At 49.5% G+C, this 230,686-nt stretch carries 209 protein-coding genes, 4 tRNA genes and 3 other RNA genes (2 of these 216 running past the window's edge); 123 read left to right on the top strand and 93 right to left on the bottom strand.

Annotated features, from left to right (window positions below; translation table 11 throughout):
• The 6 genes from ybiO to rhtA all read right to left on the bottom strand — a co-directional run.
• Positions 1 to 1,652, bottom strand: partial view of a mechanosensitive channel protein gene (gene ybiO, locus IX31_RS06620; protein WP_034456476.1) — the 5' portion only. 604 nt of this gene lie to the left of the window's left edge; only the first 1,652 of its 2,256 coding nucleotides appear in the window; it begins with the start codon at positions 1,650 to 1,652; its stop codon lies off the left edge, out of view.
• A 143-nt stretch (positions 1,653 to 1,795) separates the two neighbouring features.
• The gene (gene glnQ / locus IX31_RS06615; protein ID WP_034456475.1) at positions 1,796 to 2,518 is read right to left on the bottom strand and encodes a glutamine ABC transporter ATP-binding protein GlnQ; all 723 of its coding nucleotides are present in this window, start codon (positions 2,516 to 2,518) and stop codon (positions 1,796 to 1,798) included.
• Entirely contained in the window at positions 2,515 to 3,174 is a 660-nt protein-coding gene (gene glnP, locus IX31_RS06610; protein WP_034456474.1) for a glutamine ABC transporter permease GlnP, read from the bottom strand. Before glnP ends, glnQ begins: the two co-directional genes overlap by 4 nt.
• Before the next feature lie 86 nt (positions 3,175 to 3,260).
• A complete protein-coding gene (gene glnH, locus IX31_RS06605) occupies positions 3,261 to 4,007 on the bottom strand; it encodes a glutamine ABC transporter substrate-binding protein GlnH (RefSeq protein ID WP_034457213.1) in 747 nt (248 codons plus the stop codon).
• Between the two features lie 363 nt (positions 4,008 to 4,370).
• Entirely contained in the window at positions 4,371 to 4,874 is a 504-nt protein-coding gene (gene dps / locus IX31_RS06600; RefSeq protein WP_034456473.1) for a DNA starvation/stationary phase protection protein Dps, read from the bottom strand.
• A 305-nt stretch (positions 4,875 to 5,179) separates the two neighbouring features.
• Positions 5,180 to 6,067: a threonine/homoserine exporter RhtA gene (gene rhtA / locus IX31_RS06595; protein WP_034456472.1), complete on the bottom strand. Its 888-nt coding sequence runs from the start codon at positions 6,065 to 6,067 to the stop codon at positions 5,180 to 5,182.
• A gap of 369 nt (positions 6,068 to 6,436) precedes the next feature.
• Here rhtA and ompX point away from each other — a divergent pair, with 369 nt between their 5' ends.
• Positions 6,437 to 6,943: an outer membrane protein OmpX gene (gene ompX / locus IX31_RS06590; protein ID WP_034456471.1), complete on the top strand. Its 507-nt coding sequence runs from the start codon at positions 6,437 to 6,439 to the stop codon at positions 6,941 to 6,943.
• Between the two features lie 114 nt (positions 6,944 to 7,057).
• Here the strand turns inward: ompX and IX31_RS06585 are convergent, their stop codons facing one another.
• Positions 7,058 to 8,644 carry a phosphoethanolamine transferase family protein gene (locus tag IX31_RS06585; protein ID WP_034456470.1) on the bottom strand — a complete coding sequence of 529 codons (1,587 nt, stop codon included), beginning with the start codon at positions 8,642 to 8,644 and terminating at the stop codon, positions 7,058 to 7,060.
• Positions 8,645 to 8,963: 319 nt separating this feature from the next.
• The gene (gene mntS / locus IX31_RS06580; protein ID WP_034456469.1) at positions 8,964 to 9,092 is read right to left on the bottom strand and encodes a manganase accumulation protein MntS; all 129 of its coding nucleotides are present in this window, start codon (positions 9,090 to 9,092) and stop codon (positions 8,964 to 8,966) included.
• Positions 9,093 to 9,282: 190 nt separating this feature from the next.
• Here mntS and mntR point away from each other — a divergent pair, with 190 nt between their 5' ends.
• Both mntR and IX31_RS06570 read left to right on the top strand, forming a co-directional pair.
• Positions 9,283 to 9,753 (top strand): manganese-binding transcriptional regulator MntR, encoded by a 471-nt coding sequence (gene mntR, locus IX31_RS06575; RefSeq protein WP_034456468.1) that lies wholly within the window; start codon positions 9,283 to 9,285, stop codon positions 9,751 to 9,753.
• The gene (locus IX31_RS06570) at positions 9,753 to 10,871 is read left to right on the top strand and encodes an SLC13 family permease (RefSeq protein ID WP_034456467.1); all 1,119 of its coding nucleotides are present in this window, start codon (positions 9,753 to 9,755) and stop codon (positions 10,869 to 10,871) included. Before mntR ends, IX31_RS06570 begins: the two co-directional genes overlap by 1 nt.
• A gap of 40 nt (positions 10,872 to 10,911) precedes the next feature.
• Here the strand turns inward: IX31_RS06570 and IX31_RS06565 are convergent, their stop codons facing one another.
• Both IX31_RS06565 and IX31_RS06560 read right to left on the bottom strand, forming a co-directional pair.
• Positions 10,912 to 11,727, bottom strand: coding sequence for a Cof-type HAD-IIB family hydrolase (locus tag IX31_RS06565; protein WP_034456466.1), 816 nt, complete (start codon positions 11,725 to 11,727; stop codon positions 10,912 to 10,914).
• The gene (locus IX31_RS06560) at positions 11,724 to 12,947 is read right to left on the bottom strand and encodes an MFS transporter (RefSeq protein ID WP_034456465.1); all 1,224 of its coding nucleotides are present in this window, start codon (positions 12,945 to 12,947) and stop codon (positions 11,724 to 11,726) included. The genes IX31_RS06565 and IX31_RS06560 overlap by 4 nt, the downstream gene beginning before the upstream one ends.
• Positions 12,948 to 13,052: 105 nt before the next feature.
• Between IX31_RS06560 and IX31_RS06555 the strand changes: the two genes are divergently transcribed.
• Positions 13,053 to 13,598: a TetR/AcrR family transcriptional regulator gene (locus tag IX31_RS06555; protein WP_034456464.1), complete on the top strand. Its 546-nt coding sequence runs from the start codon at positions 13,053 to 13,055 to the stop codon at positions 13,596 to 13,598.
• An 18-nt stretch (positions 13,599 to 13,616) separates the two neighbouring features.
• On the opposite strand, the gene IX31_RS06550 is transcribed toward IX31_RS06555, so the two are convergent.
• Positions 13,617 to 14,414 carry an SDR family NAD(P)-dependent oxidoreductase gene (locus IX31_RS06550; protein WP_034456463.1) on the bottom strand — a complete coding sequence of 266 codons (798 nt, stop codon included), beginning with the start codon at positions 14,412 to 14,414 and terminating at the stop codon, positions 13,617 to 13,619.
• Positions 14,415 to 14,704: 290 nt separating this feature from the next.
• A complete protein-coding gene (locus IX31_RS06545; protein ID WP_034456462.1) occupies positions 14,705 to 16,387 on the bottom strand; it encodes an aspartate:alanine antiporter in 1,683 nt (560 codons plus the stop codon).
• 303 nt (positions 16,388 to 16,690) lie between these two features.
• On the opposite strand from IX31_RS06545, the gene IX31_RS06540 reads away from it, so the two are divergent.
• Positions 16,691 to 17,056, top strand: a complete 366-nt coding sequence (locus IX31_RS06540; RefSeq protein ID WP_034456461.1) for an inner membrane protein YbjM — start codon at positions 16,691 to 16,693, stop codon at positions 17,054 to 17,056.
• A gap of 49 nt (positions 17,057 to 17,105) precedes the next feature.
• Here IX31_RS06540 and IX31_RS06535 read toward each other — a convergent pair whose 3' ends face one another.
• On the bottom strand, positions 17,106 to 17,378 hold the full coding sequence (locus IX31_RS06535) for a GrxA family glutaredoxin (protein ID WP_034456459.1): 273 nt from the start codon (positions 17,376 to 17,378) through the stop codon (positions 17,106 to 17,108).
• Positions 17,379 to 17,559: 181 nt separating this feature from the next.
• On the opposite strand from IX31_RS06535, the gene IX31_RS06530 reads away from it, so the two are divergent.
• The 14 genes from IX31_RS06530 to IX31_RS23400 all read left to right on the top strand — a co-directional run bounded on the left by IX31_RS06530 (position 17,560) and on the right by IX31_RS23400 (position 30,471).
• Positions 17,560 to 17,859 carry a YbjC family protein gene (locus tag IX31_RS06530; protein WP_034456457.1) on the top strand — a complete coding sequence of 100 codons (300 nt, stop codon included), beginning with the start codon at positions 17,560 to 17,562 and terminating at the stop codon, positions 17,857 to 17,859.
• Positions 17,843 to 18,565 carry an oxygen-insensitive NADPH nitroreductase gene (nfsA, locus tag IX31_RS06525; protein ID WP_034456455.1) on the top strand — a complete coding sequence of 241 codons (723 nt, stop codon included), beginning with the start codon at positions 17,843 to 17,845 and terminating at the stop codon, positions 18,563 to 18,565. The genes IX31_RS06530 and nfsA overlap by 17 nt, the downstream gene beginning before the upstream one ends.
• A 152-nt stretch (positions 18,566 to 18,717) precedes the next feature.
• A complete protein-coding gene (gene xapA, locus IX31_RS06520; protein WP_034456453.1) occupies positions 18,718 to 19,551 on the top strand; it encodes a xanthosine phosphorylase in 834 nt (277 codons plus the stop codon).
• Between the two features lie 43 nt (positions 19,552 to 19,594).
• Complete coding sequence (locus tag IX31_RS06515) at positions 19,595 to 20,851, top strand: nucleoside permease (RefSeq protein WP_034457211.1); 1,257 nt, start codon at positions 19,595 to 19,597, stop codon at positions 20,849 to 20,851.
• Positions 20,852 to 20,917: 66 nt separating this feature from the next.
• Positions 20,918 to 21,835, top strand: coding sequence for a LysR family transcriptional regulator (locus IX31_RS06510; RefSeq protein ID WP_034456451.1), 918 nt, complete (start codon positions 20,918 to 20,920; stop codon positions 21,833 to 21,835).
• Between the two features lie 64 nt (positions 21,836 to 21,899).
• Positions 21,900 to 22,802, top strand: a complete 903-nt coding sequence (rimK, locus tag IX31_RS06505) for a 30S ribosomal protein S6--L-glutamate ligase (RefSeq protein ID WP_034456449.1) — start codon at positions 21,900 to 21,902, stop codon at positions 22,800 to 22,802.
• Between the two features lie 104 nt (positions 22,803 to 22,906).
• A complete protein-coding gene (locus IX31_RS06500; RefSeq protein WP_034456447.1) occupies positions 22,907 to 23,389 on the top strand; it encodes a YbjN domain-containing protein in 483 nt (160 codons plus the stop codon).
• Positions 23,390 to 23,894: 505 nt separating this feature from the next.
• A complete protein-coding gene (potF, locus tag IX31_RS06495) occupies positions 23,895 to 25,007 on the top strand; it encodes a spermidine/putrescine ABC transporter substrate-binding protein PotF (protein ID WP_034456445.1) in 1,113 nt (370 codons plus the stop codon).
• Positions 25,008 to 25,279: 272 nt separating this feature from the next.
• Positions 25,280 to 26,413, top strand: coding sequence for a putrescine ABC transporter ATP-binding subunit PotG (gene potG / locus IX31_RS06490; protein ID WP_034456443.1), 1,134 nt, complete (start codon positions 25,280 to 25,282; stop codon positions 26,411 to 26,413).
• A 9-nt stretch (positions 26,414 to 26,422) separates the two neighbouring features.
• Complete coding sequence (gene potH, locus IX31_RS06485; protein ID WP_034456441.1) at positions 26,423 to 27,376, top strand: putrescine ABC transporter permease PotH; 954 nt, start codon at positions 26,423 to 26,425, stop codon at positions 27,374 to 27,376.
• The gene (gene potI, locus IX31_RS06480; protein ID WP_034456439.1) at positions 27,373 to 28,221 is read left to right on the top strand and encodes a putrescine ABC transporter permease PotI; all 849 of its coding nucleotides are present in this window, start codon (positions 27,373 to 27,375) and stop codon (positions 28,219 to 28,221) included. Before potH ends, potI begins: the two co-directional genes overlap by 4 nt.
• Positions 28,222 to 28,280: 59 nt before the next feature.
• Complete coding sequence (locus tag IX31_RS06475) at positions 28,281 to 28,799, top strand: YbjO family protein (protein WP_051880566.1); 519 nt, start codon at positions 28,281 to 28,283, stop codon at positions 28,797 to 28,799.
• Between the two features lie 45 nt (positions 28,800 to 28,844).
• Positions 28,845 to 29,978 (top strand): 23S rRNA (uracil(747)-C(5))-methyltransferase RlmC, encoded by a 1,134-nt coding sequence (rlmC, locus tag IX31_RS06470; protein ID WP_034456437.1) that lies wholly within the window; start codon positions 28,845 to 28,847, stop codon positions 29,976 to 29,978.
• Between the two features lie 67 nt (positions 29,979 to 30,045).
• Positions 30,046 to 30,471, top strand: coding sequence for an Sbal_3080 family lipoprotein (locus IX31_RS23400; RefSeq protein ID WP_157093199.1), 426 nt, complete (start codon positions 30,046 to 30,048; stop codon positions 30,469 to 30,471).
• Between the two features lie 66 nt (positions 30,472 to 30,537).
• Here IX31_RS23400 and artJ (IX31_RS06465) read toward each other — a convergent pair whose 3' ends face one another.
• From artJ (IX31_RS06465) to IX31_RS06440, 6 genes are all read right to left on the bottom strand, one after another.
• Positions 30,538 to 31,269: an arginine ABC transporter substrate-binding protein ArtJ gene (gene artJ / locus IX31_RS06465; protein ID WP_034456435.1), complete on the bottom strand. Its 732-nt coding sequence runs from the start codon at positions 31,267 to 31,269 to the stop codon at positions 30,538 to 30,540.
• A gap of 165 nt (positions 31,270 to 31,434) precedes the next feature.
• Positions 31,435 to 32,103 carry an arginine ABC transporter permease ArtM gene (gene artM / locus IX31_RS06460; protein WP_034456433.1) on the bottom strand — a complete coding sequence of 223 codons (669 nt, stop codon included), beginning with the start codon at positions 32,101 to 32,103 and terminating at the stop codon, positions 31,435 to 31,437.
• Complete coding sequence (gene artQ, locus IX31_RS06455) at positions 32,103 to 32,819, bottom strand: arginine ABC transporter permease ArtQ (RefSeq protein WP_034456431.1); 717 nt, start codon at positions 32,817 to 32,819, stop codon at positions 32,103 to 32,105. Before artQ ends, artM begins: the two co-directional genes overlap by 1 nt.
• 5 nt (positions 32,820 to 32,824) lie before the next feature.
• Entirely contained in the window at positions 32,825 to 33,556 is a 732-nt protein-coding gene (gene artJ / locus IX31_RS06450; protein ID WP_034456429.1) for an arginine ABC transporter substrate-binding protein, read from the bottom strand.
• A gap of 19 nt (positions 33,557 to 33,575) precedes the next feature.
• A complete protein-coding gene (gene artP, locus IX31_RS06445; RefSeq protein ID WP_034457207.1) occupies positions 33,576 to 34,304 on the bottom strand; it encodes an arginine ABC transporter ATP-binding protein ArtP in 729 nt (242 codons plus the stop codon).
• 218 nt (positions 34,305 to 34,522) lie between these two features.
• Positions 34,523 to 35,050: a lipoprotein gene (locus IX31_RS06440; RefSeq protein WP_034456427.1), complete on the bottom strand. Its 528-nt coding sequence runs from the start codon at positions 35,048 to 35,050 to the stop codon at positions 34,523 to 34,525.
• Between the two features lie 108 nt (positions 35,051 to 35,158).
• Here IX31_RS06440 and IX31_RS06435 point away from each other — a divergent pair, with 108 nt between their 5' ends.
• Both IX31_RS06435 and IX31_RS06430 read left to right on the top strand, forming a co-directional pair.
• Positions 35,159 to 35,482, top strand: a complete 324-nt coding sequence (locus tag IX31_RS06435; protein WP_034456425.1) for a heavy metal-binding domain-containing protein — start codon at positions 35,159 to 35,161, stop codon at positions 35,480 to 35,482.
• Entirely contained in the window at positions 35,479 to 36,324 is an 846-nt protein-coding gene (locus IX31_RS06430; protein ID WP_034456424.1) for an N-acetylmuramoyl-L-alanine amidase, read from the top strand. Before IX31_RS06435 ends, IX31_RS06430 begins: the two co-directional genes overlap by 4 nt.
• Before the next feature lie 58 nt (positions 36,325 to 36,382).
• On the opposite strand, the gene IX31_RS06425 is transcribed toward IX31_RS06430, so the two are convergent.
• The 8 genes from IX31_RS06425 to aqpZ form a co-directional block, all read right to left on the bottom strand.
• Positions 36,383 to 37,390, bottom strand: coding sequence for an NAD-dependent epimerase/dehydratase family protein (locus IX31_RS06425; RefSeq protein ID WP_034457205.1), 1,008 nt, complete (start codon positions 37,388 to 37,390; stop codon positions 36,383 to 36,385).
• A gap of 92 nt (positions 37,391 to 37,482) precedes the next feature.
• Positions 37,483 to 38,931 (bottom strand): SDR family oxidoreductase, encoded by a 1,449-nt coding sequence (locus IX31_RS06420; protein ID WP_034456422.1) that lies wholly within the window; start codon positions 38,929 to 38,931, stop codon positions 37,483 to 37,485.
• A gap of 16 nt (positions 38,932 to 38,947) precedes the next feature.
• Complete coding sequence (gene ltaE / locus IX31_RS06415; RefSeq protein WP_034456420.1) at positions 38,948 to 39,949, bottom strand: low-specificity L-threonine aldolase; 1,002 nt, start codon at positions 39,947 to 39,949, stop codon at positions 38,948 to 38,950.
• A gap of 37 nt (positions 39,950 to 39,986) precedes the next feature.
• Positions 39,987 to 41,708 carry a ubiquinone-dependent pyruvate dehydrogenase gene (poxB, locus tag IX31_RS06410; RefSeq protein ID WP_034456419.1) on the bottom strand — a complete coding sequence of 574 codons (1,722 nt, stop codon included), beginning with the start codon at positions 41,706 to 41,708 and terminating at the stop codon, positions 39,987 to 39,989.
• A 104-nt stretch (positions 41,709 to 41,812) separates the two neighbouring features.
• Positions 41,813 to 42,781, bottom strand: coding sequence for an NADH oxidoreductase (hcr, locus tag IX31_RS06405; protein WP_034456418.1), 969 nt, complete (start codon positions 42,779 to 42,781; stop codon positions 41,813 to 41,815).
• Positions 42,782 to 42,790: 9 nt separating this feature from the next.
• Positions 42,791 to 44,443 (bottom strand): hydroxylamine reductase, encoded by a 1,653-nt coding sequence (hcp, locus tag IX31_RS06400; protein ID WP_034456416.1) that lies wholly within the window; start codon positions 44,441 to 44,443, stop codon positions 42,791 to 42,793.
• A 143-nt stretch (positions 44,444 to 44,586) separates the two neighbouring features.
• Positions 44,587 to 45,486, bottom strand: a complete 900-nt coding sequence (locus IX31_RS06395) for a LysO family transporter (RefSeq protein WP_034456415.1) — start codon at positions 45,484 to 45,486, stop codon at positions 44,587 to 44,589.
• Between the two features lie 170 nt (positions 45,487 to 45,656).
• Complete coding sequence (gene aqpZ, locus IX31_RS06390; protein WP_034456414.1) at positions 45,657 to 46,352, bottom strand: aquaporin Z; 696 nt, start codon at positions 46,350 to 46,352, stop codon at positions 45,657 to 45,659.
• Between the two features lie 475 nt (positions 46,353 to 46,827).
• Here aqpZ and IX31_RS06385 point away from each other — a divergent pair, with 475 nt between their 5' ends.
• Complete coding sequence (locus IX31_RS06385; RefSeq protein ID WP_034456412.1) at positions 46,828 to 48,483, top strand: ATP-dependent endonuclease; 1,656 nt, start codon at positions 46,828 to 46,830, stop codon at positions 48,481 to 48,483.
• 12 nt (positions 48,484 to 48,495) lie between these two features.
• On the opposite strand, the gene IX31_RS06380 is transcribed toward IX31_RS06385, so the two are convergent.
• On the bottom strand, positions 48,496 to 49,443 hold the full coding sequence (locus IX31_RS06380) for a VirK/YbjX family protein (RefSeq protein ID WP_034457203.1): 948 nt from the start codon (positions 49,441 to 49,443) through the stop codon (positions 48,496 to 48,498).
• A gap of 141 nt (positions 49,444 to 49,584) precedes the next feature.
• Between IX31_RS06380 and macA the strand changes: the two genes are divergently transcribed.
• Positions 49,585 to 50,700 carry a macrolide transporter subunit MacA gene (gene macA / locus IX31_RS06375; protein WP_034456410.1) on the top strand — a complete coding sequence of 372 codons (1,116 nt, stop codon included), beginning with the start codon at positions 49,585 to 49,587 and terminating at the stop codon, positions 50,698 to 50,700.
• On the top strand, positions 50,697 to 52,643 hold the full coding sequence (macB, locus tag IX31_RS06370; protein WP_034456408.1) for a macrolide ABC transporter ATP-binding protein/permease MacB: 1,947 nt from the start codon (positions 50,697 to 50,699) through the stop codon (positions 52,641 to 52,643). Before macA ends, macB begins: the two co-directional genes overlap by 4 nt.
• Positions 52,644 to 52,732: 89 nt before the next feature.
• On the opposite strand, the gene cspD is transcribed toward macB, so the two are convergent.
• The gene (cspD, locus tag IX31_RS06365) at positions 52,733 to 52,957 is read right to left on the bottom strand and encodes a cold shock-like protein CspD (RefSeq protein WP_034456407.1); all 225 of its coding nucleotides are present in this window, start codon (positions 52,955 to 52,957) and stop codon (positions 52,733 to 52,735) included.
• A 323-nt stretch (positions 52,958 to 53,280) separates the two neighbouring features.
• On the opposite strand from cspD, the gene clpS reads away from it, so the two are divergent.
• Complete coding sequence (gene clpS, locus IX31_RS06360; RefSeq protein ID WP_034456405.1) at positions 53,281 to 53,601, top strand: ATP-dependent Clp protease adapter ClpS; 321 nt, start codon at positions 53,281 to 53,283, stop codon at positions 53,599 to 53,601.
• A 27-nt stretch (positions 53,602 to 53,628) separates the two neighbouring features.
• Positions 53,629 to 55,902, top strand: a complete 2,274-nt coding sequence (gene clpA, locus IX31_RS06355; RefSeq protein WP_034456403.1) for an ATP-dependent Clp protease ATP-binding subunit ClpA — start codon at positions 53,629 to 53,631, stop codon at positions 55,900 to 55,902.
• A gap of 117 nt (positions 55,903 to 56,019) precedes the next feature.
• Here the strand turns inward: clpA and infA are convergent, their stop codons facing one another.
• From infA to trxB, 5 genes are all read right to left on the bottom strand, one after another.
• Positions 56,020 to 56,238, bottom strand: coding sequence for a translation initiation factor IF-1 (infA, locus tag IX31_RS06350; protein WP_002211347.1), 219 nt, complete (start codon positions 56,236 to 56,238; stop codon positions 56,020 to 56,022).
• Positions 56,239 to 56,529: 291 nt separating this feature from the next.
• Positions 56,530 to 57,222 (bottom strand): leucyl/phenylalanyl-tRNA--protein transferase, encoded by a 693-nt coding sequence (gene aat / locus IX31_RS06345; RefSeq protein WP_034456400.1) that lies wholly within the window; start codon positions 57,220 to 57,222, stop codon positions 56,530 to 56,532.
• 53 nt (positions 57,223 to 57,275) lie between these two features.
• Positions 57,276 to 58,997, bottom strand: a complete 1,722-nt coding sequence (cydC, locus tag IX31_RS06340) for a heme ABC transporter ATP-binding protein/permease CydC (protein WP_034456398.1) — start codon at positions 58,995 to 58,997, stop codon at positions 57,276 to 57,278.
• The gene (gene cydD / locus IX31_RS06335) at positions 58,997 to 60,763 is read right to left on the bottom strand and encodes a heme ABC transporter permease/ATP-binding protein CydD (protein WP_034456396.1); all 1,767 of its coding nucleotides are present in this window, start codon (positions 60,761 to 60,763) and stop codon (positions 58,997 to 58,999) included. Before cydD ends, cydC begins: the two co-directional genes overlap by 1 nt.
• 130 nt (positions 60,764 to 60,893) lie before the next feature.
• Positions 60,894 to 61,862 (bottom strand): thioredoxin-disulfide reductase, encoded by a 969-nt coding sequence (gene trxB / locus IX31_RS06330; protein ID WP_034456394.1) that lies wholly within the window; start codon positions 61,860 to 61,862, stop codon positions 60,894 to 60,896.
• A gap of 490 nt (positions 61,863 to 62,352) precedes the next feature.
• Here trxB and lrp point away from each other — a divergent pair, with 490 nt between their 5' ends.
• The 9 genes from lrp to IX31_RS06285 all read left to right on the top strand — a co-directional run bounded on the left by lrp (position 62,353) and on the right by IX31_RS06285 (position 75,967).
• Positions 62,353 to 62,847: a leucine-responsive transcriptional regulator Lrp gene (gene lrp / locus IX31_RS06325; protein ID WP_000228469.1), complete on the top strand. Its 495-nt coding sequence runs from the start codon at positions 62,353 to 62,355 to the stop codon at positions 62,845 to 62,847.
• Between the two features lie 121 nt (positions 62,848 to 62,968).
• Positions 62,969 to 66,730 (top strand): DNA translocase FtsK 4TM domain-containing protein, encoded by a 3,762-nt coding sequence (locus IX31_RS06320; protein ID WP_034456388.1) that lies wholly within the window; start codon positions 62,969 to 62,971, stop codon positions 66,728 to 66,730.
• Positions 66,731 to 66,893: 163 nt separating this feature from the next.
• A complete protein-coding gene (lolA, locus tag IX31_RS06315) occupies positions 66,894 to 67,505 on the top strand; it encodes an outer membrane lipoprotein periplasmic chaperone LolA (RefSeq protein ID WP_034456386.1) in 612 nt (203 codons plus the stop codon).
• 8 nt (positions 67,506 to 67,513) lie between these two features.
• Positions 67,514 to 68,857: a replication-associated recombination protein A gene (locus IX31_RS06310; protein WP_034456385.1), complete on the top strand. Its 1,344-nt coding sequence runs from the start codon at positions 67,514 to 67,516 to the stop codon at positions 68,855 to 68,857.
• A 94-nt stretch (positions 68,858 to 68,951) separates the two neighbouring features.
• Positions 68,952 to 70,244 (top strand): serine--tRNA ligase, encoded by a 1,293-nt coding sequence (serS, locus tag IX31_RS06305; RefSeq protein ID WP_034456384.1) that lies wholly within the window; start codon positions 68,952 to 68,954, stop codon positions 70,242 to 70,244.
• Positions 70,245 to 70,597: 353 nt separating this feature from the next.
• Positions 70,598 to 73,042 (top strand): dimethylsulfoxide reductase subunit A, encoded by a 2,445-nt coding sequence (gene dmsA / locus IX31_RS06300; RefSeq protein WP_034456383.1) that lies wholly within the window; start codon positions 70,598 to 70,600, stop codon positions 73,040 to 73,042.
• A 10-nt stretch (positions 73,043 to 73,052) separates the two neighbouring features.
• Positions 73,053 to 73,670, top strand: a complete 618-nt coding sequence (locus tag IX31_RS06295) for a DMSO/selenate family reductase complex B subunit (protein WP_034456382.1) — start codon at positions 73,053 to 73,055, stop codon at positions 73,668 to 73,670.
• A gap of 1 nt (position 73,671) precedes the next feature.
• Positions 73,672 to 74,532 carry a dimethyl sulfoxide reductase anchor subunit family protein gene (locus IX31_RS06290; protein ID WP_034456381.1) on the top strand — a complete coding sequence of 287 codons (861 nt, stop codon included), beginning with the start codon at positions 73,672 to 73,674 and terminating at the stop codon, positions 74,530 to 74,532.
• A 286-nt stretch (positions 74,533 to 74,818) separates the two neighbouring features.
• On the top strand, positions 74,819 to 75,967 hold the full coding sequence (locus IX31_RS06285; RefSeq protein WP_034457201.1) for an MFS transporter: 1,149 nt from the start codon (positions 74,819 to 74,821) through the stop codon (positions 75,965 to 75,967).
• Between the two features lie 72 nt (positions 75,968 to 76,039).
• Here IX31_RS06285 and pflA read toward each other — a convergent pair whose 3' ends face one another.
• From pflA to ycaO, 4 genes are all read right to left on the bottom strand, one after another.
• On the bottom strand, positions 76,040 to 76,780 hold the full coding sequence (pflA, locus tag IX31_RS06280) for a pyruvate formate lyase 1-activating protein (protein ID WP_034456380.1): 741 nt from the start codon (positions 76,778 to 76,780) through the stop codon (positions 76,040 to 76,042).
• Positions 76,781 to 77,055: 275 nt separating this feature from the next.
• A complete protein-coding gene (gene pflB, locus IX31_RS06275; RefSeq protein ID WP_034456379.1) occupies positions 77,056 to 79,338 on the bottom strand; it encodes a formate C-acetyltransferase in 2,283 nt (760 codons plus the stop codon).
• A 53-nt stretch (positions 79,339 to 79,391) separates the two neighbouring features.
• Positions 79,392 to 80,249, bottom strand: coding sequence for a formate transporter FocA (gene focA / locus IX31_RS06270; protein WP_034456378.1), 858 nt, complete (start codon positions 80,247 to 80,249; stop codon positions 79,392 to 79,394).
• A 406-nt stretch (positions 80,250 to 80,655) separates the two neighbouring features.
• Positions 80,656 to 82,413, bottom strand: a complete 1,758-nt coding sequence (gene ycaO, locus IX31_RS06265; RefSeq protein WP_034456376.1) for a 30S ribosomal protein S12 methylthiotransferase accessory factor YcaO — start codon at positions 82,411 to 82,413, stop codon at positions 80,656 to 80,658.
• A gap of 138 nt (positions 82,414 to 82,551) precedes the next feature.
• Here ycaO and IX31_RS06260 point away from each other — a divergent pair, with 138 nt between their 5' ends.
• The 13 genes from IX31_RS06260 (at position 82,552) to IX31_RS06200 (ending at position 97,574) form a co-directional block, all read left to right on the top strand.
• Positions 82,552 to 83,244, top strand: coding sequence for a DUF421 domain-containing protein (locus IX31_RS06260; RefSeq protein WP_034456374.1), 693 nt, complete (start codon positions 82,552 to 82,554; stop codon positions 83,242 to 83,244).
• A gap of 160 nt (positions 83,245 to 83,404) precedes the next feature.
• A complete protein-coding gene (gene serC, locus IX31_RS06255; RefSeq protein WP_034456372.1) occupies positions 83,405 to 84,490 on the top strand; it encodes a 3-phosphoserine/phosphohydroxythreonine transaminase in 1,086 nt (361 codons plus the stop codon).
• Positions 84,491 to 84,569: 79 nt separating this feature from the next.
• A complete protein-coding gene (gene aroA / locus IX31_RS06250; protein ID WP_034457199.1) occupies positions 84,570 to 85,853 on the top strand; it encodes a 3-phosphoshikimate 1-carboxyvinyltransferase in 1,284 nt (427 codons plus the stop codon).
• 250 nt (positions 85,854 to 86,103) lie between these two features.
• On the top strand, positions 86,104 to 86,790 hold the full coding sequence (gene cmk, locus IX31_RS06245) for a (d)CMP kinase (protein ID WP_034456370.1): 687 nt from the start codon (positions 86,104 to 86,106) through the stop codon (positions 86,788 to 86,790).
• Between the two features lie 181 nt (positions 86,791 to 86,971).
• Positions 86,972 to 88,663 carry a 30S ribosomal protein S1 gene (gene rpsA, locus IX31_RS06240; RefSeq protein ID WP_277813396.1) on the top strand — a complete coding sequence of 564 codons (1,692 nt, stop codon included), beginning with the start codon at positions 86,972 to 86,974 and terminating at the stop codon, positions 88,661 to 88,663.
• A 90-nt stretch (positions 88,664 to 88,753) separates the two neighbouring features.
• Positions 88,754 to 89,041 carry an integration host factor subunit beta gene (gene ihfB, locus IX31_RS06235; protein ID WP_034456367.1) on the top strand — a complete coding sequence of 96 codons (288 nt, stop codon included), beginning with the start codon at positions 88,754 to 88,756 and terminating at the stop codon, positions 89,039 to 89,041.
• A 202-nt stretch (positions 89,042 to 89,243) separates the two neighbouring features.
• A complete protein-coding gene (locus IX31_RS06230) occupies positions 89,244 to 91,514 on the top strand; it encodes a ComEC family protein (RefSeq protein WP_034456365.1) in 2,271 nt (756 codons plus the stop codon).
• A gap of 37 nt (positions 91,515 to 91,551) precedes the next feature.
• Entirely contained in the window at positions 91,552 to 93,300 is a 1,749-nt protein-coding gene (gene msbA / locus IX31_RS06225) for a lipid A ABC transporter ATP-binding protein/permease MsbA (protein ID WP_034456363.1), read from the top strand.
• Positions 93,297 to 94,280 (top strand): tetraacyldisaccharide 4'-kinase, encoded by a 984-nt coding sequence (gene lpxK, locus IX31_RS06220; RefSeq protein ID WP_034456361.1) that lies wholly within the window; start codon positions 93,297 to 93,299, stop codon positions 94,278 to 94,280. Before msbA ends, lpxK begins: the two co-directional genes overlap by 4 nt.
• Before the next feature lie 50 nt (positions 94,281 to 94,330).
• Complete coding sequence (locus IX31_RS06215) at positions 94,331 to 95,566, top strand: winged helix-turn-helix domain-containing protein (protein WP_034456359.1); 1,236 nt, start codon at positions 94,331 to 94,333, stop codon at positions 95,564 to 95,566.
• A gap of 46 nt (positions 95,567 to 95,612) precedes the next feature.
• Positions 95,613 to 95,795: a protein YcaR gene (gene ycaR, locus IX31_RS06210; RefSeq protein ID WP_034456356.1), complete on the top strand. Its 183-nt coding sequence runs from the start codon at positions 95,613 to 95,615 to the stop codon at positions 95,793 to 95,795.
• On the top strand, positions 95,792 to 96,538 hold the full coding sequence (kdsB, locus tag IX31_RS06205; protein ID WP_034456354.1) for a 3-deoxy-manno-octulosonate cytidylyltransferase: 747 nt from the start codon (positions 95,792 to 95,794) through the stop codon (positions 96,536 to 96,538). Before ycaR ends, kdsB begins: the two co-directional genes overlap by 4 nt.
• Positions 96,539 to 96,680: 142 nt before the next feature.
• The gene (locus tag IX31_RS06200) at positions 96,681 to 97,574 is read left to right on the top strand and encodes a YcbJ family phosphotransferase (protein WP_034456353.1); all 894 of its coding nucleotides are present in this window, start codon (positions 96,681 to 96,683) and stop codon (positions 97,572 to 97,574) included.
• On the opposite strand, the gene elyC is transcribed toward IX31_RS06200, so the two are convergent.
• On the bottom strand, positions 97,554 to 98,330 hold the full coding sequence (gene elyC / locus IX31_RS06195; protein WP_034456351.1) for an envelope biogenesis factor ElyC: 777 nt from the start codon (positions 98,328 to 98,330) through the stop codon (positions 97,554 to 97,556). The two genes, IX31_RS06200 and elyC, sit on opposite strands and share 21 nt — an antisense overlap.
• Before the next feature lie 134 nt (positions 98,331 to 98,464).
• On the opposite strand from elyC, the gene cmoM reads away from it, so the two are divergent.
• From cmoM to IX31_RS06160, 7 genes are all read left to right on the top strand, one after another.
• On the top strand, positions 98,465 to 99,253 hold the full coding sequence (gene cmoM / locus IX31_RS06190) for a tRNA uridine 5-oxyacetic acid(34) methyltransferase CmoM (protein ID WP_034456349.1): 789 nt from the start codon (positions 98,465 to 98,467) through the stop codon (positions 99,251 to 99,253).
• Positions 99,246 to 100,568 carry a chromosome partition protein MukF gene (gene mukF / locus IX31_RS06185; protein ID WP_034456348.1) on the top strand — a complete coding sequence of 441 codons (1,323 nt, stop codon included), beginning with the start codon at positions 99,246 to 99,248 and terminating at the stop codon, positions 100,566 to 100,568. Before cmoM ends, mukF begins: the two co-directional genes overlap by 8 nt.
• On the top strand, positions 100,549 to 101,265 hold the full coding sequence (mukE, locus tag IX31_RS06180) for a chromosome partition protein MukE (protein WP_034456346.1): 717 nt from the start codon (positions 100,549 to 100,551) through the stop codon (positions 101,263 to 101,265). The genes mukF and mukE overlap by 20 nt, the downstream gene beginning before the upstream one ends.
• On the top strand, positions 101,262 to 105,710 hold the full coding sequence (gene mukB / locus IX31_RS06175; protein ID WP_034456344.1) for a chromosome partition protein MukB: 4,449 nt from the start codon (positions 101,262 to 101,264) through the stop codon (positions 105,708 to 105,710). Before mukE ends, mukB begins: the two co-directional genes overlap by 4 nt.
• 162 nt (positions 105,711 to 105,872) lie before the next feature.
• Entirely contained in the window at positions 105,873 to 107,753 is a 1,881-nt protein-coding gene (gene ldtD, locus IX31_RS06170) for a L,D-transpeptidase (protein ID WP_034456342.1), read from the top strand.
• A gap of 182 nt (positions 107,754 to 107,935) precedes the next feature.
• A complete protein-coding gene (gene mepK / locus IX31_RS06165) occupies positions 107,936 to 108,484 on the top strand; it encodes a peptidoglycan L,D-endopeptidase MepK (RefSeq protein ID WP_034457197.1) in 549 nt (182 codons plus the stop codon).
• A gap of 40 nt (positions 108,485 to 108,524) precedes the next feature.
• On the top strand, positions 108,525 to 109,172 hold the full coding sequence (locus IX31_RS06160; protein ID WP_034456340.1) for an MBL fold metallo-hydrolase: 648 nt from the start codon (positions 108,525 to 108,527) through the stop codon (positions 109,170 to 109,172).
• Positions 109,173 to 109,242: 70 nt separating this feature from the next.
• Here IX31_RS06160 and IX31_RS06155 read toward each other — a convergent pair whose 3' ends face one another.
• The 4 genes from IX31_RS06155 to pncB all read right to left on the bottom strand — a co-directional run bounded on the left by IX31_RS06155 (position 109,243) and on the right by pncB (position 115,220).
• Positions 109,243 to 110,433: an amino acid aminotransferase gene (locus tag IX31_RS06155; RefSeq protein WP_034456339.1), complete on the bottom strand. Its 1,191-nt coding sequence runs from the start codon at positions 110,431 to 110,433 to the stop codon at positions 109,243 to 109,245.
• A gap of 188 nt (positions 110,434 to 110,621) precedes the next feature.
• Positions 110,622 to 111,722 (bottom strand): porin, encoded by a 1,101-nt coding sequence (locus IX31_RS06150; RefSeq protein WP_034456337.1) that lies wholly within the window; start codon positions 111,720 to 111,722, stop codon positions 110,622 to 110,624.
• Positions 111,723 to 112,316: 594 nt separating this feature from the next.
• The gene (asnS, locus tag IX31_RS06145) at positions 112,317 to 113,717 is read right to left on the bottom strand and encodes an asparagine--tRNA ligase (protein ID WP_034456336.1); all 1,401 of its coding nucleotides are present in this window, start codon (positions 113,715 to 113,717) and stop codon (positions 112,317 to 112,319) included.
• Positions 113,718 to 114,017: 300 nt separating this feature from the next.
• A complete protein-coding gene (gene pncB, locus IX31_RS06140; protein WP_034457195.1) occupies positions 114,018 to 115,220 on the bottom strand; it encodes a nicotinate phosphoribosyltransferase in 1,203 nt (400 codons plus the stop codon).
• A gap of 337 nt (positions 115,221 to 115,557) precedes the next feature.
• Here pncB and pepN point away from each other — a divergent pair, with 337 nt between their 5' ends.
• Positions 115,558 to 118,170: an aminopeptidase N gene (pepN, locus tag IX31_RS06135; RefSeq protein WP_034456335.1), complete on the top strand. Its 2,613-nt coding sequence runs from the start codon at positions 115,558 to 115,560 to the stop codon at positions 118,168 to 118,170.
• 61 nt (positions 118,171 to 118,231) lie between these two features.
• Here pepN and ssuB read toward each other — a convergent pair whose 3' ends face one another.
• From ssuB to ssuE, 5 genes are read right to left on the bottom strand one after another with little or no spacing between them, the layout of a single operon-like run.
• The gene (ssuB, locus tag IX31_RS06130) at positions 118,232 to 119,005 is read right to left on the bottom strand and encodes an aliphatic sulfonates ABC transporter ATP-binding protein (protein WP_034456333.1); all 774 of its coding nucleotides are present in this window, start codon (positions 119,003 to 119,005) and stop codon (positions 118,232 to 118,234) included.
• Positions 119,002 to 119,793 carry an aliphatic sulfonate ABC transporter permease SsuC gene (ssuC, locus tag IX31_RS06125; protein ID WP_034456332.1) on the bottom strand — a complete coding sequence of 264 codons (792 nt, stop codon included), beginning with the start codon at positions 119,791 to 119,793 and terminating at the stop codon, positions 119,002 to 119,004. The genes ssuB and ssuC overlap by 4 nt, the downstream gene beginning before the upstream one ends.
• Before the next feature lie 10 nt (positions 119,794 to 119,803).
• On the bottom strand, positions 119,804 to 120,949 hold the full coding sequence (gene ssuD / locus IX31_RS06120) for an FMNH2-dependent alkanesulfonate monooxygenase (RefSeq protein ID WP_034456331.1): 1,146 nt from the start codon (positions 120,947 to 120,949) through the stop codon (positions 119,804 to 119,806).
• Positions 120,946 to 121,914: a sulfonate ABC transporter substrate-binding protein gene (locus IX31_RS06115; RefSeq protein ID WP_034456330.1), complete on the bottom strand. Its 969-nt coding sequence runs from the start codon at positions 121,912 to 121,914 to the stop codon at positions 120,946 to 120,948. Before IX31_RS06115 ends, ssuD begins: the two co-directional genes overlap by 4 nt.
• Positions 121,907 to 122,482: an NADPH-dependent FMN reductase gene (gene ssuE, locus IX31_RS06110; protein ID WP_034456329.1), complete on the bottom strand. Its 576-nt coding sequence runs from the start codon at positions 122,480 to 122,482 to the stop codon at positions 121,907 to 121,909. The genes IX31_RS06115 and ssuE overlap by 8 nt, the downstream gene beginning before the upstream one ends.
• Before the next feature lie 248 nt (positions 122,483 to 122,730).
• Here ssuE and pyrD point away from each other — a divergent pair, with 248 nt between their 5' ends.
• Entirely contained in the window at positions 122,731 to 123,741 is a 1,011-nt protein-coding gene (gene pyrD, locus IX31_RS06105; RefSeq protein WP_034456328.1) for a quinone-dependent dihydroorotate dehydrogenase, read from the top strand.
• Positions 123,742 to 123,906: 165 nt separating this feature from the next.
• On the top strand, positions 123,907 to 124,449 hold the full coding sequence (zapC, locus tag IX31_RS06100) for a cell division protein ZapC (RefSeq protein WP_034456327.1): 543 nt from the start codon (positions 123,907 to 123,909) through the stop codon (positions 124,447 to 124,449).
• Here zapC and IX31_RS06095 read toward each other — a convergent pair.
• Entirely contained in the window at positions 124,446 to 125,558 is a 1,113-nt protein-coding gene (locus IX31_RS06095) for a YcbX family protein (protein WP_034456325.1), read from the bottom strand. The two genes, zapC and IX31_RS06095, sit on opposite strands and share 4 nt — an antisense overlap.
• Before the next feature lie 124 nt (positions 125,559 to 125,682).
• Between IX31_RS06095 and rlmKL the strand changes: the two genes are divergently transcribed.
• From rlmKL to rmf, 6 genes are all read left to right on the top strand, one after another.
• On the top strand, positions 125,683 to 127,800 hold the full coding sequence (rlmKL, locus tag IX31_RS06090; protein ID WP_034456324.1) for a bifunctional 23S rRNA (guanine(2069)-N(7))-methyltransferase RlmK/23S rRNA (guanine(2445)-N(2))-methyltransferase RlmL: 2,118 nt from the start codon (positions 125,683 to 125,685) through the stop codon (positions 127,798 to 127,800).
• Positions 127,801 to 127,805: 5 nt separating this feature from the next.
• On the top strand, positions 127,806 to 129,713 hold the full coding sequence (locus tag IX31_RS06085; protein WP_034456323.1) for an ABC transporter ATP-binding protein: 1,908 nt from the start codon (positions 127,806 to 127,808) through the stop codon (positions 129,711 to 129,713).
• Positions 129,714 to 129,729: 16 nt separating this feature from the next.
• Positions 129,730 to 130,998, top strand: coding sequence for a membrane integrity-associated transporter subunit PqiA (gene pqiA, locus IX31_RS06080; protein WP_034456322.1), 1,269 nt, complete (start codon positions 129,730 to 129,732; stop codon positions 130,996 to 130,998).
• Entirely contained in the window at positions 130,988 to 132,628 is a 1,641-nt protein-coding gene (pqiB, locus tag IX31_RS06075; RefSeq protein WP_034456321.1) for an intermembrane transport protein PqiB, read from the top strand. The genes pqiA and pqiB overlap by 11 nt, the downstream gene beginning before the upstream one ends.
• On the top strand, positions 132,625 to 133,191 hold the full coding sequence (pqiC, locus tag IX31_RS06070; RefSeq protein ID WP_034456320.1) for a membrane integrity-associated transporter subunit PqiC: 567 nt from the start codon (positions 132,625 to 132,627) through the stop codon (positions 133,189 to 133,191). Before pqiB ends, pqiC begins: the two co-directional genes overlap by 4 nt.
• 258 nt (positions 133,192 to 133,449) lie before the next feature.
• Entirely contained in the window at positions 133,450 to 133,617 is a 168-nt protein-coding gene (rmf, locus tag IX31_RS06065) for a ribosome modulation factor (protein WP_034456319.1), read from the top strand.
• A 194-nt stretch (positions 133,618 to 133,811) separates the two neighbouring features.
• On the opposite strand, the gene fabA is transcribed toward rmf, so the two are convergent.
• Together fabA and IX31_RS06055 are read right to left on the bottom strand one after the other, a co-directional pair.
• A complete protein-coding gene (gene fabA, locus IX31_RS06060; protein WP_034456318.1) occupies positions 133,812 to 134,330 on the bottom strand; it encodes a bifunctional 3-hydroxydecanoyl-ACP dehydratase/trans-2-decenoyl-ACP isomerase in 519 nt (172 codons plus the stop codon).
• Positions 134,331 to 134,398: 68 nt separating this feature from the next.
• The gene (locus IX31_RS06055) at positions 134,399 to 136,153 is read right to left on the bottom strand and encodes an AAA family ATPase (RefSeq protein ID WP_034456317.1); all 1,755 of its coding nucleotides are present in this window, start codon (positions 136,151 to 136,153) and stop codon (positions 134,399 to 134,401) included.
• 175 nt (positions 136,154 to 136,328) lie between these two features.
• On the opposite strand from IX31_RS06055, the gene matP reads away from it, so the two are divergent.
• Positions 136,329 to 136,781: a macrodomain Ter protein MatP gene (gene matP, locus IX31_RS06050; RefSeq protein ID WP_034456316.1), complete on the top strand. Its 453-nt coding sequence runs from the start codon at positions 136,329 to 136,331 to the stop codon at positions 136,779 to 136,781.
• Positions 136,782 to 136,886: 105 nt separating this feature from the next.
• Here the strand turns inward: matP and ompA are convergent, their stop codons facing one another.
• The gene (ompA, locus tag IX31_RS06045; RefSeq protein WP_034457194.1) at positions 136,887 to 137,966 is read right to left on the bottom strand and encodes a porin OmpA; all 1,080 of its coding nucleotides are present in this window, start codon (positions 137,964 to 137,966) and stop codon (positions 136,887 to 136,889) included.
• Between the two features lie 359 nt (positions 137,967 to 138,325).
• Positions 138,326 to 138,835, bottom strand: coding sequence for an SOS-induced cell division inhibitor SulA (gene sulA, locus IX31_RS06040; RefSeq protein WP_034456315.1), 510 nt, complete (start codon positions 138,833 to 138,835; stop codon positions 138,326 to 138,328).
• Between the two features lie 220 nt (positions 138,836 to 139,055).
• On the opposite strand from sulA, the gene IX31_RS06035 reads away from it, so the two are divergent.
• Positions 139,056 to 139,670, top strand: coding sequence for a TfoX/Sxy family DNA transformation protein (locus IX31_RS06035; RefSeq protein WP_034457193.1), 615 nt, complete (start codon positions 139,056 to 139,058; stop codon positions 139,668 to 139,670).
• On the opposite strand, the gene yccS is transcribed toward IX31_RS06035, so the two are convergent.
• Together yccS and IX31_RS06025 are read right to left on the bottom strand one after the other, a co-directional pair.
• Entirely contained in the window at positions 139,667 to 141,802 is a 2,136-nt protein-coding gene (gene yccS, locus IX31_RS06030) for a YccS family putative transporter (protein WP_034456314.1), read from the bottom strand. The two genes, IX31_RS06035 and yccS, sit on opposite strands and share 4 nt — an antisense overlap.
• Positions 141,803 to 141,827: 25 nt before the next feature.
• Positions 141,828 to 142,274 carry a YccF domain-containing protein gene (locus tag IX31_RS06025; RefSeq protein ID WP_034456313.1) on the bottom strand — a complete coding sequence of 149 codons (447 nt, stop codon included), beginning with the start codon at positions 142,272 to 142,274 and terminating at the stop codon, positions 141,828 to 141,830.
• Between the two features lie 131 nt (positions 142,275 to 142,405).
• Between IX31_RS06025 and helD the strand changes: the two genes are divergently transcribed.
• The gene (helD, locus tag IX31_RS06020; RefSeq protein WP_034456312.1) at positions 142,406 to 144,460 is read left to right on the top strand and encodes a DNA helicase IV; all 2,055 of its coding nucleotides are present in this window, start codon (positions 142,406 to 142,408) and stop codon (positions 144,458 to 144,460) included.
• On the opposite strand, the gene mgsA is transcribed toward helD, so the two are convergent.
• Together mgsA and csgI are read right to left on the bottom strand one after the other, a co-directional pair.
• Positions 144,461 to 144,919, bottom strand: a complete 459-nt coding sequence (gene mgsA, locus IX31_RS06015; protein WP_034456311.1) for a methylglyoxal synthase — start codon at positions 144,917 to 144,919, stop codon at positions 144,461 to 144,463.
• Positions 144,920 to 145,014: 95 nt separating this feature from the next.
• A complete protein-coding gene (csgI, locus tag IX31_RS06010; protein ID WP_034456309.1) occupies positions 145,015 to 145,680 on the bottom strand; it encodes a curli synthesis inhibitor in 666 nt (221 codons plus the stop codon).
• 187 nt (positions 145,681 to 145,867) lie between these two features.
• On the opposite strand from csgI, the gene IX31_RS06005 reads away from it, so the two are divergent.
• The gene (locus IX31_RS06005) at positions 145,868 to 146,281 is read left to right on the top strand and encodes a CoA-binding protein (protein ID WP_034456307.1); all 414 of its coding nucleotides are present in this window, start codon (positions 145,868 to 145,870) and stop codon (positions 146,279 to 146,281) included.
• A 29-nt stretch (positions 146,282 to 146,310) separates the two neighbouring features.
• On the opposite strand, the gene hspQ is transcribed toward IX31_RS06005, so the two are convergent.
• Both hspQ and rlmI read right to left on the bottom strand, forming a co-directional pair.
• Complete coding sequence (gene hspQ / locus IX31_RS06000; RefSeq protein ID WP_034456306.1) at positions 146,311 to 146,628, bottom strand: heat shock protein HspQ; 318 nt, start codon at positions 146,626 to 146,628, stop codon at positions 146,311 to 146,313.
• A gap of 60 nt (positions 146,629 to 146,688) precedes the next feature.
• The gene (gene rlmI / locus IX31_RS05995; protein ID WP_034456305.1) at positions 146,689 to 147,879 is read right to left on the bottom strand and encodes a 23S rRNA (cytosine(1962)-C(5))-methyltransferase RlmI; all 1,191 of its coding nucleotides are present in this window, start codon (positions 147,877 to 147,879) and stop codon (positions 146,689 to 146,691) included.
• Positions 147,880 to 147,969: 90 nt separating this feature from the next.
• On the opposite strand from rlmI, the gene yccX reads away from it, so the two are divergent.
• Positions 147,970 to 148,251, top strand: coding sequence for an acylphosphatase (gene yccX / locus IX31_RS05990; RefSeq protein ID WP_034456303.1), 282 nt, complete (start codon positions 147,970 to 147,972; stop codon positions 148,249 to 148,251).
• Here yccX and tusE read toward each other — a convergent pair.
• Entirely contained in the window at positions 148,248 to 148,577 is a 330-nt protein-coding gene (gene tusE / locus IX31_RS05985; RefSeq protein ID WP_034456302.1) for a sulfurtransferase TusE, read from the bottom strand. The genes yccX and tusE overlap by 4 nt on opposite strands.
• Before the next feature lie 107 nt (positions 148,578 to 148,684).
• Positions 148,685 to 149,344, bottom strand: a complete 660-nt coding sequence (yccA, locus tag IX31_RS05980) for an FtsH protease modulator YccA (RefSeq protein WP_034456301.1) — start codon at positions 149,342 to 149,344, stop codon at positions 148,685 to 148,687.
• Between the two features lie 226 nt (positions 149,345 to 149,570).
• Here yccA and IX31_RS05975 point away from each other — a divergent pair, with 226 nt between their 5' ends.
• The 10 genes from IX31_RS05975 (at position 149,571) to IX31_RS05930 (ending at position 157,032) form a co-directional block, all read left to right on the top strand.
• On the top strand, positions 149,571 to 151,199 hold the full coding sequence (locus IX31_RS05975) for an ABC transporter substrate-binding protein (RefSeq protein WP_034456300.1): 1,629 nt from the start codon (positions 149,571 to 149,573) through the stop codon (positions 151,197 to 151,199).
• Between the two features lie 151 nt (positions 151,200 to 151,350).
• Positions 151,351 to 151,438 (top strand) — tRNA-Ser (locus IX31_RS05970).
• Positions 151,439 to 151,590: 152 nt separating this feature from the next.
• Positions 151,591 to 151,678, top strand: a tRNA-Ser gene (locus tag IX31_RS05965).
• Between the two features lie 235 nt (positions 151,679 to 151,913).
• On the top strand, positions 151,914 to 152,657 hold the full coding sequence (locus IX31_RS05960) for a FadR/GntR family transcriptional regulator (protein ID WP_034456299.1): 744 nt from the start codon (positions 151,914 to 151,916) through the stop codon (positions 152,655 to 152,657).
• A 23-nt stretch (positions 152,658 to 152,680) separates the two neighbouring features.
• The gene (gene rpiB / locus IX31_RS05955) at positions 152,681 to 153,127 is read left to right on the top strand and encodes a ribose 5-phosphate isomerase B (RefSeq protein WP_034456298.1); all 447 of its coding nucleotides are present in this window, start codon (positions 152,681 to 152,683) and stop codon (positions 153,125 to 153,127) included.
• Between the two features lie 21 nt (positions 153,128 to 153,148).
• Positions 153,149 to 154,048, top strand: a complete 900-nt coding sequence (locus tag IX31_RS05950; RefSeq protein ID WP_034456297.1) for an NAD(P)-dependent oxidoreductase — start codon at positions 153,149 to 153,151, stop codon at positions 154,046 to 154,048.
• A gap of 23 nt (positions 154,049 to 154,071) precedes the next feature.
• Positions 154,072 to 154,749: an amino acid ABC transporter permease gene (locus IX31_RS05945; RefSeq protein ID WP_034456296.1), complete on the top strand. Its 678-nt coding sequence runs from the start codon at positions 154,072 to 154,074 to the stop codon at positions 154,747 to 154,749.
• Positions 154,750 to 154,762: 13 nt separating this feature from the next.
• The gene (locus IX31_RS05940; protein WP_034456295.1) at positions 154,763 to 155,449 is read left to right on the top strand and encodes an amino acid ABC transporter permease; all 687 of its coding nucleotides are present in this window, start codon (positions 154,763 to 154,765) and stop codon (positions 155,447 to 155,449) included.
• An 18-nt stretch (positions 155,450 to 155,467) separates the two neighbouring features.
• A complete protein-coding gene (locus IX31_RS05935; RefSeq protein WP_051880565.1) occupies positions 155,468 to 156,193 on the top strand; it encodes an amino acid ABC transporter ATP-binding protein in 726 nt (241 codons plus the stop codon).
• Entirely contained in the window at positions 156,190 to 157,032 is an 843-nt protein-coding gene (locus IX31_RS05930; protein WP_241767167.1) for a transporter substrate-binding domain-containing protein, read from the top strand. The genes IX31_RS05935 and IX31_RS05930 overlap by 4 nt, the downstream gene beginning before the upstream one ends.
• A 114-nt stretch (positions 157,033 to 157,146) precedes the next feature.
• Here IX31_RS05930 and IX31_RS05925 read toward each other — a convergent pair whose 3' ends face one another.
• The 9 genes from IX31_RS05925 to IX31_RS05890 form a co-directional block, all read right to left on the bottom strand.
• Positions 157,147 to 158,376 (bottom strand): HD-GYP domain-containing protein, encoded by a 1,230-nt coding sequence (locus IX31_RS05925; RefSeq protein WP_034456291.1) that lies wholly within the window; start codon positions 158,374 to 158,376, stop codon positions 157,147 to 157,149.
• A gap of 334 nt (positions 158,377 to 158,710) precedes the next feature.
• Positions 158,711 to 159,781 (bottom strand): ABC transporter ATP-binding protein, encoded by a 1,071-nt coding sequence (locus IX31_RS05920; RefSeq protein WP_034456290.1) that lies wholly within the window; start codon positions 159,779 to 159,781, stop codon positions 158,711 to 158,713.
• Positions 159,774 to 161,543, bottom strand: coding sequence for an ABC transporter permease (locus tag IX31_RS05915; RefSeq protein WP_034456289.1), 1,770 nt, complete (start codon positions 161,541 to 161,543; stop codon positions 159,774 to 159,776). The genes IX31_RS05920 and IX31_RS05915 overlap by 8 nt, the downstream gene beginning before the upstream one ends.
• A gap of 142 nt (positions 161,544 to 161,685) precedes the next feature.
• Positions 161,686 to 162,774, bottom strand: coding sequence for an ABC transporter substrate-binding protein (locus IX31_RS05910; protein WP_034456288.1), 1,089 nt, complete (start codon positions 162,772 to 162,774; stop codon positions 161,686 to 161,688).
• 234 nt (positions 162,775 to 163,008) lie between these two features.
• The gene (locus IX31_RS05905) at positions 163,009 to 163,704 is read right to left on the bottom strand and encodes a response regulator (protein WP_034456287.1); all 696 of its coding nucleotides are present in this window, start codon (positions 163,702 to 163,704) and stop codon (positions 163,009 to 163,011) included.
• A 13-nt stretch (positions 163,705 to 163,717) separates the two neighbouring features.
• Positions 163,718 to 165,349, bottom strand: a complete 1,632-nt coding sequence (locus IX31_RS05900) for an ATP-binding protein (protein ID WP_034456285.1) — start codon at positions 165,347 to 165,349, stop codon at positions 163,718 to 163,720.
• Positions 165,350 to 165,779: 430 nt separating this feature from the next.
• A complete protein-coding gene (locus IX31_RS23395; protein WP_157093200.1) occupies positions 165,780 to 165,923 on the bottom strand; it encodes a hypothetical protein in 144 nt (47 codons plus the stop codon).
• Positions 165,924 to 166,049: 126 nt separating this feature from the next.
• Complete coding sequence (locus tag IX31_RS05895) at positions 166,050 to 166,844, bottom strand: SDR family NAD(P)-dependent oxidoreductase (RefSeq protein ID WP_034456284.1); 795 nt, start codon at positions 166,842 to 166,844, stop codon at positions 166,050 to 166,052.
• 227 nt (positions 166,845 to 167,071) lie between these two features.
• Positions 167,072 to 167,533, bottom strand: a complete 462-nt coding sequence (locus IX31_RS05890) for a winged helix-turn-helix transcriptional regulator (RefSeq protein WP_034456283.1) — start codon at positions 167,531 to 167,533, stop codon at positions 167,072 to 167,074.
• A gap of 171 nt (positions 167,534 to 167,704) precedes the next feature.
• Here IX31_RS05890 and agp point away from each other — a divergent pair, with 171 nt between their 5' ends.
• A complete protein-coding gene (agp, locus tag IX31_RS05885; RefSeq protein WP_034456282.1) occupies positions 167,705 to 168,943 on the top strand; it encodes a bifunctional glucose-1-phosphatase/inositol phosphatase in 1,239 nt (412 codons plus the stop codon).
• Positions 168,944 to 169,727: 784 nt separating this feature from the next.
• Here the strand turns inward: agp and IX31_RS05880 are convergent.
• Both IX31_RS05880 and wrbA read right to left on the bottom strand, forming a co-directional pair.
• A complete protein-coding gene (locus IX31_RS05880; protein WP_034456281.1) occupies positions 169,728 to 169,955 on the bottom strand; it encodes a YccJ family protein in 228 nt (75 codons plus the stop codon).
• Positions 169,956 to 169,973: 18 nt separating this feature from the next.
• Positions 169,974 to 170,570 carry an NAD(P)H:quinone oxidoreductase gene (gene wrbA, locus IX31_RS05875; RefSeq protein WP_034456280.1) on the bottom strand — a complete coding sequence of 199 codons (597 nt, stop codon included), beginning with the start codon at positions 170,568 to 170,570 and terminating at the stop codon, positions 169,974 to 169,976.
• A gap of 502 nt (positions 170,571 to 171,072) precedes the next feature.
• Here wrbA and IX31_RS05870 point away from each other — a divergent pair.
• Both IX31_RS05870 and IX31_RS05865 read left to right on the top strand, forming a co-directional pair.
• Positions 171,073 to 171,249: a con-10 family general stress protein gene (locus tag IX31_RS05870; protein WP_034456279.1), complete on the top strand. Its 177-nt coding sequence runs from the start codon at positions 171,073 to 171,075 to the stop codon at positions 171,247 to 171,249.
• A gap of 122 nt (positions 171,250 to 171,371) precedes the next feature.
• Entirely contained in the window at positions 171,372 to 172,307 is a 936-nt protein-coding gene (locus IX31_RS05865; protein WP_034456278.1) for a DMT family transporter, read from the top strand.
• On the opposite strand, the gene rutG is transcribed toward IX31_RS05865, so the two are convergent.
• Genes rutG through rutA form a run of 7 tightly spaced genes read right to left on the bottom strand, consistent with a single transcriptional unit; the run spans position 172,295 to position 177,727 of the window.
• A complete protein-coding gene (rutG, locus tag IX31_RS05860) occupies positions 172,295 to 173,620 on the bottom strand; it encodes a pyrimidine utilization transport protein G (protein ID WP_034456277.1) in 1,326 nt (441 codons plus the stop codon). The genes IX31_RS05865 and rutG overlap by 13 nt on opposite strands.
• A 27-nt stretch (positions 173,621 to 173,647) precedes the next feature.
• Complete coding sequence (gene rutF, locus IX31_RS05855) at positions 173,648 to 174,136, bottom strand: NADH-dependent FMN reductase RutF (protein WP_081908627.1); 489 nt, start codon at positions 174,134 to 174,136, stop codon at positions 173,648 to 173,650.
• Between the two features lie 10 nt (positions 174,137 to 174,146).
• Positions 174,147 to 174,737 carry a malonic semialdehyde reductase gene (locus tag IX31_RS05850; RefSeq protein WP_034456276.1) on the bottom strand — a complete coding sequence of 197 codons (591 nt, stop codon included), beginning with the start codon at positions 174,735 to 174,737 and terminating at the stop codon, positions 174,147 to 174,149.
• Complete coding sequence (rutD, locus tag IX31_RS05845; RefSeq protein ID WP_034456275.1) at positions 174,734 to 175,534, bottom strand: pyrimidine utilization protein D; 801 nt, start codon at positions 175,532 to 175,534, stop codon at positions 174,734 to 174,736. The genes IX31_RS05850 and rutD overlap by 4 nt, the downstream gene beginning before the upstream one ends.
• Positions 175,535 to 175,537: 3 nt before the next feature.
• Positions 175,538 to 175,924, bottom strand: a complete 387-nt coding sequence (gene rutC, locus IX31_RS05840; RefSeq protein WP_034456274.1) for a pyrimidine utilization protein C — start codon at positions 175,922 to 175,924, stop codon at positions 175,538 to 175,540.
• A gap of 13 nt (positions 175,925 to 175,937) precedes the next feature.
• Positions 175,938 to 176,636, bottom strand: coding sequence for a pyrimidine utilization protein B (gene rutB, locus IX31_RS05835; protein ID WP_034456273.1), 699 nt, complete (start codon positions 176,634 to 176,636; stop codon positions 175,938 to 175,940).
• A complete protein-coding gene (rutA, locus tag IX31_RS05830) occupies positions 176,636 to 177,727 on the bottom strand; it encodes a pyrimidine utilization protein A (RefSeq protein WP_034456272.1) in 1,092 nt (363 codons plus the stop codon). The genes rutB and rutA overlap by 1 nt, the downstream gene beginning before the upstream one ends.
• Positions 177,728 to 177,979: 252 nt before the next feature.
• Here rutA and rutR point away from each other — a divergent pair, with 252 nt between their 5' ends.
• Positions 177,980 to 178,624: an HTH-type transcriptional regulator RutR gene (gene rutR, locus IX31_RS05825; RefSeq protein WP_034457189.1), complete on the top strand. Its 645-nt coding sequence runs from the start codon at positions 177,980 to 177,982 to the stop codon at positions 178,622 to 178,624.
• Here the strand turns inward: rutR and IX31_RS05820 are convergent.
• Both IX31_RS05820 and putA read right to left on the bottom strand, forming a co-directional pair.
• Positions 178,621 to 179,019 carry a lysozyme inhibitor LprI family protein gene (locus IX31_RS05820; RefSeq protein ID WP_034456271.1) on the bottom strand — a complete coding sequence of 133 codons (399 nt, stop codon included), beginning with the start codon at positions 179,017 to 179,019 and terminating at the stop codon, positions 178,621 to 178,623. The two genes, rutR and IX31_RS05820, sit on opposite strands and share 4 nt — an antisense overlap.
• 58 nt (positions 179,020 to 179,077) lie before the next feature.
• The gene (gene putA / locus IX31_RS05815; protein WP_122973989.1) at positions 179,078 to 183,037 is read right to left on the bottom strand and encodes a trifunctional transcriptional regulator/proline dehydrogenase/L-glutamate gamma-semialdehyde dehydrogenase; all 3,960 of its coding nucleotides are present in this window, start codon (positions 183,035 to 183,037) and stop codon (positions 179,078 to 179,080) included.
• Positions 183,038 to 183,469: 432 nt separating this feature from the next.
• Here putA and putP point away from each other — a divergent pair, with 432 nt between their 5' ends.
• The 11 genes from putP to chbG all read left to right on the top strand — a co-directional run bounded on the left by putP (position 183,470) and on the right by chbG (position 195,402).
• Entirely contained in the window at positions 183,470 to 184,978 is a 1,509-nt protein-coding gene (putP, locus tag IX31_RS05810) for a sodium/proline symporter PutP (RefSeq protein WP_034456269.1), read from the top strand.
• 156 nt (positions 184,979 to 185,134) lie between these two features.
• A complete protein-coding gene (efeU, locus tag IX31_RS05805) occupies positions 185,135 to 185,968 on the top strand; it encodes an iron uptake transporter permease EfeU (protein WP_034456268.1) in 834 nt (277 codons plus the stop codon).
• A 61-nt stretch (positions 185,969 to 186,029) separates the two neighbouring features.
• A complete protein-coding gene (gene efeO, locus IX31_RS05800; protein WP_034456267.1) occupies positions 186,030 to 187,154 on the top strand; it encodes an iron uptake system protein EfeO in 1,125 nt (374 codons plus the stop codon).
• A gap of 5 nt (positions 187,155 to 187,159) precedes the next feature.
• The gene (efeB, locus tag IX31_RS05795) at positions 187,160 to 188,443 is read left to right on the top strand and encodes an iron uptake transporter deferrochelatase/peroxidase subunit (protein ID WP_034456266.1); all 1,284 of its coding nucleotides are present in this window, start codon (positions 187,160 to 187,162) and stop codon (positions 188,441 to 188,443) included.
• Positions 188,444 to 189,066: 623 nt separating this feature from the next.
• On the top strand, positions 189,067 to 189,855 hold the full coding sequence (gene phoH / locus IX31_RS05790) for a phosphate starvation-inducible protein PhoH (protein WP_034457187.1): 789 nt from the start codon (positions 189,067 to 189,069) through the stop codon (positions 189,853 to 189,855).
• Positions 189,856 to 190,117: 262 nt separating this feature from the next.
• Positions 190,118 to 190,438 (top strand): PTS sugar transporter subunit IIB, encoded by a 321-nt coding sequence (locus IX31_RS05785; protein ID WP_034456265.1) that lies wholly within the window; start codon positions 190,118 to 190,120, stop codon positions 190,436 to 190,438.
• Between the two features lie 86 nt (positions 190,439 to 190,524).
• Positions 190,525 to 191,883, top strand: a complete 1,359-nt coding sequence (chbC, locus tag IX31_RS05780) for a PTS N,N'-diacetylchitobiose transporter subunit IIC (RefSeq protein WP_034456264.1) — start codon at positions 190,525 to 190,527, stop codon at positions 191,881 to 191,883.
• 64 nt (positions 191,884 to 191,947) lie between these two features.
• Positions 191,948 to 192,295, top strand: coding sequence for a PTS N,N'-diacetylchitobiose transporter subunit IIA (chbA, locus tag IX31_RS05775; protein WP_034456263.1), 348 nt, complete (start codon positions 191,948 to 191,950; stop codon positions 192,293 to 192,295).
• A 12-nt stretch (positions 192,296 to 192,307) separates the two neighbouring features.
• A complete protein-coding gene (gene chbR / locus IX31_RS05770; RefSeq protein ID WP_051880561.1) occupies positions 192,308 to 193,144 on the top strand; it encodes a transcriptional regulator ChbR in 837 nt (278 codons plus the stop codon).
• Between the two features lie 107 nt (positions 193,145 to 193,251).
• Entirely contained in the window at positions 193,252 to 194,595 is a 1,344-nt protein-coding gene (locus tag IX31_RS05765) for a 6-phospho-beta-glucosidase (protein WP_034456262.1), read from the top strand.
• A gap of 45 nt (positions 194,596 to 194,640) precedes the next feature.
• Positions 194,641 to 195,402, top strand: coding sequence for a chitin disaccharide deacetylase (gene chbG / locus IX31_RS05760; protein WP_034456261.1), 762 nt, complete (start codon positions 194,641 to 194,643; stop codon positions 195,400 to 195,402).
• A gap of 118 nt (positions 195,403 to 195,520) precedes the next feature.
• Here the strand turns inward: chbG and IX31_RS23770 are convergent.
• From IX31_RS23770 to IX31_RS05750, 5 genes are all read right to left on the bottom strand, one after another.
• Positions 195,521 to 195,655, bottom strand: a non-coding RNA gene (locus IX31_RS23770) — RtT sRNA.
• A gap of 45 nt (positions 195,656 to 195,700) precedes the next feature.
• Positions 195,701 to 195,835, bottom strand: a non-coding RNA gene (locus IX31_RS22240) — RtT sRNA.
• Between the two features lie 45 nt (positions 195,836 to 195,880).
• A tRNA-Ser gene (locus tag IX31_RS05755) sits at positions 195,881 to 195,968 on the bottom strand.
• A gap of 396 nt (positions 195,969 to 196,364) precedes the next feature.
• Positions 196,365 to 196,499, bottom strand: a non-coding RNA gene (locus tag IX31_RS22235) — RtT sRNA.
• A 45-nt stretch (positions 196,500 to 196,544) separates the two neighbouring features.
• Positions 196,545 to 196,632, bottom strand: a tRNA-Ser gene (locus tag IX31_RS05750).
• A gap of 206 nt (positions 196,633 to 196,838) precedes the next feature.
• Between IX31_RS05750 and ghrA the strand changes: the two genes are divergently transcribed.
• The 4 genes from ghrA to IX31_RS05730 all read left to right on the top strand — a co-directional run bounded on the left by ghrA (position 196,839) and on the right by IX31_RS05730 (position 199,774).
• Positions 196,839 to 197,780, top strand: a complete 942-nt coding sequence (ghrA, locus tag IX31_RS05745; protein ID WP_034456260.1) for a glyoxylate/hydroxypyruvate reductase GhrA — start codon at positions 196,839 to 196,841, stop codon at positions 197,778 to 197,780.
• 81 nt (positions 197,781 to 197,861) lie between these two features.
• The gene (locus IX31_RS05740) at positions 197,862 to 198,599 is read left to right on the top strand and encodes a phosphatase (protein WP_034456259.1); all 738 of its coding nucleotides are present in this window, start codon (positions 197,862 to 197,864) and stop codon (positions 198,597 to 198,599) included.
• A 38-nt stretch (positions 198,600 to 198,637) separates the two neighbouring features.
• Positions 198,638 to 199,192 (top strand): TorD/DmsD family molecular chaperone, encoded by a 555-nt coding sequence (locus IX31_RS05735; RefSeq protein ID WP_034456258.1) that lies wholly within the window; start codon positions 198,638 to 198,640, stop codon positions 199,190 to 199,192.
• Positions 199,193 to 199,294: 102 nt separating this feature from the next.
• The gene (locus IX31_RS05730) at positions 199,295 to 199,774 is read left to right on the top strand and encodes a DUF1097 domain-containing protein (RefSeq protein ID WP_034456256.1); all 480 of its coding nucleotides are present in this window, start codon (positions 199,295 to 199,297) and stop codon (positions 199,772 to 199,774) included.
• A gap of 44 nt (positions 199,775 to 199,818) precedes the next feature.
• On the opposite strand, the gene csgG is transcribed toward IX31_RS05730, so the two are convergent.
• Genes csgG through csgD form a run of 4 tightly spaced genes read right to left on the bottom strand, consistent with a single transcriptional unit; the run spans position 199,819 to position 202,178 of the window.
• A complete protein-coding gene (gene csgG / locus IX31_RS05725) occupies positions 199,819 to 200,652 on the bottom strand; it encodes a curli production assembly/transport protein CsgG (protein WP_034456255.1) in 834 nt (277 codons plus the stop codon).
• 40 nt (positions 200,653 to 200,692) lie between these two features.
• Positions 200,693 to 201,109 carry a curli production assembly/transport protein CsgF gene (csgF, locus tag IX31_RS05720; RefSeq protein ID WP_034456254.1) on the bottom strand — a complete coding sequence of 139 codons (417 nt, stop codon included), beginning with the start codon at positions 201,107 to 201,109 and terminating at the stop codon, positions 200,693 to 200,695.
• Between the two features lie 9 nt (positions 201,110 to 201,118).
• On the bottom strand, positions 201,119 to 201,508 hold the full coding sequence (csgE, locus tag IX31_RS05715; protein WP_034457184.1) for a curli production assembly/transport protein CsgE: 390 nt from the start codon (positions 201,506 to 201,508) through the stop codon (positions 201,119 to 201,121).
• A gap of 4 nt (positions 201,509 to 201,512) precedes the next feature.
• Positions 201,513 to 202,178, bottom strand: coding sequence for a biofilm master transcriptional regulator CsgD (gene csgD / locus IX31_RS05710; protein WP_034456253.1), 666 nt, complete (start codon positions 202,176 to 202,178; stop codon positions 201,513 to 201,515).
• Positions 202,179 to 202,970: 792 nt separating this feature from the next.
• On the opposite strand from csgD, the gene csgB reads away from it, so the two are divergent.
• The 21 genes from csgB to IX31_RS22045 all read left to right on the top strand — a co-directional run bounded on the left by csgB (position 202,971) and on the right by IX31_RS22045 (position 219,037).
• Positions 202,971 to 203,426: a curli minor subunit CsgB gene (gene csgB / locus IX31_RS05705; RefSeq protein WP_034456252.1), complete on the top strand. Its 456-nt coding sequence runs from the start codon at positions 202,971 to 202,973 to the stop codon at positions 203,424 to 203,426.
• Between the two features lie 47 nt (positions 203,427 to 203,473).
• On the top strand, positions 203,474 to 203,920 hold the full coding sequence (csgA, locus tag IX31_RS05700) for a curli major subunit CsgA (protein WP_034456251.1): 447 nt from the start codon (positions 203,474 to 203,476) through the stop codon (positions 203,918 to 203,920).
• 72 nt (positions 203,921 to 203,992) lie between these two features.
• Positions 203,993 to 204,322 (top strand): curli assembly chaperone CsgC, encoded by a 330-nt coding sequence (gene csgC, locus IX31_RS05695; RefSeq protein WP_034456250.1) that lies wholly within the window; start codon positions 203,993 to 203,995, stop codon positions 204,320 to 204,322.
• 126 nt (positions 204,323 to 204,448) lie between these two features.
• Positions 204,449 to 204,760 (top strand): hypothetical protein, encoded by a 312-nt coding sequence (locus tag IX31_RS05690; RefSeq protein WP_241767166.1) that lies wholly within the window; start codon positions 204,449 to 204,451, stop codon positions 204,758 to 204,760.
• A 216-nt stretch (positions 204,761 to 204,976) separates the two neighbouring features.
• On the top strand, positions 204,977 to 205,699 hold the full coding sequence (locus IX31_RS05685) for a beta-ketoacyl synthase chain length factor (RefSeq protein WP_034456248.1): 723 nt from the start codon (positions 204,977 to 204,979) through the stop codon (positions 205,697 to 205,699).
• On the top strand, positions 205,699 to 206,469 hold the full coding sequence (locus IX31_RS05680) for a lysophospholipid acyltransferase family protein (protein ID WP_034456247.1): 771 nt from the start codon (positions 205,699 to 205,701) through the stop codon (positions 206,467 to 206,469). Before IX31_RS05685 ends, IX31_RS05680 begins: the two co-directional genes overlap by 1 nt.
• A gap of 39 nt (positions 206,470 to 206,508) precedes the next feature.
• Complete coding sequence (locus tag IX31_RS05675; RefSeq protein WP_034456246.1) at positions 206,509 to 206,781, top strand: phosphopantetheine-binding protein; 273 nt, start codon at positions 206,509 to 206,511, stop codon at positions 206,779 to 206,781.
• 19 nt (positions 206,782 to 206,800) lie between these two features.
• On the top strand, positions 206,801 to 207,049 hold the full coding sequence (locus tag IX31_RS05670; protein ID WP_034456245.1) for an acyl carrier protein: 249 nt from the start codon (positions 206,801 to 206,803) through the stop codon (positions 207,047 to 207,049).
• Positions 207,024 to 207,623 carry a COG4648 family protein gene (locus IX31_RS05665; protein WP_241767165.1) on the top strand — a complete coding sequence of 200 codons (600 nt, stop codon included), beginning with the start codon at positions 207,024 to 207,026 and terminating at the stop codon, positions 207,621 to 207,623. The genes IX31_RS05670 and IX31_RS05665 overlap by 26 nt, the downstream gene beginning before the upstream one ends.
• Positions 207,616 to 208,932 (top strand): AMP-binding protein, encoded by a 1,317-nt coding sequence (locus tag IX31_RS05660; protein WP_034456244.1) that lies wholly within the window; start codon positions 207,616 to 207,618, stop codon positions 208,930 to 208,932. The genes IX31_RS05665 and IX31_RS05660 overlap by 8 nt, the downstream gene beginning before the upstream one ends.
• Positions 208,919 to 209,269 carry a 3-hydroxyacyl-ACP dehydratase FabZ family protein gene (locus IX31_RS05655; protein ID WP_034456243.1) on the top strand — a complete coding sequence of 117 codons (351 nt, stop codon included), beginning with the start codon at positions 208,919 to 208,921 and terminating at the stop codon, positions 209,267 to 209,269. Before IX31_RS05660 ends, IX31_RS05655 begins: the two co-directional genes overlap by 14 nt.
• The gene (locus tag IX31_RS05650; protein WP_034456240.1) at positions 209,260 to 210,954 is read left to right on the top strand and encodes a glycosyltransferase family 2 protein; all 1,695 of its coding nucleotides are present in this window, start codon (positions 209,260 to 209,262) and stop codon (positions 210,952 to 210,954) included. The genes IX31_RS05655 and IX31_RS05650 overlap by 10 nt, the downstream gene beginning before the upstream one ends.
• A complete protein-coding gene (locus IX31_RS05645) occupies positions 210,948 to 211,373 on the top strand; it encodes an acyl-CoA thioesterase (RefSeq protein WP_034456239.1) in 426 nt (141 codons plus the stop codon). Before IX31_RS05650 ends, IX31_RS05645 begins: the two co-directional genes overlap by 7 nt.
• The gene (locus IX31_RS05640) at positions 211,366 to 211,971 is read left to right on the top strand and encodes an outer membrane lipoprotein carrier protein LolA (RefSeq protein WP_034456238.1); all 606 of its coding nucleotides are present in this window, start codon (positions 211,366 to 211,368) and stop codon (positions 211,969 to 211,971) included. The genes IX31_RS05645 and IX31_RS05640 overlap by 8 nt, the downstream gene beginning before the upstream one ends.
• Entirely contained in the window at positions 211,943 to 214,261 is a 2,319-nt protein-coding gene (locus IX31_RS05635) for an MMPL family transporter (RefSeq protein WP_034456236.1), read from the top strand. Before IX31_RS05640 ends, IX31_RS05635 begins: the two co-directional genes overlap by 29 nt.
• Positions 214,261 to 214,836 carry a DUF3261 domain-containing protein gene (locus tag IX31_RS05630; protein ID WP_034456234.1) on the top strand — a complete coding sequence of 192 codons (576 nt, stop codon included), beginning with the start codon at positions 214,261 to 214,263 and terminating at the stop codon, positions 214,834 to 214,836. Before IX31_RS05635 ends, IX31_RS05630 begins: the two co-directional genes overlap by 1 nt.
• A gap of 2 nt (positions 214,837 to 214,838) precedes the next feature.
• Positions 214,839 to 216,011 carry a beta-ketoacyl-[acyl-carrier-protein] synthase family protein gene (locus IX31_RS05625; RefSeq protein WP_034456233.1) on the top strand — a complete coding sequence of 391 codons (1,173 nt, stop codon included), beginning with the start codon at positions 214,839 to 214,841 and terminating at the stop codon, positions 216,009 to 216,011.
• Positions 216,004 to 216,462: a hotdog family protein gene (locus IX31_RS05620; RefSeq protein ID WP_034456232.1), complete on the top strand. Its 459-nt coding sequence runs from the start codon at positions 216,004 to 216,006 to the stop codon at positions 216,460 to 216,462. The genes IX31_RS05625 and IX31_RS05620 overlap by 8 nt, the downstream gene beginning before the upstream one ends.
• A gap of 12 nt (positions 216,463 to 216,474) precedes the next feature.
• Complete coding sequence (locus IX31_RS05615) at positions 216,475 to 217,206, top strand: 3-ketoacyl-ACP reductase FabG2 (RefSeq protein WP_034456231.1); 732 nt, start codon at positions 216,475 to 216,477, stop codon at positions 217,204 to 217,206.
• Positions 217,203 to 218,432 (top strand): beta-ketoacyl-ACP synthase, encoded by a 1,230-nt coding sequence (locus tag IX31_RS05610; protein WP_034456230.1) that lies wholly within the window; start codon positions 217,203 to 217,205, stop codon positions 218,430 to 218,432. Before IX31_RS05615 ends, IX31_RS05610 begins: the two co-directional genes overlap by 4 nt.
• Positions 218,432 to 219,037 (top strand): 4'-phosphopantetheinyl transferase superfamily protein, encoded by a 606-nt coding sequence (locus IX31_RS22045; RefSeq protein WP_051880558.1) that lies wholly within the window; start codon positions 218,432 to 218,434, stop codon positions 219,035 to 219,037. Before IX31_RS05610 ends, IX31_RS22045 begins: the two co-directional genes overlap by 1 nt.
• A 96-nt stretch (positions 219,038 to 219,133) precedes the next feature.
• Here the strand turns inward: IX31_RS22045 and IX31_RS05600 are convergent, their stop codons facing one another.
• Together IX31_RS05600 and adiC are read right to left on the bottom strand one after the other, a co-directional pair.
• Positions 219,134 to 221,437, bottom strand: a complete 2,304-nt coding sequence (locus tag IX31_RS05600; RefSeq protein ID WP_034456228.1) for an Orn/Lys/Arg family decarboxylase — start codon at positions 221,435 to 221,437, stop codon at positions 219,134 to 219,136.
• A gap of 12 nt (positions 221,438 to 221,449) precedes the next feature.
• A complete protein-coding gene (adiC, locus tag IX31_RS05595; RefSeq protein WP_034456226.1) occupies positions 221,450 to 222,781 on the bottom strand; it encodes an arginine/agmatine antiporter in 1,332 nt (443 codons plus the stop codon).
• Positions 222,782 to 223,030: 249 nt separating this feature from the next.
• Between adiC and ymdB the strand changes: the two genes are divergently transcribed.
• Positions 223,031 to 223,555, top strand: coding sequence for an O-acetyl-ADP-ribose deacetylase (ymdB, locus tag IX31_RS05590; protein WP_034456224.1), 525 nt, complete (start codon positions 223,031 to 223,033; stop codon positions 223,553 to 223,555).
• Positions 223,506 to 224,993 carry a phospholipase D family protein gene (locus IX31_RS05585; protein WP_081908626.1) on the top strand — a complete coding sequence of 496 codons (1,488 nt, stop codon included), beginning with the start codon at positions 223,506 to 223,508 and terminating at the stop codon, positions 224,991 to 224,993. Before ymdB ends, IX31_RS05585 begins: the two co-directional genes overlap by 50 nt.
• A gap of 206 nt (positions 224,994 to 225,199) precedes the next feature.
• On the opposite strand, the gene mdoC is transcribed toward IX31_RS05585, so the two are convergent.
• Positions 225,200 to 226,351: a glucans biosynthesis protein MdoC gene (mdoC, locus tag IX31_RS05580; protein ID WP_034456223.1), complete on the bottom strand. Its 1,152-nt coding sequence runs from the start codon at positions 226,349 to 226,351 to the stop codon at positions 225,200 to 225,202.
• A gap of 294 nt (positions 226,352 to 226,645) precedes the next feature.
• Here mdoC and mdoG point away from each other — a divergent pair, with 294 nt between their 5' ends.
• Both mdoG and mdoH read left to right on the top strand, forming a co-directional pair.
• On the top strand, positions 226,646 to 228,181 hold the full coding sequence (gene mdoG, locus IX31_RS05575; protein ID WP_122974003.1) for a glucans biosynthesis protein MdoG: 1,536 nt from the start codon (positions 226,646 to 226,648) through the stop codon (positions 228,179 to 228,181).
• A protein-coding gene (mdoH, locus tag IX31_RS05570; protein ID WP_034456220.1) for a glucans biosynthesis glucosyltransferase MdoH crosses the window boundary here: on the top strand, positions 228,174 to 230,686 show its 5' portion. Its footprint extends 25 nt past the window's final position; only the first 2,513 of its 2,538 coding nucleotides appear in the window; it begins with the start codon at positions 228,174 to 228,176; its stop codon lies beyond the right edge, outside the window. Before mdoG ends, mdoH begins: the two co-directional genes overlap by 8 nt.

Here is a 230,686-nt window from a genome sequence, read left to right as displayed (position 1 = left end):
GCTAAACCCAGTGCGCCAGCCCCAGCCAGTAATGGGGCGATATTCACTCCAATCTCTGAAAGCAAAATCATGATAGTGATGGTGCTGATAACCACCGCCAGAGCGTTGCGGAACAGTGTCAGCAGAGTGCGGGTACGGGCACTGGGCAGCGGGCGACCGTGAATATCTGATGCCAGGCGGTTTTCAATCAGGCTTGCCAGCAAAGTCCAGCCTACGGCTGAGAACAGCAGAATTAACACGATGCGGATAATAATATCGATAGTTTTCTCACCGGCATCGTTGGAAATCCACGCCCACATATCAAACAGCCCCCAGGCGTTTAATAGCAGCATTACCGCCACGCATACTGTCATAATTCGCGCCAGTTTCAGAGCGGCGGAGATCCACCCATTAAGGCGTTTTTGCAGTTCAGGATAGTTGCGCTGCACCTGCGGTGAAAGGGTGATGGTTTTCGCAAGCCAGCGCGACAACATGCCCGAGATAAACGCCGCGATGCCAATAATCGCCAGGCTATGCACAGACGCCGCCATCATCCATTTAAGACTGTTTCCCGGATCGAAGAGCGAAAAGAAAAACAACACTACGAAATAGACGCTCGCCAGCCAATGCCAGACCAGTGCAAAAGCACGAATAAATAGGCTGAAAAACGCCATTGAGCGATCGGCTAATTGAATCAGACTTTGTTGAATCTGGCGTTTGTTATGGAAAATCAGATACAGAGCCCAAAGGGTGATGCAGAGCATAATCACCACATTGGCAATCGCGCCCACCTGCACGTTTACCTGATTAGAAATAATCGGTACTGCAACCAAAATACCGTAACCAATCAAGCTACTTAGCCCCGCAAGGCGGAGGTTCCAGTAGTGCGCACTTTGATCGGGCACCGGAAATGGGCGTAGGTCAGGAAATCGAGGGCAGAAAATTAAACGCAGGATGGCTTTGAAGAATTCAATCAGCGCGAAGGCATTCAGAAATAGCCCTTGCTGGCGAGCGATAGTGCGGTTGCCTGCGTTCATTATGTCGCTAAAGATCTGCCCGACGAAAATGGTTAATGCCAGCAATAACAAATCAATGATAAACGCACCGATAATCATCATCGGCAGATGAAACCAACTCGATCGGTCGCGATTCTTTTTACGCCCCCACTTGCCCATGCGCGCCCAGATGGGCGTCATGCAGGCGCGTATCACCAGGTAAAAGGCAAAAACACTTACGACGAGCATCGTAAAATGCGTCAGTGCATTATAAAAAGTTTGTTGGTTGAAGGCCTTGTGTGGAGCACCGGTAATATTGCGGTGCAGTTGGGCAAAACGCTGGGCCAGCTCACCGCCGTAGTGGCGGCTTACATCGGTCACATTTTCGAGAACCGTTTTGTCTTCACTTAATTGTTCTGGTGGAACGATAGCAGGCACCGGTTCAGGCGGCGGTGTGGCGGCCACTTTGCGCAATTGCCCAATCAGTTCATCACGCGACTGCGAGTTATCAAGCACATCTGCCAGGGCACTATAGGCCTTCTTTTTTTCTTCGAGATTGGGTTCAGCGGGCGGAGTGGTCGTACTCTGTTGGGCAGATGCGGCAACTGCCGCAGCCGGTAGAGTGACGGCCTGCGTTTGAAAGCTAAACATGCACAGCAGTAGCAAGAGTAGCGGCACGGCGTTCCTCCGAACTGAAAAGTCAGACAAAGGAATAAGTATAGAGCGCGGGTGTTTGTGGTTGGGAAAACAGGAATTATCTGGAGAAGTTGCCTCTCAGCCCGGCCCTCTCCTGAGGGAGAGGGGTAGGGTGAGAGTAATACTCAGGAAACGTGCTGCAAAAACTCCTGCAAGCGCTGGCTTGGTGGGTTATCAATCAGCTCTTGCGGATTGCCATCCTCAGCGATGCGGCCTTTATCAATGAAGATCAGGCGCGAGGCAACTTTGGCGGCAAATCCCACTTCGTGAGTCACAATAACCATCGTCATACCTTCTTCAGCTAGATCCTGCATAACCTTCAGTACTTCGTGGCGAAGTTCAGGGTCAAGGGCTGAGGTTGGCTCATCGAACAGCATCATTTTTGGCTTAACCGCCAGCGCGCGAGCAATCGCTACACGTTGCTGCTGGCCACCGGAAAGCTCTGATGGGTAGTGATGCGCACGCTCAGCAAGGCCCACTTTTGCCAGCAACTCTTTCGCCAGTTTATCGGCGGCATCTTTGCTTAAGCCACGTACCCGAATCGGGCCAAAGGCGACGTTTTCAAGCGCAGTCAGGTGTGGGAACAGGTAGAACTGTTGAAACACCATTCCCGCTTCCTGACGAATCAGCCGCTCATCAACTTTCGGATCGTTGACCTTCAGCCCATCAACAAACAGGTCACCGCTGGTAATGTCTTCAAGTTTGTTGATGCAACGCAGCAGTGTAGATTTACCGGAGCCAGACGGCCCGATAATGACGACTACTTCACCTTGTTTGATGTTGAGATCGATATTGTGCAGCACCTGGGTTTTACCAAAGTGCTTAGAGACATTTTTAAATTCAATCATAGGATTTTCATCCTTCTTTCAAGGCGACGAAGCACGAAGCTCAGCACCAAAGTAATAATCAGATAGAAGACCGCAACGGCGCTCCAGATCTCCAGCGCACGGAAGTTCCCTGCAATGATTTCTTGCCCTTGACGGGTCAGCTCAGCCACACCAATAACGATGAACAGCGAGGTGTCTTTAATGCTGATAATCCACTGGTTACCCAATGGCGGCAGCATACGGCGCAGCGCCAGCGGCATAATCACATGGCGAATGGTTTCGCGTTTAGACAGGCCGAGGGCCAAACCCGCTTCCTGAAAACCTTTATGAATCGACAGCACCGCACCCCGGGTAATTTCCGCAATATAAGCACCGGAGTTGATCATAATGGTGACGACGGCGGCGCTGAACGGATCAATGCGCAGGTCAGGGATCGCCATTGGCAAAGCGAAGTAAATAAACATCACCTGTACGACAATCGGCGTACCGCGAATCACTTCAATAAATACTAATGCGATGTGGTTGGCAATCCAGCCGCCGTAAGTACGGGCGAAACCGGCGACCAGACCAATTATCAGACCGCCAAACAACCCGATGACCGAAATCAGCAAAGTCATTTTGGCGCCTTCAATCAAAAGCGGGATTGCAGGCCAAATGGCACTCCAGTCGAACTCCATGATTTTATTCCTATTAAGTACCGTGGTTCAAAAATAGCAGGGGCGAAAATGGTCGCCCCTGAGTCACTCATAAAACTTTAGAATTATTATTTTGGCTCAGTGCCGAACCATTTTTTGTAGATTTCGTTGTACTTGCCGTTCTCTTTCAATGTTTTCAGTGCGCCGTTCACTTTCACGCGCAGATCATCGCTACCTTTAGGGAAGGCGATACCGTATTGCTGTGCTTCCAGAGAGTCACCAACAGCTTTGAACTTGCCCTGGCCTGCAGTTTTGATGAAGTACAGGATGTTTGGAGTGTCGTGCAGAACTGCATCAGCACGGTTGGTGCCCAGTTCCATGTATGCGTTGTCGATGTTCGGGAACTGACGCAGGTCTTTAGTTTTGATGTTGGCTTTCGCGTAATCAACAGAACCGGTGCCGCTCTTAACCGCAACCACTTTACCGTCGAGATCTTTCACGCTTTTTACTGAGTCGTTGTCAGCTTTAACCATCACTAACAGACCACTTTTGTAATAGCCGTCAGAGAATTCGATCGCTTTTTTACGTTCTTCGGTGATGGTGATACCCGCCAGTGCCAGGTCAATGTTTTTAGTTTGCAGCGCAGGAATGATGCCGCTGAAATCCATTGGCTTGAGGGTGTAATCCAGTTTTAATTCTTTTGCTACGGCATCCCATAAATCGATATCAAAACCGACGTATTTGTCGCCTTGTTTAAATTCGAAAGGAACGAATGCGGTGTCGGTCGCAACGACCAGTTTCTTATCAGCGGCGTGGGAAGAAACCGCAAAAGCCAGGGTCAGTGCAGCCAGTGAAACTTTCAAAATCGACTTCATAGCATTTCCTTGTTTATCCATGGGGCAGTCCCCTGCATCAGTAAGCCGCAACATGGAAAAATCATGCCAGGTTTTCAACCTACTGTTTTGCAAGGATGTGAATATGTAACATTGCACAATATTGGTTGCAAGCGGGTTGCTATGCACTGTTATGGTGCCCAGTTATGGTGCGTGGTGTGTTGCGAGAGGGCGAAGTGTAGTTTTACCGCATATTAAGGCGGCAAAACAATCGTCTGTTAACGATTGTGTGAAGTGATTATTACAAACGAGTAACTTATGCAGCAGGGATAAACAATTTCATGCGCTAAAATAGTGCAACTATCCTCCCTAAAAAGGGAGGATGAAGTAACAAATTGCTAGCAATTATTCGATATTTGACTCGATAAACCACAGGAACTTATCAAGGTCTCGAGAAGCGGCAGTCAGGATATCGGCGGTATCTTCGTCCTTCGCTTCGCTGATTGCCTTACGCACATCGTTTGCCACAATTGCGTAACGGTCCGCCAACTCTTTCAGGTGATCTTGCACGTTGTGAATATCCAACGGATAGCTTTTCAGCGGAGTTTTGCTGTTAATGACCTGTGTGGTACCCAGTGCAACGCCACCGAGCTGAACAGCGCGTTCTGCCATGGTATCAAGGTGGTCTGTCAGTGCTGTACGGAAGCCGTCGAGCATTTCATGAACGGCAATAAAGTTTGCGCCACGCATGTTCCAGTGCGCTTGCTTGGTAATTAACGACAAATCAATGAACTGAATGACCTGGCGATTAAGCAGCTCAACGGTAGCTTTCTTTTCGCTGTCTGCAACATCATTACGGGTATGCAGTAGGTTGGTAGATTTGGTTTTTACCAGTTTAGCGGTAGTCATAATCTTTCGTCCTCTTGATGTTATGTCCAATGAATTACCGGAAATAAGTATAGCACCGGATTTAGCATGTGACGGAGTAGATAAAACCTATCAGATAAATAGCAGGTTCAAGATGGATTTTAGTAACTAATTGTTAGTAATGGATTTTAAATTTATTATTGTGAGGCATGACGGAAATAAACAAAGCGTGGTTATTGAATGGGAATAATTTCTGTTTGTATCTAAGAATAAGTCTAAATATAAATACTTGATCGTGGGAGAATATTTACCGTGGTCACAATAACCACGGTAAATAATATGGGGAATTAATTTACGTCAACGCTGGTAATCTGAGCTTCGCGTTTGATTGTGAGAGTTGAACCGATGGAAGCTGCAATAATTGACAGTAATGCCAGCCATTGCACAAGTGTCAGATGCTCACCGAGGAACAGCATACCCGACAAAGCTGCAAGCCCTGGTTCCATGCTCATTAACGTACCAAAGGTGCGTGTAGGTAAACGAGTCAGGGCGATCATTTCCAGCGAGTAGGGCAACGCTGTTGATAAAATTGCCACACCCAAGCCCAGTGGTATCAATGACCAATGCCAGAGCGCTTCACCTGCCTGCCATGCCCCAATAGGGACAAAAATCACTGCGGCAATTAGCGAGCCGAAAGCTACTGTTGCCGGGCCATGGTCGGCTCCCGCTTTTTGGCCAAATAGAATGTAAATTGCCCAACAGCCACCCGCACCCAATGCGAAGGCGGCACCGGCTAAATCGACACTCGAAATCGACTGACCCAGCGGCAACAGGAACCACAAACCGAGTACCGCCAGAATGACCCAGACAAAATCAACGGCACGGCGCGATGCAAACAACGCTACGGCAAGCGGGCCGGTGAACTCCAGGGCGACGGCGATACCCAAGGGAACAGTCTGAATCGACAAATAGAACAGGTAGTTCATTCCACCTAAAGCCAGACCGTACATCAGCAAGGGGAAACGTTGCTCTGCTTTAAATCGCAAACGCCATGGTTTGAAAATCACGACCAAAATTAGTGTACCCAACGCCAAACGCAGTGCTGTCACCCCTGGAGCACCCACTAATGGGAACAACGATTTCGCAAGTGAAGCGCCACTTTGAATTGAGGTCATAGCAATTAAAAGAACGACAATGGGTAACCAAACTGGGGTTTTACGTGGCGATAGCGGCATCCTGCTTCCTGTCAGTCAGTGTCTAATTCGGTCAAGAAAATAAAAGTAACCCCAGTGTAAATGAATAAGTTATGGCTGGTTGAGAATTCATTGAAAAAAATAATTTGCTGATGCAGTACCATAACGGCCTGAATGCATAAGTTTTGTTCAGATAAGTTTAAGAATTATCTGGATGACGATGTTGTGATTCATGCCAATAATTAGCGCGCTTTTGGTTAAAAGCGCTGCAAATTGAAGGGACTACGATGTAATGGAAATGTTCTGTTACAGGAAAGGAATCGTTAGACAACGTAAATGTCGCAGAGTTTCTTACACAATTTTGATATATTAAAAACTTAGAAGTTACTTGAAGCACATTTGAGGTGGATTATGAAAAAAATTGCATGTCTTTCAGCACTGGCTTGTGTTCTGGCTGTTTCCGTTGGTACCGCATCTGCAGCAACTAGCACCGTAACTGGTGGCTACGCACAGAGCGATATGCAGGGCGTTGCTAACAAAGCTGGCGGTTTTAACCTGAAATACCGTTATGAAAACGACACCCCACTGGGTTACATCGGTTCTTTCACTTACACCGAGAAAAACCGCAGTGAAGATGGCGTTTATGACAAAGCACAATACTACGGCATCACTGCTGGTCCTGCTTTCCGCATCAACGACTGGGCAAGCATTTACGGTGTAGTCGGTGTTGGTTACGGTAAAAACCAGGCAACTGATGTTTCAGATAAAGCATCTTCTAGCGACTACGGTTTCTCCTACGGCGCAGGTATGCAGTTTAACCCAATGGAAAACGTTGCTCTGGACGTTTCCTACGAGCAGAGCCGCATCCGTAACGTTGATGTTGGCACCTGGATCGCAGGCGTGGGTTACCGCTTCTAATTTCACTTTAACTAGTGAAAATAAAAATCCGCCCATAGTGGCGGATTTTTTTGCTTCAATAATGTGGAATGTCGCTAACGCTAATCCCAATTTTGAAGGCTGAACATTGGGTCATCAGCGAGTCTTAGTTTCAAACACATCCGTCTGCAAATGAGTATAGTCCACCTTCTTAAGCTTAAAGTTGGTGATGTAGACAGGCCCCGCATTCTGCTCAGAAATGAATTTGTACTTTGGCGTTAACTCTTTGGTTTTTATCCCAGTCCATGCCGAGAAGAAATTCAGGAAATCGTTCGCTGAACGCCGCGCCTTTATCTGGCGATGTTCTTTATCATCACTTGATAGCACCATAAATGGTACCTGGAAGTTTTGCTGGAACTCATCATCATGCGCCAGATATTGCACCTTGGTGCCGCGTTCTTTGATGGCAAGACCGTGATCGGAGAAGTAAACCATCGAGAAACTGTCACCACTATTTTGCAGCTGTTGATAGAGCTGTTTTAGCAAGTCATCGGTTTGCGTCATGCTGTAGATATAACAAGAGGTTTCTTTCGACTGAATGAAATCTTTATATTTACCCTGAGTACGGTCGCAAGCCTGGGGATGAGAACCCATCAAATGCAACACAATCAATTGCGGAGTAGTGCGTGGGGTAGCAAATACTTGTGCCGTCATTTTAAGTAGTGCTTCGTCACGGGTATTTTTATCTGCTTCAAAATCCCCACTTTTCAGGAACTGTACTTCATCAGCGCGCTTGGCGATGCTGGCAATGGCTGTATCGTATTCACCAATTTGCCCCTGGTTTGAGAACCACCAGGTCTGGAAACCAGCGCGGTTTGCCAGCGTAATAATGTTGTCCTGATATTGCGGTTTGCCATGAATGACACGGTTAAGCGTCATGCCCAGCGATTTCTGTGTTGAACCACTGGCCGACACATAATCCATGAAGATATTCCCCTTCACCTGGCTTGCAAAAGGCGTGTTATCCCAATGGCCACCAAATGCACCTAATGCATCACGGCGCGCGCTTTCACCAATGACCACAACATAAGTGTGATACTTCGGTTTTACCGCCAGCACATTCCAGGTGTCCTTCATTTGTGAGAAGGCCTGCATGCGGGTTTGTTCGTCAATGACTTCCTGGTTGTTAACCACCACATCTTTAACAAAGCGGAACACTGGATAACCAGAGTCTTTGATTTTAAATACACCACCGTAAGCCAGGTTCTGTACTGGTGCGACAAAGAAGCAGACCACGCTTATCACCAGACATAAACTGTCGAAATGGCACCATGCTCTTTTTTTCGGCGTAACTTTGCGACGCACGGCGATAACGCCGAGCACCAGAATAAATAACGACACCAAATAGCTATACCACGGGAAGATAGTCATCAATTCCGTGGATTCTTCAAAGTTGGTCGAATGCAGGGCAAGCAGAGTATTAAAGTTCGGCGAGCCGTAGGCCTGGCCAAAAGGGAAATACATTGCAGCAATCAGGCTGCAAATCGCCAGCAAACCTTTTTGTAATTTGGGTGCGCTGCGCCACAGCAGCATTAATACGCAACTAAATGCCACGGCATAGAGAATGCTAAATTCATAACCGAGTGCGAAGTTAATCAGTAATGACTGCAGGAAATAAAAGCCAGTCCACGGATTGAGCGCAATTGCGCGGGTCGTCAGGGTATCTTTAACCGTTAAATTCATGTTTATCGAGATCTACTAAACGCCATGCGAAAACCCTGGCGACGAGGGTAAGAACCTGCCTGACAGACGGAAAAGAAAGGAAACTGGACCGCATCTGCGGGCCGCTTCATGTTCAGGGCTGCAAGAAGATAGAGCGGTACGATAAGAAGATCAACTGATAAGCGAAATGTGTTTTGCGAAGCAGGTAACAAATCCGACAAATGCCAGGGTTAATGCTCGAAAACGCGAGATATTCACTGAGTCTATTTAAATGAAAAATTATAAACAGGCGGAAGAAATCATTCAGAGAGACTGAAGGAGAAGAAGGCAGGGCGACTGCCTATGACTTCGGTTTTTCGCCCTGCTGTGGTTTCCCGGAAACCCAATCACACAACATATTGAGCAGCATCAGCCGCACTTGAAACGGGGAATGTGTAAACACGCTCATACACCTCTTAAATTCGTTCATTTTTTCCTCCTCTTAACATCTGCTGCCCTTAGATCCTTTAAAGGCTGACTGCATTACATACAGATATAGCACAGGCTATATTGTATAGCTATTGCTAATTCGTTAAATTTTTGTGCTTACGTGATGCTGGTTTACAATGGGGCCAAATGTCGTCATTGGACGATGCCGTGCCACTGTTAGAGGAAGCATCATGAGCCGTACTGCGGGCCAAAAAAACAAACAGAAAGTGATGCCGTTGGTAAATGTTGAAGAGCATGTAGAAGGCTTCAGGCAGGTGCGGGAAGCGCATCGCCGTGAGTTAATTGATGATTATGTTGAGCTGATTTCTGATTTGATTCGCGAGGTCGGCGAAGTCCGCCAGGTTGATATGGCCGCGCGTCTTGGTGTCTCCCAACCAACAGTTGCAAAGATGTTAAAAAGGCTCGCCTCGGTTGGGCTTATTGAACAAATTCCATGGCGCGGTGTGTTTCTGACTCCGGAAGGGGAGAAACTGGCGCAAATGAGTCGTGAACGTCATCAGATCGTCGAAAACTTTTTCCTCGCACTGGGTATTAGTGCAGAAACTGCAAGGATTGACGCCGAAGGTGTTGAGCACCACGTTAGTGAAGAGACGCTGGAAGCATTTCGCCTGTTTAGTGAGAAGCGAGGATTCACGCAGTAATGTTGCTCAATCTGGTTCGCCCGTTTGCTCGCGATCGTTTTCTTCATCTATTGCTGCTTGTCGGTCTGGCGTTGAGTTTTGTTGCGCCATTTCAGCCGAAGCGTTGGGTCCATGCTATCGATTGGCACACCATCATTACGCTCGCAGGTTTAATGATGTTAACCAAAGGTGTGGAACTGAGCGGTTATTTCGATGTGCTGGGCCGTCGCATGGTGAAGCGTTTTGATAACGAACGAACCCTGGCGATGTTTTTGGTCAGCGCAGCGGCTCTGCTTTCTACGTTTCTGACCAACGATGTCGCGCTGTTTATTATTGTTCCGTTGACCATTACGCTGAAGAAACTATGTGCGATACCGATTAGTCGGCTCATCATATTTGAAGCCCTGGCGGTGAATGCCGGGTCGCTGCTCACACCAATTGGAAACCCGCAGAATATTTTGCTGTGGGGGCGGTCGGGTTTATCGTTTGGCGAATTCACCTGGCAAATGGCTCCGCTGGCGCTGGCGCTAACGGCCAGTTTGCTTGTGTTGTGCTGGTTCTGCTTCCCCAATAAAAAGCTTATCTATCAGACTCACGATAAACGCCATGAGTGGCAGCCGCGATTAGTGCTGAGCTGCGTGGCACTTTACATTGTATTTATTGTTTCACTGGAGCTAAAGCAGGAGGTCTGGGGGCTGGCCTTGGTGGCGGTGGGTTTTTTGTTATTGGCACGTCGGGTGCTGCTGAGTATCGACTGGAGTTTGCTGCTGGTGTTTATGGTGATGTTTATCGACGTTTACCTGATAACGCAGCTACCGGTGTTACAGCATGCACTGGCGGGGATCAATCAGCTTTCAAACGGCGGGTTGTTTGCACTGGGCATTGGTTTATCGCAATTCATTAGCAATGTTCCATCGACTATTTTACTGCTCAATTATATTCCAGCCTCGGCGTTGCTCGCTTTTGCGGTAAACATTGGCGGTTTTGGCCTGCTGCCAGGGTCGCTGGCAAATCTGATAGCTCTGCGCATGGCTAACGATCGACGTATCTGGATACGCTTTCACTACTATTCATTGCCGATGCTGTTGTGGGCGGCTGTGGTAGGTTACGGTCTGCTGGTGCTGCTAAAACAACTGTAGAATGAAAAAGGAGAGGGGCTTTACCGCCCCTCGCTTTGTATCACGCGTTAAACGGTGCTTCTTTCTTCAATACTTTTTCAATTACATCCAGCACACCTTGCTGGTTGCAATGCCCGGCCTGATAAGACGCGATTTGTTTGATTTTTTCAGGGGCATTTGCCATCGCAAAACCATATTTGGCCTGGCGCAGCATTTCTATATCGTTACCACCATCACCAAAGGTCACGACTTCACTGTCATCAATACCCCATTTTTCCTGCAATATCCGTAAACCGTTGGCTTTATGAATTCCAGGAAGAATCAGGTCAATTGAGCCGTGACCGCTGGTGACCGGGACCATAACACCGTCGAGAATTTCTGACAGGGAAGTCATAGTGTCATCTAACAGGCTGTCTGGCAGATTCAACGCGAACTTGAAGAAAACATCGTCCAGATTCGAGAAATTTTCTACCAGCTCCAGGCGGTGATAGTAGCTACGCGCCATGGTGATAAAGGCGTCGTCATAGCTTTTCAGGGTATAGCCGTTACGTTTGCCACAGGCGATGATATCCACATGTGGCAGTGTCAGCAGGTGATCAATAACCGTGTTGAATTGTTGTTTTGTTAGCTCGCCATTGAAGGTGTCTTTTTCTTCACTCACTACCCAACCGCCATTATCTGCAACGAACGAGATCTCGTGGGCAATCTCCGGGAAAAATGAAATGAGTTGGAAATATTGGTTACCGCTGGCGACCACAAAACGAATCCCTTGCTCTTTCATCTGTGCATAAAGTTCTGCAAAGCGTGCGCGGTTGTACTCTTTGTTATCGTTAAGGAACGTACCATCCATGTCGACGGCAATTAATTTCACACTCATCGAACTCTCCCTTCAAGCGAGTCAGTAACAAGGTCTGTAGGTTTTGCGACGGCTTTCGCGATTAGCGCTGCGACAACCATCAAACTTAATACCACTAACATGGCAAGGCGCAGGCCGTAATGTTCACCGAGGAAGCCAAGCAGGGGTGGCCCTACCAGGAATGCAATATAACCTGATGCAGCAACCACACTTACGCGAGTCGCCGGATCTGGGCCAGTATCACCTGCGGCCGAAATGGTTAATGGGAAACCGAGCGAGGTGCCCAATCCCCACAAAATGACAGAAATTCCCGCCACAAAGGCGTTATCAACAAAGATGATTAGACCAATACCCAAAATGCCCATCAATGCGCAGGCACGCACTACCGTGACGCGACTATAACGGTCAATAAACCAGCCGCCTGTAAAGCGCCCAACTGTCATGCCCAGAGTAAAGCCGACATATATCATCGAGCCAGATGTAGGGTTAAAACCATGGCCATCAACCATCAAAAGCGGCAGCCAGTCATTCGCGGAGCCTTCGGCAAACGCCATTGCCAGTACAATAGTGCCAATTAATATCAACTGGAGATCTTTATAAAAGGGCGGGTGGGGCTCGTGTGGGTTTTCTGCATCTGCCCCTTTGTCGCTCTTACCTATCCCATGCGGAATGGCAGTAATGGCAATAACAATTGGTGTAATGACGAGGAGGCCAATTACTAATAAGTGCCCATAAGCGCTGAAATTGAAGGCGGTTAAACTCATACCGATACCCGCACCTACAAGGGTGCCGAGACTATAGAAACCATGCATCATCGGTAGCACGGTCTTTTTCAGCAACCCTTCAACAATGGCACCTTCGACGTTCATCGCCACTTCCGAAGACCCAAGCCCGGCACCCAAAATGGCCAGGCCAAGCGCGAATAACACGGGTGAAGAAAGGAATAGTGCAACGCCCATTACCAACATGCCGGTTACCATTAATGTCATCCCACTGCGGATGATATTGCGCGTACCAAAACGCTTAACCAGCCAGCCGGAGCATAAAATTCCGCTCATCGAGCCCACCGACAGCCCAAACAGCACAATCCCCATACCCGCTGTCGAAACACTTAACGTGTCACGAATGGCTGGAGTACGAGTAGCCCAGGAGGCCATAACCAGGCCCGGCAGAAAGAAGAAGGCGAACAGCGCCCAGGTGCGAAGTTGAGTGGCTTTGCGGTTAGGAATGACGGCTGACATGGATATACCGGTTGGCGGTGAATACAAATTACACTAGCAAGTTTGTGTACATTTGTACATATTGCCTGGTAAACTCTTTTAGTCAGTCATAAGCGAGCGAAACAGATGAGCAAAGCCCCAAGGCGCAACGATCCAGACCGGCGAGAGCGTATTTTGCAAGCCACGCTGGATATGCTGGTAGAACACGGTATTAGCCATATTACCCACCGTAAAATTGCCGATGCGGCGGACGTTTCGTTAGGGTCAATGACCTATTATTTCGATGGTATAGAATCGCTACTGAGCGAAGCGTTCACGCAGTTTGCATATCAGATGTCAGACGATTACCGCGCCCGTATGGAAAAAGCGCGTGATAGTGACGAAGCCTGTGAGGCGATAGTCGAGATGATTTGCGGGGAGAAAATCGCCACATCGTACAATATGCAAGTGATGTATCAGCTTTACGCTTACGCCAACCGCAACCCAGCGCTAAAAATCATCATGCAGGACTGGATGTGCCGTAGCCAACAGGTGTTGGAAGCCTTCTTTGACCCGATTACCGCGCGCGCGTTGGATGCTTTTATCGAAGGTATGACGCTACATTATGTGACCGACAGGAATCCGTTAAGTCGTGAAGACCTCAGAAGAATGCTGGCGAAAATTGTAGGCTAAGGTTTGAATTTAAACCCGTTATATCGTTGTTGTACCCGCAGTCATGTTGACCACCGTTGCCGTCATTGCACCTGCATGATCTGACGCCAGAAATGCCATAAGTCCGGCTACTTGTGAAAGCGTTGGCAGGCGTTTCAACATGGTGCTTTGCGCCGCACCCCCCACCCACTGCTCCACGGTTAACCCCATTGCTTGCGCCTTAGAAGCGAACACTTCATTAGTGTAGGAACCGGCCTGAACAGCGCCGACAAGCGCATGCGAACGCACGCAGATAACGCGAATATTTTTGGGAGCAAGTTCGCAGGCGAGAGCTTTGACAAATGCTTCAATACCCGCGCAGCCGACAATATGGCCGGAGTGACCCGGAATCGCCATTACGCCTGCAGGAGCGACAACCGTCAGGATGGTTCCCGCGCGCTCACCGCCCATATATGGAGCGACAGATTTTGAAATATTGAATTGCGCAGTGAGGAACGGGTCAAATCCCTGCCTGAACTCTGCCAGGGATAATTCAATAACACTCTTTCCCTGGTCATGCACAAAACCGGTAGTGTTTATCACCACATCAAAGCCACCGGTCTGCTGGGCCAACTGCGCAGTTCGCTCAATTGTGGACTGTTCATCGAGTACGTTGATATTGAATGTTTCGACGCTTCCTCCCGCTACGCGGATATCATCAGCAACCCGGTCCAGTTTTTCCTGGTTACGCGCACCAAGAAATATATGCGCACCTTCGCGCGCCATCACATGCGCCACAGCGCCGCCGATGGCACCGCTACCACCGAAGATTACAGCTACTTTGTCTTTAAGTAACATTGGGTATTCCTCTTCACCAAACCGCACTACTCAAAATTATGGACGATGTACAGATATTGGTTCAGGTGATGGCGTTTTGGTTTTAGGAGGGTATTTAACTTTTTGATTTAACAGAGAACTCAAATTTCAGGCAATAAAAAACCCATCAACCTTGAACCAAAGAGGCGGGGTTGATGGGCTCCACAAATTGGGGACATCAAAGAAAAGCAGTGGCACTAATTAAGACTTTGCCCCGGGCAAAAAGTTCGCACTGTCATAAAAAAATCTTTTTTCTTTGTCTGCGGCACCGATCACAAACCGGGCCATATTATTACGATAAGCGTCCCCGCCAGTGTTAACAACACGTTAGCGATAGCGTAAGTCCCGGCGTATCCAAGGGCTGGAATGTTGCTTCGTGCAGTATCGCTGATGATTTCCATCGCAGGTGCGCAGGTACGTGCACCCATCATTGCCCCAAATAGCAATGCGCGGTTCATACGTAAAACATATGCACCAAACAGGAAGCAGATAACGACGGGCACCAGGCTTACGATAAGTCCAGCAATCAACATTTGCCCGCCAACGGCACCTAAGCCGTTGCCAATGCCGCTACCGGCACTTAGGCCGACGCCTGCCATAAATACCATCAGGCCGAATTCTTTCACCATATTCAGCGCCCCTTGCGGGATATAGCCAAAAGTAGGGTGGTTGGCTCGCAGGAAGCCCAACATAATACCTGCAAACAGCAAGCCTGCGGCGTTGCCAACGCCAAAACTGAACGAGCTGAACTGGAAGGTGATCATGCCGATCATAAGGCCAATAATGAAGAAGGCGCAGAAGGCGAGCAGGTCAGTTATCTGGCTGTGAATCGAGATAAAGCCAATACGCTCGGCAACGGTTTTCACGCGGCGGGCATCACCGCTGACCTGTAAAACGTCACCTTTGTTGAGCACGATATTGTCATCGATTGGCATTTCAATCTGGCTGCGGATAACGCGGTTCAGGAAGCAACCGTGATCGGTCAGCTTCAATTGCCCAAGACGGCGGCCGACAGCATTGTGGTTCTTTACCACGATCTCTTCGGTAACGATGCGCATATCCAACAAGTCGCGGTCGAAAACCTCTTTACCGTTTCGGAAACTTGGGTCAAGACGGGAATGCGCATCCGGGTAACCTACCAGTGCGATTTCATCACCCTTTTGCAGCACAGCATCACCATCCGGGTTTGCCAGAATGCCGTTGCGGCGGATACGTTCGATGTAGCAACCGGTCTGGCGATAAATGCCCAACTCACGCAGGTTTTTACCATCAGCCCAGGCGACTAACTCAGAACCTACGCGATAGGCGCGAATGACAGGAAGGTAGACTTTACGTGCGGCATCGGTGTCCAGGCCACGTTCGCGGGCGATTTGTTGCGCGCTGGTTTGCAAATCCTGGTGCTGAAGTTTTGGCAAATAACGTGCGCCAACAATCAGACTGACCAGACCAATAAGATAGGTTAATGCGTAGCCAAGGCTCAGGTTATCGAGCGAGGTGGCTAATTGGGCGCCGGCGGCTCCCGAATGTCGCAAGGTATCACCTGCACCGACCAACACTGGTGTTGAGGTCATTGAGCCTGCGAGCATCCCCGCCGTGAGGCCAATATCCCAGCCAAAGAGTTTCCCCAATCCTAAGGCAAGCAACATAGCGCTTCCCACCATCACCAGCGCCAGCATCAAATAATTCTTGCCATCGCGGAAGAAAATTGAAAAAAAGTTTGGCCCAGCTTCCACGCCGACACAAAAAATGAACAACATAAAACCCAGATTTAGGGCATCTGTGTTAATGGAAAAATGTTGTTGGCCGAGCAATAAAGAGACTACTAAAACACCAATGGAATTACCCAGTTGGACTGGTCCGAGGCGTAATTTACCCAGGCATAAACCTAAGGTCAGAACAACAAATAATAACAGGATGTAATTCCCGCTTAACAAATCTGCGACGTTTATATTCACGAAGGATAACTTCTTGTTTACTAGTAACTTGTTGAAAGAAATGGTTTTTTGCGTTAGGGTTTCTACTAATTACGACGCAATTTAATGTATTTCTATTGCATTAAAATATCCAGTGCGCAGACCTGATAATAGCCGTTAGTTTAATCTTTATGAAGTTTTACGGCTAGTAAGAATATTGTGCTAATTACACTATCTATTTTTTTAGCAGGGATTGCTGAGACTCTATCTGACTGGGGCAAGGTTCTGCGTGCGGAACTGAAAATTTAAGTTTGATACAAGCGATCGTCAGGAGGATGTGTGTTCATGCGTGGACAACGTTGGTTTGGAGTCATTTGCTGCTTCGTGTTGTTTGTTGGCGTATTTCTCTCGCAGAAACTAAGTGCTGCCAGCAGCTACCCGGGTGACAGGCATTCGGAGTGGGGGTTGTTATTTTTTATCCTGCCGGGTGTCATCGCTAGCGTGTTTTCACGCCATGGCCGAGTGATCAAACCGCTGATGGGCGCCGTGCTGGCTTCACCATTTTGTCTGTTAATCATTCATTTTTGGTTGTCGCCAACGCGAACGTTCTGGCAAGAAATGGCGTGGATGTTTAGTGCTGTGTTTTGGTGTGCTCTTGGAGCATTGTGCTACTTATTTGTACGTAGTGTGCTCCGCCGTCAGCGGCGATAAAAAAACCGGCTCGGTTTGAATAACGGAGCCGGTTTTTTTAGTTTGAGGTTTATTCCGCGTTCTGGAATAAGCTCAGATGTTCTTTAGCGTACGCTTCAAAATCAGTGCAACCGCCAATGTGTTTCTGGTCGAGGAAAATCTGCGGTACGGTTTCTACTGGTTTACCAACAGTTTTTTCCAGATCGGCTTTGCTGATACCTTCAGCATGAATATCAACATAACGGAAGTTGAAGTCATCACGCTCAGCGGTCAATTTCTCAGCCAACTCTTTAGCACGAACACAATATGGGCAGCCTGGGCGACCAAAGATTACTGCAAACATGGAATCTCCTTTATTTTTTGTGGCCGAACGAGCCGGCGAATGGCAACTATAATGCCGCTAACTGTTGAGAATGGAAAGAAGGTCTTGCCTGTTAGTCTGATATTCCTGGCCTATATTACGCGGACAGAACCGCCGATAACCAGGATATACTAAGCCGATAATTACTTCTGGAGACAAGTGGATGCGTTCACTCGGTGCGTTACCGAAACCTGTGTTAATCCTCGAAGTTATCGGTATCGCTTTTTTACTGCTCTCATATCTTTCCCTGAACGGCTACGTGACTTTACCCGCACCCTTTGGGAATGCCACTGCAGCTATCATCATGGTATTTTTAGGCATTGCGCTGATGCTCCCGGCGGCTGCATTTATGGTTTGGGCGATGGCTCAAAACGTTGCGCCGCTGCTGACCAAAGGCCAGGCCCCACTCGATAAATCTCATTCAGACAAGCCAAAGGATAAACGCGATGACGCCGACCATTGATCTGCTGCGTTCACACCGTTCCATTCGTCGTTTCACCGACGAGCCGATTACAGACGAGCAGCGTGCAGCAATTGTTGCCAGCGCCCAGGCGGCCTCGAGTTCTAGCTTTTTACAATGCACGTCGATTATTCGTATTACCGATAAGGCTTTGCGTGAGCAGCTGGTTCCGTTGACGGGTGGTCAGCAACATGTGGCGCAAGCGGCCGAGTTTTGGGTATTTTGCGCTGATTTTAACCGCCATTTGCAGATTTGCCCTGAAGCACAACTCGGCCTGGCAGAGCAGTTGTTGCTTGGCGTTGTGGATACGGCAATGCTTGCGCAAAATGCGTTTACCGCGGCCGAATCATTGGGGTTAGGCGGTGTTTACATTGGTGGTATTCGTAACGGTATTGAAGCGGTAACAGAATTACTGGCTTTGCCAAAACACGTTCTGCCGTTGTTTGGTTTGTGTCTGGGCTGGCCTGATGAAGATCACGGTATCAAACCGCGTATGCCCGCCGCGATGCTGATGCATGAGAACAGCTATCAACCAGTGGATGAAAACGTTCTGGCTCAGTACGACGAGGAGATGGCGCAGTATTATCTCTCGCGTGGCAGCAACACGCGCCGCGACACATGGAGCGACCATATTCGTCGCACCATCATTAAAGAAAACCGTCCTTTCATTCTCGATTATTTGCATAAGCAAGGTTGGGCAGTGAGATAGAACCGCTTGCGGTGATGCTCGTCACCGCCAATCAATACATTTTCACTATCAATCACCCGCCTAAACGGTATTGGTTGAAGGTACTTATCAGTCGGTATAACAGTTCCAGGATTTTAACTCTGTTATTTCGACCTTCTGATAAGGAACTCCCGATGCCGATGACAACACTTGATAATTCCCCGTTTTACGCCGCAGACATTATTCGTTCACGTATTAACGGGCTTGTGCCACGCGTGGCTTTTATTCTGGGGTCCGGGCTCGGTGAGCTGGCTGAGAAAATCGAACAACCGGTTGTGTTTCCCTATGACGAACTGCCAGGTTTCCCGGTAAGCACGGTACACGGCCATGCGGGTGAGCTGGTGGTTGGAACGCTTGCGGGCGTCCCCGTTGCTTGCATGAAGGGTCGCGGTCACTTCTACGAAGGGCGCGGTATGTCAGTGATGACTAACGCGATTCGTACATTCAAACTACTTGGTTGCGAAATTCTTTTCTCAACTAATGCTGCTGGTTCATTACGCCCTGAAGTCGGCCCTGGTCAACTGGTGGCGCTGAACGACCATATCAACACCATGCCTGGTACGCCGATGGTTGGCCCGAACGATGACCGTTTTGGTGAGCGCTTTTTCTCGCTGGCGAATGCTTATGACGCGGATTACCGTGGTGTTTTGCAAAACGTGGCAAAAGAGCAGGGCTTCCCGCTGACTGAGGGCGTATTTGTTTCTTACCCTGGTCCAAACTTTGAAACAGCAGCAGAAATTCGCATGATGCAAATTATCGGTGGTGATGTGGTGGGTATGTCAGTGGTGCCTGAGGTGATCAGTGCGCGCCATTGCGGCCTGAAAGTTGTCGCGGTTTCGGCAATTACTAACCTTGCTGAAGGCCTTGGAAGTGTGCAGCTCTCCCACGCGCAAACACTGGCTGCAGCGGCACTATCGCGCCAGAACTTTATCAATCTGATTTGCGGTTTCCTGGGCAAGCTTGCCTAAGGCACTTCCAACACACCGGGTAAAACACATGGCTATTAATACTATGGCGATTAAACCTCGCTTGAAAATCATGTTGTTTTTGCAGTACTTCATTTGGGGAGCCTGGCTGGTCACGCTGGGTTCATACATGATTAATACCCTCGGATTCCGAGGGGCTGATGTTGGTATGGTGTATAGCACCAAGGGTATTGCTGCGCTATTAATGCCGGGGATTGTCGGCATTATTGCCGATAAATGGCTGCCTGCGAATCGTGTCTATGCTCTGTGCCACCTGGTGTGTGCGCTAATGCTGGCCTGGGCGGCCAGCATTAATCAGCCAGGATTGATGTTCTGGGTTATGTTGGGCAACGCGATGGCGTTTATGCCAACAATCGCACTGTCGAATACTATTTCTTATGCCAGCCTCGAAAAAGCAGGGCTGGATACTGTCAGCCATTTCCCACCGATCCGCGTCTTCGGCACTATTGGTTTTATTGCGGCAATGTGGACAGTGAGCCTGATGCGATTTGAACTTAGCAATATTCAGCTTTATATCGCAGCTGGAGCGTCATTAGCGCTGGCCATCTACTCACTAACTTTGCCAACCATTCCCGTGGTGAAAGGTGGTATCTCTCGTACTTGGGTAAGCCGCCTGGGGCTTGATGCTTTTGTGTTGTTCAAGAATCCGCGCATGGCTGTTTTCTTCTTATTCGCCATGTTGTTAGGTGCGGTATTACAGATAACCAATACCTTTGGTAACCCATTTTTGCATGATTTTGCCCGCCAACCTGAGTTTGCAAATAGCTTTGTCGTGCAGTATCCATCGATTTTGTTATCTGTTTCTCAGATGTCTGAAGTGGCATTTATCCTCACCATTCCGTTCTTCCTGCGCCGCTTTGGTATTAAGCAGGTGATGTTGATGAGTATGGTGGCCTGGGTGCTGCGTTTTGCACTGTTTGCCTGGGGTGACCCGTCAGCGTTTGGTTTTGTATTACTGCTGCTTTCCATGGTGGTGTACGGCTGTGCATTCGATTTCTTCAATATCTCTGGTTCTGTGTTTGTAGAACAAGAAGTGGATTCGCGTATTCGTGCCAGCGCTCAGGGGTTGTTTATGACGATGGTCAACGGAATTGGTGCCTACCTCGGCGCAATTCTCAGCGGATATGTCGTGGACTACTTCAGCGTTGATGGCGTTAAAGACTGGACCACAATTTGGTTGGTGTTTGCCGGATATGCGTTAGTGCTGGCGGTTATCTTTCACTTTAGTTTCCAGTATCGCCACAACCCAACACTCAAGGCTTCGGCACCGGTCGCACATTAACAGTCGGCTGGATTACAGCGAGCAGCAGGAGTGATAACGTATGGGGCTGCCAGCAAAGGGAGCCCCATGACTATTTCACAGCGAACTTACCGCACCGATTTAAAACTTCTGCGTTATTTCCAGGCCGTGGCGGAAGAGCTGCATTTTGGCAAAGCTGCTGCACGGCTCAATATGTCTCAGCCACCGCTGAGTTTTCATATCAAAGAGCTGGAATCACAGCTCGGCACCGTTTTGTTTATACGCCATTCTCGCAGCGTGGCCCTGACTCACGCAGGGGAAATCTTGCTTGAAGAGACCCGTCGATTGCTCGACAGCGCAAACCTTGCATTGGCCCGGGTAGAACAAATTGGCCGTGGTGAAGGTGGGCGCATTCATCTGGGCATTGTTGGTACAGCGATTTGGGGTGGATTACGTCTTGGATTACAACAGTTTATCGCTGATTTTCCTGCCATTGATATCCTGTTTCGCGAGAAGTCGCCGGGCGATCAGATCTCCTTAATTGAGCGTCACGAAATTGACGCAGGTATCTGGCGCATGGAAACCAATCCTCCCCCGGGTCTACGAAGTGAAAAGCTGCATGAGGCTACGTTCCTTGTTGCTTTACCAGAAAAACATCCGCTGACGAAACAATCTGCTATTGATATTGAGCAGTTGCGCCACGAAGCCTTTGTCACCATGACAGCCGTGCATTCCGACTGGACCTTTTTGCAAGGCGTTTGCCGTGAAGCGGGATTTTCGCCGCGAATAGTCAGAGAAGCGGTTGAGCCGCAAACCGTACTGGCGCTGGTGAGTATCGGTATGGGGCTGACTATCATGGCCGATAGTTATGCGCAGATGAGTTGGCCGGGTGTCACCTTCCGTCCGCTGACAAAAGCGATCCCGGCAGATCTTTATGTGGTGTACGATCCGCATCATCTGGCATCTACGACGCGTCACTTAATCGACGTGTTAAAGCAGTCGCCAGACACATTGCCCGTTCGTTGAAACCAGATGGCAGTGATATGATAGTTGCGCTGTCATTATTGGACTGGAAACGCTGAGGTGCAGGGTGAAAATCGCCATTTTATCCCGGGATGGAACGCTTTATTCTTGTAAACGCCTACGTGAAGCGGCGTCTCGCCGTGGTCATGCAGTCGAAATTATTGATCCCCTTTCTTGTTACATGAACATCAATCCTTCTGCACCATCAGTGCACTATAAAGGCCGTCAGCTTCCTCATTACGATGCGGTTATTCCACGTATCGGCTCTGCGATAACGTTCTACGGCACGGCGGTATTGCGCCAGTTTGAGATGCTGGGTAGTTACCCGCTCAACGAATCTGTTGCCATTACACGCGCGCGGGACAAGTTGCGATCGTTGCAATTAATGGCGCGTCAGGGCATTGACCTGCCAGTTACAGGCTTTGCTCACTCTCCAGATGACACCAGCGATTTAATTGACATGGTTGGAGGGGCACCACTAGTGGTGAAACTGGTGGAAGGCACTCAGGGAATTGGCGTGGTGTTAGCCGAAACGCGCCAGGCGGCGGAAAGTGTAATAGATGCATTTCGTGGCCTGAATGCTCATATTCTGGTGCAAGAATATATAAAAGAGGCGCAGGGCAGGGACATACGTTGCCTGGTGGTGGGGAATAAAGTCGTTGCCGCAATTGAACGCCAGGCGAAACCGGGAGATTTCCGCTCCAACTTGCACCGTGGTGGCGTGGCGAATCAGGTCTCAATTACGGAACGTGAGCGGGAAATTGCCTTACATGCAGCGGCGACGCTGGGTCTGGACGTGGCTGGAGTGGATATTTTACGTGCTGAACGTGGGCCATTGGTGATGGAAGTTAATGCGTCACCCGGTCTTGAAGGCATTGAAAAGACAAGTGGAGTCGATATCGCGACATTAATGATCCAATGGATTGAGCAGCAAGCGCAGCCGGGCTATTGCCTGAAAACGGGTGGCTAACCGCTAGCATCATTGCTTATGGGCGCATAATAATAGTATGAAGCGTCATTTTTGCGTAAGCTATGGCGCGACTCATTTACCCCCTTAAAGAGGCTACGGCATTTATGGATTCACTCGTTGTCCCTACTCTGGACATCTTACGCCGCTGGCTGGACGAAATCGGTGTGACCATCTTCGAGTGCGATACTTGCCAGGCGCTCCATCTGCCGCATATGCAGAATTTTGATGGTGTCTATGATGCGAAAATCGATCTGGTCGACGATATCGTCTTGTTTTCAGCGTTGGCCGAAGTAAAGCCATCTGCTTTACTGCCATTGGCATCCGATCTTTCGTCGATTAACGCCAGTTCACTGACGGTGAAAGCGTTTTTGGATATTCAGGATGATAATTTACCTAAGCTTGTGGTTTGCCAGTCACTCCAGGCATCGGTAGGCATTACCCGCGAACAGTTCGCCGCCTTTGTTAAACAAAGCGAAGAACAGATCTCCATGGTTATTCTGGAAGCCTGCGCAAACCAGTTGCTCTACATCTCTGAAGGAGAAGAAGAGCAAGAAGGCACCATTATTCAAACCCACTTTCTGCATTAATCGTTTCATTCTTAACCGCAGCGGCGACCAAAACCGCTGCGCTTCGCAATTTTTTATTCTGCCTCAATCCTCCCCATCCAGCATGATTCACGCCAATATTGCCCGTTCCGGGACACAGCATAGCTATTTAATTGTTAAAAAATTGATAAAGCCCACTTTTTTGCCTGGGCTATAGTGGCTAAGTCTGGCTACAGTTATTCTTGCAAGACGCTTAATTCTTCATACTTCGAGCCGCAAGGGTGTTGACTGCACTCACAAACCCCAGTCACTTACTCAAGTAAGCTCCTGGGGATTTGCTCCCTTGTCGCCTGGCCGCAACTCGAATTATTTTGGATATAAAAGCGTGCAACGCCTGCAGGGGAAATTCCTTCCTTTTTACTGCAGTTTGAATAGAGATGCATGATTCTTGCATGCAACAAATGCGGGAATGAAATGCGTAAAAGTTTGATTGAGTAAATTATGCTCGCGAAAGCGAGATTTACCCTTTATTCAGAAGGAATGAAATATGTTCGCCCAACGTAAAAAACTGTTGTCGGGTATGGTGGCGGGTTTGTTGATGGCGGTTTCTGCCACGACGTTTGCCGCCGAACAAAAGACGCTGCACGTTTATAACTGGTCAGATTATATCGCGCCAGACACGCTGGAAAACTTCACTAAAGAAACCGGCATTAAAGTGGTTTATGACGTTTTTGACTCCAACGAAGTGTTGGAAGGAAAATTGATGGCGGGTAGCACGGGCTATGATCTTGTCGTCCCATCTTCCCAATTCCTTGAGCGCCAGGCTCAGGCCGGTATTTTCCAGCCTCTTGATAAGAGCAAACTGCCGAATTATAAAAACCTCGATCCGGAAATGCTCAAGTTGGTGGCGCATAACGACCACGACAATAAATACGGCATTCCCTACATGATGGTGACGACGGGGATTGGCTACAACGTCGATAAAGTCAAAGCGGCACTGGGCAAAGATGCGCCGGTAAATAGCTGGGATCTGATTCTTAAACCAGAAAACCTTGAGAAGCTGAAAAGCTGCGGTGTGTCCTTCCTTGATGCGCCAAGCGAGGTTTATGCCAGCGTGCTGCATTATCTGGGCAAAGATCCTAACAGCACGGATCCGAAAGATTACACCGAGACGGCCAACGATCTGCTGCTAAAACTGCGCCCGTCGATCCGATATTTTCACTCATCCCAATATATCAACGATCTGGCTAACGGCGACATCTGCGTAGCGATTGGCTGGTCAGGCGATATTCTCCAGGCGGCTAACCGTGCCAAAGAAGCAAAAAATGGCGTGAATATTGCTTATACCATTCCTAAAGAAGGCGCGATGGTTTACTTCGATATGTTCGCGATGACGGCTGATGCGAAAAATAAAGACGAAGCGTATCAGTTCCTGAACTATCTGATGCGACCAGACGTGGTGGCGAATATCAGTAATCACGTTTATTACGCAAATGCGAATAAAGAGTCGCTTCCGCTGTTGAATGCTGAAATTCGTGATAACCCGGGAATTTATCCGCCAGCGGATGTGCGTGCCAAATTGTTCACCCAGGGTGTGCAATCGCCAAAAGTTGATCGTGTGATTACCCGCGCCTGGACTAAAGTTAAAACTGGGAAATAATACCCGTCATACTTCAAGCTACAGATGCGTTGACTGCACCCGTGCGCCCCAGTCACATAGTTATCTATGTTCCTGGGGACTTACGGCCTGGTCGCCTTCCTGCAACTCGAATTATTTTGGGTATAAGTGTTATCTAATTAGATTTGCAACACAGTGGCGCACCGAAATAGTGCATGCGCTCCAACACGGACAGAAACCTTAAATCTTCTGTCCGTCATTAGTACGGCAACCGGGCCGTACCTCTATTTTGTTTTTGCCGGAGAGCAACATAATTGAACGACGCAACCCCTCGTCCGCAAGCGAAAACTCGCAAAGCGCTCACGCCGCTGCTTGAAGTTCGCAACCTCACCAAGTCCTTTGACGGCCAGCACGCCGTTGATGATGTTAATCTGACGATTTATAAAGGCGAAATTTTTGCGCTGCTCGGGCCATCCGGCTGTGGTAAATCCACTTTGCTGCGCATGCTGGCGGGTTTTGAACAGCCGAGCGCAGGCCAAATCGTGCTCGATGGCGTGGATTTGTCGCATGTACCGCCATATCAGCGCCCAATCAACATGATGTTCCAGTCCTATGCTCTTTTCCCGCATATGACGGTGGAACAGAACATCGCGTTTGGACTCAAGCAAGATAAATTGCCAAAAAATGAAATAGTTCAGCGTGTGCAGGAAATGCTAACGCTTGTGCATATGCAGGAGTACGCGAAACGTAAACCGCACCAGCTTTCTGGTGGGCAGCGCCAGCGTGTTGCTTTGGCGCGTAGTCTGGCGAAACGGCCAAAATTATTGCTGCTTGATGAACCGATGGGCGCGCTGGATAAAAAACTGCGCGACCGTATGCAACTCGAAGTGGTGGACATCCTGGAGCGAGTGGGTGCGACCTGCGTCATGGTAACGCACGACCAGGAAGAGGCGATGACCATGGCGGGGCGCATCGCGATTATGAATCGCGGCAAGTTTGAACAAATCGGCGAACCAGAAGAAGTTTATGAATACCCGGCGACGCGCTACAGCGCTGAATTCATCGGCTCGGTAAACGTCTTTGAAGGTTTGCTAAAAGATCGTCAGGACGATGGTCTGGTGATTGATAGCCCAGGTCTTGTGCACCCCCTAAAAGTTGATCCTGATATTTCCGTTGTCGACGGTGTTCCGGTGTATGTGGCTTTGCGTCCGGAAAAAGTGATGCTTTGCGACGAGCCGCCGGCCGATGGTTATAACTTCGCGGTCGGAGAAGTGGTGCACATTGCTTATCTTGGCGATCTGTCGATTTATCATGTGCGCCTGAAAAGCGGCCAGATGATCAGCGCGCAATTACAAAACGAGCACCGTAATCGGAAAGGGATGCCGACATGGGGCGATGAAATTCGTCTGTGTTGGGATGCCGAAAGTTGTGTGGTTCTCACGGTTTAAGGGGGCGAAATGAGCACGATAACTGAACGCCCGGCCGAGCCACCGGCAAGCGGTTTTAAATTGTGGCTGGCAAAAATGCAAATGCGCCATGGCCGCAAGCTAGTGATCGCTTTGCCCTATGTGTGGCTTATATTGCTGTTTATGCTGCCGTTCTTGATTATTTTCAAGATAAGTTTTGCAGAAATGGCACGATCCATTCCGCCTTATACTGACCTGATAACCTGGGCTGATGATCAGATAACGTTTGTGCTTAACCTGGCAAACTATCTCCAGTTAACCGACGATCCGCTTTATGCCGAAGCCTATTTGCAATCGCTGCAAGTGGCGGGTATTTCCACTATTTGCTGTTTGTTAATGGGGTATCCATTAGCATGGGCGGTGGCCCACAGTAATCCATCAACCCGTAATATTCTGTTGTTACTGGTTATTTTACCTTCATGGACGTCGTTCTTGATCCGCGTCTACGCGTGGATGGGGATCCTGAAAAATAACGGAGTCCTGAACAATGTACTGATGTGGTTAGGCGTTATCGATCAACCGCTGGTGATTCTGCATACCAATCTGGCAGTTTATATCGGTATCGTTTATGCCTATCTGCCATTTATGGTGTTGCCGATTTATACCGCGTTGACACGACTCGATTATTCTTTGGTGGAAGCCTCATTGGATTTAGGTGCGCGCCCGCTGAAAACGTTCTTCAGCGTCATCGTGCCACTGACTAAAGGCGGCATTATTGCGGGTTCGATGCTGGTCTTTATCCCGGCGGTAGGTGAGTTTGTTATCCCTGAACTGCTTGGAGGGCCAGATAGCATCATGATTGGTCGCGTATTGTGGCAGGAATTCTTCAATAACCGCGATTGGCCGGTTGCGTCCGCAGTAGCGATAACCATGCTGATTCTGCTGATTGTGCCGATTATGTGGTTCCACAAATACCAGAATAGAACGGCGGGGGACCATGCATGAATAATTTACCGGTAGTGCGTTCACCGTGGCGCATTTTGATTTTGGTGATTGGTTTCACTTTCCTCTATGCACCTATGTTAATGCTGGTGATCTACTCGTTTAACAGCTCAAAACTGGTGACGGTATGGGCAGGATGGTCAACGCGTTGGTATGTTGAGTTGTTCCAGGACTCAGCAATGATGAGCGCCGTCGGGCTGAGCTTGACCATAGCGGCGGCAGCGGCCACGGCGGCAGTGATTCTCGGAACAATTGCGGCAGTGGTGATGGTGCGTTTTGGTAAATTCCGTGGTTCGACGGGGTTCGCCTTTATGCTCACCGCGCCGCTAGTTATGCCGGATGTGATCACCGGGCTTTCGCTGCTATTGCTGTTTGTGGCGCTAGGGCACGCCATTGGCTGGCCAAGCGATCGCGGCATGTTGACTATCTGGCTTGCGCACGTCACGTTTTGTACCGCGTATGTTTCGGTGGTGATCAGCTCGCGTTTAAGAGAACTGGATCACTCCATTGAAGAAGCCGCGATGGATTTAGGGGCAACGCCGCTGAAGGTTTTCTTTGTCATAACCGTACCAATGATTGCTCCGGCGATTATCTCCGGCTGGCTGTTAGCCTTTACGTTATCGCTCGACGATTTGGTGATTGCCAGTTTTGTCTCAGGGCCTGGTGCGACAACATTGCCGATGCTGGTCTTCTCAAGCGTAAGAATGGGGGTGAATCCTGAAATTAACGCGTTGGCGTCTATAATTTTGGGCGTTGTCGGGGTTATCGGTTTAATCGCCTGGTGGTTTATGGCCAGGGCAGAAAAGCAGCGTCTGCGCGATATCCAACGGGCAAGGCACACCGCTTAGATAATACGGGTTGCAGCCAGCACCCTTGCAACTTAAAATCTGCAGCGATAATTCCCACAGTGCCGCGTCAGACGCGGCACTGTGTCGTATGGAACACGAGGTTTGCGGAAATTTTCAGTAAACGAAGTCAAACACAAGCCAAATTGAACGCTCCCACTTTAGTGCTGGTGGCGGCAATTGCTATTCTTTCAACCCGGATGCTCGATCTTATGTTGCTTTTCAACATGCTCGGGGTTCGGGGCGTTATTGATTTTGTTCATCGTAGTGTGCAAACGTGGAACCTGACGCTAATTTTTCTCGGCAGTCTGGTGATGCTGTGTATTGAGTTACGTTGTGCGTTTGTCATTATGAAAGGGCGCAATTGGGGACGCTGGGTATTTCTTGCCACGCAGGTCATTGCAGTTGCCTATCTGTGGGCGGCGTCGCTTGGTTGGGGTTACCCTGAGCTATTCAGTATCCCTGGTGAATCAAAACGTGAAATTTTCCGTTCGTTGATGACGCAAAAACTTCCCGATTTGTTAGTGCTATTTCTGCTGTTTATCCCCTCGCGGAGCCGGCTTTTTTTTAAACTTCAATAACCGCGTAGTGCTACAATCTGTGCCCCCGGTTTTCAGGACTTAATTATGCATTGCGCGCTCTATCAGGCTAATCGCTGCCGCTCTTGTCAGTGGATTGAACAGTCGATTTCCGAACAGCTCACCGCCAAAATGAACGAACTTCAGCACCTGCTGGAGGGCATTGCGGTGCATGACTGGCGTGAGCCGATGAGTGGTCCTGAACAGGCATTCCGCAATAAAGCCAAAATGGTGGTCAGCGGCAGCGTAGAAAAACCGTTATTGGGAATGTTGCATCGTGACGGTACTCCTGAGGATTTAACGGAGTGCCCGCTTTATCCTGCCTCATTCCAGAAGGTTTTTGCCGTACTGAAGCCTTTTATCGCTCGTGCGGGTTTGACGCCTTATAGCGTCTCCCGTAAGCGTGGTGAGTTGAAATACCTGTTGCTGACTGAAAGCCAGAAAGATGGTGGCATGATGCTGCGCTTTGTTCTGCGTTCTGAAGTCAAACTGGAACAACTTCGTGCGGCATTGCCGTGGTTAGTGCAACAATTGCCACAGTTAAAGGTGATTTCTGCCAATATTCAGCCAGTGCATATGGCGATTATGGAAGGAGAGCAAGAAATCCCGCTGACCGAACAACAGGCACTGGAAGAACAGTTTAACGGCGTGCCGTTGTATATCCGCCCGCAAAGTTTCTTCCAAACAAACCCAACGGTTGCCGCCTCGCTGTATGCGACTGCGCGTGAGTGGGTCCATGAATTGCCCGTCAAACATATGTGGGATTTGTTCTGTGGAGTAGGCGGGTTTGGCCTGCATTGTGCGACACCCGATATGAAATTGACCGGGATTGAGATTGCCCCTGAAGCCATTGCCTGCGCACGTCAGTCCGCAGAAAAAATAGGGTTAACGGATATTCACTTCCAGGCGCTTGATTCCACAAAATTTGCGACTGAGCAACAGGATGTCCCTGACCTGGTATTAGTGAACCCGCCAAGACGCGGTATTGGCCAGGCGCTCTGTTATTTCCTTAATAACATGGCCCCTAAATACATTATCTATTCAAGTTGTAATGCGCAGACCATGGCGCGGGATATTTCTTCATTGGCGGAATATCGGGTCGAACGCGTGCAGTTATTCGATATGTTCCCGCATACGGCACATTACGAAGTTTTGGCATTGCTAATCCGTAATAAGGCGTAGTTTTGTCAATTTTTATTAAAAGGTACTGTGAGATAATTTTTTCTCGAATTACCTATAGATAAAAACCGTGAAAAAAATAATAGTTTTGCCGTTGGTAGCACTCGGCCTGGTCGGCTGTACGTCAGTAAAAGTAAGCCCGTTACCTAAAACAGAATTGATTGATCGTATATGTATTCAAAAAAATGATGCTGTAAAAGTAACCGACTTGTTGGCAGTCGTGCAACAAAGGTTACAATATCATCATATAAATTCTGAAGTATTCTCTACAACTCGCCCTGATAATTGCCGCTACATCATGAATTATGTGGCGTATCGAACCTGGGATATTGTGCCTTATTTATCTTCGGCTGATTTTACTATTAATCGTGAAGGCGTGATGATTGCATCCGCAAATTTCCATTTAAGGGCTGGTGGGGGATTATCTCTTATGAAGTGGAGAGGGACAGAGTATAAGATCAATCCTGTGATTGATCGTTTGGTGGGTGAGCAGTAATGCTAGTTTGTTAGTAGTTACTTAGTACATCAGAAGGCCCGCAAATAAATTGCGGGCTTAAAATTATTACTGCGGGAACCACTGATCGCTAATCTTTTTATAAGTCCCGTCAGCTTTAATCGCCGCCAGTGCGGTATTGAGTTTGGTCAACAGAGCCTGGTTGTCAGGACGAACTGCAATACCCAAACCTGTGCCAAAATATTCTGCATCAGTAACATGCTCGCCAACTGTGCCTAATTGCGGGTTTGTTTTTAGCCACTCGTTCACTACTGCTGTATCACCAAATACCCCATCAATACGGCCATTTTTCAGATCGATAATCGCATTCTGGTAGCTATCGTAAGAGACGGTTTTAATTTCCGGATGTTTGTCCTGGAGATATTTTTGATGAGTGGTCCCATTTTCCATACCAATACGTTTGCCTTTCAGCTCTTCAAAGGATTTGAATGCACCTTTTTTGGTAATAACGACGGCTGAGTTAGCGTAATACGGTGTGGTGAAAGAAACTTGTTTACTACGCTCAGGCGTGATGTCCATACCAGAAATGACTGCGTCGTATTTACGGAATTTCAGCGACGGAATAAGGCTGTCAAATGCATGGTTAGTGAATGTGCACTCTGCCTGCATTTGTTTGCATAAAGCTTTAGCCAAATCGATATCGAAACCTACAATCTGATTGTTGGCATCAAGTGATTCAAATGGCGGATAAGTGGCCGAAGAACCAAAGTTGATTTTGTCGGCAGCAACCACGTTAAATGCGGCTGTAGCGAACATGGCGGCCAAAATAAACTTCTTCATGTGTGTTGCTCCCGTCTGTCATGTTTTATTGTATTCACCGTTTCCCGGCGTCAAAAAAATCATGCCATTAAGTGAATTTATATGCAATAAAAATGTATAATTATATTTTTCTGGACATAAAAAAGGCGGGGAGATCCCCGCCTGATTTGACTGACTTATTACAGCTTAATTACGGCGTTCAAATGCCAGCGCACGGCGTTCTATCACACGCATCAACAACGTTAAGAGCCCGTTCACCACCAGATAAACCAGGCCTGCAGCACCGAACACCATCACATCGTATGTGCGACCGTACAGAAGCTGCCCGTGGCCCATCACTTCCATCAGCGTAATGGTGTACGCAAGAGAAGTACTTTTAAACACCAAAACCACTTCATTCGAATAAGAAGAAAGTGCGCGTTTAAATGCATAAGGAAGCAAAATGGCTAGTGTATCTTTCTTGCTCATCCCTAATGCATCACATGACTGCCACTGGCCTTCAGGAATGGCGCGGATTGCTCCGTAAAATAGCTGCGTAGTGTATGCCGCACTGTTCAACGACAGCGCAATCAATGCACATAGCCATGGCTCAGAAAGTAGATGCCACAGAACGGGGTAGTTCTGAATGGACGGGAACTGACCTGGGCCATAATAAATCAGGAAGATTTGCACCAGCAAAGGCGTGCCGGTAAACAGAGTGATATAGGCGCGCACCACGTAAACCAGTACCGGTGTTTTCAGCGTCAGAACGATGGTGAAAAGCAGCGATAAAATCAACGCGACCACAATAGATGCCGCGGTGAGTGTCAGGCTGGTATGCAGGCCTTTAAAAAGCTCTGGTAAATACTCAAGCATCAGCCGGGTCTCCGTTCAAAACGAGTCGCTCTCTGGTCAATACGTTTGAGAACATACTGGCTTATGAGGGTGATCACGAGGTAGATCGCGGCAGCAACCACATACCAGGTAAACGGCTCCTGAGTACGAGTGGCGATACTCTTAGTCTGTAGCATCAAATCGTTAACGCTAATCAGTGACACCAATGCGGTATCTTTGAGCAATACCAGCCACTGATTACCTAAACCCGGCAGCGCATGGCGCCACATTTGCGGCATCACCAGGCGGAAGAAAATGGCTGCTTTCGACATGCCTAATGCCTGGCCAGATTCCCATTGCCCAACTGGCACGGCTTTAAGTGCGCCACGCAAAGTTTGTGATGCATAAGCCGAGTAGAGCAGGGAAAGGGCAATCACACCGCACAGGAACGGGCTGACATCGAAATTCTCAATTTGTAATTGAATGGGGATTTGTACAAAACCGAGGTTGAGTGCAAAACCATCTGAGAGAATCAGCAGTAATTGCGAGGCGCCGAAGTAAATAAACAGCACCACCAGAATTTCAGGCAGACCGCGTAACACCGTAACCAACGCTGAACCCAGCCAGGCTATTGGACGCCATTTCGCAGACTCCCATACGGCAAAAATCATCGCCAGAGCCAGGCCGATGATTAGCGCACAAACGGCAAGGCCGACGGTCATCCCGGCGGCGCTCGCTAAAGTAAACAATTCGTTCATTCAGATTACTTCTGGAACCATTTTTCGTAGATGGTTTTGTAGGTACCATCTTGCTTCACTTTTTCCAGCGCAGTGTTGAACTTCGCTTGCAGGTCAGTGTTGCCCTGACGAACAGCGATGCCCAGACCAGTACCGAAGTAGTCTTTATCCGTCACTTTATCGCCAATTGCGACCAGTTTCGGATCGGCTTTCAGCCATTCGGTTACCACTGCAGTGTCACCAAATACCGCGTCAATACGACCGTTTTCCATATCCAGCTTGGCATTCATGTAGCTGTCGTAGGGAACGGTGGTGATTTCCGGATGTTTATCCATGATGAATTTCTGATGCGTGGAGCCATTCTGCATCCCCACTTTCTTACCTTTCAACGCAGCAATATCAGCAACTTTGCCTTTCTGGCCGACAAACAGCGCAGAGTTTTCATAATACGGGCTGCTGAACAGGACCTGTTTTTCACGCTCTGGGGTGATATCCATGCCAGAGATCACCGCGTCGATACGACGGAACTTCAGGCTTGGGATCAGGCTATCAAATGCCTGGTTGCTGAAAGTACAGGTCGCGTCGATCTCTTTACACAGGGCGTTGGCCAAATCGACATCAAAACCAACGATTTTGTTGCTGGCATCCATTGATTCAAACGGAGGATAAGACGCCTCCATAGCAAAACGAATAGTTTGTGCAGCCGTCGCGGAAAGGCTCAGGCTGGCTAATAATGTGGCAAGCAGAACTTTTTTCATGGTTATTTTCCCGGATACATCAGTGTGACAGATAGAATTTAAACGCTTCGGTCTGTGGTTTTGCGAAGCAACTCGCATCACCTTGTTCAACGATGTGGCCATTTTCCATATACACCACACGGCTTGCGGTTTTACGCGCAACTTCCACTTCGTGGGTAACAATGACCTGAGTGATGTTGGTTTCAGCCAACTCACGAATAATGCTGACGATTTGCGCGGTGATTTCCGGGTCCAGTGCTGCAGTGGGTTCATCAAACAGCAGAATCTGTGGTTCCATCATCAATGCTCGAGCAATAGCGACACGCTGCTGCTGACCGCCAGAAAGGTGGAGCGGGAAACGGTCCTGATAAGGTTTCAGGCGTAAACGCTCAAGCAGTTTGTCGGCACGAATACGTGCTTCATCTTTGCTGATACCCAGGACACGACACGGCGCTTCCATCAGGTTTTGCAGCACGGTGAGATGAGGCCAGAGGTTGTATTGCTGGAACACCATGCCAACGTTGCGACGTAATTCACGAATGGCTTTATCGCCAGGCGCTTTTGCAAAGTCAAAATGGTTGTCTGCAATGGTGAGTTGCCCGGAGCGCGGCATCTCAAGCAGATTGAGTACGCGCAGAAGCGAACTTTTACCTGCGCCACTTGGACCAAGCAGCACCAGCGTTTCGCCCTGTGGGCAACTAAGGGTGATATCGAACAGCGCCTGATGAGCGCCATAAAAACAATTAATGCCGTTTAGTTGAATACTCATGCGCATAAGTTGAATAGCAATTGAAGCCGCAAAGGGTACCTTTAACAGAATAGTTATGCAATCTTTGTGCGTTAAAACCTAAAAATAACTACTCCCATGCATTAAAGGTAGCACAGTATAGCGGGGCGGGAGGGAGGTAAGAATAAATGTCGGAGTTATTCAAAAATTCCAGACTATTTACAAGGGTTACCTTTCCCGCCTGATGGATAATGTAAATATTAGTTTGTTTCTATCGCCTGACGCAGGCTTCCTGAAGGCGCATGGCTGTTCTCGCCTAAGTAACGCACGTCATCGACAGCCCAACATTGGCCTTCACGAATCATCAGCACTTCGTCCTGCCAGCTCTGACTACCTTTCGTGAGTTTTACACGCAGCGGAATATTGCGCGCATCATTATTAAGAATGGTTGATGCGGAGGCTACTTCTGCACTGTCGGCGCCATCGGCATTGCTGGTAAACATATTGCTTCGCATAAACGCATTCTGCGCGTTCGGTGACGTGCTGGCTTTTTGCATTTGCTGTGCCAACGCGTCACTCATATAAGGACGTAAGCCGGTAATCGCACTGCTGCCCTGCGTTTTATGGTTTATTTGGTAATCGTAAAACTGTTGCGCCACGCTATCCGGGCCACCATCAATGCAAGGGCCGCTGCGAGTGCCAATATCTTTAAAAGCGGGAGGGACACTGGTGGTACAAGCCGTGAGTAACATCGCGCACGGAAGAAGAACCAAAACTGAGCTGCGCATTTTTATTTCCTTATCTTCTCAGGAGGACTAACTTAGCATAGCGTATCGCTGTCAAAATGCGTGGCGGGTTTGTGCGCTAAGATGTTGATACAAAGAGAGGAGAAGCTTATGCAATTTACAACAACCCCTACCCTTGAAGGGCAGAGCATCACGGAATATTGTGGCGTGGTGACTGGGGAGGCGATTCTGGGTGCCAATATTTTCCGTGATTTTTTTGCTGGCGTTCGCGATATCGTTGGTGGCCGTTCTGGTGCCTATGAAAAAGAGCTGCGCAAAGCGCGTGAGATAGCGTTTAGAGAATTGCAGGAGCAGGCGGAAAGCCTGGGTGCTAACGCTGTGGTGGGTATTGATATCGACTACGAAACGGTGGGCAAAGATGGCAGCATGTTGATGGTGAGCGTCACCGGCACCGCGGTGAAAACGCGTCGATGAAGGGGCGTCTGGCTGCATTTTTAATCACGCTTTTGCTTGCGGGGTGTGCCAGCAAGCCTGAAGTTGCTGAAAAAACCGTTGTGGACAAAGGCGATTTTAAAGTCGACACCAGCCACACTGCGCGTGCTGCCTGGCCACGTGTGAAAGTGTTGGTTATTCACTACACGGCAGATGACTTTGCCGGTTCGTTATCCACGTTGACTGAACAAAATGTCAGTTCCCACTACTTGATCCCCGATACACCACCGACTTCCAGCGGTAAACCGGTTATCTGGCAACTGGTGCCTGAGAGTGAGTTAGCCTGGCATGCCGGGGTGAGCTTCTGGCGTGGCGCGACGCGAATTAACGATACGTCGATTGGTATTGAGCTTGAGAATAAAGGTTTTACGCGGCAGGGCCGCGTAAAGCAGTTTTATCCGTTCAACCCGGCGCAGATCTCGGTGCTGGAGAAATTGGCGAAAGTGATCATCGCGCGTTATCAAATCCAGCCGCAAAATGTGGTAGCGCATGCGGATATTGCCCCGCAGCGTAAAGTTGATCCTGGCCCACTATTCCCGTGGCAGCAACTGGCGCAACAGGGCGTGGGTGCCTGGCCGGACGCCAACAGAGTGGCCTTTTATCTGAATGGTCGAGGCCCATACCAGCCTGTAGATAAGCGAGGTCTGCTCGAGTTACTCTCTCGTTATGGTTATCAGGTAACACCTGAAATGTCGTCGGAGCAGCAAAAAAGAGTGATTCAGGCTTTCCAGATGCACTTCCGGCCAAAAGAGTATTCGGGTCTGCCGGATGCGCAAACTGAAGCCATCGCAGAAGCATTGCTGGAGAAATACGGGCAGGGGTAAACGTGCCATCCTTCAAACTGCAGTTAACACCCCTGCGGTTTGAAGGATGCGGGTCTGGTTAGCGGTGCAGTGTTCCGTGGTCGCGCAACCAAAGGGCTGTGCGTCGAATGCCTTCATCAAGCGTGACAATCGGCTGGTAACCTAACTCTGTTTCCGCACGAGTTGTATCCAGCGTTAAATCAAAATTCAGCTTCGACACACCATAGTGAGTCAGCACCGGTTCTTTTGCTGATTTGCTACCCAGGCGTTCCATGCTGCGGGCAATCACATCCAGCATAGGGTAGGGCACAGAACGAATCCGGCATTTGATCTCTAACTCATCAATCAATTTCTGCACGATAACGCGTAGCGGGCGAGCTTCCATATTAGTGATGTTGTATGCCCGGCCTGATGGCTGCGTTTCGCACTGTGTGGCAAGCCACATCGCATGCACCGCATTTTCGATATAAGTCATATCCACCATCGCCTCGCCACCGCGTGGCAACAACACGCTGCCATAGTGGCGCATCATCTGCACCAGGCGTGGGAAAAAGACTTTATCATGTGGGCCAAATAAGCTTTGCGGGCGCAGAATCGTGAAACGCGTATGCGGGTTTGACTGCGCTAACAGTTGAATCACTTCTTCGCTGGCGGCTTTGCTGCGCGCAAATTCGTTAGCAAAACGCACCGGACGAAACTCTTCACTTATATTGCGATGGTGATGGTAATCAAAATAGAGCGACGGCGAGGAGATATGCACGAAGTTGCGCACGCCCCAGGCAACGGCCCATTCACCTAAACGGCGAGTGGCGCGGACGTTAGCGAGATCAAAGGCTTCCTGAGTTCCCCACGGAGAGGTGAAGCTTGAACAGTGCCAGAGCGTATCTACATCGGCCAGCATCAATTTGGCTTGTGAAGAAACCAGATCTGTCAGGTCTGCATGAACAAACTCTGCACCCATTTTTTCCAGCAGTTTACCCATGGCCTCATTACGACCAGTTGCCCGAACGCTGATGCCCTTTGCGCGAAGAAATTCGACCGCGTTTCGGCCTAAACCGCTGGTGGCGCCCGTTACCAGTACCTTCATGTCGACCAACTCATGATAATTGAGATTTACGCTGCGCATTTTTCCGTGAAATGGCAGCGCTTGCAATGGGGAAAGCCAAAGATTAGGAGGAGTTAACAGACTTTATGTGACAATTGTTCGGAAAGTTGGCAAATCCGGCGGGCCATACCCCGAAAAATGAACAGATGCGCGGGGATCATCACCAACCAGTAGAATAAACCTGCGGTTCCATGGGGGTGCCACCAGGCGCGAACATCCAGGGTTCGATACTTACCGTGGTCACGTAGCGTGAAAGAAAGTCGCCCCAGCCCTGGTGCTTTCATACCAAATAACAGCGTCAGCTCTTTTTGCGGCTCAACAATAATCACTTTCCAACTATCGACGAGATCGCCGACTTCGAGCATCTCCCGCTCCGGACGTCCTTTTGCCAGCCTGTGACCGACCAACAGATCCATATAGCCACGGGTTTTCCACAAAATATTGCCGAAGAAATACCCCTCTTTCCCACCTATCTGATTAACGACCTGCCACAAATCTGCCAGCTCAGCGCTCGTTTTTAGCGTGCAACCTGCCTGTTTTGGGAAGTAGCCATACTCTGGTCTCCAACGGGCAAATGCCTGGGCGTCATAACCCCAGTCCTGTGAATTCGCGAGTTTGTGTTCATCTTCAAGCGTTGCGTGCACAGCATCGTCAAAAGTGAGAAGTTTTTGCGGGATCAGCCTGCGAAGGTCACGATCGTCGGCAAGCAGATCGTGCTTCAACCCCTGGATCAGTGCTTTGGCAATCGTTGGTGGCACCGAAGTGATCATGTTCAGGAACCATACTGAGATCCAACTGGTCGGCAACGGAATAGGGATAAGAGGGCGACGTTTACCGCTAATTGCCATAAAGCGCTCGAACTGCTGCTGATAGCTCAGTACTTCCGGGCCCGCGGCTTCGAAAACACGATTTTCCTGTGATGGATGATTGAGCAATTCAGTTAAATAATGCAGCAAATTTTCGAGGGCGATTGGTGTGGTGCGTGAGCGTACCCAGCGTGGAGGGGTGAGTACTGGTAGGTTATAAACCATATCGCGCATGACTTCGAAAGCGGCAGAACCTGCGCCGACAATAATACCAGCCCGAACCTCAGTGACCGGAACCCCGGCATCACGCAGAATATCGGCGGTGAGTTGGCGAGCACGAAGGTGTGCGGAATCACCGTCACCTTCAGCGGCTTGCAGTGAACTCAGAAAGATTAGCTGTTTTACAGGATGTTCTCGTAGCGCATCACGTAAATTGAGTGCGGCCTGGCGTTCATGGGCAACGAAATCAGCACCGTCACCCATGCTATGTACCAGGTAGTAAAGTGTATCGATGTTTTCCAGCAATGCGGGAAGCGTTCCCGGCCACTGTAAATCAACATGTCGGCAAATGACACCAGGCCAGGGTTGCTTTTCCAGCCACTCTACACGCCTTGCGGCAGCAGTAACATGATGCCCGGCAGCGGCAAGCTTTGGCACCAGATGTTGGCCTATATAGCCGCTGGCACCGAGCACCAGAATGTTTTGTGGCTGTGTCATCGTCCGTGACCTCTGTTTAGCGCTGTAAAAAAGTCTGCCAGTGAGAAACCACCTCGGCCAACTGTTCACGGTTCACATCAAGGTGAATCACCAGGCGAGTTACCGGGCCTGCACTCATCAAAACACCACGTTCTTTCATGAATTTACCGAGGCTTTCCGCTTGTTCAACCGGCACGCGTACAAACACCATATTGGTGTCCTGACGAGAGACATCAACACCGATTTCACGCAACTCGCCAGCCAGCCAATGGGCGTTGTCGTGGTCTTCTTTGAGACGCTGGACGTTATTCTGAAGTGCGTATAAACCTGCTGCTGCCAGAATACCGGCCTGGCGCATACCGCCGCCGACCATTTTACGCCAGCGTGTCGCACGTTTGATGTACTCGTGGCTGCCGACTAACAGTGAACCGACAGGCGTCCCCAGTCCTTTAGAGAGGCAAATCGTGAAGGTATCGCAGTAACGCACGACTTCTTCAAGTGTGCAGCCATACTCCACGACGGCGTTAAAAATACGCGCGCCGTCAACATGCAAAGCCAGGTTGTGATTGCGGCTAAATTCCCAGGCCTGCTTCAAATACTCACGCGGTAAAACTTTGCCGTTATGAGTGTTTTCAAGGCTCAGCAATTTGGTGCGCGCAAAGTGGATATCGTCAGGTTTGATTTTCGCGGCCACTTTATCGAGCGGGAGCGAACCGTCTTGGTTTGCATCAATTGGCTGCGGCTGAATACTGCCTAAAACCGCAGCACCGCCTGCTTCGTAGAGATAGTTGTGGGCAAGTTGCCCGACAATATACTCTTCGCCGCGTTCGCAATGACTCAGCAGCGCCACCAGGTTTGCCTGGGTGCCGGTTGGCAGAAACAGCGCTGCTTCTTTGCCGCTGAGTTTAGCGGCGTAATCCTGGAGTTCGTTGACCGTTGGGTCATCACCGTAAACGTCGTCGCCGGTTGGTGCGGCCATCATACGTTTGAGCATTTCATCGCTCGGGCGGGTTACGGTGTCGCTGCGTAAATCAATCACGGTGGGTCCTTGTTTTTATCCATAATAAACCTCTGTTTTACCGGAACCAGTTGGTTTTCGCCAGTTCGATAACCTCATCGCCACGTCCGCTGATGATGGCGCGCAGCATATACAGGCTGAACCCTTTGGCCTGTTCCAGCTTGATTTGCGGCGGAATGGCTAACTCATCTTTAGCGACCACAACGTCAACTAACACCGGGCCGTTGATACTCATCGCGCGTTGCAGAGCGCTATCAAGGTCGGCAGCTTTTTCCACTCGAATACCCGTGATGCCGCATGCGGTGGCGATATTGGCAAAGTTGGTATCGTGTAATTCTGTGCCGTCTGTCAGGTAGCCACCGGCTTTCATTTCCATTGCCACAAAGCCCAGCACGCTGTTGTTAAACACCACAATTTTGATCGGCAACTTCATTTGCACCACGGAGAGGAAATCCCCCATCAGCATACTGAAGCCACCGTCGCCGCACATGGCAATAACCTGCCGCTCTGGTGCGGTCGCTTTTGCGCCCAGTGCTTGTGGCATGGCGTTGGCCATAGAACCATGGGTAAACGAACCAATCAGTCTGCGTTTGCCGTTCATTTTCAGATATCGAGCAGCCCAAACGGTAGGTGTACCGACGTCACAGGTGAAAATGGCATCTTCATCAGCGTACTGGCTAATTTGCTGCGCGACATATTGCGGATGAATAACGTCGCTATCGCCGGGCTTAGCCAGTTCGTCCAGGCTTTCTCGGGCTTCACGGTAATTATCCAGCGCTTTATCGAGGAAACTGCGGTCGGTTTTTTCTTCAAGAAGTGGAATGAGCGCCGCAAGTGTCGCTTTGATATCGCCGACCAGTGCCATATCCACTTTACTGTGCGCGCCGATGCTGCCGGGGTTGATATCAATCTGAATGATCTTCGCATCGGTCGGGTAGAAGGCGCGATAGGGGAATTGGGTGCCGAGCAGGATCAGCGTGTCGGCGTTCATCATGGTATGGAAGCCCGACGAAAAACCAATTAGTCCGGTCATGCCAACATCATAAGGATTATCGTATTCAATGTGTTCTTTACCACGTAACGCGTGAACAATCGGCGCTTTAAGCGTGGCGGCAAACTGCACCAGTTCTTCATGCGCGCCAGCACAACCGCTGCCGCACATGAGCGCGATGTTGTCATTGTAACGTAATAGCTGTGCCAGTTTTTTCAGCTCGTCGTGCGGTGGAATAATCACTGGCTGTGGTGCGGGATACCAGTGCGTGCTGGCGGTTTCCGGAGCGGGTTTAAGCGCCACGTCACCGGGTAAAACGACGACCGAAACGCCTCGGTTTAATACCGCTTTACGCATTGCAATCGCAAGAACCTGGGGAATTTGTTCCGGGGATGACACCAGCTCACAATAATGGCTGCATTCGCGGAACAACTCTTCGGGGTGCGTCTCCTGAAAATAACCGCTACCGATTTCGCTGGAGGGAATATGTGCAGCAATCGCCAGCACCGGCACGCGGTTACGGTGGCAGTCGAATAAACCGTTAATTAAATGGAGATTTCCCGGTCCACATGAACCTGCGCACACCGCCAGTTCACCAGAAAGATGGGCTTCAGCACCCGCGGCAAAAGCGGCTACTTCTTCATGACGTGTCGGCATCCATTGAATGGTGCCCATCCGGTTGAGGCTGTCACTTAGCCCATTCAGGGAATCGCCAGTGACACCCCAAATTCGTTTTACTCCAGCACTTTCGAGGGTTTTTGCCAGATAAGCGGCTACTGTCTGTTTCATCGATTTTCCTTGTCACGATTCAGTTATCGTAAACAAGCTTAGTCAATGAAATGAGAGGGGGAGGGCAGAAAGTGCCACCCAGGAACTGGGCGGCATGTTTTACATCAAGCGAGAACCAAATCCCCTTGCGGGTGGCACGAACAAGCCAGCACATAGCCGTTCGCGATCTCTGCTTCGGTCAGTGTCATCGTGCTGCTTACGGTGTAATCCCCGGATTCAATTTGGGTTTTGCAACTACCACATACACCTGCACGGCACGCAGCATTGACCGGAACGCTATTGCTTTCCATCGCTGCCAGCAGAGTGCTACCTACCGGGGCATAGAACTCACGCATGGGTTTCAGTGTGGTAAATTTCAAACCGCTATTTACCGGTGCTGCGACAGGAGTGAAGAATTTTTCGTGATAGAAATCGGTAACACCGAGCGCTTTCACTTCTTTTTCCACCATCTCCATGTATGGAGCCGGGCCGCAAGTCATCACGGTGCGAGAAGCAATATCCGGAACGGCTTCAAGGATCTGGCGAGTCAGGCGGCCAGCAATGAAACCGTGCGTTGCATTGTTTTCAGCAACCAGCGTGACCGGGTAGTCGCGCCACTCTTCGGCAAAGATGACATCTTCCGGTGAGCGCACGTTGAAAATCACCTGAACATCAGCCTGTGGGCGGTGTTTTGCCAGCCAGCGGCGCATCGACATAATCGGTGTTACGCCACAACCTGCCGCCATCAACAAATAGCGGTCCGTTGTCAGATTTTCGCAAGTGAATTCCCCCTGGCCTTCAGACAGCCACAGGTAATCGCCGACTTTTACTTCATTGGTCAACCAACCAGAACCAACGCCATTCTCGATACGACGGATAGTCAGCGTAACGAACGGGCTGATTCCCGGGGTGGAAGAAATTGTGTACGCGCGCAGCGTTTCATCACTGTTACGAATACTCACCAGTGCATACTGCCCAGCTTTGTATGGATAGAAGTCGTGATTGATTAACGACAGCGTCCAGACATCCGGCGTTTCCTGATGAATATGATGTACCTGCATACGATACGGGCACATTGGCGTTGGCATAGTCATGGTTTCTCCTTATGCACCCATCAGCTGTTTGATGTCTTCTTCAACGGTGGTGATGGCGCGCAGGCCAAATTTCTCGTTGAGGATAGCCAGCAGATTTGGTGTCAGGAAGCCTGGTGCAGTTGGGCCTGTCACGATATTGGTCACGCCCAGAGACAGCAGGGTCAGTAGAACAACAATCGCTTTCTGCTCAAACCAGGACAGAACCAGGCTCAGTGGCAGGTCGTTTACGCCACAACCGAGTTTCTCGGCAAGGGTCACGGCCAAAATGATTGCAGAGTAAGAGTCGTTACATTGACCTGCATCGACCAAACGTGGCAGACCTTCGATGTTGCCGAAGTCCAGTTTGTTGAAGCGGTATTTACCACAAGCCAGAGTCAGGATCAGGCAGTCTTCTGGAACGCTGGTCGCGAAATCAGTGAAGTAGCTACGCTCACCGCGTTCGCCATCACAGCCGCCAACCAGGAAGATGTGACGCAGTTTTTCACGGCTTACCAGGTCAATCAGGGTGTCAGCTGCGCCCAGCAGAGTCTGACGACCGAAACCAACGGTGATCAGGTGTTCGATTTCGCTGTACGGGAAGCCTGCCATTTGCTGCGCCTGGGTGATGACTGATGTGAAATCATCGCCTTCGAGGTGGCTAACGCCCGGCCAGCCAACAATGCTGCGGGTCCAGATACGGTCTGCATAAGAACCCACTTCTGGGTTGATGATGCAGTTTGAAGTCATCACGATTGGACCAGGGAAACGTGCGAACTCGGTCTGCTGGTTCTGCCAGCCGCTGCCGTAGTTACCGACCAGGTGTTTGAATTTACGCAGTTCTGGGTAACCGTGTGCTGGCAGCATTTCACCGTGGGTGTAGACATTTACGCCTGTCCCTTCGGTTTGTTCCAGCAGGTGGAACAGATCTTTAAGGTCGTGACCGGAAATCAATACACATTTGCCCGCAACTGGACGAACGTTAACCTGGGTCGGAGTTGGGTGACCGTATTTCTCGGTTTCGCCGTGATCCAGAATGCTCATCACTTTGAAGTTCATCTGGCCGATTTCCATGGAGCACTCAAGCAGTGCGCCCATGTCTGCAGGCCAGGTACCCAGCCATGCCATAATTTTGTGGTATTGAGCGTAGACGTCGTTGTCGTACTGACCCAGAACGTGTGCGTGTTCCATGTATGCCGCAGCGCCTTTCAGACCGTACAGGCACAGCAGACGCAGGCCAAGAATATCTTCACCAATTTCTGCTTTGTCGCGGTTTGGCGCGAATTCGCCAGCCTGACGTTGCAGGTCACCCAAATCATTACTGACCAGTTGCAGATCGGCCATTGGGTTAGCCACAGTAATGTTAGCGTTAACTGCCAGGGCGCGAGCTTTCAAGCTTTCACGCAGGGCGATCGCTTCCTGCGCATAACCGACGATGCGCGGGGAGTCGAAGTTAACGTTGGTCAAAGTAGAGAAGAAAGCGCGTGGTGCAAAGCTATCAACTTCATGATCGATAATGCCAACTTCACGTGCGGCAATGGCCCATGCAGACAGCCCTTGCAGCGAAGCAATTAGCAGATCCTGGAGATCTGAAGTTTCAGCAGTTTTGCCACACATACCCTGCGCGTAAGAGCAGCCGTTGCCCGCTGGGGTGCGGATTGTTTGTTCACATTGCACACAAAACATGATCGTACCTTTTAAAGTTATATTTAATATACATGTTTAAGGTTATGCTCAGTGTCGCGCGGGGAAAAGAGATTTTTTATGCAACTTAAATGGATATTGATATAGCGCAATTTTGGCGGCAGGAGCCTACCGCCAACGAGGTATCAGGAAGCGAAAAATGCCATTAGCAGAGGTGTCAGCAAGCTGAGAATGAACCCGTGAACAATCGCCGCCGGAACAATTTCCAGCCCACCGCTGCGTTGCAGCACAGGAAGGGTAAAGTCCATTGACGTTGCGCCAGACAAGCCGAGGGCGGTTGAGCGGCTACGGCGTACCAGTCCGGGAATCAACATGATGGCAATGAGCTCGCGCGCCAGATCGTTAAAGAATGCCGCACTGCCAATGACTGGCCCGTAGGATTCCGTCATCAAAATACCCGACAGTGAATACCAGCCGAATCCTGATGCCATCGCTAAACCTGTCTTAATCGGTAGATCAAGAATAAAAGCGTTGATAACACCACCGGCAAGTGAGCTGAGTGCCACGACAACTGCCACGATCATCCCGCGCCGATTAAGTACAATCTGCTTTAACGTCATACCGCTATTACGCAGTTGGATACCTACCAGCAACAACAGGAATATCAGTGTGTATTCGCTGGCGTCGGTCGCGTGATGGAGAATGGTCCAGCCAGTCAGGCCAAGCAGAAAACCCGCTACCACCACGAAACATAGTTTTAGTGATTCCAGCGCCATCGCAATTCGTGAAGGGAGTTTTTCTTGTTCATGATTGTGTCGCCATGGCATGGAACGCTCAAGCCAAAGCAGTGCAGCAGCATTGCAGAGCAATAACACCACAACGGTGACCGCGGCGTAATGAAGGATTGCTAGCAGGTTACTTGCCAGGTTATCGAGAAATGCGAGGCTGATGCCCATGAAAAATAAAATGACATACACAATCCAGCTCAATAGGCGATTAATGAGCTTTAACAGACTGGTTTGTTTCAGAGGAATCAGATAACCGATAATCAGCGGCACTAAGATAATTAACAATCCCGAAAACATGGTGCGGAAAATCCTTGCGATAGAAGTAACGACGTATGTCACACTACCCAAAGAAAGAGAATGAGTAAAGCTACGAAAAAAAAGGATTTTTATGCAGGTTTAGGATTTGGGGCAGGGCAGGTAAATACAGCGCCACCAGCCAAATTGCAGCCGGTGACGCTGGAATCAAATCAGTTACGTTTTTCCAGCAATGTCCGGTAGATAACGCCACCCAGGATACCGCCAATGATTGGCATCACCCAGAACAGCCACAATTGTTGTAATGCCCAACCGCCCTGGAAGATAGCAACGGCAGTACTACGTGCCGGGTTCACAGAGGTATTGGTGACGGGAATACTAATCAGGTGAATCAAAGTTAACGCAAGGCCAATAGCGATAGGTGCAAAGCCCGCTGGTGCAAACTTATCAGTTGCGCCATGAATCACAATCAAGAAGCCACAAGTCAAAACAATTTCAATAATGATTGCTGACAACATGGAATAATGGTCTGGTGAATGTTCGCCATAGCCATTGGAGGCAAAACCGCTTGCCGCTGCATCAAAGCCACTTTTACCGCTGGCGACCAAATAAAGAATACCGGCTGCAACAATACCGCCAATGACTTGCGCCACAATATAGCCAATTACATCTTTAGCCGGGAAACGACCGCCAGCCCACAAGCCCAAAGTGACTGCTGGGTTAAAGTGGCCGCCAGAAATATGACCTACTGCATAAGCCATAGTTAATACGGTTAAACCAAATGCTAATGCCACACCGACAAAACCAATCCCCAATTCAGGATATGCCGCAGCCAGTACCGCACTCCCACAACCACCGAATACCAACCAGAATGTGCCAAAGAATTCTGCCGCTAATTTCCTGAACATAACCACCTCTGCAATTTCATAAAGATGAATCACGGGCGAGGCAAATAACCGCACCTACCCGATTATTGTTTGTTACAACTAGTAGTGATGTAACGTTAATAATAAAAGAGCAGTGATATTAATGAGTTCTGTAATTCAGAACTACCCTATTAAATCCTAAAAATTTGATGTAGGGCAATGAGATGGCATTCCTTTCAAAGGTAACACGGTGGAAGTATAGAAGAGTTTTTCAAGAAATAAGAGTTGTCTTAGATTAAAAGCACTTTATGACATTGCTGTGAAACAACAGAGAATTAAGCGAAGAATTAATCCTTTTAGTATTAAATAAAAGAAATATGGAAAAGGTCATCGCCGCCTGCTACACGATAAATAACGCGCGCAGCTAACCTGCCGCCTCGAGTATGAAGAGTATATACTCGAGCTATACAGTCAGATGCGGAAGCTAAAGGAAAGCATTAACCAATCTGGAGGGATTATGTTTCTCGAGCGTGTAGAGATTGTCGGATTCAGGGGTATTAACCGTCTATCGTTAATGCTTGAGCAAAATAACGTGTTGATTGGCGAAAACGCATGGGGTAAATCCAGCCTGCTGGATGCGCTCACTTTGTTGTTGTCACCACATGAAACTCTCTATCACTTCAGTCGTGATGATTTCTATTTCCCTCCGGGAGACCTTCAAGGCCGGGAACACCATTTACACATTGTGCTGACCTTTCGGGAAACAGCACCTGGCCACCATCTCGGGCGGCGTTACCGCTCACTGGAGCCTGTTTGGGCCGAAGGGAATGATGGTTTCCATCGCATCATGTATCGTCTGGTCGGTGAGCTTGCAGCAGATGGTTCGATTCTGACGCTACGCAGCTTCCTTGATAACAACGGCCACTCCGTTGAGCTTGATGATATTGATACGCTTGCCAGGCAAATTATCCGTCTCAACCCCGTGTTACGCTTGCGTGACGCGCGATTTATGCGCCGCCTACGCAACGACAGCATCCCGGTAATGCCAGAAACTGAAATGACGGCCCGTCAGCTTGATTTCCTTGCTCGCGAATTAGTTTCCCGACCACAAAATCTCACCGATGCACAGTTGCGCCAGGGGCTTTCGGCTATGGTGCAATTGCTTGAACACTATTTTTCAGAGCAAGGTGCTACGGCCCATCAGCGTTTGTTACGACGTCGTTCGCATGATGAGCAACGTAGTTGGCGTTATCTGGATGTCATCAACCGTATGATAGACAAACCCAATAGTCGTGCTCATCGCATGATCTTATTGGGAATGTTTTCAACACTTCTGCAAGCAAAAGGAAGCGTGGCGCTTGATAAAGACGCCCGCCCGCTGTTGCTGGTGGAAGATCCTGAAACACGTCTGCATCCCATTATGCTGTCAGTGGCCTGGCATTTATTAAATCTGCTGCCGCTACAAAAAATCACCACCACCAATTCTGGTGAACTGTTATCACTCACGCCCGTTGAGAATGTCTGTCGTCTGGTGCGTGAATCCTCAAAAGTTGCCGCCTGGCGGCTCGGCCCCGGCGGGATGAATGCCGAAGACAGTCGTCGTATCGCATTTCATATCCGTTTCAATCGGGCCTCATCACTGTTTGCTCGCTGCTGGTTGTTAGTCGAGGGGGAAACAGAGGTGTGGGTGATGAACGAACTGGCGCGCCAGTGCGGGCACCATTTCGATGCCGAAGGTGTGAAAGTCATCGAGTTTGCGCAGTCCGGCCTCCGGCCACTAATTAAGTTTGCGCGGCGTATGGGCATTGAATGGCATGTATTGGTTGATGGTGATGAAGCCGGTAAAAAATACGCCTCCGTGGTGCGCGGCATTCTGGAAAATGATCGTGACCAGGAGCGCGATCATCTGACGACGCTGCCTGCGATGGACATGGAGCATTTCATGTATCGCCAGGGATTTGCTGATGTTTTCCATCGCGTGGCGCAACTTCCCGAAAATGTGCCGATGAATATGCGGCGCGTGATTGTAAAAGCTATTCATCGTTCTTCTAAACCCGACCTGGCAATTGAAGTCGCGATGGAGGCGGGTAGGCGTGGTGTTGAGTCAGTGCCGTCGTTGCTACGTAAAATGTTCTCGCGGGTGCTTTGGCTTGCGCGTGGCCGGGCTGATTAGCCCGGCAGTTGCTTAAAACTGCTGCTCAATTTGCGCCATCATCTCGTCGAGTAAACTGTAGCGGCGGCGATACTCAGCGCGTTTTTTGCTGGCGATATCCTCAAGGGGTTTACGAGCCACGCTCAAAGGCATGCTAAAGAAACCTTCTGGTAATAACTCACCACTCATCGATTGCCAGAAACTATCGTAATCGGCATGGATTTTATCTTTCTTCTTTTTCGCATAACGCCATGAGCGATAGATATGCGAGCTATTGCTGACCGCAAGGATTCTTTTCGCTTCCAAATGGCGTGCCAGTAGGCAGGCAGCTTCAAGAACCAGGCGTTTTGGGAACAATCCGTGACAGGCTTTCGTGGCGACCTGGATATATTCATGGGGCACGTCGCTGTGGGCTCCCTGCAATCCGCCGATAAAAAGTGTCTTTTGGCCCTGATACTGGCACAAAGTGAAGGTTAATCCAGCAAGCGCAATCCCGTCCTGACGGGTGAACGCCAATGTCGCTTCACCTTCTTTGTCGAGATTGGCGATGGCGCAAAAATTCAGGTAGTAGAAGCATTCATCTTTACCCGTTATGGTTGCCAGGTGCGCCCCTTTTTCTGAAAAGTGCTGCTGTAGTAGGGTTACAGGCAGAGCATGGGTCAGCTCGTTGTAGTGGAAAGACAATGCATTCACTACCGCCTTGCGGTTAAAATTCGTTGTTAAATAAGGGCGATGGGTGCGACAGGGTAAACCAGGCTGCACGCTAAGTAACTTTTCAAGCCAGGGCTGATGGGATAAATCGCTTAGTAAGTGCGCCGTAGCCAACGGATTAACGAGTGATCGCAGGACAAACTTGCGCCGGTAAGACGGGTTTTTCCACGCGCTGCCAGGCGTCCATTGTCCCTTTGCCAGACAAAGAAACAGCTGCCAGCCACTGAGTTGTGGTGCTGAAATAAGTTCGTCTACGGTAATTGGCGACATGATTGAAACCTGATTGATAAAGAATGGTGTAATTTCACCACCCATAAGTTCAATGAATGTTCAATCAGCAGCCAGAGAACCGAAGGCTCGCTATTTTTGTTGAGACTTTATTTAATTAGCCAGTTTGTTTGCAGGATACCTATGAGATTCAAGGGAAAAATAAAAAAACGTTATTGGCTTCTGGGCCTGTTGATTCTGCTGTTGGGCGTCTGGGTTTGGCAATTTCTCAACGCGCCAGCGCCGGTTTATCAGACCATGATTGTGCGCAAAGGTGAGCTGCAACAAAGCGTGCTGGCGACGGGCAAGCTGGATGCGTTGCGTAAAGTTGACGTGGGTGCGCAGGTCAGCGGGCAGTTAAAAACGCTGTCGGTGAACATTGGCGATAAAGTGAAAAAAGATCAGCTGTTGGGGGTTATCGATCCCGAACAGGCGCAAAACCAGATCAAAGAAGTTGAGGCTACGCTGATGGAGTTGCGAGCGCAGCGACGCCAGGCCGTAGCGCAGGCTAAACTTGCGCAGGTGACGTTAAATCGCCAACGGGCGCTGGCAAAAACGCAGGCTGTTTCGCAACAGGATCTGGATACTGCCGTGACCGATCTGGAAGTCAGGCAGGCACAAATCGGCACCATTGATGCGCAAATCAAACGCAATCAGGCCTCATTAGACACCGCAAAAACTAACCTCGATTACACGCAGATTGTGGCACCGATGGCAGGCGAAGTCACTGAAATCACGACTAAACAAGGCCAGACGGTGATTGCGGCTCAGCAAGCGCCGAACATTCTGACGCTTGCCGATCTCAGCACGATGCTGGTGAAAGCCCAGGTTTCTGAAGCGGATGTGATTCACCTGAAGCCCGGCCAAAAAGCTTGGTTTACGGTGCTTGGCGATCCGTTGACACGCTATGAAGGTGTGTTAATCGATATTTTACCAACGCCAGTTAAAGTTAACGACGCGATATTTTATAACGCACGTTTTGAAGTCCCGAATCCGAAAGGTGTGCTGCGTCTGGAAATGACCGCACAGGTGCATATTCAACTCGGTGGTGTGAAAGATGTGTTAACCATACCGCTTGCAGCTCTGGGTGAGCCGGTTGGTGATAACCGTTATAAAGTTTCGGTTTTACGCAACGGTGAGACCCGCGACCGTGAAATTACCATCGGTATGCGTAATGACACTCAGGCGCAAGTTGCTACAGGCCTCACCGAGGGCGAAGAAGTAGTGATTGGGAAAAGCACTGCCGGGAGTGCACCATGACAGCACTGCTTGAGCTACGGGATATTCGCCGTAGCTATCCGTCGGGAGACGAACAAGTTGAAGTGCTTAAAGGCATCAATATCGCTATTGAAGCGGGTGAGATGGTGGCGATTGTCGGGGCGTCGGGCTCTGGCAAATCCACGCTGATGAATATTCTTGGCTGCCTCGATAAACCCAGCAGTGGCAGTTACAAAGTTGCCGGGCAGGATATTGCGCTGCTCGATAGTGACGCACTCGCCACGTTGCGGCGTGAGCACTTTGGTTTTATCTTCCAGCGCTACCATTTGCTATCACACCTGAATGCGACGCAAAACGTCGAAGTACCGGCGGTGTATGCGGGTACGGCACGGGTTTATCGCCAGCAACGTGCGCGTGCGTTGCTGATGCGCCTCGGGCTGACAGACCGTGTTGATTATCTCCCTTCGCAGCTTTCAGGTGGCCAGCAGCAGCGCGTCAGTATCGCCCGAGCGTTGATGAATGGCGGCCAGGTTATTCTTGCTGATGAACCAACCGGCGCGCTGGATAGTCACTCTGGTGAAGAGGTAATGGCGACGCTCAAGCAACTGTGTGAGCAGGGGCATACGGTCATCATCGTGACCCACGACCCGAGTATTGCGGCTCAGGCGCAGCGTGTTATTGAAATTCGTGACGGCGAAATTATCAGTAACCCGCCGTCACTGGCGCAGCAACCCGGTGTGCCGAAAGAAGTGAAAATTCAGCCGACTTACTCGGCATTTCAGCAAACACTCAGTAGTTTCCGCGAAGCATTTACCATGGCCTGGCTTGCGTTGGCGGCGAATAAAATGCGCACGCTGTTGACCATGCTTGGAATTATTATCGGTATAGCTTCTGTGGTATCGATTGTCATCGTCGGTGATGCGGCAAAACAGATGGTGTTGCAGGATATTCGCTCGATAGGTACCAATACGATTGATATCTATCCCGGTAAAGATTTTGGTGATGATGATCCACAGTATCAGCAAGCGCTGAAATACGACGACCTGGCAGCCATCAGCCAACAGCCATGGGTCAGCTCAGCCACACCTGCTCTTTCGAGCAACTTACGCTTACGCTATGGCAACGTTGATGCTGCCGCCAGCGTGAACGGTGTCAGTAGCCAATATTTTAACGTCTATGGCATGACTTTTAGCGAAGGTAATACCTTTAATGAAGAACAGTTGGCAGGGCGTGCGCAGGTTGTCGTGCTTGATAGCAACACCAAACGCCAGCTATTTCCTGATAAAGCCAAAGTTGTTGGCGAAATTATATTATTGGGGAATATGCCCGCAACAGTGATTGGTGTGGCGCAGGAGAAGCAGTCGATGTTTGGCAGCAGTAAAATTCTGCGTGTCTGGCTGCCGTATAACACTATGGCTGGGCGCGTGATGGGGCAAAGCTGGCTGAACTCCATCACGGTGCGTGTCAAAGAAGGCTACAATAGCCACGAGGCCGAACAACAGCTCAATCGCTTGTTGCAGTTACGCCATGGTAAGAAAGATTTCTTCACCTACAACATGGATGGCCTGTTGAAAACGGCGGAAAAGACCACACGTACTCTTCAGATGTTCCTGACTTTGGTGGCGGTAATTTCGTTGTTGGTTGGTGGGATTGGCGTGATGAACATCATGCTGGTGTCAGTAACGGAGCGTACTAAAGAGATCGGTATTCGTATGGCCGTTGGCGCCAGGGCAAGCGATGTATTGCAGCAGTTTCTGATTGAGGCGGTGCTGGTGTGTCTGGTTGGCGGTGCGTTGGGGATCTCGTTATCACTGCTTATTGCCTTCACATTGCAACTGGTTTTGCCGGGCTGGGAAATCGGTTTTTCACCCATGGCGTTGTTAACTGCATTTGCTTGTTCGACTGCGACGGGAGTTATTTTTGGCTGGTTGCCGGCGAGAAATGCCGCAAGATTGAACCCGATTGATGCGCTGGCGCGTGAATAATTTTCATCTTTGGTATTACGTTTGGTTATAAAAATGCCAGCGTACAAGCTGGCATTTTGATTTAGGGATGTACACAATGAAACAAAGGGTCAGGCGACCGCTGCTTCGAGCTCCAGAGGTACAATCAAGCTAGCGTGATTGCCTTTTGGCCCCTGATGTACATCAAACCTGACTGTTTGCCCGGCTTTAAGCGTTCTGTAACCATCCATCTGAATGGTGGAGTAATGAGCGAAGATATCTTCGCCGCCGCCTTCAGGGCAGATAAAACCGAACCCTTTGGCGTTATTGAACCATTTAACTGTACCCGTCTCCATGCTTCTACATCCTTCGAAAATCTTATAAGTGAGATGGAATGAACCGGTGGGTGAGGGCGGGCTGTTCAAAACCTCGCCAACTCACGCTTGTACAATGTAGATAATTTAACCATGTCGTCAAGCGTTGCACGGGGGTGATCGATTGAAAATGAATCAAAAATTTGAAGCAGTTAACGCTATTGTGATTAATGTGACAGAGCTCTCTATTGTGAATTGCTGTCCCTTTTAAACACGATGAGTCACGTTAACTAAAAGCGTATTACACTCAACCTATGGGCTTCGCCTTAATGACAATGGGCGATTAAACATGATGACAATTTGCAATGGGTAAGACGAACGATTGGTTGGATTTCGACCAGCTGGTGGGTGACAAACTGCGCGAAGCGCTGAAACCACCATCGATGTATAAAGTTATGTTAATGAACGATGACTACACGCCGATGGAATTTGTTATTGACGTGCTGCAAAAGTTCTTTTCTTATGATGTAGAACGTGCAACGCAATTGATGCTCACTGTGCACTATCAGGGTAAAGCTATCTGTGGCATTTTTACTGCAGAAGTAGCAGAAACCAAAGTCGCGTTAGTGAACCAGTATGCAAGGGAGCATGAGCATCCGCTGCTGTGTACGCTAGAAAAAGCCTGAAGAAGGCAAAATTTGGGGGAGGTGCCTATGCTCAATCAAGAACTGGAACTCAGTTTAAATATGGCTTTCGCCAGAGCGCGCGAGCACCGACATGAGTTTATGACTGTCGAGCATCTGTTACTGGCTTTGCTCAGTAACCCATCGGCTCGCGAAGCGCTGGAAGCGTGTAGCGTAGATCTGGTGGCGCTGCGACAGGAACTCGAGGCCTTCATCGAACAAACCACACCGGTTCTGCCTGCCAGTGAAGAAGAGCGTGATACCCAACCTACGCTTAGCTTCCAGCGCGTGCTGCAACGTGCGGTGTTCCACGTCCAGTCTTCTGGTCGCAGTGAAGTCACAGGCGCAAACGTGCTGGTGGCTATCTTTAGCGAGCAGGAATCCCAGGCAGCGTACCTGCTGCGTAAACATGAAGTCAGCCGACTTGATGTGGTGAACTTCATCTCTCACGGTACACGTAAAGACGAACCTAATCAGGCACCGGGTGCAGAAAATCCGGTCAATGAAGAGCAAGCAGGCGGGGAGGAACGTATGGAAAACTTCACCACCAATCTCAACCAGCTTGCACGTGTGGGAGGGATCGATCCGCTGATTGGCCGCGAGAAAGAGCTTGAGCGCGCCATTCAGGTTCTGTGCCGTCGCCGTAAGAACAACCCGCTGTTAGTGGGTGAATCAGGCGTAGGTAAAACGGCGATTGCTGAAGGTCTTGCCTGGCGTATCGTGCAGGGTGACGTTCCGGAAGTGATTGCTGATTGCACTATTTACGCGCTGGATATTGGTTCGCTGCTGGCGGGCACTAAATATCGCGGTGACTTTGAGAAACGTTTCAAAGCGCTGCTTAAACAGCTTGAGCAGGATCAGAACAGCATCCTGTTTATTGATGAAATTCATACCATTATCGGTGCAGGTGCCGCGTCGGGTGGGCAAGTTGATGCCGCAAACTTGATCAAGCCGCTGCTGTCGAGTGGTAAGATTCGTGTTATCGGTTCAACCACTTACCAGGAATTCAGCAATATCTTTGAGAAAGACCGTGCTCTGGCGCGTCGCTTCCAGAAAATTGATATTACTGAGCCAAGCGTTGAAGAAACCGTTCAGATTATTAACGGCCTGAAACCGAAATACGAAGCGCACCATGACGTACGTTATACCGCCAAAGCGATTCGTGCGGCGGTGGAGCTGGCGGTGAAATACATCAACGATCGCCACCTGCCCGATAAAGCTATTGACGTTATCGACGAAGCGGGTGCCCGCAGCCGTCTGATGCCGGTGAGCAAGCGTAAAAAAACCGTGAATGTTGCTGACATCGAAACCGTGGTTGCACGTATTGCACGTATCCCGGAGAAGAGTGTTTCAGCAAGCGATCGCGATACGCTCAGAAGCCTTGACGATCGTCTGAAAATGCTGGTGTTTGGCCAGGATAAAGCCATTGAGGCATTAACCGAAGCCATCAAAATGAGCCGTGCTGGATTGGGCCATGATCACAAGCCTGTGGGTTCATTCCTGTTTGCCGGGCCAACGGGCGTGGGTAAAACGGAAGTGACCGTTCAGTTGGCGAAATCGCTGGGCATTGAGCTGTTGCGTTTTGATATGTCGGAATACATGGAACGCCACACCGTGAGCCGTTTGATTGGCGCACCTCCGGGTTATGTTGGTTTCGACCAGGGCGGCCTGCTGACGGATGCGGTAATTAAACACCCCCACTCTGTGTTGTTGCTCGATGAAATCGAAAAAGCGCACCCGGATGTCTTTAACTTGTTATTACAAGTAATGGATAACGGCACGCTGACCGATAACAACGGGCGCAAAGCCGATTTCCGTAACGTGATTCTGGTCATGACCACCAACGCTGGTGTGCGTGAAACCGAGCGTAAGTCTATTGGCCTGATTCGTCAGGACAACAGCACCGACGCGATGGAAGAGATCAAGAAGATCTTTACCCCGGAATTCCGTAACCGTCTGGATAACATTATTTGGTTCAACCATCTGTCTACAGATGTGATCCACCAGGTGGTCGACAAATTTATCGTCGAACTTCAGGTGCAGCTGGATCAGAAAGGGGTGTCTCTGGAAGTGAGCCAGGAAGCACGCGATTGGCTGGCAGAAAAAGGCTATGACCGTGCGATGGGCGCACGTCCAATGACACGTGTTATTCAGGACAACCTGAAAAAACCACTCGCTAACGAGCTGTTATTTGGTTCACTGGTGGATGGCGGACAGGTAACGGTGGCACTGGATAAAGAGAATCAGAAACTGATTTATAATTTCCATAGTGCGCAGAAACATAAACCGGAAGCTGCTCATTAATTTTAAATATATACCCAAAGTATTACGGGTATAAAAAAAGGCCAGGTCATTGACCTGGCCTTTCTATTATTAAATTGTTTACGCCGCCTGTTTATCACGCAGCGTTAAATAAAACTATCAGCGACTACGGAAGACAATGCGGCCTTTGCTCAGGTCGTACGGGGTCAGCTCTACAGTGACTTTGTCACCCGTCAGGATGCGGATATAGTTTTTACGCATTTTACCGGAGATATGAGCGGTTACCACGTGCCCGTTTTCCAGCTCAACGCGGAACATGGTGTTAGGTAACGTATCAAGAACGGTACCCTGCATTTCAATATTGTCTTCTTTGGCCATCTAATCCTCGAGGGTATCACTACCATAGTTTTGAACCGGCAAGATAATGCCCAAGTTCACGTATCATGTAAAGAATTGTTGGTGAAATCACCAGCGAAAGTGCAATTTGCGCATTACCCAAAACCCACTCAAAAGCTGCACTGTTGGCGCTTACGATGAGGGCTGCGAAGAGATAAACGATGGGCGATCCCTGTTAAAGCTAATCCCAAACGGCGGCGGGGTAATGAGCAGAGCTCACTCTGCGGGGCTAATTATAACACTCTTAACAGTAATGTGCCGTAAACATTATCGTTACGACAGTATTTGTGGCACCCAGCAATAAGATGCAAGATGCTGCGGACGAAAAGTAGACAAATGCTCCAGATATTCACGACGAGGAATTTCAATCGCTCCCAATGATGCGGTATGGGCATTTAGCACCTGGCAATCAATCAGCTTGCCACCATAACTGAGAAAGTGTTGGCAGAAGACCAGCAGCGCCGTTTTTGAAGCATTTTCCCTGCGGCTGAACATGGATTCACCACAAAACAGAGAGCCTTGTGCAACACCATATACTCCGCCAACCAATTCTTTATCTTCCCAGACTTCAATCGAATGGGCGTGGCCTAATTCATGAAGCCGTTTATAGGCGTCGATGATTTCAGGGGTTATCCATGTTCCTTCGTCGCGATCGTCAGCGCACTCGCTGATAACACGCTCGAAAGCGTGATTCAGGGTCACCCGATATGGGGAGTTGCGGTGGAAACGCTTCATGCTGCGACTAAGGTGAAACTGATCCGGAAAAAGCACCGCGCGCGGGTCTGGCGACCACCATAAAATGGGGTCACCAGGGGAGAACCATGGAAAGATACCGCGCTGATAAGCCATCAGCAAACGAGCCGGGCTTAAGTCACCCCCGAGCGCCAGTAACCCATTAGGTTCACGCAACGCGCCTTCCGGTGAGGGGAAGGCGATTGAGTCACGGGAAAGCTGAATAAGGCGCATGACATCCAAACTCCAGGGGGCAGTAAATATTGATAATAGACCAATTACACAGCCTACAAACGCTGGTGGAAATGATAATAACGCCCACCGCTGGCCATTAAATCTGGGTGATTACCTTGCTCAATAATTTGCCCGTTGTCCATCACAATTATGCTGTCGAAATTAGCAAGTCCACGCAGGCGATGGGTAACCATCAGCACGGTCTTTTCTTTGGTCACTTCGGCCAGCAAATCAAGTATCTGGCGCTCTGTTTCAGCATCCAGACCCTCAGTTGGTTCATCCAATAAGAACAGAGGGGCATCGTGTAATAACGCACGTGCAATCGCCAGCCGACGTAACTCGCCGCCAGACAGTTGTCGGCCACCTTCACCAAGCCAGCTATTGAGACCAGCATCTTCTAATAACTTCTCAAGACCAACGCGGGTCAGGATGCTGCTGAGTTGTTCATCGCTGGCCTGTGGAGCTGCAAGCAGTAAGTTATCGCGCAATGTGGCGCTAAACAGATGTACACGTTGTGATACGACGCTCGTGGCAGCACGCAAAGCCGTTTCATCAAATTGACTTAAAGCTTCGCCATTAATACGAATTTCGCCGTGGTGTGGTTCCCAGGCGCGAGTAAGTAACTGGAGTAGAGTGGATTTCCCACAGCCAGTGCGCCCCAGAATCGCGACATGTTGTCCTGCATCGACTTTAAGCGAGATACCGCGTAACGCCATCTGCGACTGGTCAGGATAAGCAAAGCTCAGATTGTTGATATCCAGCGCTACGCGTTCAGGAACGGCATGAGGTTGCTCAGTGAACACCACTTCTGGTTTTTGGCTAGTGATTTCCGTAACGCGCAGTGCCGAGGTAATCACCTGGCCCAGATGTTGAAACGCACCGGTGACCGGAGCCAGGGCTTCGAAAGAGGCAAGGGCACAGAACACAAACAACGCGATAAGCGCGCCAGGTGTGGTATTCCCGCCAACACCCGCCGCAGCCATCCACAGCATCAATATTACTGCCGCGCCGCTAATAAGCAGCATCACGGCTTGCGAGAGAGCCGTAAGCTCAGCCTGGCGGCGCTGTGCTTCTTGCCAGCGATCTTCAGTCGCTTCGAGTTGCTGGCGATAACGCTGGGTAGCGCCAAAAATGGTTAACTCTGCGTGGCCCTGTAGCCATGCTGTGAGTTGCTGACGGTATTGTCCACGTTGGACAGTGATTGCCTCACCGGTTGATTTTCCTGCGAAATAAAACACCGGCGGTAACAACACTAACGTCGCCAGTAAGATAGCGCCGAGCGTAAGCGCCAACTCTACATCGAGCCAGCTTAAACCGAAGGTCACCACGACGATCACGACAAACGCGCCAACCATCGGAGAAATCACGCGCAGGTAAAGATGGTCAAGGGTGTCGACATCAGCAACCAGGCGATTAAGTAATTCGCCCTGACGAAAGCGTGCCAGTCCGGCAGGGGAGAGCGGAAGCAGTTTGCTAAAAGTGGAGACGCGCAAATGTTGAAGCACGCGGAACGTCGCATCATGGCTGACCAGACGTTCAAAGTAACGCCCTGCGGTACGCGTAATTGCACCACCACGCACACCAGCGGCAGGCAACATATAGTTAAAACTATAAATGCCCGCTACGCCGACTACGGCCGAGGCTGACAGGAACCAGCCCGAAAGCGTCAGAAGCCCAATACTTGCCAGTAGCGTGATAATTGCCAGCACCACGCCAAGCGTCAGCAGCCATTTATGGCGACAATAAAGCGCCAGGTAGGGTAGTAAAGCGCGCATTAAATCTCCTCCTGGCGATGAGCCAGTAACGTGGCAAACGGGCCTTCCTGAGAGGCAAGCGTTGCGTAATCTCCTTGCTGCACGATACGACCATCACGCATCACCCACACCTCGTCCCAGCCGCTGATGTAGTCCAACTGGTGCGTTACCATTAACGTCGTTTGTTGACGGGAAGCGTCACTCAAAGCATCCATTACTCGCTGCTCGCTGTGAGCGTCCAGGCTTGCGGCTGGTTCATCCAGCAGTAACAATCCGCATGGCATCAATAAGGCGCGAGCTACGGCGACACGTTGTGCCTGGCCGACCGATAAGCGTGCAGCAGCTTCGCCAAGAGGTGTATCAATACCTTGCGGTAACAACGGCAGGAATTCGCTGACAGAGGCTTTTTCCAGTGCGGTAGCTAATTGTTCAGAGCTCGCATCTGGGGCACTCAACAGCACGTTTTCGCGGATGGTTGGAGCCGGAAGTTGTGGGTTTTGCCCAACCCAACTGAGTTGTTCGCGCCACCATTTAGGGTCAAGCTCTGAAAGCTCAATACCGTTGACCAGCAACTGCCCTTGATAAGGTAAAAAGCCAGATAACACATTGAGCAGTGAGCTTTTACCCGCACCACTTTGCCCAACCAAAACGACGCGTTGGTTACCTGAAAGAGTGAAGTTCAGAGGCCCTGCGAGAACTTTTTCTTCGGTCGACAGGATAACTAAATCACGCGCTTCAATGCAGATAGGCTCGTTGCAATTAAATTGTGCACTGCCTTTTTTACGTTCCTGCAATGGTGCATCGAGGAATGTCATCAGGCTATCAGCTGCACCTACGGCTTGTGCTTTAGCGTGATAGAAAGTGCCTAAATCGCGTAGCGGTTGGAAAAACTCAGGAGCGAGAATCAGGGCCAGAAAACCAGCAAACAGAGTCACGCCGGTGCTGTAGTGGCCGAAGTTAAGTTCGCCCAGATAGGAGAAGCCGAAGTAAACCGCAACCACCGCGATTGAAAGTGAGGCGAAGAACTCCAGTACGCCGGATGAGAGGAACGCAAGGCGTAAAACTTCCATAGTACGCTGGCGGAAATCCTGCGAAGCAACACGGATATTTTCTGTTTCCGCGCTACCACGGTTAAACAAGCGAAGTGTTTCCATACCACGTAGGCGGTCAAGGAAATGCCCGCTCAGTCGTGCAAGCGCCTGGAAGTTACGGCGGTTCGCATCTGCAGCCCCCATACCTACCATCGCCATAAACAGCGGGATAAGCGGTGCGGTGCAAAGCAAAATCAACGCAGCGACCCAGTTGGATGGGAAAATTACGATTAAAATCAGTACCGGAACCATCACCGCAAGCGACATCTGTGGCAGGTAACGGGCGTAATAATCGTGCATATCTTCAATCTGTTCGAGAACCAGCGTTGCCCAACTGCCGACAGGTTTACCCTGAATTGAGGCAGGACCGGCTTCATGCACGCGGTCGAGCACTTTACGGCGTATTTCCTGCCGAATATGAAGCCCGGCGTAGAAACCGACTTTTTCTCGCAGCCATACGACCCAGGCTCGTAATACAAAAATAAGAATCAGGATAACGAACAGCAGAAGCAAAGCTTCACGCGGTATGTTTTCCATAATCATATGCTGCAACATCCTGGCTAAAATCCAGGCCTGAGCAACGATTAACAGCCCACTGACCAAACCCAAAAAACGGGAAAGCCCCAGCCAGCGGCGCGAGATAATACTTTGTGTTTTTAGCCAGCGGCTAAGTTCTTTTTGACGGGTTTTATTCATGGTTGCCAGTGCAGGTAAATGATGAATTATCAGGCAAAATTTGCGGGCAATGTTACAACGCAGGCAAAAGAAAGGCGACTTATTCAGTCGCCTTTACGTATCTTCAAATTGTCGCTATGGATTACGAGAGTTATTTATTCTGTTCGGCGAGTCCGTCCAGGTAACGCTCAGCATCTAATGCAGCCATACATCCTGTGCCTGCAGAGGTAATTGCCTGGCGATAGATGTGGTCCATAACATCACCTGCAGCAAATACACCAGGGATGCTGGTTTGCGTGGCATTACCGTGGATACCGGACTGCACTTTGATGTAACCATTCTCCAGCTCTAGCTGACCGTCAAAAATCCCAGTGTTCGGGCTGTGGCCGATAGCAACAAACAGACCCGCAACTTCTAACTCTTCCGTCTGGTCAGTGTTATGCGCATCGCGCAGACGCAAACCACTAACACCCATTTGATCGCCAGTGACTTCATCCAGCGTGCGGTTAGTGTGAAGTACGATATTGCCGTTCTTCACCTTATCCATCAGGCGATTAATAAGGATTTTTTCCGCACGGAAGCTGTCGCGGCGGTGAATCAAATGCACTTCAGAGGCAATGTTTGCCAGATAAAGCGCTTCTTCAACTGCGGTGTTACCGCCGCCGATGACTGCAACTTTTTGATTGCGGTAGAAGAAACCATCGCAGGTAGCGCAGGCGGAAACGCCACGGCCTTTAAATGCCTCTTCTGAAGGCAGCCCCAGGTAACGTGCTGAAGCGCCGGTTGCGATGATCAACGCATCACACGTGTATTCACCGCTGTCACCCGACAGACGGAATGGACGATTCTGGAGATCAACTTTAGAAATGTGATCGAACAGAATTTCGGTTTCGAATTTAGTTGCGTGTTCGTGCATGCGCTCCATCAGAGCGGGGCCAGTCAGGTCATTTGGATCACCCGGCCAGTTCTCGACTTCGGTCGTAGTGGTCAATTGGCCACCTTTTTCCATCCCGGTAATTAAAACGGGCTTGAGGTTGGCGCGCGCCGCGTAGACTGCTGCGGTGTAGCCCGCAGGGCCGGAGCCAAGAATTAGCAATTTACTGTGTTTAGCGGTGCCCATGAGATCCTCATTGTTCGTTGGCAGACAATCGAGGGATTGTAGGGAATTTGGCGGGTTAAAAAAAGGGTGCAGCGATTTTGTTAACTATATGTGTAATAGCTCAACTCAATCAGCCATTGCTTAACGCATATAAAACGCATAAAAATCCGTCTAAATAGGGTAATTAGTCACGCAGGTAAAGTGATGAATAATCATCAAGTGCCCCGGATATATGGCACGTTCCACTAAATTTCGATGTTTTGCTTTGACAATCCGCTAAGCATTTGCGAAAACATTCGAGGAAGAAAAACATTTGGTATGAGAGCAGTAAAATAATCACGCATACCTGATGCAATTTTACCGGGTTATTGAAATCTACTCATGGCGTGGACAGACGCCATGAGTGATGTCGATGGCAGCCGTTGGGCACCGGTCTTCTCACGTACACCCGGAACAGTGACGTTGACCGGGTTATGGCAGGTGAAGGAAGGAACACAGAGAGACAATAATAATGGTAGATAGTAAGAAGCGCCCTGGCAAAGATCTCGACCGCATCGATCGTAACATTCTTAATGAGCTACAGAAGGATGGGCGTATTTCCAACGTCGAGCTTTCGAAGCGTGTTGGGCTTTCACCGACTCCGTGCCTTGAGCGCGTGCGTCGTCTGGAACGACAGGGTTTCATTCAGGGCTATACCGCTCTGTTGAACCCGCATTATCTGGATGCATCACTTCTGGTTTTTGTTGAGATTACTCTGAATCGTGGCGCGCCAGATGTGTTTGAGCAATTTAACGCCGCAGTGCAAAAACTTGAAGAAATTCAAGAGTGTCATTTGGTATCCGGTGATTTCGACTATTTGTTGAAGACTCGTGTGCCTGATATGTCTGCGTACCGCAAATTACTAGGCGAGACCTTGTTGCGACTGCCGGGTGTGAACGATACCCGTACCTATGTGGTCATGGAAGAGGTCAAACAGAGCAATCGTCTGGTTATTAAGACCCGTTAACACGGGCCAGGTGCAAAATCTGCGTATTTTGGTTACACTCCTGGTCATTCATACAGCCACAGTGCCGGGAATGCCCGGCACTGTGGCTCTCCATATTTATTAAGGACCTGGAGAGTCTTACTTGAGCCAGGAATACACCGAAGAAAAAGAAGTTACATTGAGGAAACTCAGCAGCGGGCGTCGGGCATTAGAGGCCTTACTCCTCCTTGTTGCCATTTTTGCCGTCTATTTGATGGTAGCGCTGCTTAGTTTTAATCCTTCCGATCCCAGTTGGTCACAAACCGCATGGCACGAACCTATTCATAATTTAGGTGGGATGCCGGGTGCGTGGTTGGCCGATACGCTGCTGTTTATTTTTGGCGTAATGGCCTACACCATTCCGGTTATCATTATCGGTGCGTGTTGGTTTACTTTCCGCAATCGGGATAACGAAGAATTTATTGATTATTTTGCCGTTTCCTTACGCCTTATAGGCGTATTGGCCATGGTACTTACCGCCTGCGGCCTTGCTGCGATTAACGCCGATGATATTTGGTATTTTGCCTCCGGCGGGGTGATCGGTAGTTTGCTGAGCACTGCCATGATGCCATTGCTTAACAGCAGTGGCGGTACTATTGCTCTGTTGTGCGTGTGGGCGGCAGGTCTAACGTTGTTTACTGGTTGGTCCTGGGTCGGTATTGCTGAGAAAATTGGTAGCGCAACTTTGAGCGTGCTGACGTTTGCCAGCAACCGCACCCGCCGGGATAACACCTGGCAGGACGATGATTACGACGACGAAGAAGAACATGATGAAGAACACGCACCAGCAGTAGAAAAGCGTGAGTCTCGTCGTGCGCGTATTTTACGTGGGGCATTGGCTCGCAAGCAGCGTATCTCAGAGAAATTCGCCAATCCAAATGCACGCAAAACAGACTCGGCGCTATTTTCTGGCAAAAGAATGGATGATGCCGAGGATGATGTTTTGTTCTCGCCAAATAAAGCCACATTCCCGGAAGATGACGTGCTCTTCTCTGGTAACAAAGCAACGTTGCCAGAAAGCGATGAGTACGATCCGCTATTACACGGACAGTCTATTGTCGCGCCAGTCGCTGCTGCTGCCGCAATGGCGAACCCTGCTTATGCCGCTCCAGTGATGCCAACGGGTACCGTATCTCCTGTAGCCACGCCTGCGCCGGAAGTGGCGGAGACTCCGGCAATCGCCTGGGAACCTGCACCGACCACGGTGACTCCTGAACCAGTGCTTGCGCCGACACCTGAAAGTTACCATGCGCCTCGAGCAGCGGAACAATACAACCCGCAACAGGTGACCAGCCATTGGTCTGAACCAGAAATGGTTCAGCCTGTTGTTGAACCAGCTCCAGTTCAGCCAATTTATTACGATCCAACACCCGTTCAACCAATTGCTGAGCCTGAACCTGTTGAAGAGATAAAGCCGGCCGTTCGTCCACCGATCTATCATTTTGAAGAAGTCGAAGCCAAACGTGCTCGTGAACGTGAACAACTGGCGGCCTGGTATCAGCCGGTTAATGAACCGAAACCCGATCCTTATGGGTATGACAGTTCCCCGGCATTTGCATCAACATCAGTACCGGATTCTTCACGTTCTGAAGCGCCAGCTATACCTCAGGGCTTCTCTGGCGTTGTGCCGGAGGTTCCGATCGTAGCGGCTCCATCTGTTCCGCAAGGTGTTAAAGACGCAGCGAAAGCTGCGGGTGCCGTGGCTGCGTTTAGTCCGGTATTCAGTATTGCCAGCGATGCGCCACGCCCTCAGGTTAAAGAGGGGATTGGCCCACAGCTACCACGTCCAAATCGTGTACGCGTGCCGACTCGTCGTGAACTTGCCTCTTACGGAATTAAGTTGCCGTCTCAGCGTATGGCTGAAGAGGAAGCGCGTCGCCAGAATGGCATGGATATTGAAGACGACTATGCTGACGATGCACAAGAAATGGAACAGCATGAACTTGCTCGCCAGTTTGCGGCTCAACAGCAGCAGCGTTATGGTGAAGAGTATGAAGACGACTCTTTGCAGCAAGACGAAGATGAGGCCGAGCAGGCTGAATTAGCCCGCCAGTTTGCTGCACAACAGCAACAGCGTTATTCAGAACCCCAGCAGCAGCCGAATCAGCAACAGCCAAATAATGTGCCGTTCTCATTGGATGATTTTGATTTCTCACCAATGAAAACGTTAGTTAACGATGGGCCGAGTGAGCCATTGTTTACGCCGGGTCACGTTGAAGAACCTGTTCCTGTGCAGCAATCGCAAAATTGGCAGGCAGTTCCACCGCCGCATGTGCAACAACAACCGACACCTGCACCAGTTGCCACCCCATCGATAAAAGAAAGTTTGATCCATCCTTTCCTGATGCGTAATGGTGATGACCGTCCGTTGCAGCGCCCAACCACGCCGTTGCCGTCTTTGGATTTGCTGACCTCTCCACCTGCGGAAGTTGAACCAATAGATACTTTTGCTCTTGAGCAAATGGCGCGTCTGGTTGAAGCCCGCCTTGCGGATTACCGCATTAAAGCCGATGTGGTGGATTACTCGCCGGGTCCGGTAATTACCCGATTTGAGCTTGATTTAGCGCCTGGAGTTAAAGCCGCGCGTATTTCTAACTTGTCTCGCGACCTTGCTCGTTCATTGTCGACAGTGGCCGTGCGTGTTGTGGAAGTTATCCCGGGGAAACCGTATGTGGGCCTGGAATTACCAAACAAAAAGCGCCAAACCGTCTACCTGCGCGAAGTGCTGGATTGTGCCAAATTCCGTGAAAGCACTTCGCCACTTACAGTGGTATTAGGTAAAGATATTGGTGGTGAACCGGTTATTGCTGATCTTGCAAAAATGCCGCACTTGCTGGTAGCCGGTACAACTGGTTCCGGTAAGTCTGTTGGCGTAAACGCCATGATCCTTAGCATGTTGTATAAAGCCACTCCTGAAGATGTGCGCTTTATTATGATCGACCCGAAAATGCTTGAGTTGTCAGTGTATGAAGGCATTCCACATCTGTTAACTGAAGTCGTAACAGATATGAAAGATGCTGCCAATGCATTGCGCTGGAGCGTTAACGAAATGGAACGTCGTTACAAGCTGATGTCCGCGTTAGGCGTGCGAAATCTGGCGGGTTACAACGAACGCGTGTTGGAAGCTGAACGCATGGGCCGCCCAATCCCAGATCCATTCTGGAAGCCGGGCGACAGTATGGAAGTTTCCCATCCAATGCTTGAGAAACTGCCATATATCGTCGTGCTGGTGGACGAGTTTGCCGACCTGATGATGACGGTCGGTAAGAAAGTTGAAGAGTTGATCGCTCGCCTGGCGCAGAAAGCGCGTGCTGCAGGCATTCACTTAGTTTTAGCTACTCAGCGTCCATCGGTAGATGTGATTACCGGCTTGATTAAAGCCAACATCCCAACGCGTGTGGCGTTTACGGTATCGAGCAAAATTGACTCCCGTACCATCCTCGATCAGGCTGGTGCTGAGTCCCTGCTGGGCATGGGTGACATGCTTTATTCCGGACCAAACTCTACTTTGCCGGTTCGTGTCCATGGCGCGTTTGTTCGTGACCAGGAAGTTCATGCTGTCGTTCAGGACTGGAAAGCGCGTGGCCGCCCACAATACATCACTGGCATTACTTCCGATAACGAAAGTGAAGGCGGTACAGGTGGTGGTCTTGACGGTGATGAAGAACTCGATCCGCTATTTGATCAAGCAGTCGCTTTTGTAGTCGAAAAACGTAAAGCGTCTATTTCCGGAGTTCAGCGTCAGTTCCGCATCGGCTATAACCGTGCAGCCCGAATTGTTGAACAGATGGAAGCGCAGGGTATCGTGAGTCCACAAGGGCATAATGGTAACCGCGAAGTGCTTGCGCCACCGCCATTTGAGTAATTCTAAGCAAAAGAGCCGTCGTTACGGCTCCTTTGCAAAGAAGGGTAAATTACCGGAAAATCAGCTTATTCTTCTGTTGCTACAGAAGAACTCTCGACTAGAGTGGGCAGCAGAAATACCACAGCGCAGTCGCTTTGTGGCGCATGAATTTTAAGGAATCATAATGAAAAAAATCGCTATTACTTGTGCTTTGTTGGCTGCTCTGACTGCAACCGCTGCCTGGGCAGACGCCGCAGGTGATCTGAAAGCTCGTCTGGACAAAGTCAGCAGCTTCCACGCGAGTTTTACTCAGAAAGTGACTGATGGCAGTGGTGCCGCAGTCCAGGAAGGTCAGGGTGATTTGTGGGTTAAACGTCCGAATTTGTTCAACTGGCATATGACTCAGCCAGATGAAAGCATTCTGGTTTCTGATGGCAAAACATTGTGGTTCTACAATCCGTTTGTTGAGCAAGTTAGTGCAACTTGGCTGAAAGATGCGACCGGTAATACCCCGTTTATGCTGATTGCGCGCAACCAAAGCAGTGACTGGCAGCAATACAACATCAAACAAAGCGGCGACGATTTTGTTCTGACTCCAAAAACCAGCGCTGGGAACCTTAAACAGTTCACCATAAACGTCGGGAACGACGGGACTATCCATCAGTTCAGTGCGATTGAGCAAGACGATCAACGCAGCAGCTATGCACTGAAAACGCAGCAGAATGGCGCGGTGGATATGAGTAAGTTTACGTTTACCCCGCCTAAAGGCGTGACGGTGGACGACCAACGTAAGTAGAGGTATGAGTGAGCAACTTGTCGCTCGATTTTTCTGAGAATACCTTCAAACCTCTGGCCGCGCGTATGCGGCCAGAAAATCTCGCGCAATATATCGGCCAACAACATCTACTCGCACCGGGCAAACCGCTTCCAAAAGCGATAGAAGCGGGGCATCTCCATTCAATGATTTTATGGGGGCCGCCGGGCACGGGCAAAACGACATTGGCTGAAGTAATTGCTCACTATGCTGACGCGGATGTAGAACGCATTTCGGCTGTCACTTCAGGTGTCAAAGAAATCCGCGAAGCCATAGAGCGCGCACGCCAGAATCGCAATGCCGGGCGGCGCACAATTCTGTTTGTCGACGAAGTCCATCGCTTCAACAAAAGCCAGCAAGATGCTTTTTTGCCCCACATTGAAGACGGCACGATTACGTTTATCGGCGCAACCACTGAAAATCCCTCATTCGAGCTCAATTCGGCACTGTTGTCGCGCGCTCGCGTTTACTTGCTCAAATCGCTCACCCCTGAAGATATTGAGAAAGTTCTCGACCAGGCGATGAATGATGCTGCGCGCGGCTACGGTGGGCAAAATATCGTCCTGCCTGATGACACGCGTCTTGCAATCGCAGAACTAGTCAATGGGGATGCACGCCGCGCATTAAACACGCTGGAAATGATGGCTGATATGGCCGAAATTGATAACAGCGGTCAGCGTGTTCTACAAATTGCTCTGTTAACTGAAATTGCTGGGGAACGCAGCGCTCGCTTTGATAATAAAGGCGACCGTTTTTACGATCTTATTTCTGCGTTACACAAGTCGGTGCGTGGCTCATCACCTGATGCAGCTCTGTACTGGTATGCGCGTATCATCACCGCCGGTGGCGATCCGTTATACGTTGCCAGGCGTTTGCTTGCGATCGCGTCCGAAGATGTGGGAAATGCCGATCCTCGTGGGATGCAGGTTGCTATTTCTGCGTGGGACTGCTTTACCCGTGTCGGCCCGGCAGAAGGCGAACGTGCAATTGCTCAGGCCATTGTTTACTTAGCCTGCGCGCCTAAAAGTAATGCGGTTTACACCGCATTCAAAGCCGCAATGGCGGATGCTCGTGAGCGTCCGGATTATGACGTTCCGGTTCATTTACGTAATGCCCCAACCAAACTGATGAAAGAAATGGGGTATGGTCAGGAGTATCGCTATGCTCATGATGAACCCAATGCTTATGCTTCCGGAGAAGTTTACTTCCCGCAGGAAATGGCACAAACACGCTATTATCAGCCGACAAACAGAGGTCTTGAAGGCAAGATTGGTGAAAAGCTCGCCTGGCTTGCTGAACAGGATCAAAATAGCCCGACAAAACGCTACCGATAATTCAGGTGTTGCGGTAAGGTTAGCAAGACTATCATTGCGGTTGCAGGCTGTGACCGCTATCCCCTTCATTTAATTCGATAAGCACAGGATAAGCATGCTCGATCCCAATCTACTGCGTACAGAGCCAGACGCAGTCGCTGAAAAACTGGCACGCCGAGGCTTCAAGCTGGATGTAGAAACGCTGCGCTCTTTAGAAGAGCGTCGTAAAGTATTGCAGGTTAAAACAGAAAATCTGCAGGCTGAGCGTAACTCGCGATCGAAATCCATTGGCCAGGCGAAAGCTCGTGGGGAAGACATCGAGCCGTTGCGTTTGCAAGTCAACCAGTTGGGTGAAGAGCTGGATGCAGCAAAAACTGAACTTGATGTCCTGCTTGCAGAGATCCGCGACATCGCGCTGACGTTGCCTAACATCCCGGACGATTGCGTGCCGATGGGTAAAGATGACAGTGAAAATGTTGAAATCTGCCGCTGGGGTGAGCCGCGTAAATTCGATTTTGAAGTGCGTGACCACGTGACGCTGGGCGAAATGGCTAAAGGTCTGGATTTCGCATCTGCTGTTAAACTGACCGGTGCTCGCTTTGTTGTGATGCAAGGGCAAATTGCTCGTCTGCACCGCGCCCTGAGCCAGTTTATGCTTGACCTGCATACTGAGCAGCATGGTTATATTGAGAACTATGTTCCGTACTTGGTAAACCACGACACGCTTTATGGTACAGGCCAATTGCCTAAATTTGCTGGTGACTTGTTCCATACTCGTCCGCTGGAAGAAGAAGCCGATGCCAGCAACTATGCATTGATCCCAACCGCAGAAGTGCCGTTGACCAACCTGGTGCGTGATGAAATTCTCGATGAAGATACTCTGCCGCTGAAAATGACCGCACATACCCCATGCTTCCGTTCTGAAGCGGGTACTTACGGTCGTGACACGCGTGGTCTTATCCGTCAGCACCAGTTCGATAAAGTTGAGATGGTGCAGATTGTGCGTCCGGAAGACTCTATGGAAGCACTGGAAGAGTTGACCAGCCACGCGGAGAAAGTCCTGGAGTTATTGAATCTGCCATACCGCAAAGTGTTGTTGTGTTCTGGTGATATGGGCTTTGGCGCGGTCAAAACTTACGATCTGGAAGTGTGGCTGCCTGGGCAGGATACTTACCGTGAAATCTCCTCTTGCTCCAACTGTGGAGATTTCCAGGCACGTCGTTTGCAGGCTCGCTGCCGCAGCAAATCAGACAAGAAAACCCGTTTGGTGCATACGCTGAACGGTTCTGGTCTGGCTGTAGGTCGTACACTGGTTGCGGTACTTGAAAACTACCAGCAAGCAGATGGCCGAATCGAAGTTCCTGAAGTGCTGCGTCCGTACATGAAAGGGCTCGAGTTCATCGGCTAATGTATTAGTGCTGCTTTATTCTCGAAAAGCGCCTGCGGGCGCTTTTTTTATGCCGTAAACATTCTCATTACCACAGATAATCTGCCTTTATTGACACCAGACAATAACAAATACCCCTATATGGGTATTATCCCTCCCGGAAAGAGAGTGGCGATTATTAATACAATTCGTTCAGGGTCCTTATCATTTGATGGTTTCAGGTTACATGATGTAACTGGACTAACAATTGTGGCCCTGACATAAACCAAAACACTCCTTTCTCTTTTGGGCTGAGCAATGGATACGCATACCGCAATTTAGTCAGTAACCGTTGTCAGCTTGTTTAAATGTGAGCACTAAACAAGTGGGTCATTATGAAAGAGAAAACTTCTAATGCGGTCCTTACCGCACAAGTGAGTCGCCGTAAGCTGGTGCAAACCACTGCTATCGGTGGACTTGCTGCTGCGAGTGGAGCATTAACACTTCCCTTTAGCCGCCTGGCTTTTGCACAGACCGCCTCTGATACCGAAAGCGCTGCTGAAAAAATTATCTGGAGCGCCTGTACAGTAAACTGCGGCAGCCGTTGCCCACTTCGGATGCATGTGGTGGACGGTGAAGTAAAATACGTTGAGACAGACAATACCGGTGATGACAATTATGAAGGGTTGCATCAGGTTCGTGCCTGCCTGCGTGGCCGCTCAATGCGTCGTCGTGTCTATAATGCCGATCGTCTGAAATATCCAATGAAGCGTGTTGGTGCACGTGGAGAAGGGAAATTTGAGCGCATCAGTTGGGATGAAGCCTACGACACCATCGCTAACAGCATGAAAGGCATCATCAAAGAGTACGGTAACGAAGCCATTTACCTGAACTACGGCACCGGTACGCTGGGTGGAACGATGACCCGTTCCTGGCCGCCGGGTTCAACATTAATCGCCCGCCTGATGAACTGCTGTGGTGGTTATCTGAACCATTATGGCGACTATTCAACCGCGCAAATTGCTGCTGGACTGAACTATACCTACGGTGGCTGGGCGGATGGCAATAGCCCATCTGATATTGAAAACAGCAAATTAGTCGTGCTGTTTGGCAATAACCCTGGTGAAACGCGTATGAGCGGCGGCGGGGTGACTTACTATCTTGAACAAGCGCGCGAGAAATCTAATGCTCGCATGATTATCATCGATCCGCGTTACACCGATACCGGCGCAGGCCGTGAAGATGAATGGATTCCTATTCGTCCTGGTACTGATACCGCCCTTATCTCAGCTTTAGCATGGGTAATGATCACTGAAAATCTGGTTGATCAGCCATTCCTTGATAAATATTGTGTCGGTTACGACGAAAAAACCCTTCCAAAAACGGCTCCAGCAAACGGGCATTACAAGGCTTATATTCTTGGTGAAGGGACTGATGGCAAGGCTAAAACGCCCCAATGGGCGGCCCAAATTACTGGTATTCCAGCCGATCGCATCATTAAACTTGCTCGTGAAATCGCCACGGCGAAGCCGGCATTTATTAGCCAGGGCTGGGGGCCGCAGCGCCACTCAAATGGTGAGCTGGTTTCCCGCGCCATCGCGATGTTGTCGATTCTGACCGGCAACGTTGGAGTTCACGGTGGCAATAGTGGTGCGCGGGAAGGTTCATACAGCCTGCCATTTGTTCGCATGCCGACGTTGAAAAACCCAGTGCAGGCCAGTATTTCAATGTTCCTTTGGACAGATGCCATCGAACGCGGCCCTGAAATGACCGCCACTCGAGATGGTGTGCGCGGCAAAGATAAGCTCGATGTGCCAATTAAAATGGTCTGGAACTACGCCAGTAACTGTCTGATTAACCAGCATTCAGAAATTAACCGTACCCACAATATCCTGCAAGACGACAAGAAATGCGAAATGATTGTGGTGATCGATAACCACATGACGTCATCAGCAAAATACGCTGACATTTTGCTGCCTGACTGCACCGCTTCTGAGCAGATGGATTTCTGTCTCGATGCGTCATGCGGCAACATGGCTTATGTAATTTTTGCCGATCAGGCGATCAAACCGCGTTTTGAGTGCAAAACCATTTACGAGATGACTACTGAACTGGCAAAACGCATGGGTGTTGAGCAACAGTTCACTGAAGGACGCACGCAAGAAGGCTGGATGCGTCATCTCTATCAACAGTCTCAGGAAGCGATTCCTGGCCTACCGAGCTTTGATGAATTCCGAAAGGTTGGCATCTTCAAGCAGCGTGACCCTGAAGGCCACCACGTGGCGTATAAAGCCTTCCGCGAAGATCCTGTGGCGAATCCACTGACGACACCATCAGGGAAAATTGAAATCTATTCTGAACAGTTAGCCGAAATTGCAGCCACCTGGCAACTTGATGAAGGAGATGTCATCGATCCGCTTCCAGTCTACAGCGCCGGTTTTGAAAACTTTGGTGACCCGCTTGCCGAGAAATGGCCATTGCAGATGACCGGTTTCCACTACAAAGCGCGTACTCACTCAACCTACGGCAATGTGGATGTGTTGAAAGCAGCCTGCCGCCAGGAAATGTGGATCAATCCCATTGATGCGCAGCAACGTGGAATTAAGAACGGCGATACAGTGCGCATCTTCAATGGGCGTGGGGAAGTTCAAATCAACGCAAAAGTGACTCCACGCATAATACCTGGCGTTGTCGCGATGGGGGAAGGGGCCTGGTATAGCCCGGATGCCAATAAAGTTGACCACTCGGGTAGCATTAACGTGTTAACCACGCAGCGGCCATCGCCACTTGCAAAAGGCAACCCATCCCACAGTAACCTTGTCCAGGTCGAGAAGGCGTAAGGAATAGCTGATGACAACCCAATACGGATTTTATATAGACTCCAGCCGCTGCACTGGTTGTAAGACCTGTGAGCTGGCTTGTAAAGATTACAAAAATTTAGGCCCGGACGTCAGCTTCCGTCGCATTTATGAATATGCCGGTGGTGACTGGCAGCAAGACAACGGGGTCTGGCAACAAAACGTATTTGCCTACTATCTGTCGATTGCCTGTAACCACTGTGAAGATCCAGCTTGCACGAAGGTTTGTCCAAGTGGCGCAATGCATAAGCGTGAGGACGGATTTGTCGTGGTAAACGAAGATGTTTGCATTGGCTGCCGTTATTGCCACATGGCTTGTCCGTATGGCGCACCTCAGTACAACGCAGAAAAAGGCCATATGACTAAATGCGACGGCTGTTACTCGCGTATTGCCGAAGGTAAGAAACCTATTTGTGTTGAATCTTGCCCGCTTCGTGCATTGGATATGGCTCCTATTGACGAACTGCGTAAGAAATATGGCGAACAAGCGGCTATTGCACCGCTACCATCAGCGCATTTCACGAAGCCAAATATTGTCATTAAACCTAACGCCAACAGCCGCCCTTGTGGGGATAAAACCGGCTATCTGGCAAACCCGAAGGAGGTGTGAGATGGGTAACGGATGGCATGAATGGCCGCTGATGGTCTTTACGGTTTTAGGGCAATGTGTCGCAGGTGGTTTTATCGTCATGGCGTTAGCGTTGCTGACAGGTGTTTCCGACCGTGCACAGCAAAAGCGTGTGCACTGGACGATGATCGTGCTGTGGGTGCTGATGGGAATTGGTTTTATGGCCTCAGTACTGCATCTCGGTTCACCGTTACGCGCCTTCAACTCGCTTAATCGCATTGGGGAATCAGCATTAAGTAATGAGATAGCCAGTGGCTCGGTCTTCTTTGCGGTAGGCGGTTTCTGGTGGCTGATTACCGTGCTGGGCAAAATGCCGCAGGCACTGGGTAAAATCTGGATGGTGTTGACGATGATTCTGGGCGTGTTCTTTGTCTGGATGATGTGCAAGGTTTACCTGATTGACACCGTACCAACATGGTATAGCGCTTATACACCGTTGAGTTTCTTCCTGACAATGTTTATTGGTGGCCCACTGCTCGGTTACTTATTGCTGAGCGTTGCAGGCGTAACGGGGTGGGGAATGCGCCTTCTCCCGGCAATTTCATTGCTGGCTGTTGTAATAAGTACTGTGGTTGTGATGTTGCAGGGTATGGATTTAGCAACAATCCACAGCTCAATTACTCAGGCATCAGCACTGGTTTCTCAATATGGTGCATTAATGTCATGGCGCTTGCTGGTGCTGGCACTTGCATTAGCTTGTTGGATTATCCCGCAACTAAAAGGTGGCCAGGCAAACCCTGCAGTTCTGACATTCGCTTTCGTGCTGATTATTGTTGGTGAACTGATTGGCCGTGGTGTGTTCTACGGTCTTCATATGACGGTTGGTATGGCTATCGCAAGTTAGTAGACCAAGCGACTAAATGCGCTTTAGGGCGCATTTAGTCTTTTCGGATAAAAAAATATCATCCGATTGACCATGAAATTTTTCATCCAACCCGCTTCGATTCCTAATACCTGATCCTATCAAAAACAGAGAGATAGCATTTCGTCTATATGCTTTGCTCACAAGTAAGATAAGTTTTTCAAATCGACAGTTTTCAAATCGTGCCAGGCCACGCCAGCACTGGATTGACAATCATTTTCCCAGTGGCATGATGCGCACAAATTATTCTCTTCCTCGCGGTTTCTACATGTCCACCTATACCCGGCCAGTGATGCTTTTGCTCTGTGGTCTGATGCTTTTGACCCTGGCGATAGCGGTTTTAAATACTCTGGTCCCGCTTTGGTTAGCTCACGAAAATCTTCCAACCTGGCAAGTCGGGATGGTGGGGTCGTCGTACTTTACAGGAAACCTGGCGGGTACTTTGCTGACCGGGTGGCTAATTAAGCGTCAGGGGTTTAACCGTAGCTACTATCTTGCCTCGCTGATTTTTGCAGCGGGTTGTGCAGGTTTGGGGCTGATGACCGGCTTCTGGAGCTGGATGATGTGGCGCTTTGTAGCGGGTATCGGCTGCGCGATGATTTGGGTGGTGGTTGAAAGCGCGCTGATGTGTAGCGGCACTTCCCACAACCGCGGGCGCTTGCTGGCGGCCTACATGATGGTTTATTACGTTGGCACCGTACTGGGTCAATTGATGATAAGCAAGATGCCAACGGATTTAGCCAGCGTATTACCGTGGGTGACCGCACTTATTCTGACTGCGATTCTTCCGCTGCTGTTTACCCGCATAGTGAATGATCGCAACGAAAACCAGGAAGCAACGCTTGTCTGGCCAATGTTGCGTCTGCGCTATGCGCGTCTTGGCGTGAACGGTTGTATTATTTCAGGGATTGTTCTCGGTTCGTTATACGGATTAATGCCGCTGTATTTGAACCATAAAGGTGTGAGCGATGCCGGTATTGGTTTCTGGATGGCGGTGATGGTCAGTGCCGGTATTGTCGGGCAGTGGCCGGTAGGGCGCCTGGCCGATCGCTTTGGCCGTTTACTGGTGCTACGTGTTCAGGTATTTATTGTGATACTTGGTTGCATGGCAATGCTAAGTAATGCGGCGATGGGGCCTACATTGTTTGTGCTGGGAGCGGCCGGTTTTACACTTTATCCCGTGGCGATGGCATGGGCCTGTGAGAAAGTTGAACATCATCAGCTGGTAGCAATGAACCAGGCTCTGTTACTCAGCTATACCGTAGGTAGTTTGCTTGGTCCAACGTTTACCTCAATGCTGATGCAAAGTTTCTCGGATAACTTGCTGTTCGTAATGATAGCTGGCGTCGCATTTATCTACTTACTGATGCTGCTGCGTAAAGCGGGCCCCCATTCAACACCCATTGCCCACGCCTGATATTGAAATACAAAAAAGCCCCTCGGTGTGGAGGGGCTTGTTGCACAGAGCGACGATACTGCAATCGAAAACTTAGTACATCACCTTGTGACCATACTGTTCCAGAATGCTTTTTACGCGTTCCATAGTCTCTTTCTTCGGTGGATGTACGCCATCAAGTTTGTACTCTTCGCCCATCGCTACCCATTTGTGCTTGCCCAGTTCGTGGTAAGGCAATAGCTCAATTTTCTCGACGTTGCCCATATCGCGGGTAAATTCGCCAAGGCGATGCGCGGAATCATCATCGTCAGACCAACCAGGCACGACAACATAACGAATCCAGACGTTAACGTTTTTATCTTTCAGATAGCGTGCAAATTCCAGAGTACGATGGTTAGAAACACCCACCAGGTTCTGGTGAATTTCATCGTTCATCTGTTTTAAATCCAGCATCACCAGATCGGTCACTTCCAACAATTCATCGACTACCGGATCATAACGGCGCACAAATCCATTGGTATCAAGACAGGTATGGATACCTTCTTTGCGGCAGGCGCGGAACCAGTCACGAACAAATTCCGCTTGTAGCATAGCTTCGCCGCCTGAGGCTGTTACACCACCACCAGAAGCGTTCATAAAGTGGCGATAGGTCACCACTTCTTTCATCAGTTCTTCAACGGTAATTTCTTTGCCGCCGTGTGTGTCCCATGTATCACGGTTATGGCAATACAGGCAGCGCATCAGGCAGCCCTGGAAGAAGGTGATAAAACGAATACCGGGACCATCCACGGTACCGCAGGATTCAAAGGAATGAATTCGGCCAATTACTGACATTGCGGTGTTCTCTCCAGTATTGGTTCATGCTTTTAAGCAAGAACCAGGTTGAGCGCGGTCGAATAAAATCCTTGCCGCGTCGAATCAATTTTGCGAGATAACTTAAACGTAGCAGTTATCTTGCAAAATCGGTTCATATACCCGTCATCCTTCAAGCTGCAGGGGTGAGGGAGTGCAGCCAACACCCCTGCAACTCGAATGCTAACGGATATACATAAGAAAAGGCCCCCCATAAGGAGAGCCTTTATTCTACGCCTTTTCAGACAAACCGGAAATTACATGGTTTGAGTGAAGGTACGGGTAATAACGTCCTGCTGTTGTTCTTTAGTCAGGGAGTTAAAACGTACAGCGTAACCAGATACACGGATGGTCAGCTGAGGATATTTCTCAGGGTGTTCCATCGCATCCAGCAGCATTTCACGGTTCATAACGTTCACGTTCAGGTGTTGACCACCTTCGATGGACGCTTCGTGGTGGAAGTAACCATCCATCAGACCCGCGAGGTTAGTTTTACGAACTTCGTCGTCTTTACCCAGTGCGTTAGGAACGATAGAGAAGGTGTAAGAGATACCATCTTTAGCGTAAGCAAACGGCAGTTTAGCAACGGAAGTCAGAGAGGCAACAGCACCTTTCTGGTCACGACCGTGCATTGGGTTAGCACCTGGACCGAATGGAGCGCCAGCGCGACGACCGTCTGGGGTGTTACCAGTTTTCTTACCATAAACCACGTTAGAGGTGATGGTCAGAACAGACTGAGTCGGGATAGCGTTACGGTAAGTAGTCAGTTTCTGAATTTTCTTCATGAAACGTTCTACCAGGTCAACAGCGATATCATCTACGCGAGAATCGTTGTTACCGAACATTGGGTATTCGCCTTCGATTTCGAAGTCTACAGCCAGGCCGTCTTCGTCACGAATTGGTTTAACTTTCGCGTATTTGATTGCAGACAGGGAGTCAGCTGCAACAGACAGACCCGCGATACCACAAGCCATGGTGCGAACAACGTCACGGTCATGCAGAGCCATCAGAGACGCTTCGTAGCTGTACTTATCATGCATGTAGTGAATGATGTTCAGCGCAGTGACGTACTGTTTAGCCAACCAGTCCATGAAGTGGTCAAGACGATCCAGAACGTTATCGTAGTCCAGAACATCAGCCATGATTGGTGCTTCTTTAGGACCGATCTGCAGTTTCAGTTTTTCATCAACGCCGCCGTTGATTGCATACAGCATGGTTTTCGCGAGGTTAGCACGAGCACCGAAGAATTGCATTTGCTTACCAACAACCATTGGGCTTACGCAACAAGCAATCGCGTAGTCGTCGTTGTTGAAGTCAGGGCGCATCAGATCATCGTTCTCGTATTGCAGAGAAGAGGTGTCGATGGAAACTTTAGCTGCGAACTTCTTGAAGTTCAGTGGCAGTTTTTCAGACCACAGAATAGTGATGTTCGGCTCCGGAGACGGCCCCATGGTGTACAGGGTGTTCAGGAAACGGAAGCTAGATTTAGTAACCAGAGTACGGCCATCTACACCCATACCGGCGATAGATTCGGTCGCCCAGATTGGGTCACCAGAGAACAGCTCATCATACTCAGGGGTACGCAGGAAGCGAACCATACGCAGTTTCATGACCAGGTGGTCAATCATTTCCTGTGCTTCAAGCTCAGTAATTTTGCCTGCTTTCAGATCACGTTCGATGAATGCATCCAGGAAGGTGGATACGCGACCGAAGGACATTGCAGCGCCGTTCTGAGATTTAACTGCAGCCAGGTAGCCGAAGTAAGTCCACTGAATAGCTTCTTGAGCATTTTTAGCAGGACCAGAGATATCGCAGCCATATTTAGCAGCCATTTCTTTGATCTGACCCAGAGCACGGTGTTGCTCGGAGATTTCTTCGCGCAGACGAATAGTTGCTTCCAGATCTTCGCCGTTTTCCAGTTTGGTCTGCAGAGAGTTGAACTGAGCAAATTTGTCTTTCATCAGGAAGTCGATACCGTACAGCGCAACGCGACGGTAGTCACCGATGATACGACCACGACCATAAGCATCCGGCAGACCGGTGATTACGCCTGATTTACGGCAGTTCAGGATGTCTTTGGTATAAACGTCAAACACACCCTGGTTGTGGGTTTTACGGTATTCGGTGAAGATCTTTTTAAGCATTGGGTCAAGTTCACGACCGTATACTTTGCAAGAACCTTCAACCATTTTGATGCCGCCGAACGGAATAATTGCACGTTTCAGCGGAGCATCAGTCTGCAGACCCACGATAGTTTCGAGGGACTTGTTGATGTAACCAGCATCATGAGAGGTGATGGTGGATGCGAGGTCAGTGTCGAAGTCAACAGGCGCGTGAGTGCGGTTTTCCTGTTTAACGCCTTCCATGACGCTGTCCCACAAAGTGGTAGTTGCTTCAGTAGCACCTGCCAGGAAGGACTCGTCACCCTCGTAAGGGGTGTAGTTTTTCTGAATAAAGTCACGCACGTTGACTTCATTCTGCCAGTCGCCTTTGGCAAAACCTTCCCAGGCTGTGGCTAACTTCTCATTAAGCTCGGACATTTAACACCTACCTTCTAATGTGGATTTCTTATTCCCTACACAATGGTTAGCACTTAGTGCTTATCACCACCGCGCAGATAAATTACCCAGTACGTCAACCCAACCAGTAAACCACCACCGATGATGTTCCCGATTGTCACGGGGATTAAGTTATCAGTGATGAAGTTCAACACGGTCAAGTGTGTGAAATTGTCCGGAGACGACCCAACTGCGGTCCAGAATTCCGGGCTTGCAAAGTTGCGTACTACAATACCCATAGGGATCATGAACATGTTTGCGATACTGTGCTCAAAACCACTAGCGACAAACATGGCGACCGGGAGGATCATAGCAAACATCTTGTCCATCAAACTGCGACCTGAGTAGCTCATCCAGACAGCCAGACAGACCATCAGGTTAGCCAAAATACCCAGGCACACAGCTTCAATAAAGGTGTGGTGCATTTTATGGTCTGCAGTTTGTAGCACATTCAGACCCCACGCACCGTTTGCTGTCATATACATACCTGATAGCCAAATCAGCACCACAAATAGCAGTGCCCCAACCAGGTTGCCAACGTAGACGTTGATCCAGTTTTTGGCTAGCTGACCCCAGGTGATACGTCCACTGGCTTTAGCAACAACGATTAACACTGTAGAAGTGAAAAGGTCTGCACCGCAGATGACACACAGGATAAGCCCTAAGGAGAAGCATGTACCGCCAATCAATTTTGCAATACCAAACGGAATTGTTGCGGTACCGGTGGTAGCCGTGATGTAAAAGACAAAGGCAATCGAGATGAACATACCCGCAGTTATCGCTAAATAAAACGTGGTTAGCGGGTGTTTTGTTGCTTTATAGACGCCAGCATCTTCGGCAACTTTCGCCATAGCAGCTGGGAGCAATAGATCAAAAGGGTTGTCAGCTTTCACACTAACTCTCTCTTATTTAATTCGGCGACGAGATACTAACAAAGCATTATAGAGTAAAATTTGATATGGATCATATCTCGCCAAGCTTATAGGCCTGAAAAAAGCAGGTGTTTACCTGATTTTCAGTTCAAGTTATTGATTGTAGTGATAAAAATAAAGTTTAAATTTTATAATCTAATTTGATATTTAACCTCGAAGCTCTTCTGTTTGATTAATTAGAATGGAGTATTTCAATAATTTGGCAACAGCATTTGTAATTTAATTTAATAATATTTCACCAATATTTAACCATTGAGTCACAAGTGAAATTATTACGCGGCCAATAAAAACACGGGGCAATAAAAATCGCCCCGTAATATAGCGTAAACATTATGGTTTACGCACCTTTGAGTTTCTTTTTGTTACTTTATTTCCAGAACGCAGCCTTTGCGCGTTGCAATTTTTCATATGCGTTCAATAGCGCCTGATGTGCAGGGAAGGCTTTCAAATCGCTATCTACAACTTGCAGCCCATAGAATGCAGCTTCTCCACTCAGGGCTGCACTCGCGGCTTCAACCGTTTCTGCGCCGTACATGCGTACGAAGGCATTCAGGTATTGCAATGGCTGGCGGTCTTCTTCCATTGCCAGCAGCAGTAGCGTTTGCAGGCAACGGTAATAGTTAGCACGCTCGGCGCTGAAAATAGACGCATTGAACTCCATCGTCCATTCAGTCCAGATCAGCGCCTGCTCGGTATCACCGCCAGCCAGAGCCAGCATGGCTTTCAATTCACCAATACGCAGCGTGTACCAACCGTTATCTTTACCTGTGGCCAGACCCAGCAATTCACGCACACGAGTGAAGTCATCGTGGCCTTCTTCATCTAACTGAGAAATCAGGTCCAGATAATCTTGCTTCTCCCACTCGCTACCTGGCAGAGCCAGAATTGTATCGCGCAGGTGATAGCCCATATTGTTGTTTGCGAGTAGCAGGTCTTCCGCCGGGTAAATATCGGACATGCCTGGAACGATGATGCGGCAAGCGTAAACATCCAGATGCTGGTAGTCAGCGATGTAGACTTCCTGGTCTTCTGCATCAAAGATTGCCATCAACGTGGCGAACTCTTCTTCTGTTGTGCCGGAGAAGCTCCAGTCAACAAATGGATAGTCAGCATCTTGCTTGAACATATCCCAGGAGATCAGGCCGCTGGAGTCGATAAAGTGAGTTTCGAGATTGGCATGCTCTGCCACTTCTTCGTCGTCAAACGTTGGTGGAGTGAACACATCAAGATCTTTCAGGCCACGGCCTTGCAGTAGTTCTGTCACGGTACGTTCCAGTGCTACACCGAAATCAGGGTGAGCACCGAAGGAGGCGAAGCAGGTGCCATTTGCCGGGTTGAACAACACCACGCAGATAACCGGATATTTACCACCTAATGAACCGTCGTAAGCAAAGATCGGGAAACCTTCAGCTTCAAGCGTTGCAATTGACTCAACCACGCCCGGATAACGAGCCAGCACTTCCTGTGGGATTTCTGGCAGGCTGATGCTTTCTGCGATAATGCGATTTTTAATGTGACGTTCGAAGACTTCTGAGAGCGCTTGTACGCGAGCTTCGTTCGCGGTGTTCCCTGCGGACATCCCATTTGAAACGTACAGATTGCCGATGATGTTCATCGGGATATACACGGTTTCTTGATCGGACTGGCGGGTGAATGGCAGCGCACAGATACCGCGCTCTTCATTACCTGATTGCAGGTCGATAAGCATACCTGCGGTGACTTCGTTTTCAGGGTCGTAAAACGCGCGCAGACGTGAGTCCAGAATGCCTTCCGGCAATTGCTCATCTTCTGGGATTGGGAACCATTTCTCGTTTGGATAATGCACGAACGGGCCATTAGCGATGGTTTTGCCCAACCAGAAATCAGCAAAGAAATAGTTAGTCGACAGACGTTCGAAATATTCACCCAGCGCTGAAGCTAAAGCGGCTTTTTTAGTTGCGCCTTTGCCATTGGTAAAGCACAGCGCGCTGTCTTTATCACGGATATGTACGGACCAGACGTTCGGTACAGGGTTTAACCAGGAAGCTTCTTCTATATTAAAGCCAAGATCGGCGAGTTTGGTCTGAAAGCGAGCGATGGAATCTTCCAGAGCGGCATCTTTGCCAGGAATAAAGGTTTGAGTCATGAGGTTTCACTTTTGTCGTACGCAAAGCGCGCAATGATACGGGTTTTAGCAGACTGACGCCATCGTCAGCAGCACGCAGGCGGCCTTAGCATAACAGTCTATGCTTACTGTCAGTAACCTACTGTTATGGCGGTATAAATGAAGACCTTTGATCTCCAGCGGATGGCGCTAGACAAAGTCCCTTTAGATTTTCTGTGGGAAGTGGCTTTTCGTAGCCTTTACACCTTTGTACTTGTGTTCTTGTTTTTAAAGATAACCGGGCGGCGTGGCGTAAGGCAGATGTCGTTGTTTGAAGTGTTGATAATTCTGACTCTTGGCTCAGCGGCAGGTGATGTGGCGTTTTATGACGATGTGCCGATGCTGCCTGTCTTCATCGTATTTATGACGCTCGCTTGCTTATATCGTTTGGCTATGTGGTTGATGAGCCACAGTGAAAAACTCGAAAATCTGATGGAAGGAAAACCTGCGGTAATAATAGAAGAAGGTGAGTTTGCCTGGGAAAAAATGCAGGCACAAAACATGACCGAATTTGAGTTCTTCATGGAACTACGCCTGCATGGTGTAGAGCATTTGGGGCAGGTTCGGCTGGCAATATTAGAAACCAATGGGCAGATTAGCGTCTATTACTTCCCCGATGATTTGGTCAGGCCGGGTTTATCTATATTGCCTGAGTATTGTAGCGAGCGTTTCGAGAGGGTGCCGGAGGATGGGGATTACGCCTGCATTCGATGTAGTGAAGTGCTGACGTTAAATGCGGGAACAAAAATTCTTTGTCCACGCTGTAAACATCATCAATGGGTCAAAGCCAGCACGGCAACACGAGTCACCTGACGGGTGGTTATCGGGCGTTTAATTCAGCGACTGGTTGATTATGTTGTGTGATTTTGCGCACATTACCAAGCCATGTCTGATTAACCGTTGCAGCCTCTGCATCTGAGTGATAAAACCGATAGCGTGATAAAACTTATTGCTCTAAGCGTGGTGAGGGGAAATGGCTCAGGTATACAATTTTAGTTCCGGCCCGGCAATGCTGCCGGCTGAAGTGCTTCGTCGTGCGCAACTTGAACTTTGCGACTGGCAAGGTTTAGGCACCTCCGTAATGGAGATTAGCCACCGTGGTAAAGAGTTTATTGAGGTCGCTGAAGAAGCTGAAAAAGATTTTCGTGATCTGCTGCAAATCCCCTCAAACTACAAAGTTTTGTTCTGTCACGGCGGTGGTCGCGGCCAATTTGCTGGTGTACCGTTAAACCTGCTGGGCGACAAAACTACCGCTGATTATGTTGATGGTGGTTACTGGGCGAGCAGCGCAGTAAAAGAAGCGCATAAATACTGCACTCCGAATGTTATTGATGCCAAAGTCACAATCGATGGCCTGCGTGCCATCAAACCGATGAGCGAGTGGCAGGTTTCTGAAAACAGTGCCTACTTGCACTATTGCCCGAACGAAACTATTGACGGTATCGCGACTCATGAAACGCCAGATTTCGGTGATAAAGTTGTGGTTGCTGACTACTCATCCTCTATTTTGTCGCACCCGATGGATATCAGCCGGTTTGGTGTTGTTTACGCTGGTGCGCAGAAAAACATCGGCCCTGCGGGTTTGACGTTGGTTATTGTGCGTGAAGATTTGCTCGGCAAGGCGCATAAAGCGTGCCCGTCAATTCTTGACTACACCGTGCTTAACGAAAATGACTCCATGTTTAACACCCCGCCAACGTTCGCATGGTACCTTTCCGGCCTGGTCTTCAAATGGCTGAAAGAGCAGGGCGGCGTTGAAGTAATGGACAAAATCAACAAAGCAAAAGCTGAGTTGTTATATGGTGTTATTGATAAAAGCGACTTCTACCGTAACGATGTGGCTGCGGCTAACCGTTCACGTATGAATGTGCCGTTCCAGTTAGCTGACAGTGCCCTTGATAAAGTGTTCCTGGAAGAGTCGTTTGCCGCAGGTCTGCATGCACTGAAGGGCCACCGCGTAGTGGGTGGAATGCGCGCATCCATCTACAATGCGATGCCGCTTGAAGGTGTACAAGCGTTAACCAATTTTATGGTCGACTTCGAACGTCGCCACGGTTAATCGCTGCTCGTTGTTATTCTCCCCGCGACCTGTTTAGCGGGGTTTTTATTCTGTTTGAGTTGAGAGTATTTTCCCCATGCTGGAATCCCTGACGTTACAACCCATCGCCCTTGTCGACGGCACGATTAATCTTCCTGGTTCAAAAAGTGTCTCTAACAGAGCTCTTTTGCTGGCTGCGCTGGCTAATGGCACCACCGAACTGACTAATTTGCTGGATAGCGACGATGTGCGTCATATGCTTAACGCGCTGAAAGCTCTGGGCGTGACTTATACGCTCTCTGCTGACCGCACGCGTTGCGAAGTGACTGGTATGGGTGGCCCACTTCAAGCGTCAGGCGAGCTGGACTTGTTCTTAGGGAATGCGGGTACGGCGATGCGTCCACTGGCAGCTGCACTGTGTCTGGGAGGCAACAATATCGTGTTGACGGGCGAACCGCGCATGAAAGAACGCCCAATTGGCCATCTGGTTGATGCATTACGCCAGGGTGGCGCTCAGATCGAATATCTGGAGCAGGAAAATTACCCACCGCTACGTTTGCGTGGTGGCTTTAGCGGCGGCCAGGTTTCGGTTGATGGTAGTGTTTCCAGCCAGTTTCTGACGGCGCTTTTAATGACTGCGCCACTGGCGGCAAATGACACCGAAATCACTATAAAAGGTGAGCTGGTATCAAAGCCGTATATCGATATTACCTTGCACCTGATGAAAACATTTGGCGTTGACGTCGAAAATCGTGATTACCGCAGCTTTGTTATTCGTGGCGGCCAGCAATACACCTCACCGGGTGCTTATCTGGTAGAAGGCGATGCATCTTCCGCTTCTTACTTCCTGGCAGCTGGCGCAATCAAAGGCGGCACGGTAAAAGTCACGGGTATTGGTCGCAACAGCGTACAAGGCGATATCCGCTTTGCTGATGTGCTAGAAAAAATGGGTGCAAAAATTACCTGGGGCGATGATTTCATCTCCTGCGAACGCGGGGAACTTAACGCCATTGATATGGATATGAACCATATTCCGGATGCTGCGATGACCATTGCCACAGCGGCCTTGTTCGCTAAAGGCACCACGACACTGCGCAATATCTACAACTGGCGTGTGAAAGAGACTGACCGCCTGAGCGCAATGGCAACAGAATTGCGTAAAGTTGGAGCTGTGGTGGAAGAGGGTGAAGATTACATTTCCGTTACTCCGCCAGCTCAGCTACAGGTTGCTGAAATCGGCACCTATAACGACCACCGTATGGCGATGTGTTTTTCGCTAGTGGCGTTATCCGACACACCTGTAACTATCCTTGACCCGAAATGTACCGCGAAAACTTTCCCGGACTATTTCGAGCAGTTAGCACGCATTAGCACCCCGGCTTAATAGATGAATATCAGCTCCGACCAAACAATGTGGCGGAGCTGGTTTCAACAAATTTTCCCTTCTGATATCACATCCTCTATATCTATTGCTGCTGTTTTTCCAGGCTTTTTAACGTAAGTTGCGCAATTCTTCTACACTCAGCCTCATTAACTACGATAATTGGCAGGAAAGGTAACGGTCAGTAATCTGGCGGCGTATAATATGCGGCGTTGATATTTTAGGTCCGCAATTCCAGCGAGAGGAGAGTACGATGACGGCACCCGCCCCGGTAATAACGATTGATGGCCCAAGCGGCGCAGGTAAAGGTACGCTGTGTAAGGCCATGGCGGAAGCATTGCAATGGCATCTACTTGATTCTGGTGCAATTTATCGAGTTCTTGCTTTAGCGGCCCTGCATCACCAGGTTGATGTGACTTCTGAAGATGCGCTGGTTCCACTGGCTGCACATCTGGATGTGCGCTTTGTCGCGAGTAATGGCAATCTGGAAGTTATCCTTGAAGGTGAGGATGTCAGCGCGGAGATTCGTACTCAGGACGTCGCCAATGCAGCGTCTCAAGTCGCCGCTTTTCCTCGTGTACGTGAAGCGTTATTACGCCGTCAGCGCGCGTTCAGAGAGGCCCCTGGCCTGATTGCTGATGGCCGTGATATGGGAACAGTTGTTTTCCCTGACGCACCGGTAAAAATTTTCCTTGACGCCTCATCTGAAGAGCGCGCTCACAGGCGAATGCTGCAGTTGCAGGAAAAGGGCTTTAGTGTTAACTTTGAGCGCCTTTTGGCAGAAATTAAAGAACGTGATGATCGTGACCGTAACCGTGCAGTAGCACCGTTAGTGCCAGCCGCAGATGCGTTGGTGCTGGATTCAACCAGCATGTCCATTGACGAAGTCATCAAACAAGCGCTGACCTATGCGCAGAAGATTTTAACACCAGCACAATAGTCAATATTGTGCTGGTGTCTGTTTTGTCATATTTGTCATGATATTGCCATAATGGTATCCTGACATATCGGGTAAGTTTCTTACCCCTGTAACCTAAACCCTGTCGGCATGGAGCCAATGGCGGGGTATGTGAAACAACCCCATTCGGCGGGATGCTAAATGGACGTTAAACAAAAGAACCTTGAAGATTAACAACATGACTGAATCTTTCGCTCAACTCTTTGAAGAATCCCTGAAAACAATCGAAACCCGTCCGGGTTCCATCGTTCGTGGCGTAGTAGTTGCTATCGACAAAGATATCGTACTGGTTGACGCTGGTCTGAAATCTGAGTCTGCAATTCCTGTAGAGCAGTTCAAAAATGCTGCTGGCGAACTGGAAATCCAGGTTGGTGACGAAGTTGATGTTGCTCTGGACGCTGTTGAAGATGGCTTTGGCGAAACTCTGCTGTCCCGTGAAAAAGCTAAGCGTCACGAAGCTTGGATCACGCTGGAAAAAGCTTACGAAGAAGCTGAAACTGTGGTCGGTATCATCAACGGCAAAGTTAAGGGTGGCTTCACTGTAGAGCTGAACGGTATTCGTGCGTTCCTGCCAGGTTCACTGGTAGATGTTCGTCCGGTACGTGACACTCTGCACCTGGAAGGCAAAGAGCTTGAGTTCAAAGTCATCAAGCTGGACCAGAAGCGTAACAACGTTGTTGTTTCTCGTCGTGCAGTTATCGAATCCGAAAACAGCGCAGAACGTGATCAACTGCTGGAAAACCTGCAAGAAGGCATGGAAGTTAAAGGTATCGTTAAGAACCTCACTGACTACGGTGCATTCGTTGATCTGGGCGGCGTTGACGGCCTGCTGCACATCACTGATATGGCATGGAAACGCGTTAAGCATCCAAGCGAAATCGTGAATGTTGGCGATGAAATTACCGTTAAAGTACTGAAGTTCGACCGTGAGCGTACTCGTGTGTCTCTGGGTCTGAAACAACTGGGCGAAGATCCATGGGTCGCAATCGCTAAGCGTTATCCAGAAGGTACCAAACTGACTGGTCGCGTGACTAACCTGACTGATTACGGCTGCTTCGTAGAAATCGAAGAAGGCGTTGAAGGTCTGGTTCACGTTTCCGAAATGGATTGGACCAACAAAAACATCCACCCATCCAAAGTTGTTAACGTTGGTGATGTAGTGGAAGTTATGGTTCTGGATATCGACGAAGAACGTCGTCGTATCTCCCTGGGTCTGAAGCAGTGCAAATCTAACCCATGGCAGCTGTTCGCTGAAACCCACAACAAGGGCGACCGCGTTGAAGGTAAAATCAAGTCTATCACTGACTTCGGTATCTTCATCGGCCTGGACGGAGGCATCGACGGCCTGGTTCACCTGTCTGATATCTCCTGGAACGTTGCAGGCGAAGAAGCAGTTCGTGAATATAAGAAAGGCGACGAAATCGCGGCTGTGGTTCTGCAAGTTGACGCAGAACGTGAGCGTATCTCCCTGGGTGTTAAACAACTCGCAGAAGATCCGTTCAACAACTACGTTGCACTGAACAAGAAAGGTACTATCGTTACTGGTAAAGTAACAGCAGTTGACGCGAAAGGTGCTACAGTTGAATTAGCAGATGGCGTAGAAGGCTACCTGCGTGCTTCTGAAGCTTCCCGTGACCGCGTTGAAGATGCAACTCTGGTTCTGAGCGTAGGCGACGACGTTGAAGCTAAATTCACCGGCGTTGACCGTAAAAACCGTGTTGTAAGCCTGTCTGTTCGTGCTAAGGACGAAGCTGACGAGAAAGATGCAATCGCTACTGTTAACAACAAACAGGAAGATGCACCGAACTTCTCTAACGCAATGGCTGAAGCATTCAAAGCAGCTAAAGGCGAGTAATCGCCCGAGCACTAAATCAGGGCGGCTACGGCCGCCCTTGTTCGATTGATAGCTGTAAGTTAATTTTCCTGAAAGGAAACCGGAGGAATCATGACCAAGTCAGAATTGATAGAAAGACTTGCAACTCAGCAATCTCACATCCCGGCGAAAGCTGTAGAAGATGCAGTTAAAGAGATGCTGGAGCATATGGCCTCTACTCTCGCCCAAGGTGAGCGTATAGAAATCCGGGGTTTCGGCAGTTTTTCCTTACACTATCGCGCACCTCGCACCGGACGTAACCCTAAAACTGGCGACAAAGTGGATCTGGAAGGCAAATACGTTCCACACTTTAAACCAGGTAAAGAATTACGTGACCGCGCCAACATTTACGGCAATTAAATCTTCGGATTTGATTCTTAAGAGCGGCACCTTCGGGTGCCGTTTTTTTATGTCTGAAATTTATATTTCCGAGTCTCCTCGCAAAAATATTAAGCCCATTTTCAAATCGCATAAAATCTGTGGAAACCTTCTCGTGAAATCAATAAACCCAGGCTGACGCAAATGCCAGGATACCTCAGACTGCCTGCAACAAGGAGGCGCTGTGAGGAATCTTATCGGGCTATGTTGTAGTGCAATTATTGGTACTCTACCTCTGCTGTGGTTGCCCGTTATTCCAGGGTTGCGAGCCATTGCAATATTGTTCATGGCTGCATTGGGTGTCGCACTCATTCGTCACCCATTGGCACGTTATCTCGCATTGAGCATGCTTTGTTGTAGCTGGGCATTATTTTCTGCGAGAGAAATCTTGATCCCCGTTGAGGGATGGACGGGTAAACCTGTTGTGGTCGAAGCCGTCATTAATCGTAGTGATGGCAAGCAAGATCATGAAATGCAGATAGTTTCGATGGCTGGGAGAATTGTTTTCCCAGCTTTAGGTATCAGGAGTCAGAGTAGTTATTTACCAGATAGTGTCTGTGCTGGGCAACGCTGGCGCATGAAAGTCTATCTTCGCCCTGTGCATGGGCAACTCAACGAAGGAGGCTTCGATAGTCAGCGTTATGCTCTTGCACAGCACCAACCATTAAGTGCACGTATTATTTCAGCCCAGCGCATTACGCAGCGGTGTAGCTTACGTGCCCAGTGGTTATCTGTCGTTGAAACTGCAACCCAGGCGTTACCCTATCAAGGAGTTATTCTTGCACTGGCGTTTGGTGAACGATATGGGATTAGTGACGAGCAAAAAAATATGCTGCGCCAAAGTGGAACAGCACATCTGATGGCTATTTCTGGGATGCATATTTCACTGGCAGCGATGATTGGCTGGTTAATGGGTCGTTTACTGCAATTGGCTTTTCCAGCCCACAGAATTTATTTCCGAATGCCGTTATTCGCAAGTGTACTTGCTGCTGGGATTTACACCTGGCTTGCAGGAGGAAATCCTCCGGCAGTGAGAGCATTGATTGGCGTTGTTATATGGCTATTTTTGCGATTACAGGGCCGGAATTGGTCGGGTTGGGAAGTCTGGCTTTGTTGCATTACCTGTATCCTTATTTATGATCCTTTGACCGTTTTATCTGACAGTTTCTGGTTATCGGTACTGGCTGTTGCGGCACTTATTTTCTGGTATCAGTGGATGCCGCTTCCTCGATATATTGCAACTGCGAAATGGTTTTATCGGTACCCATTAGCGCTAATACATCTGCAAATTGGCATTATGATTTTGTTGTTGCCACTACAAGTTTTAATCTTTCATGGCATCAGTGTTAGCGCCTTGCTTGCGAACTTATTGGCGGTCCCGCTCATTTCGTTTGTTGTGGTTCCTCTAATATTGGTAGCACTCGTTTTTACGTCGACTCCGTGGCTCGGAGAATATATCTGGTGGAGTGTTGACCGTTCGCTGACTCTTCTTTTTACCGCACTATCTTTATTGCCCGATGGTTGGCTAGAGGTCGATAAGCGTTTTCAGGCTCTTAGCTTGAGTGGTTGGCTCGCTGTCATTATCCATCGTTTATCCCTGTGGCGTAGTTCATGTCTATCGGTAATTGTTCTGATGTTGTCTTTGTCCACCCCAGTAATACGGGCTGAGAAGAAAGACAACTCATGGCAAGTGAATATGCTGGATATTGGGCATGGATTGGCGATTGCTATTGTCCGCCATGGGAAAGTCTTTCTGTATGATGCAGGAAATGCCTGGCCTGGCGGCGATGCTGCTCAACAAGTGATCATCCCCTGGCTGCGCTGGCACCATTTATCTCTCGAACAAGCAATTATTAGCCATGAGCATCTGGATCACCGTGGCGGTTTGCTTAGTTTGCAACGTGAATGGCCAACACTAAAAATTCGCAGCCCATTGCTATGGGAAGGGCATCATTCTTGTTTTCAAGGGGATCGTTGGCAATGGCAGGGTTTGGAATTTACCGTGAAGTGGCCCCCCGCACAGCCTCTGATGAAAGGTAATAACGGCTCATGCGTTGTGATGGTCAGTGACGGTAACGTTCGTATTTTATTAACCGGAGATGTGGAAGCTGAAGCGGAATTAGCTATGCTGAAGGGGCGATGGGGAACCTTACATGCTGATATTATTCAAGTCCCTCATCACGGCAGCCGGACATCTTCGAGTGCACCTTTGTTGCGTGCTGTCGCTGGAAGTGCTGCATTTTCTTCTTCATCGCGCTATAACGCCTGGCATTTGCCCTCCGCAAAAGTAGTTCAACGCTACCAGTTGCAGGGGTACAAATGGTATGACACAGCGCAATCGGGCCAACTCACTATCGATATAAATAGTGATAAATGGCAAATCAATAGCTTCAGAGCACAAATTTCACCCCGTTGGTATCATCAGTGGTTTGGTGTATCCCGGGATAATGGGTAGAATATGCGGCTATTTCATCAAATGCTGGTTCGACTTAATGCAGAACGATAAAGATCTCTCCACATTGCAGACCTTCCGCCGTCTATGGCCGATGATTGCGCCTTTTAAAGCTGGTCTGATCGTGGCTGGGATTGCGTTAATCCTCAACGCAGCCAGCGATACGTTTATGCTATCGCTGCTCAAACCGTTACTGGATGATGGTTTTGGTAAAACGGATAAATCTGTTTTGTTATGGATGCCACTGGTTGTCATCGGGCTTATGGTGATGCGCGGTATCACAAGCTATGTCTCAAGCTACTGCATTTCCTGGGTTTCAGGGCAGGTAGTAATGAACATGCGTCGTCGCTTGTTCAGCCATATGATGGGAATGCCGGTTTCGTTCTTTGACCAACAGTCTACGGGTACACTGCTTTCGCGCATTACCTATGACTCTGAACAAGTTGCTTCATCCTCATCTAGTGCTCTGATAACGGTAGTACGCGAAGGCGCCTCCATCATTGGCCTGTTTGTGCTGATGTTCTGGTATAGCTGGCAGCTTTCGCTGATTCTGATAGTTCTGGCACCTATCGTTTCCTTTGCGATTCGCATGGTTTCCAAGCGTTTCCGTAATATCAGCAAAAACATGCAAAACACCATGGGGCAGGTAACGACCAGTGCTGAGCAGATGCTGAAAGGTCACAAAGAGGTGTTGATCTTTGGCGGTCAGGAAGTGGAAACCGAGCGCTTCAACAAAGTCAGTAACCGTATGCGTCGCCAGGGTATGAAACTAGTATCTGCCTCGTCTATTTCTGACCCGATTATTCAGCTCATTGCCTCTCTGGCTCTGGCTTTCGTCATTTACGCGGCAAGCTTCCCGAGTGTCATGGAAACGTTAACCGCTGGTACCATCACCGTTGTGTTCTCTTCCATGATTGCACTGATGCGCCCACTGAAATCGCTGACTAACGTCAATGCTCAGTTCCAGCGCGGTATGGCGGCATGTCAGACTTTGTTCTCTATCCTCGATTCAGAGCAAGAGAAAGACGAAGGAACTCGCGTAATTGAACGTGCGAAAGGGGATGTTGAATTCCGTGACGTGACCTTTACCTATCCTGGCCGCGAAATACCAGCGCTGCGTAAAATCGACCTGACCATTCCTGCTGGCAAAACAGTGGCATTGGTAGGGCGTTCCGGCTCTGGTAAATCAACGATCGCCAGCCTGATGACGCGTTTTTACGATATTGACGAAGGTAGCATTACCATTGATGGCGTGGATATTCGTGAATACACTTTGTCTTCTTTGCGTAATCAGGTTGCTCTCGTTTCGCAAAACGTCCATTTGTTCAATGACACGATTGCCAACAACATTGCTTACGCGCGTACTGAACAGTACAGCCGTAGTGATATAGAGAATGCCGCGCGCATGGCCTACGCCATGGATTTCATCAATAAGATGGAAAACGGCCTTGATACAATCATCGGTGAAAATGGCGTGCTGCTTTCAGGTGGTCAGCGCCAGCGTATTGCCATTGCTCGTGCGTTATTGCGTGACAGCCCAATCCTGATTCTGGATGAAGCGACATCTGCGTTGGATACGGAATCTGAACGTGCCATTCAGGCGGCACTTGATGAACTACAGAAGAACCGTACCTCGCTGGTAATTGCTCACCGCTTATCAACCATTGAACAGGCGGATGAAATCGTGGTTGTTGAAGATGGCCGTATCGTGGAACGTGGTCCACATGCAGAACTGATTGAGCATCGCGGTGTTTACGCGCAACTGCACAGGATGCAATTCGGGCAATGATAGAACGCATTTGGTCGGGGAAATCTCCTCTCTACCTTTTGCTCTTACCGCTCTCCTGGCTTTATGGTCTGGTGAGTGGTGCTATTCGTCTTAGTTACCGATTAGGTATAAAAAAAACCTGGCGTGCGCCGGTACCTGTGGTGGTCGTGGGTAACCTGACTGCTGGTGGTAACGGTAAAACGCCGGTTGTTATCTGGCTTGTCGAACAGCTACAGCAGCGCGGAGTTCGCGTTGGTGTTGTTTCTCGAGGTTACGGCGGTAAATCTGAGCATTATCCGCTGTTGCTTGACCAGAACACGACGACGATGCAGGCAGGCGACGAACCCGTACTTATTTATCAACGCACTGGCGCTGCTGTGGCGGTTGCGCCTCGTCGAAGTGATGCTGTGCAAATGCTCGTTGAAAAAGTACATCCGCAGCTGATTATTACAGATGACGGTTTGCAGCATTACGCTCTCGGGCGCGATAAAGAAATTGTTGTCATTGATGGTGTCCGGCGATTTGGCAACGGCTGGTGGCTTCCAGCTGGCCCAATGCGTGAGAGAACAGGGCGACTGGCTTCTGTCGACGCAATTATCACCAATGGTGGCAATGTTCAGGCTGGTGAAATAGCCATGACGCTGCGCCCGGGCGATGCGGTTAATTTGCTTACCGGTGAACACCGGCCTGCGCGCATGTTGCAAAACGTGGTTGCTATGGCAGGAATTGGCCATCCCCCCCGTTTTTTTGCTACTTTGCAGCAATGTGGCGTAACTCCAGTTAATACGGTTAGCCTCGCAGACCATCAGGCTCTGAGTGAAAGTGATGTGGCTAAATTAGTCCAGCCGGGGCAAGCCCTGTTGATGACTGAAAAAGATGCTGTGAAGTGCCGTGTTTTCGTTACGGGCCATGAAAACTGGTGGTATTTGCCCGTCGATGCACACCTGGCGCAACCGCAGGCCAACGAGTTATTGCAATCACTATTGGCGCTGGTGCGCTAACTTTAGGTTATCGCACCAGAATTCGAGTTTGCTGACGACAGGATTTCTTCATGTCCGTACCGCAACTGACTTTACGTGCAGCCCGCAATCTTCACCTTGCGGCGCAAGGCTTATTAGTAAAGCCTCGTCGCCGTGCTAAACCTGCTGATATTGTTGCCGCCATCTCCCGTATGTCCCTTCTACAAATTGATACCATCAATATCGTTGCGCGCAGCCCTTATCTGGTGCTGTTCAGCCGATTAGGTAATTACCCGCAAACCTGGCTAGATGATGCTTTGCTCAAGGGCGATTTAATGGAGTATTGGGCACATGAAGCGTGCTTCCTACCGAGAAAAGACTTTTCGCTAATCCGCCACCGGATGCTCAACCCTGAAAAAATGGGCTGGAAATATCGTCCTGAATGGATGATTGAGCACGCCGAAGAGATCGAAAAACTCTTAACGCATATCGAGAGCAATGGTCCGGTGCGCTCCGCTGATTTTGAGCATCCACGAAAAGGTTCCAGTGGCTGGTGGGAATGGAAACCGCATAAAAAACATCTTGAAGGCTTGTTTACCGCAGGCAAGGTGATGGTGATTGAGCGTCGCAATTTTCAACGTGTTTACGATCTGACCTCACGCGTACTGCCGCACTGGGATGACAAGTTACATCTGATTCATCAGGCAGATGCCGAACAGCAAATGCTGGAGAACAGCGCTCGTAGCCTTGGCATTTTTCGCGCTGAGTGGCTGGCAGATTATTATCGTCTGAAGAATGTCTCAATTAAGCCATTGCTGGCCCAATGGCAGGAAAAAGGCATCGTTATTCCTGTTAATGTCGAGAGTATTGGCGAGATGTGGTTGCATTGCGACCAATGGCCATTGCTGGAAAAGGCTGAGAAAAACACCTTGCGAGCGACCTACAGTGCGGTGCTGTCACCGTTTGATCCGGTGGTCTGGGATCGTAAACGTGCTGAAGAACTTTTTAACTTTTCTTATCGACTGGAATGTTATACCCCTGCTCAGAAACGTAAATACGGTTATTTCGTTCTTCCGTTGCTGCATCAAGGAGTGCTGGTGGGAAGAGTTGATGCAAAAATGCATCGCAAAAGTAACTTATTAGAAATTATCAGTCTGTATCTTGAAGAAGGTATTAAGGCTGAGCCGTCATTGATTAACGGCTTGCACAAGGCACTAACCGATTTTGCCCGCTGGCAGGGTGCAACCTTGATTCGCTTCGGGAATATTCCCGCCACGTTAACGGCATCATGGGGTGAAGGCTGGGAAATTAGCCCGGAGAGCGAGTAAGTTATGTTATTCTGCTGCCTTTGATGGCAGCCATTCTGGAGTAACCATGGATCATCGATTACTTGAAATCATTGCTTGTCCGGTTTGTAACGGCAAGCTCTACTTTAATCAGGAAAAGCAGGAGCTTATCTGCAAACCTGATCATCTGGCGTTTCCTCTGCGCGATGGTATTCCGGTGCTGCTGGAGACTGAAGCTCGAGTTCTGACTTCTGACGAGAAAAATCCATGAGTTTTGTGGCAATAATCCCTGCCCGCTATGCCTCTACACGCTTACCGGGTAAACCGCTTAAAGATATCAATGGCAAACCGATGGTCGTTCACGTTATGGAACGTGCTCGCGAATCGGGTGCTGAACGTATCATTGTGGCAACCGATCATGAGGATGTGGCTCGTGCAGTGGAAGCTGCCGGCGGCGAAGTTTGTATGACTCGCGCTGATCATCAGTCTGGCACTGAGCGTCTTGCTGAAGTGATTGAAAAATGTGGTTTTAGCGATGACACCGTGATTGTGAATGTGCAAGGTGATGAGCCAATGATCCCTCCAGCGATCATCAGCCAGGTTGCCAGCAATCTTGCGAACAGCGAGGCGGGTATGGCAACGCTTGCTGTGCCAATCGATTCTGCTGAAGAAGCGTTTAACCCGAATGCAGTAAAAGTGGTGATGGACGCGCAGGGCTACGCCCTCTATTTCTCTCGTGCGACCATTCCATGGGACAGAGACCGCTTTGCACAATCGCGTGAACAGATCGGTGATTCCCTTTTACGCCACATTGGTATCTACGGCTACCGCGCAGGTTTCATCCGTCGCTACGTGACCTGGGAGCCAAGCCAGCTTGAGCAAATCGAAATGCTCGAACAGCTGCGCGTACTGTGGAATGGTGAAAAAATCCATGTTGCGGTTGCGAAAGAAGTCCCGAGTATTGGTGTTGATACACCAGAAGATTTAGAGCGTGTGCGACAAGCGATGATTTAATCCTCAGTTATCAATGCTTAGAAAAAAACCGGTGCTTAGCGCCGGTTTTTTACTATCTGAAGGCATATTGATCTGAGAGTGATGACAACCTCTGCCTTCAAGCTCATTATAAAAACACCAGTGTTGTAAGGGGTAATGAGTCATGGAGTTACTACGCAAGGAGTTGAGTCATCTGCTGGGTGAAAAACTAAGCCGGATTGAATGTATCAATGAACAGCCAAATAGCACCTTGTGGTCGCTGTATGACAGTGACGGCAATGCGATGTCATTGCTGGCTAAAAGTTTTAGTACTCCAGGTCTCGCCGCTCAGCTAGCCTGGAAAATGTCCATGCTAACGCGTTCCGGAACGATTCGCATGCCTGTGGTTTACGGCGTGGTGACACATGACGAGACGCCGGGGCCAGACGTATTATTAATGGAGCGTTTACGGGGGGTTCCCGTCGAAGCGCCAACCCGCACACCTGATCGCTGGGAGCATCTAAAAGATCAAATTGTTGAAGGGCTTCTTGCATGGCATCGTGTCGATAGCCGTGGGTGTGTCGGTAACGTCGATAGCACACAAGAAAATATCTGGCCTTCATGGTATCGGCAGCATGTAGAAACATTGTGGGCCACCATCAATCAATACCCCAATAATGGCCTGACGATGCAAGACAGGCGCATTTTGTTCCGCACCCGCGAATGTTTGCCACGTTTATTCGAAGACTTTAACGACAACTGTGTACTGGTGCATGGCAACTTTACGCTTCGCAGTATGTTAAAAGATGGGCGCAGCGATCAGCTTCTGGCAATGGTCAATCCCGGAATAACGCTTTGGGCGCCGCGTGAATATGAAATATTCCGTCTGTTTGAACCTGGTCAGTCTGAAAGCCTGATGTGGCACTACTTACAACGAGCTCCGGTTGCGGAGTCATTTCTATGGCGACGGTGGTTGTATATTCTGTGGGATGGTGTAGCGCAGTTATTACAGACGGGCCGACTTAATCGACCCGCCTTCGATGTGGCTGCAAAAAACTTACTTCCCTGGATCGCCTGACGGCCCTTTCAACCACTGCCAGATGCGGCCGAGGGTTTCGTAGCCAACCCGGTCACTATGCATTAACCAAATTGGCGATGGAATTATGCGCTCCCAAGGATTCAGCGGTGATTCGATGGCCAGTTGGTTAGCGGGGGCTGGAATAGGGTGCAAACCGGCATTGCGGAAGAAAATCATCGCCCGTGGCAGATGGGAAGCAGAAGTCACTAATAAGAATGGCTGCTGGCCAATCGTTTTTGCCACCGCAGCAGCTTCTTCTTCAGTATCTTTTGGTTCATCAAGGGTAATTATTTGCGAACGCGGGACACCTAAACTTTCAGCAACTCTCGCTCCCGCCTCAGCGGTACTCACCGGGTTGGTCATTGCTCTTGCGCCCGTGAAGATAATTTTTGCTCCAGGATTTGCCTGCCATAAGCGTACCCCTTCGGCCAGCCGAGGCAAACTATTGCTGATGAGATTGGAACTTGGTGCCCAATCAGGGTTCCATGTATAGCCGCCACCGAGTACCACAATGTAGTCCACTTTTTCGCTGCCACGCCATGTTGGGTAGGTGTCCTCGATGGGCTTGAGCATTTTATCGGCCACCGGTTGTAGGCTAATCAGCAGCAAAACTAACCAACTCACGCTTAATAGCGCTTTGGCGCTTTTTTGCCAACGAGTGAACCACAACAAGCAAAGTGCTACCCCCATCATCAATAATAAAAAAGGGAGAGGCAGCAGCAGCCCGCCGATAAATTTTTTCAGGATAAAAAGCATGAATTATGGGTCCTTTTTAGCCATATAATAGGCAAACGCTGGTGATATTACACCAGACGGGTTCATTCCTGGCGCAGCTGTGCCAAAATACCCACTTTCTCGTATGAACCCTTTTCCCTCATGGAGCCGTACCCGTGCGTGACCGCAATTTTGATGATATTGCTGAGAAGTTCTCACGCAACATTTACGGTACAACCAAAGGGCAGCTCCGCCAGGCCATCTTATGGCAAGACCTTGATGCTTTGCTGGCAACTATGCCTGAAAAAATCCGCGTTCTGGATGCGGGGGGTGGCGAAGGGCAAACTGCGTGTGGTCTTGCTGAGCGGGGCCATGAAGTTCTGCTTTGTGATGTTTCTGCACAGATGATTTCTCGTGCTAAAGCTCTGGCTGATGAGAAAGGTGTGAGCGGCAACATGCATTTCGTACATTCCTCCGCTCAGGATATTGGCCAACATTTGGAAAAACCGGTTGATCTGATATTGTTTCACGCGGTGCTGGAATGGGTCGTAGATCCGCAAGCCGTACTCAAAACACTATGGGATTGCCTGGCACCCGGCGGTGCTTTATCCCTGATGTTCTACAATGCTAACGGCTTGCTGATGCGGAACATGTTTGTCGGCAACTTTGAATATGTTCTTCAGGGTATGAAAAAGAACAAACGGAAAACGCTTTCGCCTGACAATCCGCTACAGCCAGAACAGGTCTATCACTGGCTGGAGCAAATTGGCTGGCAGATTACCGGTAAAACCGGTGTGCGAGTATTCCACGATTACTTGCGCGATAAGCATAAACAACACGATGGTTTTGAGAATTTGCTTGAACTGGAAACGCGTTATTGCCGCCAGGAACCTTTTGTTAGCCTCGGCCGCTATATCCACGTGACAGCAATCAAGCCGCTTGAGCCAAGGAAAAATTATGAGTGATGTTTCCCAGACAGTGCCGGAGCTGGTTGCCTGGGCCAGGAAAAATGACTATTCGATTTCGCTACCTACAGAACGTCTGACGTTTCTGTTGGCGATCGCGACCTTAAACGGTGAGCGGCTAGATGGCGAAATGAGTGAAGGTGAGCTGATTGACGCTTTCCGTTACGTGAGTGAAGGCTTTGATCAAACCAGCGAAACAATTAACGTTCGTGCCAATAACGCCATCAATGACATGGTGCGCCAGCGTTTGATCAACCGTTTCGTCAGTGAAATCAATGAAGGCAATGCAATTTATCGCCTGACGCCTCTCGGTATCGGCATTACCGATTACTACATTCGCCAGCGTGAGTTTTCAACGTTGCGTTTATCTATGCAGCTATCGATAGTTGCTGGTGAATTGAAACGTGCTGCCGACTCAGCAGATGAAGGTGGTGATGAATTCCACTGGCATCGCAACGTGTTCGCGCCATTAAAATATTCCGTCGCCGAGATTTTTGACAGTATCGATCTCACGCAGCGCATCATGGATGAACACCAGCAACAGGTTAAAGATGATATTGCACAGCTGCTGAACAAAGACTGGCGTGCAGCCATCTCTAGTTGCGAAATGCTGTTGTCCGAAACATCGGGTACGTTACGTGAGTTACAGGACACCCTGGAAGCTGCGGGCGATAAATTGCAGGCAAATTTATTACGTATTCAGGATTCGATTCTGGGGCGCGATGATCTGCACTTTGTTGACCGTCTGGTGTTTGATCTGCAAAGCAAACTCGACCGTATCGTCAGTTGGGGCCAGCAGGCTATCGACCTGTGGATTGGCTATGACCGCCATGTTCATAAATTCATTCGTACCGCCATCGATATGGATAAAAACCGCGTCTTTGCGCAACGTCTGCGTGTCTCGGTTCAAAACTATTTCGATGCGCCATGGGCTCTGACCTACGCTAATGCCGATCGTCTGCTGGATATGCGCGATGAAGAAATGACGTTGCGTGACGATGAGGTGATGGGCGAACTGCCAAGCGATTTGGAATTCGAAGAGTTCAATGAAATCCGCGAACAACTTGCCGCAATGATTGAAGCTGCCCTCCAGGTCTATAAAACCAGACAAGTGCCACTAGATTTGGGCATTGTCATGCGGGACTATCTGGCGCAATACCCACGCGCACGCCATTTTGATGTGGCGAGAATCGTAGTCGACCAGGCGGTACGTCTGGGTGTGGCTGAAGCAGACTTTACTGGCTTGCCGCCACAGTGGCAGGCAATTAACGATTACGGAGCCAAGGTACAGGCGCATGTCATCAACAAATATTGAAAAAGTGATGCCAGTAAAACTGGCACAGGCGTTGGCCAATCCGTTATTTCCGGCACTCGATAGCCAACTGCGCGCAGGTCGCCATGTCGGGCTCGATGAACTGGATAATCATGCTTATTTGATGGACTTCCAGGATGAACTGGAAGAGTTCTATACCCGTTATAATGTGGAGTTGATTCGAGCACCTGAAGGTTTCTTCTATTTGCGCCCACGCTCCACCACGCTGATCCCGCGCTCAGTACTGTCTGAGTTGGACATGATGGTAGGTAAGATTCTCTGTTACCTCTATCTCAGTCCAGAACGGTTGGCGAATGAAGGTATTTTCACACAGGCCGAGCTGTACGATGAGCTGTTGACGCTTGCGGATGAAAGCAAGCTACTCAAGCTGGTAAACAACCGTTCTACTGGCTCAGATCTCGACCGTCAAAAGCTGCAAGAGAAAGTCCGTGCCTCATTAACGCGTTTACGCCGTCTTGGCATGATCTGGTTTATGGGCCATGACAGCAGCAAATTCCGCATTACCGAATCAGTATTCCGCTTTGGTGCAGACGTACGTGCTGGCGACGATGCGCGTGAAGCGCAACTCCGCATGATCCGTGATGGTGAAGCGATGCCGGTAGAAACTCGTTTGCAACTCAATGATGAAACTGAAGAGTCGCAATTGGCTTCAGATAACGCGGAGGATGAACAGGAATGATTGAACGCGGTAAGTTTCGCTCACTAACGCTGATTAACTGGAACGGTTTCTTCGCGCGTACTTTTGATTTAGATGAACTGGTGACCACGCTTTCTGGCGGTAATGGTGCCGGTAAATCCACTACTATGGCAGCGTTCGTAACCGCGCTAATCCCCGACTTAACCCTGTTGCACTTCCGTAACACTACTGAAGCGGGAGCGACATCAGGTTCACGTGACAAAGGTCTGCACGGCAAATTAAAAGCGGGTGTCTGCTACTCCTTGTTGGATGTGGTCAACTCACGTAATCAGCGTGTTGTGGTCGGTGTGCGCCTGCAACAAGTGGCTGGACGTGATCGCAAAGTCGACATCAAACCGTTTGCGATTCAAGGTTTACCGTCTTCCATTCAGCCAACTCAGTTGTTAACGGAAACATTAAATGAGCGTCAGGCTCGCGTACTGAGCTTGCAAGAACTGAAAGATAAAGTGGAAGCCATCGAAGGCGTTCAATTTAAACAGTTCAACTCGATTACCGATTACCACTCGTTGATGTTCGATTTGGGCATTGTTGCACGTCGTCTGCGCAGTGCTTCCGACCGTAGTAAGTACTACCGTCTTATCGAAGCCTCGCTATACGGCGGGATTTCCAGCGCTATTACTCGTTCACTGCGCGACTATCTGTTGCCAGAAAACGGCGGTGTGCGTAAAGCCTTCCAGGATATGGAAGCGGCTTTGCGTGAAAACCGTATGACGCTTGAAGCGATTCGCGTCACCCAGTCAGACCGTGATCTGTTTAAGCATTTGATTTCTGAAGCGACTAACTATGTAGCTGCTGATTACATGCGCCACGCTAATGAACGTCGTATCCATCTGGATAAAGCGCTCGAATTCCGTCGTGAACTATTGACCAGCCGTAAACAACTGGCTGCGGAGCAATATAAACATGTCGAAATGGCGCGCGAGCTTGCAGAACATAGCGGTGCGGAAGGGGATCTGGAAACTGATTATCAGGCCGCCAGCGATCACCTGAACCTGGTGCAAACGGCGATTCGCCAGCAGGAAAAAATCGAGCGTTACGAAGCTGACCTCGACGAACTGCAAATGCGCCTCGAAGAACAAAATGAAATTGTTGCCGAAGCATCAGAGCAGCAAGAAGAGAATGAAGCTCGCGCAGAAGCCGCAGAGCTGGAAGTCGATGAGCTGAAAAGTCAGCTGGCCGACTACCAACAAGCACTCGATGTACAACAGACGCGTGCTATTCAATACCAGCAAGCATTGCAAGCACTTGAGCGCGCGCGCGCGCTTTGTCACTTGCCAGATTTGACTGCTGACAGTGCTGAAGAGTGGCTTGAAACCTTCCAGGCGAAAGAGCAGGAAACAACCGAAAAACTGCTGACACTTGAACAGAAGATGAGTGTGGCACAAACGGCGCATAGCCAGTTTGAGCATGCTTATCAGCTAGTCACCGCTATTAATGGTCCGGTGAGCCGTAGTGACGCCTGGAATGTTGCGCGTGAATTACTGCGTGACAGCAATAACCAGCGCCACCTGATGGAACAAGTTCAGCCGCTCAGAGCACGTCTTAATGAACTTGAACAACGCCTGCGTGAACAGCAAGAAGCCGAACGTATGTTTGCTGAGTTCTGCAAGCGTCAGGGCAAACACTTTGATCCTGAAGATCTGGAAGTGTTGCACGAAGAACTTTCTGAACGCATCGAGACATTGCAGCAACGTGTTTCTGATGCCAGCGATCAGCGTGCAAATTTGCGCCAGGAACAAGAGCAAATTCAAGCGCGCATCAAACGCCTCCAGCAGCGTGCGCCAATCTGGCTTTCCGCACAAACCAGCCTTACCCAGTTGTGCGAGCAGAGTCATGAGCAGTTTGAAAGTAGCCAGCAAGTTACTGAATACATGCAGCAACTGCTTGAGCGTGAGCGTGAAGTCACGGTTGAACGTGATGAAGTGGGAGCGCGTAAACGGGCCATTGACGAGGAAATCGAACGCCTTAGCCAACCAGGTGGTGCTGAAGACCCACGTTTAAATGCCCTGGCTGAACGTTTTGGCGGCGTGTTGTTGTCGGAGATTTATGACGACATTAGCATTGATGACGCACCGTACTTCTCTGCGTTGTACGGCCCATCACGTCACGCGATCGTGGTTCCAGATTTGTCACTGGTTCGCGATCAACTGGATAATCTTGAAGATTGCCCGGAAGACCTGTATCTGATTGAAGGGGACCCATCTTCCTTCGATGACAGCGTGTTTACCGTTGAAGAGCTTAATGCTGCCGTTCTGGTAAAAACGGCAGAGCGCCAGTGGCGTTATTCTCGTTTGCCGGTGTTGCCTCTGTTTGGCCGCGCAGCACGTGAGAATCGCCTTGAAAACCTCCATGCTGAGCGTGAAACTCTGGCGGAGCGTTTTGCCACGCTGTCGTTCGATGTTCAGAAATCTCAGCGTTTGCACCAGGCATTTAGCCGCTTTATTGGACAACATTTGGGTGTGGCATTTGATGATGATCCAGAAGTGGAAATTCGTCAGCTCAATACTCGTCGTGGTGAAGTTGAACGCGCTATCAGCAACCACGAAAATGACAATCAGCAACAGCGTCAGCAATTTGAACAGGCTAAAGAAGGGGTTGATCAACTTAACCGCCTGTTGCCTCGCATCAGTTTGCTCAATGACGAAACGCTGGCCGATCGTTGTGACGAAATTCGCGAACGTCTGGATGAAGCCGATGAAGCCGCGCGTTTCCTCCATCATTTCGGTAATCAACTGGCTAAACTCGAAGCTGTGGCTTCGGTGTTGCAAAGTGACCCTGAGCAGTTCGAACAGCTAAAAGAAGATTATCAGTACGCACAACAGGTTCAGCGTGATGCACGCCAGCAGGCGTTCGCGTTGACCGAAGTGGTGCAGCGTCGTGCGCACTTTGGTTACTCTGACTCAGCCGCTATGCTTGATGGCAATAGCGATTTGAATGAAAAACTGCGTAACCGCCTGGAGCATGCTGAAGCTGAGCGTACCCGTTCGCGTGAGGCACTGCGTAGCCATGCCCAGCAACTGAGTCAGTTCAGCCAGTTAATGGCGTCGTTGAAAAGCTCCTTTGATACCAAAAAAGAGCTGCTGACCGATCTACATAAAGAGCTGCAGGATATAGGCGTTCGTGCTGATATCGGCGCAGAAGAACGCGCCCGCGCCCGCCGGGACGAATTGCACACCGCTTTGAGTAACAACCGCTCACGCCGTAATCAGCTTGAAAAAGCGCTGACCATGTGTGAAGCAGAAATGAGCAACCTGACCCGCAAGCTCAAGCAACTAGAGCGCAGCTATTTCGAAATGCGTGAGCATGTTGTTACCGCGAAAGCAGGCTGGTGTGCCGTGATGCGTATGGTGAAAGAAAACGGCGTAGAGCGTCGTTTGCATCGCCGCGAGCTGGCCTATGTCACCGGCGATGAGCTGCGTTCAATCTCGGATAAAGCATTGGGTGCCTTGCGCCTTGCTGTAGCGGATAACGAACATCTGCGCGATGTGCTTCGTATGTCAGAAGATCCAAAACGACCTGAGCGCAAAATTCAGTTCTTTGTCGCGGTTTATCAGCATCTGCGCGAACGCATTCGTCAGGATATTATCCGTACCGATGACCCTGTCGAAGCCATCGAGCAGATGGAAATTGAGCTGAGCCGTCTCACGGAAGAGTTGACCTCTCGTGAGCAAAAACTGGCAATCAGTTCACGTAGTGCGGCGAACATCATTCGCAAGACGATTCAGCGCGAGCAGAACCGCATCCGCATGCTTAACCAAGGGTTGCAAAGCGTCTCCTTTGGCCAGGTAAACAGCGTGCGTTTAAATGTGAACGTTCGTGAAACGCATGCGACATTGCTGAATGTGCTGTCGGAACAACATGAACAGCATCAGGATCTGTTTAATAGTAATCGCCTGAGCTTCTCGGAAGCATTAGCGAAACTGTATCAACGCCTGAATCCGCAAATTGATATGGGGCAGCGCACACCACAAACTATTGGGGAAGAGCTGCTCGATTACCGCAACTACCTGGAAATGGAAGTTGAAGTAAACCGTGGTTCAGATGGCTGGTTGCGTGCGGAAAGTGGCGCATTGTCGACAGGTGAAGCTATCGGTACCGGTATGTCAATTCTGGTAATGGTCGTTCAAAGCTGGGAAGAAGAGTCACGCCGACTGCGTGGTAAAGATATCTCCCCATGCCGTTTACTGTTCCTCGATGAGGCGGCACGACTGGATGCGAAGTCAATTGCTACACTGTTTGAGCTGTGTGAGCGACTTGAAATGCAACTGATCATTGCTGCACCTGAGAACATTAGTCCGGAAAAAGGCACCACTTACAAGCTGGTACGTAAGGTTGTTCAGAACCATGAGCACGTCCATGTTGTAGGTCTCAGAGGCTTTGCGCCGCCCCTTCCTGAGCCGGTTCTCGGCACAATAGATGCGTCATAAAAATCGCGGGCTACGGCCCGCGTTTTCTTTTCTAAGAATTCTTAATCTTTAATTTTATTTACATTTATACGGGCAAATAATATTCGCTGTTTATATACTGATTATTAAAACCCAGCGACAAAGCTGGGTGATGTAAAAACAGGTATAAACAGGGGGCAAGGGATGTTGCTAACAAAATTGCACGGTTTTAAGCTGTCAGCGCTCGGTTACGGGCTGGCACTGAGTTTCGCTCCACTGTTTATGGCGCAGGCCGATGAGCCAGCGGTCGTTCCTTCTGACAGCTCTGCTGTGAGCATTGAACCAACCAGCACGCCAGACCAACCATTACCGCAATCTGCTGCTACCGCTACCATGGTAGGAGTGTTACCGCTAAATTCTACCGGCATGTCTGCCGCACAAAGCCGTTCTCAGCTCGTGGCGCATTTACCTGCGGGCTACACTCCGGTTTATCTGAATGCGTTGTCTGCATTTTATGCGGCCCGCGAGATGAAACCGATGTGGGAGAATCGCGATGCCGTGAAGGCCTTCCAGCAGCAACTTGCCGAAGTTGCCATTTCTGGCATCCAACCACAGTTTACTACCTGGGTCGAGTTGCTTACCGATCCGGCGGTCACGGGGCTATCGCGCGATATTGTATTGTCTGATGCGATGATGGGTTATTTGCAATTTGTCTATGGCATCCCGACGGAAGGCAATCGCTGGTTGTACAGTGCTAAGCCTTACAAGCTGCAAACTCCACCGATTTCCGTTATTAACCAATGGCAAGTGGCAGTAGATCAAGGGACGCTAGTCAGTTTTGTTGAAACGCTAGCCCCTCAGCATCCGCAATACGCTAAGTTGCACCAGTCGTTGGTACACTTACTCAGTGACTCGCGTCCATGGCCTCAATTGACCAGCGCTGAAACTCTGCGCCCCGGTCAGTGGAGCAATGATGTGCCAGCGCTACGGGAAATACTCGCACGCACCGGTATGTTGCAGGCTGAACCTTCGATTCCATTACCTGAACGCGACAATGTTTCTAAGACAGCGGTTGCTGTCAGCCCGTCAGCTATTCAGTTAGACGGCGAGCAAACCATGCAACAGATACCAGATGCAGTGGCTGGGAAGAAAAAGAAATCAACCCCAGCTGTTCGAAGTGCCTACAGCAAAGAGCTGGTTGAAGGTGTAAAACGTTTCCAGAAGTGGCAAGGTTTGGGTGTTGATGGTTCTATCGGGCAATCAACCCGCGACTGGCTGAATGTCACACCGCAACAACGAGCTTCGCTGGTAGCCCTAAACATTCAGCGTTTACGTTTACTGCCGAAGAAACTTGATACCGGCATTATGGTAAATATCCCTAATTATTCTCTGAGCTATTACCTTAACGGCAGTGAAGTATTAGCTTCGCGCGTAATCGTTGGGCGGCCAGATCGCAAAACGCCAATGATGAGCAGTGCGCTTAATAATGTGGTCGTTAACCCGCCGTGGAATGTCCCACCAACACTTGCGCGCAACGATATTTTGCCAAAAGTACGCCAGGACCCAGGCTATCTCGACAGGCATGGTTACAGCGTACTACGCGGTTGGAGTAATAATGCAGAAGCAATCGACCCATGGCATGTCGATTGGGAAACTATTACTGCCAGCAACTTGCCTTTCCGCTTCCAGCAAAAACCTGGGGTCCAGAACTCGTTAGGGCGTTACAAGTTTAATATGCCGAGTTCTGACGCTATCTATTTGCATGACACGCCAAACCACAACTTGTTCCAGAAAGATGCGCGAGCGTTGAGTTCTGGCTGTGTACGAGTCAACAAAGCCTCTGAGCTGGCAAACATGTTGCTGCAAGACGCAGGCTGGAACGATGCCCGTATTTCGAGTCAATTGAAAGATGGCAATACGAAATACGTGAACATTCGGCAGACCATCCCGGTGAGTCTCTATTACCTGACCGCATTTGTCGGTGACGATGGGCGCACGCAGTACCGTACAGATATTTACAATTATGATCTTACCGCGCGATCGGGCGCACAAATCCTTTCAAAAGCTGAACTATTAATACGCTAAATGCAGTAATTCTAATGAATTAGCGGTCGTAATAATTGCTTAATCCTTCCGGGTCCTCTGCAGGGCCCGGTTTTACTGGGTTTTGCACGCCTTGACTCGCTTTGTTTTGGCGGTTAAGGTGCGGAGCAGTGCGCCCAAAGTGCATATTATTCGATCGTTTTTTATCTGTAGACCTGGACATCATGGACAAATTTGACGCAAACCGCCGCAAGCTGCTGGCGTTGGGTGGTGTGGCTTTAGGTGCCTCGCTGTTACCAACACAAGCGTTTGCAATGCTATCAACACCGCGCCCACGCATTCTGACTCTTAATAACCTGCATACTGGGGAGTCATTGAAGGCTGAATTTTTCGATGGTAAAGGCTATATTCAGGATGAATTAGCAAGACTTAATCATTTCTTCCGTGATTATCGCGCGAATAAAATCAAATCCATCGATCCTAAATTATTCGATCAGTTGTACCGCTTGCAGGGTTTGTTAGGAACCAACAAACCGGTGCAACTGGTATCTGGTTATCGCTCCCTGGACACGAACAATGAGTTACGTGCTCACAGCCGAGGTGTAGCTAAAAAGAGCTATCACACCAAAGGCCAGGCAATGGATTTCCATATTGAAGGGATTTCGTTAAGCAATGTTCGCAAAGCAGCATTATCAATGCGCGCTGGTGGTGTAGGATACTACCCAAGCAGCAACTTTGTGCATATTGATACCGGGCCACTAAGGCACTGGTAAAACAACGGAATCCGGCGAGCGTTGCCGGTATTGGAGCATCATGAACTATCACATTATTCCGGTCACCGCATTCGGCCAAAACTGTTCTCTCATTTGGTGCGAAGAAACTCAGCAGGCAGCATTGGTTGATCCTGGCGGTGAAGCCGAAAAGATCAAACAGCAAGTGACTGCGAAAGGCGTGACAATTACGCAGATCCTGTTAACTCACGGCCATCTTGATCATGTTGGAGCGGCAGCTGAGCTGGCTGAACACTACGGTGTTCCTGTAGTTGGGCCGGAAAAAGAAGACGAATTCTGGTTGCAGGGTTTACCTGCACAAAGCCAAATGTTTGGACTCGAAGAGTGTTTGCCGCTGACGCCTGATCGCTGGCTGAACGAAGGCGACGCGGTGTCGGTAGGGAATGTCTCCTTACAGGTTCTGCATTGCCCGGGCCATACACCTGGCCACGTTGTTTTCTTTGATGCTCAGTCCCGGTTACTGATTTCCGGCGATGTGATTTTCAAAGGTGGGGTAGGGCGTAGCGATTTCCCTCAGGGTAATCATGCAGCACTCATTGACTCAATTAAACGTAAGCTATTGCCATTGGGCGATGATGTTACGTTTATTCCAGGCCATGGACCGTTGTCGACGCTCGGTTACGAACGCCTGCACAATCCCTTCTTGCAAGACGAATTACCGGTCTGGTGATTTCCTCCTGCTGAAATAAAAAGAGCCGCATTATTAATTTAATGCGGCTCTTTTTTTGTCGATAACTTAATTACAGTACAGCGACAATCGCTTCGCACAGTGGCGCCATGTTGTCTGGCGTCATACCTGCTACGTTTACACGTCCGGATGCTACTGCATAAACACCAAACTCTTCACGTAAACGCAGTACCTGCTCTTTGGTCAGGCCACTGAACGAGAACATGCCGTTCTGGTTGATAATGAAGCTGAAATCGCGGTTAGCGCCTTTCTCTTGCAGAGTATTCACAAACAGGTGGCGCATACGCTGAATACGCTGACGCATGTCAGACAGCTCTTGTTCCCAGAGAGTACGCAGGGCATCGTTGCTAAGAATTGTGGCTACAACCGACGCGCCGTGAGCTGGTGGGTTTGAGTAGTTAGCACGAATCACAGATTTCATCTGGCTGAATGCACGGTCAACGGTGTCTGCATCAGCAGCAACCAGCGTACAGGCACCTACACGCTCATTGTAGAGGCCGAAGTTCTTGGAATAGGAACTAGCCACAATCAGCTCTTGATGGCTTGCTGCGAAGATACGCAGGCCTTCTGCATCTTCTTCGAGACCACGGGCAAAGCCCTGGTATGCAAAGTCAAACAGCGGTAACCAGCCTTTAGCCAGTGACATCTCAGCCAGGACCTGCCACTGCTCAGCTGTTGGGTCGATACCGGTTGGGTTATGGCAGCAACCGTGGAACAAGACTACGTCGCCTGCTTGCGCTGCTTGCAGGCTGTTGATCAGTCCGTCGAAATTCAGAGCGTGATTCTGCGCGTCGTAGTAATCATATTCGCACACTTCCAGACCGGCGGAGTTAAATACACTTTTGTGGTTCGGCCAGCTAGGGTTGCTTACCCATACGCGTTGGGTGTTAGTGTTTTTAGCGAGGAAATCAGCAGCAACGCGCAGTGCACCAGTACCGCCAGGAGTCTGTGCTGTGCGAGCGCGCTTGTTTGCACTAAGAGCGTTATCTTTCCCGAACAGCAATTCCTGTGTGCAACGGCCAAACTCTGGAATACCGTCGATGCCGAGGTAGTTTTTGGTGTTCTCATTTTCCAGCAGATAAAGTTCCGCTTTTTTTACACAGGTCAAAACCGGAGTTTTACCCGTTTCATCCTTATAAACACCAATACCGAGGTTAATTTTAGTCGGACGGTCATCGGCGCGAAACAGATCGGCCAAACCAAGAATTGGATCAGCAGGAGCAGCGGTAATGTTCTCAAACATGACGGGTTTCCATTGTGATATCGAGGGAGTAACGCTCTCAGGTTAACTGCTGTTTTAGCAAATGCCAACCGTTTGCAACAAAAAGAAACAGCTCCCGTCACAAGTTAATTTTTTCAGCTTTTCAGGCATAAAAAAACAGGGCCGAAGCCCTGTTTTTAAACCATCCTTGCAACTAAGTTGCTGGATAATTAGAACTGGTAAACGATACCAACAGCTGCCTGGTCGTCTGTAGCCAGACCGGTCGCTTTAGCGTAATCGTTGTCATCCAGCAGGTTGAACTTATACGCTGCGTATACGTTCATGTTTTTGTTGAAGTAGTACCAAGTACCCACTTCTACGTATTTGGTCAGGTCAGCATCGCCGCCGCTGAAGCCAGCGCGTGATTCCAGATCTTTACCTTTGGACTGTACATAGCCAACAGATGGGCGCAGACCGAAGTCGAATTGGTACTGAACAACCGCTTCCAGGTTCTGAGTTTTGTTAGCGAAGAAAGCAGCATCAGTATCGTTAATACGGCTTTCTGGCGTCATATTGTACGTCTGGGAATACATAACTGCTGCGTACAGGTTGTTTGCATCATACTTAGCAGAAGTTGCCCATGCTTCAGCTTTGTCACCAGTGCCGTTAGCTTTCTGATCAACGGTACGGTTAGAGTTCGCATAACCAGCAGACAGGCCGAAACCTTCGCCCAGGTCATAAGATACAGAGGTGCTAACGCCGTCGCCGTTCTGTTTGAACACGCTACGGGTAGAGGATTCGTTTTTACCCTGGTACTGTACTGCGAATGCCAGGCCGTCAACCAGACCGAAGAAATCAGAGTTACGGTAAGTAGCAACACCGTTAGTACGACCAGTCATGAAGTTGTCGGTGTAGTTCCAGCCGTCACCACCCCACTCAACCAGCATATCTGTCGCAGATTCTACGTCGTAGATTGCGCCGTAGTTACGACCGTAGTCGAAGGAACCTGCATCACCCATTTTCAGACCAGCGAATGCCAGACGGGTTTTAGTACCCTGGGCGCCTTCCGCATTAGAGGCGTCCATGTTGTATTCCCACTGACCATAGCCGGTCAGTTGGTCATTGATCTGAGTTTCGCCCTTGAAGCCGATACGAGCATAAGTGGTGTCTTCGTTGCTGGTGTTACCGTTAGTAGTCCAGACGTGTTCACCAACAGCTTTACCGTAGAAGTCCAGTTTGTTGCCGTTTTTGTTATAGATTTCTGCAGCGTTAGCTGCACCGGCTACCAGCAGAGCAGGGATAACCACTGCCAGAATATTGCGCTTCATCATTATTTATTACCCTCATTGGTTTTTTTGTGACACCTGCCACTGCCGTCAATAATTCTGTACGGAACTATTGATGAGAGTTTGGTGTCTTTCTGTATCTGTCAGGCATCTTTCCATCCATGAAACCGTTTCGCTAGCCTGAAAGTGCTACAAACATCGAGAGTTAGTTACAAGAAGAAAGTATGTGTAACTAAATGTGTATTTTATTGAACTTTGTGAACTATCTCAAACTTCCTGACCGCTTCGTTTAAAAAACCACCTTTCTAATCCTATATATATGAATTACTTATGTTTAATTTGCATAACAGCAAATCTTCTTAATTTTTTGCTTACATTTGTACAATCTTTGAGTGATTTTTAGATGTCCAGACATCTGAGTGAAATTTATCCGAATGTGCTAAGTCAACTAACCGAAGCAGGAAGCAAGCGGAAATAGGGGGTGTTTTGTGATTGTTTATTTCGCGGACACAATTCGTAACTGGGGAGTTGCAGGATGGGGTTGAAATTGACGTTTGTTTAACTTTCGTTGAAGAAAAAAGACGTTTATACGGCAGACAGAAAAAAGGCCAGCAACGCTGGCCTTAGAAAAATGACTGCTTAGAAGTTCGCATTACGTGGTGTACGTGGGAATGGAATCACGTCACGAACGTTCTGAACACCAGTTACATAGGCAATCAGACGCTCAAAACCAAGACCGAAGCCAGAATGCGGAACGGTACCGTAACGACGCAGGTCGCGGTACCACCAGTAGTCTTCTTTATTCAGCCCCATCTCCGCCATACGCGCATCCAGCACATCCAGACGCTCTTCACGCTGAGAACCACCAATGATCTCACCGATGCCTGGAGCTAACACGTCCATCGCGGCAACGGTCTTACCGTCTTCGTTAAGGCGCATATAGAACGCTTTAATATCTTTCGGATAGTTCTTCACAACAACCGGTGCTTTGAAGTGTTGCTCAGCAAGGTAACGTTCATGTTCGGAAGAGAGGTCAACGCCCCAATAAACTGGGTTTTCGAATTTCTGGCCACAATTCTCGAGAATTGTAACAGCGTCGGTGTAATCAACCTGTGCAAAATCGGCGTTGATGAAACGCTGTAAACGTTCCACTGCATCTTTATCCACGCGCTCTGCGAAGAACTCCATGTCATCCATGCGCTCATCAAGCACCGCTTTGAAGACATATTTCAGCATGGCTTCTGCGAGACCCGCTACGTCGTCAAGATTTGCGAAAGCGACTTCAGGCTCCAGCATCCAGAACTCAGCCAGGTGACGGCTGGTGTTGGAGTTTTCAGCACGGAAGGTTGGGCCGAAGGTATAAACCTTAGAAAGAGCACACGCATAGGTTTCGCCGTTCAACTGACCAGATACGGTCAGGAATGCTTCTTTACCAAAGAAGTCTTTATCGAAATCGACTTTGCCAGCGTCGGTACGTGGTAGGTTTTCCATATCTAGCGTTGAAACGCGGAACATTTCGCCCGCACCTTCGGTGTCTGAGGCTGTAATCAATGGCGTAGAAACCCAGAAATAACCTTGCTCATGGAAGAAACGGTGTAGCGCCTGAGCCAGAGTATGACGAACGCGTGCAACAGCACCAATCATGTTGGTGCGCGGGCGCAGGTGAGCAACTTCACGCAGATACTCAATACTGTGGCGTTTAGCTGCCATCGGGTATGTATCAGGATCGTCAACCCAACCGGTCACTTCAACTTCAGTTGCCTGGATTTCAAAGCTCTGGCCCTGACCGAGAGACTCAACAACTTTACCGGTTACAACAACGGAGCAACCCGTTGTCAGGCGCAGTACGTCATCATTGTAATTAGGCAGAGAATTATTAATGACGGCCTGTACAGGAGAGAAGCAGGAACCGTCATAGACGGCGAGGAAGGAGATACCAGCTTTTGAATCTCTACGAGTACGCACCCATCCGCGCACGGTGACTTCTTGGTCAACGGCTACACGGCCCTGGAGTACGTCGGCTACAGGCACAACGCTCATATTTTTCTCTCTATTAAATGGTCAATGACAAAAATAAATTACCCACAACGGGGGGTTATCTATGTTACCTGTCGCGAGCCGACTGACAAGCAGAAAAATCAATATACCCTTAATCTTTCAAGTTGCAGGTGCGTTAGCTGCTCTCGCTCACCTCAGTCACTTACTAATGTAAGCACCCGGGGATTTGCTCGTTTGCCGCCTTCCCACAGCTCGAAATCTTTTGGGTATATCAGATGAAGAAATACAATAAAGAAGGGAACCCATAAACAAGTTGAATATCGTTTATGGGTTTTATCAGGACTAACTGGCTTTTTTAACTTGCGGTAAATCGAAGGCTTTACGCAGCGCTCGAACGAATGCTTTATCGTGGCAAATGGTTTTACCCGGGCTATCCGAAAGTTTAGCCACTGGCTTGCCATTACACTCCACCAGCTTGATAACAATATTAAGCGGCTTCACCTGTGGAATATCGCAGGTCAGGCGCGTACCGATACCAAAACTTAAATTGATGCGCGCAGCGAAGTGGCGATACAGCTCAATAGCTTTTGGTAAATCCAAATTATCAGAGAACACCAGCACTTTGGTTTTAGGATCGATACCGAGTTTCTGATAATGGGCGATAGCTTTTTCACCCCATTCGACCGGATCCCCTGAGTCGTGACGCAATCCCTGGTACAGGCTGGCAAACGAGAGGTCAAAGTCGCGTAAGAAGGCATCCATGGTGATGCAATCGGTTAATGCGATACCGAGTTTGTCAGGGTATTCGTCAAGCCATGCCTGAAGCGCTGCACGTTGGCTGTTGGCCAGTGTCGGGCTGATTTGCTGATGTGCCTGGAACCATTCATGTGCCTGAGTCCCCATTGGGGTCAAATCCAGGCGGTGAGCCAGATCGTAATTGCTGGTGCCCACAAACCACGTTTCTTGTTGCAGACGGCTGACGATAGCCTCTTGCACTTCACGCGAAAAGCGGCGGCGCGTACCAAAATCCATCAGACGGAATGCGGAAAGGTCGATATCTGCTGTCAGTTCTTTGAATTGAAGCAGTTTACTTTCCAGGCTCTCCAGCGCCATTTGCGGTGTTACGCCTGGTGAGCGGTGCTGATGCACCACTTCACTGATCACGGCCAACAAGGGGACTTCCCACATAATCACTTCCAGCCACGTGCCGGTCAGACGAATGTCTAAATGGCCGTTGTTATTGCTGATGTGCACAGTCGTGGGGTCGTAGCGGAAGGTGCGCAGCCACGAGAGATAATCTGCTTTAAAGAACGGCAGACTTTCCAGGAAGGTGAACTCCTCATCGCTAAGCGCGAGGTGCTGCATTAAATCAACCTGTTCACGGATGTCATCTGCATAAATGCCCAGCAGATCGTCACCGCGGCAACGGAACTCGGCCGCGACGCTCACATCGTGATAACGGTGGAAAACAGCCTGCTGCATATGAAGCTTATAGGCGTCAGTATCCAGAAGCGTTTGCAAAATCGGGGAAGCGTGTCGTGTCATGGCGCGTTGCAGCATCCTCTCACAGGAGCGTTTCCATCAAGGGCTAAGCAGATAAAAGACGCAGGAGTATACCCTGATTATCTGTTTATTAAACCCGGATCACAATATAACCGTCATTCTTCGAGCTGTGGGGGGTTGGCTGCACCTACCCACCACTCGAATTATTTAGGTTATAACGAACATTTCGTGATGGTCGATGGCAATTCGTGCCGCATGTTATAAAAATGTAGCAATTCATGTGAAAAGCCCAGAAAAGATGAAGATTCTGCGTGGCAACATTAGGGCAACAGGAATAGACTGAACTTCGCAAACTTACCGATGATGTATAAGGTTTTTTATGACACAACAGCCACAAGCCAAATACCGCCACGACTACCGCGCGCCGGATTACACGATTACCGATATCGATTTGACCTTTGACCTTGATGCCACAAAAACCCTGGTCACTGCTATTAGCCAGATTACCCGCCAGGGCGCCGCTGGTGCGCCGTTGCGTCTTGATGGTGAAGATCTGACGCTTGTTTCAATTGATGTGAACGGTGCCGCCTGGGAGCATTACCGTCAGGAAGAGGGCGCGTTGATCATTGAAGCGCTGCCAGAAGCCTTTACGCTGACCATCGTTAACGAAATCAGCCCGGCAACCAATACCGCGCTTGAAGGGCTTTATCTTTCAGGCGATGCGCTTTGCACTCAGTGTGAAGCCGAAGGTTTCCGCCACATTACCTGGTATCTCGACCGACCAGACGTTCTGGCGCGCTTCACCACCAAAATCATTGCTGATAAATCCAAATATCCTTTCCTTTTATCTAACGGCAACCGCATTGCCGAAGGCGAACTGGATAACGGCCGCCATTGGGTACAATGGCAGGATCCATTCCCGAAACCATGCTACCTGTTTGCTTTGGTGGCAGGTGATTTCGATGTCCTGCGTGATACCTTCAAAACGCGTTCAGGCCGTGATGTAGCACTGGAACTGTTTGTTGATCGCGGTAATCTTGACCGCGCAAGCTGGGCGATGACCTCTCTGAAAGCGTCCATGGCATGGGATGAAACTCGTTTTGGCCTTGAGTATGACCTCGACATCTACATGATTGTCGCCGTGGACTTCTTCAATATGGGCGCAATGGAGAATAAAGGCCTGAACGTCTTTAACTCCAAATATGTGCTGGCACGAGCCGAAACGGCGACGGATAAAGACTACCTCGATATCGAGCGTGTGATTGGCCACGAATATTTCCATAACTGGACCGGCAACCGCATCACTTGCCGCGACTGGTTCCAGTTAAGCCTGAAAGAAGGGTTGACTGTTTTCCGCGATCAAGAATTTAGTTCTGACCTTGGTTCACGCGCGGTAAACCGTATTCAAAACGTGCGTACCATGCGTGCCGCACAGTTTGCTGAAGACGCAAGCCCGATGGCTCACCCGATTCGCCCGGATAAAGTTATCGAAATGAACAACTTCTACACCCTGACGGTGTACGAGAAGGGTTCAGAAGTTATCCGTATGCTGCACACCTTGCTGGGTGAAGAGAATTTCCAGAAAGGGATGCAACTTTACTTTGAGCGTCATGACGGCAGCGCGGCAACCTGTGATGATTTCGTGCAGGCGATGGAAGATGCATCAAACGTTGACCTGTCTCATTTCCGCCGCTGGTACAGCCAGGCGGGTACGCCAGTGGTCACCGTGCATGATGATTATGACCCGGAAAACGAGCTGTATACACTGACCATCAGCCAAACCACGCCGCCAACTGCTGAGCAGCAGGAAAAACATCCGTTACATATACCGTTCGACATCGAACTGTATGACAACGAAGGCAAAGTGATCCCGCTGCAGAAAAATGGTCACCTGATTCACCACGTGCTGAATGTGACCCAGGCAGAGCAGACATTCGTCTTTGATAAGGTCTATTTCCAGCCGGTTCCGTCTCTGCTGCGTGAGTTCTCAGCACCAGTGAAACTGGAATACAAATGGAGCGACCAGCAACTGACGTTCCTTATGCGCCATGCGCGTAATGATTTTTCCCGCTGGGATGCTGCACAAAGCTTGCTGGCAACTTACATCAAGCTGAACGTCAACCGCAGTCAGCAGGGTCAGCCGTTGTCGCTGCCACTGCATGTTGCTGATGCGTTCCGCGCCATTTTGCTGGATGAGAAAATCGACCCGGCTCTGGCCGCAGAAATTCTGACGCTGCCTTCACAGAATGAAATTGCCGAGCTGTTCCAGAAAATCGATCCGCAGGCGATTGCCGCAGTGCATGAAGCGTTAACCCGCACGCTGGCAAAAGAACTGGCGGATGAATTCCTGGCGGTTTACAACGCCAACAAACTTGATGCTTATCGCGTTGAACATGCGGATATCGGCAAGCGTGCGCTGCGTAATACTTGCCTGCGTTATCTGGCCTTTGGCGAGCAACAGCTTGCTGAGCAACTGGTGCGTAGCCAGTTCGAAAGTGCTGATAATATGACGGATTCTATTGCCGCTTTATCTGCATCTGTTGCTGCGCAATTGCCGTGCCGTGCAGAACTGCTGGCCGCATTTGATGAGAAATGGCATCAGGACGGTCTGGTGATGGATAAATGGTTTATCTTGCAGGCCACCAGCCCGGCAGCAGATACATTAAGCAAAGTACGTGAGTTGTTGAACCATCGTTCGTTTAGCATGGGCAACCCGAACCGTGTACGTTCCCTGATTGGTGCGTTTGCTGCGGGTAACCCGGCTACGTTCCATGCACTTGATGGTAGCGGCTATCAGTTTATGGTGGAAATGCTCAGCGAATTGAACCACCGTAACCCGCAGGTTGCGTCACGCCTGATTGAGCCATTGATTCGTCTGAAACGATACGATGCAAAACGTCAGGAAATGATGCGTGCGGCGCTGGAACAGCTGAAAGGGCTGGAAAATTTGTCTGGCGATCTGTTCGAGAAGATTTCTAAAGCATTAGCGTAATGCAAATGCCCTCTATCCTGTTTTCTCTTTATCGGAGTTAACAGGAAGAGGGCACTCTTTACTAACCGGTGCGCACCACGCGTTCCGGTTCTTCTATAACCTGTCGTTTCATCACACGCTCTAATACCTGAGCTTCCAGTTCTGCCAGCCGCACAGACCCGAGCTTACGGGGACGTGGCAAATCAACCGTCAGATCCAAACCGATCTTTCCTTCTTCAATCAGTAACACTCGATCCGCCATTGCGACGGCTTCGCTGACATCGTGCGTCACCAGCAATACCGTAAAACCATGTTCCTGCCACAAAGAGACAATCAACTCCTGCATTTCGATACGCGTCAGGGCATCCAGTGCACCCAACGGTTCATCCAGCAATAGCAGGCGTGGGCGATGAATGAGCGCCCGAGCCAGCGCCACGCGTTGTTTCTGGCCGCCGGACAGGGCGGCCGGCCATTCGGTCGCGCGATTGGCAAGCCCAACAGCTTCCAGCGCTTTCATCGCCGATTCTTTCCAGTTTCCTTTCAGCCCCAGGCCAACATTGTTAATCACCGATTTCCACGGCAGCAGGCGAGCATCCTGGAACATTAACCGTGTTTCATCCTGGCTTTCACGTAGCGGGGCGTTTCCGGCAATCAGCGAGCCACCGTTGGCATTTTCCAACCCTGCCAATAAACGTAAAAGGGTACTTTTTCCTCCACCGCTGCGCCCAACTACGGCAACAAACTGCCCGGCAGGAATATGTAACTCCAGCTCATCAAGAATCGTTTTATTACCGTAGCGTTTGGTCACGCTGTTAAGGAGCAGGGGAGTCCCCTGGTTTAAGCGGGCGGTATTCATGCGTTCTCCTCCTGCAACTGATACGCCGGATGCCAGCGCAGCCAGACACGTTCGAGTAATTGCGCGCTGATGTCAGCGAGTTTGCCGAGCAGGGCGTAAAGAATGATGGCGACGACAACGACATCTGTTTGCAGAAACTCGCGCGCATTCATCGCCAGATAACCTATTCCTGAGTTAGCAGAAATGGTTTCTGCCACGATTAAGGTCAGCCACATCAGGCCGAGTGCAAAACGGATACCGACCATAATCGAAGGCAATGCACCGGGCAGAATCACCTGAGCGAACAGGCTAAAGCCCGACAACCCATAGCTACGTGCCATCTCCAGCAAACCCTGGTCGATATTACGGATGCCGTGCCAGGTATTGATGTAAATCGGGAACAGCGTGCCGAGTGCGACTAAGAAAATTTTCGCAGACTCATCAATGCCGAACCACAAAATCACTAGCGGAATCAGCGCCAGGTGCGGAACGTTGCGCAGCATCTGAATCGAGCTGTCGAGCAGACGCTCTCCCCAGCGAGACAGGCCGCTTATCAACCCGAGCACTAACCCCAGAGAACCGCCAATACTAAAACCAATCACCGCACGCCATGAGCTGATAGCCAGGTGTTGCCATAATTCACCGCTGGCAGAAAGGTTCCAGAAGGCAATCACCACCCCTTCCGGAGAAGGGAGGATGCGCGATGAGAGCCAGCCTGCGCTAGAAGAAAGTTGCCAGATTGCGATAACCGCAACCGGCAGAATCCACGGTGCCAGCCTCAGTAACAGTTTATGCGTTGAAGGGGTCATTGGCTGCTCCTTAGCTTTGCGCCACTTTGCGCGGGATAAAGTCATTGGCTACCACTTCGCCCCTTTCATGAACCAGGCGCGGCTGTGGAATTTGTGGAATCGCGACATCAAGATGCGGGAACAGTAACTCCCCAACGCGATAAGCCTCTTCCAGATGCGGATAACCCGAGAGAATAAAGCTGTCGATTCCGAGCGCTGCGTATTCGTTGATGCGCTCCGCAACGGTTGGACCATCGCCTACCAACGCAGTACCCGCACCGCCACGCACAAGGCCAACTCCTGCCCACAGATTCGGGCTAATTTCCAGGTTATCGCGTTTGCCGCCGTGCAACGCTGCCATGCGGTGCTGGCCGACGGAATCGGTGCGCGCAAATGCGGCCTGCGCTTTGGCGATGGTTTCATCATCAAGTTGAGAAATCAGGCGATTAGCGGCATCCCACGCTTCTTCGTTGGTTTCACGCACAATCACATGTAAGCGAATACCGAAGCGTACTGTGCGACCATGAGCTGCGGCTTTAGCACGGACTTGCTCAATTTTTTCTTTCACTAAATGCGGTGGTTCGCCCCAGGTGAGATAGAGATCCACTTGTTCGGCGGCCAAATCCTGCGCCACATCTGATGACCCACCAAAATAGAGCGGTGGGCGAGGCTGTTGCACCGGCGGGAACAACAGTTTTGCCCCTTTAACCTGAATGTGTTTGCCTTCGTGATCCACCGTTTCGCCTTCCAGTAAGCGACGCCAGATATGGGTAAATTCTGCGGAGGCTTCGTAACGTTCCTGATGATTGAGGAACACGCCGTCTGCGGCTAATTCTTCCGGGTCGCTACCGGTAACCAGGTTAAATAAAGCACGCCCGTTGGAAAGTCGGTCGAGCGTTGCAGCCTGGCGTGCAGCCACGGTTGGTGAGGTCACACTTGGGCGCAGTGCGACCAGGAATTTCAAACGCTGCGTCACGGGAATCATAGATGCGGCAACCAGCCATGCATCTTCACAAGAGCGGCCCGTTGGGATCAGTACACCGGTAAAGCCAAGTCTGTCCGCAGCCTGTGCAATCTGTTGCAGGTAACCTTGATCAACCGGGCGTGCTGCATCGTTGCTGCCTAAGTAGTGGCCATCGCCATGGGTAGGTAAAAACCAGAATAAATTTAAGCTCATGATTTATTTCCTTCAGTTGGTTGCCAGATGCGGGTGCGAATATCGACTTTCTTAGGCACTAAGTGGTTGTCATAAAACAGATCTGCAGTTTGCTGTTGTTTTGCCGCAGTCTCGGCGCTGACAGGGGTAATCACCGTTGGTGGACGATGATCGAAATAGGTGGCAATTACGTTTTCCGGCAAGCCCATGGTTTTTGCCAGCAGCGCAACGCTTGCATCACGCTGGCTACGGGTTAACGCATCGGCATCGCTAAAGGTTTTCAAAACGTGTTGCAGGAAAGCGCCATTTTTCTCGGCATATGGACGAGAAGCGAGATAGAAGGAACCGGTTTGATTAAGGTCGGTGCCATCGGTTAAAACGCGCACTCCACCATTGAGCAATGCTGCGGAGTAGTACGGGTCCCAAATCGCCCAGGCATCAACGTTACCCTGCTGGAACGCCGCCCGGGCATCGGCTGGCGTTAAGTATGCAGGCTCGACATCGGTAAATTTCAGGCCAGCTTTTTGTAGCGCTCTTAATACCAGATTGTGGGAACTGGAACCTTTCTGGAAAGCGATTTTATGGCCTTTGAGTTCCGCGACTGTTTTTATCGGACTGTTTTCCGGCACCAGAATCACTTCGGCTTTCGGTTTTGCCGGTTCTGAACCGACATACACCAGATCGGCACCTGCTGCCTGCGCGAAGATTGGCGGAATATCACCGGTGCTGCCCAGATCGATACTGCCGATGTTCAGCGCTTCGAGCATTTGTGGGCCAGCCGGGAACTCAATCCACTGGAATTTTGTGTTCGGATACTCTTTTTCCAGCAGCTGATGGCTTTTCGCCAGTACCATGCTGACCGAGCCTTTTTGATAACCAATGCGTAGCTGCTCAGGCCCGGTTTCAGCCGCGTGCAGTGTAGCGCTCAGGCTTAATGTTCCTGCGAGTGCAAGCCAGGGAGCGGTTCGTTTCAGAAAGTTAAACATGAGCAACTCCTTGCGTCTTAAAAGGGGAGGAGACAATGAAATCCCGGCGGTGCAGAGCCTGCCAGAAGGTTTCCAGCGAGTTATCGAGGCGTTGTTGTAAGTTATTGCTGAACACTGGTTTATGCTGGTAATCCGCAATCTGGCTGTCATCGGCAAACACACCATGCAGAATTTCCTGTGCTTTTAGCGCATTAAGGACAGGCTTGAGTGCGTAATCGACTGCCAGCATGTGCGCAACCGTACCGCCGGTGGCTAAAGGCAGAACGACTTTTTTATCCAGAGCGCGCTCAGGCAATAGGTCGAGCAGCGTTTTCAGAGCGCCAGAAAATGAAGCTTTATAAACAGGTGTTGCGATGATCACGCCATCGGCCTGTTCTAATTGTTCTATTAACGCCAGAAGAGCCGGGCTATCGAAACGGGCGTAGAGCAAATCTTCAGGCGCGAAATTCTGTAGATGCCAGTGACACACCTCGATATCCAGAGCGCTCAGTTTTTCGCGGGCATATTCCAGCAGTGCACTAGAACGGGATGGGAAGCGCGGGCTTCCAGCAAGGGTAATCACACGCATATTGTTTCCTTATAACTAATTGTTTGCTTTTAAGTGACATTGATAACAATTGAGTGTGATATTCGCGCAGAACTGTTATTCCACTAAATGATTTATATGGAAAACATTTGCTAAAAAACGCATAACAACGGAGAGAAAGGTAAACGATTGCGCTGATTCAGCCTTTTTTGTCGCAGGTCAATTCCATTCACTCACGTTATCAACGATAATACGGCCCCGGTTTGCATACCGGGAATCCAGGAGAGTTCATGTACTACCCCTTCGTTCGTAAAGCCCTATTCAAGCTCGATCCAGAGCGCGCTCATGAAGTGACATTCCAGCAATTGCGTCGTGTAACAGGTACACCTCTCGAATGGCTGGTGCGGCAAAACGTGCCGTCGAAACCTGTCACTTGTATGGGATTGACCTTTAAGAACCCATTAGGCCTGGCGGCAGGCTTGGACAAAAATGGTGAGTGCATTGATGCGTTGGGTGCAATGGGCTTTGGCTCCATTGAAATTGGCACAGTAACGCCTCGCCCACAGCCTGGAAATGACAAGCCAAGAATCTTTCGTCTGGTAGAGGCTGAAGGATTAATTAACCGTATGGGTTTCAATAACCACGGTGTTGATAACCTGGTTGAGAATGTCGAAAAATCCCATTTTGATGGGGTACTTGGTATCAATATTGGTAAGAATAAAGACACTCCAGTTGAACAAGGGAAAGATGACTATTTGATCTGCATGGATAAAATTTATCCATACGCGGGTTATATAGCGATTAATATTTCATCACCAAATACCCCTGGATTACGCACGCTGCAATACGGCGATGCGCTGGATGATCTGTTAACTGCAATCAAAAATAAGCAGCAAACGCTTCAGGAATTGCATCATAAATATGTACCTGTGGCGGTGAAAATCGCGCCGGATCTTTCTGAAGAAGAATTGATCCAGGTGGCTGATAGTTTGGTTCGCCATAATATTGATGGGGTAATTGCAACCAATACGACATTGGATCGCAGCCTGGTTCAGGGCATGAAATATTGCGATGAAATGGGTGGCTTAAGTGGCCGTCCGGTTCAACTAAAAAGCACAGAAATTATTCGCCGCTTGTCGCAAGAATTAAATGGTCGCTTGCCGATTATTGGGGTAGGTGGTATTGATTCATTGATTGCTGCTCGTGAGAAAATGGCTGCGGGTGCCTCTTTAGTACAAATATATTCCGGGTTCATATTTAAAGGCCCGCCTCTGATTAAAGAAATCGTTTCAGGTCTCTAAGTATTTACTTTCGGACAACCGGGGCTTTATTTTCAGCCCTGGTTGTTTTATATTCCATCACTGTTGCTAATTTGAACATATTAGTCTTTTATTAATGTGTTCATTTACGAAGCGGTGATAAGGATATTTCTAATCGCAGGAATATGGGGATAAGGGCAAATAATTATGCGGATTAAACCGGACGATAATTGGCGTTGGTATTATGATGAGGAGCATGATCGTATGATGCTCGATTTAGCCAATGGCATGCTTTTCCGTTCGCGTTTCCCTCGTAAAATGCTTACTCCCGATGCCTTTGAAAACACAGGATTTTGTGTCGATGATGCAGCTCTATTTTTCTCTTTTGAAGAAAAATGTCGTGACCTGGTATTAAGTAAAGAACAGCGTGCTGAACTGGTGTTAAATGCACTCGTAGCAATTCGTTATCTTAAGCCGCAAATGCCAAAAAGCTGGCACTTTCTCTCTCATGGGGAATGCTGGCAGCCAATACCGGGCGATGCTGCCTGTGTGTGGTTAAGCGACGATATGCAGCAGGTGAATCTGCTGGTGGTAGAAACGGGTGATAACGCTGCGCTCTGTTTATTAGCACAGCCAAGCTTGCAACTTGCTGGCCGTACCATGCAGCTCGGTGATGCGATTAAAGTGATGAATGACAGATTAAGGCCGCAACCAATAAGTAACGCCCTTAACCTTGATCAGGCGGTTTAATTACCCGCTAACTCTACATCTCCAGCAGGAATACAACTACAGCAAAGGATTGTGCCATCATCATTGATAGCATTTTTCTTCAACGCTTTGACTTCCCCACTGACTAACTTTATCCGGCAACTGCCACAAATTCCGGCTCGACAAGAATAGGGCACGCGAATTCCTTGTTGTTCGAGTTGCTCCAGCAAAATTTGTTGGTTGTTACCGCGAAATTGTTGTCCCTGCCAGCCGATTGCCACCATGCTTTCTTGCTGTTCAAAAGGTTCAAGAGTTTCTTCGGTCACCCCAGCGCCATAAACCTTCGCAGGTTTAGTTGCCAGTACTTCGAGCTCATCACCTACACGAATCACTCCGCTATTGCGGGCAATCAGATTTTGGCCGAAATCGACATCACCATTATCCAGTGCGGTGCGGAATTTTTGTAATGTCGCCAGCGGTTCACCACTCGGATGTTTACGGCCCCGCTCCGGGCTGACGGTGGTGAAAATGCAACGGCTGCATGGTTTTGCCACATCAAAGGTGACGCCACCAATACGCACCACTTGCCAGCTATCTTCTGCCCATGCATTTGCGCCAGTGACCACGATATTAGGGCGGAATTGCGTCATTTTGACACTTGCAGGGCAGCGGTTTTGCAAATCGCGCAGTGAGGCTTCATTAGCCAGCAAGAATGGGAAACCGTCAGCAAAAGAGAGCGGCACATCTTCATGGCGTTTAACACGGCGCGTTAAACTTTCACCTAACCAGCGCAGTTGTACCGGGCGTGAGAAGAATCCACTCAGCCATTGATTAATTTCATCTGGCGCAATTTGCGCGGTGAAATGGTTTCCCCAGACTTCTGTGGGTGCAGCCTCCGGCTGGAAATCGCTAAAGCGTATTGTGGCGGAACTGCCGTCCGGTGCGCTCAAAAATAGACCGTCGTGAATAATGGCCGGAGTAAATAGCACCATCTGCGGGAACTGACGTGCGGTAATAAAAGTGCCGTCAGGTTCTGTCACCATAAAGATGCGGTCAAAAGCTAAACCGCTGGTTGTTGCCTGTGCATGGGAGAGCGCAAGGCCACGCATCGATTTCACCGGGTGAATATAAAGCTGAGATAGGGTGATCATGATACGCACGCGCTCCTTGCATAAATGAAGAAAAAGAGAATATAAGAGGCCAACTTTATGACATGCGTGGCGGATTGGCTATAATGCGCCACAATTTTCTTTTTATACCTGATTAAGTGACGATATGAATTCTCTGTTTGCCAGTACGGCGCGTGGGCTTGAAGAGCTATTAAAAACTGAACTGGAGGGCCTTGGTGCGCAAGCATGCCAGGTGGTTCAGGGCGGCGTACATTACCAGGGGGACTCACGTCTGCTCTATCAAAGCTTGATGTGGAGCCGCCTTGCGTCCCGCATTTTGCTGCCATTGAATGAATGCAGTGTTTATAGCGACCTGGATTTGTATCTGGGCGTACAGACTATCGACTGGCCTGCGCTGTTTGGCCCGGATGCGACCTTTGCGGTGCATTTCAGTGGTCTGAATGACGTTATCCGTAATAGCCAATACGGCGCGCTAAAAGTGAAGGATGCGATTGTTGACTCCTTTACCCGTAAAAATCTACCGCGCCCTAACGTTGAACGTGAACAACCTGATTTGCGCATTAACGTTTGGCTGAATAAAGACACTGCCAGTATTGCGCTGGATTTGAGTGGCGAAGGCCTGCATCAGCGCGGCTACCGCGACAGCACCGGTGCGGCTCCTATTAAGGAAACGTTGGCATCCGCTATTGTTATGCGTTCAGGCTGGCAGCCGGGTACACCGCTGCTCGATCCAATGTGTGGTTCCGGTACGCTGCTGATTGAAGCTGCGATGATCGCCACCGATCGTGCGCCGGGTTTGCATCGTAAGCATTGGGGATTCCTCGGCTGGGCAAATCACGATGTTGATTTGTGGAAAGAGATCACCACTGAAGCACAGGTTCGCGCTCGCAAAGGTCTTGGCGAATACACTTCGCGCTTCTATGGTTCGGATAACGATTCACGCGTTATCGAACGCGCCCGTGCCAACACCCGTCGTGCGGGTCTGGGCGATATCATAAGCTATGAAGTCAAAGACGTGGCTAAATTGACCAATCCGCTGCCAGAAGGCCCGGTTGGTACAGTTGTCAGTAACCCGCCATACGGCGAGCGTCTGGACAGCGAGCCCGCGTTGATTGCGTTGCACAGTCTGCTTGGCCGCAATATGAAAAACCATTTTGGCGGCTGGAATTTATCGCTGTTTAGCGCCTCTCCGGATTTGCTAAGCTGCCTGCAACTACGTGCCGAACGTCAGTTTAAAGCGAAAAACGGCCCGCTGGATTGCGTGCAGAAAAACTATCAGTTATCTGCGACCAGCAGCGGTGTGGTATCAGGCCAGATTGCTGACGATTACGCGAACCGGCTGCGCAAAAATATCAAAAAACTCGATAAATGGGCGCGCCAGGAAGGCATCGAATGCTACCGAATTTACGATGCTGATTTGCCAGACTATAACGTAGCTGTTGACCGCTACGGCGAGTGGGTTGTGGTTCAGGAATATGCACCGCCGAAAACCGTGGATGCCAACAAAGCGCGTCAGCGTCTGTTTGATGTGATTGCTGCAACAATGTCTGTACTGGAATTACCCTCCAACCGTCTGATTCTGAAAACCCGTGAGCGTCAGAAAGGGAAAAGCCAGTATCAGAAAATGGATGAGAAGGGCGACTTTATGGAAGTGAGCGAATATAACGCTCGTCTGTGGGTTAACCTGACTGACTACCTTGATACCGGTTTGTTCCTCGACCACCGTATTGCACGCCAAATGCTGGGCAAAATGAGCAAAGGGAAAGATTTCCTTAACCTGTTTGCTTATACCGGCAGCGCGACAGTTCACGCAGGGTTAGGTGGCGCTAAAACGACGACTACCGTCGATATGTCTCGTACTTACCTGGAGTGGGCTGAGCGTAACTTGCGTCTTAACGGCTTGAGTGGCCGTGCGCACCGCCTGGTTCAGGCTGATTGTCTGGGCTGGTTGCGTGAAACTGATGAACAGTTTGATCTGATTTTTATCGATCCACCGACGTTCTCAAACTCAAAACGTATGGAAGAATCTTTTGATGTCCAGCGCGACCACATCGTGCTGATGAAAGACCTTAAGCGTCTGTTGCGCCAGGGCGGCACCATTATGTTCTCCAACAATAAACGCGGCTTCAAAATGGATTTTGACGGGCTGGCAAATCTGGGCTTGAGCGCTCAGGAAATCACGCAGAAAACGTTGTCACAAGATTTTGCCCGTAATCGCCAAATTCATAACTGCTGGCTCGTTACTCACGTAGCCAAGGATTAATTGTCATGTCATTAATTAGTATGCACGGTGCCTGGTTGTCGTTTAGCGACGCACCGTTGTTAGATAACACCGAACTCCATATCGAAGAAAACGAACGCGTCTGTCTGGTTGGCCGTAACGGTGCAGGTAAATCCACACTGATGAAAATCCTCAACCGTGAAGTGCCGCTGGATGATGGGCGCATGGTTTACGAGCAGGATTTGATTGTTGCGCGTTTGCAACAAGATCCACCGCGTAATGTTGCGGGAACAGTTTACGACTTCGTTGCTGAAGGCGTGGAAGAGCAGGCCGAGTACCTCAAGGCGTATCACGATATTTCCCATAAAGTGATGACTGACCCGAGCGATAAAAACCTGAATGAAATGGCGCGTATCCAGGAGATTTTGGATCACCAGAACCTCTGGCAACTGGATAGCCGCATTAATGAGGTGCTCGAACAATTAGGCCTTGAAGCGGATACTGAACTTTCAGCTCTTTCTGGCGGCTGGTTGCGTAAAGCGGCATTGGGCCGCGCGCTGGTGAGCTCTCCACGCGTTCTGTTGCTTGATGAACCAACCAACCACCTGGATATCGAAGCTATCGACTGGCTGGAAGGTTTCCTGAAAGAGTTCCAGGGCAGCATTATCTTCATCTCGCATGACCGTTCATTTATTCGCAATATGGCGACGCGTATCGTCGATCTTGATCGCGGCAAACTGGTCTCTTACCCTGGCGATTACGATCAGTATCTGCTGGCAAAAGAAGAAGCTCTGCGTGTTGAAGATCTGCAAAATGCTGAATTTGATCGCAAACTTGCTCAAGAAGAAGTGTGGATCCGTCAGGGTATTAAAGCACGCCGTACGCGTAACGAAGGCCGTGTGCGTGCCTTGAAAGCAATGCGTAACGAACGTAGTGCTCGTCGTGAAGTGTTGGGCAGCGCTAAAATGCAAGTTGGTGAAGCGGCACGTTCCGGCAAGATCGTCTTTGAAATGGAAAACGTGTTTTACCGAATCGCTAACAAAAACCTGGTGTCGGATTTCTCAGCGCAGGTGCAGCGTAGCGACAAAATCGCGCTGGTGGGGCCAAACGGCTGTGGTAAAACAACATTGTTGAAACTGATGTTAGATCAGTTGAAAGCAGATAGCGGGCGCGTGCATTGCGGTACCAAGCTTGAAGTGGCGTACTTTGACCAGCATCGCGCGGAGCTCGATCCTGATCGCACGGTAATGGACAACCTGGCGGAAGGTAAGCAAGAGGTGATGGTAAACGGCAAGCCGCGCCATGTGCTGGGTTACTTGCAGGACTTCTTGTTCCACCCTAAACGCGCCATGACCCCTGTTCGTGCGTTGTCTGGTGGTGAGCGTAACCGTCTTTTACTGGCGAAGTTATTCCTAAAACCAAGCAACTTGATGATTCTCGATGAACCGACGAATGACCTGGATGTCGAAACGCTCGAATTACTTGAAGAGTTGATTGATGGTTACCAGGGCACGGTTATGTTGGTGAGCCACGATCGTCAATTTGTCGACAACACTGTTACCGAATGCTGGATTTTTGAAGGTGAAGGTAAGATTGGTCGTTACGTCGGTGGTTATCATGACGCAAAAGGCCAACAGGCATCTGCGCAAACTTTGCGCCACTCTGTGGCAGATAAGGCGCAAAACAACCAGCCTGCAAAGGCTGAAGTTGTTAAACGGGCAAGTAGCAAGCTAAGCTATAACTTGCAACGTGAATTAGAGCAATTACCACAACGTCTTGAACAACTTGAGGCGGAACTGGAAGCTATCCAGGCGAAGGTGGGAGATGCTGAGTTCTTTAACCAGCCACACGACGTCACACAAAAAACATTGAGCGACCTGACCGCAGCCGAAAAAGCACTGGAAGAGGCTTTTGAACGTTGGGAATATCTTGAAGCTCTGAAAAACGGCGCGTAACACAAGGAGACACGATATGTGTGCCACGCATCACCATCGTTCACACATATTATGCTCGCAATGTGACTTACTGGTTGCGCTACCGGTATTGGAGGACGGCCATAAGGCCGTCTGTCCACGTTGCGGTACAACACTTCTCACTCAGTGGTCCTCGCCACGTCAACGTCCTACAGCTTATGCGCTGGCAGCTCTGTTTATGTTGCTGCTTGCCAATTTATTTCCCTTTATCAACATGAAAGTAGCTGGACTCAGTAGTGAAGTTTCGCTGCTTGAAATTCCAGGCGTCATGTTCAACGAAGACTACGCAAGCCTTGGCACTTTCTTTATGGTCTTTGTGCAGGCGGTACCTACGTTCTGTTTAATCACGATTTTGTTATTGGTTAACCAGGTGGCATTACCACTGACGTTTAAAAAGCGCCTGGCACGTATCCTGTTCCAGCTGAAGTCATGGGGCATGGCGGAAATTTTTCTTGCGGGCGTTTTGGTGAGTTTCGTCAAATTAATGGCTTACGGCGATATTGGCGTCGGGAGCAGTTTTATTCCGTGGTGCTTATTCTGTGTGTTGCAACTCAGGGCTTTTCAGTGTGTAGATCGCCGCTGGCTTTGGGATGATATTGCGCCTGAGCCGGAGATTTCGGTACCGCTTAAAGTCGGTGTATCGGGCCTTCGTCAGGGATTGCGTTCTTGTTCATGCTGCACAGCAATTGTGCCAGAGGATCAGGAAATTTGTCCGCGCTGTGAAACCAAAGGGTACGTTCGTCGCCGTCATAGCTTGCAATGGACACTCGCTCTGCTGCTGACTTCAATTATGCTTTACCTACCCGCAAATATATTGCCCATCATGATAACCGAAGTACTGGGCAGTAAAATCCCGTCGACGATTATTGCCGGGGTTATCTTGTTGTGGAGCGAAGGCTCTTACCCGGTTGCTGGGGTTATTTTCATCGCCAGTATTTTGGTTCCGACACTTAAAATGTTGGCGATTGCCTGGTTGTGCTGGGATGCTAAAGGCCACGGGCAACGTGACAGTGAAAGAATGCATTTGATCTATGAGGTGGTCGAATTTGTCGGACGCTGGTCAATGATCGATGTGTTCGTTATAGCGGTATTGTCGGCTCTGGTACGTATGGGAGGATTGATGAGTATCTACCCCGCGATTGGTGCCGTGATGTTTGCATTAGTAGTGATTTTGACAATGTTTGCAGCGATGACCTTTGACCCTCGCTTGTCCTGGGATCGCGCACCGGATTCAACTCATGAGGAGTCGTCTGAGCATGGAAAATAAAAGCGGGGAAGCAAAAGTAGCAAAGGTGAAAAATTGGTCCCCGGTATGGATTTTCCCTATCGTAACCGTGCTAATCGGCGCGTGGATCTTATTTTATCACTACAGCCATCAAGGGCCTGAAGTCACGCTGATTACCACTAATGCTGAAGGCATTGAAGGTGGGAAAACCATGATTAAAAGCCGTAGCGTTAATGTGGGCGTGGTGGAAAGCGCGGTGTTGTCAGACGATTTGCTACATGTCGAAATTACAGCCCGGCTGAACTCCGGGATGGAAAAACTTCTGCATAATGACACAGTCTTTTGGGTCGTTAAGCCGCAAGTCGGGCGTGAAGGTATTTCCGGGCTTGGTACTCTGCTCTCCGGTGCTTATATCGAACTGCAACCGGGCAGTAAGGGGGCTCAATCCACTAAATACGATTTGCTGGATGCTCCTCCACTGGCACCACCTGATGCTAAAGGTATTCGCATTACCCTCGACAGTAATAAAGCAGGGCAGCTCTCTCCTGGTGACCCGGTGTTGTTCCGTGGCTATAGAGTCGGTTCAGTTGAAACGAGCACCTTTGATCCGGCGAAACGTAGCATCAGTTATCAGTTATTCATCAGTGCGCCGAACGATCGCCTGGTGACCAGTAACGTACGCTTCTGGAAAGACAGTGGCATTGCCGTTGATATGTCTTCACAAGGTATGCGCGTAGAAATGGGTTCTCTTACAACGCTGTTTAGTGGCGGTGTAAGTTTTGACGTACCAGAAGGTTGGGAGCTTGGTAAACCTGCGAAACCGGGTAGCGAGTTTAATCTCTTCGATGATCAGAAAAGTATTCAGGATTCTCTGTATACCGATCACATTGATTACCTGATGTTCTTTAAAGATTCAGTGCGTGGCCTGCAACCAGGAGCACCAGTTGAGTTCCGCGGCATTCGATTGGGAACCGTAGCGAAGGTGCCATTCTTTACGCCAGGTATGCGTCAAAAAATTAATGATGATTTCCGTATTCCTGTTTTGATTCGTCTGGAGCCAGAACGTTTGCAAAATCTCATTGGAGACGATGTTCGTATTCAGGAAAATATGGCTGCGCTTATCAAGCGTGGTTTACGGGCTTCAATGAAAACGGGCAGCCTGGTGACAGGAGCGTTGTTCATCGATCTTGATTTCAATCCTAAAGCTCCACCTGTTACCGATTTACCGACTTTTGGTGGTTATCCGATTATCCCAACCATGAGCGGTGGTCTGGCACAAATCCAACAACGCTTGCTGGAGACACTGGATAAGATTAATAACTTGCCGCTCAATCCGATGATTGAACAAACCACCAATTCGCTTGCGGAAAGTCAGCGAACCATGAAACGTTTGCAGCAGACGCTCGATAATCTGAATAAGATTACCGCGAATAAGTCGATGCAATCGTTGCCTGAAGATATGCAGTCAACGCTGCGTGAACTTAATCGTAGTATGCAGGGCTTCCAGCCGGGTTCTGCGGCCTACAACAAGATGGTGGCCGATATGCAGCGTCTTGATCAGGTTCTGCGTGAATTGCAGCCTGTACTGCGCACGTTAAACGATAAGAGTAATTCGCTGGTCTTTGAAGCGAAGGATAAAAAAGATCCCCAGCCGAAGAGGGCGAAAGAATGAAAAAATGGCTCCCGCTCTTTGCTGCATTGGCTCTAACGGCCTGTAGCAGCAGCGATAATGGAAAGACCTATTACCAGCTACCTCAAAGCTCCGCACCTGCTATGCAGGCTGCGAGCCAGCCTGGAACCCATTTATTGTGGGTAGAGCAGGTTGCGGTTCCTGATTATCTCGCCGGCAATGGCGTGGTTTATCAGACCAGTGAGGTGCAGTACGTCATTGCTTCCAGCAACTTGTGGGCAAGTCCGTTGGATCAGCAATTGCGTAACACTCTTGTAAGCAATCTGAGTAGTGCGTTACCTGGTTGGGTTGTGGCATCACAACCACTAGGCAACGATCAGGATACTCTGAATGTTAACGTGACCGGTTTTCACGGACGTTATGACGGGAAAGTGATTGTAAGTGGCGAGTGGCTGCTCAAGCATCAGGGGCAATTGATTAAACGTCCGTTCCACGTTGAGCTGAAGCAGGAAGCTGATGGTTACGATGCCATGGTGAAAACCTTAGCACAGGCCTGGCAGCAAGAAGCTAAAAGTATCGCTGGTGAGCTGACACGCTTTAACTAATCACCTCAGTAGCACAAAAAAGCTGCGTCATTCGCCTGCAAAGCGGAACGCAGCTTTTCTTTTGGCATTAATTTGTTACCCACACGTTCTCACTCTTTTTGTGCAAAACAAAACTCTTGTAGCTCACATTTATGACATTGGCGTGAATTTTGCGCATTGACGATAGAGTCTTTAGGAGTTATTGCTTATATGTGGTTGCACGCTTTGTGGCCACTGTTTTCTTTCCACCAGATTATATAGAAATGAGGGAAACGAGGCATGAAGAGACAAAAACGAGATCGCCTGGAACGGGCTCATCAACGTGGTTATCAAGCAGGTATCGTCGGACGCTCCAAAGAGATGTGTCCCTATCAGACACTGAATCAAAGGTCGTACTGGATGGGAGGCTGGCGAGAAGCCATGGAAGACAGGGCGGTTACCGCGTAATCACTGTCTCTTTAAGAAAAGAAACCTCCGCATTGCGGAGGTTTCTCGTTTATACCCTTCATACTTCGCGTGGCTTCTTTGTTGGCTCGCTCACGCACCCGAATCACTTACTTGAGTAAGCTCATCGGGATAGGCTCTCTTTCCGCCCACCTGCAACTTGAAAGCTAGCGGGTATGAATGACGGTATTGAGAGCTTAGAAAGCGGTGGTGTCTTTGAATAGACCCACTTTCAGATCGGTGGCGGTGTAAATTACACGGCCGTCAACCAGCACTTCACCATCAGCCAGGCCCATAATCAGGCGGCGATTGATAACGCGTTTGAAGTGAATACGGTAGGTGACTTTCTTCGCTGTAGGCAGGATCTGGCCCGCGAGTTTAACTTCACCCACACCCAGTGCACGTCCTTTACCTTCACCGCCTAACCAGCCGAGGTAAAAACCGACCAGCTGCCACATCGCATCCAGACCCAGGCAACCAGGCATTACTGGATCGCCAATAAAGTGGCAACCGAAGAACCACAGGTCAGGATTAATATCTAATTCTGCTTCAACGTAACCTTTATCGAAGTTACCACCGTCTTCGGTCATCTTGACGACGCGGTCCATCATCAGCATGGATGGCGCAGGCAAACGTGGGCCTTCAGCACCAAACAGTTCGCCACGACCAGAGGCAAGGAGATCTTCTTTTGTATAGGATTCGCGTTTATCTACCATGTTTACAGTAAGCCTTATTGTAATGAAGCACGCATGTTAGCTAACACGTGTACGCTCAACAAGTCCGATCAGTTTTGATTGAACCAATTGAGCCAACGCAGTGGCCATGGATAGCGGTGCCGAATATCTTGCGCGGATGCCTGAGCGATTCGCTCTTGTACCGCACGCATGAGCGTATTTTGCCCTTCGCCATCCCAGGGCAGATTTGTTAATAAGGGTAGTGCATCAGTGACATCATCGATGGCCCAAATAGTGAACTGGCCCTGTTCTACGGCATCCAGAACATCCTGGTGCAGACAAAGGTGACGCACGTTGGCAACCGGGATAATCACGCCTTGTTTGCCAGTAAACTCGCGTTGTTGGCAAATTCGGAAGAAACCTTCGATCTTCTCATTCAGGCCGCCTACCGGTTGCACTCGACCAAACTGGTCTACGGAGCCTGTCACTGCTATATGCTGATAAATCGGTACATTTGCGAGTGCACTGATTAATGCGCACAGTTCAGCCATTGAGGCGCTATCACCATCTACTTCACTGTAAGACTGTTCAAAAGTCAGAGATGCAGAGAAGGGAATTTGCTGGTCAAGTTGCAATTCAGACATTAAAAATGCCTGCATGATCATCATGCCTTTTGCATGAATATTGCCGCCTAACTCCGCTTTGCGCTCAACGTCAGTAAATTCACCATCGCCGACATGAACAACACAGCTGATACGGGAAGGTTCACCGAATGCGCGAGGATGGCCTGGGAATTCAATTACCGAAAGGGCATTGATCTGCCCGACCATTTCACCTTCAGTTTCGATGAGGATCTGCTCAAGCAGAATTTCATCCTGCATACGTTCAGCAAGATAACCTTCACGCCACTCACGTTGTGCCAACATTTGCGTCAGTTCGTCAGCACCAAAGCTTTCTTCTTCAGTAAATGCGGCGACTTCGCGCAGCTGACGGCTAATCCACGATGGGCATAGCGGCAGTGTTTCCTGGTCGCCGGTATAACGCACGGCTTCACGGATTAACACAGGCCATGCATCGGTAGAAGGGGCTGGTAGTGTTTTGGATTTAGCAACCGCGTAAATCCATTGACACCACAACGCCATGTCGTCAGCAGAGGCAATCTGCAGGTTTTCTTCAAATTCGCTATAAATCGCCGAAGTCGCTAGCTCAGGTTCCATATCCTGGAAGTCTGCCAGCGATTCGCGCTCGCCAACCAGAACCAGTTTCAGGCTCAATGGTAACGAAGGAATATTAATTGGAAGAGGACGCGTTTCGTCAGGTGAAATCCAGTCGAAGCGACCCTGACTCACCATTTGCTTCAGGCGTAGCCATAATAGCGGTTGTGCTAACACGCTACGCAATGACAGCACCAGAATACCACCGTTGGCCCTATGAACCAGGCCAGGAGTCAGGGTAACTTCGCCGGCAAACTGACGCACGCAGCCAAACAGTTGCTCTGCTTCAATCCAGTCGGCAGCGACCACCTTGGATAGCCCTGCAAAATTGTCTTCTGCTGACTCGGCCGGGCGTAACGTTACGTGACTGCCTTCTACTAGATAATGGCCACCCGCCAAAGCCTTGTCTTGTGACCAGCATTCGCGAGCCGCTTCGGTAATAAGATTGAGGTATTCGGCTTCTTCAGCGGCTTTTACCAGCATCAGATCGGCCGAGGCTACCGGTTGGCTGAGCTGCACCAGTCCGTAAGACAGACGGGGTTGCACAGCGGAGAAAGGGGCAGTTTCGGAATCATAAGGCTGTGCGAAAATTTCCTGATAACTTTCGGTATCAGGTACAAGAGCACGCCATTCAAGTCGATTAGTCGTCAAAGTCGCTATTTATTAATTAGATGTCAAAGGCGCGATTATACAAGAATAGGGGAGGTAGCACACGGTTTATGCGGAGCGGCAAGTTTACTTAGCTCACAGCTTTCATTTTTCAGGTAAGCGAAAATAAAAAAAACTGTTATTCTGAAATGAGTTACACGGTCACACTGAGATCGCAATGAAATATCAACAGTTGGAAAATCTCGAGAGCGGCTGGAAGTGGAAGTATCTGGTCAAAAAACACCGCGAAGGCGAATTAATTACACGCTATATCGAAGCTAGTGTGGCGAAAGAAGCCGTTGATGAACTTTTACGCTTCGAAAATGAACCTGTGCATGTGTTGAGCTGGATAGAGAAACATATGAATCCAGATCTTCATAATCGTATGAAGCAAACTATCCGCGCGCGACGTAAACGGCACTTTAATGCTGAGCATCAACATACGCGCAAGAAGTCCATCGACCTTGAATATTTGGTTTGGCAGCGGTTAGCAGGGCTTGCTCACCGACGAGGATGCACACTTTCAGAAACTATTGTGCAGTTGATTGAAGATGCTGAGCGTAAAGAGCAATACGCCAGTCAGATGTCATCACTCAAACAGGATCTCCAGGCTTTGCTAGGCAAAGAGTAGATAGTCGATTGTATTGACGCAGAGTTCTGTTGTTCTGTTCTGTGTATTCTCCCAAGAATAAAAACAAAAAACCCCGCCTGGGCGGGGTTTTTTTATAACGGTAACTTATGCCGCAGGCTGAGTTACAACGTCTTTGATACCTTTAACTTCGATCTCTACGCGACGATCTGGAGCCAGGCAATCAATCAGTTTAGCTTTAGGAGCTACGTTATCACAGGTGTTGCCAGTAACTGGGTTAGATTCGCCCATACCGCGTGGGGAGATCTTGTTAGCTGGGATACCTTTAGAGATCAGGTAATCAACAACAGACTGCGCACGTTTGTCAGACAGTTTCTGGTTGTACTGGTCAGAACCGATACGGTCGGTGAAGCCCAGAACTACAACAGAACCATCTTTCGGGTCGAGGTTGCTCAGCTGAGTATACAGCTGATCCAGTGCCTGCTGACCTTCTGGTTTCAGAGTTGCTTTGTTGAAGTTGAACAGAACATCAGACTTCAGAGTGAAGTGCTTGGTCTGTACTTCTGGAGCTGGAGCTGGAGCTGGAGCTACAACTGGTGCTGCAACTTCGCCCTGACCGAAACGGTAAGAAACACCCAGGCTCAACATGCCGTTGTCTGGACGAGTACCAACGGTAGCAGCGTCACCGATGTTGTTAGTCCACTGATATTCCAGACGGGTAGCGATATCGCGGGTAACTGCCCACTCAACACCACCAGCAGCCAGTGGAGATACACCAGTGTCGTGATCGCTTACACGGTTACCAGCAGCATTCACAGCTGTAGAATCTGCACGCCATACCATACCACCCAGACGAGTGTAGATGTCCAGATCGTCAGTGATTGGGTAGCCCAGTTTAGCGGTCAATTGAACGCCTTGCGCTTTGAAAGCACCGTTTTCTACGCTGCCTTTATATGGCATACGACCTAACCAGTCATAACCCATTTCAAAACCAACGTACGGGTTAACCTGGTAACCACCGAACGCACCAGCACCCAGTTGGCTTTCGTGAGTTGGGCCATTACCGATGCCGCTATCATAGCCGTTCTGGTTAGAGAAACCGGTGTCGTGGAATTGGGACCAACCCAATTTACCACCTGCATACCAGGTGTTATCTTTCGGTGCGGCCTGCGCTACGGTAGCGAAGCCAGCCAGTGCCACTGCAATCGCGATAGCTGTCTTTTTCATTTTTTGCGCCTCATTATCATCCAAAAAGGCCATGAGCTTTAAAATCGCTCTAAAGCCCAGGGTTAAATCCTTCGCCCGAGTTTATGCTCACTTGTTACTCTACCGATCAATCGGTGTTATGAAGAGCAACCCTGGCGAGCTAAAGTCTACAACGTAGTTTAAAACTTACAAGTGTGAAGTCCGTCAGGCATATGAAAAAAAACGACTTGTATACACATTTTCTAACATCTTTGCGCGTAATTCACACTCTAAAGATTTGCTGGAAGGCCGCCTGGAGCGGCTTGGGACGCGGATTCTTGATAATTCACAATGAATTGTCAAGAGTTCATAAAAAGTTCCAGGAATTCTCTTAAATTTACTTAATGATACAAACTAGAATGAATTTTTAGCTCACTTCGTGGTCGACACCCTGTTTCCGAGATACGGGTTGGACGCATAATGAAGCCGATCGCATTCCCCATTTCGGCGGCAGATGACAGTTGCAAATGCTCTTCATCGGTCAATTCTTCGGGTAACCAACCGATAACAACACTGTAATTTCCTGTCTGCAACGCTTTTACCATAGCATCTACGGTGAAAAGTGGATCTAACTGGCTTACCTGCATAACTTTTGCCAGCGGCAGACCTGCTGATTGTACCCACTGACGACTTAATTTCTGCTGTGGTGTTAGCCACAGCTGCCAGCGTGACTGTTGCCCCAGTTGTTGAAGTAGCGGCAATAAAACCAGCTGTGTAACCCATGGCTGATCTTCGCTGTAGATCACTTCACTGATCAACCCTTTAATTTTGTTACCTGCTGATGACTGGGCCACAGAAGGCACAGTATTGGGAACAGTGGCAACCTGAGTTAGAACGTTATGTGAATGCATAGTTAATCCCGCCTGATGGGTTACTGTATGAATATACAGTAATGCCTGTTTGGATAAAGATCAATCTAAATTTCGGAAAGTGTCTCGCAATTTCATCATGTAATTCCACGGAAAGTGAGAATGTGATTGCCGTGAGTGATTAGGTTACTTATTTTCGTATTACGGGGAGCGGTAATAAACCGTGATGCTGCGTTACTACATGATATTTAGGGATATATTCATGAAAAATAAATCATATGCAAGGATTCATCAATCCAAAGAATACTTATCTCCACTAGGAGAGATTGGCTGCCGATCGCTATTTGGTGGATATAGCCTAACGGTAGAAAACGTTGTGTTTGCCATGGTTTCTGAAGGGGAACTCTACTTGCGAGCATGCGAACAAACGGAAGTCTATTTTGTTAAACGAGCCTCACAACCACTGCTTTACAATAAACGTGGACGTACTATCGAACTCAATTATTACCGCGTTGATGAGGGGCTGTGGAGCGATCGGGAAAAGCTAGTGCAACTGTCAATGGATGCTCTATTCAGTGCCCGGCGCGAAAAATCCCGCCAGCGTGCTCAGCAAAGACTTAAAGATTTACCTAATTTAACGCACAGTCTGGAAATGATGTTGTGGGAAGTGGGTATTGCTGATGTGCGCACCCTTCATGCCTACGGCGCAAAGCGCTCCTGGATAAAGCTCAGGGGTGTTAAGAAAGGGCTTGGCGTGCAGGTATTGCTGGCATTAGCAGGTGCTATTTGCGGAATTCACGAGGCGGCACTCCCGGCGGCAACGCGCCAGGAGTTGGTCGAGTGGGGACATCACTACGAGCAACGCCAAAGGCGTTAATCGTGTTGTTGTGACACAAGTTGTTGAAGGCGCGATATCTCAGGTAATAGCGCAACCAGCAGACCAATCTGCTGAAGCACAAGTGGCTCTTTGGAGTCTGGTTGCGGTTCAAGTGTGGTTATGCGTTCAGATAGTCCCTGAAGTGCCTTTTGAACTCTTTCTTCATCTGTTGGTAGGTGATGAAGTGCATCGTCGACGTAGCACACCGCATCATCAAGCAGTAGTAAAATATCCTCGTTGGTCAGTCTTTCACGATGTGCACCTAACGCTGAGATATAACTATTGAAGGTATGATTCAGGCACAATAAGCGAAAGGCTGTTTCCCGCATCTCCGGTGAAACACGCGGTTCAGACGACATATTAGACACAACTGAAGCCAGTTCAGCATCTTTGTTATGTGCATCCCGGCGTGCAATACGATACTCCAGCCGATTGTCACGCCCCTGGTGGTATTGCTCAAGAATTGCGTCCAGATAACGGCAGTTAGCGTTAAATGCACGCTCAACCACTAATGGTAATCTGCGAAAACGCCAATCAGGCCAGATGAAACTTACGGCGGCCCAGGCGATGGCACATCCTAATAAGGTATCAAAGATACGTGGCATTGCGACTTCAAACCCTTCGCCCAACAGGTTGAAACAGAGCAATACCAGCAAGGTGATGAACATGGTGGCGTGCGCATATTGCACGTTGCGAAAAGCAAAGAAGAGCACACCAGTAATCACAATTAAAACAAGCTGTCCTTCAATTGATGGCACAAAGAACAATACGGGAAGCCCGACGGCCACGCCCACCAACGTACCGATAATACGCAAAGCCAGACGTCGGCGAGTAGCGCTGTAGTTAGGCTGGCAAACGAAGAGGCTGGTCAATAATATCCAGTAGCCATGTTTTAACCCGGTGAATTGAATAAACATATAGCCGACGCACAACACAACAGACATGCGTACCGCATGGCGGAATAACGCAGATTCTGGTGTCAAATTGCGTCTTAATCGCTGCCACATATCACCAAATCCAGTTAAGCGATCATCTAACAGGCGGTTTTCTATATCGCTGTGCGGAGCGGCGAGCGCTTGTTCAGACTCAATTGTTGCTAACTGAGCATCGATGGCGCGCAAATTACTCACCAGAAAGCCAAGTGCTTTTAATTCACTCGCCAGATATTGATCCGTTTTTAATCTCTCAATGGCGGCATCAAGATGGGTAAACGCCCGCTCGAACCGTGGGTCATGTTGATATTTCACACGTAATAAAACGGAACGTGAAAGCTGCAAACAGGCTTGAGACTGCATGGTTAACAGGCGTTGAAAGCGAAACATGATGTCGCTGTAGCGAAACTTATCGCGCAGTGCCTGGTACTGGATGTGAGAAGAGCTGGCCCGCTCGTGAATATCCTGTGCGACAAAATAGTAGTGCAGAGTCCGCCGAGTGCCTCGCTGCCCACGATCTCCGCGTAAACGCGTCAGCAACGATCCTTTGGTTTGATTCAAAACTGTCACAAGCTGGCTATTCGCCATCGCAAGTTCAAGCATTGGTGCCTGGCTTTCCTCTTCGATATCGGGGTCGAAGAGAGTTGCTTTGACTTCGAGATAACGCGCGAGGCTTTCATAACAGCGTGCCAGGTTATCCTGAAGCGGTCGAATCGGGAATACAAGATGTCCGGCAAGTGTCAGTAAGTTGTACCAGATGGCACCTGCCAGCAGCAAAATGGGTTGCTGATACCAGTGATCGTACAAAGAAATGCCGAGCATAGTATAGATGGCGATAAGCAGCGCCCCAAAAGCGATAGTGGCGTAACGCTGACCTAACCCACCCAGAAGAATGAATCCGCTCGTGGAAACCATTAGCCCGATACCAAACAGCACGGGCCATGGATATAACAGCTCCACCGATGCGGAAGCGATGAAGAAACTAATTAGAGTAATCAGAAGATTACGTAAACGTCCGGCGAGACGGTCATCTAAATCTGCAAGAGCTGCCGCAACAACGCCGAGCGTCAACGGAATAGTGAGTTTGACCTCGCCCAACCACCATGGGAAGGCAGCGGTGCCCGTAAGCGCAATGAAAATACGTAAGTTATAGAGCCAGGTGCTGTTCCAGGTATAGCGGCGCAGAATTGGGCTAAGCATTAATACTCACTATTCTTGTCAAATTTTACTGGAAACGACGTCGTGCATTAGCTTCACGTGCAGCCTGGGCAGTTTCTACAGAAACAACACGGCGACCAACGGGCCAAAGTGCAATCGCGGCTATCTTGAAGTTAGCGATTCCTACAGGAATGCCGATAATAGTGATGCACTGCGCAATCCCGGTGCAGATATGAAGCACACAGAGCCACCAGCCGAAAAACACCAGCCAGAGAATATTTAGCAGCGTACCGCCGGTATTCAGGATGGCACTTTTACCCTGTGGATTGAGTTCATCAACATGAACAGCTTCGTTGCCGTACGGAACGAACGAAAGTTTAGTTATCTCCCAGCAGGAACGAGTCAGCGGGAGAGTGAAAATAAAAATGATACTGACGAGAGTGGCCAGCAACCAAGAGAGAGTGGTGAGAAAACCACCCAGTACAAAGTTCAATACATTAAGGACTGTACGCATAATCACTCTTTGTTGGCATGAATATAGATAAATGAATAACCACAGCAATTGTAACGCGTTTTTACTCTGGAGCGTCATTCCTTCGGCGAGTAAACTTAACCACAACCATTTTTTGGATCAGGCAAAGCGTAATGGAATTGAAAGCGACCTCCCTTGGCAAACATTTAGCACAACATCCCTACAATCGGGTGAGATTACTGACTGCGGGTGTAGAGGTAAAGGGCGATCGTCATGAATACCTTATTCCATTCAATCAGTTAATCGCAATCAATTGCAAGCGCGGGCTGGTTTGGGGCGAACTGGAATTTGTCTTACCCGATGATAAAGTCGTGCGTTTGCATGGTACGGAATGGAGTGAAACGCAGCACTTCTATCATCACCTGAACGAACGCTGGCAGAACTGGAGCACTGAAATGAGCGAAGTGGCAGCTCAGGTGCTACAACAGCAATATGCCGAAATAACGCGCAGGGTGCAGCAAGAGAAATGGTTCAAACGCAGTGATATGCAGGCGCTACAGCAAAATGTTCGCGCTGCGTTTTCAGCGCTACCGCTGCCATTAGCACGGCTTGATGAATTCGAAAATTGCCGCGAGCTTTGGTTTCATTGTAAAGCCTGGCTTGAACAAGGTGATACGCGACGCCATCAGCGCAATACCGCTTTTACCAACCACATGCTGGAAAAATATGCTGACTTTTTCCAGCGCATCGAAAGTTCTCCGCTGAATCCTTCGCAGGCTCGTGCCGTCGTCAATGGCGAAGATTCACTATTAGTGCTCGCGGGGGCGGGGAGTGGCAAAACTTCCGTTCTGGTTGCTCGTGCCGGTTGGCTATTACAACGTGGCGAAGCCAGTGAAGATCAAATCCTGTTGCTGGCATTTGGGCGCAAAGCCGCGCAGGAGATGGATCAGCGAATTGCTGAACGCCTGAATACCGATGCTATTTCCGCGCGTACGTTTCATGCTCTTGCTCTGCATATTATTCAGCAAGGAAGCAAAAAAGTGCCACGGGTTAGCGAGCTGGAATCCGACACCACGGCACGCCACCAATTGCTAATTGAAAGCTGGCAACAGCAGTGTGGTGAGAAAAAAGCACAGGCAAAAGGCTGGCGGGAATGGTTACGAGATGAGTTGCAATGGGAAGTGCCAGAAGGTGAATACTGGAAAGATGAACGATTAGCTAAACGTCTGGCAAGCCGTTTAGATCGCTGGTTGGGGTTAATGCGTATGCATGGGGGTTCGCAGGCAGAAATGATTGCCGCAGCGCCTGACGAAATCCGCGATCTCTTTGCCAAACGCGTCAAGCTGATGGCCCCTTTACTGAAAAGCTGGAAAACAGCGCTGAAAGCGGAAGACGCAGTCGATTTTTCGGGCTTGATTCATCAGGCTATTAATGTGCTGGAAAAGGGGCGATTTATTAGTCCGTGGAAGCATATTTTAGTGGATGAATTTCAGGACATCTCGCCACAGCGTGCAGCGCTTCTTGCGGCACTTAGAAAACAAAACTCGCATACTTCGTTATATGCGGTGGGTGATGACTGGCAGGCAATTTATCGATTCAGTGGTGCAGAAATGTCGCTGACAACCGCCTTTGCTCACCATTTTGGTGATGCAGACCAGTGCGCATTAGATACCACTTACCGCTTCAATGATCGCATAGGTGAAATAGCGAATCTATTTGTACAGCAAAATCCGCATCAATTAGCTAAGCCATTAAATAGTCTGTCTAAAGGCGATAAAAAATCCGTTACATTGTTGGCTGATGATCAGCTTGAAGCCCTGCTGGATAAGATGAGCGGATATGTGAAACCGGAGCAGCGTATTCTTGTTTTGTCCCGTTACCATCACTTACGCCCTGCGATTCTGGAAAAGGCCGCAACACGCTGGCCAAAGCTCGCCATTGATTTTATGACTATTCATGCCAGCAAAGGGCAGCAGGCTGACTATGTTGTAGTGCTGGGGCTGCAGCAGGGGAAAGATGGTTTCCCGGCACTGGCGCGAGAATCGGTAATGGAAGAGGCATTGTTGCCGCAGCCGGAAGATTATCCAGATGCTGAAGAAAGGCGATTATTGTATGTGGCGATGACGCGGGCACGTCATCGAGTCTGGCTTTTATTCAACAAACAGGAACCGTCCAGTTTTGTCGATATCCTGAAAAATCTTGGCGTGCCCGCAGCAAATCGACCGTAATTACTTCAGTCGTTCTGCCAGATAATGTGCGTAATCGGGGATTAAAATTTCAACTGCCTGATTAAAACCCGGCGACTGAATAATAAAATCGGCGGTTGATAAGTTAGTTGCAACAGGTATGTTCCACACAGTTGCCAGACGTAGCAATGCTTTAACGTCAGGATCGTGTGGAACTGCATTAAGCGGGTCCCAGAAGAAAATCAGCACATCAATTTTCCCTTCGGAAATCAAAGCACCGACTTGCTGATCGCCGCCCATAGGGCCGCTTAACATGGCGTTGACATCCAGGCCACTGCCGCGCTGGATGAGATTTCCAGTGGTGCCGGTTGCGTACAATACATGATGAGAAAGATTGGCTTTATGGCGCTCAACCCATTTCAATAACGCATCTTTGCAGTGATCATGCGCAACCAGCGCAATATGTTTTTTTTCCGCCAGGGTGCGGGTCGTTAATTCCATTGGTTAATCCTGATTGATTTATATTGGCTACAGCTTACTGGAAGCCACTGATGCTGCAAGAGAAGGGTGTCAAAAATGCAGGATTTGGAAGTCAATTATTGCGTTGGATTATCTTTTGCCCATTGCAAGAAACGGTCGCGGGTAGGTTTATCTGCTTGTAGAAACCAATATCTGAGGCGCTGCTCGATTAATGTATCGGATTGACGAGGGGGAGTGTCGAGTTCAGATGTTTTCGAGAGTAGTTCGCTATCGTCAGCCATCATCGTAGCGAACCCTTTTACCGCCGCAGTTTTCCCGGACTTGTTGTAAAACTGAGTATCCCGTTCGTAATCAATTCCCTGTGGTGTAATTTTTACCGGCAAAATATCCACTTTCAATGGGATTACCGCAGCATCACCATCAAGCAACTGAAGATTGGGCGCCAGGTCAAATTCATCGCTGTCTTTATCATTTTCAATACGTGGGATATTGAAATTTACCTGGCTGACTTCTTTAGTGTTAAAAGTAACCACTAAAGGAGGGGAGATATAAAGACGCTGATCTCGTGTGTTGCTCCTGATATTTTTTTCCACACGAAAGACTAACTGATGAGGACCATTGTCCAACTCAATGCTATCAGCACCTCTTAGCAAGGAACTGGAAACTTTTTTCCCATCCAGTACCAGCAAGTCGATCTCGGTGGACAGGCGCAGGGTTGTCGCCCTCGATTCACCAGGCAAAAGAAGGAGCCAACATAGTGCGATAAAGAACACGGTTCTCATCAATTTCTCCTGCCTGAGGTTAAATAGGACCATCCCTTACTGAATGTTTCAAAGTTTTTCATATGGGCGGTTCATTAACATATAGACATATTCCCGAAAATTGCTCTACTACCTGTGTATGGGAAAGATGGTGAGTCAGTAACGGATGGCATACACTTCTAGTTACTGAGTCCCTGCGGAGAGAGTGATGAAACAGGTTGATATCGAAACTATTCTAAAAAACACCCGAACAATTGCGCTGGTGGGAGCCAGTGATAAGCCAGATCGCCCAAGCTATCGGGTGATGGCGTATTTGCTCGATCAAGGATATGAAGTGATCCCGGTGTCCCCAAAAGTGGCGGGTAAAACCCTGCTAGGGCAGCAAGGTTATGGCTCACTTGCAGACATCCCTAAGAAAGTCGATATGGTTGACGTGTTCAGAAATTCGGAAGCAGCATGGGAAGTCGCGCGCGAAGCGATAGCCATCGGCGCCAAAACGTTATGGATGCAGTTGGGCGTGATTAATGAGCAGGCTGCTGTCCTCGCGCAAGATGCCGGATTAAATGTGGTGATGGATAAATGCCCGGCGATTGAAATACCAAGACTAGGCCTGGCTAAATAATAAAAAACCCCGCGATTGCGGGGTTTTTGCTAATTACGTAGGCGAGGTGCCTGAAGCTGTTGCCGTATCGAAGCCGCCAATTCATCCATCGACGGTTGTTCGGGATGCTCGTCTTGTGACTCCCCACTTAACTGGGCTTCAGCAAGATAGGTATGCACTGCCTGGCCATCATCATCTTCCATCACTACATGATACCAGGGGGCACTGCGGAGGGCATCGTTGTCGGCCAGTTCATCTTCTGCTGGTTCATCCAGAGAGTATTCCGGGTCGATATCGACCACTACCCCCAGATAACCCAACAAAGAGTGTCGTACTTGCTGGCCTATGCCGAATTTGCTGGCAATCATAGTCACCTCCTGAGAAACATTACCTGCCATTAATGTGCGGGCAACATTCCATTTTTCAAGTTACATGACGCGACAGGCAAACCCTTTCAAATACAGCCCTTCCGGGTAGGTAGCGATCACTGGGTGATCGGCCGCCTGACGGAACTGCTCTATAAATTGTACATCACGCCCGGCATCTACGGCGGCATCAGCGATGATTTTCTGGAATAAATCTGTCGTCATTAAACCAGAGCAAGAGAACGTCATCAGAATGCCACCCGGATTTAACAGCTGAATTGCCAGCATGTTGATATCTTTGTAGCCACGGCAGGCGCCCATTAGCTGGTTCTTATTTTCGACAAATTTTGGTGGGTCCATAATGATTACGTCGAACTTCTCACCCTGATCGCGGTATTTGCGCAGCAGTTTGAATACATCATCACGCACGAATTCAGCTTTGCTCAGGTCAAGTTTGTTCAGCTCAACGTTTTGCTTCGCAACATCCAGGGCATCCTGAGAGGTATCAACACTGACAACCTGGCGACATCCACCCATCAGTGCGGAAACCGCGAAACCACCGGTATATGAGAAACAGTTCAGCACACGCTTATCTTTCACATATTGGCGAGTCGCAAAGCGGCTATCGCGTTGGTCAAGGTAGTAACCAGTTTTATGGCCGCCTTTAATATCGACCAGCAACTTCATGCCGTGTTCTTCGATTGGCAACAAATCAGGTGGCAGTTCACCGCTGACCGGGCCTTGCGCCAGTTCCATTCCTTCTTTCTTACGCACCGCAACATCGGAACGGTCGTAAATAGCGCATTCCGGATAGAGCTTTTGCAAAGCAGCAACCAGCGCAGGGCGTTGATATTCAGCACCAGCGGAAAGTAATTGCAGCACAAGGAAATTGCCGAAGCGGTCAATCGTCACACCGGGCAAACCATCAGATTCACCAGCAATCAGACGATAACTATCCAGCCCGTCACGAGCGGCGAGCCATTCACGCCAGACCTGTGCCTGCTGCAAACGACGAGTGAAGAAATCGATGTCGATACTTTCATTAGCATCGAAAGTCCAGACGCGTGCACGGATTTGCGAAGATGGGGAATAAGCGGCGCGTGCCAGCCATTTGCCATTGCTGTCAACAACATCAATTGTTTCACCGAGGTTGGCTTTGCCTTCCATACGTGCAACAGCACCAGAAAACACCCACGGATGACGGCGCAATAACGATTTTTCGCGCCCTTTGGTTAACACTAAACGTACACTCATAATTTGCTATGCTTTCTTGCTAAGAATTTGGCGCCATTTTCCGGGTTAGACCGGCTAAATGCAACGCAAGAACCCGAAACGGAGGAAGTTATGGCCACAGTATGCACACTTGCCTGGGTCCACGGCCTGGTTCAGGGGGTTGGGTTTCGCTACAGCACCCAGCGTGAAGGGTTAAAACTGGGATTAACCGGTTATGCCCGTAATATGGATGATGGCAGCGTTGAGGTATTAGCCTGCGGCGAAGCGCAGCAGGTTGATAAACTTATCGCGTGGCTGAAATCAGGAGGGCCGCGCAGCGCTCGGGTTGATAAAGTACTGACGGAGCCGCATCAACCCGATCGACAGTGGACTGATTTTAGTATTCGCTACTAAATACACTTCACCGGTTTTGGCAGGCCAGCAATTTTTGTCGCCTGCTTAGCCGGTCCTTTTGGGAACAAACGGTACAGATAGCGGCTGTTACCTTTCTCTTCGCCGAATTTGTTAGCCATTGCTTTGACTAGCATTCGAATTGCCGGGGAGGTATTAAATTCGAGGTAAAACTCGCGCACGAATCTCACTACTTCCCAGTGTTCAACTGCAAGGGTAATGCCTTCATTAGCGGCGATAACTTCGGCAAGCGGCTCGCTCCATTCCTGGCTATTTTTCAGATAGCCATCGGCATCTGTTTCTATTTCTCGGCCTTCAAACATCAACATAATTATTCTTTGCTCCAGACAAACTGGCGGCAGTGTAGCAAATTTTGGCGTATCAGAAAAAACAAAGCCCCGCGATAGCGAGGCTTTGGATGGGGAACAAACAGCGATTAGTCGCGGCTTGCGAAGCCCAGGATGCTCAACAGGCTGATAAAGATGTTGTACAGAGAAACATACAAGCTTACCGTTGCGCGGATGTAGTTGGTTTCGCCACCACGGATGATGTTGCTGGTCTCAAACAAAATCGCGCCAGAAGAGATCAGAATAAATACCGCGCTGATTGCCAGATGCAGAGCAGGCAGTTGCAGGAAGATGTTCGCAACCATACCCACCAACACCACGACTACGCCTGCCATCAGCATACCGCCGAGGAAAGACATGTCTTTTTTGGTGGTCAGCACATAAGCCGAGCAGCTAAAGAACACCAGCGCTGTGCCGCCTAATGCCATACCAATCACATCGCCCATACCGGCAGAGATGTAGGAATTAAGCATTGGGCCGAGGATGTAACCCAGGAAGCCGGTGAACGCAAAGGCAGCGAGAATACCCGTCGGTTTATCAGCCAGACGGTAAGTTAAAAACATCAGACCATACATACCTACCAGCGTCAGAATCAGACCTGGAGATGGCAGCATCAACACGGTGCTTGCGGTTGCGGTAATCGCAGAGAACGCCAGCGTCAGGCTGAGCAAGAAATAGGTATTACGCAGTACCTTGTGGGTACTTAGCAGTGACGAACGGTCACGCGAGGAAGTAATTATGCGATCCATTCAGAAACTCTCTCTTATTACAGGTGTATATGGTGAGTGAGAATAATAGCCTCCTTTATTGCAAGGAAGCCCTTTTACCCATCTTTACCTTGCTCTGATTTAATTCACAGATTCGATATCTGTCATAAAACTCACTTATATGTAGCTGAAAATTATTGCTTTAATCATTTCGGATGCTAAGAGTGTTAACCGTACCGTCGTTAATAACTCAAATAAGGCGTGTTTAATGAAAGCAAATAACCACATCACAATTATCAGATCGTTTGTCGCTATTGGCGTTGCTTGTGCAATTTCTGGGGTCTGGGCTGCCAATGTGCCAGCAGGAACAGAACTGGCTACGAAACAGGAATTAGTACGTAACAACGGCAGTGAGCCAGCCTCGCTTGATCCTCATAAAGTCGAAAGCAGTGTTGAGTCGAGTATTATCAGTGACTTTTTTGAAGGTTTGGTGGAAGTACGCAACGATGGTTCGATTGAACCAAGGCTTGCTGAAAAGTGGGAACAGAAAAGCGATACGGTTTGGGTTTTCCATCTTCGCCCTGATATTAAATGGTCCAATGGTGAGCCGATCACCGCTGAAGATGTGGTGTGGAGTTGGCAGCGTCTGGTTGACCCCAAAATAGGATCACCTTATGCGAGCTATCTCGGCAATATGCATGTGGAAAACGCTGCAGATATTGCAGAAGGTAAAAAATCCCCTGATACGTTAGGTGTTAAAGCGTTAGATGATGCGACGCTACAAGTTACGCTGACTCAACCTACCGCAGCATTCCTCGCAATGCTCTCACACACCTCGCTGGTGGTTGTTAATAAAGCCGTCGTTGAGAAGTTCGGCGACAAATGGACGCAGCCTGCGAATTTTGTGAGTAGTGGGCCATACACACTTTCTGATTGGGTGGTAAACGAAAAAGTCATCGGGGTGCGTAATAAAAACTATTGGGACGATAGCCACACCGTTATTAACAAAGTGACTTACTTACCCATTGCTTCTGAAACTGCCGATATCAATCGCTATAAAGCAGGTGAAATAGATATTGTTTTAACCGTCCCACAGACGCAGTTTGCTTCATTAAAAAAATCCATTCCGGATCAGGTTCATGTGACACCGAAGCTTGCAACCTACTACTACCAGTTCAATACAACCAAAGCTCCGTTTAATGATGCGCGCGTTCGCCGGGCGCTTAATATGGCGTTGGATAAAGACATCATTGCAGAGAAAGTATTAGGACAGGGACAGATCCCTGCCTGGGTTATCAGCCAGAAAAATATCGGTGGTGTAGAACTAAAATCCCCAGACTATGCGTCCTGGAGCCATGAGAAGCGTGTAACTGAAGCCAAAAAATTACTGGAAGAGGCTGGGTTTAATGCCTCTCACCCGTTGAGTTTTAATCTGTTGTACAACACCTCTGAATCACATCAGCGCATTGCGATTGCGGCCAGTTCAATGTGGAAGAAAAATCTGGGTGTTGAAGCGAAGCTGCAAAATCAGGAATGGAAAACGATGCTCGATACCATGCACAACGGGACTTTTGACGTCGTGCGCTATGCGTGGATTGCTGATTACGACGATGCGGCGACGTTCCTGAATAACTTCCGTACAGGCGATAGTGAAAACACCTCGAAGTACAGTAATGCTGCTTTTGATGACGCACTGAAAAATGCGGCGAAAGCAGACAACGTTGCGCAGCGCGGCAAGTTCTACCAGCAAGCCGAAGACCTGCTGGCGAAAGATGTGCCAGCGATTCCCGTTTATCACTATGTTTTAGTCCAGTTAGTGAAACCTTATGTCGGTGGGTACGCGCCAAATAATCTTGGCTTCTATTACACCAAAGATATGTACATCAAAAAGCACTGATAGTGGGGCGGGAATAACGGGTAATATCTGCTGTTAAACCAATCAAATTGTTGTAGTTTTACCCAAACGATACGGGATTGGTGATTAATCAGGCGAACGAACAAAATCGTGCTTTACATGAAGTATGGGGATGTTTATAGTTTGCCTCGTTGGAAGCGTGGCCGAGTGGTTGAAGGCACCGGTCTTGAAAACCGGCGATCCGAAAGGGTTCTAGAGTTCGAATCTCTACGCTTCCACCAACATTTCAGCCCCAGCTTAGAAATAAGCTGGGGCTTTTTCGTTTCTATTTGTTGATGTTTCAAACAAATAAACCAGATTTGATGATTTTTCAGGCGAACGAACAAAATCGCTCTTTACATGCAGTTTGGGTATGTTTATAGTTCGCCTCGTTGGAAGCGTGGCCGAGTGGTTGAAGGCACCGGTCTTGAAAACCGGCGATCCGAAAGGGTTCTAGAGTTCGAATCTCTACGCTTCCACCAACATTTTAGCCCCAGCTTAGAAATAAGCTGGGGCTTTTTCGTTTCTGTCGTTTACCACTCCAGGCTTACCCCTTCATCAGCAACGCTTCACCTACCAGTTCTGATATCAGCGCTTTTTAAATCATCTGCAAAGTTGATCACATAATGATCAGTTAAAAAAAGATCAACATCACATTAATATTTTATTAACATATCTACCATTGGTATTACCACTACAGACCACTGGTAATATTGTATGCAAATCAGTCGTGAAAAAACGGAACACATCAGCGGCTACGACCGGGTTGTTAAATTTTTGCGTGAGCAATTACTTTCCGGAGAGCTCAAAGCTGGAGACAGTTTGCTGCCTGAACGCGACCTCTCTGCAAGGTTAGGGGTTAGCCGGCCAGTATTACGTGAGGCGCTAAGAGCATTAGCTATGATCGGTGCTGTAGAAATCCGGCATGGAGTGGGGACGGTTGTAACTAAACCAGATGTCTCCATCCTGGGCGAGTTTTTCACCTTTGTTCTGGCACACCAGCCAAACGTGGTTGATGACGTGATGCAGGCACGTATCGCGATTGAACGCCAGGCCACGCGCCTTGCCTGCCGCAGGGCTGTTCAGAGTGATTACGACCGCCTGGCCGCATGTCTTAGCGATATCGTCGATACCATCCATATTCCTGAATCAGGCGGTCTTGCTGATTTTCGTTTCCATGAAGCCATCGTTAATGCTTCAGGCTCCCCAACGCTTATCAATATGTATCAATCGATCAGTGTGCTGATGCATCGATCCCACCTCGACAGACGCGAACAGATTATTCAACTCGAAGGTATTGAAGAGTTTCTTATCGATCACCATCGCGCCATTTTTGCCGCCATCGTCGATCGCAACGAAGAAAAAGCCGATGAATTACTGGGCCGCCATTTTGAGATTGGGGCCGATTTTCGCCGTCGCGCCACCATTCGCATGGTAGGCGGAGCCCCATTTGCAAACTAAAACCCACTCAAAAGGAAAGACAGATGCAGATAGTAATTGGTAGCGATCACGCCGGATTTCATCTCAAACAAGAACTCTCTCAATGGCTACGCCAGTGTGGGTATGAACTCGAAGATATTGGTAGTCATGACCCGGAACCTGTGGATTTTCCTGATATTTCTTACGCCTTATGCAGCAAAGTTCGTGAGGGTAACGGTAAACGCGGAATCCTGGTGTGTGGTACCGGTGTGGGCGCGGTGATTGCGTCAAATAAGGTGAAAGGTATTCGTGCCGCTGTCTGCCATGACGTCCATTCAGCACATCAGTCTGTCGAACACGATGACGTCAACGTCATGTGCATTGGCGCGCAAATTGTTGGCCCGTGGCTGGCACGCGATCTCATTGCTGCTTTTTTAGAGGCTGAGTTTGTCCAGGATGCCGACTTCATTCGTCGCGTAGAGAAGTTATCCCAGCTTGAGCAATCCAACTAATTAGCAGCAAGGAGAATGATGATGAATAACAATACTTCCGGCATCGTTGGTTTTCTTGGTTTAGGTGTGATGGGGCGGGAAATGGCCCGTAACCTTGCTCAGGCAGGCTTTACCGTACGCGCTTTTGACATTATCCCTGGCGCCGGTGATGCATTGCGCTCGTTTGGCGTAGAAATTGTCTCCGAGATTAGCGCTGTAACCCGCGACGCCGATATTGTCATTTCCATGCTGCCGGATACACCGCAGGTTGAAGATATTGTCCATGGGCCCGGCGGGCTGTTGTCCAATCCTCCACGCGGAAAGTTGTTTGTCGATATGAGTACCATCGCTCCAGAAGCTACGCGAAAGTTAAGCCAGGAACTATTAGCCGTCGGGGTCACTATGCTTGACGCCCCCGTTTCCGGAGGCCCAATTGGTGCTAAAAACGCCACGTTGAGCATCATGGTCGGCGGTGACGCTGGTGGGTTTGAACAAGCCACTCCTTATCTCAAAGCAATGGGCACCACTTTGAACCACGTTGGGGCATCTGGTGCCGGGCAGACCGTCAAACTCTGCAATCAGCTTATCTGCGGTATCAATATTCAGGCTATTTGTGAAGCGCTGGCTCTGGCGCGAGCCTGGAATATCGATTTGCCACAAATGCGTGAAGTGTTGCTGGGTGGATCTGCAGCTTCATGGATGCTTGAAAAGCTCGGGCCGGCAATGATCGAAGGGGATGTTTCGGCTGGTTTTCGTATTGACCTGATGATGAAAGATCTTCGTCTGGTGCTGGAAGCTGCGCAAAAACATCCGGTACCACTTCCCGCCACCGCGCTGGTTGCCACTCAGTATCAAAACGCACAGGCATACGGTGAAGGGGCAAATGGTAATCAGGCGCTATTCAAGGTTTATGACCGCCTAACCGGTCAGCAGACTCTTTGACCAAATGACATAGGTGAAAAATAATGGTCCTTGATTTCACTGCAATTTTTTCGCAATGGCAGCTGCTGATCGACGGTGCATTGTTAACTGCGAAACTTGCCATGGTTACCACGGTGACCGGTTTTCTTATCGGTACGCTCTGTGCCATTGCACGGCGTTCTCAATCTGTATTTTGTGCAAGAGTCGCGGCCATCTACGTCGAGTCGATCCGCAATACGCCGTTTCTGGTGCAGATATTCCTGGTTTACTTCGGTCTGTCTAGCCTGGGGTTTTCATTTACGGCGTTCACCGTCTCCGTTATTGCCTTAACGATAAACGTCGGTGCTTATACAGCTGAAATCATGCGCGCAGGATTTGAATCCATCCATAAGGGGCAGTGGGAAGCGGCTGAGACACTTGGGTTAACTAAATGGCAGCAATATTGGCATGTTGCACTGCGCCCGGCGATTGAGCGTGTATATCCATCGTTGACCAGCCAGTTCATTCTTTTAATGCTGGCCTCTTCAGTCACATCACAAATCTCTGCTGAAGAACTGACGGCAACCGCCAACTTCATACAATCAGAGACTTATCGCCCCTTTGAAACCTTCTTCATTGTGGCAGGTATCTATATTGCACTTTCTATGCTGATGCGCCTGATCTTTTGGTTGTTTGGGCTGGCAATTTTTCCTCGCCGTCGCCGACTTGGCACCATGATTTAGGGAGGACTGATAGATGAATATTCCCCTCAACTTTGCCCATATCCAATTCTTGCTCGAAGGCACGTTATGGACGATTAATTTATCGCTGATGGCTTTTATCGGCGGTGGATTGATGGGTTTTCTTATTGCACTTGGACGTATTGCCCCCGTCAGACCGCTGCGTTTACTGGTCAGCCTGTGGGTTCAGCTGATTCAGGGTACACCGTTACTGATCATCATGTTTATGATCTATTTCGGTTTGCCGCAGCTCGGTTTTTCAATTTCACCACTGCTGGCTGCGGGCGTTTCTCTCACTATTTATGCCAGCGCTTATCTTGGTGAGATTTGGCGGGGATGCATTCAGTCTGTTCCTCGCGCGCAGTGGGAGGCCGCTGAATGTCTGGCGCTGTCACGCACACAACGCATGTTTAAAGTTATTTTGCCACAGGCCATCAAACTGGCGACGCCACCAACGGTGGGGTTCTCTGTACAAATTATCAAAAACACTTCGCTGGCATCCGTTGTCGGGTTTGTCGAATTGGCTCGCGCTGGTCAGTTAATTAACAACTCTATTTTTGAGCCTTTCATTATTTATCTCATTGTTGCAGCTGTGTATTTCTGTCTCTGCTTCCCGGTATCTGTATTAAGCCGAAGGCTGGAGCGGGGCGCTCCTGAGAAAAAAGCCAAATTATTGCAACCTGCTACTCCACGAATCACTTAAGCGCTGAAGGTAATCAATATGTCCATTATTACATTGAGCAATGTGCAAAAGAGCTTCGGCCCTAACCCGGTGCTTAAGGACGTCTCTTTTTCTGTTAATCAAGGTCAGGTCATCGCACTTATTGGTGCCAGCGGCTCAGGAAAAAGCACTGCACTTCGCTGTATTGACCGCCTGGAAACTATTGACGGCGGCAGCATCGAGGTCTGCGGGCATAAAGTCGAAGATCCGCGCCTTGATTTACGTAAGCTGCGTCAGGATGTGGGTATCGTGTTTCAGAGCTACAACCTGTTCCCCCATTTAACGATTGAGCAAAACATTACACTCGGCCCGGTGTCGGTGAAGAAAATGCCGAAAGCAGAAGCCAGAAGATTAGCGCTATCGGTACTTGAGCAGGTCGGGCTGGCTGACAAAGCCGATAGTTATCCGGAACAGCTTTCGGGTGGGCAACAGCAACGTGCTGCCATTGCCCGTTCGTTGGCGATGAAACCGAAAGTCATGCTATTCGATGAGGTGACATCTGCGTTAGATCCCAAACTCACCGGCGAAGTGTTGCGGGTTATTGAGCGGCTGGCCGGTAGCGGCATGACCATGATCATGGTGACCCATGAGATGAACTTTGCACGCCGGGTTGCCGATAAAGTGATTTTTATGCACCAGGGAACCGTGCATGAAAGCGGCACGGTAGCCATTTTGAAAACGCCGTCTACTGAGGCGCTGCAGGAGTTTGTTTCAAACGATCTTTGACAGAAAAAACTGTTTTAGCCCTATACGCAATCAGGAGAATAACAATGAACCCTACAAAAAACATCGCATTGCTCGCAACATTGCTCTGTGCCTCTTTGTCATTACCTGCCCTGGCAAACACGCTCGAGGATATTCAGAAACGCGGAGAGCTACGAGTCGCAACGGATATGGCTATTCCGCCATCGGGGATGCTGGATGCCTCAATGAAACCTGTCGGTTCTGATGTCGAGACTGCAGAGCTGTTGGCCAAGGACTGGGGTTTGAAGCTTAAGTTTATCGAAACCACAGGGCCAACCCGCATTCCAAACTTACAAACGGGTAAAGCGGATATTGTGATATCGACGCTGTCAGTGACGCCTCAGAGAGCAGAGGTTATTGATTTCACCAGAGCCTATGCAGGTTTGCGCTCAGTCATCGCGGCGCCCGCTGCCACTAAAATAAGTGACTGGAACGATCTTAAAGGGCGTGCCATCACGGTTACACGCGGCACGACACAGGACTCAATGTTAAGCAAAGATGCAATGAAGAAGGGTTATACGCTCCAGCGTTATGATGACGATGCAACGTTGGTTACCGCCGCCGTCAGCGGGCAGGCTTACGCCGTTGCAACGTCAGCGACACTCGTTAACCAGATAAAAAAACAGAATCCAAAGCTGAATTTTGAGCCAAAGATGACGCTGACTGTTTTTGATTTGGCGATTGGGCTGCAAAAAAACCAGCCTGAGTTGAAAGAAAAACTTAATGAGTGGATCGAAACTAATATTAAAAATGGAAAGTTAAATGCTATATACGAAAAGTATCATGGCGAACCCATTCCGCAGGAAATATTGAATCGCTAAGGAATGTACGTAATTTAAAATCAAACGGTAATCGCAGGGCTAATGCTCCATGCGCCCATATTTAAACTTGCTGAATATATCTGGCAATTAAGAATATGGGCGCTATTTTTACCATTAATAAGAATGCATCAAGTCCATATTATTAGTAATGTTCATCACCTCTTGCCGGTGTTCCAGCAACAGATTAACCAGTTTGCTATCAAGGGAGTTATTTTCGGCTTCCTGATGAAGGATTTCGCTCACTCTCTTCGCAGGCATTGCGGTGCGATAAGGCCGGTTTTCAGTCAGTGCGACAAACACATCAGCAATCGAAATTATCCGGCACTCTTGCCCAATTTCGTCACCAGCCAGACTAAATGGATAACCATAACCATTGGGTTTCTCATGATGCAGAGCTGCCCAGCGCGCGATATCGGTGATAGCGTCAATGGATGAAAGCAACTCAAAAGTATGATAACTGTGGCTTTTTAATATCGCGATATCTGCATCATCAAGTTTGCCTTCTTTGTGTAATAGACTCATCGGAATGGCCAGTTTCCCAATATCATGCAGATAGCCTGCCAATTCAATTTTCTTACACTCAACTTCAGAATAGTGGCATTTCTCAGCAAGAAATCTGGCAACAATTCCCACATGCAGTGAGTGACGGCAGGTGAAATTACAGTGCATATCAATAATGGTATTAAGCAATAACCCAAAATCCATTAGTTCATCGAGATTGATTGTTTTATCTGCTATAGGGGAATACATTCTCAAGAGATTTAATGGTAAGGGTCTGGATAATGCCAACCAAAAATAAGTTTTATTTGCCAGACGAAGAAATGCCTCAAGTACTAACGGGTGGAAACGTGTTTCCACTTCCTCTTTAATCAATTCAATGCAGCGTTCAGCTGGCGACTCATGCCCGCTTTTTTGTAATTTAAGGTATTGAATGTCGATGCGATCGGCCAGGTAGATGATATGGCTGGCGAAGGGAATACGCTCATCATTCTGATATTCACCCCGGCCATAACCCCATTTCCGATGATGATGGAGGATGATTGATGCTTTATCCGCCAGTAAAGGAACCATCTTAAAAATGGCAGCACCATAGGTTGCATGGGCATGGCTATAAGGTTCTTGATCGTCGATGGCGATTAAATAGTCTTTTTTTACCAGGCCACCAATATCATGAAGCAATGCAGAAATAAAAACATCTTCGCGGTATTTAGGTACTAATTTGAGCTCAGCAGCCAGCTCATTCGCGATGAACGCCGTCCTTTTATGATGACCATTCAATTCAGGTGCACTGGTTTCGATCGCTAATGCAATCGTTGATAAAACCTGAAAAAGATTTATTTCCACATTTATTCCTGTTGTACCCAAAAAGGAATACTTATTTGTATATAAATTAAATATACCTATAATTGGGGATGTTTTATTTTATATGGACAAGTTTCATTAAGTAATGATGTGTTTATCTAAAGCATTTTATTGTTAATTGCATTCACAATTTTTTGACAAAGTATTTTTTATTTATCATGAAAAATATAAATTAGTCGCGCCTTGAGATTGTTGCGCGTTGATTTAAACCAATAACGAAATGAAAAGCAATGTGTAAGTTCTGATGATAATACAGCCGTGACTGGCACAGAACGAATGAGGGCAGGGAGCTGCTAACCACGGCTCCCTGCATCCATCAGGATTTAGGGAAAATCCAGACATGTTCCTCAGGTAATGCCAGATGGCAATGCTGGGGATCGCGAACACTACTGCCATAGGCGCGAATGACAAAATCATCGCCTGAAGTACGGAACAAGTATTCCCAGCGATCGCCAAGATACATGCTGGTTAGCAACGGGAGTTCAAGTTGGTTTTCGCCAGCGCCGTCAACCAGCACTACGCGTTCCACGCGGATAACAGCCGTCCCTTCCTGACCACTTTGCACACCTTCACCCGCTTGTCCCCACAACGCCCAGTCTTTGCCTTCAATACGCGCTTTTCCGTCACGTACCTCGGTGACTTTTCCGTGCAGGCGGTTGTTACTGCCCATGAATTCTGCGGTAAAGAGAGTCTTTGGTGAGCCGTACATTTCCTGTGGCGTACCTTGCTGTTCGATTTTGCCGTTATTGAGCAACAAAATTCGGTCGGAAATTGCCATCGCCTCATTCTGATCGTGCGTGACCATCAAGGCCGACAAACCGAGTTTGATAATCAACTCGCGCAGAAATACGCGTGCTTCTTCACGCAATTTGGCATCGAGGTTTGATAACGGTTCATCAAGCAGAATCACCGGTGGGTTGTAGACCAGCGCTCGGCCAATTGCTACGCGTTGTTGCTGACCACCAGAAAGTTGGTGCGGATGGCGCTTACCCAGATGCCCTAGCCCAAGCTGGTTCAGCACATCCTGTACACGTTGAGTCATTTCAGCGGCAGCGACTTTACGCAGCTTCAGCGGATAGGCCACGTTTTCGAATACGGTTTTGTGCGGCCACAGTGCGTACGACTGGAATACCAGCCCAAGATTGCGCTCTTCGGCAGGGATCTCGCTGCGCGGCGTGCCGTCGTAAACTTTGTTTTGCCCGATGGTAATCGTGCCCTGGGTGGGTTTTTCCAGCCCGGCAACGGCGCGTAATAATGTGGTTTTACCGCTGCCTGATGGCCCGAGCAAAGAGACCACTTCGCCGCGTTTTAGATTCATGGAAACACCCTTTAATACCGGGTTGTCGCCGTAGGTTAAGTGCAGGTTCTCGACCGTTAATTCAATCATGCAATTTGACTCCAAAACGAAGGGCAATCCCCAGACCTACCACCACCAGCAGGATGTTAATAAACGAGAGTGCGGCAACAATATCAATGGCTCCGGCGGCCCATAGGGAAACCAGCATTGAGCCGATGGTTTCAGTCCCCGGTGCAAGCAGGTACACGCCGGTTGAATATTCGCGCTCAAAAATCAGGAACATCAGAAGCCATGAGCCAATCAGGCCGTAGCGTGATAACGGAATAGTGACGTGGCGAGTGATTTGCCCGCGCGTGGCACCGGTGCTGCGCGCAGCTTCTTCCAGTTCCGGCCCGACTTGCAGCAGCGTTGAGGAAATGAGTCGTAGGCCGTACGCCATCCATACAACGGTATAGGCCAGCCAGACGCTGAAAATGGTACTGCGCAGCGATCGCAGCCACACCACCAGGTTATCGCGTAACCACTGCGACCACGGCATCCCGGAAAGCCAGCCGGATTTGAGGGCGTTATCGAGCCACATCGGCAGGAACAGGAACACCCACAGGAAGGCCAGACCGGCCAGTAGCCCAGGAACCGCGCGTGGCACCAGCACGCTGTAGTCGAGGAAACGCGTAATATTGTCTGGTTTGCGGTGCATAGCGATACCGATAAACAGATAACAGGCAACAGCCAGAGCGCCACCAATAACACCAATCGCCATCGAGTTAACAATGGCGCGCAGCAGGTTCGGCTGCTCCCAGATAGTGCGGAAAGTTTGAAGCGACAGTTCATCCCAGAGGGATACACCTACGCCCCAGTTAGAAATAAACGCGCGCAACATCACGCCGATTAGCGGAACACCGATAGTCACTGTTAACCAGAATGCCACTACTGCACCGGCTACCCAGCGCCATTTCCCCAGCGGCAATGCACGTGCCTGTGATGCTTTGCCTTTAACCGTTACGAAGCGGTTGGCGGTTCGCATCAGGCGGCGCTGCAACATCACTAACGGGATAGTAATGCAAATCAGCACCACGGCAACCGCGGCCATCAGGTGATAGGAAGGCGTGCCGAGTTTATTGGTCAACTGATACAGGTAAGTGGCCAGCACCATGTTGCCTTCCGGGTCGCCAAGCACCAGCATCAGACCGAACACTTCAAGCCCAAGGAAGAACAGCAAGACGGTGGCGTACAGAATAGAAGGGCGCACCATCGGCAGGCTGACGGCGGTCATTACCTGTAACGGCGAGGCACCGGATATTCGGGCAGCCTCTTCGACATCAGACCCCACGCTGCGCAGAGCTGAGGAGATGTAGAGATAAGCGTGTGGAACATGTGTTAGCCCGGCGATGACCACGATGCTAGACATGTCGTAGATATTCCACGGCACGAAACCAAGAATGGATTGAGCCCACAGCGAGAAGAAGCCTACCGGACCGGCGGCGACAACATAGCCAAATCCCAGAACCATCGGCGAGACAAAAATAGGCACCAGGATCAGCGGTTCAATCAAACGTCTGCCTGGCAAATCGGTGCGCACCATCAGGAACGCCAGAATGCCCCCCAAAGGGATGGCTATGACCACAAGGCCGATGGCGAGAATAAATCCGCTTTTCAATGCCCTGTAGAAATCGGGATCGGTAAAGATGAAGCCAAAAGATTCAAGGCTCCACTCTTTTGACGGTGAAAAGAATGGCGCAGAGAGGAAACTTTGTATCACGATAAACGACAGCGGTATGTAGATAACCAGCGCGGTTATTAACACCACAATGCCGCGTGGCAAGCTTTGCCACTTTCTGAGTAATGCACTCATGGGCTTCCCTTAAATGTCGGATGGCACTAACACTTATCCGACCTACGAATGGTCTTGAATGTCGGCTGTCGCAAACGTAAATCTGACCTACGTTGCAGGTTTTGTAGGGTGGATAAGCGAAGCGCCATCCACCGCTTGTGTTTTATTTGGATGCGGCAGCACGCCACTCTTTGATGTAATCCAGGCGTTTTTTCTGTTGCAGATATTCCAGCAATGTTTCATCCACAGGGATTGGCTTGAGCGCATTGCCTAACATTTTCGTCATACCGTCGATATCATTTTTGCCCTCGATATCGTTACGGATGGACGGGATGTCTGCCTGATTTGCCAGGATGCTTTGCCCTTTTTCAGACAGTACGTAGTCCAGCCACAATTTCGCGGCATTGCTGTTTTGCGCTTGCTGACTGATAAACGACACGCGGGACAGCACCAGGGTGTAATCCTTCGGATAGGAAATACCCAGTGAAGGATCGGTTTTGGCGCGGGCTTCAGCGTAGGAACCCAGAATGTTAAAGCCGATCAGGTTTTCACCTGATGAGACCCTTTCCATCATGGTGCCAGTAGAGGACTGCACAGAGAGGCCGCCTTTAGCGACATCAGCCAGGGTTTTGAAATAATTCGGGTCAGCTCTGAAATCCTGTACAGAAAGCATGAAGCCCAGGCCGGATTTCTCAATGTCGTACGTGGTGACTTTTTTGCTGAATTTATCAGGCTGGCTGGCGATAAGTTTTGCCAGTGCGGTGTGGGAATCAGGCACTTCATTCGCCGGAATCAAACGTTTGTTATAGATAAACACTACCGGCTCGTAAGTTGTGCCGTAGGCTTTGTCTTTCCACACAGCCCATTTTGGCAACTGACCCTGCTCAGGGGATTTATATTCCTGTGCATAGTCGACAGCCAGTTTCAGCGCGGTGTCCATCGAGGAACTCCAGATCACATCGCCACTGGTGCCACCCGCCGCCTGTTCGCTGATATAACGGTTATACAGTTCAGTACTGTTCATATCGTTATATTCAACTTTAATGCCGGGATATGTAGCCTCAAACCCCTGAATCAACGGGCCTGCTGCTTTGGTGTCGGTGGTTGAGTAGATGACCACTTTGCCTTCTTTAGTCGCAGCATCGATGACTTTTTGGTAGTCAGCCGGATAGCCTTGGGGAAGGGCAGACATTGCGGAACAAGAGATCAGTACAGCGGTAGTAATGACAGAGAGATGTATTTTATTTAACATTATTATTAACCTTTAGCTGCATTTGAGTAACTAACGATCAACATAACGCATGAAATCTGACAGGCAATGGGGGGATATTTCCTAACTTCTCGAATTGTGATTCGGGGCTTTTTTTAGGCAATTAACACCATTAAAACCGTGAAAGCGTGCGGCAATGTCGCATGACAGAATGCTTTTCTGGACTACAAAAAATATGTATTTCCCCACCGTTGAAGGTGGGATAAACCGCAGGTCTTATCCATCTATTTTGCGGTACAGCCGTCGCGGGTGGCCGATATTTCCGTATTGCATTTCGACACCGATAATGCCCATCTCCACGCAATACTCCAGATAACGGCGCCCCGTGGTTTTACTGATTCCGACTTCTTCCACCACCTGTTCTACCGACCAACTGATATCAGGTCTGCTCGTAAAAATGCGCTGAACTTTCTCCAGCGTATTTGGCTCAATGCCTTTCGTGGATGGGGCTGAGGCCGAATTGATGGCGGGTAGGTTATACAATCGGTCTAGCGCGTTCTGATCAACCGTCTTCACATGACGCAACGTTTTGACCAGTTGCATAAAGCGCTCAAGCGAACTGCGCAGGCGGTGAAATGAGACGGGCTTAATGATGTAGTCAAACGCGCCGCTGCGCATCGCCTGGCTGCAAGTTTGCATGTCGCTGGCAGCCGTAATGAAAATCACCGAACAGTCAAAGCTCTTAAGCAACGGGCTATCGATTAAATCCACTCCCTGGCCATCTGGCAAAAAGTTATCGAGTAATATCAGCCGTGGCTGATGTAACTCCAGTAGGGTGCGGGCTTGCTCAAGTGTCGCGGCAATACCCACGACACGCAGATGAAAATTTTGCTCGATAAAATCGCGATGCAAACCGGCAAGGTGGGGTTCATCTTCCACGATGACGACATCAAATGAGTTGCTGTTATTCATGGTAATACCCTGCTCAAACACTTACCGGAAAGGGGATAAAAACAGAAAATATTGTACCTTGCGGCGTATTGTCTGTGATTTCGATACTGCCGTGAGCCTGATGGACGTAACTGGCAACCAGATATAGACCGATGCCATGCTCTGAGCCTGCCATCTCATGAATGCCTGACGGTTTCGTGGTGACGCCCTGCTCAAAAAGATGGGGTTTTAGTTCGTCATCCACACCGCAGCCCTGGTCGGCTACTTCAATCACCAGTTCCTGATTTCTGTCTGAAATATAGAGTTCCACAGGCGCTGAATGTGTCGAGGTTTTCAGCGTAGCGTCCACGGCGTTATCGAGTAAATTGCCAATCACCGACATGAGTTCGGTTTCACCAATTGTCACGGGAATTTGGCTTAGCTGGCAGGCTGGGTCAAATGTAAGCTCAACACCTTTCTCGCGGGCGCTGACGTATTTCCCCAACAACAGGCCACAAAGGGCGGGAGAGGCAAAACGTGCTGAGACAAAATCCAGTACATTTTGTGCACCTTCGGATTGTGCCTGTATATAGCGCATCGCATCGTCATAGCGCTGCATCTGCAATAAACCGGCGAGTGTTGCAGTCCAGTTCAGCTGTTCGTGGCGCATGATGCGAAGGTTGTCAGCGTAGCGCTTCACCTGACTTAATTGGCTACTGAGCGTGTTAATGTCGTTTTTGTCGCGAAAGCTAAAAACCCAACCACTTTCTGCTCCTGGTTCAAGTTCAATCGGGACACGGTTAACAATCACCTGCCGTTGATTCAGCACGGTTATTTGATCGTGATGGCTGTTATTTTCTGTCACGCCATGTTGATTAAAAAATGTGGCAGGAGTTTGTAATATTTCTACCAGTGGTTTGCCGAGTAGTTCATTTTCAGGCTGACGAATATCCAGCAATTCGCGTGCGGCACGGTTAATTAATATCAGCTGCTTCTGCGCGTTAACGGCAAATACACCTTCATACATTGCTTCGAGCAACGCTTTTTGTTGGAGGACCAGCAGAGCGATATCTTTTGGCTCCAGCCAGAACATTTGCTTTTTGACATTCCGGGTGAATATCCATGAAAAGATAAACAGCAGAATCAATAGCAGCAGGCCATATAGACCCGCTTGCCAAAGCCTGGAGGCATTAATATTGGCGATATATGAAGTGAGATAACCAACAGAGACAATACCAATCACTTGGTTTTTAGCATTAAAGATGGGGGCCTTGCTGCGCAATGAAACACCGATGCCACCCTTACGCGTAGAGATAATCGTTTTACCTTGCAAAACTTCGGCGTTGTCACCACCAATCATTGGTAGGTTAATGCGCTCTGGAGATTCAGAGTGGTAAAGATGCTGTTCCTGGGCATCGCCAATCACAATATAACTGGCGTCACTTTGCTTGCGTAACGGCTGGATTAAACGGGCAATTCCCGCCATGTCACGGGTGGCTACCATTTCTGCCAACCCCGGTATCAGAGCAATTTCACTGGCCTGGACGCGCGCACGTTGACCCAGGTCATGCTGTATTTGCCGGTCCATAAAGTGGAACAACATCACGCCCAGCAAAACCAATAGCAGGCACGAAAAGAGCACCAGAGATAAAAAGAGTTTTACCTGAAAAGGTAATCTACGCTTCATATGACCTGCCGTAGGGAAATAACAAAAGCATACCCGGGAAGCGTATCATGCAAACATCACTGGTGTACTCTGGGAAGAGGGGAGTTGTGAAGTCACAAGATAAATAATCATTAATTCGCGCATTGAAATCAGGGTTAATAGCCATATGACCTCCCGTTATTAATTTTTATTAATAAGACAGGATCAACCTTATAAAAACCTTAGTTTGTGATATTAATGCGAGTGGCTATCCGGGAGGTAAAAATTGCTGGTTGTTAGAAACTCATAGTCTGGCCGATACCATAACCTGTTCTGACACTACAGTTTGTCACTGGTGGGGTGCGCTTTCGCCATTATCTGCAGAGCTTTCAGAGATCTGCCCCAGTTGGTTTTGGGCTATTTAAAATCGGGGGAAATATGAACAGAAAATACTTCTGGAATAGTGTGAAAATTAATCAATATCCGTTTTCACCATTTTTTCAATAAAGTGCAGGCTTTCAGATATATGATGGAGAATATTGCCAACATCAAAAAGTATTGCAACCCATAACATAATAACCAGAGCGAGTGCACCCAGCGCAGAATAATTAAACATTTTCATTACATTAGTGGAAATAAGTCATTACTAATACTAAGTATAGCAATCTGACTACAACCTCAATTAAACAAGTCATCTTTTACAAAATTATGCAAAAAGCGGGACGAATCCCGCGCTTTACACTTATTGTTTCTGATATCGGGGAGCAGGAACACCAGTACGGGAAGCCGCAAAAATTGCCAGCCGTGCTGATTCGTAGGCCTCCCACAATGCCAGATCGTGCAGTGGTGGCACCGTCACCTCTTCGCCTTGATCCAATCCCGCCAGTGCGGCATCAACCATATTTTCAGCCGTCATAATGGAATCCGGGGCCAAATGGTCCATTGATACACCTGAGACTTCCCAGATTTCCGTTGCGGTGACCGCAGGTAATACCGCCTGAATACGCACTTTGCTGCCTGCAATCTCTTGCTGCAAACCGCGCGTGAAATTCAACACATAGCCTTTGGTGCCGCTATATACGGCACTACCCGCAATGGCGTGGAGTGAGACAACCGAGGCGATGTTGATAAGCGTGCCGCTATTTTGTGCCTGGAAACGACCGAGGACGGCGAGGCTTAGACGAGTTAGCGCGGTGATATTTAGCATGATGTCCGTCTGGTGTAACGCAGCGCTTCCCGCGGTGAAAGGTGCCAGGTGCGCGGTTCCGGCATTATTGACCAGCACACTGATTCGTTCATTACTGCGCAGCGCTTCTTCAACAGCCTGAATACCGCTTTCTGCCGCCAGATTGGCGGGTAAAATCTGGACGGTGATGCCATGCAGCGCTTCGAGTTTACTCGCCAGTTCACGTAAACGCTCTTCACGGCGTGCGACTAATAACAGGTCGTAACCGCGAGCGGCAAAGCGCTCTGCATATATCGCACCAATACCTGAAGATGCGCCGGTGATGACTGCAACAGAAGGGGAAGTGGTCATGGTAAAGCCTCGTCGTGAAAGTTGATTTTAGGTTTCATAATGAAACTAAATTAAAAGTAGGCTGATTGGTTTTATAATGCAACCATATTGAGGGCGTTTTTTTATTTCTGCATTGACAGGAACGCTTGCTGGCGGGTTAACGAATTAATAATGAAAGGGAAGTGGATGTCGCGACGCTACTCTACGGACAGCTTTTGTAGGTCAGATTATCGCCGCGACATGTGACATTAATTTGGCTCCATCACAACATCAGGGCGCTGTGCGATCACCTCATCAGGCGCAAGCGTGCGGCCATCCTGCGCTTGTAGCTGGAGCTTACGCAGCGGCTGATGGTGTTCATCATCAACAAGTACGCTGCATTTTTCATGGTTATCAAACAAGTAATCACCTCCCCATTGTGCAAGGGCAACCAGCACTGTTTGCAACGCTCGTCCTTTTTCGGTCAATACATATTCATTCCAGGCGCTGCCGTCAGTGGCAGGGCGCACGGTCAAAATACCTTGTTCCACCAATTGCCTGAGTCGCTGAGTCAGCATGTTTTTGGCGATACCGAGGTTTTTCTGGAACTCGCCAAATCGTTTCAGGCCGTTTAAAGCATCGCGCACGATAAGCAATGACCACCAGTCACCGATGATATCGAGTGAACGGGCAACCGGGCAGACGTTACCTTCCATACTTTTGCGTTTCATGAATCCTCCACAGGCTGAGAGCCTTTATTGGTTTTATTATAAAACCTCTCGCCGGGATTGAGTAGTTTTCATTCATCGCGCTGTTTTGCGAGCGGCCCGGAAGGCGGTGTCAGTTTTTTCTGCCAAACTGAATGCGGCACTTTTGTGCAATAACATCCTGAGGATGAAGAGATGAATAAAAAAACGATCGCGGCATTACTGGCAATGGCTTACTTCGCTCCTGCGTTGGCACAAGCCGAAACAGCGCCACAGGGTTATCAGCTTCAACAGGTTTTATTAATGAGTCGTCACAATCTGCGCGCGCCTCTTGCCAATAATGGCAGCGTACTGGAGCAGTCTACTGCGCAGTCATGGCCGGAGTGGGATGTGCCTGGCGGTCAACTCACTACCAAAGGTGGCGTGCTGGAAGTGTATATGGGCCATTATTTGCGTGAATGGTTTGCGGAGCAGGGCTTAGTGACAAGCGGTGAATGCCCAACGCCGCAAAGCATTTATGCCTACGCGAACAGTTTGCAGCGCACCGTTGCCACAGCACAGTTCTTTATCACAGGTGCATTCCCGGGTTGTGATGTACCAGTGCATCATCAGGAGAAAATGGGCACGATGGACCCAACATTTAATCCGGTGATTACTAATGATTCACCTGAGTTCCAGCAAGCAGCCGTGAAGGCGATGGAAACCCAGCGTGAGCAGTACAAACTGGGAGACAGCTATCAGCTTCTTGAGCAAATAGTTGCTTTTAAAGACTCGCCGAGCTGTAAAGAAAAGCAGCAGTGCGATCTCACGGCGGAAAAAGATAAATTCACTGCTAATGCTTCAGAGGAGCCGGGAGTGAGTGGCCCACTAAAAGTGGGGAATTCGCTGGTCGATGCATTCACATTGCAATATTACGAAGGTTTCCCACTGGATCAGGTTGCCTGGGGGCAAATCAAAACGGATCAGCAGTGGAAGGTGTTATCGCAGCTGAAAAATGGTTATCAGGACACGTTATTCACCTCGCCGCAGGTTGCTCAGAATGTGGCAGCACCGCTGATTAAATATATTCAGAAAGCGCTGGCGGGAAATAATAAAGGACCAAAAATCACCTTGCTGGTGGGGCATGACTCCAATATTGCATCGCTTTTGACGGCATTGGATTTCAAACCTTATCAATTGCCTGAACAATATGAACGCACGCCAATTGGCGGGAAAATTATGTTCCAGCGCTGGCATGATGCGAATAACAATCGTGAATTGATGAAGGTGGAATACGTTTATCAAAGTGCTGAACAACTGCGTAAAGCTGATGTACTAAGTCTGCAACAGCCACCACAACGGGTTACGCTCCAGCTTAATGGTTGTCCAACTGATGCCAATGGTTTTTGTCCGTGGGATAAATTTACCCAAGTATTGGCGCAGAGCGTGAAGTAAAGAAGTTACTGGCTCCGCCGCATGATGCGCTGTCTCTTAGTTACATCTTTGAGTTCAGTGCAGTGAGTATTCACTCTGCCAGTACCGTGAGGGTTTCGTTCACCAGGCGTTCTGTGTTTTATGCAGCTACCGAACCGGTGAACGTCTTAGGGGAGTTCACCGTCACTCCCCTAAGAACCCCGACTCCCGGCAAGCAAATCGCCGCAAGCGGTAAACCTCCATTTTCCCTCATTTTTAGGATCGGTTGCGATTCGTTCCAGACGATCACAACCTCTCGCCGTTCCCGACGGCTCGCCCCTAAAAATGAGGGAAAATGGAGGCGATTTAAGCCGGACCCAACACCCTAGCTTCCACTCAGCATTATTACTTGTGCAAGGTATCGCTTTAGATTCTTTAGCAAAACCAAAACCATTTTGTTTCCCGAAACGTGCAGCTGTGCCCTTGTTCCCGGCTTAAATCGCCCCCAGTTTTTCCCCTTCAGTCAGGGGCACGTGGTCGGGAACCACGTGAGAGAGCGATCGTCGGGAACGAATCGCGCACGACCCTGAATGTTGGGGAAAAACTGGGGTTTACCGCTTTAGCGGCGATTTATTTGCCGGGCGCCGGGATTATCAAGGGGATGGCGTAATCCCCTTGATACGTTCACCGTTAGTTGTAATCACATGGAAAAGCCGAACGCACGGGTGAACGGAAAACCTCCGCACCTTACAGTTCTCACCCTGAAAAAATGACCAGATTGAGATCTGTATAAGAGACATCGTGATGCGGGGGAGCCAGGAGCCGACTAAACGTTTCTGCGTTCTATCGTCTGTTCACCCCAAAACAGCGAATCTTTATCTGTTTTTTCAAATGCCAACGCCAGTACCTCGTCGTTGCCGTCTTCCCAAATTTTCTCCGCCATTTTCTCGTCGTATTTAGCCACTTCAAAAATAGCCTCAGCGATTTCAGGAGAGGTGTTGCGTAAACTCGCCCATTCGCCTACATGATGAGCCTTTGATTGTTGATTCTGCATGTACTCCTCCAGAATTATTTAACCATTTAGTTTAACGGCAAGGCCCGCTACGTATTCACCTTGATAGCGAGCAATGGAAAGCTCTACCTGGCTTGGCTGACGCGAACCATCAGCTCCAGCAATGGTTGTTGCACCGTACGGCGTCCCGCCACGAACCTGAGAGACATCAAACAATTCTTGCGCAGCATAGCCGATGGGAACAATCACCATCCCGTGATGAGCAAGAGTTGTCCAGGTTGATGAAATAGTGTGTTCCTGACCGCCGCCGGTGCCTGTTGAACTAAACACGCTGGCAAGCTTGCCGTATAAAGCACCCGAAGCCCATAAACCACCGGTCTGATCGAGGAATGTGCGCATCTGGCCGGACATATTGCCAAAACGAGTGGGAGTGCCAAAAATAATGGCGTCATAATCGGCAAGCTCTTGCGGTGTGGCTTGTGGGGTATTTTGCGTCTTGCCCCCGGCTTTTAAGAAAGCTTCACCTGACATGGTTTCCGGAACTCGCTTCACCGTCACTTCCACGCCATCTACTTTCTGTGCACCCTCTGCCACAGCATGTGCCATGGTTTCGATGTGTCCGTACATTGAGTAATAAAGCACCAGAACTTTAGCCATCTCGCTCACTCCTTACCAGTGTCGCAGCGTTTTGCTGCACTCATTTAAAGATATGTGCTGTGGCCCAGAGTGCAAATCCACCGTCATACTTCAAACTGCATCCTTGTTGGCTGCACTCACTCATCTCAGTGACTTACTTAAGTCAGCTCCTGGGATTATTCCCCTTACGTGGCCGCTGCTGGCAGCGTTAAAAAATTTGTCACTCCCTTGCCGCCTCGATGCAGTTCGAATTATTCAGGAGGATTTGGAAGAAATGTCGCATTAAGTCACATTTTCATTGGGTGACTATTTCATTAAAAATAAGAAAGTCTTATGGATTAAGCGGCAAAAAAATCACCCATTTTGGCGATTACATGTTGCAAGATATTACGGTTAACTGGTCAATTGCCCTGACTGCACTAAGCTTACTTCCACGTAGCGTTACTTAAGCTGCGCGGTGAAAGAATCCTCTTTGACTGAATGCAATATGATGACTTAACTATTTCCAATCCGGAGGTTAGAAATGGCAAACCATCGTGGTGGTTCAGGTAATTTCGCTGAAGACCGTGAAAGAGCATCAGAAGCAGGTCGTAAAGGTGGCCAGCATAGTGGCGGGAATTTTAAGAATGACCCGCAGCGCGCTTCAGAAGCAGGCCAAAAAGGGGGCAAAAATAGTCATGGCAAAGGTAGTAGTAAGTAGTCACTCGCCAGGCTAACCCCAGCCGCCGGTTTTTACCGGCGGTTTTATTTTATCTCTCCCATTGCAAGGCTCACTGCCGCATCGCACACTATCAGGCTTGCTTATCTCGCCCTGGTCCTGTCATGTCTGCCTTACTGCGTCGTTACCAACTCTCTGTCAAACCTCAAGAAGCGATTCTGATCCTCATCACCATGTTCTGGGGTGGGACTTTCCTTGCTGTGCAATATGCGATGACCATGAGCGGGCCATTCTTTTTTGTAGGTTTACGTTTTGCGACTGCCGCGCTTGCCGTAGGGTTGTTATCAATAAAATCGCTGCGCGGTCTGACCTGGCTTGAAGTTAAGGCGGGTGTTTTTATCGGCGTTTCAATCGCCATCGGTTACAGCATGCAGACCTGGGGTTTACAGACGATTCCCAGCAGTAAATCAGCGTTTATTACAGCGATGTATGTCCCGTTGGTGCCAGTGCTGCAATGGATTTGCCTCGGCAAAATGCCAGGGGTGATGTCCTGGGTGGGTGTGGTGCTGGCATTTATTGGCCTGGTTTTCCTCGCCGGGCCGGAAAACACTTCACTCACCCTGGGCGCAGGTGAAATTATCACGCTGATAAGTGCTCTTGCGATTGCCGCAGAAATTATTCTGATCAGCGCCTGGGCGGGCAAAGTGGATATTAAGCGTGTCACTATTGTCCAGCTTGCTACCGCCTCGGTTGTGGCGTTTGCCACCATGATCCCCGCAGGCGAAAGCGTGCCGACCTTTACTCCTGGTCTGTTAGTGATTGCGTTAGGGCTTGGGATTTTCAGTGCCATCATTCAGGTCACTATGAACTGGGCACAACGCAGCGTTTCGCCAACACGCGCTACGGTCATTTATACCGGTGAGCCGGTGTGGGCGGGGATTTTCGGGCGCATTGCCGGGGAACGATTACCGGTGTTGGCGTTGTTGGGTGGTGCGTTGATTGTGCTTGGCGTACTGGTGAGTGAATTGAAGCTTAAACGTAAGAAAAAAGAGGCACCGTTACCGGTGCCTGAGAATGAATTGCAACGTCACGAATCCTGATGAACCACTGAACTATCGCTCACAATTTGTGGGCGACGGCTCAGAATAGCGTTCAATATAATCGCGCCGAACGTTGCCGTGCCAATCCCGCCAAGCGTGAAACCACCCAGTGTTAAGGCGAAATCTCCGGCGCCCAAAACCAGTGTTACCGCCACCATAATCAGGTTACCGTTCTGGCTTAAATCAACATTATGCTGCACCCAGATACGAGCTCCTGCTACAGCAATCAAACCGAATACCACGATTGACGCCCCGCCGATAACCGGGGCAGGAATGGTGTGAATTAATGCGCCAAATTTAGGTGAAAAGCCCAATAACATCGCGATCCCAGATGCTGCCACAAATACCAGCGTTGAATAGACTTTCGTTACTGCCATCACACCGATATTCTCGGCATAGGTTGTGACACCGCTCCCGCCAACGGAACCCGAAAGCATCGTTGCAAGTCCGTCGCCAACAAAGGCTTTGCCGATGTACGGGTCCATGTTTTTTCCCGTCATTCCGGCGACGGCCTTCAGGTGCCCAAGGTTTTCAGCCACCAAAATGACGGCAACAGGGGCAATCAACATCATCGCCTGCGCGTTAAATGTCGGGGAGGTTATTTGTGGAATGCCAAACCAGGCGGCTGAGCTTAAGAGTGCGAAATCGACCGGTTTGCCAAAGCCAAATCCATTCGCCAGAACCGCATAAATGACGCAGGCGAGGATCAGGCCAATCAGAATCAGCAAACGTTGAATCATGCCGCGGGTAAACACCGCGACCAGCCCGATACACAACACCGTCATTACCGCCATCCAGCTATCAAAACTGCTGCCTGAAACGCCGCGCACCGCGATTGGAGCGAGGTTCAGGCCGATAGCCATCACCACCGCACCGGTAACAACCGGTGGCATCAAACGCTCAATCCAGCGAGTTCCGGCTTTCATCACCACAAAACCAATCAGCGTATATACCAAACCGCAGGCGATAATACCGCCGAGCGCTACGCTCAAATGTGGATTCAGCCCTTGCCCGTTAAAACCAGTAACGGCTATCACCACACCAACAAACGCGGCACTGGAGCCTAAATAACTCGGCACGCGTCCGCCAGTCACCACAAAGAACAATAACGTCCCAATACCCGACATCAATATCGACAGATTCGGGTCAAGCCCCATCAGTAGTGGCATCAGCACTGTGGCACCAAACATCGCTACCGCATGTTGTACGCCCATCACTAGCGTCTGGCCGAGGGGAAGTGTTTCGTCCGGAGCCACCACGCCACCTTCTGGCACCGTTTTTTTACGCCATTGTGGAAACCAGGTATTCGCCATATTCATCTCCAGCAGATATCGTGTCGGCTAACAGGCAGGCCGCATCAGTTGATGGTAGCCACGGTCAAACCACACCAGGCCATGGGTATCGTCGTTACGTTCAAGGGCGACTAATTCACAAAATAAGATGTCATGCGTACCAACACTGACGACCTGGCTAATCCGGCAGTCGAACGATACGAGTGCGCCTTCCAGTTGCGGGCAGCCGGTTATACCGTGCCGCCAGCGGGCAGCGGAAAAACGTTCGGTCATCGCCGTCTTTCCACCAAATAAATTCGAAAGATCTTCATGCCCGGCCGCCAGTGTGTTCACACACAGTGCCTGATTGCGGCTAAAAATCGGCCACACAGAAGCGCTACGATTCAGGCATACCAGCAATGTTGGTGGTTCGTCCGTTACGCTACATACCGCCGAGGCAGTAAACCCGGCGCGTCCGGCAGGGCCATCGGTAGTGACAATATTCACCGCTGCACCAAGGCACGACATCGCATCGCGAAAGGCTTGTTTTTCGATCATCTTCAACTCCTCAGGCGAGAACACAGGCCTCTTCAAACGCTAAACGAGGCAAGCGCGAATGGGTTTTTGCCGGGTCACCGTAGCCAATATTAACCAGCAAATTGCTTTTCCAGCCGCTTGCGCCAAAAAACTCGGCATCCACTTTTTCGCGGTCAAAACCAGACATTGGCCCGGTATCTAAACCGAGTGCGCGACAGGCAGAAATCAGATACGCCGCTTGCATCGAGCTATTGCGAAAGGCGGTCTCCTGCGCCAGTTCCGGGCTCGAGGTAAACCAGGCACGGGCATCTGCGTAAGGGAACAGTTTGGGTAGCAGCTCAAAGAACGCCGGATCCCAGGCCACAATCGCAGTGACGGGGGCGGTCATGGTTTTCTCAACGTTGCCCGCAGAAAGCATGGGTTTCAGGCGCGCTTTTGCGTCTGTACTGCGCACAAACAAAAAGCGGGCAGGCGAACAGTTGGCTGATGTCGGACTAAGGCGTAGCAGGTTATAAATCTCGGCAAGTTGTTCATCACTCACCGGTTTATCCAGCCACGCGCTATGGGTATGTGCGCCGGTAAATAAGGTTTCCAGCGCTTCGGACGTAATAGCGTGACTCATATAATTTCCTTGAGGTAAGCAGGTTCGGTCACCAGAAAACTCAGCAGTCGCTGGTTACAATCGCTGGCCGCAGTGACGTTGCAGGCGTGCCCGCCCCACGGCATGATTTCAAGCAGACTGTTCGGTAATGCGTTGTGCAGTTCTTCAGAACAGATCCATGGCACCAGCAGATCGTCTCGGGAACACATCACCAGCACCTGTTGGTGGATGCGGGCGGCGGTGGCGTGAAAGTCAGCGGCCTTTAACGCATTCAGGCGGCGTGTGAGATTTTCTAGCCCTTGAAAGTGCGCGTTATGCATCGCTTCTTCGGCTTCAAGGCGTGGCTGGTTGGCCGCCATCCAGTCTGCCGGGTAGAGAAACAGCGGCTGCGCCTGCAAATAGGCGGCGGGACCGCTGTCTTGCAGCAAGGTTTCACGAACCGCAAAGCAGCGCCGGGTATGGGCGTTGAGCTGCAACCAGCCGTTGATTATTGCCAGCTTGTCGATGGCTGCGGGGTAATCAAGCGCCAGTTGCATTGCGACCAGACCACCCAGCGCATGGCCAAGCACGCTGTAATGCGTAATGCCCTGTTGCAGCATGGCGGTGTGAATTTCCTGCGCCATATCAGGCAGGCAATAATCATTAGGCAGCGGTTGCTTATTCACTCCGGTGCCGCGCTGGTCATAAACCACCAGTTGGTAGTGTTCAGCCAGTGCCGCACGTTGTGGCAGCCAGTAACTGCCCATACCACCGAGCCCGGCAATCAGCAGCAAAGTCGGGGCGTTGGGGAAGGGCGCTTGAGTCAGCTCAATCTGCATAAACTATTTCCCGATATGCGCGACGCTTGCGATTTCTACCAACGCGTCCGGTTTCACCAGACCACATTGAATGCAAAACCGTGCAGGCTTATCACCTGGGAAAAACTCGGCATACACTTCGTTGATGGCGGCGTAGTTCGTCCAGTCGGTAATAAAAATCTGATTAAAGGTAATGTCGTCCATGGTGCCACCTGCGGTTTCAATCACCGACTTAATGGTTTCCAGCACATGGCGCGTCTGGGCTTTGGCATCACCGACGTGAACCACATTATTTTGTTTATCGAATGGTAATGTGCCGGAGACATACACCACGCCATCAGCGAGGGTGCCTGGCACAAACGGTGCGATGGGTGTCGTCGTTCCCGGCGGAATGATTACGGATTTCGGCATGGGCTATTCCTTATCAGGCAATGCGGGCGAAAGATTGTGGCTGCAACGCCTGGCAAAATGTGCCGACGTCACTCACCCAACCAAAGAAGGTTTCGATATTGAATAAGGCAGCTTGCTGCGCAAAAGCAGGCCCGGCTTGATGGGTGGCATCGGCAAGCACTACGCCAAAGTATTCAAGGAAAAAACCGTCGCGCAGTGTTGATTCCACGCAGACATTGGTGGCGATACCGGTGAATACCAGGTGGCGAATACCGCGTGAACGCAGAATGCTGTCGAGTTGAGTGTTAAAGAAACCGCTGTAACGAGGCTTTGGCAGAATGATATCGCCGCTCTGCGGTACCAGCTCATCCACGAGCTGGTAGTCCCAGCCACCCTTAGCCAATAGCGTTCCTTGTAATTCCGGCTGCTTACGCATAGTTTTCAGCGCATTAGATTTGTGGAAGTTTGGCGAGCCGGGCCCGCCAGCTTCAACGTAATCGCTATCCCACCCGTTCTGGAACCAGACAATTAGCATTCCCGCTTCGCGTGCAGCTGCAACGGCGGTTTTAATATTTTCGATAACGGGTTTAGTTGCTGAAACATCAAACCCGGCAAGATCGAGATAGCCGCCTTTACTTGCATAAGCGTTTTGCATATCCACGACAATCAGTGCCGTCTGTTCAGTTGCGAATGTAATGGCTTCCGGGCGTGCCTCCAGAGTGATGTTTTTCATTACGCCACCTCGCGGGTTGATGGGGAAAGGTACGCGCGCGATTTCATCAGCGGCTGGATTTTTTCACCAAAGGCTTCAATACCACTCAGGAAATCATCAAAGGTTAGCAGTACCCCTTCAGCCCCAGGCACGCTTGCTACTTCGTCCAGCAGGCGGGCGACCGTGGCGTAAGAGCCAACCAATGTGCCCATATTGATATTCACCGCTGAAGTGGGGTCAGCCATTTGCCGTACGTTAGTGTTGGTGCCTGAACGGGTGTCTTTCTGGCTCTGTTCGGTAAGCCATGCCAGAGCTTCTTCATCGGCTCCGTCTTTGTAGTGTTCCCATTTTTCGCGGGCGGCTTCGTCGGTTTCATCGGCGATAATCATAAACAGCACGTAGGAGCCGACATCGCGCCCGGTTTTCTCAGCCGCTTCCATCATGCGTGCGGCAGTTGGAGCAAACGCGGTTGGCGTGTTAACGCCTTTGCCAAAGCAGAAGTTGTAGTCGGCGTATTCGGCGGAGAAGGCCATGCCCGCGTCGCTTTGCCCGGCACAAATCATTTTTACCGGTTGGGCGGGGCGCGGGCTTAAACGGCAGTCGTTCATGGTGAAGAACTCGCCTTTTAAATCACTTTGCCCGGTTCCCCATAAATCGCGCAGTACGGTGGCGTATTCAGACAGGTAGTCATAACGGCGAGCGAAGTATTCATCGCCCGGCCAGATCCCCATTTGCTCGTATTCTGGTTTTTGCCAGCCGGTCACCAGATTGACGCCAAAACGCCCCGGCGCGATGGAGTCAATGGTTGATGCCATCCGCGCCACAATGGCGGGTGGCAAGGTCAGCGTGGCGGCAGTGGCGTAGATCTGAATTTTGGAGGTCACCGCTGCAAGGCCGGCCATCAAGCTGAACGATTCGAGATTGTGATCCCAGAACTCCGTTTTGCCACCAAAGCCACGCAGCTTAATCATCGAAAGGGCAAAGTCGAAATCGTAGTATTCCGCTTTTTGCACAATCGCTTTATTAAGCTCAAAAGTGGGCATGTATTGCGGCGCAGTCGTGGAGATTAACCAGCCGTTGTTACCAATAGGAATAAATACGCCAATTTTCATCACGGGCCTCTCATTCAAGTGGGTAGCCATTTTCGAAAGAGATATTGCAAACCTGATGCCAGGTTAGAAAATGCTTTTGTTATCATTATGTTGATTATTAGTTTCTATTTTGATGGTGCAAAAAACCAGACTGTTTGGTCAAAACGAGTGCACAAAAAACAGGCGTTCGTGCGCGTTCAGGGTGCATACAACGCGCACTTATTGCGAGGTCTTTGCTATGCTGTCGGGCAAAACAGAACGATGAGAGGGCGCATGGCACAAGGTGCGGCAGCAACCAAAGAAACCGGACGGCGTACAAAAGCGGTAGCGGCGAAAAAGCAGGCTATTCTGGCGGCAGGACTGGAGTTCTTCTCCCAATTTGGCATTCACGGCACCAGTATTGAACAGATAGCTGAGCGTGCGGATGTGTCAAAAACAAACCTTCTCTATTACTACCCTTCCAAAGAAGCGCTCTACATTGCGGTGCTTAAGCAGATCCTTGATATCTGGCTTGCCCCTTTGCGTGCGTTTCGCGAGGATTTACAGCCGCTGGTGGCGATAGGTGAATACATCCGGCTAAAACTGGAAGTTTCCAGAGATTACCCGCAAGCCTCGCGTCTGTTCTGCCTTGAGATGCTGCAAGGTGCGCCATTGCTGAAAGAGGAATTGAGTGGCGATTTGAAAGCGCTGGTTGATGAGAAATCGGCGATCATTGCCGGTTGGGTTGAGAGCGGAAAGCTGGCGGCGGTCGATCCGCACCATTTGATCTTTATGCTGTGGGCCACCACGCAACACTATGCTGACTTTGCAAGCCAGGTTGAAGCGGTGGCGGGTAGCAATTTAAACGATGAAGTATTTTTCCGCCGCACGGTGGAAAACGTGCAGCGAATGATTATTGAAGGAATTCGAGTGCGTTAATTCGCGTTTGAATGGAAGACACAGCTCAGATCGCCTTCTTCGCACTGGAGCGTGCTTTTCAGCAATTCAGTGCGCTCGCGAGTTTTATCCGCCATACATTGCGCATGCACCATCGGTGCGATGGATGCGCCGTCAGCGCCAGATGCTAAGAATGCACAGTCGGCATCGCGAAACGTAATCCACGCATTTTGTGCCGCTTTGAGCTGGGTTTTCTGGGTATCCGTGGCGAGTTTCATTGCTTCTTTGTAAGCTTGATTAAGTAAATCATCCTGCTTTTTATATTCGTTACTGGCGCACTCGTTAAGCCCGGCTTGTGAAGTTGCCGAGTCGCAGCTATCCGCCAGAACGTTTGCGCTTAGCAACAGACCCATCATCAGTAAACAAAGGCGTTTCATCATCACTCCTTAAATAAAAAAGGCTCCAGGTAAGGAGCCTTTTTAGCTTAATGAAACCTTAGCCGATTGTCATCAGACTGGCGTTACCGCCCGCTGCTGCGGTATTCACACTTAGCGAACGTTCAACGTATAAACGTTCCAGTAGCAGGTTGGTTTCCCCGCGTGCAAAACCTTGTACGGAAACAATAGCGCCATCGCGGGCTGCCACTTTCTCGCACAGGGCGCGTAACTGGTCGGAATCACCGTGATAAATCACCGCATCAAACGGCTGGGTCAGTAACATATCTTCTTTCGCGAAATCGATATGTTTCTGTACCTGAGCCGGTAGCGCTTTTGCCAGTTCGCGATGCAGTTTGTCATCAGCCCATAGCACACGACTGCCCACGCTTGTGACCGCTGCCAGTTGCACCAGTACGTCCTGCTCATTATCTGCGATACACAATACTTGCTCACGTGGCATAAGGGCATAGGTGTTACGTTCACCCGTTGGCCCTGGTAACTGGCGTAACGTACCGCTTTGCGCCAGTTGCGCGAAGCGTGCGCAGATAGCAGGCAATTCACCTTTTTTTACCGCCCATTGCGCTAATGCCTGATGAGTTTCCTGAAGGCTGGCTTTAAGCGTGGAGTCCACCGGTAGTTCAGTATCCTGGCGGTTAAAGGTGGTTTGCAGCGCGTTGTCCGGACGGTTTGCCAGCAGGCGATACAGATATAGTGGGCCACCAGCTTTCGGGCCGGTCCCCGATAAACCTTCTCCACCAAATGGCTGCACACCGACGACCGCACCAACCATATTGCGGTTGACGTACATATTACCAACGTGTGCAGAACCGGTGACCTGAGCAATGGTTTCGTCAATACGCGTATGTACGCCAAGCGTCAGGCCATATCCCGCCGCGTTGATTTGGTTAATCAGCGTTTCCAGGTTGTTGCGGTTATAACGCACCACATGCAGCACCGGGCCAAACACCTCTTTTTGCATCTCATCGAAGCTTTCCAGCTCAATCAATGTAGGTGCGACGAAAGTACCGCTCTGCCACTCTTTCGCATCCACGCTGTTTTCACGAGCAGCCTGGAATACTTTGCGGCCTTTACTGCGCAGCGTTTGAATATGTTTCTCTATATTCTCTTTTGCTTCGGCGTCGATAACCGGGCCGATGTCCGTGGTTAAGCGGCCAGGGTTACCCATACGACATTCCGCCATCGCACCGCGCAGCATTTGCAGCGTGTGGTCGGCGACATCTTCCTGGATACACAACACGCGCAGTGCGGAACAACGTTGGCCTGCGCTATCAAAGGCCGAGGCCAGCACATCAACAACCACCTGTTCGGTAAGCGCTGAAGAATCGACGATCATTGCATTCAGGCCGCCGGTTTCGGCAATCAGCGGCGTTGGGCGACCTTGTGGATCAAGGCGGTCAGCAATGTTGCGTTGCAGCAAGGTAGCCACTTCTGTGGAACCGGTAAACATCACGCCACGTACGCGGGCATCGCCTGTTAACTGTGCGCCAACGGTTTCACCACGGCCAGGCAGCAGTTGCAGTACGCCCGCAGGCACACCGGCTTCCAGCAGAATATTAACACCGAGGGCGGCAATCAGCGGGGTTTGCTCAGCAGGTTTTGCCAGCACACTGTTACCGGCTGCGAGGGCCGCAGCAATTTGCCCGGTAAAGATAGCCAGAGGGAAGTTCCACGGGCTGATGCAAACGACCGGGCCAAGTGGGCGGTGAGTTTCGTTATCGAAATCATCGCGTACCTGGCCCGCGTAGTAATGCAGGAAATCCACGGCTTCACGCACTTCGGCAATTGCGTTGCTAAAGGTTTTACCGGCTTCACGTACCAGAACGCCAATCAGCTTCTGCATCTGGCCTTCCATCATCACCGCCGCACGCTCAAGGATTGCAGCGCGTTCTTGCGGTGGGGTGGCGAACCAGATTGGTGCATTGTTAACGGCACTCACGAGTGCTTGTGAAACTTCTTCTTCAGTGGCTTCACGCGTATAACCCACGATATCTGTCGGTTCCGCAGGGTTTTTCACCGCTACCATATCGCCTGGAGCAACGGCATTTTCCAGAATCGGCAGCGCCTGCCATTTTTGTGCCGCACTGTTAAGTAGGGCAGAGGAGAGGGAGGCGAGGCGATGTTCGTTCGCCAGATCCAGACCGCTGGAGTTGGTACGATTCGCGCCGTAAAGCTCTTTCGGTACAGCGATTTTAGGATGTGGCAGACCGAGTTGGCCTTCTTTAACCGCGATTGCTTCAATGGCGGTTACCGGATCGGCAACCAGTTCATCAAGCGGTAGCGTGTTGTCGGCAATACGGTTAACAAACGAAGTATTCGCGCCATTTTCCAACAGGCGACGCACCAGGTATGCCAGCAGTGTTTCGTGGGTGCCGACAGGTGCATAAATACGGCAAGGGCGATTGAGTTTACCGTCGGCAATTTTACCCACCACTTGATCGTAAAGTGGTTCACCCATGCCGTGCAGGCACTGGAATTCATACTGGCCTGGATAGTAGTTTTGCCCGGCCAGGTTGTAGATTGCCGCCAGTGTATGGGCGTTGTGCGTCGCAAACTGCGGGTAAATCAGGTTTGGTACTGCCAACAGTTTTTTCGCGCAGGCCAGATAAGAGATGTCGGTGTAAACCTTGCGGGTATAAACCGGGTAGCCTTCCAGCCCGTCCATCTGGGCGCGTTTGATTTCGCTGTCCCAGTACGCGCCTTTCACCAGACGTATCATCAGGCGGCGACGGCTGCGGGTTGCGAGATCTACCAGGTAATCAATCACAAACGGGCAGCGTTTTTGGTATGCCTGAATCACGAAACCAATGCCGTTCCAGCCGGCTAATTCAGGTTCGAAGCAGAGTTTTTCCAGCAGATCGAGAGAGATCTCCAGGCGATCGGCCTCTTCGGCGTCGATATTAATGCCGATATCATACTGGCGCGCCAGCAGTGTCAGGAATTTCAAGCGTGGGTACAACTCTTCCATTACACGATCGTACTGCGCACGGCTGTAACGCGGGTGCAGTGCGGAGAGCTTGATGGAAATACCTGGGCCTTCATAAATGCCACGCCCGTTAGAGGCTTTACCAATCGCGTGAATCGCTTGCTGATAAGAAACCATGTAAGCCTGTGCATCGGCTTCAGTAAGTGCTGCTTCACCCAACATATCGTAAGAGTAGCGGAAACCTTTCTCCTCGAGTTTGCGTGCATTAGCCAACGCTTCGGAAATGGTTTCGCCGGTTACAAACTGCTCGCCCATCAGGCGCATCGCCATATCCACACCTTTGCGGATTAATGGCTCACCGCTTTTACCGATGATGCGGTTCAGGGATGTCGACAGACTCGCTTCATTGTGGGTGGACACCAGTTTGCCGGTGAACAGCAGACCCCAGGTGGCAGCGTTCACAAACAGTGATGGGCTGCGGCCAATATGCGAGTGCCAGTTGCCGTTGCTAATTTTGTCGCGGATTAACGCATCGCGCGTGGCTTTGTCCGGGATGCGCAGTAACGCTTCGGCCAGACACATCAACGCCACACCCTCTTGTGAGGAAAGTGAGAATTCTTGCAGCAAACCTTGTACCATGCCCGCCCGGCCTGATGCGCTCTTCTGATTACGAAGCTTTTCAGCGAGTTGGTAAGCCAGTTTGTGAGTTTGTTCAGCAATATTCAGTGGCAAACGCGCCTGTTCCAGAATCATTGGCACCGCATCGGTTTCCGGGCGGCGCCAGGCTGCGGTGATAGCTGCGCGAGTAACAGACTGAGGAAGAATTTGTTCTGCAAAATCAAGGAACGGCTGGTGTGTTTCTTCAACGTGCGGGGCAGCTTCTTCGCTTTCATTCGCGGCACCAGCCAGCATGGCCGGAAGTTCTGGTAATTCATCGTTATTTTCCAGGCGTTCGAGATAATTAAAAATCGCCTGTTTAATTAGCCAGTGTGGTGTGCGGTCGATACGTGAAGCGGCGTCTTTAATGCGCTCGCGGGTTGCGTCGTCCAGTTTTACGCCCATGGTGGTGGCCATGCCAGTAACTCCCATACCCGTTATCACTCGGGTAAATATTGAAGGGTTGATAAAAGTTATGCGGCAATATCTATCATGTTGCAACTTTGTGCAACCTTGTTAAATGTGAGCCAGCCAGCAAGCTGGGAAAAGAGTGAATTGTTAAATCAAAAATTAGAAAGTGAGCGGGTTAATCCTTCATGAGCAGGAAGATTTAACGGGCATAGTTAACGTTTTTTGTAGGTGCAACCGCTCAAAAGCGTGAGCGAGTGCAACCTCCCGAAAAAAGCTATTTTTTGTACGGTGAATTTATTGTGAATGTTGTGTTAAAACGTTTGTGAATAAAAAAGCTTCCAGCAGGAAACTGTCGCGAAGTGAAATGACTATAAATAAACCGAGCTACGTTCCGGCACGGTAATACCGGGTAACACCGGAATAATCTGGAGAACTTGCATGACCATGAGTACACCAATGCTGGTGACATTCTTCATCTATATCTTTGGCATGATATTGATTGGGTTTATCGCCTGGCGTTCAACCAAAAACTTTGATGACTACATTCTGGGCGGTCGCAGCCTGGGTAGTGTGGTCACCGCATTATCAGCGGGCGCTTCCGACATGAGCGGCTGGCTGCTGATGGGCTTGCCTGGCGCTATCTTCCTTTCCGGTATTTCGGAAAGCTGGATTGCCATCGGCCTGACTGTGGGCGCTTACATCAACTGGAAACTGGTCGCCGGACGTTTGCGTGTTCATACCGAGGTGAACAACAACGCACTGACACTGCCTGATTATTTCACCGGACGTTTTGAAGATAAAAGTCGTGTATTGCGTATTATCTCCGCGTTAGTGATTCTGCTGTTCTTCACTATCTATTGTGCGTCTGGCATCGTGGCCGGGGCGCGTCTGTTCGAAAGCACCTTTGGCATGAGCTACGAAACCGCGCTCTGGGCGGGTGCCGCGGCAACTATCATTTATACCTTTGTTGGTGGCTTCCTGGCTGTAAGCTGGACGGACACCGTTCAGGCGAGTTTGATGATTTTCGCCCTGATTTTAACGCCGGTGATGGTGGTGATAGCGGTTGGTGGGTTTGATGATTCGATGATGGTTATCAAACAAAAGAGCATTGAAAACATCGATATGCTCAAAGGGCTCAACTTCGTCGCAATTATCTCTTTGATGGGTTGGGGTCTGGGCTACTTTGGTCAGCCACATATTCTTGCGCGCTTCATGGCGGCAGATTCACATCACACCATCGTTAAAGCGCGTCGCATCAGTATGACGTGGATGATTTTGTGCCTGGGTGGTGCGTGTGCCGTGGGCTTCTTTGGCATTGCTTACTTCTCCAATAATCCATCACTGGCAGGCGCGGTTAACCAGAATAGCGAGCGTGTGTTCATCGAACTGGCGCAGTTGCTGTTTAACCCATGGATTGCGGGCATTTTGTTGTCGGCAATTTTAGCTGCGGTGATGTCCACGCTGAGCTGCCAGCTGCTGGTCTGTTCCAGTGCAATCACTGAAGATCTGTATAAAGCGTTCTTCCGTAAAGATGCGGGGCAAAAAGAGCTGGTATGGGTAGGGCGCTTTATGGTGTTGCTGGTGGCTCTTATCGCCATCGCCCTGGCGGCTAACCCGGAAAACCGCGTTCTGGGTCTGGTCAGCTATGCATGGGCAGGCTTCGGTGCCGCATTTGGCCCGGTTGTACTGTTCTCGGTAATGTGGTCACGAATGACGCGTAATGGCGCGCTGGCTGGCATGATCATCGGTGCGCTGACCGTAATCGTCTGGAAACAGTTCGGCTGGCTCGGCCTGTATGAAATCATCCCAGGCTTTATCTTCGGCAGCATCGGCATTGTGGTGGTAAGCCTGCTTGGTAAAGCACCAAGTACCTCAATGCAGAAACGCTTCGCGGAAGCGGACGAGATATACCACACCGCACCGCCAACGAAGTTACAACCTGAATAATCCTGCAAGGGCCGCAAATAGCGGCCCTTTTTACAAGTGTTCATAAATAACTAAATTCTCCTCTTGTGTTTATTTTTGCGGTAATGATAATCACAATCGTTCTGGTTTACTTTTCTTTACGTCTTTTGACCTGGGTTCACAGTTGGGGTGTCAGTAATGTTTGTCCCGTTTCTCATTATGTTACGCGAAGGCCTGGAAGCCGCGCTGATTGTTAGCCTGATTGCCAGCTATCTGAAGCGTACTCAACGCGGCCAGTGGATTGGCGTGATGTGGATTGGTGTTGTGGCGGCGGCTGCACTTTGCTTAGGCCTGGGCATCTTTATTAATGAAACCACCGGTGAGTTCCCGCAAAAAGAGCAGGAGCTATTTGAAGGCATTGTGGCCGTCATCGCGGTCTTTATTCTGACCTGGATGGTGTTCTGGATGCGCAAAGTGTCGCGCAATGTGAAAGGGCAGCTTGAGCAGAAAGTCGACGAAGCGCTACACAGCAAAGGCAACCACGGTTGGGCGCTAATTTTAATGGTGTTCTTCGCCGTCGCCCGTGAAGGGCTGGAGTCGGTATTCTTTCTGCTGGCTGCGTTCCAGCAGGATGTGGGCATCATGCCACCACTTGGTGCGATGCTTGGTCTGGGCACCGCGATTGTGCTTGGCTTCTTACTTTACTGGGGGGGTATTCGTCTGAACCTTGCCGTGTTCTTCAAATGGACCAGCCTGTTTATTTTACTGGTGGCAGCAGGTCTTGCAGCGGGTGCAGTTCGTGCATTCCACGAAGCGGGACTTTGGAATCACTTCCAGGATATCGCTTTTGACCTCAGTAATGTTCTTACCACTCATTCTCTTACCGGAACGCTGTTGGAAGGGATCTTTGGTTATCAGGAAACGCCAACTGTCAGTGAAGTCGGGATGTACTTTATTTACCTGGTTCCCGCGTTGGTACTGTTCTTTATTCCACCACGTATTAACACTCAAGCGACAAATAGCGTTCGCTAATAATATTGCGGCGCATCTCGTCGCTTAGTTACAACATACTTTTGTTTGAAAGGGATTGGCCATGAATACACACTTCCGTCTTAAGGCGCTGAATGTTGCGCTGGTTGCTCTTGTTTCTACTGCTTTTACGGCCCATGCGGCTGATGTTCCTCAGGTAAAAGTCACTGTGACTGATAAACAGTGCGAACCGATGAACATTACGGTTAACGCCGGTAAAACCCAGTTCATCATTCAAAACAACAGCCAGAAAGCGCTTGAGTGGGAAATCCTCAAAGGGGTGATGGTAGTTGAAGAGCGTGAGAACATCGCACCTGGTTTCTCTCAGAAAATGACCGCTAACCTGCAAGCTGGCGAATACGATATGACTTGTGGCCTGCTAAGCAACCCTAAGGGCAAGCTTATCGTTAAAGCGGCGGGCGATCAGACTGCACCAAAAAACGACCTTATGGCACTGGCCGGCCCAATCACCGAATACAAAGCTTATGTGACTGCGGAAGTTGCAGAATTGGTTAAAGGTACAAAAGCCTTTACTGACGCTGTGAAAGCCGGCGATATCGAAAAAGCGAAATCCCTGTATGCGCCGACACGCCAGCATTACGAGCGCATCGAACCTATTGCTGAACTGTTCTCCGATCTCGACGGTAGTATTGATGCCCGCGAAGATGATTACGAGCAGAAAGCGAACGATCCGAAATTCACCGGTTTCCACCGTCTGGAGAAAGCGCTGTTTGGTGATAACTCCACCAAGGGCATGGAAAAATATGCCGATCAGCTCAACAACGACGTGTTGGATCTGCAAACGCGTATTTCTGAGCTGGCATTCCCGCCGAGTAAAGTTGTGGGCGGTGCAGCGGGCCTGATTGAAGAAGTCGCGGCGAGCAAAATCAGTGGCGAAGAAGATCGCTACAGCCGTACTGACCTGTGGGACTTCCAGGCAAACGTCGATGGTGCACAGAAAATTGTTAACTTGCTGCGCCCGTTACTGACTAAAGACAACGCTCCGCTGCTGGCAAAAGTGGATGCCAACTTCAAGAAAGTTGACACTATTCTCGCTAAGTACAAAACCAAAGACGGTTACGAGACTTACGACAAACTGACCGATGCTGACCGCAATGCACTGAAAGGGCCAGTAACGGCACTGGCGGAAGACTTGTCACAACTGCGTGGCGTACTGGGTCTGGACTAAGTTTTATGGAAGAAAAAACTAAACACGGCGGCCATCTTCCGGCGCGCCGTCGGTTACTGAAAAGCCTGGGCGCGCTTGGTGGCGCCCTTGCCGTTACCGGTGGTTGCCCGGTAGCGCATGCTGCAAAACAAGAAACCTCACCCGGAACCTTGCCCCCTGATGCACGCATGGAAAAGCAACCGTTTTACGGTGAGCATCAGGCTGGCGTACTGACTCCACAGCAAGCGGCAATGATGTTGGTTGCCTTTGATGTGCTGGCCAGTGATAAAGCTGACCTTGAGCGTTTATTCAAGTTACTGTCTGCGCGTTTCGATTTCCTCACTACGGGTGGGCCTGCTCCGGATACCCCTAATCCGCGGATGCCACCAATGGATTCAGGGATTCTCGGTGCGCAGATTTACCCTGATAACCTGACTTTCACGCTCTCTGTAGGGACATCGCTATTCGACGATCGTTATGGTCTTAAAGGACAGATGCCGAAGAAGTTACAAAAGATGGAACGCTTTACGAACGATTCGCTCGATGCCAGCTTGTGTCACGGGGATTTATTGCTGCAAATCTGCGCCAATACCGCCGACACGGTTATCCATGCGCTGCGCGATATCATCAAACACACGCCAGATTTGCTAAGTGTGCGTTGGAAGCGGGAAGGGTTTATCTCTAACCACGCAGCGCGTAGTCGCGGCAAAGAAACGCCTATCAACCTGTTAGGGTTTAAAGATGGTACGGCCAATCCCAACAGTGAAGATAAGCCGCTGATGGATAATGTGGTATGGGTGACGGCAGACCAGCAGGAACCCTCATGGGCGGTAGGTGGCAGCTATCAGGCAGTGCGTATTATTCAGTTTCATGTTGAGTCCTGGGATCGAACGCCACTAAAAGAGCAGCAAACGATTTTTGGCCGCGATAAACACAGCGGCGCGCCGCTAGGTATGAAGAATGAGCACGACGAGCCTGATTATGCAGCCGATCCTGACGGTAATGTGATTGCGCTTGATGCTCATATTCGTCTGGCGAACCCGCGCACCAAAGAGACGCAGTCCAGCCTGATGATGCGCCGTGGTTACAGCTATTCGCTGGGTGTATCAAAGTCCGGGCAACTGGATATGGGATTGTTATTTGTCTGCTTCCAGCATGACCTTGAGAAAGGTTTTTTGGCTGTGCAGCAACGTCTTAATGGCGAAGCGCTGGAGGAGTACGTGAAGCCGATTGGCGGCGGGTACTTCTTTGTATTGCCGGGTGTTGTGGATAAGCAGCATTATTTAGGGCAGGGGCTTTTAGAAGCTTGATTTAATCATTTTGGAATGACTCTCATCCTGACCTTCTTTTTTGAAAGAAGGCTGGGGTGAGGGCGTTCTACTCTCACGTCAAACACCTCTCTTTCTATAATTCTTCTCCTGCTAATTTTTCAATTGCTAACAATTTGCCTGCCTGGTATTCATTCAATTTCTCTATGACTATACCTTTGATATAAAAGTGTAATATTTTTATGTCATAAATTTGATAAGCGAATGACGAAACGCGAATGTTGATTTAAAGTAAAATAAAAGTTGCAATTTAGATAATTTTTGATGTAATTAAAGCACGAGCGGTAGTTCCCGGCTGTGAATCTTAATCACAATGGAGATCGCGAATGGTAGGGTCCTGTACTGGACGATTGAACAAACATCTTACCCGCACAAATCAGCGCGGAGGCATCTCCTCCGGCTTCGCTATCTTCACCGCTAAAAACCCTGAATCCACAATCAATCAATGTATTAACGATGCGCTAAGCGGCGTAATTCGTCTAACTGGTGCATCCTCTCAACCGGCAGTTCATGGCTTAAAAGGAAGCCAAACCTCATCCGTTAGTGAACATAATCGCGCACTGTGCTGTGGCGCGGGAAATGAAACCAACTGTAAGGTGCCATCCATGGGAAGACAGAAAGCAGTGATCAAAGCTCGTCGTGAAGCAAAACGTGTGCTGAGACGGGATTCGCGTAGCCATAAACAGCGCGAAGAGGAATCGGTCACAACGCTTGTGCAGATGAGCGGCGTTGAATCTATCGGTATGGCAAGAGATTGCCGTGATAACTCACCGATAGCGGCGCGAAATGAGGCTCAGGAGCACTATCTTAACGCCATCGAGAAAAAGCAGCTGATATTCGCCACCGGTGAAGCCGGGTGCGGCAAAACGTATATCAGTGCGGCGAAAGCCGCTGAGGCCCTGATACATAAGGATGTCGACAGGATAATTGTCACCCGCCCGGTTCTGCAAGCTGACGAAGATCTCGGCTTCTTACCCGGGGATATTTCGGAAAAATTCGCACCTTATTTCCGCCCGGTGTATGACATCCTGGTGCGACGTTTAGGGTCGTCTTTTATGCAGTACTGTCTGCGTCCCGAAATTGGCAAAGTAGAGATTGCGCCGTTCGCCTATATGCGTGGACGTACCTTCGAAAATGCGGTGGTTATTCTTGATGAGGCGCAGAATGTTACCGCAGCGCAAATGAAAATGTTCTTAACGCGCCTTGGGGAAAACGTGACGGTCATCGTCAATGGCGATATCACCCAATGTGATTTGCCACGGGGTGTTCAGTCCGGCCTGAGTGATGCTCTGGCACGTTTTGAAGAAGATGAGATGGTAGGTGTGGTCCGCTTTGGCAAACAAGATTGTGTGCGCTCAGCCCTTTGCCAGCGCGCATTGAATGCCTACGACTGATTTCTGGTGTGAAAGAATTGTAAAGCCCAAACTCTGTTTGGGCTTTTTTCTTTGCGCGAATTATTTACCCAAAATGTGAAGGGTATCAAAACGGATGGTCAAGGAGAGACAATTTTAGGCCTCACAATATTATTCCCCGCCTGCGTGTTGCCGTATACTTCTCTCAACAAGAAACAATCAGAACTTTCCAATCAGTCCCTTTTGCAGGCGTGGGTTGTGCTGATTTCAGACATGCAGGCTGTTGCAACGTGAGGAATTTATTATGACTAAAAGACGTATCTACCTATTTTGTTCTGCCGGGATGTCCACCTCATTGCTGGTATCAAAAATGAAGGCGCAGGCAGAGAAGTATGAAGTGCCTGTAATTATCGAAGCCTGGCCTGAAACTCTGGCTGCTGAAAAAGGCAAGGATGCGGATCTGGTATTACTTGGACCACAAATCGCTTATATGCTGCCAGAAATTCAGAAAGTATTACCAGGTAAACCGGTAGAAGTTATTGATTCAGCAATGTACGGCAAAATTGATGGGTTAGGCGTGCTGAAAGCAGCTGTCGCATCTATCAAGAAAGCAGCAAACAATTAATTTTATATTTTGTTTTATTTTTCCGTCAAAGAACGACCTTACACAACCTGGCCGCAAGAATCTTGCGGCAATAAAGGAAATTACAAATGAGTAAAGTCATTGATTCACTTGAGAAGATATTGCTTCCTTTCGCAGTGAAAATTGGGAAGCAACCGCACGTCAACGCAATTAAAAATGGTTTCATCAAATTAATGCCATTGACCCTTGCCGGGGCCATGTTTGTATTAATCAATAACGTATTTCTGAGTTTTGGCGCTGGTTCATTTTTTTATTCCCTAGGTATTCGTTTAGATCCCTCAACCATTGAAACTCTTAATGGGTTAAAAGCCATTGGCGGCAACGTATATAACGGTACGTTAGGTATTATGTCGCTAATGGCTCCTTTTTTCATTGGTATGGCACTTGCTGAGGAACGTAAAGTTGACCCTCTTGCAGCCGGTTTATTATCCGTTGCGGCATTTATGACCGTTACACCCTATAGCGTAGGCGAAGCTTATGCTGTTGGCGCTAACTGGTTAGGTGGTCAGAATATTATTTCCGGTATTGTTATTGGTCTGGTTGTCGCGGAGCTATTTACTTTCGTCATCCGTAGAAACTGGGTTATTACTTTGCCAGATAGTGTGCCGACATCGGTATCACGTTCTTTCTCTGCATTAATTCCAGGCTTTATTATCCTGTCTATTTTCGGGATTATTTCCTGGCTGCTGGCAAATCACGGTAGCAACTTCCACCAGATCATTATGGACTCCATTTCTACGCCGCTGGCGTCGATGGGTGCGGTAGTGGGCTGGGCGTACGTAATCTTCAACTCCCTGCTGTGGTTCTTTGGTGTGCATGGTTCACTGGCGCTTACTGCGCTGGACAACGGCATCATGACCCCGTGGGCGCTGGAAAACATCGCAATTTACAACCAGTATGGCTCTGTACAGGCGGCACTTGACGCGGGTAAACAGTTCCACTTCTGGGCGAAACCAATGCTCGACTCCTACATCCTGTTGGGTGGTTCTGGTGCGACACTGGGCTTAATTATCGCCATCTTCATGGTTTCACGTCGTGCCGATCACCGTCAGGTTGCGAAACTGGCATTGCCATCAGGCATCTTCCAGATTAACGAACCTATCCTGTTTGGTCTGCCAATCATCATGAACCCGGTTATGTTTATCCCGTTCGTACTGGTTCAGCCGATTCTGGCAGCCATCACGCTTGCGGCTTACTCTCTGGGAATTATTCCACCGGTCACCAACCTGGCCCCGTGGACGATGCCTACCGGCTTGGGCGCCTTCTTCAACAGTAACGGTAGTATTGCAGCACTGTTAGTTGCACTGTTTAACCTGGGTGTTGCGACATGTGTCTACATTCCGTTCGTTATCCTGTCTAACAAAGCGCAGGCTGTAATTGAAGAAGAAGAAAGCGAAGAAGATATAGCTAACGCACTGAAATTCTAATGTTAAGTTTTGGCTGGGGATGGCCCCCTGTCCCCAGCCACTTTGAACACACCGGGAGATTGAGATGTTTGATTTGGATAGCGCAGTAGAAAACGAAGTAGATACTGACGATCTTGAAGAAGTTGTAATGGGTTTAATCATTAACTCTGGACAAGCCCGCAGCCTGGCATACGGCGCACTGAAAATCGCTAAAACCGGTGATTTTGAAAAGGCATGGGAGTTGATGGCACAGTCTCGTGAAGCACTGAACCAGGCACACCTGGTACAGACCAAACTGATTGAAGGTGACCAGGGCGAAGGCAAAACTAAAGTTAGCCTGGTGTTGGTTCATGCACAGGATCACCTGATGACTTCTATGCTGGCGCGTGAGCTGGTGACAGAACTTATTGAGCTTCACGAAAAAATAAAATAAGTTGGAGTCCCTATGCAGCCACCGGTAATCAGTATGGAAATCAACACGGCACGCGAGAGTCAGCTTTTTGATGGTCAACATTTCCACATGTTCATCCACAACAAAGTCGAAAGTGTCTCCGGGCTGCATCAGCATGATTATTACGAATTCACGGTGGTATTGACGGGACGTTATTATCAGGAAATCAACGGTAAACGTGTGCTGTTGGAAAGAGGGAGTTTTGTTTTCATTCCACTCGGCTCTTATCATCAAAGCTTTTATGATTTTGGTGCGACTCGAATTCTGAATGTTGGTATTAGCAAGGCTTTTTTCGAACAACATTATTTACCGTTATTCCCAGCATATTTTATTGCGTCACAGGTTTATCAAATTAAGAATGAGTTTTTGACTTATATTGAATCTGTGACTGCTTCATTAAACTTCCGTCAGGGCGAGTTTAGTGAGTTTCTCGAAATGGTGACGTTTTATATTGTGAACCGTCTGCGTCACCATAAAGAATCTGAGTCAGGTGGTGATATTCCAGGCTGGCTAAAAAATACTGTCGAGTTGATGCATGGCAAGTCAATGTTTGGTGATAAAGCATTAGTGAATATGGTGGAGTTGTCCGGTAAGTCACAGGAATATTTAACCCGTGCTACACAGCGCCACTATGGAAAAACACCGATGCAAATTATCAATGAGATAAGAATTAATTTTGCTAAGAAACAACTGGAGATCACTAACTACTCTGTCACCGATATTGCTTTTGAGTCAGGTTACAGTAGTGCCAGTATGTTTATTAAAAACTTTAAAAAGCTAACGTCATTTACACCGCAGCATTATCGGAAGCAGTTATATAGCATTAAGTGATTTTATTTATATCCTGTAAATGTATTAGTGAGGGTTAAATATAATCTTCAATAATACATCTATATTTCTGTATTAATTACAGTGCAAATACTTGTACCGGAGTTCCTATGAGTAAAAAATTGAAAGTCGTCACAATTGGTGGTGGGAGCAGTTATACCCCTGAATTACTCGAAGGTTTTATTAAACGTTACGATGAATTGCCGATTAGTGAATTATGGCTGGTTGATGTCGAAGCCGGTAAAGAGAAACAAGATATTATCTTTGATCTTTGCTTACGCATGATTGAACGCGCAGGTGTACCGATTGCACTGTATAAGACTCTCAATCGTCGGGAAGCCCTGGTTGATGCCGATTTCGTTACTACACAATTGCGTGTTGGGCAACTTAAAGCCCGTGAGCTTGATGAGCGTATTCCGCTAAGCTACGGCTATTTGGGCCAGGAAACTAACGGTGCGGGTGGCTTGTTTAAAGGCCTGCGTACGATTCCGGTGATTTTCGACATCATTAATGATGTGAAAGAGATTTGTCCGGACGCATGGGTCATCAACTTCACTAACCCGGCCGGCATGGTAACCGAAGCGGTTTATCGCCACACTGACTTCAAAAAATTCATCGGTGTTTGCAACATTCCCGTGGGCATGAAAATGTTCATTAAAGATGTGTTGAAACTTGCACCAACAGATGAGTTGAATATCGATTTGTTCGGCCTGAACCATATGGTCTTCATCAAAGATGTCATCGTTAACGGTATCTCTCGCTTTGACGAGCTGCTCGATGGCGTGGCGTCCGGCACCTTGACCGCAGGTTCGGTGAAAAACATCTTTGATCTGCCGTTCAGTGAAGGTCTGATTCGTTCTCTGCGCCTGCTGCCGTGCTCTTATTTGCTCTACTACTTCAAGCAAAAAGAGATGTTGGCCATCGAAATGGGCGAGTTCTACAAAGGTGGCGCGCGCGCAACGGTTGTGCAGAAAGTCGAGAAGCAACTGTTCGAGCTGTACAAAGACCCTGCGTTGAATGTGAAACCTAAAGAGCTGGAGCTGCGTGGCGGGGCTTACTACTCTGACGCAGCTTGTGAAGTTATCAGCGATATCTATAACGACAAGCAAAGCGAGCACTATGTTAACGTGCCGCACCACGGCCATGTTGATAATATTCCTGCTGACTGGGCGGTCGAAATGACCTGTACCATCGGTCGTGATGGTGCAACCCCAAGCTCGCGCATCACTCATTTTGATGAAAAAGTGTTGGGCCTGATTTACACCATCAAAGGGTTTGAAGTGGCGGCCAGTGAAGCGGCGCTTAGCGGGAACTTTAATGATGTTCTGCTGGCACTGAATTTAAGCCCGCTGATTCATTCTGATAAAGATGCCGAGAAAATTGCTCGCGATATGTTGTTAGCGCACGAAGCTAATCTGCCAAACTTTGCACAAGCTATCGCTGCACTTAAATAACTGGAGGCCCTCCCTGTAAAGGGAGGGCTGCTTACCGAGGCGACAATGGATAAGTTATTAATTGTTAACGCGGACGATTTTGGGCTGTGTAAGGCACAAAATTACGGAATTATTGACGCATTCACCCACGGTGTAGTGACGTCTACCACCGCGATGGTTAACGCCGCAGGTATTGAACATGCTGTTGCACTCAGTGCAAAACATCCTGGTCTGGCTGTTGGGATGCACTTTGTACTGACATTAGGCCGGCCACTTTCTGCCATGCCGGGCCTGGTTGATGAAAAGGGCGAGTTGGGCAAATGGATCTGGCAGCGAGCGGAAGAAGACACGCTGCCGCTTGCAGAAATTGAGCATGAACTTGAATGCCAGTTTGCGAGATTTATCGAGTTATTTGGCCGTATGCCAACACATATCGATAGCCATCACCATGTTCATATGATCGCGCAAATTTACCCAATTGTTGAAGCGTTCGCTAAAGAAAAAGGTGTCGCAATTCGTTTTGATTACGATGCTGCCGCGCCACAAGGTTTAGAGTGTCAGGGCGTTAAAACACCAGAGGGTTTTGACAGCGGGTTTTATGGCGATGCAATCTCAGAAACGCTTTTCCTGAATACCCTGGATCGCGCAATGTCGCGTGGTGAAAAATCACTGGAAATTATGTGTCACCCATCATTCATTGATAACACCATTCTTGCGAGCAAGTATTGCTATCCGCGTCTTGCCGAACTGGATGTGCTGACCTCCGCTTCGCTAAAATATGCGATAGCAGAACATGGCTACCGTCTGGGAACGTTTAAAGATCTTTGAAAGGGCTTATCGACTGGGCAACGGAGAGAACCGTTGCCCTTTTTGTCTTTACGACAGGAAATGACAAAAGATGGGCGAAAAAAAGTCTGAATGTGAATTCAGACTTTTTTTTGGAATGTGGCGGTGAGAGAGGGGCTGACTCGCTGCGCTCACCCTGCGGGCGTCATGGTCGCAAGCGCCCCTGACGTCCAAATGCTAAAGCATTTGTCGAACCTCGGGTCGAGGGTTCTCACCCTCTCTCCACGAATTACGGGCGAAAAAAAAGTCTGAACGTGAATTCAGACTTTCTCTTGGAATGTGGCGGTGAGAGAGGGGCTGATTCGCTGCGCTCACCCTGCGGGCGTCATGGTCGCAAGCGCCCCTGACGTCCAAATGCTAAAGCATTTGTCGAACCTCGGGTCGAGGGTTCTCACCCTCTCTCCACGAATTACAGGCGAAAAAAAAGTCTGAATGTGAATTCAGACTTTCTTCTGGAATATGGCGGTGAGAGAGGGGTTCGAACCCTCGATACGTTGCCGTATACACACTTTCCAGGCGTGCTCCTTCAGCCACTCGGACACCTCACCGTTTTGAATCTGTTGCCAACATCATGGGGCAACGGGGCGCTACTATAGGGAGTAGGCCGCATTCGGTCAAGTTTAATCTTCTGTTTCTATACCGTTTGGTCAAGGTGTGAGCGATGGTTGAACTTTAAGTTCGCTTCATCTACCCAATGTATTCTTGGTGGCAAATTACAGGCGAAAAAAAAGTCTGAATGTGAATTCAGACTTTCTCTTGGAATGTGGCGGTGAGAGAGGGGCTGATTCGCTGCGCTCACCCTGCGGGCGTCATGGTCGCAAGCGCCCCTGACGTCCAAATGCTTTAGCATTTGTCGAACCTCGGATCGAGGGTTCTCACCCTCTCTCCACGAATTACAGGCGAAAAAAAAGTCTGAACGTGAATTCAGACTTTCTCTTGAAATATGGCGGTGAGAGAGGGGCTGATTCGCTGCGCTCACCCTGCGGGCGTCATGGTCGCAAGCGCCCCTGACGTCCAAATGCTAAAGCATTTGTCGAACCTCGGGTCGAGGGTTCTCACCCTCTCTCCACGAATTACAGGCGAAAAAAAAGTCTGAATGTGAATTCAGACTTTCTTCTGGAATATGGCGGTGAGAGAGGGGTTCGAACCCTCGATACGTTGCCGTATACACACTTTCCAGGCGTGCTCCTTCAGCCACTCGGACACCTCACCGTTTTGTTGTCCCCTGACATCTGGGACGGGCGCTAATGTAGGGAAAAGAGCAGCCTGCGTCAATTCACTTTTAAGTAAATCTGGTGCGTTAAGCCAAACTTCAAGCAACCTGCTTCTTAAAACAGCATTACACGCTGATTTTTTATTACATTCATCTCATGTATTGTTTAAGGCTGCGCGTAAGCCTAAGAATAAATGGAGAAAGCATGGACATTATTTTTCATCACCCAACATTTAATACGCAACTTTGGCTGGAGGGCATGCAGCAGCAACTTCCTGGTGCCACGGTTCGCCAATGGCATCCGGGTGACACCCAGCCTGCGGATTACGCCCTGGTGTGGCATCCCCCGGTAGAAATGCTCAGTGGACGCGAGACGCTGAAAGGGGTGTTTGCATTGGGAGCGGGTGTGGACTCTATCCTAAGTAAGCTTCAGGCGCATCCGGATATGCTGCCAGCAGGTGTACCGCTATTTCGCCTGGAAGATACGGGTATGGCGCTGCAGATGCAGGAATACGCGGTGAGTCAGGTATTGCACTGGTTCCGTAGGTTTGATGATTATCAGGCATTAAAACAGCAGTCAAAATGGCAGCCGCTGGATGATTATCGCCGTGAAGACTTTACTATCGGCCTGCTTGGCGCGGGTGTACTGGGTGGGAAAGTGGCAGAAAGCCTGGCGGCCTGGGGTTTCCCGGTGCGTTGCTGGAGCCGCAGCAAAAAAGAGTATCCTGGCGTAACGAGTTTTGCGGGCACTGAACAACTGGGTGACTTCCTCAAAGGCACTCGTGTATTGATTAACCTGCTACCGAATACTCCGCAAACTGTAGGCATTATTAACAGCCAGTTGCTCAATCAACTTGCGGATGAGGCTTTCGTTATGAACCTGGCGCGTGGCGTGCATCTGGTTGAAAGTGATTTGCTCGCCGCTCTTGAGAGCGGAAAAGTGAAAGGGGCCATGCTCGATGTTTTCGCCAAAGAGCCGCTTCCTGTGGAAAGCCCGCTGTGGAAACACCCGCGTATTGCCATAACACCTCATCTGGCAGCCGTCACCCGTCCTCAGGAGGCAATGGAATATATTGCCAAAACGATTCGCCAGATTGAAAACGGTGAGTCGCCGAGTGGCCAGGTTTCTTTGCATCACGGTTATTAGTGCACAGCCCGGCTTGAGCCGGGCTAAAAAACCACGGTGATAACTGCTATCCTTGCGAGAAAGACATAAAAGGAGAGAGCCATGTATCCCGTTGACCTGCATATGCACACCGTCGCCAGCACCCACGCCTATAGCACCCTTCATGACTACATTGCGATTGCTAAAAGCAAAGGTATCAAGTTGTTTGCCATCACCGATCACGGCCCGGACATGGCTGACGCGCCTCATTACTGGCACTTTGTGAATATGCGCATCTGGCCACGAATGGTCGATGGTGTCGGTATTTTGCGTGGTATCGAATCCAATATAAAAAATACTGCGGGTGAAATTGACTGCACCGGGCCGATGTTGGACTCGCTGGATCTGATTATTGCCGGTTTCCACGAACCTGTTTTCCCGCCTCAGGATAGTGCTACTCATACCGAAGCGATGATTGCCGCAATGGCGAGTGGCAATGTCCACATTATTAGCCACCCAGGCAACCCCAAATTCCCGGTCGATATCCCCGCAATAGCGCAAGCGGCAGCAAAATATAATGTCGCGCTGGAGCTTAATAACTCCTCATTTACTCATTCACGTAAGGGCAGCAGCCCGAACTGCCGAGCGATTGCTGCCGCAGTGCGTGACGCCGGTGGCTGGTTATCGTTGGGTTCAGATTCCCACACCGCTTTTACTCTCGGGGATTTTGATGAGTGCCGCAAAATTCTTGACGAAGTTGAGTTCCCGGAAGATCGTATTCTGAATGTTTCAGTCGCCCGTATGCTTGGTTTCCTCGAAGCTCGCGGTATGACGCCAATCGAAGAGTTCGCCACACTTTAATTTCTATTTGTTAAATCTCTACTAAATGGATCGTTAGCATGAATGAGTTTTCAATTATTTGCCGTATTTTAGGATCACTTTATTATCGTCAGCCTCAGGATCCGCTTCTGGTTCCCTTGTTGACGATGATCCGTGAAGGCAAGCTGGCAGAGCACTGGCCGCTGGAACAAGATGAGTTGCTGACTCGTCTGCAACACAGCTGCGATCCTCAACAACTGGCTGCTGATTACAATGCGCTATTTGTTGGTGAAGAGTGTAGCGTGCCGCCTTATCGTTCAGTATGGGAAGCAGGCAGTAATGAGGGCGATGTGCGTGAGTTTCTAAAACAACGTGGTATGCCGCTTGCCGAAACCCCTGCCGATCATTTTGGTACTTTGTTGCTGGCTGCCTCCTGGCTTGAAGATCAGTCACAGGAAGATGAGTTTGAGGCGCAAGTTCGCTTGTTTGACGACTATCTGATGCCTTGGGCTGGCACCTTCCTTGGCAAAGTCGAAGCGCATTCTACAACACCGTTCTACCGCACACTGGCGTTAATCAGCCGCGAAGCCATTCAGGCAATGCGCGATGAACTGGAAGAATCCGACGACGAGTAATGTGATTTAAATCACAAATAAACTGCAACTTTTATTTTAGGTTTACAAAAAATGTGCGGCAGATCGTGGTCGAACGATAAGGCTCTGCTATGATGTGCCGCTATGAACATACTTATCTCTCTTGCATTGACCACCGGTATTCTCTCTGGCCTCTGGGGTTGGGTTGCGGTGAGTCTTGGCTTAATCAGTTGGGCAGGCTTTCTTGGTTGCACCGCATATTTTGCGTGTCCACAAAGTGGTATCAAAGGTCTTTTCATTTCTGCATGCACACTCTGCAGCGGCGTATTATGGGCTCAGGTCATCATTCACGGTAGTGCGATAGCACCTCACCTGGAGATTTTGGGCTACATGGTTACGGGCGTTGTGGCATTCCTTATGTGTATTCAGGCCAGGCATATGTTGCTCTCGTTTGTACCGGGCACATTTATTGGTGCTTGCGCGACCTTTGCAAACCACGGTGAATGGCGGATTGTAGTGCCTTCTTTATTGCTAGGCCTTGTATTTGGTTTTGCGATGAAAAATAGTGGACTGTGGCTTGCAGCACGGAAAACGAAGTCTGAAACTCAAATGATTGCCAAATAAATAAAAAAACCAGCCGAGGCTGGTTTTTTATTATCTGTTGATTATCAAGATTCAGGAGGGACGGACATCTCTCTGTATTTAGCCAGTATCGGATTGTTAATATCTTTCGGATTTTGTAAATCCCACAAGCCGCGATTAATACCATCATTAACCAGATAAATAACCCCTGTTTCTATTGCTGACATCAGACACATCATGACAGGTTCATTGGTGGTGTAGCCGATTTCACCTTCCAGTAATCGTTGATAATCCACGAAACGGAATACCCCGGCCTGCACTTCATAAGACAAAATTGTTTTGCTGGTATTGACCGATGACAATACTTCACCGGTACTCACATTTACTACACGTAAGTTCACTGCTATTTGATCAAGCTGATATTGTGTCTCGCCACCGATACCAAAGTAGCGTGCGCCAACACCGCCCGATTTCACGTTGCTTTCATAACCGATAATTGAACCTTCAACCATCACGTTTGCCGCTATTAGAGAATCTAGTGGTCTACGGTTGTTCTCTGCAACGGTGCCATTTTCCTGCGCTGCGCGAATGATCTTACGTTCGTTTAACAGGTTTTGCAGGCCCTGACGTTCCAATGGAACAAACCAGCGTGAATCTTTTAAAGCAGTAACCAACATAGAGGTTGCACTCTGTGGTACCGCGGTTGAGAAGTTACTTGCAGGGTAAGGTTTAAATTGCCCTGTTTCATCCTGAATATTATAAACCGAGACAAACAACTTACCTTTCGATTCCGGTAAATGGGTTAAATCACGATAACTTTGTGCCCGAGGCATGAGTGTAGGTTTCGCAGCTTCTTTAGGTGGCGCGGTTAAACAGCCACTCAATAAACACACCGCTACGATAAGAAATAAACGCTGCATGATGTTTATCCTTAAATACTTTTTGATTATTTAAGATCCACTAGAAATCAGTAGATGAACTCTGTAAGCCAGAAACCTGAATAGTCGAAGTTTTCCCTGTTTTACGGTCAGTCACATTTAATTGCAGCTGCCCGTCAGAGTTAGCAATATCGACAATATAATCATTGGTTACCATTCGCCCTGGTTTACCGGTATTAATATTGGTTAACAAACCACCGAGAATTTGCGACTGGATTGCCTGAGTGAAGTTATCCAGTGCAGATGGCGTTTCGATACCAAAGTTATCGTCAAAACTCGGGTCTTTATACGAGTTTTGCGCTTGAGCAGAGTTAAGTAAAAAAGACCCGTTATTGGGGTTCCCACCAAAGTTTGGGTTAGTGAACTGGAACGTCATATTTCCCCCCCATGAAAGGGGAGAAATAAGCAGCAAAGATAGAACTGCATGAGTGGCACGCATGACAGCCTCCTAAAATTCATCGCTGGTTAAATCACCGGTGCTCAACAATGTCTTGTCAATTTGCCGGCGATTAATCGCTTGTTCGGTTTGAGCCAATGCGAAATTGACATTACGGTCAAAGTCACGTTTTGAGGGGAATAAAAAAGCCTGAAAAATGACATCCTGATCGACCGTAATGGTTATCCAGCTTCCCCAACGGGCACTGGGTCGCTCATTTATCGTTAAATTTCCGGTAAAACTGCTTTCCCACCTGTCACTAAAGGCACGATAGAACTCGTGCCCAACAGAGGAAACGGTGTGATCCGTTAATAAACCGGGGACTTCCACCTCAACAGCGCGTACCCCCCCGGAGGCGCAGACTAAGATGGACGCCAGCATTAAAGCAGTATGTAATTTCATCGCTTTATCGCCTGAGGTTATCATTTGCCCAGGAAACCGCCTGAGTGCGGTTTTTTACGGATATTTTTTTGAACAAATTATAGAGATGCGTTTTTACCGTGTTTTCACTTATAAATAACGACTGAGCGATTTCGATATTCGAGGCGCCAATACGCAATTTATTAAGTATTTCCTTTTCACGGTGAGTCAGAAGGGACGACTCGACATTATTGAAACGATAATTACCTGAGTGATTAATAAGATAGCTGGCTAATTTTTGTGAGAAGTAGCATTCTCCCTCCATTACACCACGGATACCTTCCACCACACGCGGTTCTTCCTCAGACATATAAAACACACCGTTAATATGTGGCCAGTTTTCTATGTCACGGAATTGATACTCTTCAGGAGTGTTTAATAACAACAACTTAATGCTGTTATGTTTACGACTTAAATTATCTTGCCAATAGTTAATCAGCTTTTTATCGGCCTCGACCATATCGAAAAGCACCACAACATTTCCAGCGACATCCTCAAGAGATCGTTGAATATTATGAAGTTTCCCATTTATAGAGAGAGAGGACTTTAAATGCTGTAATAACGCAGTAGCTTGTAGCGAGGGTTTTGTGATCAATAATAAACTTTGAGCACTTAACCCCTGGCTATTCATTGTACGGACTTCATTAAACATGATGAAACTCCATCCGAGTTTGCGCATCAATCAGCTGAATTAACAGAAAGTTAATTCACCAGAAGTACTGATAGGTGCTGCACTGCTGTGTTTGAAATTAATATAACACTGTCAAATATCGCTAAGTTACGACCTGACTTTATGTGTTAAACAAAATGTTACTGCTGATTTCAATCTAGCGGTTACTAATCTTAAAGCAAGTGTTAAAGCTGTTACAGAATGTAACTGTAGATATTGAAATGTTGCAGTGATGGATTTTTACTATTTAGATTTAGCACTAAAGTTGTACAAATATTATAATTTGCATAATTTTAAAAATCATACAAATTCACATAAATTGTTGATTTTAAATGTTTATTGTATTTTTAATTTATATGTTTTTTAACTTAACATATGTAAATAGTTAACGTTACATCTACCGTTATCAGATTTCTTAAGAAAACTCATCTTCGTGACAGGGTCGTACTAAAAATTGCTGATTGCCAGTCATCTAGTCCCAACCAAACGGCAAGTCCAGCCATGATTAATCTGATGGAATTAAAAAAATTACACTAATTAAAATGATCCATTTTGAACCCATTGTTGTATTTGGTTTTTTTTATTCCACTCATACTTTGTAATGAGGTGAAATATAAAAATACAACATGCGGGTGAGATATTTTAAATGTGTCGACGGACATACTCATTTCCGTAACGCAGCAGTAACTTCTCATTGCAAGCGTTAACAAAATAACCAGCAGCTTAAATTGAGATGATTATTTCAACGGCTGCACCCAGGTCCAGGGTGACAACATGAAAAACAGATCGTTATTTCTGATGTTTGCATTGCTGGGTACGCCTGGTTACGTATTTGCGAATAGTCCTGACCTCGCAAAATCGGAATATAACTTTGCTACAAATGAATTAAGCAAAGCTTCATTTAATCAGGCAGCAATAGTCGGTCAATATGGCAATCATAATAATGCCAGTGTTGATCAAAATGGAACCCGGCAGTTGGCGGTTGTTAATCAGGCAGGATCTGGTAACCGTGCGAACGTCGATCAATCAGGGAGTTATAACGTTGCTTATGTTTCGCAATCAGGCTACGGCAATGATGCAGATATTCAGCAACAATCGTCGGGTAATGCCGCAATTATTATCCAGCAAGGCGCTGCTAATAAGGCCAGCATTATTCAACAGGGCACGCAAAAATCAGCAATTGTTGTACAGAAACAGTCTCAAATGGCGGTACGCGTTATTCAACGTTAATACATGACTATTTGGACTAACATTCTCAATACAATGGGGGTTTCACCATGAACTTTTTCAAAATCGCAGCAATCGCAGCAGTGGTGGTTTCAAGTAGTGCAATGGCTTCAGATCTTCAATTTGGCTGGCCTGGAAATGGTAATGGCAACAATAGCGACCCAGAATCAACAATGAAAGTGTATCAACATGGTGCAAATAACAACGTAACTGCACTACAGGCTGATGCTCGTAAATCTACCGTTGACATTAAACAATTAGGTTCTTCGAATGGTGCAGATGTAGGCCAGGGTGCGGATAACGCAACTATTGACCTGCTGCAAAAAGGTTATGGCAACAATGCAACTATCGATCAATGGGAAGCTAAAGGCTCTACCATTGATGTTAGCCAATATGGTGTCAGAAACGGCGCAGTTGTTAACCAAACAGCCGCTGCCTCTTCAGTTGAATTGACGCAAGCTGGTTATGGCAACCAGGCAAATCTTCAACAGCATTAATTGAAGTTATGCACTATATAAAAACAGGGCCATTGTTGCCCTGTTTTTCTTTTTTAATCGGGAGGACGAAAAATGCATACCTTATTATTACTTGCGGCTCTCGGTAATCAGCTTACTTTTGACACCCGGCAGCAGGGGAATACCTACATAATTGAGCCAGTGGCAACCTTAACCCAGGATTGCCAATGCATGGTCAAACTTACCGCCCAAAGTTCAGGGACCGCAGGCCAGAGTAACAGCAGCCAGAGTCAACGTGTTTTTATCAAAGGTAATGAACCTACCAAATTATCGCGAATGAGCCTTGAGCTTTCTCCGGGCGATCGTGTGACGATTATGGTTACCGTGACGGACGGAAAAGATATTCATCTTGAAAAACAGTGGGCATCTCCGGGTAGCGTTTAACAGTAATATGTTTAATTAATGCTGCGAAGATGTGGATTTTATTTCTTCTGTATACCAGGTTTAACTGTAGCGTTCCCCGTTTTGTGCCGATAACCCTCATACCACTTCAGTTGAGGAGTCCGTAGCGTGAAAACAGTAAGCTTGAGACGTTCAATGCTTTTGCCTATTTTAGTTCTTGTCTTCCCTTTACTTAATGCTCATGCCAGTGGTGGTGTGATTCATTTTCAGGGGGCAATAGTTGAAGATGGTTGTCTTTTATCGCATCAGGAACAATCGGTTAAATTCTCCTGCACACAAAACGGGAAGCCAGTTGTTCAGACGATTGCACTCAATAAGCTGAATAATTATACGGCGAGTGGCGATGCCCCGTTTTCTACCAAAATGCGCTACATAGATGCGCAACACCAACTGGCCGTTCTGGAAGTCACATACCGTTAAAATCAGCGGCCTGTGATTAGCAGGCCGTTGGAATCGATGTATGAATATTTATTTCCCAGTCATTTTGATACTATTCCCCGCCGTTGATGAGTTACTTACGCACAAAATATAAGCGGCTTGAGAAAAACTCCGTAAATTTAAGACTTATTTTATAGTCGGCATAAATCCGAAGATATATATCTGACGTGATGTTGCAGATGAGTGATGGTACAGAGCATGAAGTTAGCGTTTAACATTGTCGACTGGCAGGCCAGTGCTCCAGGTTTATCTGAACATGACGCCTGGCAGGCATGGGGAAAAACCGCAGCTATTATTGATGTTTCTTCTCCGCTTACTAAAAGCCGCCATTTGCCTATGATGACCGCACGCCGTCTGGCGTCAGGTAGCCGCCTTGCTGTTGATTGTGCCCTGGCTATTTTGTCGCGACAAAATGTTGATGCTCTGGTTTTTGCCAGCCGCCATGGTGAGCTGGAACGAAATTTTCGGATTTTAACTGCATTAGCAGACCGGGAAAGTCTTTCACCAACAGATTTTGCAATGTCGGTCCACAATTCTGCGGTAGGCAATACCACGATTGCGGCCCAACAAGCATTGGTTTCGTCCTCTGTTTCCGCAGGATTTGACAGCTTTTCGCAGGCATTAATCGAAGTGGCAGCGCTGCATCATTCCGGGTATCAACGCGTGATGCTGGTAGATTTCGATGGGTTGATACCTGAGTTTTACCACTCTCATCTTCCTGATGAGGTGGTCAGCCTGCCATTTGCAGTGGCTGTGTTGCTTGAGGCTGGCTCGCAGATTCAGTGTGAAACAACACCGAACCAAACTCCTGGTGCACGTGGTTTGCCGCAGGGGCTGGCATTTTTGCACGGCTGGCTCAGTGGCGAGCCAACATTTACCCTTATTGGTGAACGCCTCTGCTGGTGTTGGAGTCGTCATTAATGTGGGGACGCTTTGAATGGTGCTGGCGCGTGCTGATGACCGGTTGGTTGTTCATTCTATTTGGTAGCGGTGGCCTGGCGTTATCTCTGGTGTGGTTTAACTTGCTGTTACTGTTTGTTCGCGATAGTGGCAAGCGCCGTGAGATTGCCCGTCGTAGCATCGCCGCCAGCTTCCGGCTATTTTTACGCATCGGGCGCCTCCTTGGCGTCTTTGATTATCGCTTTGAAAATTGCGAAGAGTTGGCAGGGGATCGGGGATGTTTGATTGTCGCCAACCATCCGACGCTACTGGATTACGTGTTTATCGCTTCACGGGCACCCCATATTGGTTGCCTGGTTAAAGCAAGCCTTGTGAACAATCCCTGTTTTCGCGGGGTGATTAAAGCCGCGGACTATCTGGTTAACAGTCAGGGCGAAACATTACTCCCTGAAAGCCAGAAACGCATTGCGGCAGGGGAGGCGATACTGATTTTCCCGGAAGGGACGCGTACACGCCCGGGCGAACCGCTGGTTATCCAGCGAGGTGCTGCGAATATAGCGGTGCGTTGTGGGTGCGAGCTGCGTCTGGTGCATATCCACTGTGACCAGCGTTATCTGGACAAATACAGCCGTTGGTACCAGATTCCTCAGCGCAAACCGATGATCACCGTGAGTGTTAAACAGCGGATCGCAAGCCAAAGCTTTATGGCAAATCAAGACGATGCTCCTACGATTGCGGCGCGCCGCCTTAGCCAATATTTATGTCAGGAGCTTGTTCCTGATGTTCGTTAAAAGCCCTGTACCAGTGGGCTATAAGACTCGGATAATTATATGGAATCCTTAGAGACCGATATTAAACAACTCATTATCGACACACTGAATCTCGAAGAGATAAGTGTCGATGAGATTGAAAGTGAGGCTGCCTTATTTGGTAATGACGGCCTTGGCCTTGATTCCATTGATGCTCTGGAATTGGGTCTGGCGGTTAAAAAGCGTTATGGTGTGGTGCTATCCGCAGAAAACGAAACGATGCTTGAACATTTTTACTCGGTCGCGAATCTGGCCGCATTTATTAACAGTCAAAACCCTGCGCACAGCGCCTGATTGAAACCACGAGTACGCTATGAATAAAGAAGATATTTATCAGGAAGTCACCGGGTTACTGGTTAAGTTATTTGAACTCTCTCCTGAGCAAATCACCCCGCAATCTCGTCTTTACGAAGATTTGGATCTCGATAGTATCGATGCGGTAGATATGGTTGTGCATCTGCAAAAACGCACCGGTAAAAAAATCAAACCGGAAGATTTTAAAACGGTTCGTACCGTACAGGATGTCGTAGACGCGGTTGAGCGTCTGCAAAGCGGGTCTTAAAAGCGTGCTGGCAAAACGTGCGCTGAGTATTGTCGGAGGGCTAGCCGTAATCGGTTGGCCCTTTGCCGTCTGGTTAGCCCTTTCATATCCAAAATTACACATTTTACTGCCTGTTCTGGCGTTGTGCTTTGTGCTGCGCTTGTGCGCATTGCGTGGCAAAACGGGTGCTTTGAGCCGCGCGTTCAAAGGGCTGGCTATTGCGGGGGCGGTGTTATCACTTGCCAGTATCTGGATGCGTGAAGCGCAGCTTTTGCTGTGGTATCCGGTGGTGGTCAATATGGTGATGCTGGCACTATTTGGCGCTTCGCTTTGGAGTAAGCAGTCTTTGATTGAACGACTGGCTCGCTGGCGTGAAGGGGATCTGCCACCTGCGGGCGTGCGATATACCCGCCGAGTAACGCAAGTGTGGTGCATTTTCTTTATCCTCAATGGCAGCATGGCGCTATTGACCTGTCTTGCGGGTAACATCCACTGGTGGACGTTGTGGAATGGGATGGTGAGTTACCTATTAATGGGCGCGTTATTTACCGGTGAATGGTTGGTGAGGCAGCGGGTGAAACGTCGCTATGAATAATCCTTTACCTCTAAAGCTATGGCTAAGCGGCCGCCATCCGCAACATGTTGTGGCATTTGAAGGGCCGCAGCTTTGGACGCAGGCCGATTTAATCAATGATGTTCAGCGTATTTATGGCTGGCTAAAAACACAGCCGGGTGATCGCTGGGCGCTTTGTCTTGATAACAGCTATGCCTTTATTGCTGCGCTTTTGGCGACACTGCATGCGGGTAAAATCCCTGTGATCCCCGGGCATTGTCGGGAAGCCCAGCTTCAAGAGCAGCAAATGCATTTTTGCGGCGTCATTAGCGATGCGCCGCTCAACCTCAGTTGCCCGGTGATTAACCCGCAAACCCTGGCGTATACGGCAGTTCAATCCTTCGAACCGATTTCTGCCGATGCTGGCGTGGTGCTATTTACCTCAGGTTCTACCGGTGAACCGGCGCAAATCTTCAAAACGCTACAAGCGCTGGATGAAGAGATTGCCTGGCTTGCGGCATTGTGGGGCGAACAGATACGCGATTGCCGCGTGCTGGGCTCGGTATCGCACCAGCATCTCTATGGTTTTACCTTCCGTGTGATGCTGCCGATGGCGCTTGGTCTTGCCAGTGATGCTGTAATGATTCACTTCCCTGAGCAACTGGTGGCGCATTCGACCCATCCTTTATTGTTTATCAGCAGCCCGGCTTTTTTAAAGCGCCTCGATGCGAACCTTGTAGCTCCAACTTTTAAACGCGTGATTTCCGCCGCCGGGAAACTCGATGACGATACCGCACAAAATGCCCGGGCGTGGCTTAAAACACCGGTATCAGAAATTTATGGCACCACTGAAACCGGTGTGCTGGCGTGGCGGCAACATTCGCAAATCTCGCCCGAATGGCGGCCTTTCCCGGAAGTGCGTTTTACCCCGCAGGGTGATGGCTGGCAGGTTGAGTCAGCATTGATTCATCGCCGTTGCGTGCAGTTGGACGATATTCTTGAATTTAGCCCGCAGGGGAGTTTTCGTTTATTAGGTCGCCGCGATCGCATCGTAAAAATTGAAGAAAAGCGCATTTCGCTAAGTGAAATTGAACGCCGATTACTGGCGCTACCCGGTATTGAGGATGCAGCAGTCGTTCCCATTACGCGCGGTAACCGAATTGCGCTGGGGGCGGTGGTGGTTGCTTGTGAACAAACGGCTAACAAACAACTCTGGCGTGAAGCGCTCCGCGCCTGGCTTGAACCAATAGCCATCCCGCGTTACTGGCGTGTCGTCGAGCTTATTCCGCACAATAGCCAGGGCAAGCGTTCATGGGTGCAATTACAGGAGTTATTTAATGAAACCCGTTGAGTTACAGCGCTCGCAACCCGAAGCAGGAAAACTGTGCCTACGTTTAGCTGTTCCAGCGACGGTAGGCTGGTTTGCTGGCCATTTTCCCACTCAACCATTATTACCCGGCGTGGCGCAGCTCGATTGGGTCATGGTTTACGGAGCCATACTTGCACCGGGAATGCGCTTTTGTTCGATTGATAGCGTTAAATTCCAACGCCCGATTGTGCCGGGAAGTGAACTTGAGCTGAATCTGCAATGGGATGCCACGCGCAATATCCTGAGTTTCACTTATACCCTGGTAAACGAAGAGGGTAGGGTTGCTGCCAGCAGTGGGAAAATTAAGCTATGTCCATAACGGCCACCGCTTTTCGCCCTTGTGTGGTGATCCCATGTTATAACCACGGCGCGACAATGGCGGGCGTGCTGAAACGTCTGCAACCTTTTGCTCTGCCGGTCATTATTGTTGATGACGGTAGCGATGCTGCAACAAAGCAGGAGCTGGCTCAATTAACCGGAGTCACCCTTATCCATTTGGAAACCAATCGGGGAAAAGGTGAGGCAGTCATTACCGGCCTTAAAGCGGCGTCACAGGCAGGGTTTACCCATGCTATCCAACTTGATGCTGACGGGCAGCACTGTATTGAAGATGTGCCACGTTTTTTAGATGAAGCGCGCACGCATCCTGGTTGCCTCATTTCTGGAATGCCGGATTACGATGATTCAGTTCCAAAATCGCGTCTTTACGGGCGCTATGTCACGCATGTTTGGGTGTGGATTGAAACTCTCTCACTGTCGTTAAAAGACAGCATGTGTGGGTTCCGCGTTTATCCGCTGGTGGCGACACTTGCGGTTATTGCCAGACATTCCCCAGGTAAAGGCATGGATTTCGATACCGAAATTATGGTGCGTTTATATTGGGCGGGAACCGACAGCCGATTTTTACGCACGCGCGTGATTTACCCGGTCGATGGCCTGTCGCACTTTGATGCATTGCGCGACAATCTGCGCATCTCCTGGATGCACACACGACTGTTCTTCGGCATGCTGCCGCGCATTCCGGCATTGCTTACTCGCCGTCGCCAAAGCGCGCACTGGGCGCAGGTGCCCGAGCGCAAAGGGCTGGCGGGAATGCGCTTAATGCTCAATATCTACCAGCGCTTAGGGCGTCGTGCATTTAACGCGTTGCTTTATCCGGTGGTGGCCTGGATGTGGCTTACGGGTGGTGCACAGCGTAAGGCATCACAGCAGTGGTTAGCTCAGGTTTGCCAACAGGCGCAATGTCTGGGCGTAATGCTGCCTGCGGGGTTAAACAGCTATCGCCATTTCTTACGCTTTGGCGATGCAATGCTGAATAAAATTGCCGCCTGGCGCGGCGATATTCTCTGGGGTAGGGATATTGAATTTGCCCCCGGCAGCCGTGAAGTTTTACAACCGCAGACCGGGCAAGGAAAATTAATCCTCGCCGCACATCTGGGTGATATCGAAGCGAGCCGCGCGCTGGCTCAGGTTGAGGCAGGGCTTGTGATTAATGCGCTTGTCTTTACCGACCATGCCCAGCGCTTTCGTCAGATTATTGAAGAAATTGCTCCACAGGCCGGTGTGAATTTGTTGCCGGTTAGCCATATTGGCCCGGAAACTGCCATGCTTTTGCAAGAAAAACTCGATGCCGGAGAGTGGGTAGCGATTGTCGGTGATCGGGTTGCCGTTAATACGCAACGTGGCGGCGAGCGGCGCGTATGCTGGAGCCCGTTTATGGGCAACCGGGCTCCTTTCCCGCAAGGGCCGTTTATTCTTGCCGCCGCATTACGATGCCCGGTCATTCTGATGATGGTTTTGCGAGAACAGGGAAAATTGCGCATCCACGCTGAGAATTTTGCCGATCCATTGGTGTTGCCACGTGCAACCAGGCAGCAAGCACTACAAGAATATATTGATAATTACGCGCGCCGTCTGGAGTGTTATGCACTGCGTTCGCCGCTCGATTGGTTTAATTTTTATGATTTCTGGCAATTACCACCAGAAAAGGAGTCCGGATGTTAAATGACCCACGTTTTACTGTGGAGGTCAGCATCAAAGTCCCGTTCCATGATGTCGATGCGATGGGGGTTGTGTGGCACGGCAACTATTTCCGCTACTTTGAGGTGGCGCGCGAAGCATTGCTCAACCAATTTGATTATGGCTATCGTGCCATGAGTGAGTCTGGTTATGTCTGGCCAGTGGTCGACACGCGAGTTAAATACCGTGATACGGTGAAATTTGAACAGCAGATTCTGGTGCGAGCCACGGTAGTTGAGTATGAAAACCGCCTGAAAATCGGCTATGAAATTGTGGATGCCCAAAGTGGCAAACGCACCACATCGGGTTACACCATCCAGGTTGCCGTTGAGGCAACAAGCGGAGAACTTTGTTTCGTCTCTCCTCAGATACTTTTTGAACGCATGGGCTTGAGTCATGAATAAGATTATTTTAATGGCCTTGCTGTGTATCAGCTTTATGGCAAACGCAATCACCCTCGATGACGTGCAACGCAGCTTTGCATCGCAGCCGGTGGTGCGGGCTAAATTCCAGCAAGACCGCCAGATTAGTGGGATGGCGCAACCGTTGCATTCCAGCGGTGAAGTATTGATCGCTAAAAGCAAAGGTTTGTGGTGGCAGCAACAGCACCCATTCCCGATGACGCTGGTGCTTGATGATAGCCATATGGTGCAGGTAATGGGCAGTCAGGCCCCGCAAATCATTACCGCGGATAGCAACCCGCAAATGTTCCAGTTCAATCATTTGCTACGCGCTCTATTCCAGGCCGACCGTAAAGTACTCGATGAAAACTTTTCCAGCGCCTTTACCGACCATGGCAATGGCAAATGGCAACTGGTATTAACGCCGACTACCACGCCACTCGATAAGCTGTTTAGCACGATTACACTGGAAGGCGATAAGTACCTTAACCGCATTGCGCTGAATGATTTGCAGGGCGATTTTACCGAAATCACCTTTAGCGACCACCGACCAAATCCACCAAAGTTGACTCATGAAGAGCAGCAGCGCTTCGCTTTCTAATATGCATCGTCGTCTCGCATGGGGCTGGTTTGCGATAGTCGCTCTGCTGGTGGTGTTGCTCGCAACTTTGTTGCCAAAGGCGCGCCTCGACAGCAGTGTGCTGTCGCTGCTGCCCGCCAGCAGCCTCGGTAACATCCCACCACAAATCGAGAACGGTTTTCTGCAACGTCTCGATAGGCAAATGATGTGGATGGTCAGCCCCGGTAATCAACCCGATCCATCTGCCGCACAATGGTGGCAAACGCAACTGCAACAGCAGCCTTTCCTGGAGGGTGTGCAGGGGCCGATGGATGCAAAGGGCCAGCAGGAGTGGGGGAAGTTTTACTTCGATCATCGCAACGGCCTGGTTGATAACCAGACGCGCAGTCGTTTGCAAAATGGCGGCGAAGCTCAGGCACAGTGGGTATTGTCGCAACTCTACTCGGCGTTTTCTGGCGTTAGTGGTAAAGAGCTGACAAACGATCCGCTGATGCTGGTGCGTGGATCACAACTGGCGCTGCAACAAACGGCCAGTCAAATGCGGTTGATGAACGGCTGGCTGGTGGCACGTGATAAACAGGGGCGTTACTGGTATTTGCTGTACGGTGAACTGAAAGGTTCATCGTTTGATATGCAGCAGGGGCGCGTAGCGGTTGAGCAACTGCAAGCCTTGCAGCAAAACCTGAAACAGCACTTCCCGCAGGCTGAAGTGATGTCGCGTGGCACGCTTTTCTACAGTGATTATGCAAGTCAGCAGGCAAAGCATGATGTTTCAACGCTTGGCCTGGCGACGGTGATTGGCGTGTTGCTACTGGTGCTTGCGGTGTTTCGTTCGGTGCGACCTTTACTGCTGTGTGCTACATCGGTTGCTATCGGAGCACTGGCAGGCACCGCTATCACACTACTTTTCTTTGGTGAACTGCACCTGATGACGCTGGTTATGAGCATGAGCATCGTTGGTGTTTCGGCCGATTACACGCTCTATTACCTCACTGAACGCATGGTGCATGGCGGTGAAAACTCGCCTATCTCAAGCTTACGAAAAGTGCTTCCTGCTTTACTGCTGGCGCTCGCGACAACCGCTATTGCCTACCTGATTATGATCCTTGCACCGTTCCCCGGCATTCGCCAACTCGCCGTCTTTGCCGCCAGTGGTTTAATTGCCTCCTGCATGACGGTGGTTTGCTGGTATCCGTTCGCGGTGCGCGGTTTGCCCGTCAGACCGGTGCCGTGCCGCCGGGTGCTCACTGCCTGGCTTGACGCATGGCAGAACAGAATGGCGGTACGCGTTGGGGTGCCGCTCGCCTTGCTGGTGGTTAGCCTCGCGGGAATTGCATCCTTAAAAATCAATGACGATATCGCCAGTTTCCAGGCATTGCCGCAGGATCTGGTACGCGAAGAGCAGGCCATTACCGCTTTGACCGGGCAGGGGATGGACCAGAAATGGTTCGTGGTTTATGGCGACACTGCCGAGCAAACCCTGCAACGGTTGGAAAAGTTGGCTCCTGAGCTTGCAGAGGCTAAAAAACACAAAGCTATCGATAGCTATCGCCTGATTCCGTTAGCCTCTCTTGAGCAGCAACAGGCTGATTTGCATCTGCTGCGCGAAGCCGCCCCCATATTGCAAAAACGCCTCGCTGAAAGCGGTGTTCCGGTGACAGCACCCAATTTACAGCAGATGGCAGTGACCCCAGATCTTTGGCAAAAGAGCGTGATCAGTAGCGGTTGGCGCTTGCTGTGGTTATCGTTGCCGAACGGTAAAAGTGGTGCGCTGGTGCCGGTAAATGGTATTCACAATAGCGAGTTACTTGCCAACATTGCGGCAAAATTGCCGGGGGTAAATTGGGTCGATAGAAAAGTGATGTTTAACGAATTATTCAGCCATTTCCGTAGCTTGTTGACCATTTTACTGGCTGCGGCAGTGGTGGCGATTGCCATCAGTTATGTACTGCGACTGGGTGTAAAACGCGGACTAATAAGTGTTGTACCTTCACTGTTATCGCTCGGTTGCGGGCTTGCAGCACTCGCCTTCAGCGGACATACATTAAACCTGTTCTCGCTCCTGGCGTTGGTGTTAGTCCTCGGGATTGGTATCAATTACACGCTGTTCTTTAGTAACCCACGCGGCACCCCGTTGACGTCGCTTCTGGCAATAAGTGTGGCATTGCTGACCACACTCTTCACATTAGGCATGTTGGTCTTTAGCCAGACCCAGGCCATCGCAAGTTTTGGCATTGTGCTCAGTTGCGGCATCTTCTGTGCATTCCTGACCGCCCCCTTAGCTCTACCTACTCAGGGAAAGAGAGAATAATGAAAATACTACCTACACTGGCATTGTTACTTGGCTCCTTACTATTGAGTGCATGCAGCACAACAAAACCAGATAGCTCAAGGCCGCAGGCCTGGTTAAAAGCCGGCACTTTAGTGACATTGCCCCCACCTGGAATTTCGCCGTCAATTACCCAACAGCAATTGCTGACTGCGCAAGTCAAAGGTAAAACTCAATCATTGATGGTATTGCTCAATGCCGATCAGCAGAAAATCATGCTGGCTGGCTTGTCGCCGTTAGGGATTCGTTTATTCCGCCTGACCTATGACAGCCAGGGCGTGAAAACCGAGCAGTCAATGACGTTGCCAGAATTGCCTCCAGCAAGCCAGGTTCTTGCCGATATTATGTTGAGCTACTGGCCGATAAGCGCCTGGCAGCCGCAGTTACCTAAAGGCTGGACATTAAAAGATATCGATTCCCGACGCGAACTACGAGATGGCCAGGGGGAGTTGATTGAGACAATCCATTATCTGATGCGTAACGGCAGCCGTCAGCCGGTGAGTGTCCACCACCATCGTTTCGGTTATGTCATCAGTATTCAACATCTGGACAGCTAATTATGATTACTCTATCTGCTGCCGGAATGGTCAACGCGTTGGGTAACAACCTTGACGAAATCGCAGCAAATTTACAGGCCAATACGGCACCAGGTATGGGGCCAGATACCGATGGCTGGTTGCAGCAGGGCGAATGTTGGGTCGGACGTATTAATGGCGAACTGCCAGAAATAGCGCCAAAAATGGCCCGGTACAACAGCCGAAATAACCGTTTGTTATTGGCAGCGCTGGCGCAAATTCGCCCGCAGGTGGATGACGCCATTGCACGATATGGAAACGAACGCGTGGCAGTCATATTGGGAACCAGTACTTCAGGGCTTGATGAAGGTGACCGTATGGTCAGCGGTAGCCATGAAGGGACTCCGCCAGCTTCTTATTATTACGGCCAGCAAGAGCTTGGCGATCCTTCACGTTTTCTGAGCGACTATCTACAACTTTTTGGCCCGGCGTTGACGATTTCAACCGCCTGTTCTTCCAGCGCCAGGGCGATAATTACCGGCAAACGGCTGATTGAATCGGGCATGGTGGACGCCGCGATTGTGGGTGGCGCAGATACCCTTAGCCGGATGCCCATCAACGGTTTCAATAGTCTGGAATCATTAAGTGACGTGCGTTGCAAACCGTTTAGCGCCGAGCGTAACGGTATTACTATCGGTGAAGCAGGTGCGTTGATTTTACTGACGAAAGAGCCGGGGAAAGTCTGTTTACTGGGTGTCGGTGAGTCGTCAGATGCCTGGCATATGTCGGCTCCGCATCCTGAAGGTGTGGGCGCAATCCGTGCGATAGAGATGGCGCTGCGCGAGGCAAAACTCGCCGCTACCGATATTGGCTATATTAATATGCACGGCACTGCCACGCGACTGAATGACGAAATCGAGGCCAAAGTGGTGAATCAACTTTTTGGCGAAAGCGTGCCGGCCAGTTCCACTAAACACCTTACCGGGCATACGTTAGGCGCTGCGGGTGCTTGTGAAGCGGTGCTCTGTTATTTGCTGTTAGAGCGCGACTTACTGCTACCTGCGCAAGATTTCACTGACGCGCATCAAGACATGAGCCTTGCGGCCTGTGGTCTACTCACCGCGCCACAACCATTCCTCAAACCGATAATGCTTTCGAACTCATTTGCTTTTGGCGGCAATAATGCTTGCCTGATTTTTGGAGTTTCACATGACTGATTTTCTTGCCCCACACCACTACTTGCCGCACGAAGCACCCATGTGCTTGCTCGAATCGGTAGTGTCGGTGGAACAAGAAAGTGCGCATTGTCGGGTAACGGTGAGCAACCTCGGTGTGCTTGCACCTTTTCTTGATGCCGAAGGCAATTTACCGGGCTGGTTTGCTATCGAACTGATTGCCCAGACGGTCGGCGTGTGGTCAGGCTGGCATGCGAAAAAAAACGGTGAAGAAGAAAGCCTGGTCGGAATGCTGCTGGGTGGGCGTGGTATACGCTGCCCGGCAGGCGTTTTCCCGCAAGGTGCGCGACTGGAGTGTCATGTCACGCTGCTGATGCGCGATGACAAAATTGGTAGTTTCGAAGGACAAATTCTCGCGGACGGCAACGTACTGGCGAGCGGGCGAGTTAATACATATCAGCCTGATAATAATGAATTAAAACAATTATTTTGATGAGATAGCAAGATGACACAGACGGTATTAGTAACCGGAGCCAGCAAGGGGATTGGCAAGGCGATTGCCCTGGGGCTTGCCGCCGACGGATTTGCGGTGGTGGTGCACTACCATCGTGACGAAGCGGGCGCACAACAAACACTTGAGCAAATTAAGGCTCAGGGCGGAAAAGGGCGCGTGATGCAGTTTGATAGCTCAGACCGCAGCCAGTGCCGCAGCGTTATTGAAGCGGACATCGAAACCCACGGCGCGTACTGGGGCGTGGTCAACAACGCCGGGATCACGCGTGACGGCGCATTCCCCGCGCTCAGCGATGACGACTGGGACGGCGTGATTCGTACCAATCTCGACAGCTTTTACAACGTGATCCAGCCGTGCGTGATGCCGATGATTGGCCTGCGCAAAGGCGGGCGTATTATTACGCTTTCTTCGGTTTCCGGCCTGATGGGCAATCGTGGCCAGGTGAACTATAGCGCCGCAAAAGCGGGCATTATTGGTGCGACGAAAGCGCTGGCGATTGAACTGGCGAAACGCAAAATCACCGTTAACTGTATCGCACCGGGCTTGATTGATACCGGCATGATTGAAATGGAAGAGGCGGCGCTAAGTGAGGCGATGCGCATGATTCCATTGCAACGCATGGGCAGCCCTGAAGAAGTGGCAGGACTTGCGCGTTATTTAATGTCACCGCTTGCAGGTTATGTCACGCGCCAGGTTATCTCCATCAACGGAGGTATGTTGTGATTAAGCGTGTAGTCGTAACCGGAATGGGTGGCGTGACCGCTTTTGGCACTAACTGGCAGGATGTAGCTGCGGGTTTGAAGTCTGGTAAAAACGCGGTTCGCCATATGCCAGAGTGGCAAGTTTACGATGGGCTGAACACCATGCTCGGTGCGCCGGTCGATAATTTTACTTTGCCGGAGCACTACACGCGAAAGCGTATTCGGGCGATGGGGCGCGTTTCTCTGCTTGCGACAAGGGCAACGGAGCTGGCATTAATTCAGGCAGGGTTGCTCGACGACCCCATTCTCACCAGTGGTGAAACCGGTATTGCCTACGGATCTTCGACCGGTAGCACCGGGCCGGTGAGCGAGTTTGCCACCATGCTCACTGAAAAACATACCCGCAATATTACCGGTACGACCTATGTGCAGATGATGCCGCATACTGCCGCGGTCAATACCGGATTGTTTTTTGGCTTACGTGGACGCGTTATTCCCACCTCCAGTGCTTGCACCTCCGGTAGTCAGGCGATTGGTTATGCATGGGAAGCGATTCGTCATGGTTACCAGACCGTGATGGTAGCGGGTGGTGCGGAAGAATTGTGCCCGTCGGAAGCGGCAGTGTTTGATACGCTGTTTGCCACCAGCCAGCGCAACGACCAGCCGCAAACCACGCCATCGCCGTTTGATATGAAGCGCGACGGCCTGGTGATTGGTGAAGGTGCGGGTACGTTGATCCTTGAAGATCTCGATCATGCTTTAGCGCGCGGCGCGACGATCTACGCTGAAATCGTCGGTTTTCATACCAACTGCGATGCCGCGCATATCACGCAGCCGCAGAAAGAAACCATGCAAATCTGTATTGAGCGCGGCCTGCGTTCGGCAGGGCTTGAGGCTCGGGACATTGGTTATATTAACGCCCATGGCACCGCAACCGATCGCGGTGACATTGCTGAAAGTCACGCGACTGCGGCAATTTTTGGTGCCAATACGCCTATCTCTTCATTGAAAAGTTACTTCGGCCATACGCTTGGTGCCTGCGGCGCGCTGGAAGCGTGGATGAGTATCGAAATGATGCGTGAAGGCTGGTTTGCCGAAACGCTAAATTTGACCAGGCCGGACGAGGCGTGTGGCGAACTGGATTACATCATGGGCGAAGCGCGCAAGATCGACACGGAGTTTGTGCAGAGTAATAACTTCGCCTTCGGTGGCATCAACACCTCGCTAGTTCTACGTCGTTGGCAGTAATGGATTACCGGCTGGCGTTTGGCGATGTGGCGCGTTTATCTGATGACGCGCTGGTCAAATGCTGGCTGTCGCCAGAGCTAGTGGCGGCAGCACCAGCCGGAAACCGTCGCCCTGTCTGGCTTGCGGGAAGAGTTCTGCTGGCGATGTTGGCAGAAAAAAAAGCACTACCGCTGCTGGAAACAGGGCCGAATGGTAAACCTCAGCATCCTGAGCTGCCGCATTTTAATATCAGCAATAGTGCGACGAGTGTCGCGGTGCTGCTGGGCGACAATGCGGTGGGTTGTGATATAGAACTGTTGCGCCCGAGAAAGCGTTATCTGGCCGTGGCGCAGCACAGTTTTACGCCGGAACTTTACCGCTGGCTGGAAAATTTACCCACAGATATCCAGCTACCCGCTTTCTGGAAATTATGGACTGCTCATGAAGCGGTGGTGAAACAGCAGGGCGGAACGGTGTGGCAAATCCCGGCGCTGAATTTGCCGCTGGAAACGCTATGCCCACCGGGCCGCCATCTGATTCATCTTTGTGTTCACAACACGCTAATTGCTTGTTGTGGCGAGGTTTCGTTTCCGGATGATTTTTCTCCGACCCTCATCATTGCCTGATTTTGTCGGGTGGCGCTGGCGCTTACCCGACCTACCAAAGGCTGTTGTAGGGTGGATAAGCGAAGCGCCATCCACCGCTACACATCCACCGTTCTTTTACTCCTTCAATGCCCAGATGTGATAAACCCCATCGATAAGTTCGGCACCTTCCAGCTCTTTCTCAAAACCGGGGAATTTCTCTCCCCACTGGGCAATACTACGGATGTATTTCAGCCATGGACCGTCCGCTGCACCGAAGCTTTCACCCGGCATTACAATTGGAATGCCCGGAGGGTAGGGAATTACGCCGACTGCAGAAATACGGTTCGGTAATTGGTCGATAGGTAAATGGTCTGCTTTGCCTGCCATATGTTGTTGGAAGGCAATGCGCGGGCGTGTTACCGGCACCGGAATATTACCGAACGCCTCCGCCTGTAGTTTGTCCATCTGGCTGGTTTTCATGTAGTTAAACATCTCATCGCACAGATCTTTTAGCCCCATTCCCGCATAACGCGCGGCATCAGCACTGATAAGATCGGGCAAGCAGCGTTTGAGCTGCGTGTTGTTGTCGTAGTCATCTTTAAACTCCAGCAACACGTTAATCAGCGTGCCCCATTTGCCTTTTGTTACGCCGATGGAGAACAGGCACAGCACCATAAAATCGGTAGTACGCGAAGGCACAATGCCGCGCTCGCCAAGGTATGCTGTCACCATCGCGGCAGGAATGCCTGACTCCAGTAAGTTGCCATCATCGCCCATGCCCGGCGCCAGAATCCCGGCTTTAATCGGATCAAGTAAACACCACTCATCTTCCAGTTGCTCAAAGCCGTGCCATTTATCGCCCGGCTTTAGTGTCCAGCAGGACGGATCCGTGGTGAGCTGTTCCCGCGAAGCCTTGGCAAACGGCACTTGCGCACCGGAAGCATCGGTGATAGTGGGGGCGTTCCACGGCGAGAAGAACCATTCACCTTTTTTGGCAAACGCCGCATGCACTTTTGCCAGTGCGAGGCGGAAATCCACCGCTTCGACAATCACTTCTTGCGTCAGCGCCTCACCCTGGCCGCCGTCCATCATCGCCGCGCCAATTTCATTGGAGGCAATTATGGCGTACAGCGGCGAGGTGGTGGCCTGCAACATGTAAGACTCATTAAAGCGCGAATGTTCGACCGGTTTTTTGCCGTTACGGATATGGATGTAAGACGACTGCGACAGCGCTGCCAGCAGTTTGTGTGTGGAATGTGTGGCAAAAACCGTCGGCCCGTTGCTGTCGAAATCTTTGGGGTCACCGCGCATCGCAAAGCGGCCTTTGTACATTGGGTTGAAACGAGCATAAGCATACCAGGCTTCATCAAAGTGAATCTGGTCAACGCTTTGCGCCAGCAGTTCTTGCGCCGCTTCCGCGTGGTAACACATGCCGTCGTAGGTGCAATTGGTGACCACCGCATACACAGGTTTATCGCTGACAACTTCATGTTTTAACGGGTTGGCGTCAATCGCCGCACGAATACTTTCGGGGGTAAATTGCCGTTTGGGAATAGGCCCGATTATGCCAAAGCGGTTGCGTGTCGGCACAAAATAGACCGGCAGTGCGCCGGTCATCACTAACCCTTGCTCGATGGATTTATGGCAGTTGCGGTCGCAGAGCGCGATTTCCAGTTCGCCAACCACCGCCTGCATAATGGCGCGGTTCGAACCGGACGTGCCGTTTAAAACCGAGTAACTCCGGTGCGCGCCAAATACTTCTGCGGCATAAGTTTCTGAGGCTTTAATTGGCCCGCTGTGGTCCAGCAGCGAGCCCATGGCTGCGCGTTCAATACCGGTATCGGTGCGGAATAAATTCTCGCCAAAGAAATCGAGAAACTCTCGCCCCACTGCCGATTTGGTAAAGGCCACGCCACCCTGATGCCCCGGTGCTGCCCACGAATATTCCGGGTTTTCCAATGTGTAATTAAACAGCGCCCGGGTGAATGGAGGGAGTAGTTGCTCGTAATAGCGCTGGATTAACGAACGCGCTCGAGCAGCAATAAATTCGGCAGTATCTTCGTGCATCCAGACGAACTCATTCACCAGGCGCATTGAATCGAGCGTCAGCGTATCCACGCAAGAGTGCTCGGCCATCAGCAGCACCGGCACGCTCTTGTTGCGTCGGCGAATAGTTTGCAATAGCGCGAACGCCTGGCTGTGGGAGGCGTCGTCGTTGCCACCGGAAGTCCAGTCAACAAAGATGCAGCACAGCGAGGCATCGGATGTCACCGTTGCGATACCATCTTCAAATGTTGCCGCTGAAATCACGGCAAAATTGTTCTCTTCCAGCGCTTCAATTAGCTCTGAGACTGCGCGCCCGTTGGCGGTGTTAACGTCCTGGATACTGCTGTCGACCACCAGGATTTTGCGTTTTTGATGGGTGCCTAAATCAAGCATAGCGATCTCCAGTTAGTCGTTAACCACAGGTTTATCCAGCGGGTAGGGGTTTTTATGGCGACGGTTATAGTTAATGGTATACATCGCAGTAATCACCATAATCGCAACGAACGACCACATCACTTCCGAGGCGCCGGACCCGACGACGGCCCAGATACAGTAAACAAAAGCGATCAGCGTGATGAACAGGAACGGCAGGCGTTGGTTGCCCATATGCCCCTGGCCGACCAGCATTAACGCCGCGCAGGTGTAGATATAAGGCACTAGCGTAAAGATAACGGATACCGATGAGACAACGGCAAACTGCGAGGTGGCATCCGGGGAGATACTGGCGAGCTGGAAGAGGGTCATCAGGACGCCAACAATCAGCAGGCCGTAGACCGGCGTTTGGTCTTTATTCACTTTGGCAAAAATTGGTGGGAATAACCCGTCATCGGCGGCGGCTTTTGCCGTTTGCCCGGCCAGTAGCGTCCAGCCTCCAAGGCTGCCCAAACAACCAGCGGCGGCACAAAATGAAACAATCGCCCCGGCCATCGGTCCCAGCGCCATACGCGCCGCATCACCAAACGGCGAGGCAGAAACTTTCAGCTCGGCGTTGGGGATCATGCCCATAATCGCGGTGCTGGAAAGCACGTAGCAAACTGCGGCGATCAACACCCCGCCGATAGTCGCGATAGGCACGTTGCGTTTGGGATTTTTTACTACCGCTGCGGCGACTGACGCACTTTCAACGCCGATGAATGACCACAGCGTCACGCTCAGCGTGCTCTGGATAGCACCAAACGTCCCCTTACCGCTGACGTTCCAGGCTTCCATGTAGGTATCACTTTTAAACCAGAACCAGCCTAAAACCGCGACGGCGACTATTGGGATCAGCGCCAGAATAGTGGCGACCGCCTGCACGCGGGTGATCATTTTCGGGCCGATGATATTAAGGCCTACGAACAGCCACAGAATGGCAATACAGGTGACGGTCAGTGGCCAGGGCTGGTTTAACATCGGGAAGAAATAACTTAGGTAGCCGACGCCGATAACCACCATGGCGACGTTACCAATCCAGCAGGCCAGCCAGTAAAGCAGGTTGGTTTGATAACCGAGGAACGGGCCAAAGGCCCGCCGCGCGTACGCATAAGAACCACCGGGGCTGTCATCGAGAGACGACATTTTGGCATACACCATCGACAACGACAGCGCGCCGATAATCGTCACCATCCAACCAAAAATGGCAATCCCGCCGGTTGCTGCAAGGTTTGCCGGGAGTAGGAAAACCCCGGAACCCATGATATTGCCTGCCACCATTAACATCACCGGGACCAGCCCGACTTTTTGCGCTTCACTAGCCATAGAACCTCTCCTGAAAATGAAGTAGCTACTGGAATGTTTACGTGCACATTTCAGATCTCATTTTTGCGGCAAAAGCGCCTTGCTCAGGTGCGCCTGCAAATAAAAAGTGCTTCAGGTGTATTGGAACTTTTTTGTAGTAAATGAGAAAAAATCAGAACTTAGGTGATATTGAGAAATCCTTACGAAGTGATATACGTCTGCTGTTCGCTAAGTTTAGACTACGATCAAAGACTAACTGGAGATTTCCCAATGAGTGAAAGAATGTCGGTGATACAAGGTGATATCACCCGCGTTGAGGTTGACGTGATAGTCAATGCGGCGAATCCATCCCTGATGGGAGGTGGCGGTGTTGATGGTGCTATTCATCGGGCTGCCGGGCCTGCGTTATTGGCTGCCTGCCAGGTTATTCGCCAACATCACGGCGAATGTGCACCAGGACATGCGGTGATTACCGAAGCAGGAAATATTCCGGTTAAAGCTGTGATTCACGCGGTTGGTCCGGTGTGGCACGGTGGTGAAAAAAATGAAGCTGAATTACTTGAACAGACCTACCGCAATAGCCTCGATTTAGCGGCAGCTAATAGCTATCGCACGATTGCGTTCCCGGCGATCAGCACCGGTGCGTATGGTTATCCGAAAGAGCTGGCAGCAAAAATAGCCGTTGATACCGTCTACCGTTATATCGGTCTGCGCCCATTACCTGAACAGGTGGTTTTTGTCTGTTTTGACGACGAAAACACCCATATTTACGAGCAACTACTTGCCCAACTCTAATGTGAAGAACGATCACGCAACGCGCCTCGGAAGGGCGATTTCTCCTGCGACAAGTGAGCATCCTGGGCTTAGCGGTATACATCCGCTCGCGGATAGCCTGGATGCGTTTACGGCGCGCTATCTGCTGTGCGGCATGGCGGAGAAAACCCTCGATGTGCAGTATTACATTTGGCAGGATGATATGTCCGGGCGGCTAATGTTTAGCGCGCTACTGGCGGCGGCAGATCGCGGAGTGAAAGTCAGACTGTTGCTTGACGATAACAACACCAACGGCCTTGATGATACGTTAGCGCTTCTGAACGCCCATCCTCAGATAGAAATTCGCCTTTTTAATCCCTTTTCATTCCGCCTGTTTCGCGCCATTGGTTATCTGACCGACTTTGCCAGGCTTAACCGCCGTATGCACAACAAATCATTCACTGTTGACGGTGAAACCACGATTATTGGCGGTCGAAATGTGGGGGACGCTTACTTTGGTGTGGGTAAACAACCGCTGTTTTCAGACTTAGATGTGCTGGCCATCGGCCCGGTTGTTGAGGATGTTAGCCAGGATTTTGAGCGCTACTGGAACAGCCAGTGTGTCTCGACGCTTGAAAAGGTGCTGGATGTTGATACAGATGCTTTACAGCAGCGGGTACAACTTCCAGATAACTGGCGTGATGACCCGACGGCGCGTCGCTATCTTGACCGACTGACAACCAGCCAGTTTGCGACCGACCTGGTCGCCCGCACGCTGGAAATGTACTGGGCGAAAACACGCTTACTCAGTGATGACCCGCGCAAGGGGCAGGGCAGAGCGCGCAACCACACGTTACTGCCGCAACGTCTGATGAATGTGATTGGCATGCCAGAGCGTGAGATAGACATTATCTCAGCCTATTTTGTGCCAACTCGCGCGGGTATCGCGCAAATCTTAGGTCTTGTGCGTAAAGGGGTAAAAATAGCCATCCTGACGAACTCACTTGCCGCCAATGATGTGGCGGTAGTTCATGCTGGTTATGCGCGTTGGCGTAAAAAACTGATGCGTCACGGGGTCGAGCTTTATGAGTTAAAGCCCGAACAGGATGGCCAGCGCAGACCCCATGACCGTGGCTTAACGGGGAATTCAGGCTCCAGCCTGCATGCCAAAACGTTTAGTGTGGATAAACAAAAAGTGTTTATCGGCTCTTTTAATTTTGACCCGCGTTCCGCAATGCTCAATACCGAGATGGGTTTTGTGATTGAAAGTGAGGCGCTGGCACAGGATATTCACCAACGTTTTACCCAAAGCCAGAAAGAGAATGCCTGGGCGCTGCGTCTGGATAAGTGGGGGCGGGTGAATTGGGTGGAACACAGTGAAGGCAAAGAGATTGTCTGGAAGAAAGAGCCGCACACCCGCTTTTGGCAGCGGGTGTTGGTGAGATTGGTGTATCGCTTGCCTATTGAGTGGCTACTCTAAAACTCTTCATACTTCGAGCTGCAGCGTTGTTGGCTGCACTCACAAACCCCAGTCACTTACTTAAGTAAGCTCCTGGGGATTGATGAGCCTCGTCCATGAGGCTCACCCTTCGGGCCAGCGCAAGCGCTGTTCAAATCTGTTCCTGACAGATTTGTTGTTCCCTTGCCGCCTGGCTGCAACTCGAATTATTTTGAGTTTCCGGAGAGTTAACTCGTCACTTTCACTGCGATATTCTGCGGCTTGCCGGAAAACAGGAAACGCAGCAATGGAATGCGCAGGTGAATTTCATAAAGAATCACGGCGATTCCCACCACAAAAACTAACCCGGTGATAAAGCCCAGCGCATTTGAAGCGATATGCGGAGTGATGTATGCGCCAAAGAATAGCGTCAATGGGTGGTGTACCAGATAAATAAACAGTGAAGCATTCACAAAGTAGGTGACACGTTTTGAATGGAAATTCAGTAGCTTATGACCCAGTGAGAACACCACGTTAACCATCCACAAACCCAGCACCATGGTAATCACACTCTCGGTTTCGTACATCCAGGCATCGCCGCTACCGTAACGTTGGTTAAGCAGATAGGCGCAAAATGCCAGTGCTGCCCCTACCGCACACCATGGAGACGGTGTGGTAAATAGCGCTTTTAACTGTGGGCGTACAAACACCAGAGCCCCCAGCAGGAAGAAGGGTAGATAAAACAGCGTTTGCATGACGACGAAGTTAAATAATCCATCACTTAATATCGGTGAGTAAATAATAAAAATAGTACGGCGAATAACGCCATATAAAATACCAAACCCCAGGAAAGCGACTGAGAGTTTTCCTAAAGTAATAGAAGATGGACTATTTTCTGCTGAAACAGCCATGCGTGCTTTCATCTGTTGAAACAAAAATAAACATACGGTTGTAAGTACTACCATCACTAACAAGAACCACAAATGAGAAACCAGCTCCCACACCAGGGTGTTGTATTTTTCATAAGGTGTCAGGCCGGGCCAATTTTTGGCTTTGTCATTAACGTGTTGCAGCATTAAAAATTGCGGCAGTGTGAGCAAGGGTATCGCGGTGAGCATCGGGATGCCGACCCGTTCTACACGCACCTTCCACCAGCGTTTAAGCGGGTAGCGCAAAAAGAGCATGTAAGAGAAATAACCTGAAATGACAAAAAACACCTGCATGCGAAAGGCGTGAATAAAGTCATTAAATAGAGTTAAACCCCACGAGGCTTCGGCGCTGTTGACGTGCCAGTGATGGCTTGAATAAATGAGCGAGATATGAAACGGGATGCCTAAAAGCATTAGCCAGGCCCTGATAGAATCCAGGAAAAACTCGCGTTGTTGTGGTGCGTTACTCATAATACTCCAAACATTATCGGACGAATCGCCTTATCCTTAAGAACATATCCCAATAGGCTTAAAGTCCCGAACGGTATCAATTCCGTGGCAACCCTACACTAACCATGACATCCTGTCTCCTGGATGGATGCTGAAAGCGTAAGCAGTTGTCTTTTTTTGCTTAAAGGCTGAGCCGCCGCGCTGAACAATGCGGGTAATTGGTTGTCGGAAAGCAGAAGTTTCCATTAAAATGGATTGGATTGATTTAAGCACACAAAGGGGGATGTGCTGGTTAATATGAAACATAAACTAAAAATGATGAAAGTATGTGGGCTCGGTGCTGCAGTAATGCTGTCACTTTATACCACCTCAGTTTGGGCCTTCAACATCGATGATGTCGCAAAACAAGCGAAAACATTAGCGGGCAAAAGCTACGAAGCACCGAAAAGCAATCTGCCTTCGCTCTTCCGCGACATGAAATATGCGGATTACCAGCAGATCCAGTTCAATCACGACAAAGCCTACTGGAGCAAGTTAAAGACCCCATTTAAGCTTGAGTTTTATCATCAGGGTATGTACTTCGACACCCCTGTTGCTATCAATGAAGTGACGGCAACTGCGGTTCATAAGATCAAATACAACCCGGATTACTTTAATTTCGGTGATGTGAAACACGATAAAGACACCGTGAAAGATCTCGGCTTCGCCGGTTTCAAAGTGCTCTATCCGATCAACAGCAAAGATAAGAACGACGAAATTGTCAGCATGCTCGGGGCGAGTTACTTCCGTGTGATTGGCTCAGGTCAGGTTTATGGCCTGTCTGCTCGTGGTTTGGCTATTGATACCGCTTTGCCATCTGGCGAAGAGTTCCCACGTTTCCGTGAGTATTGGATTGAACGCCCGAAAACTGGCGACAAAACGCTGACCCTTTACGCGTTGCTCGATTCCCCGCGTGCAACCGGTGCGTATCGCTTTGTGATTACCCCAGGGCGCGACACAGTGGTGAACGTACAGTCAAAAGTTTATCTGCGCGATAAAGTTGGCAAACTGGGCGTGGCTCCGCTGACCAGTATGTTCCTGTTTGGGCCAAATCAGCCGTCACCAAGCACCAACTTCCGCCCGGAATTACATGATTCCAACGGTCTGTCTATCCATGCCGGTAACGGTGAATGGATTTGGCGTCCGCTCAATAACCCGAAACATCTGGCGGTGAGCTCGTTTGCGACCGAAAACCCAGTTGGCTTTGGTTTGCTGCAACGTGGCCGTCAGTTCTCTCGCTTTGAAGACCTTGACGATCGTTACGATCAGCGCCCAAGTGCATGGGTTGCGCCGCAAGGTGATTGGGGTAAAGGTCGCGTCGAGCTGGTTGAAATTCCAACCAACGATGAAACTAACGACAACATCGTTGCTTACTGGACTCCGGATCAACTCCCGGAACCTGGCAAAGAGATGAACTTTAAGTACACCATTACCTTCAGCCGTGATGAAGACAAAATGCATGCGCCAGATAACGCATACGTTGCGCAGACTCGCCGCTCAACCGGTGATGTGAAGCAGTCGAACCTGATTCGCCAGCCTGATGGCACGATCGCGTTTGTGTTGGACTTCGTTGGCACAGACATGAAAAAACTGCCGCAAGATACGCCGGTAACAGCTCAAACCAGCATTGGTGACAATGGTGAAATCGTTGACAGCCAGGTACGTTACAACCCGGTCACTAAAGGCTGGCGTTTGACGGTACGTCTGAAAGTTAAAGATGAGAAGAAACCGACTGAAATGCGTGCAGCGCTGGTCAATGGTGATCAAACGTTGAGTGAAACCTGGAGCTACCAGCTACCTGCCAATGAATAAGTTTACTGATACTGCGTCTGATTATATTGATGCACTCCCGCTTTCTGCTGAGCAGAAGGCGGCTCTTCCTGCATCGGATTTGCAAGCGGTGCACGAGGCGCTTGGCGCGCAAGAGCAGCACTATGACAGAGCCGATGATTCCCCTTTAGCCTCGGTAAAGGCCCGGCTCGAAGCGAGCTGGCCTGGATCGTTGGGCGGTGAACAGTTAATTAAGGACGAAGAAGGGCGCACTCAGTTGCAGGCGATGCCAAAAGCAACGCGTGCCTCTATGTTCCCGGACCCATGGCGCACCAACCCAATTGGTCGCTTCTGGGACCGTCTGCGCGGGCGCGAAGTTAATCCTCGCTATATGTCGAAAGAAGAGGCCGAAGCCGAGCAGAAATGGCGTACCGTCGGGACTATCCGCCGTTACATTCTGCTGCTGCTGACCATTTCTCAGACTGTCGTAGCGACCTGGTACATGAAGACTATTCTTCCTTACCAGGGTTGGGCACTGATCAATCCTTCCGACATGTTCGGCCAGGATCTTTGGGTGTCCTTCATGCAGCTTCTGCCGTATGTGCTGCAAACCGGCATTCTTATCCTGTTTGCGATTCTGTTCTGTTGGGTTTCAGCTGGTTTCTGGACCGCGCTGATGGGTTTCCTTCAGCTACTGATGGGCAAAGATAAATACAGTATCTCTGCCTCAACAGTGGGTGATGAACCAATCGACCCGGCGCATCGTACCGCGTTGATTATGCCTATCTGTAACGAAGACGTAGACCGCGTATTTGCGGGTCTGCGCGCGACGTGGGAATCGGTAAAAGCAACCGGCCAACAGCAGCATTTCGACGTTTACATCTTAAGCGACAGCTACAACCCGGATATCTGTGTTGCCGAGCAGAAAGCGTGGATGGAACTCATCAACGAAGTGCAGGGCGAAGGGCAGATTTTCTACCGTCGTCGTCGTCGTCGCGTGAAGCGTAAAAGCGGCAACATCGATGACTTCTGCCGTCGTTGGGGTAATCAGTACAGCTACATGGTGGTGTTGGATGCTGACTCCGTCATGAGCGGTGACTGTCTGACTAACCTGGTGCGTCTGATGAATGCTAACCCGAATGCGGGCATCATTCAGTCTTCACCAAAAGCGTCGGGCATGGACACTCTTTACGCGCGTTGCCAGCAGTTTGCGACACGTGTGTACGGGCCACTGTTTACTGCGGGTCTGCACTTCTGGCAATTGGGTGAATCGCACTACTGGGGGCATAACGCGATTATCCGCGTTAAGCCATTCATCGAGCACTGTGCGTTAGCACCGCTGCCAGGTGAGGGTTCTTTCGCAGGTTCTATCCTTTCTCACGACTTCGTGGAAGCGGCACTTATGCGCCGTGCGGGTTGGGGGGTGTGGATTGCCTATGATCTGCCTGGTTCTTATGAAGAGCTGCCGCCGAACTTGCTCGATGAACTCAAGCGTGACCGCCGTTGGTGCCACGGTAACTTGATGAACTTCCGTCTGTTCCTGGTAAAAGGTATGCACCCGGTTCACCGCGCTGTGTTCCTGACGGGCGTTATGTCTTACTTGTCTGCGCCGTTGTGGTTTATGTTCCTCGCATTATCAACTGCCTTGCAGGTGGTGCATGCGCTGACAGAACCGCAATACTTCCTGCAACCGCGCCAGTTGTTCCCGGTGTGGCCGCAGTGGCGTCCAGAGTTAGCGATTGCCTTGTTTGCCTCCACCATGGTGTTGTTGTTCCTGCCTAAACTGCTGAGCATCATCCTGATTTGGTGCAAAGGTTCGAAAGAGTTCGGCGGCTTCTTCCGTGTGACGGCTTCCTTGTTATTGGAAGTGCTGTTCTCCGTGCTGCTGGCTCCGGTGCGTATGCTGTTCCACACCGTGTTCGTGGTCAGCGCGTTCCTCGGCTGGGAAGTGGTATGGAACTCTCCGCAGCGTGATGACGACTCAACCCCATGGGGCGAAGCGTTTATGCGCCACGGTTCTCAGCTTCTGCTGGGCCTGGTGTGGGCGGTCGGCATGGCGTGGCTGGATTTACGCTTCCTATTCTGGCTTGCGCCAATCGTGTTCTCGCTTATTCTGTCGCCGTTTGTGTCGGTGATTTCGAGCCGCGCGACCATCGGTTTGCGTACCAAACGCTGGAAGTTGTTCCTGATTCCGGAAGAGTATTCGCCTCCGCAGGTTCTGGTTGATACCGACAACTACCTGAAACTGAACCGTAGCCGTACGCTGGATGATGGCTTTATGCACGCGGTGTTTAATCCGTCGTTTAACGCCCTGACAACCGCAATGGCAACTGCGCGTCACCGTGCAAGCCAGGTGCTGGAAATCGCTCGCGATCGCCACGTTGAACAGGCACTGAACGAAACGCCGGACAAACTAAACCGCGATCGCCGCCTGGTATTGCTAAGCGATCCGGTCACCATGTCTCGTTTGCATTACCGTGTCTGGTCTAACCCGCAGCGTTATTCTTCATGGGTTGATAGCTACAAAACGGTTGAGTTGAATCCGGC

Origin of the sequence: Buttiauxella noackiae, from assembly GCF_000737905.1 — a bacterium.
Taxonomy (GTDB): Bacteria; Pseudomonadota; Gammaproteobacteria; order Enterobacterales; family Enterobacteriaceae; genus Buttiauxella; species Buttiauxella noackiae.
Note: the sequence above shows the minus strand (reverse complement) of the source record. Positions and strands in the feature narration are given on the sequence as shown.

What these genes read in the sequence shown, in the direction of transcription:
- glnQ (WP_034456475.1), bottom strand. Translation starts at nt 2,518, where the DNA reads ATGATTGAATTTAAAAATGTCTCTAAGCACTTTGGTAAAACCCAGGTG.
- glnP (WP_034456474.1), bottom strand. Translation starts at nt 3,174, where the DNA reads ATGGAGTTCGACTGGAGTGCCATTTGGCCTGCAATCCCGCTTTTGATT.
- glnH (WP_034457213.1), bottom strand. Translation starts at nt 4,007, where the DNA reads ATGAAGTCGATTTTGAAAGTTTCACTGGCTGCACTGACCCTGGCTTTT.
- dps (WP_034456473.1), bottom strand. Translation starts at nt 4,874, where the DNA reads ATGACTACCGCTAAACTGGTAAAAACCAAATCTACCAACCTACTGCAT.
- rhtA (WP_034456472.1), bottom strand. Translation starts at nt 6,067, where the DNA reads ATGCCGCTATCGCCACGTAAAACCCCAGTTTGGTTACCCATTGTCGTT.
- ompX (WP_034456471.1), top strand. Translation starts at nt 6,437, where the DNA reads ATGAAAAAAATTGCATGTCTTTCAGCACTGGCTTGTGTTCTGGCTGTT.
- IX31_RS06585 (WP_034456470.1), bottom strand. Translation starts at nt 8,644, where the DNA reads ATGAATTTAACGGTTAAAGATACCCTGACGACCCGCGCAATTGCGCTC.
- mntS (WP_034456469.1), bottom strand. Translation starts at nt 9,092, where the DNA reads ATGAACGAATTTAAGAGGTGTATGAGCGTGTTTACACATTCCCCGTTT.
- mntR (WP_034456468.1), top strand. Translation starts at nt 9,283, where the DNA reads ATGAGCCGTACTGCGGGCCAAAAAAACAAACAGAAAGTGATGCCGTTG.
- IX31_RS06570 (WP_034456467.1), top strand. Translation starts at nt 9,753, where the DNA reads ATGTTGCTCAATCTGGTTCGCCCGTTTGCTCGCGATCGTTTTCTTCAT.
- IX31_RS06565 (WP_034456466.1), bottom strand. Translation starts at nt 11,727, where the DNA reads ATGAGTGTGAAATTAATTGCCGTCGACATGGATGGTACGTTCCTTAAC.
- IX31_RS06560 (WP_034456465.1), bottom strand. Translation starts at nt 12,947, where the DNA reads ATGTCAGCCGTCATTCCTAACCGCAAAGCCACTCAACTTCGCACCTGG.
- IX31_RS06555 (WP_034456464.1), top strand. Translation starts at nt 13,053, where the DNA reads ATGAGCAAAGCCCCAAGGCGCAACGATCCAGACCGGCGAGAGCGTATT.
- IX31_RS06550 (WP_034456463.1), bottom strand. Translation starts at nt 14,414, where the DNA reads ATGTTACTTAAAGACAAAGTAGCTGTAATCTTCGGTGGTAGCGGTGCC.
- IX31_RS06540 (WP_034456461.1), top strand. Translation starts at nt 16,691, where the DNA reads ATGCGTGGACAACGTTGGTTTGGAGTCATTTGCTGCTTCGTGTTGTTT.
- IX31_RS06535 (WP_034456459.1), bottom strand. Translation starts at nt 17,378, where the DNA reads ATGTTTGCAGTAATCTTTGGTCGCCCAGGCTGCCCATATTGTGTTCGT.
- IX31_RS06530 (WP_034456457.1), top strand. Translation starts at nt 17,560, where the DNA reads ATGCGTTCACTCGGTGCGTTACCGAAACCTGTGTTAATCCTCGAAGTT.
- nfsA (WP_034456455.1), top strand. Translation starts at nt 17,843, where the DNA reads ATGACGCCGACCATTGATCTGCTGCGTTCACACCGTTCCATTCGTCGT.
- xapA (WP_034456453.1), top strand. Translation starts at nt 18,718, where the DNA reads ATGCCGATGACAACACTTGATAATTCCCCGTTTTACGCCGCAGACATT.
- IX31_RS06515 (WP_034457211.1), top strand. Translation starts at nt 19,595, where the DNA reads ATGGCGATTAAACCTCGCTTGAAAATCATGTTGTTTTTGCAGTACTTC.
- IX31_RS06510 (WP_034456451.1), top strand. Translation starts at nt 20,918, where the DNA reads ATGACTATTTCACAGCGAACTTACCGCACCGATTTAAAACTTCTGCGT.
- IX31_RS06500 (WP_034456447.1), top strand. Translation starts at nt 22,907, where the DNA reads ATGGATTCACTCGTTGTCCCTACTCTGGACATCTTACGCCGCTGGCTG.
- potF (WP_034456445.1), top strand. Translation starts at nt 23,895, where the DNA reads ATGTTCGCCCAACGTAAAAAACTGTTGTCGGGTATGGTGGCGGGTTTG.
- potH (WP_034456441.1), top strand. Translation starts at nt 26,423, where the DNA reads ATGAGCACGATAACTGAACGCCCGGCCGAGCCACCGGCAAGCGGTTTT.
- potI (WP_034456439.1), top strand. Translation starts at nt 27,373, where the DNA reads ATGAATAATTTACCGGTAGTGCGTTCACCGTGGCGCATTTTGATTTTG.
- rlmC (WP_034456437.1), top strand. Translation starts at nt 28,845, where the DNA reads ATGCATTGCGCGCTCTATCAGGCTAATCGCTGCCGCTCTTGTCAGTGG.
- artJ (WP_034456435.1), bottom strand. Translation starts at nt 31,269, where the DNA reads ATGAAGAAGTTTATTTTGGCCGCCATGTTCGCTACAGCCGCATTTAAC.
- artM (WP_034456433.1), bottom strand. Translation starts at nt 32,103, where the DNA reads ATGCTTGAGTATTTACCAGAGCTTTTTAAAGGCCTGCATACCAGCCTG.
- artQ (WP_034456431.1), bottom strand. Translation starts at nt 32,819, where the DNA reads ATGAACGAATTGTTTACTTTAGCGAGCGCCGCCGGGATGACCGTCGGC.
- artJ (WP_034456429.1), bottom strand. Translation starts at nt 33,556, where the DNA reads ATGAAAAAAGTTCTGCTTGCCACATTATTAGCCAGCCTGAGCCTTTCC.
- artP (WP_034457207.1), bottom strand. Translation starts at nt 34,304, where the DNA reads ATGAGTATTCAACTAAACGGCATTAATTGTTTTTATGGCGCTCATCAG.
- IX31_RS06440 (WP_034456427.1), bottom strand. Translation starts at nt 35,050, where the DNA reads ATGCGCAGCTCAGTTTTGGTTCTTCTTCCGTGCGCGATGTTACTCACG.
- IX31_RS06435 (WP_034456425.1), top strand. Translation starts at nt 35,159, where the DNA reads ATGCAATTTACAACAACCCCTACCCTTGAAGGGCAGAGCATCACGGAA.
- IX31_RS06430 (WP_034456424.1), top strand. Translation starts at nt 35,479, where the DNA reads ATGAAGGGGCGTCTGGCTGCATTTTTAATCACGCTTTTGCTTGCGGGG.
- IX31_RS06425 (WP_034457205.1), bottom strand. Translation starts at nt 37,390, where the DNA reads ATGAAGGTACTGGTAACGGGCGCCACCAGCGGTTTAGGCCGAAACGCG.
- IX31_RS06420 (WP_034456422.1), bottom strand. Translation starts at nt 38,931, where the DNA reads ATGACACAGCCACAAAACATTCTGGTGCTCGGTGCCAGCGGCTATATA.
- poxB (WP_034456419.1), bottom strand. Translation starts at nt 41,708, where the DNA reads ATGAAACAGACAGTAGCCGCTTATCTGGCAAAAACCCTCGAAAGTGCT.
- hcr (WP_034456418.1), bottom strand. Translation starts at nt 42,781, where the DNA reads ATGACTATGCCAACGCCAATGTGCCCGTATCGTATGCAGGTACATCAT.
- hcp (WP_034456416.1), bottom strand. Translation starts at nt 44,443, where the DNA reads ATGTTTTGTGTGCAATGTGAACAAACAATCCGCACCCCAGCGGGCAAC.
- IX31_RS06395 (WP_034456415.1), bottom strand. Translation starts at nt 45,486, where the DNA reads ATGTTTTCGGGATTGTTAATTATCTTAGTGCCGCTGATTATCGGTTAT.
- aqpZ (WP_034456414.1), bottom strand. Translation starts at nt 46,352, where the DNA reads ATGTTCAGGAAATTAGCGGCAGAATTCTTTGGCACATTCTGGTTGGTA.
- IX31_RS06385 (WP_034456412.1), top strand. Translation starts at nt 46,828, where the DNA reads ATGTTTCTCGAGCGTGTAGAGATTGTCGGATTCAGGGGTATTAACCGT.
- IX31_RS06380 (WP_034457203.1), bottom strand. Translation starts at nt 49,443, where the DNA reads ATGTCGCCAATTACCGTAGACGAACTTATTTCAGCACCACAACTCAGT.
- macA (WP_034456410.1), top strand. Translation starts at nt 49,585, where the DNA reads ATGAGATTCAAGGGAAAAATAAAAAAACGTTATTGGCTTCTGGGCCTG.
- macB (WP_034456408.1), top strand. Translation starts at nt 50,697, where the DNA reads ATGACAGCACTGCTTGAGCTACGGGATATTCGCCGTAGCTATCCGTCG.
- cspD (WP_034456407.1), bottom strand. Translation starts at nt 52,957, where the DNA reads ATGGAGACGGGTACAGTTAAATGGTTCAATAACGCCAAAGGGTTCGGT.
- clpS (WP_034456405.1), top strand. Translation starts at nt 53,281, where the DNA reads ATGGGTAAGACGAACGATTGGTTGGATTTCGACCAGCTGGTGGGTGAC.
- clpA (WP_034456403.1), top strand. Translation starts at nt 53,629, where the DNA reads ATGCTCAATCAAGAACTGGAACTCAGTTTAAATATGGCTTTCGCCAGA.
- infA (WP_002211347.1), bottom strand. Translation starts at nt 56,238, where the DNA reads ATGGCCAAAGAAGACAATATTGAAATGCAGGGTACCGTTCTTGATACG.
- aat (WP_034456400.1), bottom strand. Translation starts at nt 57,222, where the DNA reads ATGCGCCTTATTCAGCTTTCCCGTGACTCAATCGCCTTCCCCTCACCG.
- cydC (WP_034456398.1), bottom strand. Translation starts at nt 58,997, where the DNA reads ATGCGCGCTTTACTACCCTACCTGGCGCTTTATTGTCGCCATAAATGG.
- cydD (WP_034456396.1), bottom strand. Translation starts at nt 60,763, where the DNA reads ATGAATAAAACCCGTCAAAAAGAACTTAGCCGCTGGCTAAAAACACAA.
- trxB (WP_034456394.1), bottom strand. Translation starts at nt 61,862, where the DNA reads ATGGGCACCGCTAAACACAGTAAATTGCTAATTCTTGGCTCCGGCCCT.
- lrp (WP_000228469.1), top strand. Translation starts at nt 62,353, where the DNA reads ATGGTAGATAGTAAGAAGCGCCCTGGCAAAGATCTCGACCGCATCGAT.
- lolA (WP_034456386.1), top strand. Translation starts at nt 66,894, where the DNA reads ATGAAAAAAATCGCTATTACTTGTGCTTTGTTGGCTGCTCTGACTGCA.
- serS (WP_034456384.1), top strand. Translation starts at nt 68,952, where the DNA reads ATGCTCGATCCCAATCTACTGCGTACAGAGCCAGACGCAGTCGCTGAA.
- dmsA (WP_034456383.1), top strand. Translation starts at nt 70,598, where the DNA reads ATGAAAGAGAAAACTTCTAATGCGGTCCTTACCGCACAAGTGAGTCGC.
- IX31_RS06295 (WP_034456382.1), top strand. Translation starts at nt 73,053, where the DNA reads ATGACAACCCAATACGGATTTTATATAGACTCCAGCCGCTGCACTGGT.
- IX31_RS06290 (WP_034456381.1), top strand. Translation starts at nt 73,672, where the DNA reads ATGGGTAACGGATGGCATGAATGGCCGCTGATGGTCTTTACGGTTTTA.
- IX31_RS06285 (WP_034457201.1), top strand. Translation starts at nt 74,819, where the DNA reads ATGTCCACCTATACCCGGCCAGTGATGCTTTTGCTCTGTGGTCTGATG.
- pflA (WP_034456380.1), bottom strand. Translation starts at nt 76,780, where the DNA reads ATGTCAGTAATTGGCCGAATTCATTCCTTTGAATCCTGCGGTACCGTG.
- pflB (WP_034456379.1), bottom strand. Translation starts at nt 79,338, where the DNA reads ATGTCCGAGCTTAATGAGAAGTTAGCCACAGCCTGGGAAGGTTTTGCC.
- ycaO (WP_034456376.1), bottom strand. Translation starts at nt 82,413, where the DNA reads ATGACTCAAACCTTTATTCCTGGCAAAGATGCCGCTCTGGAAGATTCC.
- IX31_RS06260 (WP_034456374.1), top strand. Translation starts at nt 82,552, where the DNA reads ATGAAGACCTTTGATCTCCAGCGGATGGCGCTAGACAAAGTCCCTTTA.
- serC (WP_034456372.1), top strand. Translation starts at nt 83,405, where the DNA reads ATGGCTCAGGTATACAATTTTAGTTCCGGCCCGGCAATGCTGCCGGCT.
- cmk (WP_034456370.1), top strand. Translation starts at nt 86,104, where the DNA reads ATGACGGCACCCGCCCCGGTAATAACGATTGATGGCCCAAGCGGCGCA.
- ihfB (WP_034456367.1), top strand. Translation starts at nt 88,754, where the DNA reads ATGACCAAGTCAGAATTGATAGAAAGACTTGCAACTCAGCAATCTCAC.
- msbA (WP_034456363.1), top strand. Translation starts at nt 91,552, where the DNA reads ATGCAGAACGATAAAGATCTCTCCACATTGCAGACCTTCCGCCGTCTA.
- lpxK (WP_034456361.1), top strand. Translation starts at nt 93,297, where the DNA reads ATGATAGAACGCATTTGGTCGGGGAAATCTCCTCTCTACCTTTTGCTC.
- IX31_RS06215 (WP_034456359.1), top strand. Translation starts at nt 94,331, where the DNA reads ATGTCCGTACCGCAACTGACTTTACGTGCAGCCCGCAATCTTCACCTT.
- ycaR (WP_034456356.1), top strand. Translation starts at nt 95,613, where the DNA reads ATGGATCATCGATTACTTGAAATCATTGCTTGTCCGGTTTGTAACGGC.
- kdsB (WP_034456354.1), top strand. Translation starts at nt 95,792, where the DNA reads ATGAGTTTTGTGGCAATAATCCCTGCCCGCTATGCCTCTACACGCTTA.
- IX31_RS06200 (WP_034456353.1), top strand. Translation starts at nt 96,681, where the DNA reads ATGGAGTTACTACGCAAGGAGTTGAGTCATCTGCTGGGTGAAAAACTA.
- elyC (WP_034456351.1), bottom strand. Translation starts at nt 98,330, where the DNA reads ATGCTTTTTATCCTGAAAAAATTTATCGGCGGGCTGCTGCTGCCTCTC.
- mukF (WP_034456348.1), top strand. Translation starts at nt 99,246, where the DNA reads ATGAGTGATGTTTCCCAGACAGTGCCGGAGCTGGTTGCCTGGGCCAGG.
- mukE (WP_034456346.1), top strand. Translation starts at nt 100,549, where the DNA reads ATGTCATCAACAAATATTGAAAAAGTGATGCCAGTAAAACTGGCACAG.
- mukB (WP_034456344.1), top strand. Translation starts at nt 101,262, where the DNA reads ATGATTGAACGCGGTAAGTTTCGCTCACTAACGCTGATTAACTGGAAC.
- ldtD (WP_034456342.1), top strand. Translation starts at nt 105,873, where the DNA reads ATGTTGCTAACAAAATTGCACGGTTTTAAGCTGTCAGCGCTCGGTTAC.
- mepK (WP_034457197.1), top strand. Translation starts at nt 107,936, where the DNA reads ATGGACAAATTTGACGCAAACCGCCGCAAGCTGCTGGCGTTGGGTGGT.
- IX31_RS06160 (WP_034456340.1), top strand. Translation starts at nt 108,525, where the DNA reads ATGAACTATCACATTATTCCGGTCACCGCATTCGGCCAAAACTGTTCT.
- IX31_RS06155 (WP_034456339.1), bottom strand. Translation starts at nt 110,433, where the DNA reads ATGTTTGAGAACATTACCGCTGCTCCTGCTGATCCAATTCTTGGTTTG.
- IX31_RS06150 (WP_034456337.1), bottom strand. Translation starts at nt 111,722, where the DNA reads ATGATGAAGCGCAATATTCTGGCAGTGGTTATCCCTGCTCTGCTGGTA.
- asnS (WP_034456336.1), bottom strand. Translation starts at nt 113,717, where the DNA reads ATGAGCGTTGTGCCTGTAGCCGACGTACTCCAGGGCCGTGTAGCCGTT.
- pncB (WP_034457195.1), bottom strand. Translation starts at nt 115,220, where the DNA reads ATGACACGACACGCTTCCCCGATTTTGCAAACGCTTCTGGATACTGAC.
- pepN (WP_034456335.1), top strand. Translation starts at nt 115,558, where the DNA reads ATGACACAACAGCCACAAGCCAAATACCGCCACGACTACCGCGCGCCG.
- ssuB (WP_034456333.1), bottom strand. Translation starts at nt 119,005, where the DNA reads ATGAATACCGCCCGCTTAAACCAGGGGACTCCCCTGCTCCTTAACAGC.
- ssuC (WP_034456332.1), bottom strand. Translation starts at nt 119,793, where the DNA reads ATGACCCCTTCAACGCATAAACTGTTACTGAGGCTGGCACCGTGGATT.
- ssuD (WP_034456331.1), bottom strand. Translation starts at nt 120,949, where the DNA reads ATGAGCTTAAATTTATTCTGGTTTTTACCTACCCATGGCGATGGCCAC.
- IX31_RS06115 (WP_034456330.1), bottom strand. Translation starts at nt 121,914, where the DNA reads ATGTTTAACTTTCTGAAACGAACCGCTCCCTGGCTTGCACTCGCAGGA.
- ssuE (WP_034456329.1), bottom strand. Translation starts at nt 122,482, where the DNA reads ATGCGTGTGATTACCCTTGCTGGAAGCCCGCGCTTCCCATCCCGTTCT.
- pyrD (WP_034456328.1), top strand. Translation starts at nt 122,731, where the DNA reads ATGTACTACCCCTTCGTTCGTAAAGCCCTATTCAAGCTCGATCCAGAG.
- zapC (WP_034456327.1), top strand. Translation starts at nt 123,907, where the DNA reads ATGCGGATTAAACCGGACGATAATTGGCGTTGGTATTATGATGAGGAG.
- IX31_RS06095 (WP_034456325.1), bottom strand. Translation starts at nt 125,558, where the DNA reads ATGATCACCCTATCTCAGCTTTATATTCACCCGGTGAAATCGATGCGT.
- rlmKL (WP_034456324.1), top strand. Translation starts at nt 125,683, where the DNA reads ATGAATTCTCTGTTTGCCAGTACGGCGCGTGGGCTTGAAGAGCTATTA.
- IX31_RS06085 (WP_034456323.1), top strand. Translation starts at nt 127,806, where the DNA reads ATGTCATTAATTAGTATGCACGGTGCCTGGTTGTCGTTTAGCGACGCA.
- pqiA (WP_034456322.1), top strand. Translation starts at nt 129,730, where the DNA reads ATGTGTGCCACGCATCACCATCGTTCACACATATTATGCTCGCAATGT.
- pqiB (WP_034456321.1), top strand. Translation starts at nt 130,988, where the DNA reads ATGGAAAATAAAAGCGGGGAAGCAAAAGTAGCAAAGGTGAAAAATTGG.
- pqiC (WP_034456320.1), top strand. Translation starts at nt 132,625, where the DNA reads ATGAAAAAATGGCTCCCGCTCTTTGCTGCATTGGCTCTAACGGCCTGT.
- rmf (WP_034456319.1), top strand. Translation starts at nt 133,450, where the DNA reads ATGAAGAGACAAAAACGAGATCGCCTGGAACGGGCTCATCAACGTGGT.
- fabA (WP_034456318.1), bottom strand. Translation starts at nt 134,330, where the DNA reads ATGGTAGATAAACGCGAATCCTATACAAAAGAAGATCTCCTTGCCTCT.
- matP (WP_034456316.1), top strand. Translation starts at nt 136,329, where the DNA reads ATGAAATATCAACAGTTGGAAAATCTCGAGAGCGGCTGGAAGTGGAAG.
- ompA (WP_034457194.1), bottom strand. Translation starts at nt 137,966, where the DNA reads ATGAAAAAGACAGCTATCGCGATTGCAGTGGCACTGGCTGGCTTCGCT.
- sulA (WP_034456315.1), bottom strand. Translation starts at nt 138,835, where the DNA reads ATGCATTCACATAACGTTCTAACTCAGGTTGCCACTGTTCCCAATACT.
- IX31_RS06035 (WP_034457193.1), top strand. Translation starts at nt 139,056, where the DNA reads ATGAAAAATAAATCATATGCAAGGATTCATCAATCCAAAGAATACTTA.
- yccS (WP_034456314.1), bottom strand. Translation starts at nt 141,802, where the DNA reads ATGCTTAGCCCAATTCTGCGCCGCTATACCTGGAACAGCACCTGGCTC.
- IX31_RS06025 (WP_034456313.1), bottom strand. Translation starts at nt 142,274, where the DNA reads ATGCGTACAGTCCTTAATGTATTGAACTTTGTACTGGGTGGTTTTCTC.
- helD (WP_034456312.1), top strand. Translation starts at nt 142,406, where the DNA reads ATGGAATTGAAAGCGACCTCCCTTGGCAAACATTTAGCACAACATCCC.
- mgsA (WP_034456311.1), bottom strand. Translation starts at nt 144,919, where the DNA reads ATGGAATTAACGACCCGCACCCTGGCGGAAAAAAAACATATTGCGCTG.
- csgI (WP_034456309.1), bottom strand. Translation starts at nt 145,680, where the DNA reads ATGAGAACCGTGTTCTTTATCGCACTATGTTGGCTCCTTCTTTTGCCT.
- IX31_RS06005 (WP_034456307.1), top strand. Translation starts at nt 145,868, where the DNA reads ATGAAACAGGTTGATATCGAAACTATTCTAAAAAACACCCGAACAATT.
- hspQ (WP_034456306.1), bottom strand. Translation starts at nt 146,628, where the DNA reads ATGATTGCCAGCAAATTCGGCATAGGCCAGCAAGTACGACACTCTTTG.
- rlmI (WP_034456305.1), bottom strand. Translation starts at nt 147,879, where the DNA reads ATGAGTGTACGTTTAGTGTTAACCAAAGGGCGCGAAAAATCGTTATTG.
- yccX (WP_034456303.1), top strand. Translation starts at nt 147,970, where the DNA reads ATGGCCACAGTATGCACACTTGCCTGGGTCCACGGCCTGGTTCAGGGG.
- tusE (WP_034456302.1), bottom strand. Translation starts at nt 148,577, where the DNA reads ATGTTGATGTTTGAAGGCCGAGAAATAGAAACAGATGCCGATGGCTAT.
- yccA (WP_034456301.1), bottom strand. Translation starts at nt 149,344, where the DNA reads ATGGATCGCATAATTACTTCCTCGCGTGACCGTTCGTCACTGCTAAGT.
- IX31_RS05975 (WP_034456300.1), top strand. Translation starts at nt 149,571, where the DNA reads ATGAAAGCAAATAACCACATCACAATTATCAGATCGTTTGTCGCTATT.
- IX31_RS05960 (WP_034456299.1), top strand. Translation starts at nt 151,914, where the DNA reads ATGCAAATCAGTCGTGAAAAAACGGAACACATCAGCGGCTACGACCGG.
- rpiB (WP_034456298.1), top strand. Translation starts at nt 152,681, where the DNA reads ATGCAGATAGTAATTGGTAGCGATCACGCCGGATTTCATCTCAAACAA.
- IX31_RS05950 (WP_034456297.1), top strand. Translation starts at nt 153,149, where the DNA reads ATGAATAACAATACTTCCGGCATCGTTGGTTTTCTTGGTTTAGGTGTG.
- IX31_RS05945 (WP_034456296.1), top strand. Translation starts at nt 154,072, where the DNA reads ATGGTCCTTGATTTCACTGCAATTTTTTCGCAATGGCAGCTGCTGATC.
- IX31_RS05940 (WP_034456295.1), top strand. Translation starts at nt 154,763, where the DNA reads ATGAATATTCCCCTCAACTTTGCCCATATCCAATTCTTGCTCGAAGGC.
- IX31_RS05935 (WP_051880565.1), top strand. Translation starts at nt 155,468, where the DNA reads ATGTCCATTATTACATTGAGCAATGTGCAAAAGAGCTTCGGCCCTAAC.
- IX31_RS05920 (WP_034456290.1), bottom strand. Translation starts at nt 159,781, where the DNA reads ATGATTGAATTAACGGTCGAGAACCTGCACTTAACCTACGGCGACAAC.
- IX31_RS05915 (WP_034456289.1), bottom strand. Translation starts at nt 161,543, where the DNA reads ATGAGTGCATTACTCAGAAAGTGGCAAAGCTTGCCACGCGGCATTGTG.
- IX31_RS05910 (WP_034456288.1), bottom strand. Translation starts at nt 162,774, where the DNA reads ATGTTAAATAAAATACATCTCTCTGTCATTACTACCGCTGTACTGATC.
- IX31_RS05905 (WP_034456287.1), bottom strand. Translation starts at nt 163,704, where the DNA reads ATGAATAACAGCAACTCATTTGATGTCGTCATCGTGGAAGATGAACCC.
- IX31_RS05900 (WP_034456285.1), bottom strand. Translation starts at nt 165,349, where the DNA reads ATGAAGCGTAGATTACCTTTTCAGGTAAAACTCTTTTTATCTCTGGTG.
- IX31_RS23395 (WP_157093200.1), bottom strand. Translation starts at nt 165,923, where the DNA reads ATGTTTAATTATTCTGCGCTGGGTGCACTCGCTCTGGTTATTATGTTA.
- IX31_RS05895 (WP_034456284.1), bottom strand. Translation starts at nt 166,844, where the DNA reads ATGACCACTTCCCCTTCTGTTGCAGTCATCACCGGCGCATCTTCAGGT.
- IX31_RS05890 (WP_034456283.1), bottom strand. Translation starts at nt 167,533, where the DNA reads ATGAAACGCAAAAGTATGGAAGGTAACGTCTGCCCGGTTGCCCGTTCA.
- agp (WP_034456282.1), top strand. Translation starts at nt 167,705, where the DNA reads ATGAATAAAAAAACGATCGCGGCATTACTGGCAATGGCTTACTTCGCT.
- IX31_RS05880 (WP_034456281.1), bottom strand. Translation starts at nt 169,955, where the DNA reads ATGCAGAATCAACAATCAAAGGCTCATCATGTAGGCGAATGGGCGAGT.
- wrbA (WP_034456280.1), bottom strand. Translation starts at nt 170,570, where the DNA reads ATGGCTAAAGTTCTGGTGCTTTATTACTCAATGTACGGACACATCGAA.
- IX31_RS05870 (WP_034456279.1), top strand. Translation starts at nt 171,073, where the DNA reads ATGGCAAACCATCGTGGTGGTTCAGGTAATTTCGCTGAAGACCGTGAA.
- IX31_RS05865 (WP_034456278.1), top strand. Translation starts at nt 171,372, where the DNA reads ATGTCTGCCTTACTGCGTCGTTACCAACTCTCTGTCAAACCTCAAGAA.
- rutG (WP_034456277.1), bottom strand. Translation starts at nt 173,620, where the DNA reads ATGGCGAATACCTGGTTTCCACAATGGCGTAAAAAAACGGTGCCAGAA.
- rutF (WP_081908627.1), bottom strand. Translation starts at nt 174,136, where the DNA reads ATGATCGAAAAACAAGCCTTTCGCGATGCGATGTCGTGCCTTGGTGCA.
- IX31_RS05850 (WP_034456276.1), bottom strand. Translation starts at nt 174,737, where the DNA reads ATGAGTCACGCTATTACGTCCGAAGCGCTGGAAACCTTATTTACCGGC.
- rutD (WP_034456275.1), bottom strand. Translation starts at nt 175,534, where the DNA reads ATGCAGATTGAGCTGACTCAAGCGCCCTTCCCCAACGCCCCGACTTTG.
- rutC (WP_034456274.1), bottom strand. Translation starts at nt 175,924, where the DNA reads ATGCCGAAATCCGTAATCATTCCGCCGGGAACGACGACACCCATCGCA.
- rutB (WP_034456273.1), bottom strand. Translation starts at nt 176,636, where the DNA reads ATGAAAAACATCACTCTGGAGGCACGCCCGGAAGCCATTACATTCGCA.
- rutA (WP_034456272.1), bottom strand. Translation starts at nt 177,727, where the DNA reads ATGAAAATTGGCGTATTTATTCCTATTGGTAACAACGGCTGGTTAATC.
- rutR (WP_034457189.1), top strand. Translation starts at nt 177,980, where the DNA reads ATGGCACAAGGTGCGGCAGCAACCAAAGAAACCGGACGGCGTACAAAA.
- IX31_RS05820 (WP_034456271.1), bottom strand. Translation starts at nt 179,019, where the DNA reads ATGAAACGCCTTTGTTTACTGATGATGGGTCTGTTGCTAAGCGCAAAC.
- putA (WP_122973989.1), bottom strand. Translation starts at nt 183,037, where the DNA reads ATGGCCACCACCATGGGCGTAAAACTGGACGACGCAACCCGCGAGCGC.
- putP (WP_034456269.1), top strand. Translation starts at nt 183,470, where the DNA reads ATGACCATGAGTACACCAATGCTGGTGACATTCTTCATCTATATCTTT.
- efeU (WP_034456268.1), top strand. Translation starts at nt 185,135, where the DNA reads ATGTTTGTCCCGTTTCTCATTATGTTACGCGAAGGCCTGGAAGCCGCG.
- efeO (WP_034456267.1), top strand. Translation starts at nt 186,030, where the DNA reads ATGAATACACACTTCCGTCTTAAGGCGCTGAATGTTGCGCTGGTTGCT.
- efeB (WP_034456266.1), top strand. Translation starts at nt 187,160, where the DNA reads ATGGAAGAAAAAACTAAACACGGCGGCCATCTTCCGGCGCGCCGTCGG.
- phoH (WP_034457187.1), top strand. Translation starts at nt 189,067, where the DNA reads ATGGGAAGACAGAAAGCAGTGATCAAAGCTCGTCGTGAAGCAAAACGT.
- IX31_RS05785 (WP_034456265.1), top strand. Translation starts at nt 190,118, where the DNA reads ATGACTAAAAGACGTATCTACCTATTTTGTTCTGCCGGGATGTCCACC.
- chbC (WP_034456264.1), top strand. Translation starts at nt 190,525, where the DNA reads ATGAGTAAAGTCATTGATTCACTTGAGAAGATATTGCTTCCTTTCGCA.
- chbA (WP_034456263.1), top strand. Translation starts at nt 191,948, where the DNA reads ATGTTTGATTTGGATAGCGCAGTAGAAAACGAAGTAGATACTGACGAT.
- chbR (WP_051880561.1), top strand. Translation starts at nt 192,308, where the DNA reads ATGCAGCCACCGGTAATCAGTATGGAAATCAACACGGCACGCGAGAGT.
- IX31_RS05765 (WP_034456262.1), top strand. Translation starts at nt 193,252, where the DNA reads ATGAGTAAAAAATTGAAAGTCGTCACAATTGGTGGTGGGAGCAGTTAT.
- chbG (WP_034456261.1), top strand. Translation starts at nt 194,641, where the DNA reads ATGGATAAGTTATTAATTGTTAACGCGGACGATTTTGGGCTGTGTAAG.
- ghrA (WP_034456260.1), top strand. Translation starts at nt 196,839, where the DNA reads ATGGACATTATTTTTCATCACCCAACATTTAATACGCAACTTTGGCTG.
- IX31_RS05740 (WP_034456259.1), top strand. Translation starts at nt 197,862, where the DNA reads ATGTATCCCGTTGACCTGCATATGCACACCGTCGCCAGCACCCACGCC.
- IX31_RS05735 (WP_034456258.1), top strand. Translation starts at nt 198,638, where the DNA reads ATGAATGAGTTTTCAATTATTTGCCGTATTTTAGGATCACTTTATTAT.
- IX31_RS05730 (WP_034456256.1), top strand. Translation starts at nt 199,295, where the DNA reads ATGAACATACTTATCTCTCTTGCATTGACCACCGGTATTCTCTCTGGC.
- csgG (WP_034456255.1), bottom strand. Translation starts at nt 200,652, where the DNA reads ATGCAGCGTTTATTTCTTATCGTAGCGGTGTGTTTATTGAGTGGCTGT.
- csgF (WP_034456254.1), bottom strand. Translation starts at nt 201,109, where the DNA reads ATGCGTGCCACTCATGCAGTTCTATCTTTGCTGCTTATTTCTCCCCTT.
- csgE (WP_034457184.1), bottom strand. Translation starts at nt 201,508, where the DNA reads ATGAAATTACATACTGCTTTAATGCTGGCGTCCATCTTAGTCTGCGCC.
- csgD (WP_034456253.1), bottom strand. Translation starts at nt 202,178, where the DNA reads ATGTTTAATGAAGTCCGTACAATGAATAGCCAGGGGTTAAGTGCTCAA.
- csgB (WP_034456252.1), top strand. Translation starts at nt 202,971, where the DNA reads ATGAAAAACAGATCGTTATTTCTGATGTTTGCATTGCTGGGTACGCCT.
- csgA (WP_034456251.1), top strand. Translation starts at nt 203,474, where the DNA reads ATGAACTTTTTCAAAATCGCAGCAATCGCAGCAGTGGTGGTTTCAAGT.
- csgC (WP_034456250.1), top strand. Translation starts at nt 203,993, where the DNA reads ATGCATACCTTATTATTACTTGCGGCTCTCGGTAATCAGCTTACTTTT.
- IX31_RS05685 (WP_034456248.1), top strand. Translation starts at nt 204,977, where the DNA reads ATGAAGTTAGCGTTTAACATTGTCGACTGGCAGGCCAGTGCTCCAGGT.
- IX31_RS05680 (WP_034456247.1), top strand. Translation starts at nt 205,699, where the DNA reads ATGTGGGGACGCTTTGAATGGTGCTGGCGCGTGCTGATGACCGGTTGG.
- IX31_RS05675 (WP_034456246.1), top strand. Translation starts at nt 206,509, where the DNA reads ATGGAATCCTTAGAGACCGATATTAAACAACTCATTATCGACACACTG.
- IX31_RS05670 (WP_034456245.1), top strand. Translation starts at nt 206,801, where the DNA reads ATGAATAAAGAAGATATTTATCAGGAAGTCACCGGGTTACTGGTTAAG.
- IX31_RS05660 (WP_034456244.1), top strand. Translation starts at nt 207,616, where the DNA reads ATGAATAATCCTTTACCTCTAAAGCTATGGCTAAGCGGCCGCCATCCG.
- IX31_RS05655 (WP_034456243.1), top strand. Translation starts at nt 208,919, where the DNA reads ATGAAACCCGTTGAGTTACAGCGCTCGCAACCCGAAGCAGGAAAACTG.
- IX31_RS05650 (WP_034456240.1), top strand. Translation starts at nt 209,260, where the DNA reads ATGTCCATAACGGCCACCGCTTTTCGCCCTTGTGTGGTGATCCCATGT.
- IX31_RS05645 (WP_034456239.1), top strand. Translation starts at nt 210,948, where the DNA reads ATGTTAAATGACCCACGTTTTACTGTGGAGGTCAGCATCAAAGTCCCG.
- IX31_RS05640 (WP_034456238.1), top strand. Translation starts at nt 211,366, where the DNA reads ATGAATAAGATTATTTTAATGGCCTTGCTGTGTATCAGCTTTATGGCA.
- IX31_RS05635 (WP_034456236.1), top strand. Translation starts at nt 211,943, where the DNA reads ATGAAGAGCAGCAGCGCTTCGCTTTCTAATATGCATCGTCGTCTCGCA.
- IX31_RS05630 (WP_034456234.1), top strand. Translation starts at nt 214,261, where the DNA reads ATGAAAATACTACCTACACTGGCATTGTTACTTGGCTCCTTACTATTG.
- IX31_RS05625 (WP_034456233.1), top strand. Translation starts at nt 214,839, where the DNA reads ATGATTACTCTATCTGCTGCCGGAATGGTCAACGCGTTGGGTAACAAC.
- IX31_RS05620 (WP_034456232.1), top strand. Translation starts at nt 216,004, where the DNA reads ATGACTGATTTTCTTGCCCCACACCACTACTTGCCGCACGAAGCACCC.
- IX31_RS05615 (WP_034456231.1), top strand. Translation starts at nt 216,475, where the DNA reads ATGACACAGACGGTATTAGTAACCGGAGCCAGCAAGGGGATTGGCAAG.
- IX31_RS22045 (WP_051880558.1), top strand. Translation starts at nt 218,432, where the DNA reads ATGGATTACCGGCTGGCGTTTGGCGATGTGGCGCGTTTATCTGATGAC.
- IX31_RS05600 (WP_034456228.1), bottom strand. Translation starts at nt 221,437, where the DNA reads ATGCTTGATTTAGGCACCCATCAAAAACGCAAAATCCTGGTGGTCGAC.
- adiC (WP_034456226.1), bottom strand. Translation starts at nt 222,781, where the DNA reads ATGGCTAGTGAAGCGCAAAAAGTCGGGCTGGTCCCGGTGATGTTAATG.
- ymdB (WP_034456224.1), top strand. Translation starts at nt 223,031, where the DNA reads ATGAGTGAAAGAATGTCGGTGATACAAGGTGATATCACCCGCGTTGAG.
- mdoC (WP_034456223.1), bottom strand. Translation starts at nt 226,351, where the DNA reads ATGAGTAACGCACCACAACAACGCGAGTTTTTCCTGGATTCTATCAGG.
- mdoG (WP_122974003.1), top strand. Translation starts at nt 226,646, where the DNA reads ATGATGAAAGTATGTGGGCTCGGTGCTGCAGTAATGCTGTCACTTTAT.